144 protein-coding genes and 4 tRNA genes (1 of these 148 cut by a window edge) are annotated in these 167,477 nt (G+C 38.8%); 79 read left to right on the top strand and 69 right to left on the bottom strand.

Translation table 11 applies throughout. The annotated features are described in order from the left end of the window. Positions 1-272: 272 nt before the first annotated feature. The 7 genes from B3P16_RS24255 to B3P16_RS24225 all read left to right on the top strand — a co-directional run bounded on the left by B3P16_RS24255 (position 273) and on the right by B3P16_RS24225 (position 11,932). The gene (locus tag B3P16_RS24255; protein WP_112375125.1) at positions 273-485 is read left to right on the top strand and encodes a hypothetical protein; all 213 of its coding nucleotides are present in this window, start codon (positions 273-275) and stop codon (positions 483-485) included. 1,376 nt (positions 486-1,861) lie between these two features. Next, complete coding sequence (locus B3P16_RS24250) at positions 1,862-3,046, top strand: Pycsar system effector family protein (RefSeq protein ID WP_286844895.1); 1,185 nt, start codon at positions 1,862-1,864, stop codon at positions 3,044-3,046. A gap of 161 nt (positions 3,047-3,207) precedes the next feature. Continuing rightward, on the top strand, positions 3,208-5,229 hold the full coding sequence (ppk1, locus tag B3P16_RS24245; protein WP_286844892.1) for a polyphosphate kinase 1: 2,022 nt from the start codon (positions 3,208-3,210) through the stop codon (positions 5,227-5,229). Between the two features lie 120 nt (positions 5,230-5,349). Beyond that, a complete protein-coding gene (locus B3P16_RS24240; RefSeq protein ID WP_286844890.1) occupies positions 5,350-6,246 on the top strand; it encodes a hypothetical protein in 897 nt (298 codons plus the stop codon). A 2-nt stretch (positions 6,247-6,248) separates the two neighbouring features. Beyond that, a complete protein-coding gene (locus tag B3P16_RS24235) occupies positions 6,249-8,849 on the top strand; it encodes a hypothetical protein (protein WP_286844889.1) in 2,601 nt (866 codons plus the stop codon). Between the two features lie 11 nt (positions 8,850-8,860). Beyond that, a complete protein-coding gene (locus B3P16_RS24230) occupies positions 8,861-11,224 on the top strand; it encodes a GAF domain-containing protein (RefSeq protein ID WP_286844888.1) in 2,364 nt (787 codons plus the stop codon). A 96-nt stretch (positions 11,225-11,320) separates the two neighbouring features. Next, positions 11,321-11,932, top strand: a complete 612-nt coding sequence (locus tag B3P16_RS24225; RefSeq protein ID WP_088163355.1) for a trimeric intracellular cation channel family protein — start codon at positions 11,321-11,323, stop codon at positions 11,930-11,932. A 122-nt stretch (positions 11,933-12,054) separates the two neighbouring features. On the opposite strand, the gene def is transcribed toward B3P16_RS24225, so the two are convergent. Continuing rightward, the gene (gene def, locus B3P16_RS24220) at positions 12,055-12,636 is read right to left on the bottom strand and encodes a peptide deformylase (RefSeq protein WP_286754250.1); all 582 of its coding nucleotides are present in this window, start codon (positions 12,634-12,636) and stop codon (positions 12,055-12,057) included. Between the two features lie 264 nt (positions 12,637-12,900). Between def and B3P16_RS24215 the strand changes: the two genes are divergently transcribed. The 5 genes from B3P16_RS24215 (at position 12,901) to B3P16_RS24195 (ending at position 19,363) form a co-directional block, all read left to right on the top strand. Next, positions 12,901-13,680, top strand: a complete 780-nt coding sequence (locus B3P16_RS24215) for a hypothetical protein (RefSeq protein ID WP_070562811.1) — start codon at positions 12,901-12,903, stop codon at positions 13,678-13,680. Positions 13,681-13,744: 64 nt separating this feature from the next. Further along, the gene (locus tag B3P16_RS24210) at positions 13,745-14,917 is read left to right on the top strand and encodes a Gfo/Idh/MocA family protein (RefSeq protein WP_070562808.1); all 1,173 of its coding nucleotides are present in this window, start codon (positions 13,745-13,747) and stop codon (positions 14,915-14,917) included. Then, the gene (gene miaA, locus B3P16_RS24205) at positions 14,914-15,813 is read left to right on the top strand and encodes a tRNA (adenosine(37)-N6)-dimethylallyltransferase MiaA (protein WP_286844886.1); all 900 of its coding nucleotides are present in this window, start codon (positions 14,914-14,916) and stop codon (positions 15,811-15,813) included. Before B3P16_RS24210 ends, miaA begins: the two co-directional genes overlap by 4 nt. A 70-nt stretch (positions 15,814-15,883) precedes the next feature. Continuing rightward, the gene (locus tag B3P16_RS24200) at positions 15,884-16,729 is read left to right on the top strand and encodes a GLPGLI family protein (protein ID WP_286768828.1); all 846 of its coding nucleotides are present in this window, start codon (positions 15,884-15,886) and stop codon (positions 16,727-16,729) included. Positions 16,730-16,732: 3 nt separating this feature from the next. Next, positions 16,733-19,363: a hypothetical protein gene (locus B3P16_RS24195; protein WP_286844884.1), complete on the top strand. Its 2,631-nt coding sequence runs from the start codon at positions 16,733-16,735 to the stop codon at positions 19,361-19,363. An 80-nt stretch (positions 19,364-19,443) separates the two neighbouring features. On the opposite strand, the gene B3P16_RS24190 is transcribed toward B3P16_RS24195, so the two are convergent. The 5 genes from B3P16_RS24190 to B3P16_RS24170 form a co-directional block, all read right to left on the bottom strand. Further along, positions 19,444-20,997, bottom strand: a complete 1,554-nt coding sequence (locus tag B3P16_RS24190; RefSeq protein ID WP_046673301.1) for an Rne/Rng family ribonuclease — start codon at positions 20,995-20,997, stop codon at positions 19,444-19,446. 303 nt (positions 20,998-21,300) lie between these two features. After that, positions 21,301-22,137, bottom strand: coding sequence for a tetratricopeptide repeat protein (locus B3P16_RS24185; RefSeq protein ID WP_070562796.1), 837 nt, complete (start codon positions 22,135-22,137; stop codon positions 21,301-21,303). An 18-nt stretch (positions 22,138-22,155) separates the two neighbouring features. Next, complete coding sequence (locus B3P16_RS24180; protein WP_046673299.1) at positions 22,156-22,440, bottom strand: HU family DNA-binding protein; 285 nt, start codon at positions 22,438-22,440, stop codon at positions 22,156-22,158. A gap of 247 nt (positions 22,441-22,687) precedes the next feature. After that, positions 22,688-23,734, bottom strand: coding sequence for an 8-amino-7-oxononanoate synthase (locus tag B3P16_RS24175; RefSeq protein ID WP_286844881.1), 1,047 nt, complete (start codon positions 23,732-23,734; stop codon positions 22,688-22,690). 23 nt (positions 23,735-23,757) lie between these two features. Continuing rightward, positions 23,758-24,726, bottom strand: coding sequence for a D-2-hydroxyacid dehydrogenase family protein (locus B3P16_RS24170; protein ID WP_286768101.1), 969 nt, complete (start codon positions 24,724-24,726; stop codon positions 23,758-23,760). A gap of 270 nt (positions 24,727-24,996) precedes the next feature. On the opposite strand from B3P16_RS24170, the gene B3P16_RS24165 reads away from it, so the two are divergent. The 4 genes from B3P16_RS24165 to B3P16_RS24150 all read left to right on the top strand — a co-directional run bounded on the left by B3P16_RS24165 (position 24,997) and on the right by B3P16_RS24150 (position 29,857). Next, positions 24,997-27,144 carry a TonB-dependent receptor gene (locus B3P16_RS24165; protein WP_286844879.1) on the top strand — a complete coding sequence of 716 codons (2,148 nt, stop codon included), beginning with the start codon at positions 24,997-24,999 and terminating at the stop codon, positions 27,142-27,144. A 152-nt stretch (positions 27,145-27,296) separates the two neighbouring features. Beyond that, entirely contained in the window at positions 27,297-27,911 is a 615-nt protein-coding gene (locus B3P16_RS24160; RefSeq protein ID WP_286844877.1) for a tetratricopeptide repeat protein, read from the top strand. Positions 27,912-27,917: 6 nt separating this feature from the next. Beyond that, the gene (locus B3P16_RS24155; RefSeq protein ID WP_286844876.1) at positions 27,918-28,985 is read left to right on the top strand and encodes a sensor histidine kinase; all 1,068 of its coding nucleotides are present in this window, start codon (positions 27,918-27,920) and stop codon (positions 28,983-28,985) included. 122 nt (positions 28,986-29,107) lie between these two features. Next, entirely contained in the window at positions 29,108-29,857 is a 750-nt protein-coding gene (locus B3P16_RS24150) for a LytR/AlgR family response regulator transcription factor (RefSeq protein WP_286844874.1), read from the top strand. Positions 29,858-29,985: 128 nt separating this feature from the next. On the opposite strand, the gene B3P16_RS24145 is transcribed toward B3P16_RS24150, so the two are convergent. The 5 genes from B3P16_RS24145 to B3P16_RS24125 all read right to left on the bottom strand — a co-directional run bounded on the left by B3P16_RS24145 (position 29,986) and on the right by B3P16_RS24125 (position 34,152). Next, positions 29,986-30,453 carry a hypothetical protein gene (locus B3P16_RS24145; protein WP_286844873.1) on the bottom strand — a complete coding sequence of 156 codons (468 nt, stop codon included), beginning with the start codon at positions 30,451-30,453 and terminating at the stop codon, positions 29,986-29,988. 7 nt (positions 30,454-30,460) lie between these two features. Beyond that, a complete protein-coding gene (locus B3P16_RS24140) occupies positions 30,461-30,937 on the bottom strand; it encodes a hypothetical protein (RefSeq protein WP_112375143.1) in 477 nt (158 codons plus the stop codon). Positions 30,938-31,087: 150 nt separating this feature from the next. Further along, positions 31,088-32,218 carry a hypothetical protein gene (locus B3P16_RS24135; protein ID WP_286844868.1) on the bottom strand — a complete coding sequence of 377 codons (1,131 nt, stop codon included), beginning with the start codon at positions 32,216-32,218 and terminating at the stop codon, positions 31,088-31,090. A gap of 190 nt (positions 32,219-32,408) precedes the next feature. Beyond that, positions 32,409-33,023, bottom strand: coding sequence for a CPBP family intramembrane glutamic endopeptidase (locus B3P16_RS24130; RefSeq protein ID WP_286844866.1), 615 nt, complete (start codon positions 33,021-33,023; stop codon positions 32,409-32,411). 271 nt (positions 33,024-33,294) lie between these two features. Further along, the gene (locus B3P16_RS24125) at positions 33,295-34,152 is read right to left on the bottom strand and encodes a LytTR family DNA-binding domain-containing protein (RefSeq protein WP_286844863.1); all 858 of its coding nucleotides are present in this window, start codon (positions 34,150-34,152) and stop codon (positions 33,295-33,297) included. A 168-nt stretch (positions 34,153-34,320) separates the two neighbouring features. Between B3P16_RS24125 and B3P16_RS24120 the strand changes: the two genes are divergently transcribed. The 5 genes from B3P16_RS24120 (at position 34,321) to B3P16_RS24100 (ending at position 40,793) form a co-directional block, all read left to right on the top strand. Further along, a complete protein-coding gene (locus B3P16_RS24120; protein ID WP_286844862.1) occupies positions 34,321-35,655 on the top strand; it encodes a metal-dependent hydrolase family protein in 1,335 nt (444 codons plus the stop codon). 237 nt (positions 35,656-35,892) lie between these two features. Continuing rightward, positions 35,893-36,702, top strand: coding sequence for a hypothetical protein (locus B3P16_RS24115; protein ID WP_070562848.1), 810 nt, complete (start codon positions 35,893-35,895; stop codon positions 36,700-36,702). Beyond that, the gene (locus B3P16_RS24110; RefSeq protein ID WP_070562758.1) at positions 36,702-37,466 is read left to right on the top strand and encodes a methyltransferase domain-containing protein; all 765 of its coding nucleotides are present in this window, start codon (positions 36,702-36,704) and stop codon (positions 37,464-37,466) included. The genes B3P16_RS24115 and B3P16_RS24110 overlap by 1 nt, the downstream gene beginning before the upstream one ends. A gap of 9 nt (positions 37,467-37,475) precedes the next feature. Next, on the top strand, positions 37,476-39,626 hold the full coding sequence (locus B3P16_RS24105; protein WP_286844859.1) for a sensor histidine kinase: 2,151 nt from the start codon (positions 37,476-37,478) through the stop codon (positions 39,624-39,626). A gap of 81 nt (positions 39,627-39,707) precedes the next feature. Then, entirely contained in the window at positions 39,708-40,793 is a 1,086-nt protein-coding gene (locus tag B3P16_RS24100) for a hybrid sensor histidine kinase/response regulator (protein ID WP_286754239.1), read from the top strand. A 99-nt stretch (positions 40,794-40,892) separates the two neighbouring features. Here the strand turns inward: B3P16_RS24100 and B3P16_RS24095 are convergent, their stop codons facing one another. The 4 genes from B3P16_RS24095 to B3P16_RS24080 all read right to left on the bottom strand — a co-directional run bounded on the left by B3P16_RS24095 (position 40,893) and on the right by B3P16_RS24080 (position 46,074). Next, complete coding sequence (locus B3P16_RS24095) at positions 40,893-41,357, bottom strand: response regulator (protein WP_046673283.1); 465 nt, start codon at positions 41,355-41,357, stop codon at positions 40,893-40,895. 244 nt (positions 41,358-41,601) lie between these two features. Continuing rightward, a tRNA-Lys gene (locus B3P16_RS24090) sits at positions 41,602-41,674 on the bottom strand. Between the two features lie 163 nt (positions 41,675-41,837). Then, a complete protein-coding gene (locus tag B3P16_RS24085) occupies positions 41,838-42,572 on the bottom strand; it encodes a carboxypeptidase-like regulatory domain-containing protein (protein WP_139144916.1) in 735 nt (244 codons plus the stop codon). A 298-nt stretch (positions 42,573-42,870) separates the two neighbouring features. Next, positions 42,871-46,074 carry a S41 family peptidase gene (locus tag B3P16_RS24080; RefSeq protein ID WP_286844856.1) on the bottom strand — a complete coding sequence of 1,068 codons (3,204 nt, stop codon included), beginning with the start codon at positions 46,072-46,074 and terminating at the stop codon, positions 42,871-42,873. A 538-nt stretch (positions 46,075-46,612) separates the two neighbouring features. Between B3P16_RS24080 and B3P16_RS24075 the strand changes: the two genes are divergently transcribed. Then, positions 46,613-47,800: an MFS transporter gene (locus B3P16_RS24075; RefSeq protein WP_286754227.1), complete on the top strand. Its 1,188-nt coding sequence runs from the start codon at positions 46,613-46,615 to the stop codon at positions 47,798-47,800. Between the two features lie 30 nt (positions 47,801-47,830). Here the strand turns inward: B3P16_RS24075 and B3P16_RS24070 are convergent, their stop codons facing one another. The 3 genes from B3P16_RS24070 to B3P16_RS24060 form a co-directional block, all read right to left on the bottom strand. Then, complete coding sequence (locus tag B3P16_RS24070) at positions 47,831-48,505, bottom strand: phosphatase PAP2 family protein (protein WP_286768106.1); 675 nt, start codon at positions 48,503-48,505, stop codon at positions 47,831-47,833. A gap of 171 nt (positions 48,506-48,676) precedes the next feature. Beyond that, positions 48,677-48,748, bottom strand: a tRNA-Arg gene (locus tag B3P16_RS24065). A 233-nt stretch (positions 48,749-48,981) separates the two neighbouring features. After that, positions 48,982-49,065 (bottom strand) — tRNA-Tyr (locus tag B3P16_RS24060). 287 nt (positions 49,066-49,352) lie between these two features. Between B3P16_RS24060 and B3P16_RS24055 the strand changes: the two genes are divergently transcribed. From B3P16_RS24055 to B3P16_RS24030, 6 genes are all read left to right on the top strand, one after another. After that, entirely contained in the window at positions 49,353-49,985 is a 633-nt protein-coding gene (locus B3P16_RS24055; RefSeq protein ID WP_286754224.1) for a peroxiredoxin, read from the top strand. 84 nt (positions 49,986-50,069) lie between these two features. After that, positions 50,070-50,384, top strand: coding sequence for a thioredoxin family protein (locus tag B3P16_RS24050; protein WP_046673204.1), 315 nt, complete (start codon positions 50,070-50,072; stop codon positions 50,382-50,384). Then, positions 50,365-50,619, top strand: a complete 255-nt coding sequence (locus B3P16_RS24045; protein ID WP_046673203.1) for a DUF6952 family protein — start codon at positions 50,365-50,367, stop codon at positions 50,617-50,619. Before B3P16_RS24050 ends, B3P16_RS24045 begins: the two co-directional genes overlap by 20 nt. A 659-nt stretch (positions 50,620-51,278) precedes the next feature. Further along, a complete protein-coding gene (locus B3P16_RS24040) occupies positions 51,279-53,732 on the top strand; it encodes a PIG-L family deacetylase (protein WP_286844853.1) in 2,454 nt (817 codons plus the stop codon). Positions 53,733-53,739: 7 nt separating this feature from the next. Beyond that, the gene (locus B3P16_RS24035; RefSeq protein ID WP_070562731.1) at positions 53,740-53,949 is read left to right on the top strand and encodes a hypothetical protein; all 210 of its coding nucleotides are present in this window, start codon (positions 53,740-53,742) and stop codon (positions 53,947-53,949) included. 94 nt (positions 53,950-54,043) lie between these two features. Beyond that, the gene (locus B3P16_RS24030; RefSeq protein ID WP_286844851.1) at positions 54,044-55,759 is read left to right on the top strand and encodes a sodium:solute symporter; all 1,716 of its coding nucleotides are present in this window, start codon (positions 54,044-54,046) and stop codon (positions 55,757-55,759) included. 22 nt (positions 55,760-55,781) lie between these two features. Here the strand turns inward: B3P16_RS24030 and B3P16_RS24025 are convergent, their stop codons facing one another. The 8 genes from B3P16_RS24025 to B3P16_RS23990 all read right to left on the bottom strand — a co-directional run bounded on the left by B3P16_RS24025 (position 55,782) and on the right by B3P16_RS23990 (position 61,875). Next, complete coding sequence (locus B3P16_RS24025; RefSeq protein ID WP_232475646.1) at positions 55,782-56,636, bottom strand: N-acetylmuramoyl-L-alanine amidase; 855 nt, start codon at positions 56,634-56,636, stop codon at positions 55,782-55,784. 11 nt (positions 56,637-56,647) lie between these two features. Next, the gene (locus B3P16_RS24020; RefSeq protein WP_088163381.1) at positions 56,648-57,685 is read right to left on the bottom strand and encodes a DUF3078 domain-containing protein; all 1,038 of its coding nucleotides are present in this window, start codon (positions 57,683-57,685) and stop codon (positions 56,648-56,650) included. Positions 57,686-57,707: 22 nt separating this feature from the next. Continuing rightward, entirely contained in the window at positions 57,708-58,391 is a 684-nt protein-coding gene (locus B3P16_RS24015) for a hypothetical protein (protein ID WP_286844849.1), read from the bottom strand. A 139-nt stretch (positions 58,392-58,530) separates the two neighbouring features. After that, a complete protein-coding gene (locus tag B3P16_RS24010) occupies positions 58,531-59,364 on the bottom strand; it encodes a glucosaminidase domain-containing protein (protein ID WP_286844847.1) in 834 nt (277 codons plus the stop codon). A 15-nt stretch (positions 59,365-59,379) separates the two neighbouring features. Then, positions 59,380-59,904, bottom strand: coding sequence for a glucosaminidase domain-containing protein (locus B3P16_RS24005; protein ID WP_046673195.1), 525 nt, complete (start codon positions 59,902-59,904; stop codon positions 59,380-59,382). Between the two features lie 22 nt (positions 59,905-59,926). Continuing rightward, positions 59,927-60,562 (bottom strand): O-methyltransferase, encoded by a 636-nt coding sequence (locus tag B3P16_RS24000; protein WP_075994564.1) that lies wholly within the window; start codon positions 60,560-60,562, stop codon positions 59,927-59,929. 241 nt (positions 60,563-60,803) lie between these two features. Beyond that, on the bottom strand, positions 60,804-61,433 hold the full coding sequence (folE, locus tag B3P16_RS23995) for a GTP cyclohydrolase I FolE (protein WP_046673193.1): 630 nt from the start codon (positions 61,431-61,433) through the stop codon (positions 60,804-60,806). Positions 61,434-61,461: 28 nt separating this feature from the next. After that, complete coding sequence (locus B3P16_RS23990) at positions 61,462-61,875, bottom strand: 6-pyruvoyl trahydropterin synthase family protein (protein WP_070562714.1); 414 nt, start codon at positions 61,873-61,875, stop codon at positions 61,462-61,464. 590 nt (positions 61,876-62,465) lie between these two features. Here B3P16_RS23990 and mqnB point away from each other — a divergent pair. From mqnB to B3P16_RS23975, 3 genes are all read left to right on the top strand, one after another. Next, positions 62,466-63,107: a futalosine hydrolase gene (gene mqnB, locus B3P16_RS23985; RefSeq protein ID WP_286768812.1), complete on the top strand. Its 642-nt coding sequence runs from the start codon at positions 62,466-62,468 to the stop codon at positions 63,105-63,107. A gap of 123 nt (positions 63,108-63,230) precedes the next feature. After that, the gene (locus B3P16_RS23980) at positions 63,231-64,217 is read left to right on the top strand and encodes a pyruvate dehydrogenase complex E1 component subunit beta (protein ID WP_046673190.1); all 987 of its coding nucleotides are present in this window, start codon (positions 63,231-63,233) and stop codon (positions 64,215-64,217) included. 110 nt (positions 64,218-64,327) lie between these two features. Next, entirely contained in the window at positions 64,328-65,083 is a 756-nt protein-coding gene (locus B3P16_RS23975) for a DUF6263 family protein (RefSeq protein WP_070562709.1), read from the top strand. Positions 65,084-65,142: 59 nt separating this feature from the next. On the opposite strand, the gene gcvH is transcribed toward B3P16_RS23975, so the two are convergent. Beyond that, positions 65,143-65,523: a glycine cleavage system protein GcvH gene (gene gcvH / locus B3P16_RS23970; protein WP_286754217.1), complete on the bottom strand. Its 381-nt coding sequence runs from the start codon at positions 65,521-65,523 to the stop codon at positions 65,143-65,145. A 100-nt stretch (positions 65,524-65,623) separates the two neighbouring features. On the opposite strand from gcvH, the gene B3P16_RS23965 reads away from it, so the two are divergent. Next, a complete protein-coding gene (locus B3P16_RS23965) occupies positions 65,624-66,820 on the top strand; it encodes an anhydro-N-acetylmuramic acid kinase (protein ID WP_286844844.1) in 1,197 nt (398 codons plus the stop codon). Here the strand turns inward: B3P16_RS23965 and B3P16_RS23960 are convergent, their stop codons facing one another. The 10 genes from B3P16_RS23960 to B3P16_RS23915 all read right to left on the bottom strand — a co-directional run bounded on the left by B3P16_RS23960 (position 66,821) and on the right by B3P16_RS23915 (position 77,135). Continuing rightward, complete coding sequence (locus tag B3P16_RS23960; protein ID WP_286844841.1) at positions 66,821-67,492, bottom strand: DUF2461 domain-containing protein; 672 nt, start codon at positions 67,490-67,492, stop codon at positions 66,821-66,823. A gap of 7 nt (positions 67,493-67,499) precedes the next feature. Further along, positions 67,500-68,300, bottom strand: a complete 801-nt coding sequence (locus tag B3P16_RS23955; protein WP_286844838.1) for a phosphatidate cytidylyltransferase — start codon at positions 68,298-68,300, stop codon at positions 67,500-67,502. Between the two features lie 3 nt (positions 68,301-68,303). Beyond that, complete coding sequence (locus B3P16_RS23950) at positions 68,304-68,513, bottom strand: DUF2007 domain-containing protein (protein ID WP_070562697.1); 210 nt, start codon at positions 68,511-68,513, stop codon at positions 68,304-68,306. Next, entirely contained in the window at positions 68,488-69,411 is a 924-nt protein-coding gene (locus tag B3P16_RS23945) for a CPBP family intramembrane glutamic endopeptidase (RefSeq protein WP_286844835.1), read from the bottom strand. Before B3P16_RS23945 ends, B3P16_RS23950 begins: the two co-directional genes overlap by 26 nt. A 243-nt stretch (positions 69,412-69,654) precedes the next feature. Next, positions 69,655-72,972, bottom strand: a complete 3,318-nt coding sequence (locus B3P16_RS23940; protein WP_286844833.1) for a S41 family peptidase — start codon at positions 72,970-72,972, stop codon at positions 69,655-69,657. Between the two features lie 142 nt (positions 72,973-73,114). Further along, positions 73,115-73,867: a zinc ribbon domain-containing protein gene (locus B3P16_RS23935; RefSeq protein ID WP_070562689.1), complete on the bottom strand. Its 753-nt coding sequence runs from the start codon at positions 73,865-73,867 to the stop codon at positions 73,115-73,117. Further along, entirely contained in the window at positions 73,867-74,967 is a 1,101-nt protein-coding gene (locus B3P16_RS23930; RefSeq protein WP_070562686.1) for a Nif3-like dinuclear metal center hexameric protein, read from the bottom strand. The genes B3P16_RS23935 and B3P16_RS23930 overlap by 1 nt, the downstream gene beginning before the upstream one ends. After that, positions 74,957-75,442, bottom strand: a complete 486-nt coding sequence (locus tag B3P16_RS23925; protein WP_201639951.1) for a hypothetical protein — start codon at positions 75,440-75,442, stop codon at positions 74,957-74,959. The genes B3P16_RS23930 and B3P16_RS23925 overlap by 11 nt, the downstream gene beginning before the upstream one ends. Before the next feature lie 22 nt (positions 75,443-75,464). Continuing rightward, the gene (locus B3P16_RS23920) at positions 75,465-76,220 is read right to left on the bottom strand and encodes an alpha/beta hydrolase (RefSeq protein ID WP_112375164.1); all 756 of its coding nucleotides are present in this window, start codon (positions 76,218-76,220) and stop codon (positions 75,465-75,467) included. Positions 76,221-76,424: 204 nt separating this feature from the next. Beyond that, entirely contained in the window at positions 76,425-77,135 is a 711-nt protein-coding gene (locus tag B3P16_RS23915) for an SAM-dependent methyltransferase (RefSeq protein ID WP_070562678.1), read from the bottom strand. A 149-nt stretch (positions 77,136-77,284) separates the two neighbouring features. Between B3P16_RS23915 and apaG the strand changes: the two genes are divergently transcribed. The 4 genes from apaG (at position 77,285) to B3P16_RS23895 (ending at position 83,603) form a co-directional block, all read left to right on the top strand. Beyond that, positions 77,285-77,671 carry a Co2+/Mg2+ efflux protein ApaG gene (gene apaG / locus B3P16_RS23910; protein WP_046673176.1) on the top strand — a complete coding sequence of 129 codons (387 nt, stop codon included), beginning with the start codon at positions 77,285-77,287 and terminating at the stop codon, positions 77,669-77,671. A gap of 355 nt (positions 77,672-78,026) precedes the next feature. Beyond that, a complete protein-coding gene (locus B3P16_RS23905) occupies positions 78,027-79,892 on the top strand; it encodes an ABC-F family ATP-binding cassette domain-containing protein (RefSeq protein WP_286844829.1) in 1,866 nt (621 codons plus the stop codon). 93 nt (positions 79,893-79,985) lie between these two features. Then, a complete protein-coding gene (gene mnmG / locus B3P16_RS23900) occupies positions 79,986-81,845 on the top strand; it encodes a tRNA uridine-5-carboxymethylaminomethyl(34) synthesis enzyme MnmG (protein ID WP_286844826.1) in 1,860 nt (619 codons plus the stop codon). A gap of 78 nt (positions 81,846-81,923) precedes the next feature. Beyond that, positions 81,924-83,603: an Ig-like domain-containing protein gene (locus B3P16_RS23895; protein ID WP_286844824.1), complete on the top strand. Its 1,680-nt coding sequence runs from the start codon at positions 81,924-81,926 to the stop codon at positions 83,601-83,603. Between the two features lie 48 nt (positions 83,604-83,651). On the opposite strand, the gene B3P16_RS23890 is transcribed toward B3P16_RS23895, so the two are convergent. Together B3P16_RS23890 and nadB are read right to left on the bottom strand one after the other, a co-directional pair. Next, complete coding sequence (locus B3P16_RS23890) at positions 83,652-84,158, bottom strand: gamma carbonic anhydrase family protein (RefSeq protein ID WP_070562667.1); 507 nt, start codon at positions 84,156-84,158, stop codon at positions 83,652-83,654. A gap of 5 nt (positions 84,159-84,163) precedes the next feature. Beyond that, positions 84,164-85,756 (bottom strand): L-aspartate oxidase, encoded by a 1,593-nt coding sequence (nadB, locus tag B3P16_RS23885; RefSeq protein WP_046673171.1) that lies wholly within the window; start codon positions 85,754-85,756, stop codon positions 84,164-84,166. Positions 85,757-88,902: 3,146 nt separating this feature from the next. Between nadB and nadA the strand changes: the two genes are divergently transcribed. Both nadA and thiL read left to right on the top strand, forming a co-directional pair. After that, the gene (gene nadA, locus B3P16_RS23880) at positions 88,903-89,898 is read left to right on the top strand and encodes a quinolinate synthase NadA (RefSeq protein ID WP_046673170.1); all 996 of its coding nucleotides are present in this window, start codon (positions 88,903-88,905) and stop codon (positions 89,896-89,898) included. A 226-nt stretch (positions 89,899-90,124) separates the two neighbouring features. Further along, on the top strand, positions 90,125-91,177 hold the full coding sequence (thiL, locus tag B3P16_RS23875; RefSeq protein ID WP_070562660.1) for a thiamine-phosphate kinase: 1,053 nt from the start codon (positions 90,125-90,127) through the stop codon (positions 91,175-91,177). A gap of 33 nt (positions 91,178-91,210) precedes the next feature. Here the strand turns inward: thiL and B3P16_RS23870 are convergent, their stop codons facing one another. After that, entirely contained in the window at positions 91,211-91,999 is a 789-nt protein-coding gene (locus B3P16_RS23870; RefSeq protein WP_286754207.1) for a segregation and condensation protein A, read from the bottom strand. A gap of 159 nt (positions 92,000-92,158) precedes the next feature. Here B3P16_RS23870 and dxs point away from each other — a divergent pair, with 159 nt between their 5' ends. Together dxs and dnaA are read left to right on the top strand one after the other, a co-directional pair. Continuing rightward, entirely contained in the window at positions 92,159-94,087 is a 1,929-nt protein-coding gene (gene dxs / locus B3P16_RS23865) for a 1-deoxy-D-xylulose-5-phosphate synthase (RefSeq protein ID WP_286709791.1), read from the top strand. 542 nt (positions 94,088-94,629) lie between these two features. After that, positions 94,630-96,054, top strand: coding sequence for a chromosomal replication initiator protein DnaA (gene dnaA / locus B3P16_RS23860; RefSeq protein WP_046672557.1), 1,425 nt, complete (start codon positions 94,630-94,632; stop codon positions 96,052-96,054). Between the two features lie 150 nt (positions 96,055-96,204). On the opposite strand, the gene B3P16_RS23855 is transcribed toward dnaA, so the two are convergent. The 7 genes from B3P16_RS23855 to B3P16_RS23825 form a co-directional block, all read right to left on the bottom strand. After that, positions 96,205-96,606, bottom strand: a complete 402-nt coding sequence (locus B3P16_RS23855; RefSeq protein ID WP_201639945.1) for a hypothetical protein — start codon at positions 96,604-96,606, stop codon at positions 96,205-96,207. Positions 96,607-96,660: 54 nt separating this feature from the next. Beyond that, the gene (locus tag B3P16_RS23850; RefSeq protein WP_286844820.1) at positions 96,661-97,044 is read right to left on the bottom strand and encodes a hypothetical protein; all 384 of its coding nucleotides are present in this window, start codon (positions 97,042-97,044) and stop codon (positions 96,661-96,663) included. A 347-nt stretch (positions 97,045-97,391) separates the two neighbouring features. Further along, complete coding sequence (locus tag B3P16_RS23845; RefSeq protein WP_286768799.1) at positions 97,392-97,760, bottom strand: hypothetical protein; 369 nt, start codon at positions 97,758-97,760, stop codon at positions 97,392-97,394. 160 nt (positions 97,761-97,920) lie between these two features. Next, the gene (gene lpxK / locus B3P16_RS23840; protein ID WP_286844819.1) at positions 97,921-98,970 is read right to left on the bottom strand and encodes a tetraacyldisaccharide 4'-kinase; all 1,050 of its coding nucleotides are present in this window, start codon (positions 98,968-98,970) and stop codon (positions 97,921-97,923) included. Further along, positions 98,967-99,437 carry a gliding motility lipoprotein GldH gene (locus B3P16_RS23835; RefSeq protein WP_286709788.1) on the bottom strand — a complete coding sequence of 157 codons (471 nt, stop codon included), beginning with the start codon at positions 99,435-99,437 and terminating at the stop codon, positions 98,967-98,969. The genes lpxK and B3P16_RS23835 overlap by 4 nt, the downstream gene beginning before the upstream one ends. Positions 99,438-99,490: 53 nt before the next feature. Continuing rightward, positions 99,491-100,864: a PSP1 domain-containing protein gene (locus B3P16_RS23830; RefSeq protein ID WP_172462425.1), complete on the bottom strand. Its 1,374-nt coding sequence runs from the start codon at positions 100,862-100,864 to the stop codon at positions 99,491-99,493. Between the two features lie 10 nt (positions 100,865-100,874). After that, positions 100,875-102,017, bottom strand: a complete 1,143-nt coding sequence (locus B3P16_RS23825) for an ATP-binding protein (RefSeq protein ID WP_070562628.1) — start codon at positions 102,015-102,017, stop codon at positions 100,875-100,877. 209 nt (positions 102,018-102,226) lie between these two features. On the opposite strand from B3P16_RS23825, the gene dnaN reads away from it, so the two are divergent. The 9 genes from dnaN to B3P16_RS23780 all read left to right on the top strand — a co-directional run bounded on the left by dnaN (position 102,227) and on the right by B3P16_RS23780 (position 109,507). Then, on the top strand, positions 102,227-103,348 hold the full coding sequence (gene dnaN, locus B3P16_RS23820; RefSeq protein WP_046672565.1) for a DNA polymerase III subunit beta: 1,122 nt from the start codon (positions 102,227-102,229) through the stop codon (positions 103,346-103,348). A 13-nt stretch (positions 103,349-103,361) separates the two neighbouring features. Beyond that, positions 103,362-104,024, top strand: coding sequence for a DedA family protein (locus B3P16_RS23815; RefSeq protein ID WP_083295820.1), 663 nt, complete (start codon positions 103,362-103,364; stop codon positions 104,022-104,024). A gap of 27 nt (positions 104,025-104,051) precedes the next feature. Then, a complete protein-coding gene (locus B3P16_RS23810) occupies positions 104,052-104,699 on the top strand; it encodes a DedA family protein (RefSeq protein ID WP_070562625.1) in 648 nt (215 codons plus the stop codon). 167 nt (positions 104,700-104,866) lie between these two features. Continuing rightward, a complete protein-coding gene (locus tag B3P16_RS23805) occupies positions 104,867-105,439 on the top strand; it encodes a CAP domain-containing protein (RefSeq protein ID WP_286844816.1) in 573 nt (190 codons plus the stop codon). A gap of 83 nt (positions 105,440-105,522) precedes the next feature. Continuing rightward, positions 105,523-106,398: a YicC/YloC family endoribonuclease gene (locus B3P16_RS23800; protein WP_112375171.1), complete on the top strand. Its 876-nt coding sequence runs from the start codon at positions 105,523-105,525 to the stop codon at positions 106,396-106,398. A 2-nt stretch (positions 106,399-106,400) separates the two neighbouring features. Beyond that, on the top strand, positions 106,401-106,970 hold the full coding sequence (gene gmk, locus B3P16_RS23795) for a guanylate kinase (RefSeq protein WP_070562620.1): 570 nt from the start codon (positions 106,401-106,403) through the stop codon (positions 106,968-106,970). Between the two features lie 4 nt (positions 106,971-106,974). Further along, positions 106,975-107,550, top strand: a complete 576-nt coding sequence (gene nadD / locus B3P16_RS23790; protein WP_070562618.1) for a nicotinate (nicotinamide) nucleotide adenylyltransferase — start codon at positions 106,975-106,977, stop codon at positions 107,548-107,550. A gap of 301 nt (positions 107,551-107,851) precedes the next feature. After that, positions 107,852-108,607, top strand: a complete 756-nt coding sequence (locus tag B3P16_RS23785; protein WP_286844815.1) for a hypothetical protein — start codon at positions 107,852-107,854, stop codon at positions 108,605-108,607. A gap of 60 nt (positions 108,608-108,667) precedes the next feature. Further along, positions 108,668-109,507, top strand: coding sequence for an SUMF1/EgtB/PvdO family nonheme iron enzyme (locus B3P16_RS23780; protein ID WP_286844814.1), 840 nt, complete (start codon positions 108,668-108,670; stop codon positions 109,505-109,507). A 26-nt stretch (positions 109,508-109,533) separates the two neighbouring features. Here B3P16_RS23780 and B3P16_RS23775 read toward each other — a convergent pair whose 3' ends face one another. From B3P16_RS23775 to kduI, 3 genes are read right to left on the bottom strand one after another with little or no spacing between them, the layout of a single operon-like run. After that, on the bottom strand, positions 109,534-110,298 hold the full coding sequence (locus tag B3P16_RS23775) for an SDR family oxidoreductase (RefSeq protein WP_172462444.1): 765 nt from the start codon (positions 110,296-110,298) through the stop codon (positions 109,534-109,536). A gap of 5 nt (positions 110,299-110,303) precedes the next feature. Beyond that, positions 110,304-111,425 carry a DUF4861 family protein gene (locus B3P16_RS23770; protein ID WP_286844813.1) on the bottom strand — a complete coding sequence of 374 codons (1,122 nt, stop codon included), beginning with the start codon at positions 111,423-111,425 and terminating at the stop codon, positions 110,304-110,306. A gap of 1 nt (position 111,426) precedes the next feature. After that, a complete protein-coding gene (gene kduI / locus B3P16_RS23765) occupies positions 111,427-112,272 on the bottom strand; it encodes a 5-dehydro-4-deoxy-D-glucuronate isomerase (RefSeq protein WP_070562607.1) in 846 nt (281 codons plus the stop codon). A gap of 585 nt (positions 112,273-112,857) precedes the next feature. Here kduI and surE point away from each other — a divergent pair. From surE to B3P16_RS23725, 8 genes are all read left to right on the top strand, one after another. Beyond that, positions 112,858-113,658: a 5'/3'-nucleotidase SurE gene (gene surE / locus B3P16_RS23760; RefSeq protein ID WP_046672576.1), complete on the top strand. Its 801-nt coding sequence runs from the start codon at positions 112,858-112,860 to the stop codon at positions 113,656-113,658. Further along, positions 113,648-113,908 (top strand): hypothetical protein, encoded by a 261-nt coding sequence (locus tag B3P16_RS23755; RefSeq protein WP_286844811.1) that lies wholly within the window; start codon positions 113,648-113,650, stop codon positions 113,906-113,908. The genes surE and B3P16_RS23755 overlap by 11 nt, the downstream gene beginning before the upstream one ends. A 48-nt stretch (positions 113,909-113,956) precedes the next feature. Beyond that, complete coding sequence (locus tag B3P16_RS23750; protein WP_286844809.1) at positions 113,957-114,826, top strand: menaquinone biosynthesis family protein; 870 nt, start codon at positions 113,957-113,959, stop codon at positions 114,824-114,826. 257 nt (positions 114,827-115,083) lie between these two features. Beyond that, positions 115,084-118,371, top strand: coding sequence for a preprotein translocase subunit SecA (secA, locus tag B3P16_RS23745; protein WP_112375175.1), 3,288 nt, complete (start codon positions 115,084-115,086; stop codon positions 118,369-118,371). Between the two features lie 20 nt (positions 118,372-118,391). Then, entirely contained in the window at positions 118,392-118,850 is a 459-nt protein-coding gene (locus B3P16_RS23740) for an SPOR domain-containing protein (protein WP_088159759.1), read from the top strand. A 13-nt stretch (positions 118,851-118,863) separates the two neighbouring features. Then, positions 118,864-120,054: a M20 metallopeptidase family protein gene (locus B3P16_RS23735; protein ID WP_112375450.1), complete on the top strand. Its 1,191-nt coding sequence runs from the start codon at positions 118,864-118,866 to the stop codon at positions 120,052-120,054. A 7-nt stretch (positions 120,055-120,061) separates the two neighbouring features. After that, positions 120,062-120,640: a hypothetical protein gene (locus B3P16_RS23730; RefSeq protein WP_070562597.1), complete on the top strand. Its 579-nt coding sequence runs from the start codon at positions 120,062-120,064 to the stop codon at positions 120,638-120,640. Next, complete coding sequence (locus tag B3P16_RS23725; protein ID WP_286844807.1) at positions 120,637-121,125, top strand: GNAT family N-acetyltransferase; 489 nt, start codon at positions 120,637-120,639, stop codon at positions 121,123-121,125. Before B3P16_RS23730 ends, B3P16_RS23725 begins: the two co-directional genes overlap by 4 nt. A 9-nt stretch (positions 121,126-121,134) precedes the next feature. On the opposite strand, the gene B3P16_RS23720 is transcribed toward B3P16_RS23725, so the two are convergent. Next, a complete protein-coding gene (locus B3P16_RS23720; RefSeq protein ID WP_286779524.1) occupies positions 121,135-122,439 on the bottom strand; it encodes a M20/M25/M40 family metallo-hydrolase in 1,305 nt (434 codons plus the stop codon). 247 nt (positions 122,440-122,686) lie between these two features. On the opposite strand from B3P16_RS23720, the gene B3P16_RS23715 reads away from it, so the two are divergent. Together B3P16_RS23715 and B3P16_RS23710 are read left to right on the top strand one after the other, a co-directional pair. Continuing rightward, positions 122,687-123,001, top strand: a complete 315-nt coding sequence (locus B3P16_RS23715; protein WP_046672584.1) for a rhodanese-like domain-containing protein — start codon at positions 122,687-122,689, stop codon at positions 122,999-123,001. Between the two features lie 302 nt (positions 123,002-123,303). Next, the gene (locus tag B3P16_RS23710) at positions 123,304-123,534 is read left to right on the top strand and encodes a DUF6358 family protein (RefSeq protein ID WP_046672586.1); all 231 of its coding nucleotides are present in this window, start codon (positions 123,304-123,306) and stop codon (positions 123,532-123,534) included. Between the two features lie 30 nt (positions 123,535-123,564). Here B3P16_RS23710 and gcvT read toward each other — a convergent pair whose 3' ends face one another. The 6 genes from gcvT to B3P16_RS23680 form a co-directional block, all read right to left on the bottom strand. Then, positions 123,565-124,647, bottom strand: coding sequence for a glycine cleavage system aminomethyltransferase GcvT (gene gcvT, locus B3P16_RS23705; RefSeq protein WP_286844804.1), 1,083 nt, complete (start codon positions 124,645-124,647; stop codon positions 123,565-123,567). A gap of 80 nt (positions 124,648-124,727) precedes the next feature. Further along, positions 124,728-125,546 carry a DUF6929 family protein gene (locus tag B3P16_RS23700; RefSeq protein WP_286844803.1) on the bottom strand — a complete coding sequence of 273 codons (819 nt, stop codon included), beginning with the start codon at positions 125,544-125,546 and terminating at the stop codon, positions 124,728-124,730. Continuing rightward, positions 125,540-126,232: a pseudouridine synthase gene (locus B3P16_RS23695; RefSeq protein ID WP_070562582.1), complete on the bottom strand. Its 693-nt coding sequence runs from the start codon at positions 126,230-126,232 to the stop codon at positions 125,540-125,542. The genes B3P16_RS23700 and B3P16_RS23695 overlap by 7 nt, the downstream gene beginning before the upstream one ends. Position 126,233: 1 nt before the next feature. After that, positions 126,234-126,602 carry a DUF4359 domain-containing protein gene (locus B3P16_RS23690; protein WP_046672590.1) on the bottom strand — a complete coding sequence of 123 codons (369 nt, stop codon included), beginning with the start codon at positions 126,600-126,602 and terminating at the stop codon, positions 126,234-126,236. Positions 126,603-126,742: 140 nt separating this feature from the next. Then, positions 126,743-127,240: a DUF4112 domain-containing protein gene (locus B3P16_RS23685; protein ID WP_046672591.1), complete on the bottom strand. Its 498-nt coding sequence runs from the start codon at positions 127,238-127,240 to the stop codon at positions 126,743-126,745. A gap of 2 nt (positions 127,241-127,242) precedes the next feature. Further along, positions 127,243-127,959 carry an SIMPL domain-containing protein gene (locus B3P16_RS23680; RefSeq protein ID WP_046672592.1) on the bottom strand — a complete coding sequence of 239 codons (717 nt, stop codon included), beginning with the start codon at positions 127,957-127,959 and terminating at the stop codon, positions 127,243-127,245. 162 nt (positions 127,960-128,121) lie between these two features. On the opposite strand from B3P16_RS23680, the gene B3P16_RS23675 reads away from it, so the two are divergent. Beyond that, positions 128,122-128,313, top strand: coding sequence for a cold-shock protein (locus tag B3P16_RS23675; RefSeq protein WP_046672593.1), 192 nt, complete (start codon positions 128,122-128,124; stop codon positions 128,311-128,313). A gap of 176 nt (positions 128,314-128,489) precedes the next feature. Further along, the gene (locus B3P16_RS23670) at positions 128,490-128,684 is read left to right on the top strand and encodes a hypothetical protein (RefSeq protein WP_046672594.1); all 195 of its coding nucleotides are present in this window, start codon (positions 128,490-128,492) and stop codon (positions 128,682-128,684) included. 151 nt (positions 128,685-128,835) lie between these two features. On the opposite strand, the gene B3P16_RS23665 is transcribed toward B3P16_RS23670, so the two are convergent. The 3 genes from B3P16_RS23665 to B3P16_RS23655 all read right to left on the bottom strand — a co-directional run bounded on the left by B3P16_RS23665 (position 128,836) and on the right by B3P16_RS23655 (position 130,514). Continuing rightward, the gene (locus B3P16_RS23665; RefSeq protein WP_286844802.1) at positions 128,836-129,324 is read right to left on the bottom strand and encodes a DUF805 domain-containing protein; all 489 of its coding nucleotides are present in this window, start codon (positions 129,322-129,324) and stop codon (positions 128,836-128,838) included. A 232-nt stretch (positions 129,325-129,556) separates the two neighbouring features. Further along, positions 129,557-130,279, bottom strand: coding sequence for a DNA repair protein RecO (gene recO, locus B3P16_RS23660; protein WP_112375182.1), 723 nt, complete (start codon positions 130,277-130,279; stop codon positions 129,557-129,559). After that, positions 130,263-130,514, bottom strand: coding sequence for a signal peptidase (locus B3P16_RS23655; RefSeq protein WP_286844801.1), 252 nt, complete (start codon positions 130,512-130,514; stop codon positions 130,263-130,265). Before B3P16_RS23655 ends, recO begins: the two co-directional genes overlap by 17 nt. Positions 130,515-130,731: 217 nt before the next feature. On the opposite strand from B3P16_RS23655, the gene rpmB reads away from it, so the two are divergent. From rpmB to rimO, 5 genes are all read left to right on the top strand, one after another. Continuing rightward, positions 130,732-130,965: a 50S ribosomal protein L28 gene (rpmB, locus tag B3P16_RS23650; protein ID WP_046672597.1), complete on the top strand. Its 234-nt coding sequence runs from the start codon at positions 130,732-130,734 to the stop codon at positions 130,963-130,965. Between the two features lie 76 nt (positions 130,966-131,041). Then, positions 131,042-131,224 carry a 50S ribosomal protein L33 gene (rpmG, locus tag B3P16_RS23645; RefSeq protein ID WP_002998409.1) on the top strand — a complete coding sequence of 61 codons (183 nt, stop codon included), beginning with the start codon at positions 131,042-131,044 and terminating at the stop codon, positions 131,222-131,224. Between the two features lie 51 nt (positions 131,225-131,275). Beyond that, complete coding sequence (locus B3P16_RS23640; RefSeq protein WP_070562566.1) at positions 131,276-131,437, top strand: DUF4295 domain-containing protein; 162 nt, start codon at positions 131,276-131,278, stop codon at positions 131,435-131,437. Between the two features lie 139 nt (positions 131,438-131,576). Continuing rightward, positions 131,577-132,539, top strand: a complete 963-nt coding sequence (ftsY, locus tag B3P16_RS23635; protein ID WP_046672598.1) for a signal recognition particle-docking protein FtsY — start codon at positions 131,577-131,579, stop codon at positions 132,537-132,539. An 18-nt stretch (positions 132,540-132,557) separates the two neighbouring features. Next, positions 132,558-133,901 carry a 30S ribosomal protein S12 methylthiotransferase RimO gene (gene rimO, locus B3P16_RS23630; RefSeq protein ID WP_286844798.1) on the top strand — a complete coding sequence of 448 codons (1,344 nt, stop codon included), beginning with the start codon at positions 132,558-132,560 and terminating at the stop codon, positions 133,899-133,901. Positions 133,902-134,045: 144 nt separating this feature from the next. On the opposite strand, the gene B3P16_RS23625 is transcribed toward rimO, so the two are convergent. Next, complete coding sequence (locus B3P16_RS23625; protein WP_286844796.1) at positions 134,046-135,539, bottom strand: hypothetical protein; 1,494 nt, start codon at positions 135,537-135,539, stop codon at positions 134,046-134,048. 423 nt (positions 135,540-135,962) lie between these two features. On the opposite strand from B3P16_RS23625, the gene bshC reads away from it, so the two are divergent. Further along, entirely contained in the window at positions 135,963-137,552 is a 1,590-nt protein-coding gene (bshC, locus tag B3P16_RS23620; RefSeq protein WP_286844793.1) for a bacillithiol biosynthesis cysteine-adding enzyme BshC, read from the top strand. Between the two features lie 294 nt (positions 137,553-137,846). Beyond that, positions 137,847-141,026, top strand: coding sequence for a TonB-dependent receptor (locus B3P16_RS23615; RefSeq protein ID WP_112375185.1), 3,180 nt, complete (start codon positions 137,847-137,849; stop codon positions 141,024-141,026). Between the two features lie 141 nt (positions 141,027-141,167). On the opposite strand, the gene ctlX is transcribed toward B3P16_RS23615, so the two are convergent. Beyond that, positions 141,168-142,118 carry a citrulline utilization hydrolase CtlX gene (ctlX, locus tag B3P16_RS23610; RefSeq protein ID WP_112375186.1) on the bottom strand — a complete coding sequence of 317 codons (951 nt, stop codon included), beginning with the start codon at positions 142,116-142,118 and terminating at the stop codon, positions 141,168-141,170. Between the two features lie 575 nt (positions 142,119-142,693). Between ctlX and gcvP the strand changes: the two genes are divergently transcribed. The 3 genes from gcvP to B3P16_RS23595 all read left to right on the top strand — a co-directional run bounded on the left by gcvP (position 142,694) and on the right by B3P16_RS23595 (position 147,479). Further along, entirely contained in the window at positions 142,694-145,567 is a 2,874-nt protein-coding gene (gene gcvP, locus B3P16_RS23605) for an aminomethyl-transferring glycine dehydrogenase (RefSeq protein ID WP_286844792.1), read from the top strand. A 201-nt stretch (positions 145,568-145,768) separates the two neighbouring features. Continuing rightward, complete coding sequence (locus tag B3P16_RS23600; RefSeq protein WP_286844791.1) at positions 145,769-146,425, top strand: hypothetical protein; 657 nt, start codon at positions 145,769-145,771, stop codon at positions 146,423-146,425. 226 nt (positions 146,426-146,651) lie between these two features. Continuing rightward, entirely contained in the window at positions 146,652-147,479 is an 828-nt protein-coding gene (locus B3P16_RS23595) for an N-acetylmuramoyl-L-alanine amidase (RefSeq protein WP_070562547.1), read from the top strand. 72 nt (positions 147,480-147,551) lie between these two features. On the opposite strand, the gene idi is transcribed toward B3P16_RS23595, so the two are convergent. The 7 genes from idi to B3P16_RS23560 all read right to left on the bottom strand — a co-directional run bounded on the left by idi (position 147,552) and on the right by B3P16_RS23560 (position 156,046). Continuing rightward, positions 147,552-148,091 carry an isopentenyl-diphosphate Delta-isomerase gene (idi, locus tag B3P16_RS23590; RefSeq protein WP_286844790.1) on the bottom strand — a complete coding sequence of 180 codons (540 nt, stop codon included), beginning with the start codon at positions 148,089-148,091 and terminating at the stop codon, positions 147,552-147,554. Positions 148,092-148,167: 76 nt separating this feature from the next. Further along, a complete protein-coding gene (locus B3P16_RS23585; RefSeq protein WP_201639933.1) occupies positions 148,168-149,481 on the bottom strand; it encodes a nicotinamide mononucleotide adenylyltransferase in 1,314 nt (437 codons plus the stop codon). 79 nt (positions 149,482-149,560) lie between these two features. Next, positions 149,561-150,103 carry an NUDIX hydrolase gene (locus B3P16_RS23580; RefSeq protein ID WP_286768787.1) on the bottom strand — a complete coding sequence of 181 codons (543 nt, stop codon included), beginning with the start codon at positions 150,101-150,103 and terminating at the stop codon, positions 149,561-149,563. After that, positions 150,103-151,839 (bottom strand): phospho-sugar mutase, encoded by a 1,737-nt coding sequence (locus tag B3P16_RS23575; protein ID WP_286844788.1) that lies wholly within the window; start codon positions 151,837-151,839, stop codon positions 150,103-150,105. The genes B3P16_RS23580 and B3P16_RS23575 overlap by 1 nt, the downstream gene beginning before the upstream one ends. A 32-nt stretch (positions 151,840-151,871) precedes the next feature. Further along, positions 151,872-152,555 (bottom strand): hypothetical protein, encoded by a 684-nt coding sequence (locus tag B3P16_RS23570; RefSeq protein ID WP_286844786.1) that lies wholly within the window; start codon positions 152,553-152,555, stop codon positions 151,872-151,874. A gap of 17 nt (positions 152,556-152,572) precedes the next feature. After that, entirely contained in the window at positions 152,573-153,337 is a 765-nt protein-coding gene (locus tag B3P16_RS23565; RefSeq protein ID WP_286844784.1) for an enoyl-CoA hydratase/isomerase family protein, read from the bottom strand. Between the two features lie 36 nt (positions 153,338-153,373). Further along, positions 153,374-156,046, bottom strand: coding sequence for a carboxypeptidase-like regulatory domain-containing protein (locus tag B3P16_RS23560; protein ID WP_286844783.1), 2,673 nt, complete (start codon positions 156,044-156,046; stop codon positions 153,374-153,376). A gap of 124 nt (positions 156,047-156,170) precedes the next feature. Between B3P16_RS23560 and purD the strand changes: the two genes are divergently transcribed. The 8 genes from purD to B3P16_RS23520 form a co-directional block, all read left to right on the top strand. Continuing rightward, on the top strand, positions 156,171-157,445 hold the full coding sequence (purD, locus tag B3P16_RS23555; RefSeq protein ID WP_286844780.1) for a phosphoribosylamine--glycine ligase: 1,275 nt from the start codon (positions 156,171-156,173) through the stop codon (positions 157,443-157,445). Between the two features lie 89 nt (positions 157,446-157,534). Continuing rightward, positions 157,535-157,606: transfer RNA gene (locus B3P16_RS23550), tRNA-Glu, on the top strand. A gap of 765 nt (positions 157,607-158,371) precedes the next feature. Further along, positions 158,372-159,829 carry an IPT/TIG domain-containing protein gene (locus B3P16_RS23545; RefSeq protein ID WP_286844779.1) on the top strand — a complete coding sequence of 486 codons (1,458 nt, stop codon included), beginning with the start codon at positions 158,372-158,374 and terminating at the stop codon, positions 159,827-159,829. Between the two features lie 11 nt (positions 159,830-159,840). Further along, positions 159,841-162,927: a SusC/RagA family TonB-linked outer membrane protein gene (locus B3P16_RS23540; protein ID WP_286844778.1), complete on the top strand. Its 3,087-nt coding sequence runs from the start codon at positions 159,841-159,843 to the stop codon at positions 162,925-162,927. Positions 162,928-162,938: 11 nt separating this feature from the next. Beyond that, positions 162,939-164,996 (top strand): RagB/SusD family nutrient uptake outer membrane protein, encoded by a 2,058-nt coding sequence (locus B3P16_RS23535; RefSeq protein ID WP_286844777.1) that lies wholly within the window; start codon positions 162,939-162,941, stop codon positions 164,994-164,996. Between the two features lie 15 nt (positions 164,997-165,011). Further along, positions 165,012-165,995 carry a DUF4973 domain-containing protein gene (locus B3P16_RS23530; RefSeq protein WP_286844775.1) on the top strand — a complete coding sequence of 328 codons (984 nt, stop codon included), beginning with the start codon at positions 165,012-165,014 and terminating at the stop codon, positions 165,993-165,995. Positions 165,996-166,052: 57 nt separating this feature from the next. Next, entirely contained in the window at positions 166,053-166,799 is a 747-nt protein-coding gene (locus B3P16_RS23525; protein WP_286754164.1) for an aspartate/glutamate racemase family protein, read from the top strand. A gap of 99 nt (positions 166,800-166,898) precedes the next feature. Then, a protein-coding gene (locus B3P16_RS23520) for a pirin family protein (protein ID WP_286844774.1) crosses the window boundary here: on the top strand, positions 166,899-167,477 show its 5' portion. 135 nt of this gene lie beyond the right edge of the window; only the first 579 of its 714 coding nucleotides appear in the window; it begins with the start codon at positions 166,899-166,901; its stop codon lies beyond the right edge, outside the window.

Raw genomic sequence — 167,477 nt, 5'->3', positions numbered from 1 at the left:
CTTTATCTTTTTTGTTTTTCCTTTCGTTTCCGTTGGGACTGCAAAGGTAGAAATCTTTTTTGAACTTCCAAAAACTTTCTGAAGTTTTTTTTCTTCTCTCTTTTTCCGATTTCCGCGCTCAACTCTCGTTAAACCCTTCTTTTTTCATGGTTCCCTGCTCTCGCGGTAACCGTCCCTCCCTTGCGGAGTGGTGCAAAGATAGGGAGTTTACAGACAAACTTCCAAGCCTTTTGTTCTTATTTATTTCATTTTCACCTTAACTACCTGTAAGGGTGCGAGATTCTTTTTGTAAAACAGGTGATCGGAAGGCTGGGAAGGCCGGATCCGGCACAGAATGGGGACGGGAACCGGGACTCGATACAGGCTCCGCAGCGGAAACATGGATGAACATTGTATTGCTCGATCTGCTTAAGCTCGGGATCTCTTTGGTAGCCCGCTCGGCTCAACGCCCAATCGAAGACGATGCGCATAGGCGCAGCCTATAAACGGGTGGATATTGATAAGACCGGAAAATTGTGCCGTCGGAAAGATCGCAGCGGAAAGACACCGCAATGCAGGATATAACAGGGGATAGGCGGATATCGGTAGGTCGGAAAAATGGTAGAACACAGGGCTCCGGAATACCTTCATTTGCAGTCATACTTTCCTGCCTGTTTACTTAGGGTTAGTTTAGGGTTTAGTTAGGTTTAGTATAGGTTATGGCTAAGCAAATCCTAACTTATTACTAAGCTAACGATAAACAAGAGCTAAACTAAGAAATAAAGCATCCTTAACTCTCCCTTATTTAGGGAAAGCTGGTTCCGCTCGGGGACAACGCTCCGGCTGCTGACAAAGGTCTGCGGAAACCTCCGACTGCCCTCCCAGCCTCCTTTGTACCATGGTCGGGGCTGGTTTAGCCCCTGAACGTCTTGCGTCCGTGGTGAGTCCGTGTTGTCTCCGACTCTAAGCCCGCACTCACCCCGCTGCCAGCACGGACAAATGACGCTCCGAACGCCACCATGTCCCCCGGATGCCCCTAAAAAAGGCCAATACCAGACTGAACCGTAGCCGAACAACTCCGTAGCAACGCAGCAAACACGAAAACAACTCGGAAAAACATACTATCAAAGGCGCAAAAAGAATTTGGGAGCAGAGCAGCGTAGAGGAATGCCCCAATTTAACGATGGAGCGGAGCAACCCTTGCTATCTTATCTCCCTTGGTTTAAGGCAACACATAAGCTGTGTTTATTTATCAGTGATACACCGTGAATACGTGCTAAACCCGAGGTGAGTCTGCGTTGAGTCCGAGTCAGGCACGCAGTAAGCCCTGTCACGCTATGCTCCCCCCTTGAGCTGTCCTTAGAGTGGCTTTCGGGGCGGAATGAAAACTGGATAAACCCTGAATAATGACTAAAAAGCGCTATATGCTCGGAGTAACACAGCATAAAAAGGACTAAAAAAGCATTTCACCCTACTAATTTCCCGCATCGGCCTCAACATAGGACTGAATCAGGATCCAGTTTAGAATCCAATTTCGAATTCTGGACGCCCTATTTTATCGTTTTTACCTATCGACGGTATTAATCTGAGACATGCTCAATGACCGCCTTAGTAAATGTTTGCTCGAGTACTTTACCTAGGTTTCCTTGATTAGCATTAGTCTGGGTACTCTTTTTTTATTAAAAGCTAAATATTTCATCCGATTAGCGGTCTGTTTTAAGAACAATTCATCTACTTATATAACAGTCAATTTTACAACTACTGGAATAACGCTTTTTTCAGTAAATTTGATCTAGGTTAATAAATAACAAAAAAGAAGACCTTATTTTTAAGAAATTAAAGATATTAAATACTTTTATTGCAAATAAAACCATATTGGTCCATGATAGATTATGCTCAGCTTTTAAAACAGGTAGAAGAATATGCTGAAACTTATATTACAGAAAATATTTCAGTTTGCCATTGTTTTCACAATACGATACACACACGTTCTGTTGTACGTGCGGCGGAGGAGATTTCATCGTACTATAAACTAAAAGAGGAGGATCACTTTATTGTTATTAGTGCCGCCTACTTTCATGATCTCGGCTACGTAAAATCTGACAATGCTATTGGTCATGAAAAGAGAAGTGTCGAAATTGCTTTAAATTTCCTCCAGGACAAAGGCATACCGGAAGCCATACAGGAAAAAATCAAAGGTTGTATTTTAGCAACGAGAATGCCTCAGGATCCTACAAATCTGCTGGAGCAAATTCTCTGCGACGCAGACCTATTTCATTTTGGGAATGAGGATTTCGTCAACAGAAACAAACTGATGAAAGCCGAAGCTGAAGCAGTACTAGGGAAGGAGATCGATAAAGACGTATGGCGGGCCGGCACAATCAAACTATTAATGAGCCATCATTACCATACTGAATATGCGCAACAAAAGCTTAATGCCAAAAAGGAGATGAATCTAAAAGAACTGGAGAAAAAACAGGAGAAATCTATCTCAAAAAATAAAGAAAGTAAAAAGGAAGACAAAAAGGAAAAAGAGAAAGGCAGTAAGCCAGAACGTGGGATAGAAACAATGTTCCGGATTACGTCCTCAAACAATCAGCGACTAAGCGACATGGCAGACAATAAGGCCAACATCCTCTTAACAGTCAATTCTATTATCCTTTCTGTCGTGATTGCTGTCTTATTTCGGAAACTAGATGCCAACGAGCACCTGATTATCCCAACAATTATCTTAACTACAGCCGTGGTAGCAACCATGGTCATGGCCATACTATCAACGATACCCAAAATTCCGTCGGGTAAATTCTCAAAGGAGGAAATCGAACAGAAATCAGTCAATCTTCTCTTTTTTGGAAATTTTTACAAAATGAAACTCGACGATTATAACGAGGGTATGCAGAAGGTAATGGTCGACTCGGAATTTCTATATGGCATGCTCACCAAGGATGTTTATTCGCAAGGTGTGGTATTAGGACGAAAATATAAGCTTCTACGATACGCCTATGGAATTTTTATGTTTGGACTTGTTATATCGGTTGTTTCTTTTGTCGCCGCAACCATATTTTAATGCAATACTATAAAAACAGTGAAATATTTCAGCATCATGTTTTCCAAACTTTCTTTTTTATTTAAAAAGATGCCGCCTTTAGATCAATCATTAGCTACCAATAGATAGCATCATTATTAATGTTGTTGTAAGCACGTTGCCATAACCATAAATTTATACGGATGAAGAAGAAAGATCTTTATATCAACAGAGACATCAGCTGGCTATCGTTCAATGACCGGGTACTTGACCAAGCCGCTCGTGAGGAGGTACCTTTACTGGAAAAACTACAGTTTCTCGCTATTTTCTCGTCCAATCTGGATGAATTTTATCGTGTTAGAATGCCTGTACTAATGGCTTGGAAAAAAATAATGAAGCAAAATCCGGGACAGCTCATTCCGAACATCGATATTGGCACATATAAAAAAGCGTCAAAAACCATCAACAAACAACAGGAAAAATTTGGCTTAATACTAGCTGATATTATCCAAGAATTAGCAAAAGAAAATATATTCTTTATCTACAACCAAGCTATTCCAGCAGAAGTAAAAGACCTCGCAGCTCAATATTTCTTTAGTACAATTGCCTCCTACCTCCAAATTATACCAATTGATGATACTTCTTTTTTTCCGATCAACAATCAGCTCTACTTCGTCGTTACAGACGACAATACTGGAGTGGTATTCTTTCTAAATGTCCCTTCAAATCATATTGGCCGCTTTTTCACCTGTGAGATCATTGGGAATAAATATGTCGTACTCATAGATGATATTATCAAAGCATTTTTTCCTGAAGCCATAAGAAATACATCATTAAATTTCTATTCCTTTAAAATCACAAGGGATGCGGAATTAAATCTCCAAGATGAATTTGAGGGTGATATTGCCCAAAAAATTGAGACGGAAGTCAATAAACGTGATCTTGGCTATGCGACACGCTTTCTATTCCAGCCAAATCTGCCAAAACAGCTGATTGAAACATTGGCAACACTATTTGAACTGCGAAAAAGTAGCATTGTCGAAGGCGGAAACTATCACAATCTGAAAGATCTATTTTCATTTCCGATTAAAACAGCAGAATTTTCTTATCCAAAACAGCTGCAAATCAATAAGAATCAGAATTTCAGGGAATCTATCTTTGACCAAATAGACCGAGAGGATCTGTTGGTCTGCACGCCCTATGAATCGTTCGATCCCATACTACGTTTTTTTAATGAGGCCGCAATAGATCCAACCGTAGATGAGATTTACACGACCTTATACCGTATCGCCGGTGATTCGCATATTGCACAAGCGCTGGCTACCGCAGCAAAAAATGGGAAAAGAGTCAATGTATTTGTCGAATTGAAAGCGCGCTTTGATGAAGCGAATAATATACATTGGGCTCGATTAATGAAAGAACAGGGCGTCAAAATCACGTATAGCATCCCCAATTTAAAAGTACATGCCAAAATAGCGCTCGTGAGACGCAAAGAGGGTCGAGAAAGTGCTTTATTAGGCACAGGAAATCTAAATGAAAAAACGGCGAAGGTCTACACGGACTACTTCCTTATGACATCAAATAAACTATTGACCAACGAATTAGACATGCTATTCGAGTTTTTACCAGCTCGGAGAAAACCCCATCATCCAAATGAGCTGTCTTTTAACCATCTATTAATTGCACAGTTCAATCTCAAACATACATTTTTATCCCTGATAGACAAGACCATCCAAGCAGCTAAAGACGGAGACAGCGCTACAATAAAAATTAAATTAAACAATCTGGAAGAAGAATCGTTAATCAATAAATTGTATGAGGCGAGCCGGGCAGGGGTAAAACTGCAATTATTGGTCAGAGGAATCTGTAGACTAAAACCACAAGTACCCGGATTGAGCGACAACATTGTCGTGAAACGGATTGTAGGACGATATTTAGAACATGGCAGAATATTTATTTTTCAATATCAAGCACAAACGAGCGCGTATCTGGGCTCTGCAGACTGGATGAACCGTAACATCTACCGACGTATAGAAACTTGCTTTCCATTGCTGAATCTAGCATTAGCACATCAAATACAAGAGTTATTCGATATTCAGTTTGCAGACGACACCGAAGCAACTTTACTGGATGAACACGGACAAAATCAGGCAATAGAAACACAGCAGAAAAATGTTTCTCAGCAACAAATCCTTCATTATTTGAAAGGCAACATGAGACAATAGGGCTATTCAACAAGGCAGCTCATTACAACAAGAACAGCCTAAAAGCCCAACAATATAATCATTGAACGTAAGCTCATTCAGAAACCGGATGACTTCCTCAATTTAAAATTTAATCATATAATGATGAAAAATCCCACGATATTGACAACTATGGCATTAGGTTTAGCTTCTGTTATTTTTCTCGCCTGCAATCCGAATAATACAACCAAGGAAAACAGCAACAAACCCGCTCATGTTCAAGCTGAAAAACAGCAACAAATACCCTATACATTATCTTCGGGCATAAAGATGAGTTTGCCTGACGAATTGTTAGAAATATCCGGAATAGCTTTTCTCTCGGGACAGGATGACGATATTTATGCCATTCAAGATGAGCAGGGCTTTCTTTATAAATTTAACCAACCGACACAAAAAGTTACGTTCAACCCTTTTGGAAAAGATGGCGACTATGAGGACATCTCGATAAGCAATACACATTTCTTTATTTTAAAGAGCAATGGTAGCATCTATTCCTTTCCCATTGCCGAAAAGGACGATATAAAAAACGTGGTCGAACAGAAAAATTTACTTCCAAAAGGAGAGTATGAAGGGCTTTTTGTTGACCGCGAAAGCAACCAGGCATACGTATTATGTAAAGAATGTAAGGTCGACAGAAAACAATCGCAAACCTCGGGTTATGTCTTTTCAATTGACGAGCGTGGTCAATTTCAGCCGAAGGGAGAATTTGCCATCCAGCTTGATGAACTTCATGCATTTGATGCTAAAATTAAGAAAACGTTCAAACCCTCGGCGTTAGCTAAAAAAGCAGACAGCAAGGAATGGTATATCTTATCTTCTGTAGACAAAGCTCTTGTTGTAACCGATGAGAATTTTCATGTGAAATCACTCTCTCCATTAGACCCGAAGATCTTCCCTCAACCTGAAGGCATTAACTTTGATTCAAAATTTAATCTTTACATCAGCAGCGAAGCCGGTAATCAGGATAAAGGGATCATTTATAAATTTGAACAAAAATAGGCATGCAAAAGGTAGTACCATTCTTTCTTATTTTTCTTGCTAGTCATGCTTATTCACAACAAAAGCATACACAGTCCCCTGCACATCAGGGCAAATCCTTTGCTCAAACCGTTATCGAGGACAGTGTAAGCATCGTTGCAAATGCAAAATATGGTAAAGCCAGTAAATTCAAGAAGTTCTTCCTTGGCGAAAATTACCGCAAAGAATGGGCCGCGGAAACCACCTTGCCTTTGCTTCAGCTTTCAACCTTGTACGGGGGACTGCATCCTGTCAAACAGGGAGGCGGGATGCAATCGGTTTCCCTACGACTTACGGATTCAATCGGTCGGGAATGGGCACTACGTTCGGTCAATAAAAGGACTGAATCCCTCATACCTGAAGAGCTCCATGGGACCTTTGTACAGGATGTCTTAGACGATGCCACCAGCGCCCAGCATCCCTATTCCGCACTTATGATCCCTGCTTTGGCAAATGCCGTGAACGTCCCCCATGCCCATCCCATCATCGGCGTTGTTGCACAAGACAGCATATTGGGGGAATACGCGCCGCTTTTTGAGCATACGGTGGCTTTACTAGAAGAACGCGAACCACTTGGTGATTCAGACAACAGCCCAAAAGCTGTCCGAAAACTACAGGAAGATAACGATGATAACTTTAAAGCTAAGGCATATCTGCGCGCAAGAATGCTGGATGTATTGGTAAGCGATTGGGATCGACACGAGGATCAATGGCGTTGGTATAATGAAAATCAGGATAGCACAGATCACGATAAAGACTACATTCCTATTCCCCGCGATCGGGATCAGGCGCTGCGTGTCACACAAGGTTTTCTGATGAAAGATATCTATCAGCAATTTGTCAACCCAGTCATGCAAGGTTTTACGACGGGTATTCCCAATATTCGCTATTCTTTATTTAAATCGCGTTTTTTAAATGCCCATCCGAGCAACCAGCTTTCTCACAAGGAATGGACCAAAGAGGTCAAGCAATTTGTAGCACGTCTCACAGATTCGGTATTATGGGAGTCGGTACGTAGCCTGCCACAGTCGTCCATTGCTATTCGTGGGGAACAAATTTTTAAAACACTTCAAAGCCGTCGTGATGCTCTACCCTCAGCGATGGAAGAGTATTATAATTTCATCAATAACATTGTCGATATTCACCTCAGCGACAAAAACGAAAAAGTAGAAATACACAGCACGGAAAATAAAAACCTGAAAGTCAAAGTTTCGAAGATCAATAAAGATGGTAAGGTCACCAAAGCATTGATGGACAAAACCTATAAAGACCGCCTAACAAAAGAAATTCGTCTCTATTTAGGTGAGGGAAAAGACTCTGTTGTCATCGATAACGCAAATTCTCCGATTAAACTCCGAATTATTGGAGATAGCACGCCAAAGACTTATGTTATCAACGAAAGCAAATCGAAAATACAGCTTTACGAGAATACCAAAAACTCCACTTTACTGGGTGAGAAGAACAAAATAAAGCTTCATTATGCACAAGATAGTACCAACACGCAATTTGTTCCTGTAAACCTATATAACACCTGGCTTCCTCTGGTGACTGCGGGTTATAATGCTGATGACGGTTTTTCGCTCGGGCTGGGGGCTGCTTATACACATCAGCGTGGATTTAGAAAAAATCCTTTTACGTATAAGCAACAACTGACTGTAGCAACAGCCTTCCGGACCGGAGCTTATAAAATTCACTATAGAGGCGAATGGATAGCTGTTGCCGGGGATGCAGATCTTGTTGTCGATGCGCTAGCAAAAGCTCCTGACAACACGCAAAACTTCTTCGGTGTAGGTAATAACTCGCTCTTCTTAAAGGAACAGTATGGTGCAAAATATTACAGAAGCAGATTCAATATTTTCAATATCAATCCGCAGTTAAGATGGAAACCTTCATCTACGTTAAGCTTTGCCGTAGGTCCGCATATCCAATTTTACCACTTAGATCCGATTGAGAATGAAGATCGATTTATTTTAAATCCCCAAGCTTTACATTCTTACGATAGTTTATCGATTACCAAAGACAAAACTTTTGCAGGTATCAATGCATTTTTAACACAAGACTCCCGTAATCGAAAGATTAACCCAAGTAAAGGGCTATATATTGAAGCCGCTTTGAATTCCTATTTTGGACTCAATCCGTACTCAAAAAATTCAGCGCAGTTAAGTGCCGCAATAACCGGCTATTTCAGTGCATTCAATGAAGGCATTATATTCGCCAATAGAACGGGAGGGGGGATCGTTGTCGGGAACCCTACATTTTATCAATATTTATTTCTAGGTGGCCATGAAAATCTCAGAGGATTTCGCCAATATCGATTTGCGGGGCAACAGATGCTGTATAATAACCTAGAGGCCCGTGTTAAAGTACTTGATGTCAAAAGCTATGTTCTTCCAGGTGAATTCGGACTAATGACCATGTATGATATTGGAAAAGTATGGGCAAAGGGCTATAATAGTGATAAGTTTCATCAAGGTGTGGGTGGGGGCATTTATTACATCGTCGCCAATGCACTTCCTTTGCATTTTGTCATGACGAAATCCAATGAAGGCTGGTATCCCTATTTCAGCACAGGTTTCCGCTTTTAAAATTTCGATCCATGGAGATAAAGAAAGTACAACTCACAACGGCAAAAAACGCCAATACGTATACAAATGGCAGGCTAGACTTTGAACCATTTTTCAAATACCTGGAATCATTTATTGAAAATGGCACTTCATCGGATGAAATGATTCCTTTGTTTGCGTTGGAACGCATCAAAGAAATAGAACATCTCAACGGCAAACTCTGCAAGCAGAATCTCAATGCCTATAAAGATATTCTGCAATTGATTTATAGCCTCTCCGTATCGTTGATTGACACTGCTCCAAAAAGGTACTGGGCACTCACAACAGCCCTAGCAGAAGAAGCCTTCTATGGAACCGAAGCCTTTTTCGACCTATCTAGCCATCAGCTTGTGGAGCAAGAAATGCAAGGGAAGATGCGTGCCGGAAGCCTTCTTACGAATCAAGAAAAGCTTTTTTATACCCTCATCTTCGATAGACTCTATGGCTTTTCTCCCAATGAAAACAGCAGCATTGTGTATCATCACCTCAATGATCAGGGGGAGATTATAGATTATTACGATTTAGACATCGATTTTAAATTTGTTGAGATCAAAGCAAAAAAGACATTGCCGGCACTTGATATAGGTCGTTTATCGGAAAACCCCAGTGATTCCATTTTTGACTGGAATACCGTTATCAATACCGTTAAACTGGAAGATTTTGAGTTATCGGGCTTTAGCATGGTGACCTTAAGAAAGACCAGTACGGAACATACCTTACGGCGAATCCAGTCCATCCTCCTGGATTTGCCTACATACAATTACCACCTCTTTTTAGCTGATTTAGAAAAGATAATCACACCGCTATTAAAGGGGCCTGATACGGTATTTAGTCTATTTCCGCTGTTCCAATTAAATGGGGTACCATTTTTCGATTATTCAATCACCAATAAAAGCATCTTGTTTGCTGAAGCGTATACCGCCAATAAAACCTTTAAGATCAATCCTGAAATCGCGGGCTACCTAAAGCATCCGCATGTGATATTTTATACAAGTAATGCGACGAATGGTATCCGGAATACCACGTCCATTTTCGACGAGCGGATTAGCTTGTCGGAGGTAACGACCTATTTGTGTATTCCGCTCATTCATAATCATTCTCTTTCAGGCATATTGGAAATATACAGCCGTGAACAAGATCAGCTCGACAATGAAACCATGCAAGCCTTAGGTTCTCTGGTTCCGCTTTTATCACAACTAGCTCAGGATATCACCCTGGAATTTAAAAAACGTATCGACGATATCATCATTAACCGGTTTACGACAATACAGCCTTCGGTTCAGTGGAAATTTAACCATATTGCGGCCCAATACATTCAGGAACTGGAAAACGACAGTCGGGATGCGCATATCAAAGCGGTTGTATTTGAAGAAGTCTATCCGCTCTATGGTGCTGTCGATGTCAAAGACTCTACGATCATACGAAACGCCTCTATTCTCAAAGACTTTAGCTTCAAGGTCAAACAGCTCGCCATGCTTATTGATGAGCTCTCGTTAGACGGAAAGCACAAATTGATTATGACTTTTTCAGCACGGGTCGATCAAATTACAGAATCTCTTGACCATATCTCTTTTGATGAATCGATGGTCAAGATCATTGAGTTCTTCAGAAAAGATGTGCAGCCATTTTTAGAAGAAGCCAGAAAGCAATTCCCATCAAAAATAGCGGTGATTGAGCATTATGCGAAGCATTTTTTCACCAATCGGGACACAGGGGAGTTTTATCGGAATGAGTTTGAAACTTCTCTACGCCAGATCAATCAATTGATCAGTAGAGAACTGGATCATTTCAATAGCTTCATCCAGGGAAATTATCCGTCTTATTTTCAAAAGTTCAGGACAGACGGTATTGAATATGACATTTATATCGGCGAATCCATTACGCCCCAACAATCGTTCAGCTACGAATTCATCAATGTATTTAGGCGTCAGCAAATTGTTTCGATGGCCAGAATTGCGCTGAAAGCATACCATGCGAAAGATACGCTGCCACTGGCTTTAGAAACAACACAACTGATTTTCATCAACCCACATAGCATTGATATCAGCTTCCGGGAAGATGAAAGGAGGTTTGATGTCGAGGGATCGCTCAATATCCGTTATGAAATCATCAAAAAGAGGATAGACAAAATTCGGATAAAGCGAACCAAAGAACGACTTACCCAGGTCAATAAAATTGCTATTGTCTATTTATCGGATGAAATCCTGGAGGATCTCATGCTAAGTATACAGGCAATTTATGACATGGGCATTATTGAGCATACCATCGAACATTTAAAATTGGAAGATGTACAAGGAATTGCGGGGTTGAAAGCAATTCGCCTTTCGGTGAATTTAAACTATCAAGATTTCTCCTAAATTTGTCCAATAAAGGGAAGTTTATCCCCGTTGATATAGGCTAAATGGGACAATGTCAGATGGAGGATTTAACATATTGATTTAAAAAGGATTACCATGATTACTGATGCCAACTATTTTTATCTAAGCGATTTGCTTGGCACTTTATTTTTTGCAATATCGGGTACCCTGTCGGCAAAACGTAAAGATATTGATATTTTTGGGGCAGCCTTTTTAGGGTTTGTGACAGCCATTGGCGGTGGGTCGATGCGGGATGTATTTTTGAATCTACGCCCAGTATGGGTCAATGATAGCAATTATCTCATCGCTATTTTCCTCGGAATTTTAATTGCCATTGTCTTCAACAAACAGTTGTATGGTTATTATCGCACGCTGACACTTTTTGATGCCATCGGAATTAGCTTTTTTACCATCCTTGGGGTACAAAAATCACTCAACTACGAAAGCAATACCTATGCTGCCATTATCTTTGGAATGTTCACCGCGGTATGTGGGGGGATGACGCGCGATGTGCTACTCAACGAAACCCCACTAATCTTTAAAAAAGAAGTATATGCTACGGCCTGTTTAGGTGGAGGGCTCACGTATATCTTGCTGGTGCACCTTGATCTCGACCTCTCCTGGGCGGCATTTATTGGGGCTGCTGTTGTCTTTTTAATACGAATGACAGCCGTTAAATATCGTTTGTATTTACCCCGCTTGGATTGAGGAAAGTCCCTCTTAGCATGTAAACTTTCTAGAACACGTCTCACTGGATGACCGATTCCATATTAAAAATGGATTAAAAGACAGACTAGAAGGAAGCGACAAAGAAAAAGCGTTAGTATGAACTAACGCTTTTTCTTTTGCTGTGGGAATTTCATTTTATAACCAACACGAATATTTCCTTTCGCGATAGCATCCAATCGACCTTTTAGCATCGTCTTCTTCAAGGCACTCAATTTGTCGGTAAATAGTTTACCTTCAATATGATCATATTCGTGCTGTACCACTCGGGCAGCCAAACCTGTTAAGTCTACTTCATGCTCTTCAAAGTTCTCATCTAAGTAATTGATGCGAATATTCCGGTGACGCAATACGTCCTCATTAATATCTGGGATACTTAGACAGCCTTCACCGAAAGCCCATTTTTCACCAGACTCCTCAACCATGATGGGATTGATGAAAACTTTTTTGAACGATTGGAGCATTTCTTTGTTTTCTTCATCATCTTCTGCGAAAGGAGTTGCATCGATAACGAACATACGTATAGGCAAACCTACCTGTGGAGCTGCCAAGCCAACACCATGCGCTGCATACATGGTATCGAACATATCATCAATCAATTTCTTTAAATCTGGATAGTCTTCATCTATTTCTTCAGCGACCTTTCTTAATACAGGATCGCCATACGCCACTATCGGAAGTTTCATATGTATTATAATTATTTATAAGTGCAGATACTCATTTCTACCTGAGCTCGTTACACGCTGTTTGCTTTTAAAGTCACTTGGCGCCTGTTGTAATTTTAGCACGTTTTTATTTTAGATCATGTCAGGCTAATTGCTCTTCCTGAGTCATTGTACTTTTTTAACAAGGATACGCTGTCGCTCCATTATATTCTTGGGTACAAAGGTACGGATAATTATTAAAAGTGAATATTTCGTCAAAACTTCCATAAAAGTTACTTTTGTTTTATGGATCCTTCGTTTATAAATTTGTCGACACAGTTCAAGCTTAGGCTAGAGCAAGCTCTTGAAGTTTCATTAGCGCTTTGTCATGTTGATGGATTTATACAAATATCATCTCCGGAATTAACAATTAACATTTTACTATACCCTCACGAGAAATCCGTGAGACGTGATACTTCCGATCCTTGTATTCATATCGATGAAGACCAATTAATAACAAAGTTTGATTTGATCGTCAGGCGCATTGTTTCTAGAACAAAAAATGACAAACGCATTTACGCCCGTAATACTGTCGTTGCCCGGATCGACAAAAGAACGAGTTTACAGTTCCTCGTGGAACATCATTTACAAACCGCTCTTCCCGGCAAGTATCGTTATGGCCTTTATGAACAGGGAGAGCTTGTTGCGGTCGCGGTATTCTCTGGAGGGCGCCGAATGTTGGATAAAGATGAAGATTATCGCTCATTTGAACTATTACGCTTTTGTAATAAAACAGGTATTAATGTCATAGGGGGCCTTAGCAAATTAATTAAAGCCTTTTGTAGCGATTTCTCGCCAGGAGACATTATGACTTTCACCGACCGTGATTGGAGCCAACATTCTTCGCTCGAAAAAATTGGGTTTGTTGCGAAGGAAATAACTGCACCTATCAACTTTTGGATAGCAGAGACAAAAAGATATGTTTATCGCAATACAGAAGAGCTAAAGGTATTAATGGAACAATATCCGAATGGCTTTCCAAAGGAAAATATGGGCAGCATCAAGATGATTTTATATGTAAAATAAGCTAAATTGTGTATATTGTACACTGTAAGGGTTTGAAAAATAAATAATCAAAAATAATAACGTTATGAAGAGAAAACTTCGCATGGGTATGGTCGGAGGCGGAAACGATGCCTTTATTGGCGCTGTACACCGTATTGCTGCTTTTATGGATGGCAAGATTGAACTGGTTTGTGGTGCATTTAGTATTGATCCACAGATTTCAAAACAATCTGGAGAAGACTTATTTGTAGCTCCTGAGCGTGTCTATCTAAACTATGAAGAGATGATCGAAAAAGAATCTTTGCTTCCTGAAGGCGAGCGTATGGATTTTGTAACGATCGTAACCCCCAATTTTCTACACTTTGCTCCAGCTAAATTAGCGCTAGAAAAAGGTTTTGATGTTGTTGTTGAAAAACCAATGACAGTATCTGTTGAAGAAGCAAAAGAATTACAGGAAACAGTAGAGCGCACAGGCCGCACACTGTGTCTTACGCATACGTATTCCGGCTACCCGATGGTTAAACAAGCCAAAGCGATGGTCAAAGAAGGCCACTTCGGTAAGATCAGAAAGATTGTGGTTGAGTATCCACAGGGTTGGTTAAGCCGACTAACAGAACGCGAAGGTAATGCCGGGGCCGCTTGGCGTGCAGATCCGAAACGCTCAGGTAAATCGTTGGTTATGGGTGATATCGGTACCCATGCTGCGCATTTAGCGGAATATGTATCGGGGTTAAAAATCCAAGAACTATGTGCAGACCTCACAACATTTGTTGAAGGTCGTCTATTGGATGACGATGGCTCGGTGCTTTTGCGTTTCGAAAATGGTGCTAAAGGTGTATTAATGGCTTCGCAAATTTCAGCCGGAGAAGAAAATGCCGTTCGTATCCGTATCTACGGTGAAAAAGGTGGATTGGAATGGGCAAATGAGGATCCGAACAATTTAATCATCAAGATGCTTGATCAGCCTCGTCAGCTTTATCGCACAGGAAATGCTTACGCAGCGCCTTATACGTTGAGTTCTTTTGCAACACATAATACCCGCGTACCAGCAGGTCACCCAGAGGGCTTATTGGAATCATTTGCGAATATCTACCGTAATTTTGCGGCAACAGTTACGGCAAAACGTGAAGGACAAATTCCGACAGCTGAACAACAAGATTTTCCAACAGTTTACGATGGCGTAAGAGGCATGGCTTTTATCGATACTGTCGTAAAAAATAACGAAGGAACAGAAAAATGGACTAAATTTGTTCTGTGATAGACAGATTAAAATATACACTTTCTCTTTTGGAACAGCAAACCGTTCCGAAAGAGAAAGTTATCGTTATCTTAGGACCTACAGCTTCAGGAAAGACGAAACTAGCCGTTCAACTGGCGCAACGCATCGATGCTGAAATCATCAGTGGAGATTCCCGCCAAATCTATAAAAGAATGGACATCGGTACGGGAAAAGATCTATCGGAATATCAAGATATTCCCTATCATCTTATCGACACCCATGAACCGGGAGAACGCTATCATCTCGGAAACTTTATCGCTGACTTCCATCAAGCCCGACAATCCATTCTAGAAAAGGGAAAACATACTATCCTTTGTGGTGGTACAGGCTTATATATCCAAAGTGTAATCCAACAAAATCCATATGCGCTGATCCCATCTATCGAAGGCCTCAAGGAGTCATTACTTCCCCTCCCAGAGACAGAGTTGTTAAAACGCCTTCAGGAATATACACTACCCGCGAATTTCCAAATCGATCTTTCGACCAAAAAACGTATCATCCGCGCAATAGAAATATTAGCATTTTTAGATACTCACCCCGATCACATCGCTCAGCAACAAACGGTAGATAGCATCGTTATCGGATTAAATCCGTCAGTGGAAATCCGACGCGAACACATTAGCCAAAGATTAAAACAACGATTAAATGATGGCTTATTAGCAGAAGTGGCAAAACTCCTGACCGAAGGGATTACACACGATCAGCTTCAATACTATGGCCTGGAGTATAAATATGCGTCATTCCATCTCCTTGGACAGCTCGATTACCCGGCCTTTACCAAAAAATTGGAGACAGAAATACATCGCTATGCCAAAAGGCAAATGACTTACTTCCGAAAAATGGAAAAAGACGGTATAATTATCCATTGGGTTTAAAAAAAAATAACAATTGTTCTCTATCATAAAAAAAATTTCATATTTTTAAAAGAACCTTATAACAATTGTGATGAGAACATTATCGCTTATTTTTGCACTGCTTGTCTGTGCCCTATTTTCATTGAAAGCACAAGAAAAAGTTATCGCCGAAGTTCATTATCAATTTAAACATAACAACGATACGACCAAAAATGCGGTACAGCTAACGGATGAAACAGTCACCTATCTCGGTAAAGAAAGTAGTCTCTATAGAACCTACTCAGATATTCTCGTCAAACAACAGTTAGATGCCAAAACTTCAGCTCAAGATTTTGACGGCAATTTAACGTTAAAAATGCCTGCCAGTCCCCCGGTTCTGGATGGATACATTATTTATCCTTCTTTAAAAAAGACCATTCATATAGCGGGAATATCGTCTCCGGCAGATGCTTATTCATGCGAAGCTCCCTACGAAAGCCAGGACTGGGAAATAACAGATGAAACTAAAACTATCGGTGGATACCTTTGTCAAAAGGCCACATGTCGATTTAAAGGAAGGGATTACACGGCTTGGTTTACGACAGAACTGCCATTTTCTTTTGGACCATGGAAGCTACATGGACTACCGGGGCTTATTCTTTCGGTACAAGATTCCAAAAACGACGTCAGCTGGGAATATGCCGGCTTTCAAAAACAACCTTCGGACCAATCACTTCGAATTGAGCCTTCAAAAAGTGTTATACCCGCAAAAAAAGAGGAAATTCAAAGACTAAAAACGGCATTTAAAGAGAATCCCAGCGCCTATTATGAAACACTTGGGGCAACTGGTCGCGCAAACCCTTTTCAGATCGATTATTCTAAAGTCCAAATCAGCTTCGATGTTCAAGGTCAAGCCCCTTCAACACAAACAAACAATCCTATCGAATTAGCGCCATAGTTTATGCCCAAAAATTTTGTGCTGTTTGTCTGTTTTTGGCTATGCGGCTATTTCTGTTATGGGCAACATCAGATCTCCGGGGTTTTATTAGATAACACGAGTAAGCAAGGTATTCGCGCAGCAAGCGTTAATCTAAAATCTAGTGATGGAAAAGTAATTTCCTTTAAAATAACGGATGCTCTTGGGCATTTTGAAATGATAACATCCAAGGATCTAACAAATGCCTACATAGAGATCAACCATATCGGGTACAAACGTTTCAGCCAAACACTTGGGAGCCAACTACGCAACCTTCAAATCATACTCGAACAAACCACTATTTTATTGGAGGAAGTCAAGATCAAAAGTGCGCCTAAAATAGCACGCAGCGGGGACACACTCACCTACAACGTGGCTGGATTTGCTGACCCCAATGATCGAACTATCGGCGATGTATTGAAGCGAATGCCTGGGCTGGAAGTCCTTGAAAATGGTGAAGTGAAATACCAGGGCAAATCCATTTCAAACTTTTATATCGATGGGGATGATTTGCTGGCTGAAAAATACGGTTTGGGGACAAAATCAATATCCCCAGATTTAGTTAAAGACATACAAGTCATATCTCATCATGAGCATATTAAATTGCTCAAAAATAAAAGGTATAGTGATGATGTTGCGCTAAACCTGGTAATAAAAGAAGAAGCTAAACTAAAGCCGTCCGGTAGCATAATGCTCGGATTGGGAACTCCCAAACATTTCGATGGAGATCTAAACACGATGATGTTTAACAAAAAAGTGAAATTTCTCAATGCCCTGAAAGCAAATAACATCGGTCAGGATCTTGCTATTTACATGGAAGAAACGAGATCACAGGCAAAAATTGACAATCTACTTTCTTTAGGAACAATCGGCAGCCCTCCTTTAGAGAAAAGAGATTACCTCCAGAATAAGACCGGCCTTTTCGATTTCAATTTTTCAAAACCGATTAAAAAAGACTGGTCGCTACGTACGAATATCCAGGGATTATATGACAGAAACAACATTCATTATGAAGGGAAAAACACCTATTATACTGAAAAGGGGGATATTTCATTCCATGAGATTCAGATTGCACAAATTAACACTAAGGCCGCGACCGGGCAAGTGACAGTTGAGCGCAATACCGATCATTTTTACTTTAAAAATTCCTTAACAATGGGGCTAAATAGTGAGGATTCCGAATCGAGTATCTCATCAGATACAATACCGATCGACAACAATATTCATCATAGGTCCAAAACGATCAACAATCAACTGATTTATGTGCCGGAGCTTAAAAATGGAAATATTATCCAACTTCAATGGTCTAGTAAATATTATACAAAGCCCCAGAGACTACGCAGTTCTACCGAAGTATTCAATGACCTGTTTTATCCAGTCATATTTGATAAGATAATCCAACATGTCAATGTACCGACCTTCAATACTGTCGCTTCGCTGGGATATCGCCTCCCCAGCGGTAAAATAAACCAATACTACGGTATAAAGCTCGAATTAGAAAATCAACGCCTTGAATCTAACATCGAACTCCTACAGGGAGAAAAAATTTTCAATCCGTTGCTAGATTCAACAATAAATAGAATGAATTGGTTACGCACATCCAGTGAATTCAATGCACATTATGCTTGGAATAAAGAGCGTTTTAAATCAAATTTATCCTTGCCTGTCGCCTTTATCCATACCCGTTTTGAAGACAAAAATTATCAGCTCAATAATTGGAAAAATCTCATCCAATTTACACCCAGCTTTAGCGCTCGATACCATATTGGCTATGATGATGAACTTGCATTTTCCTATAAAAATAGCAACAACTTGGGAAATATAGATGCTGTTTATCGCGGTTTGATTATCCAAAATTACCGAACTAGATCTTATAATAGCTCAGCCAATCCAGTGAGCAGAAATAATGATTTTTTCTTGAACTATAAATTGGGACAATCGGTTAAATTACTGTTTTTTCATTTTGGACTAGGTTATGAAATTCACTCAACAAACAATATGATAGCCACTACAGTTACAGACTCATTGACGGCGACACAACTGATTGCAAAAGAAAATTCTATGCACAGCTATACAGCTACCATCGGTCTTGATAAATATATATTCAAGCTAGGGGCCCTATTCAAACTGAAATTCAATTGGAGACGATCAAACTACAATCAGTTATTTAACAAGGAAATATTACCCATTGCCATTACTTCTTATGAACTACAACCTGCTTTCAACAAGAAATTTTTCAGAAGGATAGCACTAGATTATAATAGCTCCATTAATCTATCATTTTCTTCCCAGGGCAATGCATCGTCAGATCGTCGTATTCTTTTTATTACGCAATCGATGAACTTCCCCATCAATATCACAAAATCAGTATTACTTAAATGGAATCTTCAGCACCTTTTTAACAAACAGCATGATTATAAGAATACAAATTATTTATTCTGCAACGTCATGACAAGATATAGTCGATGGGGAATGGATTTTGAACTGGATATACGCAACCTAGCCAATATAAAAAGTTTTGAAACAAACTCCATAACAGCCAATGTACAGTCGCAGAATCGTTATGAACTGCGGGGACGAACGGCTCTCCTTAGGGGAATTTACCATATCAAATAGGTTTCTTATAGGAATTTAAATGCTATAAAAACAAAAAAGGGTTAGTATCACTACTAACCCTTTTCGTTAATCTCTTTCTATTATAACTTAATTTCTTCATCCTTCGCATTGAAGAAATGGAATTCAGTTAGATAATATGACGTCATTGGATTTACTTTAATCCATTTTCCGTACTTCATGAACCATTTCATTCTTTTAGAAATCAAACCAGACTTAATGTAGGCGTCTATATAAGGGTGAACACATAAGGTCACCTTCTTTTCGTTCTGTTCTTGAAGAATAAAGCTCAAATTATTTTCTATATCATCCATAAGGACAATACTTGATCGGATTTCACCTGTACCATCACAAGCCGGACATTTTTCGTTTGTGACAATATTCATTTCAGGTCTAACGCGCTGACGTGTAATTTGAACCAATCCAAATTTACTTGGAGGCAAAATCGTATGTCTCGCTCTATCCGCTACCATACATTCTTTTAAGAACGTATACAACTCTTTTCGATGATTGGGTTTATGCATATCGATAAAATCGATGACTACAATTCCGCCCATATCACGCAAACGCAGCTGTCGCGCAATTTCTTTTGCTGCTTCCATATTGACCAGCAATGCATTGTCTTCCTGATTCTCCTTATTCGCAGAACGGTTACCACTGTTGACATCAATGACATGCAGGGCTTCGGTATGCTCAATAACGAGATACGCACCACCAGGCAATGTTACCGTTTTGCCAAAAGCTGCCTTGATTTGCTTTTCAACTCCGAAATGATCAAAAATTGGCTCTTTATGTTTATAAAGTTTGACAATTTTCTCCAAATCTGGAGATATATCGTGTATATATGATTTTGTTTCTTCGAAGATCGAAGGATCATTAACATAAATATGTGAAAACTCGTCTGTCAAAATATCCCGTAGAATAGTGGATGCACGATCCATTTCGCCAAGAACCTTTTGAGGCGGTTCAGCATTACGAAGACGTTTGGTAAATAGTTCCCATTTTGAGATCAGGTCCAATAAGTCACGTTGTAGTTCTTCAACACCCTTACCTTCGGAAACTGTACGAATGATAACACCAAAATTAGCTGGCTTAATCCCTTCGACAATCTTTTTTAGGCGGTTGCGTTCATTACTACCTTTGATACGCTTGGAAATGGAAACAGTACTTGAGAAAGGTACCAAAACGACAAAACGACCTGCTATTGAAAGGTCTGAACTCAGACGCGGTCCTTTTGTTGAAATGGGTTCTTTGGCGATTTGTACTGGCACGAGCATATTTTTGCTCAAGACATCAGAGATCTTACCAGCTTTATCGATATCCTTTTCAAGTTTTAAACTATTGAGCAGTTTCTCTTGATAACTGCCATTCTTCACTATACGCGTAAGCTTTAGCAAAGATTGAACTTGAGGACCCAAATCTAAATAGTGTAGAAAAGCATCCTTTTCGTAGCCTACATCTACGAAAGCTGCATTAAGCCCAGGCATAATTCGCTTGATACGTCCGAGATAGATATCTCCAACAGCGAAGTTATTGTTTGCGGGCTCGCGGTTAAGTTCAACAAGCTGCTTATCTTGTAGTAAAGCAATAGTTACCCCTTTATCAGGAGTTGAATCGATAATTAATTCCTTTACCAAAAGCTACTCATTTTTGATACCTATGCAATATCCTATCGCAATCTTGGGTATCCGATTAAACATTTAAAGAACGTTGTTACGAAAAAAACAATCTACATCCCCTTCACAGACATGTAGATCGTTTCGTAAAGCTATCTCAGCAAAATGGGCCAAGATGTTTAAAAGCTTATCACAAGACTATTTTTTCTTGTGTCTATTTTTTCTTAAACGTTTTTTACGTTTGTGAGTAGCCATCTTGTGTCTTTTTCTTTTTTTTCCGCTTGGCATAGCTAAATTTTTTAATGATTATAAATAATAAATTAATTACTTGCTCAATTCGGCAATCTTTCGATCGATGAATTGTGATAGGGAAGGATCGGCTGCCAGTTCCTTACTTTTTTGAAAAGCTGTAACGGCTTCCTTTTTCATCCCAATATTTTCATAGCCTGTGGCTAAGTAAAAGTATGACTCAGCATCGGGTTTTTGATCGATAACGGTCTTAAAACGCTCGATGGCTTTGTCAAACTGACGGGATTGTAATGAAAACAATCCCAAAGTTTTGTTTGCTTCTAAGTTTTTAGGATCGGCAGCAACGACTTCTCGCAACAAGGCAATACCTGCCATAGGGTTGTTCGTTCCCGATACCATTGCGGCACCCAATCCTGTTTTTGCATCTAAACTACTTGTATTCGCTTTTAACGCAGCCTCATATGCATGAATAGCATTTTGATTCAACGCTTGAGCTAAAGTAGAATCCTGCAAATTTGTATAAGCGGCACGATAAGCATTACCTGCTTTCAACCAATACTCAAACTTCGGTGAAACCTTCGCCATTTCCTCATAGATGAAAGCCTGAGGGGCTGGTTTTGCGACATCATCCCACTTATTTGCCAACTGTTGCAACAGCTTTATCTTATCCTCTCCAGAAGCTTTTGCAACTTGGCCCTCAATATCGGAAATTTCTTTGACTAAACTAGCATCTAAACCTTGTTTTGTCATCGAAGATATATTTTCCAAATTTACTTCATTGGACGGCTTCGACTCAGATGCTGCAGCAGTTTGTTTTTCTTTGTTCACCAAACCTTTAATAGGCTGCGCTAAAAGCACAGCAACCAAGGCTACTACTGATCCTATGACTATTATCTGTTTGGTTTTTGCCATTTTAATCTATTTTAAAGATTATTTATTGCCATTCTTTACTTTCTCTACGAAAATTTTTGCTGGCTTGAAACTAGGAACAAAGTGTTCTGGGATAATGATTGCTGTATTTTTTGAAATGTTTCTTGCAGTCTTCTCAGCTCTTTTTTTGACTACGAAGCTACCAAAACCTCTTACATATACATTTTCTCCTCCGATCATTGCGTTTTTGACAACTTTAAAGAACGCCTCTACGGTTTCTTGAACATCTACCTTCTCTAAGCCAGTTTTGGTAGAGATTTCTGCAATAATTTCTGCTTTAGTCATATCTATTTTACTGTAATTATTTATTTTTCAACCCTTAAGCCAACTAATGTTTGGGGATGCAAAAGTATTGTTTTAAAATGAGTAATGGAAATTATTTAAATACTTTTTTGATAAATAAGCTTCCAAAAGCCAAACATTTACAATCAATTAACGAGACATTACGTTCGACCAACCCTTAAATAAACCTCAAAAATAAAAACAATTATCTAATTTACAAGATGTTGACTTATTAGTTGTCATATAAAAATCAATATATGCCAATTGCATGACTTAGCTGATCCAAATCCGCCTTGGTATGGTGTGCATTTACCACAATCCGATTTAATAGGGGATCTGTAGCAAGGGGATAAGGAAAACTTGACACCAGTACTCCCGCATTCATCAGCCTCGCATAAAGGCCCGTATCCGTTGATGAAAACACCGGAAAATTAGCAACAGCGTTTAATTCAGACCCCATATGTGCTTTGAAGGAATTAATATTATACTGCAACTTTTCGAATTGCCGTAAATAGATCTGCTCTCCATGGATAAATGCATATAAGCTCGCTGGCGAACTTGGAGAAGCCCCTGTATAAAAGTTTGATCGCTTGAAATACTTAATTCGTTCCTCATCGGCCAAAATCAATCCAGCATCTGTTGCCAGGCCTTTCGCCAAGGATGCGACGACAATCAGCTCAATATTAACCTGTTGAAAACTACTCTTATCTAATGAAATGCCATTCTTGCGCAAAACTCCTATTCCGTGAGAATCATCCAAGAGCAGTATAATTTTTTTGCCCGAATCAATACGATTGAAAACAGTGAAATCGTATAATTCCGGGCGCATATTGTCCAAGCTGTTACTAACGATGATAAATGATTTTTGGGCTGAATGATTGATATACTCGATCGTTGCATTGGCCCAGTCATCAAAATGTCCAGTTGCTGCAGGCTTTTTATCTAACCATAAAGAAGGGTGACATGCGGGTGCGTACAATACTTCGCCTTCAGCCGCCAAGGTTCTTACAAGAAATTGCGTCGCCAGATATCCACTTGAGAGCAACAGACTTGCTTCAAAACCAAAACGCATTGCAGCATATTCTTCCGCTTGATCAAATATGGCCTGTTGCACATTATTATTTCGTGAACTGCCATTGTTAATACCATATCGCTGTATACCTTCTATGAAAATAGCAGCATATGCTTGATCTGTTGCCAGCCCTAGATAGGAAGTTCCACCGAAAAAAAGATATTCCTTACCGCCGACCACAATAACTCGACCTGTTGGTTGTTCTAAATGTGTAAAATTATTCATCTATATATAGCCGATTCATTTAATTAGTGGGTCAATACTTCGGGGTTAGCGATATGCTGTGGATTACCCTCGGAAAAGGCTACAATATTCTCAAAAGCAAGTCTAAATAATCGTTCATAACCATTCTTCTCCACATAGCCAATATGTGGCGTACAGAGCACATTTGGTAGCTGCAATAAAGGATAGTTAGGATCAAAGATTGGCTCGGACTCATAGACATCTACCGCAGCCATTCCCGGAACACCTGTTTCGAGTGCGGTCAATAGTGCACCCTCTTCAACCAACTCTGCACGGGAAGTATTGACAAAAAGTGCAGTCGGCTTCATAGACCGGAGATCTTCGAGCTTTACGATACCTCGCGTCGCAGGCACTAACCGAAGGTGTAAAGTAACAACATCTGAAAAATGAAAAAAATCGGATTTACTTGTTGCAGCTAAAAAACCGTCTTTTACAGCTTCTTCTCGGGAATTTTCGCTTCCCCAAACAATTACTTGGGCACCAAAAGCCTTTGCATATTGCGCTATTCGCTTCCCTATTTTTCCATAACTCCATATCCCGATTGTTTTTCCGGAGACACATTCTCCTATGTTCGTTTGCCATAGGCCTTTGTCCATATCTGAAAGAGCCTTAGGTAAACCTCGGAGTGCATTCATGATCAAAAGCCAGGTCAATTCAGCTGGAGCAACAGGAGAACCCATGCTTTCTGCAACAGCCACATGAAAGCGGCTACAAACAGCCAAATCCAAATGATTTGAAATTTTGCCCGTTTGGCTGATCAACTTTAGCTTGGGAAGCTGGGACAACAGTTCTTCTGTAATCTGGGTCCGTTCTCTAATGAGCACTAGCGCTTCCGTATCGCTTAATTTTTCCGCCAGTAAAGCCGGATCTGCATAGGACTGTTTCAATATTTGGACATCGTGACCATCAAGAATTTTGAAACAGTCCAACTGTCGGACAGCATCTTGATAGTCATCTAAAATGGTTATTCGCATTTTTTTGACTTAATTTTAAACTCTCATTTTCAATATCCAACGAAAGTAAAAGGCTTTTATATCCCTATAACTTCATCGCATATAAAAGCAATATAGTACGTTCCCATCTTTCCATTGCGGAACTTATTTAGGAAGGAAATTTTGCTTTTCGATATCAATTTACAGCATAAAGTTGGAATCCTGCAATTCGTCATGATATTTTGACATTCCATCCACTCTTTTTCGCAGAAGCACTTACAGCCGCTGATATTTGAATAAAAATAAAGAAAAATGAAGCTGTTATTAACCTTACTATTTTTAAGTATTACCATCGTATCGGCACAGTCTATCTTAAAAGGGAAAGTACAGGGCAAAAACGGCAAACCGATATATTTAGCCAATGTTTTTATTGAAGGCACCTATGATGGCGGCACGACTGATTCGCTTGGAAACTTTATGTTTGAAACTAGTGAACAAGGTACTAAAATGCTGAAAGCGTCTGTTGTGGGCCTCCCAACATATAGTAAGTCTATCCAGCTTCCTCAGAAAGAATTGCTTATTATTCAAATGCAAGAAAGTGAGAATCGCCTACAGGAAGTCACGATTCAGGCAGGGGTGCTACAAGCCAATAGCTCCGGAAAAAACACGGTAATGAGTGCATTGGATATTGTCACTACGGCAGGCAGCATGGGAAACATCATCAGCGCATTAGCAACATTGCCCGGTGCACAGGTTGGGGGAGAAAATGGACGTCTTATGGTTCACGGTGGAGATGCCTCCGAAACACAGACCTACATCAATGGAATCAGAGTAGCCCAACCTTACACCGCAACACCAAATGAAGTTCCTGTAAGGGGTCGATTTTCACCCATGCTCTTTAAAGGCGTAAATTTCTCTACAGGTGGTTATTCGGCAGAATTTGGTAATGCGCTATCCAGCATTCTAGCCCTAAACACCGAAAATACCATAGAACAACGCAAAACAGAGTTTTCACTATCTTCCGTTGGACTAGGTTTGGGACATACCTTACAATGGGGCAAAAACTCCCTCACCTTCAACAGCAGTTATACCAACTTAAAACCTTATTCCAAAATTATTACGCCAGATATCAAATGGACAAAACCCTATGAAAACGCCTCCGGAGAAATGATCTATCGCCATCAGTTTAAAGAAGGCTTTCTAAATATCTATGGGGCATACAATTTCGAAAATATGGGACTTTACCAAGCAGACATCAATTATGAGCAACCTGTCCCATTGAAAAAGAAATCCAACAATGCCTACGCCAACATTAGTTACAGTCAGAATCTGGGAAACCGATGGACTTTCCAGTCCGGCATTGGCCTAGGCTACCTGACCGATAAGCTGCACTACGATGACGTTTACCTACCTAATGAAGAAAAAAGTCTTCACTTAAAAGGAATGCTAAGTAAGGTCTGGAACAATAAGATTAAAAGTATTGGCGGAATAGAATATTTCGACACCAATTATCAAGAAGAATATCACCGACAAACCATTGGTTATCACTACGGGTATCATAGCAAGATGACCGCCGTATTTACGGAAACGACCTTCGGCATCCTCCCGAACTTAATCGGGAAAATCGGCTTACGAGAAACCTCCTCCAATTTGCAGTCGAAGAACACTTTAGAACCAAGAGCTTCGCTGGGCTACGCATTAAATAAATATACGCAGCTCTCACTTGCCTATGGGAACTTCCATCAGCAGGCACCAACACCTCTATTAAAATATGCCCCTCAGCTTGGCTGGATGGAAGCCAATCACTATATCGCAAATTATTTCTATGCCCGTGGAGGGCACTTACTTCGCTTAGAAGCTTATCATAAAGAATACAACAATTTGGTAAAATACAACAGTGCGACGCCAAATTACGACACCCAATATGACAATAACGGAAGCGGTAAGGTCAAAGGCTTTGACCTATTTTACAAAAACAACAGCAGCATCAAAAACCTCCAATACTGGATTTCATATTCTTATACGGACAGTAAGCGAAATGACGCGAATTATCCGACAACAGTTACTCCCCCTTATGTCTACAAACACAGTTTCTATATCGTTGGAAAATACTGGCTACCCAGTCTACGTTCACAGCTCAGTGTGACAAATTCGTTTGTATCCGGCAGAAATTACAATGATCCCAATCAAACAGTATTTATGAATAGCCATACAAAAGGTTACAACAATCTTTCTATGAGTTGGTCGTTCCTTTATAGCCAGCAAAAAATTATCCATTTCTCCGTCAGTAATGTTCTTGGCGCTAGCCCAATCTATGGCTATCAATATGCAGACCGACCAAATTCACAAGGAATCTATGACCGTAGACCGATTGTCCCTACCGCCAAGCGCTTTGTGTTTCTAGGCTATTTCTGGACAATCAGTAAAAATGAAAAAGACAATCAATTGGACAATCTATAATAAGCATCAACTCATCATCGAAATCCGTCGGTCCATCCAAAATTATTTCTGTTTGCAGCGAAGGATTGCCAACTTCAATAACAATCAATAACATATACATCAAACACAACAGCAATAACTTAGAAAAATATTTAAACTAAAAACGAAAGATCATGAAATCATTTATTATCGTCCTCATCTGCCTTATAAGCGGCAGCGCGTTTGCACAAGGCAATTTTGAAAAAAGTATGGGACAAGCCATGAGTCTATGGCAATCGGGAGAGACACAAAAAGCGGCCGCTCTTTTAGAACGTATTGCACAGGCAGAAAAGGACAATTGGATTCCTACCTATTATCAGGCCATGGTACTGACAACAGCATCCTTTAGGGAGAAAAATAAAGAGACACAGGCAAAATATATACAGTCTGCAGAAGAAATACTAAACAATAGCGCCCAGGACAACAATTCAGAATGGCTTGTACTGAAAGCGATGAACCAAACAGCATTGATGATCACAGATCCCATGACAAAAGCCAAAGAGCTTTCGCCTAAGATTATAGCTCTATATAAAAAAGCCATCTCCCTTGCGCCAAACAACCCCCGGGCTGTATTGGGACTAGCGGAATTCCAAATAAACGCAAAAAAATATTTTAACCAGGATACCAACAAAGAATGTGAGGATGTAAAGAAAGCACTATCTTTATTCGGTGAAGAGAAGATTACTACGCCATTTGCACCTTCATGGGGCAAAGATCGGGCAGAACAACTCGTAAAGGAATGCAAATAACACGTTGTGAAAAAAGCACCATTTAAAGCGATTATACAAGCACTACTCGCAAGCCTGGTCGTGACCATCTATTTTGTGGTTGTGGCCAAGCTTGACCATAATGATGTCCCTTGGGTATCCATCATCTTTCACCCTAATATGGTCCGAGGTTTACTATATGGATTTTTTCTCTTTCTGGGTCACAGCTATCTATCAAAATGGGTCGGAAAAAAGTACCCGAACAGTAAAGATTTTGGGAAGAAGATGATTGTTTTTTACAGTATCAGTTTTTTCTTGACCGTACTGGTCGTTTTTATTGTCAATGCTTTTTTCTCCGGACTTTTTAACCCTGGTGTTCCCAAAAATTTCGCTCAGCGTTTCCACCAATTTATTCATCAACAACGTGTTGCATATTATTTTCAAACCGCGATGATATCTTGGTGCATTTCAATGATTTTTTTTGGTTTCTATTTCTATAAAAGATTCAAAGATTACCAAATCAAAGAATCTCATCAGGAAAAACAACAAATAGCAGCACAATTTGAGTCGCTCAAGAATCAACTCGACCCACATTTTTTGTTCAACAGCCTGAATGTATTGAATGGATTAATTGAGGAAAGCCCTAAAAAAGCCAGCATGTTTACGACAGACCTTTCTAAGATATATCGCTATGTATTGGAACAAAGGGACAAAAGCATCGTTTCTTTACAGGAAGAGCTTACTTTTTCAAAGGCTTATTTAAACCTCTTGAGTCTGCGCTTCGAAACCGGTATACAGATCGATCTACAGATCAATGCGGAACAGCATACTGGTTTTATATTACCGCTTTCCCTTCAATTACTGATCGAAAATGCAATCAAACACAATATTATTTCGATCAGGAAGCCGCTTTTATTGAAGATTTATAGAAAAAATAATTACCTCTATGTTGAAAACAATCTTCAAAAAAAGAAAGTGCTCCATGATCATTCGGGAATCGGTTTGAAAAATATTCAGGAACGTTATGCTATACTGTCCAATCTACCTGTGTATATTCAAGAAAGTGATCTATTATTTTCTGTCGGACTGCCTATTATCCATGAAATAGTCTCTTAAAAGTAACCTGCTCTTAATAAACATGCGGGAGCTAAGCACAGCAAAAACAATAGCAAGGGCACAACGATTCAACAAATTAAGCAATACAACGGTCTGATGATCGATAAGCACGTAAAAAAGTAATGAAAATAGTAATTATAGAAGACGAACTCCCATCAGCGAGATTACTCCAAAGAAAACTGGAGGCCCTCGGTCACACGGTAGCTGCTGTACTGCAGACTGTGGAAGAATCCATTGAGTGGTTCACGTCAAATACCGAACCTGATCTACTATTGTTGGATATTCAGCTCGCGGATGGGATTTCATTTGACATCCTGGAGCAGGTGAAACCCAGTTCGGCCATTATTTTTACCACCGCATACGATGAATATATGTTGCGTGCTTTTAAACAAAATAGCATCGATTACCTGCTGAAGCCAATTGAAGATGAAGAATTGGAAAATGCAATTGAAAAATTCCGCCAATTTAGACGCCCCAATCCCCAGTTCGATCTGGCATCGCTTCAAGCGTTGTTTAGAAACCCTGCCCCAACATTTAAGGAACGCTTTACAATCAAAATCGGCCAAAGTCTAAAAGTTGTGACAAGCCAGCAAGTTGAATGCATTTACAGCGAAAACAAAGGCACTTACCTTTATACCAACGAAAATGGAAACTATCTTTTGGATCAGACATTGGATGCACTAACACCGCAACTGTCACCCAAAGCATTTTTTAGGATCAATCGAAGCACGATTATTCAATTTGATGCCATCAAAAATATTGCTGTACATTCCAATGCCCGGCTAAAAATATACCTCAAGCATTATAAATCCGAAGAGCTCATTGTCTCCAGGGAGAAAGTCTCAGCCTTCAAAAAATGGCTTGACAATTAGTCTTGCCGTTCCCAAAAAGTAAGATAGGGTAATTGCTTTACAAGAGAAATAGGCTAGCACAAAAAAATGGCCCGTCAAATTTAGCGTTTGGCAGACATAACCAAGCTAAGACTAGGCGCGAAACTAAGCTACATATTGATCCGATAATTTAGCGGAATACTAAATCGGAGCGACACCGCAAAACCCTTTATCGGATTATAATCTTTTTTTTCATTGATGGAAAATCCATAACCAAAATCAAGATCCACCAATGTAGCCAAGCTCACTCCAACTTTGGGGGTAATGGTATATGGAGTAAGTTCTGTACGAACAAAAGGAGTCAAGACATACGTTTGGGGATAATACGTTATTCCGGCCTCAGGGATTACGGCAAACTTTTTTTGTGTCCATGTAAAGTTAGCTGTAGCATCTGCTCGCAGTATATGATCTCCACTAAAAGGAAATGCGAAATAAGCGCCGGTTTTTAATATACTGCCTTTTTGGAACTGATAACTCAGTGAAGGGCCGATTAAATAATCTTGCGCTTTTAGATTGCTAACCAGCGCTAACAACACAACAAGTGACCCCAGGAGTTTACAAATCGTCTTACTGCGCATTTTTCAATTAATAAATATGAAAATTGAGCGGAATATTTACCCCTACTGAAACGGTAATTCCGTCAATCGGCTTAAAATTTTTCTTCGTATTGTAATCAAATCCATAACCTATTCCCAGATCCACAATGGAGAATAGACTGGCCCCCACTTTTGGCGTTATAGTGTAAGGTGTTAACTCTGCTTTCACAAAAGGGAAAAGAACAAAATCATTTAGATAGTAAGTAAATCCCAGCTCTGGAATAACCGTCGTTTTACCTTCCATCCAGCTGAAATTAGCTCCGGCATCAATTTTCATATATTGAAAATCATTCGGGGCAAATAATCCCCAGCCCGAAACTTTCAGAAAATTACCACTTTGATACTGATACCCTACTGAAGGACCCCAGATCCATTTATTATGTTGTTTCCAGGGCTTATCTTGTGCTTTAGACAACGTAGTAAAGAGAAAAAGGATAGTAAATAACGATAATATTCTTAGTTTCATCCAGCTAAATTACAAACTATAATCTATTTTATGGAATACAACAGGTGCATGCCAGAATAGTTTTACTTAAAACAGAAAAATAGTAAATATATACGCCTACAGCAAATGAATAAAAGTACAGTTTATGCCGGTCTTTAATTATATAGATCTTTAATAAGGTAATATCCTTATTCGGATAAACTGTGATCGTTCGTTCAACGATCCTTCATCGCCCCAATAGCCATCAATATGGTTGGCAGCAGTATATATGCATCCATCTTTGCCCCAAAACATCAATTCCTCTTTCCAAGTTGGCATCCACTCTTTAAAACTAACAAAAAGCATCGGCGTCACCTTTCCTTGTTTCACGTGGAAGAGCTGCAAGTCACCCGTCGATTCATAGGGATCAGCGTGTAAAGTCATCAGATAATTTTTATCGGCAGAAAAGAAGGGATAATCTCCACATTCCACAATAAGATGACCGTCTTGTTTATCAAAAAGCCGCACATCAGCACTTTCCCAGTAATTCCCATCAACAGCAAAAGCATTTAGAAAATCATAATGTCCTTTATACGAATAACTGGCTTCCAATTCATTATCGATATCCTTATCTGTAAAAATTAACTTTTTTCCATTGGTCAAAGGCAATTCTAGGGTTTTTCCGTTTTTAGGATAAGACAGGGTATCCTTGATCAAGTAATTTTTAGCCGTATTCTGAGCGGCTAGGAACGTTTGCTTATCAATCAACTCTAACTGGAGATACTTATCTAAAGAATGCCCCTTTTCATAATACGTTTCTTTACCATTTATCGTAAGTGAGACGATTGAATTTAAATCCCTGGGGGAAATTGTAATCTGATCCTGTTTCCCCAGCTTGGACTTCGCTACATACACCTTTTCCCATCGCGTAATATCACCTGTTTCGCCATTTCTCCCTTTGTAATCGCGCTGTATACGGTCCATGACAGCAACCCATTCTCCTTCTTCACCGATCACATCGAGCTTGGTGCCATAGGGATATTTTCCTAATAGCGGAGCCGCTCCATCTGCACCTTGTCTAAGTTCGACTCCAGCACGATCAACAACATAGATGTTTTTTAAAACCTTTGTCCTGTCATAGTCAATCGGCAAAGGAGGAAATTTAGCAGCATCCATCGTATCCTTCACGGCAATGGTTTTAAGTTCAGAAGAATCCTTTAAATCTGTATTATTAACCCTCGTATTGTGACCACAGCTCAAGATTCCCATGAATAATGTCGCTCCAAGGAATAAAGATAGGGGTGAAAATAGTTGTCTATTCATAAAGGTCAAGGTAGCGATTCCCATGCCAAAAAAAAATACTGGTTTTCAGGGGTTCTCCGAGAGCAAATACGATTATCCAAAGGTTCACAGTTTTAGCGAAGTAAAATCTAAAGCTCATTCCAAATTTGGACTAGATCCTTTGAATAGGATATCTATAGCCACAAAGGCTCGTTAAAACCCCGCGGAATTTTTAATCTTTTAGCCATAAATTTTTCCCTTTAATTTGTAAACCGGCCTCTGACTTCCGTACATGAACAATTGTACTAATGATAGCGATAAAGATGGTCAAGAAGCGGAAAAAATTGCTCCATCCATTTCCTGCAGCATTGTCTGCAACATCAAAGATCATCCATGCCAAATTCATCAAAACATGAAGTGCTATCGGTATCCAAAGATTAAAACTCCATTCGGCATACAACCACGAAAATAGGATAGAGCCGAAGAAAGTCGTACAAAAAATCAGGGCCAATTCTCCCAAATCCTGACTCTGATAAAGATGCAGTATAGCAAAAAGGAATGAGGTGGCTAAAATGGATGGAATAAAACCTAGTCGGGTATAGCGATAAACTAAACCAAAAAAATAGGCCCGAAAAATCACTTCTTCAAAAAAACCCGATGACACACTATTTATTAATAGCGTGTTCGGATCTATTTTGCGGTTGAAGGTAAAAACAAGGGCATAGCCCAAGAACATGGGTAAGGTGGCTATAATTCCAAAAGATAGCCCCTGTAAAAAAGAGCCCTTTAAACCAAATTTTTCCAAGAACTCATTCGGCACTTTAGGTTTAAGCAGCGTTGCCCCCAAAAGCAGTGGTCCAAGGCTAATTTAATACGTCAGCACATGCCCCAAAAATCTACTGTGGACATAGTTGCTCATCGTGGGTTGAAGCCTAGCAAAAAACAAATTATCAAGGATAAAGTATATTCCGAAGAACAGGAATAATACCAGCAGGTTTAAACTTTTTGTGTTCATCTTTTTTTTGAGCAAAATTATGCCCCTCATGATGAGTAAACAAAGTTATGTGGCGTATGGCAAGACTTAGGGCTGACTGACAACAGCGAGGCGATCTTCTGCCCTATAAATACGGTCTAACTGATTCCATAGCAGACCTTGAAATAACAGCACAATCTTCAGTATCTGCAAAACGTAACAAGAAACCTTGGGCATTCCCTTCCTTTGCAATTACTTTTTCAAAGTTAACAAGAAACGACCGATGACATCGGTGAATAGACATTGTATTCAAGAGTTCAGACAATCGGCTCAACGTAATTCGTACCATCTGCTTCTTTACCGTACCATCCTTCCTAAAATAGATCATGCAATAATTATCCATTGATTTTGCAAAAATAAAATCGCTTGGCAGTAACTTTAACGATTGATTACCATTGGGGATATCGACCAGCCCCAAATGACAGTCATTCATTTGGCTCAATATGATCGCTGGCTTTTTCGATAAACGTTCAATCGACGAATTATTCTTTTCATAATACGAATGACGCTTATCAACTCGAAGCAAAAAATAAATCGTAGCAATTGGGCTGTAAAGTGAAAGCGTGTAAAATCCAATATAGGGGAGGTTATTCCACTGTAATGGGGCCTGATTGATGAACCAGCCATGATAGACGAAATTTAAAAAAACTGATAATAGGAGCACAAGAAAAATACGAAATAGCTCTATCGCAATTGTTCCTCTTTTTTTACGTAAGAGGACAGAAATTAAGGCATATGCAACGAATAATATAACCCCATATCCGGATAACAAGCTAAATTTATAGGCATGCTCAAAATTATACGTTCCAAATGGCTGAAAAACCAGTAGGAATACATAAGCGGATAAGCCGAGTAAAGAGGCATAGGTGAGCAGCTCTCTTATGGAGACAATTTTGGGAATTACGCTATTTAAATAATTTAGAACAGGCTTTTTATACATCATGATTGGATAAATTTAGCGTTTTTGGCCGGCAGAGTGAAAATTTATAGCGAAAAAATTGAAATATATTGAATTTATGATTTAACTTAGAAGATATTTTTTCAAGCCAACATTAGTCGCTCGAATTAAAATTGATTTGTCATATTATATATTAACGTAATTCTCCAAATTATGCGTTTAGGTCAACTACTTACTTTATTTCTTTGCTCGGCTTTTATCCATGTCATCCAAGCACAGGAAAAGCAAGTTTTAATAGAAAATGTTAAACTGCTCGATTATAAAACTCAAATGTTAACTCCGCCAAAACATGTTTTAATAAACGGTAACACGATTCAAACCATTAGTACATCTCCTATTGACGTGCAAGGTAAGAATATCGTTAAAATAAACGCTAAAGGCAAAACCCTAATGCCTGGATTGATTGATGTACATGTCCATTTGGTATTTGGAGCTTTGACAATGCCTCAAATGATGACAAATGACCTTTCCGAGGAATTCTTGATCAACACGGTGGGGCTCTCGGCGCAACAGATGTTAATGCGGGGTTTTACAAGTGTACGAGATGTCGGTGGCCCTATATTTCCATTAAAGGCGGCGATCGACAAGGGTAAGCTTCTAGGCCCTAGAATATGGCCTTCTGGTGCTGTTGTTAGTCAAACAGCGGGGCATGGAGATTTTCGGACACCGGAGGAAAAATCGCGTCGTTTTTTTGGTATTGTCTCTCGTGCGGAGCGATATGGAGCAACATTCATCGCCGATGGTCGTGATGAGGTTCTGACTGCAGTACGAGAGAATCTGAGATTCGGAGCAAGTCAGATTAAACTCATGGCGGGTGGGGGAACTTCTTCAGCATACGATCCTGTGGATGTTACCCAATATACGCTAGACGAAATGAAAGCAGCAGTAGAAGCAGCCGAAGACTGGGGAACCTATGTCACCGTACATGCGTATACGCCAAGAGCAATTCGAAGAGCGATCGAAGCTGGTGTAAAATGTATAGAACATGGACAATTGCTCGACGAAGAAACTTTACAGCTGATCGCAAAAAAAAATATCTGGCTTAGTTTACAAAACCTGGTGGAAGATACGCCCTATATGGATCCACAACGAAGAATCAAGCGTAAACCCGTCATTGAAGGTCAGGAAAAAGTATGGCCAATGGCTAAAAAATATGGAGTAAAGCTAGCTTGGGGTACAGATTTCCTTTTTGAGCCGGAACTGAATAAAATGCAGAATGCTTTTATTTTGCGACTTCAAAAGTGGTTTACAAATGCCGAGATCATTAAAATGATTACTCAAGACAACGGTGAGCTTCTGCAGCTTTCGGGATTAAGAAGTCCTTATCCTGGCAAGTTGGGAATAGTAGAAGAAGGAGCTTTGGCAGATCTGATCCTTGTAGACGGAGATCCGCTTAAGAATTTAAAATTATTGGCAGATCCAGAAAAAAACTTTTTGTTGATCATAAAAGACGGTCAGATTCATAAAAATAGCCTCCAGAGGCATTAATATTTATAAGGTCAAATTTATTGTATCTCGAAAATCCACATCTTAAGATGATAAAATGTATTTTCGATGACATCAGTTAAAACGGGCTATTTTGGCTCGTCAAGGTGAAAAAGGAATCAAACAATTTTACCATCACATGGTGCAGGCGGTTGCATTACGGTATAATTTATTTGAAGAGTAAACACCTTTGCATTTAATTGATTAGTTTTGCGTTTAAACGATAAATCAAAGCATTCGGTGGCATTATTATTCAACGACGGGCGTCCAGTAGTAAGACTAAGAGCATTTCGGGCTATCGACGATCCCCAAACCTGTGAACGTTTCATAGAAGGACACGCGCATGTGTTAACTGCTATAGGCGTAAAGAAAGTAACTTCTTCCAAAAATGACTGGATGTACAATCCCGCATCATTCGTACTGATCGTAGAATCCCTTGATGGTGATAAAGTCTATGGTGGAGTACGTATACACGTATCTGGAGGGAGTGAACCACTTCCGATTGAACAGGCCACGGGAGCGATGGATGCCAAAATCTTAGACCTTGTTTATGATTATGCGCAACAGGGAACCGGTGAAGGTTGTGGGCTTTGGAATTCCCGGGAGATCGCTGGATATGGTATTGGCAGCATATTTTTGACGAGGGCTGGTGCCGCTATCAGCACACAGGTTGGCATTAAATCGCTCTTTGCTTTATGTGCTCCTTACACGGTGAAATTAGCAGAAAGTGTTGGCTACCGAATTGATACAAGTGTTGGAAATAATGGCACGTTCTATTATCCTAAGCTGGATCTGCTGGCTACGGTAATGATTATGCGTAATCTTGACACCTTGACCGAAGCCGATCAAGAAAACAAAGATGCAATTTTATCACTTCGGAATAATTCCAATATTGTCCGCATAGAAACTTTGCGGAATAAGGAAATTGAAATTCATTATCAAATCGATATTCCGAATCTCAATCAATGGGATTTAAATGAAATTATTAAAAACCTGAAACATACATCATTAGATCACAAACCAGATGATCGTAATTTAAATATCTTATAATGGACACTAAACATTATGGTGCCGGCTATTTAATGGATACCGGTGATTTTCTTAAACAATTAAAAATACATTCATATACTCCTTTTAATACGATTAAAGAGGGCGTTGTCGTCGATCTAGGTTGTGGCACTGGAATGGATGCCATCAATTTAGCTAATATGCTAGGCCATAACGTTCTTGTCGTTGGATTGGATCATGATAAGGCTTTAATCGAACATGCCAAAACAAGCAGTGTGGAGGTAAAGAACGTCGACTTTGTTCAGGGTGAAGTTAATCAACTTAGCTTTACAGATAATTCCATTGCTGGCATCAGAATGGAACGTGTTGTACAACATCTTCCGGAAGCACCGAAAATGTTTGCTGAGGTTCACCGTGTTTTGCGTGAAGGTCAACCCCTAGTCATCGTCGAGACGATCTGGAATAGCCTGACATTTTACAGCAAGCATGTGGGTATTGAGGCTAAGATATGCCATTATTTGACCGAAGAAAAAGTCAATAATGGCTGGGCTGGGAATAAATTAACTTCAGACCTATTGACTCAAGGCTTTAAACAAGTTCAATTGCAAACATTCTGTATGGTAGCCCGCTCGAAAGAAGAAGCCAACCGCTATCTTTTCTTAGATAAAATTCTTTTGGAGATGGTCGAAAAAGGGAAGTTGAGCACAGCTGAAATGGAGGAATTTCAAAACACATTGGACCAAGCTGATGAAGCGGGTTGTTTCCTTGTTTCTATGAATTTAGTTATTGCCGAAGCAAAAAAATAGCATATAGTGATGAAATGCTGGCTTAACTTGATCTTCTTATTTATTTTTACGTGCAGTTCAACTTGTTTTGGAGAGGTTATTATCGATCAACCGACGCAGCGTGTATTGATCGGATATGGTCTCGAGCGTTATATGGGGAAAGGAGAGCCTAACTTTGCGGATACTTCAGCTTCCTCCTTCCAGTCGTTAGAAAGCAAGGTACCCAATTTGGGCATATCACCCACTGACATCTGGTTCCGATTGCCTGTGACAAATAAGGGAAAAGAGAAACTTGAACTCTTGCTCGAAATTGCCTACCCTCTCTTGGATGAGGTCGAACTTTTTGTACCATCATCAAATGGGCATTATAAATCGATCAAACTGGGCGAGCATCAATCTTTTTCGGCTAGAAAATATAAGGTTCCTAATTACGCATTCGACATCCAATTACCCGGATATGAGAAAACGATCTTTTTTCTTCGTGTAAAAAGTACGGAACAGATTATTCTCCCGATCTATTTAAGTAACGAGCGCAGTTTCTTAAAAGAGATGAATGACGACAGTTTGATAAGCGGGATCTATATTGGTATTGTCGGGATTATGGCGATATACAATTTATTCCTGTTTTTTTCAGTTCGTGAAAGGGGCTATCTGTATTATGTCCTTTATGTTCTTTGTGCAGGAATAACACAAATGGGCATTAAAGGTTATAGTTTTCAGTATTTGTGGCCAAATTGGACATATTTTGCAACAAAAGGTCCTATTATCTTCGGATGTTTATCAGGCTTATGCGCCCTGCTTTTTGCAGATTCATTTCTTCAATTACCGAAAAATGCTCCTCGGTCAAGACGTGTGATTACTGTTTTTATCATCCTTTTTGTCGTTGGTAGCCTTCTTACATTGCTCAACCTTACACAACCAGCGTTCATGGTTATGCAGCTAACAACAGGAGCAGGCTCTTTATTTGTCCTTTACTTATCCTATCGGGTAATGATAAATGGCTATAAACCGGCTAAATATTTTGTTTACGGTTGGACAATTTTACTATTAGGTTCTGTCATCTTTTTATTGAAAGATTATGGCATTTTAAAATATAACGATTTTACGAGTAACGCCGTACAAATTGCATCTGTTGTGGAGATGGCCTTATTGTCCTTCGGTCTAGCTTATAGTATCAATATCTTAAAAGAAGAGAAAGAAGCATCACAAGTCAGGGAATTAGCGATCTCATTAGAAAACGAAAAGTTGATACGCGAGCAAAATATCGTATTGGAACAAAAAGTAGATGAGCGGACACGTGAATTAACAGAATCTAATGAGTCTCTACAAACCACTCTTACCCACTTGAAGGAAACACAATCTCAACTTGTCGAAGCCGAAAAGATGGCCTCTCTTGGTCAACTGACTGCGGGGGTTGCGCACGAGATCAACAATCCAATCAACTTTGTTACATCCAATGTCGCTCCATTAAAGCGTGATATCAAGATGATCTGGGAAACGCTGGAGGAGGTAGAACGTATAGCTTTTAAAGAGGGGATATCCGAAACGGAAAAGCAATTGCAGATCAAAAAATTCAAAGAGGACCTGGATATCGATTATCTGAAAACAGAGGTAGATTTTCTATTAAAAGGGATGCATGATGGGGCCCATAGGACCGCCGAAATAGTAAAGAGTTTGCGGATCTTCTCGCGCGTAGACGAGGATACATTAAAATTTGCAGATCTAAACGAGGGGTTGGAGTCAACAATGGTTATCCTCAATAGTTTATTAAATAACACGATTGAAGTTGATAAGATCTATAGTGATATGCCAAAGGTCGAATGTCATGCCGGCAAACTCAATCAGGTCTTTTTGAATATTGTGACAAATGCTATTTACGCCGTGAATAAGAAGTTTAATCACGATGTTGGTGGTAAAATATGGATTGAGACCGGAGTTCACGCGGATAATACCTCCGTCTTTATCAAAATCGCAGACAATGGTATAGGTATTCCAAAAGAAATTCATGAACGGATATTCGAACCATTTTTTACAACAAAAGACGTTGGCGAAGGTACTGGTTTGGGAATGTCCATAGCCTATAATACCATTGCGAAACATCATGGTAAAATTATCGTAGATTCAGAAGTGGGACAGGGTACAAGCTTTACACTCCTCATTCCAATTCAACAAAACAATTAATACCACTATAAACTTAAAATAGTTCAATTAACTATTATTTTTTCATATCTTTTGTAAGGGATAAAACCATATAATAAAATTATGCAGAGGGAGCTTGAAATATTATATATCGATGACGAAGTAAACAATTTGGTTAGCTTTAAAGCGAACTTTAGATACGATTACGCTATCCATACAGCATCCAATACGAGTGAGGCCGAAACGATCCTTCATGCTCATCCTGATATCCGTATTATCTTCTGTGACCAACGTATGCCGGATGAGATGGGCATCGATTTTTTGCACCGCATTAAAAAAGATTTTCCAAAACCAATCCGTATTCTTTTAACGGCTTATGCCAATATGGAAACTGTAATTGATGCAGTTAATAAGGGCCATATTTTTAGGTTTGTCCGAAAACCCTGGATGAATGAAGAAATCGTTTCCGCAATAGAAGAAGCTAATAAGTTTTATGTTGCAAACTCCATGCTAGAGGTTAAGAATCAAGAGCTACAAAAAGCTTATGATGAATTAGATAAGTTCGCTTATAGCGTTAGCCATGATCTTCGTGATCCATTGACCGGGGTTCTTTCTGCGGTGAAACTTGGATTAGAGTTTGACAGCATAGATCGTATCCATGAGTTGTTATCACTAATGGATAGTTCCTTGGTCAGCTTAGATGCTTATATTGACAGTCTGCGCGACTATTATCTTTTACGAAGAGGAGAACTCATGTTGTCAGCGATAAATTTCGAAGAGCTCTTTGGCAACATACGCCAGTTTTACAGCATGTATACGCAAAATAAGGATGTGGCTTTTGAAATTTCAGTGGATCAAAAAGAAATCTTTAGCGGAGACAAAGCACTTCTAGAACTGATTTTGCATAATCTTCTTTCTAATGCTTTTAAATATCAACGTAAAGGGCAGGAAAACCAGTACGTCAAACTCTCTGTATCCGTATCAGAACGTAAAGCTAAAATTATGGTGAGTGACAACGGAATAGGCATATCTCCAGAGTATGTTGAAGATATCTTTAAATTATTCTTTAGAGCCAGTGATCAAGCGAAAGGCATGGGATTTGGGCTCTATAATGTTCAGAATGCACTCTTAAAACTACAAGGGAAAATCGAAGTACAATCACAACCCAATCAGGGTACAACCTTTACCGTCGTCATACCGAGCAAATAATCCTTTCACTTTCGGCAATCCGATGCGATGGCAGCGAAGAGCATCACAAAGCAAACAGACATTTTAAATAAAAGTTGACTTTCCTAAAATTATAATCCTTTAGGAAAGTAGCTTTTGCCGAAGCAAAAACTCCAACTGATCATTTGAAGTCTCAAGTTGAGAATTAGTCTCCACAATTTTTTGGCGCTCAGCATAGACATCATAAGCGCGTTGAATCGTTTGATCGAGCTCCTCTTCACTCCAAGGCTTATTGAGGTAATGAAAGATTTTTCCTTTATTGACCGCATCAACGACAGCTGCCATGTCCGTATATCCTGTCAAAAGGATACGCATTGGGGCTGCATTGATCTTAATAATCTCTTCCAAAAACTCTACACCGGTCATTTCCGGCATACGTTGATCAGTAATGATAATATGTATCTGGTTGTTTTTGACAATATCGATTGCATCGGCACCACTAATTGCCGTAAACACTTTATACTTTAGTCGAAATGTCGCTTTAAAAGAAAACAGATTGTTTTCTTCGTCGTCAACGTACAATATCGAAATCTTCTTGTCTTCCATAAGCTTATCGTCTGAAATACAAATTTACGTAATAAATTCGCTGAATTAATAACAGATTAAAGAGTTTTATGTTTTCCTAGCAGAAATAATACGGGATAGCTGATAAAAATAATGGATTCGTTATCCGATGATTATAACATTCAACATTAGAAAAACGATTTAAAGTTAATAGCTGCCTAGGGAAAATAATCCAACTTGTATTGAAAAAAGCCATCCTACATTTGTAAAACGGCTTTTTTGAAAGTGACCCCGCTGAGGCTCGAACTCAGGACCCACAGATTAAGAGTCTGTTGCTCTACCAACTGAGCTACGAAGTCATTCGATAATCCAAATGTAAGGTTCACCGTAGAAAAAGTCAAGTGGAAAAGAATATTTTTTTGACTTTTATGACATTCAAGCGAGATTTTTGGCAGCTGTCCCATAAGAAAAACAGACTCAAATATGTCATTTAAACAAATTATTCTTTCGCTCCATAACGTCTTATTTCCTTGCCACAGCAATCTTTCCCATAATCATTGGCTTAACTTCCATTTTTATTGGTTTATCCAGTTGTATTTTACTCCCCTTTTTGATTGAAATCACAACCGTTTTATAGCCTAACATCTGTGCACGGAGCTCCTGATCTACCCGAAACAGAGATTGCGGTACCCAAAGTTGAAAATCTCCATTTTCATCCACTTGCGTACGGTAATTTCCCAAGGACACCTCTGTTCCCATCATACTTACATCGCTTCCAGCACAAACTACTTTACCTTTTATGCTTACTTTTGTGCTATCGGGGCTTCCTTTTAATGTTGAATTATCATTTGTTGATGAGCTAACCTGCCCCTGCTGCTTTATCTGATCATTTTCTGTTTTTGTTTGGACAACGACAACTTCTCCAGTCAATTTGTTTTGTGCTTGAGCAGCATGAAAGCTCAAGGATCCAACCAACAAGAGGCCCGCAGCGATCCCCGGCCATCTTCCTTGCCAAATAGGGTTTTTAGAAAAAGAAAAAGGGACATCCAATTCACGCATCAACTGATCTTCATAAAATCGACCACATAGCCCTTTACCGGCTTTTTTTATTTGATCTACAATTTCCTGATCATCCATCTGTGAAAAATCTACAACCATCTTCTCACATTGACCACAAAAACGCCCTTGTTCTTGTGGCGTCATCTTATCCCACTCTGCAGAGCAAGAGTCCTTCACTTGTAATATAATCTTTTCCATGTTGTCTCCTTTTTTTATATTTTGAGAAGGGATGCAGGAAAATCGACTATTGCATAATGAAACAGCAAAAAAATCACTAAACACTGATAAACAGGCAATTAATAACACACCTTAAAATTATATGTTGACTTTTTAGGGAAAGGGTGGCCCGAATGAAGTACATCATACGCTGAAGGGCGATATAGCAGAAATCGGAAGATCAGGTTCATAAAAATGCCCCCAGAAAGTGTCTAACTTTTTGGGGGCACTGCAACTTTGGACAGTTTATTTAAAGTAAGTAATGTTAGCGCTAACTTCTTTATTTTATACTGTCAAGAATTTCTTTTATAGCTCTTTCCAACTGCGGATCTTTATTTTCCATCCGATCTTGTACGGTATTTTTTACAAGAATATCTGGGGCAACTCCAGTTTGTTCGAGATCCTGACCATCAAGCGTATAACATCCCCAAGACGGAAGTCGATAGTTTGATCCGTCGACTAAGCCTTTAGCAGAAGTAAAAATAATCCAGCGATAGGTCTCATTACCGATGATTTTGCCCAACTTAAGTGCTTTAAAGCCCGCTGCAGTCATTTCAGCATCACTCAGCGATTGCTCATTAATCAATAAAACAATAGGCTTGGCAGATGGTGCAAAATTACTTTGTGGCGCACGTTTACCACCTCGGTATTGCCACTGTAAGTAAGGGCGTTGTGACAGGAATCTTAAAACCTCATCGTGTACATTTCCGCCTGTATTATAACGCAAATCTAAAATAATCCCTTGTTTGTTATTCTCCTGTTCGGCCATGTCGATCAAGAACCGCTGTAACTCAGTATCCGACATATTTTTCATATGTGAATAGGCTATCTTATTGCTACTCAACTGATCAACTCGACTTCGGTTATCTCTAATCCATTGGTCGTAGAGGAGATCTCTAAACACGGCGCTTGATACCGGACGAATGTTTGTCTGAATTTCCTTGCCATTACGATTCAAGGTCAATTGAATTTCTTCTTCCAGTGAAGGCCAAGTAAAATAACTATCGCGGTCTGCCTGCGTATTCAATTTTGTTCCGTTAATCGCGATGAGGATATCACCCGCATGAATATCAGCTTCTTTCTTTGCCGCGGGGCCATTCGGAACAATATAGCTGATCTTGTAAGGATTGCTGGAATTATAGGTCACACCGATTTCATTCGTTACAAAACCAAACGGCTTACGTTCTTCCTGTCCCATTGAACTGAAACCCAGATGCGACGAATTGAGCTCGCCCAACATATCATTTAAGAGGATGCGCAAATCTGTCCTATCGTTGATACCTGGAAGATACTTTTCATATTTCTTTTTTATCGCAACCCAATCCACTCCATGGAAGTTGCTATCGTAGTAATTTTCCTCTAGATTGGCCCATGTTTCATAAAACATTTGATTGAACTCTTTCTCGAGATCCCGATTGAATTTAAAACTCATTGTAACCGCATCAAGCTTATTCAAGTCAAGATTGTATTTCTGAATCGTTCCTCGGGTCAATACGAAGTATTTTCCCACCGACTCTACAAAATTCTCCATGCCTCCGTCAGCGACTTTTTCGGTTTTGGCCGGTGCAAACAACTCATATACGGTACGATAAGTACTATATTTTCCTTCATGATTGGATGAATAGAACAGATAGGATTTATCCCCCTTTTGTATCACCAAAGGATTAGATTGTGTTCCAAATGCAGGACTCACTTGCTCAATTCGATCACGCAGTCCTTCTAAATCCAATTGAACCAAACCAGCTTTCTTGGGTTCGGCTACCGGTATTGCGGTTGGTTTGCCCTTATCGACATCATTTTTCTTTTTATCCTTAGCGCCAGCTTCCTTCTTAGCTGTACCAGTTTTATTTACTGTTGTATCTTTCTTTTCGGGTGTTACAAATAATTCATCAAACTTTGCACTACGGTAAGGTTGGTCAAAGTTGGTCAATGCCATTCGGAAAATGCTGGAGTTTTGCATACCGGTAGGATAAGAAGGCTTAGTCCTATTACTCGCAAAATAAATATATTTACCATCAGGAGACCAATATGGTGCTGCTTCTGTAACTCCTGTATTTGTCAAATTAGTCGTTTGCTCATTTTTCAGGTTATACACAAAGATATCCTGTTCAAAATTGCGCATAGCTGTGAATAAAAGATAGTTTCCATCAGGGGAGAATGAGGGCGAAGAATTTTGAAATGCCCAGATTTCATCTTTAACCACTGTTTGGCTCTTCAAACTTGTCAAATCCAATATACGTACTTCATCACGACCACTGAGGTACACAGCTTTTGTCCTATCTGCATTGCATGTAATATCACGGTTGTTACGCAGATCTTGTGTCAATTGCTTTACCTCACCTTTACCGTCTGCTGTGCGTGAAAACCAGTTCTGGTAGCCTTGATACGTTTGGCTATAGAGTAATGTTTTACTGTCTTTAAGCCATTTAACCTCCATGACACGTTCTCCCTGACCGGGCATCTGACGAACAAACTTTCCTTCAATATCCGAAACGAACAATTCGCCACGTGATACAAATGCCATTTTCTTTCCGTCCGGAGAAACGTCGAAATTACTGATGTTACCTGAAATGTTAAACTCTTTCAGCTTTCCTAGCACTTGATTGCGGTTAAGTGCGATGTTGGGCTGTACGGTTTTCTTTCCATTGACATCATAAATATAAAGCTGATAGCCCTTTTCAAATGCCACTTTAGTACCGTCTGCCGCGACAAACGGACGTTTGATTGATTCTTGGAAAGAAGTCAATTGAGTTTTCGACTTTCCCGTTAGTTGATAAAGGTTGTACTCACCATTGCTTTCATCGGAGACATAGAATATGTTTCCTTTTTGGTCCACAGTGGGCCAAAAATCCTTACCGATATAATCTGTATACTGTTGAAATGCCTTTGTTTTGGGATTATAAGACTTGATATCTGGATTGAAAGCACCTTTATATCGCTTGCGGTTCGCCGAGCTATAGCCTTCCCAGCTGTCATTGAATAACAATTCTCCCGAAGGAGTTGGCACCACGTTACTGATATAATTAAAGACATGTGGAAATAACCTTGTCGCCGTACCTCCATCCAAAGCAACTTGATAAGCGCTCATTCTATTGTAACGCGATGATGTGAAATAAAGCGATTTGCTATCCCAGCTCCAGCTGTCCACTTCGTCCGAAGCATCATGCGATGTCAGCTGCCTTATATCTCCACCCGCCAAGGGCATTACATAGACATCCATATTACCGTTTTGATTGGCCGAAAAAGCCAACCATTTTCCATCTGGGGAAATTCTTGGATTGATCTCATTTCCTTCCATTCCTGTTAACCGTACCGCAACACCACCTTGACTTCCAACTTTCCAAAGGTCACCTTCGTAGCTGAAAACCATTTCCTTTCCATCGGGACTTAAAGTCGGATGGGATAAAAACGTGGGTTGTTGGGCAATAACACAGGTTGTTCCAGCATAGGCTAGAACTGTACTTAAAATTAGTTTCTTTATCATGTTATCTAGGAGGCTAATAATTGTTTGCCAATACAAAGGTAGAATAGGTATTGAACAAACCACCATGAAATAGCGAAGAATTTTATATTTTTATTCCTTCACGACATCAGCATTTAATTGTTGACTTTCTCCCGTTATTTCACTGCTATTATTTTCTAATGATATGGAAGCCCAAACCTCTTCTATTTTGACTACCACATCGAATATCTTCTTAAATTAAAGTATGCATACAAATTAACTGAAACAAATGTGTCTATTTTCGGTTCCTATACAAGGAATGATTACGTATAATATATGATATTGAATAAATAGGTTTAACCGAATTCAAAAAGCACATCGTATTATTTTCTTACCGGAAGATTGAGGCAGAAGATAATTGTCAAAACTAGCGCATATAATTATCGTCGCGTCGATATGCTATTTAAATATAGGCATATTTCGTATCCTTATTGCAACCTAAACATTCAAATATTTTTTGAATCATTATATTTTTTAATGGGATACTTATCCTTAACTTTGCACCCTCAAATCAGAAACTATGGACGCAACGTTAACTCACTCAGAAGAAGATCTTTATAAGAAACGAAATCGCATAAGAATTGCGGTATCGCTTTTCTTTTTTTGCCAAGGTATCGCGTTTGCATCTTGGGCAAGCCGCATCCCCGTTATCAAAGCTCATCTCAACTTAAGTGAGGGTCAATTGGGGACAATTTTATTAATGCTTCCAGTCGGACAACTTGCAACGATGGCTCTTTCAGGAAAATTGGTTACAAAATATGGAAGTGCTAGCGTTTTGCGTATCGTACCCATCGCTTACACCTTGGTCTTGTGCTCCATCCCCTTTGCGCAGAATGCCTGGCAGTTAGGAGGCATACTATTTCTATTTGGTGTAACCGGTAATATGTGTAATATATCTGTTAATACACAGGGTGTCGCAACGGAGCAGGTTTTCAAAAAATCAATAATGACTTCCTTTCATGGAGCCTGGAGTATCGCTGGTTTCACAGGAGCACTAGTAGGCTTGTTAACGATGAATTTTGGACTGAACACCTTTTACCATTTTTTAATCATATTAGTCATTGTCACAGCGAATACACTAATCAACCAAAAGTATTTGGTTCCTGGCAAATCTCCTCAAAAGGAAAAGCGCAGTTTTTTCTCTAAACCAGAAGGTGGCTTACTTCAGCTCGGCATCATCGGCTTTTTCAGCATGGCAACTGAGGGGGCAATGTTCGACTGGAGTGGGGTGTATTTCAAGGAGATCGTTCAGGCGCCAGAGAAATTTGTTGTCGTTGGCTACGCTTCATTTATGATCATGATGGCTACTGGGCGCTTTGTTGGTGATGCTGTCATTCGGAAATTGGGCCGAAAAAGGACCCTGCAGTACAGTGGCCTACTGATGTTCATCGGGATGATGACATCGGTTATTTTTCCCGAATTTATCATCTGTACCCTAGCTTTTATGTTGGTCGGTATCGGTGTAGCTTGCAATGTCCCCTCCATCTACAGTATTGCCGGACAGAACAAAAATGTGCCCTCTGGAGTGGCTTTGGCCATGGTTTCAAGCATTAGCTACTTGGGCTTTTTAATGGGACCACCTTTAATTGGGTATATTGCTGAAGCCTTTAGCCTACGCTATTCCTATGGTGTTTTTGCCTGTTTCGGACTGTTGATGTTTATAATGGTTGGACGATTATCTTTATTCAAAGACACAAGCCAAACCTAATCGAACGATGGAAGTATCTTCTTACTGAATTTAAAGTTTGACCTGAAGAAATCTCGTGCTAAATGACATGCGTTTATTTTTCAAGACATAAGACATGGCAAGTAAATAAAAACAAGCCGTACCGCTTCCTAAAATTGATCCAAACCAAACATCTTCTACGAAATGCTGCCCCAAATACACCCGAGAGTAAGCTGTTAATGCAGCGAGAATAAATACAGTTATACCAAAAGCTTTATTTTTTGAGAGAATAGCTAACGTAGCCGCCAGCGCAAAGGCCGAAGTTGTATGTCCGGAAGGAAAGGAGTTAAAGTGCGCTACACGCAACCAAGAAACAACATGGAATGTAGGATCTCCATGAAATACGGTTGCCGGTCTATCGGCATCGAAAAGGTTTTTCAGTATACAGCAGATCAGCCCCGAGAAAATATATGTCCCCAGGATAGCTCGGGCAAAATTCCATTGCTGCGTACAGCAGTAGGCAATAAAAACACCTATAACAAAAAGACCGTCTCCAAAATAAGTCTGTATTGTAAAAAGAATATCAGCCCAAAATGAATGTCGAGTATTCACAAAATGGAATGCATCTTCCTTCGGAATAAATATAACAACAGCTGTCATTAAGACTATCCAAATGCTAAAGCAAGCAAAAAAAGCAGGGTTAGCTGCATATACCTTTCTAAATTGGTATAATAAAAATTTTCCCATTCAATTTATATTATCGGATTACAGGCCAAAAGTAAAATTGCTGTAAATAATTATCCGAAAATAATCATTCCATTAAAATTTACAATTCTATTACCTATTTATTTTGATAAGAAAAGGAAAAGTTTTATTGAATAAACAAAAAAAGCGATGGAAATCCATCGCTTTTCTCAGTAGCCCCGAGCAGAATCGAACTGCTATCAAATGTTTAGGAAACATCTATTCTATCCGTTGAACTACGGGGCCCTTTCAGAAGCCAAACTTAGGCTTATTTTATATATAAGTCAATAGCTAGTCTAAAATCCTGTTATATTTTTTTAAAAAAGAGAGGTAGCCACTATATAGACTCATTATACCAAAGCGATTAACATTGACCATAGCCAAAATATATATCAAAATCGTTTCACGTACGATGGAATAGTCACGATCAACCGCAAATTTAGAACCTGTAAAATAGACTGGATTTAGAAAAGAAAAAATGGTGGAGGGAGAAGGATTCGAACCTTCGAAGCCGAAGCAACGGATTTACAGTCCGTCCCATTTGACCGCTCTGGAACCCCTCCAGCATTGTGCTGTTCTAGAATTGAACGTCGCAAAAGTAGCTTTTGATTTGCAAAACTGCAATAATTTTTTGGTATAAATCTGTAACTAGCGCAGTATGAATTCATTTATTTTCAAGCAACATATAAATGGTCTGTTAATCATCAGATCAACCTATCATTATTATAATAAAAACTTATTGTTATAATCTAGTCATAATAGATTTTGACGATAGTGTATTGGTAAAATCAATTCGCTTTTTGGATCGAGTTGCTGTATCTTTGTGTCAACAAAAAAAGAAAGATATATTATGAGTTTCACAGGTAAAAGTTTTCCAAGCATTACAGTAGATGCAATTGATTATTTAGGCGACAATTTACAGATCAACATTTTTGAAAAAGCAGTTAAAGAAGGTAAAAAAGTGCTTTTATTTTGGTATCCAAAAGATTTCACTTTCGTATGTCCTACTGAATTACACGCTTTTCAAGAAGCTGCTGCTGAGTTTGAAAAACGCAATACAGTCTTAATCGGCGCTTCTTGCGATACAAATGAAGTACACTTTGCTTGGTTAAACACAGCAAAAGATAACGGTGGAATTGAAGGTGTTGAATATCCTCTATTGGCAGACACCAACCGCAACTTATCAAGTATATTGGGAATCTTAGATGTTCAAGAAGTTGAACACCCTGAATACGGAACATTGGCACAAGGTTCTGCGGTTACTTATAGAGCAACATATTTGATCGACGAAACTGGCCGTGTATTCCATGAATCAGTAAACGACATGCCTTTGGGCCGTAACGTTAAAGAATACTTACGTTTGATCGATGCTTACGCTCACGTACAGAAATTTGGCGAAGTGTGTCCTGCAAACTGGGAAGAAGGTAAAGATGCAATGAACGCAGATAGAAAAGGTGTAGCTGAGTATTTAGCTAAACACTAACAATACAAGACCACAGTGTCTTTTCGACAGGAGCTTTTCCCGGCTCCTGTTGATTTCTCCAACAATCACCTTAAAAATAAAATCATGTTACAAGAATTAGAAAACGATAATTTACAAGAAATTGTAAACAATAACGATATTGTAATGGTTCAGTACTCCGCAACTTGGTGTGGTAACTGTAAAATCATGAAACCGAAATTCAAAAAATTGGCTGGCGAAAATGATAGCGTACCTTTTGTTATTGCTGATGCAGAAAAATTTCCTGAATCCCGCAAACTAGCAAATGTCAATAATCTACCCACTTTCGCTGCTTTTAAAAACGGTAAATTAGTCAATCAGGTACAAACAAATAAGTTAGACGCATTAGTAGAATTATTCAATGAAACTACCAGTAATTAAGCATTTGACAGAGTTCATCGAGCAGAATGATGTAGATTATGTCTTGGAAACAATCGAGACACTGGAAGCTTTAACCGAAGCTCCTTTGAAAGATGAAGAACTTGACGTTCTTGGTGAATTGATTTCAAACCTATACGGAGCTGTAGAGGTAGATAAATTAATTAAAGAAGGTAACTCCAAAAAAGACGCGTTAAATATGTTTATGAAGCGTGTTCTAGGCGCCATTGATAAATAGTGTTTGGTCCCAAAAACATTCGTGTGAAACTTTCTTTAAAGGTTGCTCCTGTCGTTTTTGAGCATTTGAAACATAGAAACTAAAATCGATTGAAATTTGTCAAACAAATATACAATTGGCTTTAGACCAATACAGATTTTTTTGAAGGTAGCGGAAAACCTATCTTACCTTAAATATCGCTGTATTGCAGCATCTTAAACGCATGACGCCGCTATATTATATGTTTTCCAAAAGCTAAAATGTTGACAAAATTTAGCAATGTGGAAAACTAATTAAGGTAATCTGACAGAACTAAATATTTTCTACATATATTTACTTATGTTAAAGGTTGCCACTTGGAGCGAAGCGACAAAATAACTATTCTCTAAAAATTCGTTTCAGGAAAAAATATTTTAATTGTTAAACGGAAATTCCAGCTTGATTGGGATTTCCGTTTTTTATTTATGCCTATATTTTACCATTTAGTGATCTATCCCTCTACCTCGTCACTCAAACTAGCTTCCTTTTATGGCCCTAAGTTTAATTCGCCTAATATCCATAAGTCAAAGCAATATACCAACGTCACAAGTGGGCTAATTAAAGACTGTCAATTAAAAAGACACGCAATAAAATTACAATCTCCAACAATCCGTTGTTCATCAAAATTTTTATCTTTAAACATGCGAAGACCTTTTCTCTCTGTTATCATTATTTTGGCTGGCATCTTGTCAACTTCAATCGTTAAAGCACAGAATCCACAGTGGAACGCTGCCGAAATTAAACTCCATCTAGAAAAACTGAACGTGCTGGGGTCGGTACTCTATTTTGCAGCACATCCCGATGATGAAAATACCCGGCTAATAGCTTGGCTAGCGCAGGAAAAAAAATATAAAACAGGCTATTTATCCCTAACTCGAGGTGATGGGGGACAAAACCTTATCGGAACAGAACAAGGTATTGAACTTGGATTGATTCGAACGCAGGAATTACTGGCAGCTCGAAAAATCGATAAAGGTGAGCAATTTTTTTCATCAGCATACGATTTTGGATTCTCGAAGACTCCAGAGGAAACTTTCGAATTCTGGGATAAACAGCGTGTTCTCCGCGAAGCCGTATGGATTATCCGCAAATTTAGGCCCGATGTCATCATCACGCGTTTTCCTCCCGATTCAAGGGGTGGCCATGGTCATCATCAAGCCTCGGCCATTCTAGCACATGAAGCCTTTAAAGCTGCTGCTGATCCGAATATATTCCCAGAGCAACTTCAATTTGTACGCCCCTGGAAAGCTAAACGCTTGCTTTGGAATACAGCTAACTTCGGAGGTCAAAACAATACACGTGAAGATCAGTTAAAAATAGATATCGGGGATTACAATTCTCTTCTAGGAGCCTCTTATGGAGAAATTGCCGCACACAGCCGTTCATCACACAAAAGCCAAGGCTTTGGTTCGACAAGCCAACGTGGCTCATCAATCGAATACTTTGAGTATGTAGACGGTGCACCTGCAAAAAATACACTCTTGGATGGAGTTGACACCTCATGGAAAAGAATTCAAAACGGCAGTAAAGTTGAGTCCTTAATTGACCACATCAGTCAAACATATCAAATTGATAAACCCGAATTGATCATTGCTGAATTGATCCAACTGTACAAAGCACTGGATCAAATTGATGATGAATACTGGAAAACTGAAAAGAAAAAAGAGGTTGAAAAACTAATTCTTGCCTGTGGTGGAATTTGGTTCGAAAGTATCGCTAAAAATCCATCCTATGCCTTGGAAGATCAGATCAAAGTAGAACATTCCATTATTGTTCGGCGTCCAAATGTAACCGTTGAGCTGACCCAAATAAATGGAAATAGCATTCATGAAACACTAAAAATAAACAAGCTACAAAGAGACTCGGTTCTTATACATGCCGACAGGACGACACAACCATACTGGTTGATTGATCCACATGGAAAAGGCAAATTTAATGTCAGTGATTTTAACCTGACCGGCTATCCAGAAAACCCCTATGCTCCAGAGGTATCATTTCAACTCCGGATCAATGGTGAAAATATCACACTCAGTCAGCCCATAAAATATAAAAATACCGATCCTGTTCGTGGCGAAATCTACGACCCCATTGTGATCGTCCCACAGTTGACGGCAAAAAGTTCCAGCCCTTTGGCACTTACACAAAATGCCCACACTGTCAAAGTGAATCTGACTTTTCAGAAAAACGGACAAGCAAACACAACCACGTTTAACGTCAGACCGAATGTACCTAAAGGCTGGGAAATTTCACCGGCATCTTTTGACCTATCTTTTGACAAAGGCGAACGTACAATTTCCAAAGAGATCAGCATAAAACCATCAGATGCTTCTAAATCTTCCATTGATACCCTAGGGTTCCTCTTAGCAAACAAAGAACGTTTGAAAGAGATAAAATCCATTGATTACAATCATGTACCTAATATTGTTTATTTCCCAGATGTCGCTATAAAAATAAGCAATGTCAACCTGATCAACGACGTAAAGAAAGTGGCATACATCCATGGGGCAGGGGATCTAATTCCGGAGTCGCTGGCGGCCATTGGTATTAAAGTCGATGTTTTAAGTAACGAACAGGCATTAAAAGCAGATCTCTCTAGCTACGATGCTGTAATCTTGGGTGTACGAATATTCAACGTCAACAAGCAAATTGCACAGCTCCAAAACAGACTACTTGCGTATGTGAACATGGGTGGAACGGTCCTGGAACAGTACAATGTAAACAATGGACTGTTCTCAAAAAACTTTGGTCCTTTTCCTTTTAGCGTCGGCAGAAGCCGTGTAACAGACGAACTTGCAACGGTACATTTCGATAAAAATGACCCGATTTTCAATTACCCGAACAAGATCAGCGAAGCTGACTTCGAACACTGGGTGCAGGAGCGGGGACTCTACTTTGCGGAAGATATCGATAAAAAGTACCGCACCCCGATCACCATGCAAGATCCCGGCGAACCGTTACATAATGGCTCATTACTCATTGCTCAATATGGAAAAGGTAAATTTGTTTATACATCTTTGTCTTTTTTCAGACAATTGCCTGCCGGGATTCCCGGAGCTTACAGATTATTCGTAAATTTGCTATCAAAATCAAAATAATATAATAATGGAAAATCAGATTGACAACAGCTGCACGACAATTGATGCTGGCAAAGCAAAAGGAATCATTCTTTTAGTTGCTGTAGTATTTGGTGCATTAATTGGATTCACTGCAAACGAGACATTTTTAAGCATCTTTGGAGGTGCTATTGTCGGATTGATTATCGCTGCTATTTTTAATAGCGTTATTTATCCTCAAAAGCCTTCAGATAGATAAGAAAGATGAATAGCTGGAAGCGTTTCTACTGGTTGGTCGTTATCTGGCTATTCGTATTCATCCTTTTTCTGTACATTTTCACGAACCACTATTCATGAGTACAGCAGATTGGATCGTTTTATTTCTGACACTCTTATTTATTGTCGTATATGGCGTTTATAAGAGTAGGGGTATAAAAAATATTGACGGATATCTTCTAGGTAATCGTTCTTTACCCTGGTATCACGTCGGATTATCGGTAATGGCGACACAAGCGAGCGCCATTACTTTCTTATCTGCCCCTGGGCTGGCCTATTCTTCTGGAATGAGTTTTGTCCAATTCTACTTTGGTCTTCCGTTGGCCATGATTGTGCTCTGCATTACATTTGTCCCTATTTTTCATAAGCTAAAAGTATTTACAGCCTACGAATTTTTAGAAAAACGTTTTGACGTCAAAACCAGAGGGCTCACTGCCATTCTTTTTTTGATACAGCGAGGGATATCAACGGGTATAACCATCTTTGCACCGGCTTTAATTATATCGACCATCCTTCATATTGATCTTACATGGACCACATTGGCCATAGGAAGTTTTGTTGTTATCTATACGACCTATGGAGGAACCAAAGCCGTATCTCATACACAGTTGCTTCAAATGAGCATTATCTTTGGATCATTACTCGTAGCAGGGATATTAGTTATCCATCTGTTGCCAGAGTCTATTGGATTATCAAAAGCACTTCATATTGCAGGAAAATCAGGAAAAACCAATGCATTGGATTTTACTTTTGATCTCAATAATAACTATACGCTTTGGACAGGACTAATCGGTGGTTTTTTCCTACAGCTTTCCTACTTCGGGACCGACCAAAGTCAAGTAGGTCGTTATTTGACAGGGGCTTCGATCAAAGAAAGTCGCATGGGATTAATTATGAATGGTCTATTGAAAATCCCTATGCAATTTGCTATCCTGTTGATTGGAGTTCTGGTATTTGCCTATTATCAATTCCATCAGCCGCCCATTTTTTTTAATCAAGTCGAGATCAAGAAGCTCAAAGAAAGCAAATATGCTCCTGACTACCAGCTTCTCGAACAAAAGCATAGCGAGCTATTTAAAACACGTGAATCTGTTGTTCAGCAGCTTAATACAGCATTGGATCACGACGATGAAAAAAGAATTGCTGATTATCGATCCTCACTCGATCAACTTAATGCAAAAATGCAGGTCGTAAAAGAAGGAACCTTGGACTTAATCAAAAAAAACAACCCAACAGCGGAAACGAATGACAATAATTATGTCTTTCTTTCTTTTGTGACAAGCGTCTTCCCAAAGGGTCTAATTGGGCTACTCATAGCGGTCATTTTTCTCGCATCCATGGGGTCTACGGCAAGTGCTATTAACTCATTGGCCTCAACAACGACCATTGATATCTACAAAAGATTTATTAATCCTACCTCATCTGAAAAACAAGACCTTTTGTGGTCGCGTTTATTTACGTTGATCTGGGGTACATTTACTGTTATTGTTGCTTTGTATGCGAACAGATTGGGTAATCTCCTCGAAGCGGTCAATATCTTGGGCTCACTATTCTATGGTACTATCCTAGGGATTTTTATCGTCGCCTTCTACATGAAGAAAATTCAAGGCAAAGCTGTTTTTCTTGCAGCCATTCTTTCCGAAATTATCGTGATAGCAGTATGGACGATGAATAAGATTCCTTTTCTTTGGCTAAATCTTATTGGCGGCCTAGCTGTCATGTTAATCGCCTATATCGTACAACTGGGGGTGAAAGCACCTCGTCCTATAGAGGACAAAAGGGATCTTGAATAAAAAAAAGCCTGATTGCTCAGGCTCAGTATTTTTTATAGATATTGTACAATACACTCTTATCATATATGGTCAATTCGGGGGTTGTATCCCGAACGACAAATTTTCGTTTAAAGGCAACGATAGCGGCTTTTAGATTGGACGTATCATAACCAATAATTTTAAGCGCGTCTATCGCATTAAAGCTATCAGGAGGGGCCACAAGCTGTCCTTCATCATACCATATCCCAAACCCCCGTTCTGCAAGCTTTTTCCACGGGAAAAAAACGCTTGGATCATTCTTGCGTGATGGAGCGATATCAGCATGGCCAATAAAATTATTTGCTGGAATTAAATAACGCGATTTCAAGGTATCAAGCACAGTCATCAATGAATTAATTTGTGCCTCAGGAAAAGGCTCCCTACCATTATTATCCAATTCTATACCAATAGAACAGGAGTTCATGTCGACAATAGAACCCCATTTTGCCACCCCTGCATGCCAAGACCGAACATAATCGTTCAACATTTGTATAATCTCCCCATTCCGGCCAATGACATAATGTGAACTCACTTTAGTTCTTGGAATCTGAAAGGTTTTGATTGTCTGCCCAATACTATCTTGTGCTGTATGATGAATAATGACATAGTTAGGTTTACGAACATCATAATGTATGGCTTCCTCTTGGCGCCAATAAGGATGGTTTCCAGACTTCTGTAAAAAAACAACCTTTCTTTCCTCCGGTGTCAATAAATTGGTATCTGGCTTAGCTTCGACCTTTTCTTCCACAACCAATGCAGAAGCAAATGACGCAACTAGCGGCTTTGCAACCACCGGCTGTATCTTCGACTTGCAGCTTGCCAAAGACAGCAGTGAACAAAGCAATATCCCTATTGACACAGGCCTAAACATTATTTTGGTAAACTATAGACTATACCCATCGCCAACGACTGGCTCAACTGCACTCTTGAAATGACATCTGGATCGTAGATCATGATACCATTTAAGTTCACGTTGATGACTCTCGTGACTTTTGCCGTTACAGTTACATCCAAACGGTGTGTAGGGTTGGAAAGTTTCTCGTAGTCAGCAAAAAGGTTATAACGAGCCTTTACATTCAGTTTATCTGTGAAGTTTTTGTCCAGGTTACCCGTTAGCTGAAATGCCAGTGCATTGGCAAAAGAGCGGTCTTCCTTTACACCAAATCGTTCACCAGTACCCGCACTTGGATTGTTAGGATCTCTATAATATCCATATTTCTCAAAGAAACCTTCTCCAGAACGAGGCTTAACACGCTCATCCAAGATAAAAGTTTGACGTGCAGTACCCGTACCAAAACGCAAGGAAAATTCGTTACTAGGCTTATACTCAAGACCGAAAGATTCTGTCAGATAAGCTGGTGCCATAAAAGCATTCTCAATATAGTCTATTGTATCTCTGCCGTTAACCGTTTTATATTTATAACCCGCATCAAATTGCGACTCAAATGTCACCGACGTAAACAATGCCCAATTGGCAGACAATTTATAAGAAAGCTTATTATCCCAAAATATACGGTCATTATTCTTCTTCGCAATATTATTGGTATTCTTTATCTTTCCATAACGTAAATCAACTTCGGTCACAAAATTGAAATTGTCCTTCGTATAATCCGATTTATGATTCGCATTCAATCCTACAGCAATAGAACCAACACCCCCACCTTTCCAATTATCATTAAATGACGCCTGGTTTAAATTGATCCCGAATTTTGTCCAATGTTTCCAATAGTCTACCTCTAAGTTTAGTTTTGGAACTATAGGACGAATCGTTTTAATATTTAATGGTTGCTCTTTCTGTACAGAAATTACGGTATCTGGTTTTGCTCGAAGATCTTTCAGATCCTGTGCTTTTAAGCTGGTAATAGAAAGGCAAAGCAGAGCCATGCCGACAAAATTGAATAACTTCATTCTGAAAACGTCTATTTTTTGTTTACGGTACTAATTTATAATTAATTGTTGGAAAAGGCTCAATAAAATATTGCGAAGGGTTCAATTGATACCGTGAATAACAATCTTTGATATAATTCACCAATTCATAATCACTCGCTGAGAGAATAAAGAAATAGGAGGGTCTAAATATCCTTCTAAATCGTTCAGCTTCTTCGCTATTTAATCCTGTAATCTTACTGATAAGCTCTTTCGTAAATTTGTAATCGATCACATTTTCCTTATAATCGTTTTCAATGGTTTTAGTTAGTCGACGTGCTCTTTTAGCCTCCTTGCTAAATAAACTATAAATTGAATTGATGCTTAATCCAGCCCCATTTGGGCCAACAGAAAATACGTCTCCATAACCCGCAAGACGATACGCTTTCTCATAATCCTCTTTTGCTTTTTTCAGAATTTCCTCTGGTGTCTTGCGTGCAAAAACCTGAACTTCATCAATATAAAACGATTCACGTACCAAATGAAACAGCAACAATCCGCGGTTATCCACCTGAAGAGTATCTGAAAAATAGCCTTTACATATCGCAACAATATGATCTCCTAGTTGTGCATTAAAGACAAATTCTCCTTTAATAGTATTATAATTGACCTCGCCAGTACGTAAGTTGGCCAGCCTTACATTTCCAATACGTTGTTTGGTATTTTTATCAAAAACGATACCCTCCACTTTTTTATCTTGGCAAAAAAGTGGAGAGGTAAAGCCCACAAGGGCAATAAGTAGAAAAATATATCGCAATAGTATCACTTTCGTAAAACTACTATATCGCTGTACAAAAGCGAAATATTTAACATCTTTTAAAGCGTAACTATTTAGATATAACCAATAGCTGCCCTAAAGATAGCGCATCATCGGTAAGACCGTTTAGGGATTTGATCTGATCAACGGATACATTGTACAGCTTACTGAGCGAATATAACGTATCTTGCGCTTTAACCTCATGAATACGCATAGCTACCGGGCTCTTGATTTCTTCTGTCTTTACGACGGTAGGAGGGGTTTCTTGTACATTCTGCACGATCTCGACCTGAACAGTCTCTTCACGTACAACCTTTTCACGTGGCGATTCACCGCGATCGTATTGATCAAGATGATATCTTTCGATCATTTCGATCAGCAATTCAGGATAACGCGGATTGGTGGCGTATCCAGCCGCTTTCAAGCCTTTGGCCCAGCCTTTATAGTCGTTCTTATTCAACTTAAAGAGTGCCGCATATCGCGGTCGTAACAGAAACTCTGAGTGATCCCGAAAAGATTGTTCGGGATTTTCATAAACACGAAAGCAGTCATTGATATTATCATCGGGACGAGTCACGGATTTTCCCTTCCAAACTCCGCCACATTTAATACCGAAATGATTATTAGCCTCACGCGCAAGATAACTGTTACCATTACCGGATTCCAGTAAAGCCTGAGCAAGTTTAATACTCGCAGGAATACCATATTTATTCATTTCTGCAACGGCCACATCTTTGTAATGAGCAATATAGTCGTTGCCAGCCATGGTCGGTCGTCCCACAGAAGAGGATGAAGAAGTTTTTGAATTTGAGCCAGATTTAGTGGAGGATATTGTGCCTCTCCGGCTTGAACATGATGTAATCAACATCATGAATACAAACATGCCATAAAAAAACTTCTTCATGCAATACTATCGCGCTTATTTTTTTGTTGACGAGAATCTATTTTGCTTAGCATCATTATCAAACATATCCAAATGATATTGTCTAATAGTAGCGAGTACTTTTGCTGTCCAACCTTTACTCGTAGAGTAACCCGAACGAGCAATCGCTTTTACCCAAGCTTCGTATTTTTCACCAGGATGTTTTTCAAAAAGACTCTGAGTAGTCTTTTTTCTTTTTACTATTCCTACAAAATCATCATACGAGTCCATTACAGACCGATAACCTTTGTAAGCTGACCGAATAACGGTACTGTTGTTTTTTCCTTTGACACCAAAATGGTTATTCAAATTTTTTGCTACCCTGCTACCACCATTTCCGCTTTCATGCATAGCGATGGCTAAGATAACCGATGCTGGAACACCGTGTTCCTCCATCATTTCTTTTGCTATTGGACTGTACTTATCGACATATGCCGCATTACTTTGAGCTGAAACTTTTGTTAATCCAAAAGTTCCCAAAGCTAGTAACAGTACAAAGCTTTTTAATTGTTTTAAATTCATGAAGAATGTTTTAGTTCACAAATTACTTCTTGCGTAAAGCAAAAAGTCCGTCTCGAATCGGTAATATTACCTTTTCTACGCGCTTGTCCTGAGCTAAACGTGCATTCAAATCAATGATCTGCTTTGTTTGGTTGTCTGGTTTTGAATCTAACACCTTACCTTTCCATAAGACATTGTCAATCAAAATAAGTCCCCCAGACGGAACTTGATTTATTATCGTTTCGAAATAATATAAATTTCTCTTTTTGTCCGCGTCGATAAATACCAGATCAAATGTTTCATCTAATGTAGGTAGTATTACCGCTGCATCTCCAATATGATAGTTGATTTTATCAGCAAATGCCGATTCATCAAAATAACCTTGGACGCGTTCTTGTTGCTCTGCATTAATATCGATAGTATGTAATATCCCATCTTCCTGCAGCCCTTCTGCGAGACACAACGTTGCGTATCCCGTAAATGTTCCTATCTCCAAGATACGTTTCGGAGCAACCAATTTACTCAATAAAGAAAGAACTCTTCCCTGGTAGTGTCCAGATAACATATGGGGCATTGTTTCCTTCAAATATGTCTCCCGATTTACCCTTTTCAGTAACGAATTTTCCTCGTCTGTAGTATGTTCCAAATAGGACTCTAAATCGTCGGCAACAATTTCCATAACCACAAAGGTACCAAAAAACATTTTTATGATAAAAACTTTTTTTTACAAAAATCTGAATACCAGCGAAATACAATTATCCTTTTGTAAAGAGCATTTTTCGGAAATCGCGTCAGATGCATAAAAAAGCCATATTGCCATTTTTTGATTTTCTATTTTGTTTCCAAATTTCATCAAAAAAAAGTCCCCCTAAAAGATGATCTTTTAGGGGGGCTTTTTTTATTATTAAACAACAAATATACTAAGCAAGATCAGCAGTGATCAAGCGTAAAAATTCGGATCTTGTCACATCATTTTGGAATGCTCCAGTAAATGCAGAGGTAGTTGTTACGGAATTCTGTTTCTGAACTCCACGCATCGCCATACACATGTGCTTGCATTCCATAACCACAGCTACTCCACGAGCGCCTAAAGTTTCTTGAATACAATCTCTGATCTCATTGGTGAGACGTTCCTGAACCTGCAGACGACGCGCAAAAATATCAACGACACGTGGTATCTTGCTTAAACCTACAATATGGCCATTTGGAATATATGCAATATGGGCTTTACCAAAGAAAGGCAACATATGGTGCTCACAAAGAGAATATACTTCAATATCCTTAACGACGACCATTTGACTATAGTCTTCCTCAAACATAGCACCACGTAATACCTCCGCAGCATCGATATCATAGCCATGTGTCAGAAATTGCAGTGCCTTTGCAACACGTTCTGGTGTTTTCACTAAACCTTCGCGTTTTGGATCTTCCCCCAGACATTCCAATATATCTGTATAATGAGCAGCGATGCGATCTACCTTTTCAGTATTGTATTTGTCGATCTTAATATATCCATCCAACTCTTCGTTGTCAAATGAGTGTTGACTCATAGTTTCTACTATTTAAATGTATTAAAGATTAATCGCCAAAATATTCGACGTAATTATTTTCTGTTTCATGCAAACGGACACTATGCAAGATCACACCCTGTTCATCAAATAACGGTTTTAAGATCTTAAATATTTCGATTGCGATATTTTCCGTAGAAGCCATGACTCCTTTCATAAAATCAACATCTAAATTGAAATTACGGTGATCGACTTTGTCTATGATACTACGATTGATTATTTCTTTCATGATCTTTAAATCGATCAAAAAACCAGTCTCCGGGTTGACTTTTCCTTTAACTGTTACATAAAGATCATAATTATGTCCATGCCAATTTGGATTGGAGCAAAGACCAAATACCTGTTCATTCTGCTCCTTACTCCAGTCTTCACGATAGAGCTTGTGCGCAGCACAGAAACGTTCACGACGAGTTATAAATACCATAATGATACAAAGATAAGGCTTTAAGTGCAATTAAAACATCTCAATTTAAGGAATGCCGTCAGAATATAGTAATATAATGAAGTGCTTTCTCTTTTGTTGAACAAACAGGCAAAAATCTAAGCACTTTATTCTTACCCATAACCCGCTTTCAAGAATAATCTGATATCAAATTTTGTAGCGGAGTGTAAATACTCCCAGCTTAAAAAGAACAACAATGAATGCTGATTTTTAAGGCCATTTTCTTTTACCTTTAGTTAGGGTTTAGTTAGGGTTTAGTTAGGGTTAGTTTAGGTTTTATATAGCTTTTACCTAAAGTAACCCTAACTAAAATCTAAACTAAGGCTATATAAAATCTAAACTAATTCAAGCGATTATATCCATCGATTAGCATTGTTTCCAATAGCATCGGGACAAAAACTAAACAGTTCGTACAGCATTATAAAAGAGGAGATCATAGCAAAAAGCAGTTAGCCCTATTAACATCAAGCTCGGGTTTCTAAGCAGGACGCATTGCAAGCATGATATTTTTATGCTAAAAAGAGATGCGCTTGCAAGATAATTTGTAATTTTCAATCCAAAACGAGCTCGTCATGCAAATATTAATTATTGCGGCTACTTCATTTGAATTGCAGCCTTTTCTGGAAGTGGTATCAAATTACGATCAATGCGATACCCTAGTAACTGGTGTAGGCATGGTCGCCACAGGCTTTGAGCTGGGAAGAATGCTACACGAAAAAAAATATGATCTCCTTATTAATGTCGGGATAGGAGGATGTTTGGATCGTACTATTGAAATAGGCTCGGTTATTCAGGTCGTTTCAGAGTCATTTGTTGAACTAGGTGCGGAAGACGGTCATAATTTTATTCCAATAGATCAATTGGGCTATGGAAGGTCTACATTTACCTCGTCTTTACTGAATGACAAGGAGCTTAGGCTTCCTTTTCTAAAACATGGGGAAGGAATTACCGTAAACAAAGTCCATGGTAGCACAGAAAGTATCGAAAAAATTAAAAAACTGCATCCTAATAGCCTTGTTGAAAGTATGGAAGGAGCTGCGGTTTTCTATGCAGCCGATAAAATGACAATTCCCGTGATTGAGATTCGCGGTATTTCAAATTACGTGGAAAGAAGGAACCGTGCCACGTGGAACATTCCGTTAGCGATAATGAATAGTAATAAGGCACTTATAAAAACATTAGAATATCTGAACAACTTATATTCAAAAATTTAATACAAAAGTCATTTACTTATTAAAAAATGACATAAAACTATAGAATTAGCGGGTTCAAATCTTCAAAATATCAATTTTAAATAGTAGATTTGTAATCTAAAAATTGACACTATTTTACAACTGATGAGAGAAATACAATTCAGAGAAGCACTTCGTGAAGCAATGAACGAAGAAATGCGTAAAGACGACAAAATATTTTTATTAGGAGAAGAAGTTGCTGAGTATAACGGAGCTTACAAAGTAAGTCAGGGTATGCTTGATGAATTCGGTGCAAAGCGTATCATTGATACACCTATTGCGGAACTTGGTTTTGCTGGTATTGCTGTTGGTGCTGCAATGAATGGTTTGAAGCCAATTGTTGAATTCATGACATTCAACTTCTCACTTGTTGCAATTGACCAAGTAATCAATGCGGCAGCTAAAATTCACTCGATGAGTGGTGGACAGTTCTCTATTCCGATGGTCTTCCGTGGTCCTACAGGAAATGCGGGTCAGCTTGCAGCACAACACTCTCAAAACTTTGAGAACTGGTTTGCAAATACACCAGGTTTAAAAGTTGTGGTTCCTTCGAACCCATATGAAGCTAAAGGTTTATTGAAATCAGCTATTATCGATCCAGATCCTGTTATCTTCATGGAATCTGAGGTAATGTATGGTGATAAAGGACAAGTTCCTGAAGAAGAATATTACTTAGAAATCGGAAAAGCTAATATTATCCAAGAAGGTACAGATGTAACTGTTGTGTCTTTTGGTAAAATGCTTCCTCGCGTTGTCATTCCTGCAGTTGAAGAATTGAAAAAAGAAGGTATCAGCGTTGAATTGATTGACTTGCGTTCGGTACGTCCTATCGATTACCCTACAATCATCGCGTCTGTTAAGAAAACAAACCGTTTGGTAATCGTGGAAGAAGCATGGCCACTAGCGTCTATTTCTACCGACTTAGCATTCAATGTACAACGTAATGCATTTGATTACTTAGATGCCCCAGTTATCCGCGTAAATTGTGCAGATGTACCTCTTCCTTATGCTCCAACATTGATCGAAGCTGCTTTACCTAGCGTTGAGAAAGTTGTTAAAGCTGTGAAAGAAGTATCTTATATCAAGAAGTAATACGAATTACATCCTTAAAAAAATTAAAATCCCTTTTACTGTGTGAAAGGGATTTTTTTTATATTTAAACTGGCCAATTGTTGCTTACTAAAAAAATTAAAATTCCATATATGAAAAAATTAAGAATTGCCTCTTTAATGGCTGTATTTGCATTTCTCGTGATATCTGCTTCCGCACAAAAGAAATACACATTACGCGTAAATCCCGATTCAGGGAAAAAAATATCACAAAATCTTGTGATGACCATGGATATTGACGCTGCTGGCCAAAAAATGGTGACAGACCTTAATATGGGCTTTGATATCACCAATACGACGAAAAAAGACAACATATTTGCGTTCGATCTTAAATATACCGGAATCAACATGAAAATGAATATGGCAGGAATGGATATGACTTACGACTCTAAAAACCCCGAGGCCAATGAATTTTCTAAACAGATGCATGCTACGTTAGGCAAGTTGCTCGAAAATAGCATTAGCTTTAATGTTGATCAACTTGGCAAATCTTCCGATATCAAGTTGCCTGAGGGCATTAACATGCCGTTTGATAAAAGTATGTTCGAAAATATAACTACAGTATTGCCTGAACAGCCGATTAAAATAGGTGATTCTTGGACATCCAAAACTGAATCAGATGATTCAGGCATTTCAGTAGAAAACAAAATGACTTTAATAGAAGCAAATGAGCTAGGCTATAAAGTAAATGTTGAAGGAAAAATGTTCGGTCCGGATGCAAATCAGGTAGGCAACGTGCAGGGCTTCTATGTCTTGGATAAAAAGACCTGTCTTACCACGAGTACAGAAATGACAAGTGCCGTGGATATGCCTGAAGCAAAAATAAAGACCACCTTAAAAACCCAATAAACGACGAAAAATAAAATAGGGGCCTTTTGGCCCCTATTTTATTTTTTTATATATCAAATTTATGCGTTGATCTCTTCTTTGTACTGATCAGCAGATAACAAAGCGTCAACATCAGCAGCGTTGTTCAACTTAATACGAACAATCCAGCCTTCACCATAAGGATCAGAATTGACCAATTCAGGAGATGCATCAATAGCTTCATTCACCGATAAAATCGTAGCTGCTACAGGTAAAAACAAATCAGAAACTGTTTTTACGGCTTCAATTGTACCGAAAACTTCATTAGCGGCTACTTCTTCACCTACAGTGTTTATGTCAACAAAAACGATGTCACCCAATTCACGTTGAGCGAAATCGGTAATCCCTACAACTGCTTCATCACCTTCAACACGAATCCATTCGTGATCTTTGGTGTATTTCAATTCTGCTGGAAAATTCATTGTATTTAATTTTTTGATTTTTAATGCCGTGAAGTTACAAAATATCTTTAATTGTCAAAAATGATATTCATCATAACATTTTTGTGTTTATTTTTAAGCTATGAATCCTCAAATCGAAAGACTTTACCAAATTTCACAAAAGAAAGAACGTCGTATTATTGGCCTGATGTCCGGAACATCCCTGGATGGTCTTGATATCGCCGTGTGCCGCATAGAAAATGCAGGTAAAACAACGAAAATACAGCTCGAGAATTTTACTACAATGGATTATGAGGATGATTTTAGAGAGCGGGTGCGTGAAGTTTTTGCAAAACGAAATATCGACCAGCAATTATTTTCGGGACTCCATGCTTATATTGGAGTCACGCATGCCAAATTAATCAACACAGCATTGCAACAATGGAATCTATCAAGCAGTGAGATTGATTGTATAGCCAGCCATGGGCAAACCGTATACCATGCTCCTCAATCGTTGACCAAAGACCGCAACTGGCCCAACAGCACTTTACAGATTGGAGATGGAGATCATATCGCGGTAGATACAGGTATCATAACCCTATCTGACTTTAGGCAAAAACATATTGCTGCAGGAGGAGAAGGGGCACCTTTGGCAGCCTATGGCGACTACCTTCTTTTCTCGCATGCAACAGAAAATCGATTCTTATTGAATATTGGCGGTATTTCTAATTTCACATTTATCCCAAGCCATCAAACAAAGTCGAAAGCTTATGCGACAGATCTCGGTCCAGGCAATACAATGATGAACCAATACATGAAGGTAAATTTTGATCAGGAAATGGATAAAGATGCCTATATGGCTAAAAAGGGCGAAGTAAATGATGCGCTATTGAATCAATTATTAACGGAGGAGTTTCTAACGCTGCCCTTTCCAAAAACCACTGGGCCGGAACTATTTAATCTCGCTTATCTCGCAAGGGCACAGGATTGTTCGAAAACAAGCCATATTCCACATGTGGATGTTATGGCGACCCTCAATCGCTTTGCTGCTCATGCGATGGTCAATGGCATTCGCAAGCAGTCAGAAGGGCTATCCGATGTAGCGGTGTACATTAGTGGTGGTGGACTACACAATCCATTGCTGTTCGATTACATCAAAAGGAGCCTACCTACTTGTAACGTTGAAAGTTTTGCAACATTGGGTATCAACCCAGATGCAAAAGAGGCCGTTCTCTTTGCGCTATTAGCAAATGAGACTTTGGTAGGCAACAAATCCAATGTAGCGCAAATTAAAGACTCTCCCGCTGTCTGTATGGGCAAAATCAGCTTGCCTGAATAATTATTCTGTATCGATGGCTTCTTGTAAAAACTCTTTAAAAGGAAGCATACTTTTATAGGAAGCCACGATATTATCCAGTGCATTTTTTGCAGATAACTCCTTTGTAGTTAAAGATCTATCCAACACAAAACTCTTCAATTTGATAAAGTCAATAAACGGATTATCTTCACTATAGCCGGCCGGCGCACGTTTCAGTAAATCTTCTTTGAAAAGCGCAATATTACTGCCAGTCAATACTGTTTTTAAAATTTCATCCAATTTATCACCACTGTAATCAATTTCTTGTCTTATTGCCTCTAAATGTTGCTTTTCAGGACGCCAATACCCACAGGCGATAAATGAATTTTCTGCTCCAATATGAATATAGTATTCTGGTCCCTGCAACTTTCTTCCATCAACAGAAATTCCTGCCCCAAACCAACTTTTATAAGGAGTTTTATCATTTGAAAAGCGTGTATCCCGGTAAATACGAAACAAACATTTACTTGCTTGAATGGAAGTATTAATTTTAGGGTCAAACTCGCTCAATGCAGTAATTAAATCTGTCAAAAAATTTCTCACATCAGCCAATGCTGCTTCATATTTAGCTCTGTTATCGGCAAACCACTCCCGAGAATTATTGGCTTTCAATTCCGTTAAAAAATCAAATGTAGATTTTTGAATGTGACTCATAATACAATCAATTGATTAAAATTAAGAAAACATAGACCATGGGGGCCGCTAATAACAACCCATCAAATCTATCTAAAAAACCACCATGTCCAGGCAATATATTTCCGGAATCCTTTACGTGCAAACTACGCTTTAACATCGATTCTACTAAATCCCCCAATGTTCCAACGATACTGATAATTGCCGCAATACTTACCCATTGCCAAAGTGGAAGATAACCAAAATATTTTTCCAGATTTACAGCAGCAACAATAGCCAAAATCAAGCCCCCAAAGAAACCTTCCCATGTTTTCTTTGGTGAGATCCGTTCGAATAATTTACGTTTTCCAAAGCTTCGTCCAGCGAGATATGCCCCGGTATCGTTTGTCCACAATAAGATCAAAAAACCTAAGGGCAGTACATAGTTAAAAGTACCTTGCAGAAACCCTAATTTGGAAAATAGGAAGAAAGGCAATGTAACATAAGCAATACCCAAAAAAGTATAGGCAATATCATTGAAAGGAAAAGTTCTCTTCTGAAAAAGTGAAATAATATAAGTCGCACTTATAAATGGGATAATCAGTGCTAAAAATTTTACCGCAAGCAAGCCCATCGAAACTAATGAGCCCAAAACAAATAAGAGTAAGGCCAGTGTTATACCTATCCACTTATTTGGGGCGCGTTCTTCGGATGAAACTATTCCATAGAATTCATAAAGACACCATGTACTGAGCAGTGTAAAAAAAATGGAATAGACATAAGCGCCCAAAAGAGTGGCAGCTATCATGACAGCCACAAAGATTACTCCCGTTATTGCTCTTGTTTTCATCTCTTAAAGCCCTCTTTCTGCTTCCTCAATTAATGTTTCGGCCAGATCAATAGATCCTTCACTGACATAGAGTTCAATTTTCCCAAATAAATAAGAAGAATCTTGTTTATTCATTGCGACAGTAGGAATACCATTTTCTTCCAGCATTTGCTTGACTATCTCGGCTTGAATCGCATTTGTATATGTTTTAATTTTTTTCCAATCGTTCTCCATTATTTTCTTTTTGCGTTGATCTATAAAATAAGAATACAAAAATAAGAGTAAAAATGAAGCCTACAAGATATATCCACCAAGATTGCAATTCAAATGCATTGAATTCATCATAACTCTTACCCTCTCTTACGTAATAAAATGCCCCGATTGTGGCACCGGCATTGTTGACAAAGTGTCCAAAAATGGGCAGTACGATGTTCTTGCTCCATACATAAAGATAGCCAAAAAAAGCGCCCAATAACATGCGGGGAACAAAACCAAAAAATTGCAGATGTATCGCACTGAAAATAATGGCAACAAGCCATATAACCACATGCTGATTGCTCAACCATCTTCCCATTATTTTTTGCAAAACACCACGGAACAACAATTCTTCACCTATGGCCGGAATCAAAGCCAGTATAACAATATTATACAAAAAGCCGGATACACTCGACTCCATAATAATAACCTTGATTAATTCGGCCGATTCCTTTTCACTACGCTCCATCCAACGCTGCAAAGATTGCATATTATCGGGCAATTGTAAGGATTCATTCCAATGACCGATCAGACTCATCAAAGGCATAAAAGAAAGCATTGCTAAAAATATATAGCCAAATTGCATTCCGCTAGGCCAATTTTTCAATTTAAAATAGGCTTTACCATATCCTTCGCGTGTATTCATCAGATAAGCTGGCACAACAAAAGATCCCAAGCTACTCATTAACAACATAAATCGCATATCATTGGCAGATCCATTCAGTATAGACTCCAAGGAGAAGACCTGCCCTGTAAATGAATAATAACTTGCAATAATCAGAATGGCAATAATCTGCGAAAGAATGGAAAAACCAATAACCATTAAGATCAAACGTAATAAAGATTGAAACGGATGGGGTGTTTTTTCAGGAAACATATCTAGTAAATATCAGTTAAAGATAACAATAAAAGCAAGATTTATTAAAATTGTCATGTCCAATCAAATTTTAGCATCTGATTTGTATTGGCCTAATGAAAACGAATGATATGATCTAATTACGATAAAAACTACACGAGATATATTCAATCATCTCGGATATGGATGCAGTTACATACAAACTATATGATCAAAAAAGGGCTTTGAATCTCTTCAAAGCCCTTAGATTAGATTTATACTCTTTTAATTCACCCGAATAGGATCGGCTGGTTTTTGTAAATTTTTGTAAGGATACGTTTTCATTTCTTCCAACAATATCTTCACCGTTCTTTCAAGTTGAGGATCACGACCCTCCAAAAGATCTTTAGGCAATTGTTCGATAAATACATCAGGAGCCACACCTTCATTTTCAATAATCCAATTTCCTTTGAGGTCATATACACCGAAGTTTGGCGAAGTAATACGGCCGCCATCCAATAAAGGAGGATAGCCACTTATGCCAACCAAAATCCCCATTGTCGTACGACCAACCAATTTACCCAGCCCTTTAAAACGGAACATATAAGGCATCATATCGCCACCTGAACCTGCATTTTCATTAATGATCATGGCTTTAGGTCCATAAATACCATTTCCTGGTGTAGTAAATCCTTTTCCATCACGAATTCCCCAACCAGCAATCAGTTCACGGGACAAAAGATCAATGACATAATCGGCCACCCAGCCACCACCATTGTTTCTTTCATCCATCAGAAGAGCCTTTTTATCCATCTGAGCGAAATAATAACGATTGAAATAGGTATAACCTTCAGCACCGGTATTTGGCATGTAAACATAAGCTATTTGCCCATTACTCAATTCATTTACTTTCTTACGGTTCCTTTCGACCCATTCCATGCTCCGCAAATTCATCTCGTCGCTAAACGAGATCGGTTTAACGATTACTTCACGAGCGCCGACCAATGAAGGTTTTGAATTGACCTTCAACGTAACTTGTTTACCAACAGTATTGTCAAATAAACTATAGATATCCTTATCTTCAGTCAATTCAGCACCATTAACAGCAACAATATAGTCTCCTTCTTTGATGTTTAATCCCGGTTCAGCCAATGGGGCTTTGAACGATGGATTCCATTCAAGACGCGTAAACAATTTAGCAATCTGATAGTAACCATTCTTTAACGTATAATCTGCTCCCAACACACCAACTGAAACCGACGGCGTGGAAGGTTGATCTCCAGGATAGATATAATTGTGTCCCACGACCATTTCTCCCATCATTTCATTCAATAAATAACCAAGATCAGAACGATGGTTTACAAAAGGCAGGAATTTTTCATATTTGGTTTTCATCGCTTTCCAGTCAGCACCATGCATGTTTTCAACATAAAAATAGTCTTTTTGCATTGACCAAACTTCATTGAATACCTGTTTCCATTCGGCAGCGGGATCCACCAATTGCTGAATTCCGCCTAGCTTAACTTCGCCAGCAGTAGGAGAGGCTACTTTTTGCCCAGCTGTTACAATATTGAATCCATTTCCCGTTTGATATAACATCTTCTTACCATCGGCGCTAATAACAAAACTACGGGCATTTTCCACTAAGGTTTTGTTTTCGAGATCCTTAAAATCATATGCTCCGATTGTTCCCCCGCGTTGGTAAGTCAATTGATTTGGCACTAAACCATTCAAATTCCAATAAGGTCCAGCAGGTAAAGGGAGGGCAACTATTCTGTTTTCTATACGATCGAAGTCAACTTGAATAGATTTATCAATGGGCTTACTTGTCACTGCCTCTTCCTTTTTATCCTTTTTAGGTGATTTTTTATCGTTTTCTTTTACACGATCTTTTTTATCACCATCTCCTTCTTCTTTTTTATCCACCTTATCCTCACGGATTTGTTCCTCATCACTATCATTCTTAAAGAATGATGGCGTTTTGCTGGATAAAATAAAGCCATATACGGCATAATCAACATTACGCTGCACCGCGGACATATGTAAGCCAGAATTTGTCAACCCTGTATTTGTACTCGCTGTAAAAAATAGATATTTACCATCCTGAGAAAAAGCTGTACTACGTGCAGAGCTCATACCATCCGTAATTTGCTGAGTTTTCTTTGTATCCAAGTTATACATAAACACAGCGGGTACCCCATTTTCCAATGTACGTATAAAGGATATCCATTTTGAATCAGGAGACCAGCTTGGTTGGAAATGATTGGATACACGGCCAGTTTGACCGCTCAATTTATCGTCTGCAACTTTAACAATGGCCTTTGAAGCGATATCAATATAGAACAGATTAAGATGTGCATCATTGTAAAACAACTTCTTGGAATCCGGTGACCATGTTGGCTCGAAATAGAAGTTCGTTTCTCCTAAGTTAAAGTACAGAGGTTTATCTTTTCCAAATTGATCCATCAGCACCAACTGATAAGATCCATTTTTGTCTGAAATATAAGAAATCCATTTTCCATTTGGAGACCAATCCGGAAAACGCTCATGAGAACCCGGAGAATTAGATAAATTTCGGGCTTCACCTTTCTCCTTAGGTACCGTAAATATCTCTCCCCGCGCCTCTAATAATGCCCGTTGGCCTGTTGGCGATAGGGTAGCATAACGTATATCGTCCTTAATGTCTTTATAATACGGTCTTTTGTACATTACATCTGTATTCACCGTAATATGCAAAGGAATGACTTTATTATCGCCCAGATTTAGCGTATTTAATACGCCAGCATATTCAAAGATCAACTCAGTCCCATTTCCATTCAGTGAACGCACATCGTAATCTTTAAAATCCGTTAGCTTTTCTACCTTTTTGGATTTGGTATCATAACTATAGATGTTAACAATTTTATCACGATCGGAAAGGAAGTAGATCTTATTTCCCAACCATAATGGTTTAACATCATTACTTTTAACCTGCGGAATAGCTTCTATTTGTTTGGTTTTCGTATCGAAGATCCAAATTGTCGGCATACCACCACCCCGGTAGCGTTTAAAGGCAACTCGATCTCTTTCAGTAGGGTCAGTGTTTTTGATATAAGCCCAGTAACGACCATCAGCAGAAGGGCTTCCCTGAGTCGCTTCAGGCATAATAAGCGCCTTGTCCATTCCTGACATTTGAATATTGGAACTGTATAATCGTGGACTTAAAGCATAGGTGAAATCACGAGATGTCGTATAATATACTTCATCATTATTGAGCCATCCCCGCAATACATCCGAAGAAGGGTGATAAGTGATCCGTTTGGGCTCACCACCCGTTACAGGGATTACATATACGTCTGTATTTCCGTCATAATTTCCTGTGAATGCAACTTTCTTGCCATCTGGAGAAAACATTGGATTCTGTTCCACTCCAGGATTTGTTGTAAGGCGTCTCGGATTAGCTCCGTTTTTTTCGGCAATCCAAATATCTCCACCATAGACAAAAGCAATATTGTTGGCGCTAATACTTGGATTTCGAAGCAATAGGGTTTCTTGCGCTTTTGTTTGCAGAAAGGATGTACCGAGCAAAAAGGCAGCAAATAACTTGAAATGAGTTTTATTCATAAACGTTTAAAGGTTAAATTTACCACACACAAAACTACACTTTTGTAAGCGGACCTAGTTAGTATATCAACAAAGTTGCATAAAAAATATGACAAAAAAAAAGTCCTGCTTTACAGCAGGACCTTCCTTTATTTATTGAGGATTAGAAACCGTACTCTTGTTCGATTTCTAACACAATTCCTTCATCAACCAAAACGCGACCACAGTGTTCACAAATGATGATTTTCTTACGTTGACGTATTTCTGATTGCATTTGAGCAGGAATCTTATTATGACATCCTGAACAGCTATCACGATCGATCGAAACAACAGCAAGTCCGTTTTTAAACGAGTTACGCAAACGGTAGTATACCTTTACCAAACGTTCTTCGATATTCGCTTCAGCCTCAGCAGCTTTTGCTAACAATGCATCTTCTTCTTTTTGAGTTTCAGAAGTAATTGTTTCCAATTCTTTCTTTTTTCCCTCAAGTTCGCTTTTGCTATACTCAAGATTTCCTACAGTAGTATCGTAGTTTTCTGTTTTGTTACGAATCTCAAATTCTGCTTCTTTGATTCGTTTCTCGCAAACCTGAATCTCAAGACCTTGGATTTCTATTTCTTTCGAAATAGCGTCATACTCACGATTATTCTTTACCTCATTCAGCTGCGACTCATATTTTTTGATAGCAGCTTGGGCATCCTTAATCATGTTTTTACGCTTAACGATCGAATCTTCTAAATCGTCTAAGTCTATTCTGATCTTCTCAATACGAGTCTCTAAGCCCGCAATCTCATCTTCAAGATCTGCAACTTCCATAGGCAATTCACCACGAACTTGGCGAATTTTGTCTATTTTAGTATGTACGGCTTGTAAAAGCCATAATGCTTTCAATTTTTGTTCTACGGTTTGTTCCATCAACTGTAGTATTTTATAGGATTTGTATCTATTTCTGTTGTTAAGGTTGCAAAGTTAGGAAATTTTTTCGTAATAATGTCGTACAATAATTCTTGCGTAAATTGTTCGCTCTCAAAATGTCCCGTATCTGCAATCACGATTTCACCTTCAGCATCAAAAAATTCATGATATTTATAGTCTGCTGTAACAAAAAAATCAGCACCAGAACGTTTGGCTGCACCGAGTAAAAATCCCCCCGAGCCACCACAGACCGCTACACGACTAACTTTTTTATCTAATAAGGCTGTATGACGAATGACATTCAACCTCAGTTTGTCCTTAAGATAAGCTAAAAATTCCAATTCAGCCATTGGTTCAGCCAAATTTCCAATCATTCCTGCACCGATTTCAGCAGCCGTATTTTGAATATCAAACAAATCATAAGCTACTTCCTCATAAGGATGAGCTTCATAGAGTGCCAAAAGTAACTTTCTTTCAATAGATTTCAGGTAGATAACCTCAATTCGTGTTTCCTCAACACGCTCTTGAACACCAATCTCCCCAAGGGTAGGATCGGCCCCTTCTAAAGGTCTAAAACTACCATAACCCGCCGCATTAAAACTACATTGATCATAGTGTTTTCCGATTTTACCTGCGCCCGCATCAAACAATGCCTGTCGGACATCTTCAACATGACTCCTAGGTACAAAAACGACCATTTTTCGCAATACATTTGTTTTAGATTCCAGTATAGCCTGATTTTCTAATCCCAATTTATCGGCAATTTTCGTATTCACTCCACCGGTAACATTATCTAGATTCGTATGAATGGCATATAATGCAACTTTATGTTCAATTGCTTTAATAACCGTACGCTCCACATAATTTTTCCCATTAAATTTTTTTAGCCCCCTAAATACAATGGGATGGTGCGAAATAATTAAATTACACCCTTTATCAATGGCTTCTTTTACAACATCTTCTGTGCAGTCTAACGAAATGAGCACCTTTGTAATCTCTCTATTGGCGTCGCCCACAATAAGGCCAGCATTATCATAAGACTCTTGCAAATCTAAAGGAGCCAATTGCTCCAAATAGTCAATGACTTCTTTAATTTTCATGGTCTACAATTACCTCTTTTTCTCTAAATTTATTATGTTCCTCTAAAATTCTTCTATTCGCGTTAATTTCAAACCAGTAATTAGCCAATGTCACAAAATGCATAATGATCAGTACACCGGAAATAGAAAGTGGGAGCGGAATATTTGTCGCCAGGTAAATCCATGCATATAGCGATCCTTTCCTAAACGTAGGGTTTTCCTCCACAGCTATTTTTCGATCATAAAATTCATTGATCAAAGAATCCCTTAGACGCGAAGCAACCTGAAAATTCCAATAAATATTAACCAGCGGAATTGCAGCTAACCACGATTGGTTGGGCGTCATTAATCTATTTTCTTTGGCGACCAATTTTAATGTCTTTCGAATTGTATTTGCAAATAGAAGCCATACGATAATACGTATGGCAACAATACCCATAGCGGTATAAATTACTTCAGGCTTACTTAACTCTCTTATTAATTCCTCTTGCGTCATTGAACTATTTATTGCTTATTTATTATTCCTGTTCCAACAAATCTACTAATTCTTTCAACTTTTTTATTTGTGGATTATGATCTCCAACAAATTCGACTGTTTTAAAACCTATATTTTTTGCCTTCCTATAAAACGGGTAAAAATCATCATCCTCAATTGTTTTGCCATCCTCATAAGTCAAAATGTAAGTACTTGGAATTTTAAGTCGTTTCGGATTTTTTAAACTGATCTTGTCTGTCATTGTTCTTAACGGGTGGGGGACATCCCTAGGAAGCTTCTTAATGTCCTTCACCCAGAAAGGAAAAATATAACCATCCTTTTCTAATTTTAACAGTCCATTTGCTGCACTGGATTTACCCATTAAGTTCATTACAGATTGTTGATCCTCCGGTAGTATAGCATCCAAGTAAACCAATTTACGGATTCTATCCGGAAGACTATCTGCCACAGCCGTGATAATCATCCCACCATAACTATGTCCGACCAATATAATATCATGGAGATCCTCAAACAGGATCGTATTCACAACATCATCGACATGCGTTTGTAATCGGATAGAAGTATCTGCTAAATGATAACGCTCACCCAGGCCTGTTAGTGTGGGTCGGTACACCTCATTTCCCTTTTTAGCTAACTCAACCGCCGTATTTTTAAACTGCCAAGCACCACCCCAAGCTCCATGGACAATAACATATGTAGAAGACTGTGCAGCAAGATCTTTACTGAATCCAACTAATGAAAACAAAAACATAATAGACAATAATCTACAGTAATTCATCGTGTTATATATTAAATCATTCTAGACGGTTAACAAACTCTATTCAGCATTTATTCTGATACCCTGGTTTACATATTTATTAAAAAACAAAATGTAAGCACTCACTTACTTTATTAAAACATACTTCACTCATGTAAAAACAGCTTTTAATTTCATCATTAAACTTCATCAATGAAAATAGGGTAGGGGGGAGCTCTAAAAACATCATGCATAAAGTAAAAAAATAGTCGGCTTTTTATGATAATCATACGATCGTTTTCGCCACTCACCAACTGTCAAACTTTGTATATTTTCGTCGGCAGCTGTTACATTTGACGCAACACAGAGTAAGGTGGAAGGTTTACATATTTTTAGTAGATCGGCTAAAAGCTGATTATTTCTAAATGGAGTTTCAATAAAAATTTGCGTCTGCTTTTCACGTGCTGATTGCTGTTCGAGATTTTTAATCTCCTTAGCTCGATCAATTTTATCGATAGGCAAATAACCATGAAAGGCAAATTTCTGACCGCTAAATCCGGAAGCCATAAGTGCCAGTAGAATAGAGCTTGGTCCAACAAGAGGAACTACCTTAATACCCAATTGATGTGCCCGCGCTACAATAGAAGCACCAGGATCAGCAACACCAGGACATCCCGCCTCAGACATTAATCCAACACTTTTGCCTTGTTTCAAGCCTTCAAAAAAATCATTTATATTTCCCTTGTCCCGCACATGTTTTCCATAATCATGGATCGTTAATTCGCTCTGCGGAATCTTTAAACCTGCAAGTTTTAAAAACTTGCGCGCCGTTTTTTCGTTCTCTACAATATACTCGTCCAATGAATTGATTGTTTCCACTAAATACGGAGTAAATGACTGGAAAGCTGCGTCATCACTCAATGGAACAGGAATTAAATATAAGATACCATTTGCCATAATACAAACCTACTAATTAAGGTCCATTTGGTTATACTAATTTTAAACTTAGCATTATTTAACCTTTTAAAATGATTATAATTTAGATTTTTAAACTCATTATTAGTATTTTAGCGTAAATATTCATTGCAACAATAAACATCATTCAAATGATCACACAAATTACAGAAGGCGTAAAAATCTCGGTTGAAACCATCTATCAATCGGAGTATTCGAATCCGGACCGTGAACATTTCATGTTTGCTTATCATATCAGCATAGAAAATCTCAGCGATTACACGGTTCAATTGATAAGTCGCTATTGGAAAATTTTTGATGCAAAAGGAGACTATAGGGAGGTATCTGGAGAAGGAGTAGTAGGCGAACAACCTATTATAGAACCTGGTCAGACTCATCAATACACCTCAGGTTGCAATCTCAATAGCGAATTCGGATTCATGGAAGGATATTATAATATGATCCGAACACTGGACAACGGCAGCTTTCAAGTTGAAATACCACGTTTCAATCTGATAGCGGATTACGCATTGAATTAATTTTATCAGGGCAGTATCATTATTGCCAATTAATCAAATAACGAAGCTTTTTTCGCATCGAATAAGAAACTATTTCTTTATTTTTGCGAGCATTCCAAATGAACAAGCGAACCTTTGGGACTTCGAATTATCATTTTACCCAATGGCAAAGGCTAACATTTGATCGTATGCCACCCAATAGATTACATTAGTCAGCAATCAAAACGATTATTGACTCAATATATATATAACTGACAATCAATAGAAATACAACTAAAATATTGATTATCAACACGATATAAACTACCAAGAGAAGAAACCTACTGGTAGTGTTTTGGCGTGTAAATTGACTGAATATAATTTAGGGTGATATAACGTGAGTATTTTAGCTACAGAACAAGTAAGCCATTCCTTCCATGATCGATGGCTTTTTAAAGATTTACATTTCGGTCTCCAAAAGGGAGAACGTGTGGCCTTGGTCGGAATCAATGGCACAGGTAAATCAACCTTACTCGCCATTTTAGCAGAGCGAATCTTACCAACCTCAGGAAAAGTTGTAAAAGAAAAAGGTATAAAAATTGGTTTCTTAGAACAGGATCCTGATTTCACAGGATTAAAATCAATCAACGATTTTATTTATAGTACAGACAACGATCAACAACGTCTTATCCGTGAGTACGAGGAGCTGTTATTGGAAACTGATATCGATCAGAAAAAATTAGAAGATCTTACAGAAAAAATAAGTTCATTGAATGCCTGGGAGTATGAGCATAATATTAAGACGATTCTTAATCGTTTAAACATTATGGATTTCCATCAAGATATCAAAAGTTTATCAGGGGGCCAACGAAAACGCCTTGCGCTAGCCAAGCTTTTGATAGACGAGCCGGATATTTATATATTAGATGAACCCACCAACCATTTGGATATAGAGACTATTGAATGGCTTGAAAAACTACTAACAACAGGTAGCAAAACCGTTCTTTTAGTAACGCACGATCGCTACTTCTTGGATAATATCTGTACGGAGATTCGAGAGCTGGATAGGGGCAATCTCTTTACCTATAAAGGTAACTATTCTTATTTTCTAGAAAAGAAGTCGGAACGTGAAACTATTGATGCGGTTATGGTTGAGAAAAGCAGAAATCTACTTCGCCGTGAATTGGAGTGGATGCGTCGTCAACCACAGGCACGTGGTACCAAATCCAAATCACGTATTGAAGCATACTATGACTTGGAAGAAAAATCTAAAGCAATTAAAGGAAACGACTCGGTACAACTCAGTGTGAAAGTAAGCAGGCAGGGCTCAAAAATACTCGAACTAGAACATGTTGCCAAACGTTATGGAGCAAAAGAAATCATACATGATTTTTCATACACCTTTAAAAAAGGTGATCGTATTGGTCTAGCTGGAAAAAATGGTACTGGAAAATCAACCTTTCTTAATTTAATCACGGGAGAAGAAAAACCTGATACAGGGTCTATAGCGGTAGGGGAAACCACAGTATATGGCTACTATAAACAGGGCGGATTGGAAGTAAATGAAAACGATCGAGTATTAGATGTTGTAAAAAATATAGCAGACTATATTGAAATGGCAAATGGCGAAGTAATCACGGCTTCACAGCTGCTAACCCACTTTTTATTTCCTCCTGAAAAACAATTTGGTTTCGTTAACAAATTAAGTGGGGGGGAGAAAAAAAGACTTCAATTAATGCGTGTTTTAATGAAGAATCCAAATTTTTTAATTCTGGATGAACCATCCAATGATTTGGACATTGATACATTAAACGTGCTGGAAGATTTTCTTGACAACTACAAAGGAGTACTCATATTAGTATCACACGACAGGTATCTATTAGATAAATTGACGGATCAACTTTTTATTTTTGAAGGAAAGGGGATCGTGCAGATATACAACGGAAATTATGCCGACTTTAAACTTGAACAGGAAGAAATCCAAAAATTAGAAAAGGAAAAACAAAAAAGGATAACCCAGGAACAGGTAAAGCCAATTGTAAAAGAGGAAAAGAAAAAACTCTCGTACAAGGAACAATTGGAATATAACAAACTAGAAGAAGAAATCGAAAAACTGGAAACACAAGTAGCGTTAAAAACGGAGGAACTAAACCAGGTAACAGATCATCTAAAACTTTCTTCCTTAGCGGAAGAAATTCAATCTATCCAAAAACAGATAGACGATAAATCCGAAAGATGGTTATATCTTGCTGATTTTATGTAAAATTTCATCAGAGGTTTCACGTGGAACACAAAGAAAACGTAAATTTACAAAGAAATAAAAACACCACGTTTCACGTGGAACAAGAATAGAAAAATGTTTAAAAAATATAATGTAATTGTCGTTGGTGCGGGGCATGCCGGATGTGAGGCAGCGGCGGCAGCAGCTAACTTAGGTTCGTCCACTTTACTCATCACAATGAATATGGGAGTAATAGCGCAAATGAGTTGTAACCCCGCTATCGGTGGAGTAGCCAAAGGACAGATAGTAAGAGAAATTGATGCTATGGGCGGATATACTGGTATCATAGCAGATAAATCAACCATTCAATTCCGAATGTTAAATCTTTCGAAAGGTCCTGCCATGTGGAGTCCGCGGACCCAAAATGACCGAATGCGGTTTGCAGAAGAATGGAGATTACAACTCGAGTCTCTTCCTAATTTAGATATGTGGCAAGATACCGTAAAAGAAGTTATCGTAAAAAACGGAAAAGCTTGCGGTGTCATCACTTCGATGGGAATAGAAATAGAATCGGACGCCGTGGTACTGACCAATGGAACTTTTCTAAATGGTGTAATTCACATTGGGGACAAGAAATTTGGAGGCGGTAGAACAGGAGAGAAGGCTGCCACAGGTTTAACCGAGCAACTTGTTTCCCTTGGTTTCGAATCCGGGAGAATGAAGACAGGAACGCCACCACGTATTGATGGAAGAAGCCTTAATTATGCGTTAATGGAAGAACAGTGGGGCGATGAAAAAAGAGGGCGGTTCTCCTATACAGATGTAGAGATACCAACTGAACAACGCTGTTGTTGGATTACCTATACAAACGATAAGGTCCACGAAATGCTACGCACTGGGTTTGAAAAATCACCCATGTTTACGGGACGTATCAAAGGATTGGGACCACGCTATTGCCCTTCAATAGAAGATAAAATAAATCGTTTTGCCGAGCGTGAAAGACATCAGATATTCGTGGAGCCCGAAGGCTTCAAAACAGTAGAAATTTATGTCAACGGATTCTCCACCTCATTGCCAGAAGACGTACAATTGAAAGCTTTGCAATTGATCCCAGGCTTTGAAAATGCGAAAATGTACCGCCCAGGTTATGCCATAGAGTACGACTACTTTCCACCAATGCAATTGGATCTAACCTTAGAAACCCAATTGGTGAAACATCTATTTTTCGCAGGACAGATCAATGGGACAACTGGCTATGAAGAGGCCGCTGCTCAAGGTTTCCTAGCCGGGATAAATGCGCATCAACGCATCAATGATGATAAGGAACTTATTCTAAAACGATCCGAATCCTATATAGGTGTATTGGTCGACGACCTCGTAACAAAAGGAACTGAAGAGCCGTACCGCATGTTTACATCAAGAGCAGAACACCGTCTACTTTTACGCCAGGATAATGCTGATATTCGTCTAACCCTATTAGCTTACAAATTGGGATTAGTAGGAGAAGAAAGACTCAAAAAAGTGCAAGAAAAAATTGATAACTCCAATAAAATAATCGAGTATCTCAAACAAAATTCGACCAATGTCGAAAAGATGAATACCGTATTAGCCGAAGTCGGCTCAAGCGCACTTCCACAAAAAACAAGATTGAGTAATGTTCTTGCAAGACCACAAGTTGGTATCCAAGATATTCTGAAAGGAGACGAAGGCTTTGCACACTATGTCTCCCAATTCGATAATGATACCATCGAACAAGCAGAGATCAATCTCAAATATGAAAGCTATTTCGATAAAGAAATGGAAATTGTCAATCGTATGAAGAAGATGGAAGATAGAGAAATTAATCCTGATTTTGACTACAGCCTATTAACATCGCTATCAATTGAGGCAAGACAAAAGTTATCTAAAGTTAAACCACGTACACTGGGGCAAGCTTCAAGAATCTCAGGCGTTTCGCCCTCTGATATCACTGTATTGATGGTTCATATGAGTTAAACAACTGAAAACCAAATACTTATACACTAAACACCACAAAGCTTAAAATAAGCGATTTAAGACAATATTCTATTTTTTATGACAACTTCTTTAAGAGAAAATAAAAGTGGTTCAGAAAGGCTAAAAAGTAGCTTAAAAACAAGATTACTTATTTTAAGCACGTTTATTATGCTTATTGGCTTGTCCATACAATGTGCGAGCATACAACAGCCCACGGGGGGGCCAAAAGATTCTATTCCTCCGAAGATACTATTGGAAAGCCCTACGAATTTTTCGAAGAATTTTACAGCTAAAAAAATAGTGATCACGTTTGACGAGTATATCAAGCTGGCAAATCAACAAAAGGAATTCAGTATTACGCCAGACATGGGAAGCAATCCAGAATTCAAGGTGAAGAAAAAAAATCTAGAAATTACCTTACCTGATTCCCTAGAAAAGAATACAACCTACAGCATATACTTCGGTAAAGGACTAGTTGATTATAACGCTGGAAATGCATTGGTCAATTATGCTTACGTATTCGCGACAGGAGATAAAATAGATTCACTCAGTATATCCGGTAATGTAAAAAGTGCTATAACGAAAGAGGTCCAAAAGGATGTTAAAGTCTTGTTGATCCCCATTAGCCAAGACTCGATTTTTGGTAAAAAGAAGGCGAATATATTCACGACAACGGATACTGCAGGTAACTATAAACTAAACAATCTAAGAGGGGGAACTTATCGCATTTACGCACTTCAAGAAAAAAATAACGATAGAATCTATAATGGTGCTGATGAAGAAATAGGTTTCCTAAAAGACTCTATCGTGCTAGAGCGAGACTTAAGCAATATCAACTTGGAGATCTTCAAAGGAATCCCAAAAAAGTTTAGAACCCAAGAGAAGAAATTTGAAAAAAATGGAAGTATACTTCTTGTTTTTAATAGAAGAGTCGACAAGCCCAAACTTGATATCCTAAATGACGAAGTAAACAACAAGGATAAAAAAGTACGTTTTTCAAAGACATCAGACTCGGCTACTTTGTTTATTCCAAATTTAAAAATAGACTCCCTAAAGCTTGTTCTGACAGAAAATGAAAGACCATTGGATACCATTCTCATTAGAAAAGGGAATGTAAAAATAGAGCAGACAATTGAGCCTATTTTTACGCCAAATAATGGACGGGTCGATCGAATTACACACCTTCAGGTATCTGCTTTCACACCGATCAAAAATATCGATAAAACCAAGTTAAAATTCAAAGAAGACTCATTGGTCCGGACCAATTACCAACTAGCTGTAGATACAGCAAATACCAATATCTACCATATTCGCTATAATTGGAGAAAAGAGAAAAAGTACCAAATTGAGTTTACAGAAGGCGCTATAACAGGCTATTTTGGCGAACAAAACAAAGAGAAAAAGCTCGATTTGACCTATGACGATAGTGAAAACTATGGGGATCTGACATTTGATTTTACAGATCTAGATAGCAATACAACCTATTTGGTTGAGTTAATCAATGAGAAAAAAGATAAGGTCTATCGCGTCGACAAAATAAACATGAACAATCCGGCTGTTGTATACAAACAGTATCCTGGAGGAAAGTATAGTATACGTGTGATACGCGACGACAATGATAATGGAATCTGGGACACTGGAGATGTCGAAAAGAAAACTTTTCCTGAACCTGTTGTATATCTGAATAAAGTATTTACGATACGTGCTAATTGGGAACAGAAAGATAGTTTTTCATTGAGTGGCCTCAAAAAAAATTAATTGAGGCCATTCTAAAATAACTTATTTAATATTGCTAATTCGATTAAGCTAAAACCAGGAACTGTACAGAACATAATTATGTGGTAGTTTCTGCAATAGATCTTTCTGCTCTTCAGTAAGTGCTTTTATCTTTTTGGCAGGTACTCCAGCATATAGAAATCCCGATTCACAACGAGTATTTTCCAAAACTACTGCACCAGCTGCTACAATAACATTCGATTCAACAATCGCATTATCCATAACGATAGCTCCCATACCAATGAGTACATGATCTTCCAAAATACATCCATGTACCATAGCCTGATGCCCTATACTTACATAATTTCCGATCGTAGTACCGCATTTCTTATAGGTACAATGTATAACCGCTCCATCTTGAATATTAGTATAATTACCGATACGAATATAATTGACATCTCCGCGTATGACAGCATTAAACCATACCGAACAGTGATGTCCAATCTCCACATCGCCTACAATCGTTGAATTGGGTGCTAAGAAGCATTCTTCGGCTATCACCGGAGATTTATCCAAAACAGATAAAATAAGTGCCATATTCCTTAAAAAATTGTATCCTGTAATACTTCCGAATGTTTCGGATAGTCCGTTGTATAATGCAATCCCCTACTTTCTTTCCGTAACATAGCTGATTTTGTCACGATATAAGCTACTTGAATAACATTACGTAATTCACACAGTTTAACAGAAAGCCTTGTATTTCGATAAAATTCTTCGGTCTCCTCATACAAGAGATGTAGCCGTTTAAGAGCTCTTTCAAGCCTAAAATCGGAACGGACAATGCCAACATAGTCACTCATAATCTTTTGGCACTCGCGTAAATTATGACTTACTAAAATATCCTCATTTGAAAGAGAGGTTTTAGAGTCATCCCATTCGGGGACATCAACAATATGGTTAATCAATCCTATCGACTTTGTGGCGTCCAGGAAAATACGATGTGCATAAACAAGTGCTTCAAGAAGTGAATTAGAAGCTAATCGGTTTGCCCCATGCAGGCCAGTAGAAGAACACTCTCCGCAAGCATATAAGTTAACGAGGCTACTGCGTCCAAAATCATCTACATAAATGCCTCCACAGAGGTAATGCGCAGCCGGTGTAACTGGTATAAAATCCTTCGCCATATCCAGTCCGATCGAAAGACACTTTTCATAAATATTTGGAAAATGCTTGATAATATCTTCCTTATTCCGATGCGTGATATCAAGGTACACATAATCTATACCAGATTTCTTCATCTCGGCATCAATAGCTCTAGCAACGATGTCTCTTGGTGCCAAAGAAGCACGTTCATCGTACTCCTCCATGAAAGATTCACCATTGATCCTTCTTAAAATACCCCCAAATCCACGTACGGCTTCAGATACCAAAAATGCAGGAGAGTCCTTTGGATTGTATAAAGAAGTAGGGTGAAATTGCATAAACTCCATATTACGTACCTTACCTTTTGCCCGATACACCATAGCAATACCATCTCCAGTCGCAATAGTTGGATTTGTTGTACTTGAATAAACATGCCCTGCTCCTCCAGAAGCCATCACAGTAACCTTACTCAAAATCTTATCTACTAAATGTGATGAGGTATTAAAAGCATAAATTCCATAACAGGTAATGTCTTCCCTGTTCTTATCCACGTATTCCCCCAAATGATGCTGTGTAATCAAATCAATGGCAAAGTAATGCGTTACGATTTCAATGTTGGGATCACTATGTGCTTGCGCCAATAATGCACGCTCAATTTCATAGCCAGTTATATCTTTATAATGTAAAATACGATGAGCGGAATGTCCCCCCTCTTTTGCCAGATCATATAACCCCGATTCCTCCTTGTCAAATGATGTTCCGTATGAAATAAGTTCTGCAATCCGTTCCGGTGCTTCTCTCACTACGTTTTCCACAATTTCAACATCGCATAAACCATCCCCAGCAATCTGAGTATCAATGATATGCTTCTCAAAGCTATCTGACTTATCCACAACGGCAGCCACTCCCCCTTGCGCATATTTTGTATTAGACTCATCCTCATTGGACTTAGTGACTATCAATACTTTACCGAATTTCGATGCTTTTAAAGCAAAGCTTAATCCAGCAATACCTGATCCAATGACCAAAAAATCTACCTTTCTATCTGCCATATAAATTAAAATTCACAAACTATCCCCAAAAGTGACGATTCAAATTAACGAAAAATGTGGAAAACGTGTAAATAAAAGGTTAAATAAAAATGAAAAGTATTTAACAATTCACAAATCCCCTATTTGCAAGCCTTATTTCTAAAATTTTTCCGCACAAAAATCTAGAGATTTCCACATTTTCTAAACAAAAACTATTCAACAAAAATATATGGAAAATAAAAAATAAGATAATTTAGAATTTTAAAAATCAGGTCTTTAATGAATAAATTCTGTTGAAAAATTGTTGAAAACTCTATAAAAACCTAAAATCAAAATCGAAATAACCTAATTTATACCACTTTTCCACACCATAATAAACAATAAGAGATTTTCTATTTTAAATAATTAGTATTTATTGAAAAAAAAGATTGTGGAATACGTTCGAAAATCTTTGTTTAGTTTTGTCAAGTTCGATTAGAAGCGGTTAGATTTCGATATTCGGGAATTATAAAGTCCCCTATTGAAATATTTAATTCTAATTGAGTTTATTTTATTTTTTAAATTTCCTATTGACTTTTAAAGCGCTTTAGGATTGACTATTTATTTTATTTTTTTTTGTATATGGATTTAATCTAGTTTCAGCGCGTTATTTATAATTTTTAAAAAAAAAATATAGGTTTAAGTCGTTTTATACTTGGATATTTTCCCGTTTGGGATCTTATTTCAATTTTATCGCTTTGTAACCGATAGAAATCGGATCAGAAAAGTTTTAATTCTAATTTGGATGCTATGAGATTTTAATATTTCTGTCTTTAGAGCAGATAAATTCTTTTATTGAATTCTAATAGTTGCTAATCTTTGCTTTTAAAATTGATATGAAAAAGGCAATTTAATTGATTTTGATATTTGGATTTTAAACTGTTTGAGGTTTGCTTATTTGCGTATTTTTTTCAAAAATATGTGAATTTTGCTTTCTCAACGAGGTAAAATTGGCGTCAAAAATTTCTGTACTTTATCAGCAAAGTTTTCAAAAATGGAAATTGAGAGGTATTTGGTTATTGGAATTTTTTATTCCTGGATCTGCCTGTTTATATTCAGATTTGGCTACGATATTTGTTTGGTTTTCGCGGGATTGAATTTTAAACAGAATCTCAAGGCGATTGTTTAAAAATATACCTGTTTAGAATTGGATATTTTTTAAAAATTTGTTTTCAGGGCTTTTTAATACATTCTATGGCCTTAAATAGTAAATTTTTTAAGATCTAAGTGAAATTCGAAGATTGACTTGTTAATAATTTTGGAATGCAGATAATTTCTTCAAATAATTTATTGCAGAACAAACAATCTTACTATATTTGCAGCCCAACATCGGCTAAATGGAGGAAATATCCAAATTTAGATCAGTGACATTAGAATATTTTGGATTATTGCTATCTGCCAATTTTTTAGATCATTCTCAGGGTTTATTTTTCTAAAATAAAGCTCTTATAGATTGAATATATTTTGTTGATTCGTTATTTGTATGGGATATTTAATTCTAAGCGAGTTTGTCGTTTTTAAAGCGCTTTATCAGTTGCATATTTAGTATTTTTTTTAATATTATCTATGTATTTGAATGTCAAGTACTATAATCCGCAAATTTTATAATTGCCTAAATTTTGAATAATTTATTTTTATTTTATATGAATTAATATCTTTTAAGTTATATATTTTTAGTTTATTGTATTTTATGCGATAGTTATTGCCAGATGATTATTCTAGCGGGATATACGCTCCGATTGTGTTATATTGAGTTTAGAATAGAGCTATTTACAGGATTTTTATCCAGATACAAGGTATTAATAACTTTATTTTGTGTTATTTCGACTGAATTTGTGATTGCTGTAAAATTTCCTGTAATTAGATAGCAAAAAAAGTCTTATTAAGCTTCTTAGAATTAAATAAAAGCACTACTCTAGATCACAGCGGTCAATTTTTAATTCTCATCCAGTTTATTTTGGATACTATACACATTATTTTAGTCGGATTTCAATTTGCGGGAATTAGTGCCTTTTAAAGTCGCTTCTACTCGACTCATTTGATCTTTTTATAAATATCTAATTCTTATCGTGTTTATTCTGAATTATTTTATTCAACCCTATTAGGCCTGATCCGATAAATTTATCCCTGTTATATTCCTATATTCATTTTTACAGGCTAATAATACTTATATATGCTATTCTCGACGGGTTTATTTTGGAAATAATGCCTTCTATTGGTTATTTGCGGCGTATTATGATTTAGGAAAATTGATTTTGGCCCTACGCTGGTCATCGTTGCTGTATGAGTTGGCAAATGAGAATATATAAACTTCAGCTACTCGCGATTAGAATGCCATATATTGGTTAGGCAGTGATAAAATATGCTATAGACGATTCTAAGAGCCTTTATTTCATTTTCGGTGCTATTTTTATGCTTTCAGAGCTGCACGTATACACAATTCTCTCAAAATTTGCCGAAATAAACCCGCTGAGAATTTGATATAAAATTATACATCAATCCAAGATTTATTAATCTATCCTATACGGCCTCAAAAACGTTTTCTTATCTGAAATGTTAATAAATAAAGCTTCCTTTTGTGCCATATTTTTCATTGTTTTGTAATATGCCTAAAAACGTTTCTTAGGCTACGAAAGTAAGTTATGGATGAAACTGATTTTCGAAGATCGAAATAATGTGAAATAAACCCTTTCAGTTTTTGTTATAAACGAAGAGCTTGAATAGTTTTCCAAATATCCAAGTCTAAAAGAGTTTATATGGACATAATACTGTGAGATTAAACTGCATGTGAATTAATTTAACTATTAATACTTGTAAATGTTTATTTTGCATGATCAATACATATATTGCTGTCAGTTCTACAAAATCATGTAATTGGACAAAAGTTGCCAGTGTTCGATCAAATTTACAAACTGACATTATCCAATGAGCTCGACGTAGCAAACACGTTGTAATCTGTTACTAATTAATAATAGGTTTTATATCAGTGTTTTATTCACTATAATCTACTAATGGATCAAATGGAAGCGAGAGGTATATTACCACGACTTGATTAATTTGCTTTTAATTGACTTTTATATATATAACAATGCTTACTTTTGCTGTTCATAAAAGTTGAAACTACTCGCATGGAAATTGTAAATTATGAGCTTCAAGCAAAAGGTTATATCGATGCTCCGATTGATCCCTCACTGGATTTGATTAAAGAGATCCAACGCTTAAAGAAAGAAAAGAAGGCTGTCATCTTGGCTCACTATTATCAAGAGTCTGAAATACAAGATATAGCAGATTATATAGGAGATAGTCTTGGCTTATCGCAGGAAGCTGCGAAAACCGATGCAGATGTAATTGTTTTTGCTGGAGTACATTTCATGGCTGAGACGGCTAAAATACTTTCACCGACGAAGAAGGTTCTTTTGCCAGATGCTAAAGCCGGTTGTTCATTGTCAGATTCATGCCCACCACATCTTTTTGCTAAATTTAAAGAGCAATATCCTGATCATTTGGTGATTACCTATGTAAATTGTACGGCTGAATTGAAAGCTCTTTCAGATATTGTATGCACATCAAGCAACGCTGTTCAGATTGTTGAAAGTCTTCCTGAGGATCAGAAAATCATTTTCGGTCCAGATCGCAACCTAGGTGCATATGTTAAGAAGAAAACAGGACGTGACCTGGTACTTTGGAATGGAGCTTGTATGGTGCATGAAATTTTTTCTCAAGATAAAATTGACCGTTTGAAAAGCGAGCACCCCGAGGCTAAGTTTATTGCCCATCCAGAGTGTGAAGATCATATACTCGCGATAGCTGATTATGTGGGATCGACTGCTGGAATGCTTAAATTTACCCAAACAGATAAAGCCCAGGCTTATATTGTTGCTACAGAATCAGGCATTCTTTACCAAATGCAAAAAGCGAGTCCACATAAGACTTTTATTCCTGCTCCTCCTAATAATGCCTGTGCATGTAATGATTGTCCGCATATGAAGCTTAATACGCTTGAAAAGCTATACAACTGTCTAAAGTATGAGTCCCCTGAAATTCTTCTTCCTGAGGATGTGATTCTTCGTGCACAACGTCCTATTGAACGTATGTTGGAAATATCAGCGCGCTTAGGACTATAGATTTGTTGTATTTTTGCTACGATTAGCTATCGTAGATTATTGATTTTTAACGTAATACAAACAATTTTTATGAATGTTTGTCCTAGCTTGTAATTAAGACGCTTAGCTGGATAAGCATATAAATTCATTGGACTTATAGCTATACTTGTTTTGTAATGCCATCTTAATGCATCAGTCAAAGATGATTATCCGGCATTACCTATATTAAACTTTTAAACTTTTTAGCATGTTTGATTTTGATAATACCGAGCGGACCAATCTAGAGGAAATGGGCGAGTTTGGACTGATTGATTATATAAGTAAGGCTGTTGAATTGACAGAGAAATCCACTGTGAAGGGGATTGGGGATGATGCGGCTGTTTTAGATTTCGAAGGTAAGAAGACTTTGGTATCGACTGATCTATTGTTGGAAGGGATTCATTTTGATCTTAGGTATGTACCATTAAAACATTTAGGTTATAAAGCTGTTCAAGTCAATTTGAGCGATATTTATGCGATGAATGGAATAGCTTCTCAAATTACCTTTTCAATCGGTATGTCCTCTAAATTTCCATTAGAAGCCGTAGAGGAAATTTATCAAGGAGCTTTGATTGCCTGTAAGAAGTATAATGTCGATTTAATCGGGGGTGACACTTCGGCTTCAGCACAGGGGCTGGTTATTTCTGTGACAAGTATAGGCTATGCTGATGCAGATCAGATCGTTTATCGTAGTGGAGCACAGGAAGGAGATCTATTGTGTGTGTCCGGTGACCTCGGTGCAGCTTATATGGGCTTACAACTCTTGGAACGTGAGAAAGAGATTTATTTAGAAAATCCGAATGTACAACCTGATTTGGAAGGAAAGGATTATATCGTTGAACGCCAATTGAAACCTGAAGCCCGGAAAGACATTGTTGAATTATTTGCCAAGCTAGGGATCAAGCCCACAGCGATGATGGATATTTCGGACGGGCTTGCATCTGAAATTCTTCATATTTGCCGACAATCAGATAAAGGATGCCGATTATATGAGGAAAAAATTCCATTGGATCAGATGACTTATGATACGGGGCGGGAATTTGGCATTGATCCAACCGTAGCTGCACTTAATGGTGGTGAGGACTATGAGTTATTGTTTACAATAGCGCAATCGGATCACGATAAAATTAAGAATTTACCTGATATTAGTATTATTGGTTATATGACGCCAAGATCGGAAGGTTGTGAGATGATTTCCAAATCTGGGAATCTTTATCCGATAACGGCACAAGGCTGGAATGCATTTAAGAAAAAAGATTAATACGAAAAAGACCTGTTCAAAACAGGTCTTTTTTTATGCTTCTTCCTCCTCAAACAGGAGTTCCTCCGTCTCATTTGGATCTCTTTCACCTACATTGAAATTGTTATAGCCTAAGCCCACTTCGATCTGTAATAATCGCTGCTGGAGCATTTCGAGAATCGCTAAAAAGTTATAGACGAACTGTATTTTATTTTCTGAGTTTTTAAGAATTTCTTGAAAATCTAATTTTTTATTGATTTCAATCAGTTCGGCAATTGCTTTCTTCTGTTGTTCAATGGTGTATGGATATTTGACAACTGTATGGGTTACTTCAGGGGGACGATTACGGAATTGATACATCATTTGCTCGTAAATCATCATTAGACCATAGAGGTCGAAGCTATCCAAATTTTCTCCGGTAGAATCTAATTTTAGTCTTTGTTGGATATCATAGCGTATGTTGCCTCGGCTGTATAGTTTGAGACGATTTTCTTCCAAGACTCTCAATTCTTCACAGGTCTCTTTAAATTGCTTATAGAGAATAAGTTTTTGAACAAGATCTTCTCTTAGATCGATTTCATTTTCATTGTCGTCCAGATCCAGACGAGGTAATAGCATTTTAGCTTTAATACGCATCAGTGTAGAAGCAACAAAGATAAATTCGCTTGCCATTTCCATATTGAGCGCTTGCATTTGGCTCACATACGATAAAAAATCATCTGTAATCTTTGAAATCGGTATATCGTGGATATTTAGTTCATCCCGTTCGATAAAAAATAATAATAAATCAAAAGGTCCCTCAAATTGAGGAAGCTTGATTTCGTAGCCTTCTTCTACTTGCATATCTTATACAAATTTACATATAAAATCTTTTGGAATAACTTCGATACAAACTATTCATTATTTTATTTGTTGTTCATCAATATGTAAATGCGATTTATTTTAAAGATTAAATAAAATTGTCGTTACTTTGTACGAACATATCATGTAAATAGCAGTACTATGCAGTTTGAGGCTGGAGAACTATTAAGTAAAATAAACGATCCCTCTGATCTTAAAAAGCTAAAGGAAGACCAATTAGAACAGTTAAGTCAGGAATTACGTCAATTTATTATTGATCAGGTTTCGGTTAATGGTGGTCACTTTGCAGCAAGTTTGGGAGTCGTCGAGTTAACGGTGGCGTTACATTACGTAATGAATACCCCATACGATCAATTGATTTGGGATGTAGGTCATCAGGCTTATGGGCATAAAATCCTAACGGGGCGTCGCGATATATTTCATACAAATCGAATTGAGAACGGAATTTCGGGTTTTCCTAACCGTTTTGAATCTCAATACGATGCATTTGGTGTTGGACACTCGTCAACATCTATTTCTGCAGCATTAGGCATGGCAGTCGCTTCCCAAATAAAGGGTGAAAAGGATCGTCAGCATATCGCGGTTATCGGTGATGGTGCCTTGACTGGTGGAATGGCATTTGAAGCACTGAATCATGCCGGTATTTCGAAATCAAACCTTTTGGTTATTCTGAATGACAACTGCATGTCCATTGACCCTAATGTAGGCGCATTGAAGGAGTATTTGACAAGTATTACAACCTCAAAACGCTATAATCGTTTTAGAGACGATATCGCAGCTGTATTGACCAAGATTTCGGAAGTTGGTCCGAATGCACTTGGTATTGCCAAAAAATTGGAAAAAAGCATAAAGGGAACTTTATTAAAAAATGCCAATCTCTTTGAATCTTTAAATTTTAGATATTTTGGACCGGTTGATGGGCATGATGTCAAGAAATTGGCTAAGACCCTTGAAGACCTTAAACATATACCGGGGCCTAAATTATTGCATGCCGTCACCATCAAAGGAAAAGGTTTTGCGCTAGCTGAAAAAGATCAGACGAAATGGCATGCTCCAGGTCTATTCGATAAAATTACGGGTGAGATCAAGAAGTCTTTGAATGATAAACCGGTAGCACCTAAATTTCAAGATGTTTTTGGACATACTTTAGTTGAGCTTGCGGAAGAAAATGATAAGATTGTGGGGATCACGCCTGCAATGCCTTCTGGTTCTTCCATGAACATTATGATGAAAGCTATGCCTGACCGTGCATTTGACGTTGGTATTGCTGAGCAGCATGCAGTTACATTCAGTGCGGGACTCGCAACACAGGGATTATTACCGTTCTGTAATATCTATTCGTCGTTTATGCAACGCGCTTATGATCAAGTCATCCATGATGTTGCATTACAAAATCTGAATGTTGTTTTCTGTTTGGATCGTGCGGGAGTGGTCGGTGCGGATGGTGCGACACATCATGGCGCTTATGATATCGCTTTTATGCGCTGTGTTCCAAATATGACGGTTTCTGCGCCGATGAATGAGGAAGAGTTACGAAATTTAATGTATACAGCGCAGTTACCCAATAAAGGTCCGTTTGTTATTAGATATCCTAGAGGAAATGGTGTTATGCCAGACTGGCGTCGCCCATTTACAGAAATAGAAATAGGAAAGGGGCGTCTTATATCAGCAGGTGAGGAGCTTGCTATCTTAAGTTTTGGAGCGATAGGAAATGAAGCTGTTAAAGCGGTACAGCAGTTAAATGAACTGGGAATACATCCAGCGCATTATGATCTTCGATTTGCTAAACCATTGGATGAAGCTTTGCTTCATCAGGTCTTTCAGAAATTTGATAAAATTATTACGGTTGAAGATGGAAGTTTACAGGGGGGCATAGGTTCGGCTGTATTGGAGTTTATGGCCGATCACGGATATCATAGCCAGGTTGTTCGTTTGGGTATTCCGGATAAGATCATTGAGCATGCTGAACAAAATGCACAGTGGAAGCATGCACACTACGATGCTGATGCTATCGTATCAGAAGCCAAAAAACTTTGCAATGGAAAATTGACCAGCTCAATGGTCGGATAAGAGCTATACATTTGAAAAATGAAAAAGGAGATNNATCTCCTTTTTCATTTTTCAAGGGTAGGGATGTTTGAATTTAGAACTCATCTCATCTGTTACAATTTGTTTTTTCTGTCCTATAATCCGCATTGATTTTTGTTTTAAGGTTGTGCGTAAATAACTTTAATAGTCCTCTGACAATGATGTTAAGTTGGCTTTAAATTCTTATAAATTTAATATTAAAAATATATGAACTAAAGATTGTAATTAGCTATTATTTTGGTTAATTTAGATTTAGACCTTAAGGACTGATAGGTAGTAAGTTTGCTACTTTTTTTGTTCTTTTTTTTGAAATAAATTTGGAATGTTAATAATTATTTTTAGAGATCAATTTTAGCGCTAGTTTTCCACAATTTTACACGGTAAAATACTGATATATAATGTATTATCAATTATTTTATATTTTAGTTTTTTAGCTGATTTTTTTTTGTCATCTTCGTTCTCAGAGAAAGTTATCAACATATTTTTTGTCGCGTATTGTAAATCAACTTATTAACAATTTTAGAATGGAAAAAACGTATTCAAGTGTCTGGAATAATTGTCTTTCGATTATCAAAGATAATATACCAGCACAAAGTTTCAAGACCTGGTTTGAACCTGTGAAAGCAGTCCGTTTGGAGGGTGACGTTTTGACTATTCAAGTGCCTAGCTTATTTTTTTATGAGTGGTTGGAAGAACACTATGTAGGAATTCTTCGCAAGACCGTAAAGAAATTCCTAGGAGAACAAGGTAGATTGGAATACAATATTGTAGTGGAGAAGTCTTCAGCTTCTCATCCTTATACGACTAATCTTCCATCGAATGGCAATGGAGCAGAAGGGAAAAGGCAATCTATCCCTGTGCCGGTATCTTTAAATAGGGATATCAAAAATCCGTTTGTTATTCCTGGATTGAAAAAATTGCAGGTTGATCCGCAATTGAATCAAAACTATACATTCGAAAATTTTATCGAAGGTGAGTGTAACCGTCTTGCTCGTTCTGCAGGATATGCTGTGGCGAATAAACCGGGTGGTACTTCATTCAACCCTTTGATGATTTATGGTGATGTTGGTTTAGGAAAGACACACCTTGCCCAAGCAATCGGAAATGAAATCAAGAGAAATCTTCCCGATAAACTGGTCATTTATGTGTCTTGTGAAAAATTCTGTCAACAGTTTGTGGATTCATTGAAAAATAACACAATCAATGACTTCGTTAACTTTTATCAAGCAATGGATGTCATCATTATGGATGATGTGCATAATTTTGCTGGTAAAGAAAAAACACAGGATATTTTCTTCCATATTTTTAATCATTTGCATCAATCTGGAAAGCAGATTATTTTAACTTCAGACAAGGCGCCTAAGGATTTAGCTGGTTTGGAGGAACGTTTGCTTAGTCGTTTTAAATGGGGATTATCTGCAGATATTCAAATTCCTGATCTTGAGACGAGAATGGCAATTTTGAAGAAGAAGATGTATTCTGACGGTATTGATTTACCTGAAAATGTAGTGGAATATGTCGCAACACAAATCGATAACAGTGTTCGTGAATTGGAAGGAGCTATGGTTTCATTATTGGCTCAATCTACATTGAACAAGAAAGAGATCGATTTGGGTTTAGCAAAATCGATGTTGAAGAACTTTGTGAAGAATACCCATAAGGAAATTTCAATGGACTTTATTCAGAAATTGGTTTGTGAATATTTTGAAGTTCCTGTAGATATGGTAAAGTCGAAAGTTAGGAAGCGTGAAATCGTGCAGGCCAGGCAAATTTCGATGTATTTAGCAAAAGCTCATACCAAATCTTCACTAAAATCGATCGGAGCTTTCTTCGGAGGAAGAGACCACTCGACAGTCATTTATGCATGTCAAACCGTAGAGGATTTAATTGAAACTGACAAGAAATTTAAGACTTATGTAAGTGACATTATGAAAAAATTGAAATCTTAATGTCAATTACCGTAAGCAGTAAACAAAAGGGGCTGTCCAAGATGATTGGATAGCCCTTTTTTAATGCATTTAAGCTCTTGTAAGGTATTAAAAAACCTCTGGACATAATCTATGTCCAGAGGTTTTTCATTCTTAATAGAACGATTGTTGTTATTGATTGCTCTGTCCGTTGCCGGATTCGTTTTGTTCAGTTTTTTCTTGAGTCGCAGGAATAGTTACTGGGGGTCTCTCTGTGACATATTTCTGATAAGCTGTCTTTTGTTCATCGGTGAGCAGTTGTGCTATCTTAGTATCGGATTCACCTTGAATTTTGGTTATGCTTTCCTTTTTGGCATCAGCTGTAGCTGTCGCGTCCTGGATAACGGCTGCAATAGCCTTTTCTTGGTTTAATACGATGGTTGACACGGCTGTTTTTTGCTCTTCGTTTAATGTTAGCTTTGTCACTAATTCGGTCACCACTTTGGTTGCATTCTCTTCTGGTGTTGTTTGTTGTGCAAATGTTAGGCTCATTGCTAGAAAGAAACCTATACCTGTTAAAAATAGCTTTTTCATGATGTTTAATTTTAGATGAAATTATTCAATGTTTATTCTCTATTTTTTTCACTATTAACGCGTGGAGTCAGTTGTTACTGGTTGTTTTGTCCCAGGGGCTGATTTCGCCGGTCTCTCAGCAATTATTTTTTGGTAAAGTGCTTTTTGATCCTCGGTTAGCAGCTGGCTGACTTTGGTGTCTACCTCGCTTTGAAGCTTATTTAGTGCTTCATTTTTTACTTCAGCAGAGGAGCTACTGTCTTTTGTTATCGTTTGCTCGGTTTTTGCCTGATCCAATAATATAGTTGATACTGCAGTCTTTTGCTCATCATTCAGATTCAGTTTCTGAACAAGTTCAGTTGTTGCTTTTGCCGCAGTTTCCTCCGGAGTACCCTGTTGCGCAAATGTTAGGCTGAGGGCCAAAAAGAATCCGATTCCTGTTAAAATTAGCTTTTTCATATCTATTGTATTTAAAAAGTTACAATTAAACTGTTTTACTATAAAACTTGGAATTGGTATTTATATTGTATTAAAGTTGTTACTTTAACAAATTTTTAACATAGGATAATGTGTTAATAGATTGTAAAACAATACGTTGGTTTTGTTTTAGGATAAACAAAACAAGGTAACGATGATTTATCCGATGCCGGATATCTTGTTCGGCGCGATCACCTCGTGATGATTAAAATATACTGCATTGACTAAGACTTGTATGCGTAAATAATGGTATACACAAAATAGATACAAGCAATAAAAAAGGCCCCTGTACATAAAACAAGAGCCTTTCTTTAAAAGTATTTTAATCATTAATTATCGGAACGTCTGGACATTCTTTCCTTCATTTTTTCTTGTTGTTCGTCAAATAACTTACCTTGTTCTGGACTAAGCCAAGATTTGATCTTAGCTGTTTGTATTTCCTGAAGCTGTTTATATTTTTCCATGTTGGCCTTACGATCTCCCCCATCGTTTCGAAGTGCAGCCCGTTGTTGCGCTTGAGTCAATGTAAGGTTATAAATCGAATCTTTTTGTGTTTGATTGAGGCTAAGTAATTTGTCAAGATGCTCTACACGCATTTTAGCTTGTTCCTCAGGACTGCGTTGTTGACGTTGTTGCGCAAAAACTCCTGTAGCGCTTAATAATAAACAGGCTACTGCCATTAAAATTTTCTTTTTCATCTTTGTATAGTTTATATCATGAATGCCAATCTTTGTATTGTGCACTCTATTTGTTTATTGTCCATTCCTATGGACCGAAAAGACTTTTAAGTAGTTTCGTTTACCTATTGAATATAAATTTGAGGAAAAAGTTTAGTATAGCAATTTATCTTAACAAAATTTAAGGTTGATTAACACTTTGAGCTAATGCATTATGGATTGTTTTAAGGAATAGTTCTTTATGGATGGGATCATGAAATTGTAGGCCTATTGGAAGATAGACCAAATCAATAGCTGCCAATTGTTGTTGAAATGGTTTTAACCGCTGAAAGTCTTTTTCGGTAGTCAACAGCATTTTGTTACTACTAGCTAGGCTTCGGTAGGATTTTGTAATTTGTTCAATATCTGATTCACTAAAAGTATGATGATCCCCAAAAGACAGGTGTTTGACCAAATTTGCCTTCTTTTTGATATAATCCACGAGCGGTTGCGGTTTGGCAATGCCTGTAACCAAAATAACATCGCTGTCGTTGAAATCGATCGTATTTCCGACGCTGTCAATGGCTTGAAAGTAATTTATATGGCTAAAAGTAATTAATGCGTTCTTATTATAGCGTCTGATTTTACGTTCTATACGCTTTTTATCAGGGTTCGAGAGATCTATTGGACATTTGGTAATTGTTATAATCTGCGCCCGTTTGGCTTCAATCAGTAAGTCCCTAAAGTTTCCTGTAGGAAAAACAAACATGGGACTACCAAATGATAAAAAATCAAACAATAGAATATTAAAAAGCGGCGATAATTTTCGATGCTGATAGGCATCATCCAGAATAATCAGTTGATGATCTGATTGAAGTTTTTCTATTCCCGTACAGCGGTCTTCACAAACCGCAACGGTAACCGATGGAAATTTATTTTTGAATTGTAAGGGTTCATCGCCAACATTGTTTGCTAGCGAATCGGTCTTTAACAAATGAAATCCGCTAGTCACCCGCCCATAGCCTCGACTAAGTATTGCTGTTTTATACTGATCTTTGAGGCTTGAAACAACAAATTCAGTCATTGGGCTTTTTCCTGTACCCCCGACAGAAAGGTTACCGATTACAATCGTGGGAATTTCAAATGACTTTGAGCTGAGCAGCTTGAAATCGTATAGTCTATTTCTTAGCCATACGATTAAGCCGTATAGGATCGAAAAGGGGAATAATAGATAACGTAAAAAAGCAATCATTTTGGAATAACCGTTAGTCCGACGTCGGTGATTTCTTTCAACGGATTTTCTTTCATATTCTGCATGATGGAAATAGTATACATACCTGTATCCGGAAATAGGTAATCTTTATGGATTATGGATTGGTTATTATATAAGCTCCCTGAGGATTTTCCGAGCCATTTTCCATCGGATCGAGCCATTTTTATTTCTTTGCGGAAAATAGATTGCTTCTTATCTGGACCACGTTGGTAAATCAGAATAAAAAGGTTCGAAAAGGCATATTCCGGTGTATGACGGACATCCATTAATACATCATATCGTTTGGTTTTATCACTAATATGAAATTGAAAGCTAGGCGGTGATGTATTCAACCAAGCTTTATTATCAATGGGTTTGTTATCATTTATAATGGAAGTCTGTTCACAAGAACCCCCTATGCAAATACATAATATACCAATAAGAAATGGTGTGCGTTTGAGTCTCATGTTTATTTATAAAAAGAATATGCCTAATGGGTTAAAATTAGGCATATTTTTTTTTATTCTGCTTTTGGAGCAGCATTGTTGTTATTACCTTTGTTTTTATTCCGATGGCGGTTAAAACGTTTCTTTGGTCTATTCCCACCTTCTTTATTGTCTTTATTCACCGTAGGTGCTGTAGAATCGTTCGCTACCTGAGGTTTTCCCCCTTGTTTGGGTGGATTTGGGTCCGACTTTTCAGTCTTTTGTCCAGCCTTATTTTCCGGTTTGACTGTGTTGCTTTTTGATTTTCTTTTTTTCTTTCTTTTATTCCGATCATCAAGTCGCGTTAAGCTATCTTGGCCGACCACATTTTCATAATCGTAGTTGATATTTTTCTCTTCTCTGACTTCATCGTTATCTACTGCACTCGAAATAGCTTCCGGTTTGATTCCCTGCTTATTCATTTCGACAAGCTCTTTGACTTGTTGAACGGGGATGGCAATCCAATTTTCAGCTCCAGGAAAAGAGAACCACATCATTTTCTTGAAGATATCGGTCTTTTGAAGATAAGCAACTCCTTTTTGTGTTTCGATGCGGTCGATATTATTTGGGATGTCTTTTAAAGCATCCATGTAGCTATCCAATTCATAATTGAGACAGCATTTTAATTTTCCGCATTGGCCCGCTAATTTTAACGTATTCAACGAAAGATTTTGATAACGTGCTGCCGATGTAGAAACCGTTTTGAAATCCGTTAACCAGGTTGAACAGCAAAGTTCGCGACCACAGGAGCCGATGCCACCGAGGCGGCTAGCTTCTTGTCGCATACCTATCTGGCGCATTTCTATGCGTATCCTGAAAGATTCGGCCATTTTTTTGATAAGCTCACGGAAATCCACGCGGCCCTCAGCTGTGTAGTAGAAGGTAGCCTTGGTTTTATCACCCTGGTAGTCAACATCAGAAATCTTCATGGACAAACCCAGGTCCAAAGCCAGTTTACGGGCTTTGTGCATCGTTTCCCATTCGAGATCTTTTGCTGCGTTATACTTCTCTACATCCATTTCATTGGGCTTCCGATAGATTTTTTTAGTTACCATTTCTGGGGTAACATTGTTCTTTTTTAATTGTAGTCTGACCAATTCACCTGTTAAGGAGACATGTCCGACATCATAGCCACCGGTAGAAGGTTCTACGACCACCATTTCCCCCATTTCTAGGTAGGTATTATCTACATTAATAAAGAAATCTTTTCGTGATCCCTTGAATCGTACTTCGACGATATTAAATGGTTTATAGTTTGAAGGCATATCCATATCGGAAAGCCAGTCATATACATCTAATTTATTACATCCGCTAGTCATGCAAGAGCCATTGTTCTGACATCCTGCTGGTGTACCATTTGTCGTGGTAGTACCGCAACCTCCGCCGGATGAGCAACTGCCACATCCCATAGTTTTCTATTTATATATATTGAGTTCCTTTCGGAAACGTTTTGTACTTGTATATTAATGTTAACTGCAAAGATAAATCTAAAAATAATATTTTGGGATTTGCATTTCTTTCTACAAAATAATGTGTTTCCTCAAATAGATTTATTGTTGCTTCAATTTGTTCAACGGTATAGTGTACTGCAAATTTCTGAACAAAATCCAATTCTTTGGCCGGTAAGAACACTAAACTGGAAAGCCCTTCTTTGATTAATATAATTTGACGCATCATATTAATTGCATAAAAAAGAAAGCTTTTTTGGTTTTCTCGCCCCATTTTTGAGAGTTCTTCTTCCACTAACGAGATCATATTGGTTCCAGCATCTGAAACAATGAAACGCAACCAATTGACTAAAATGCCAAAATGATTATTTGTTTGCGATTGAATTTGATTCATGGCTTCTTGCAGGTTTCCATCCGCTATAAACGCAATTTCAGCTGATTCCTGATCCGAAAGATGATATACGCTCTTGAGATGTTGTGCGACCTCCATGTGATCCAACTTCTTTATTTTGACCAATTGCGTACGTGATATGATCGTATTTAATATTTTGTCCTGATTTTCTGCAACTAGAATAAAGAGCGTTTTTTCGGGTGGTTCTTCGATTAACTTTAACAGCGCATTGCCTTGTGTGTCCAAGTATTCGGGCAACCACATAATTAAAACTTTATATTCCGCTTCAAAGGACTTTAGGCTTAATTTTTTGATGATACCATGCGCCTCTGCAATATTGATATTCACCTGTTTATTGTCCGCATCCAACTGATTGCGCCAATATTCCAGTCCCATGTAGGGATTGGATAGAAAAGATTTTCGCCAGCTGTCCGCATAATCTGTTGCTGTATCTTCCTTATGCTTGGCTATAAAAGGATACGACATGTGAAGATCAGGGTGGATCAGTTTGCTATATTTTCGACACGATGGACATTCGCCACAACTGTCTGTCAATTGCCGGTTTTCGCAATTCAAAAACTGCGCATAAGCATAAGCAAGAGCAAGGCTGCCTGAACCCTCAGGACCAAGAAATAATTGCGCGTGACTCACACGGTTTTCTTGAACTGTGCGAACTAAATGTTCCTTGATGTCTTTGTGCCCAATGATCTCTTTAAACTGCATACAATACTGCTATTATACAAATGTAATAAATATTGTGATTTATTGGGCCCAATTTGCTTTCTATACTTTTGGCGCTGTGCTTATTAATTGAAATACAATTGCTTATTTGAACGATTGAAATCGCCTGATGTGGAAAGAAAGGCGCCCATAAAACTGAAAAATATTGATTAATTTGTGTATTATTGCACATAATAATTAGTATTCAGGAAATGAGATTCATTGTATCAACATCAATTTTATTAAAGCAGTTACAAGCTATCAATGGTGCATCCAGTACAAGTACTGTTTTGCCAATCTTGGAAAACTTTCTTTTTGAAATAAAAGACAATAACTTGACTATTTCTGCTACGGATCTGCAAACAAGTATGGTTACTTCTTTACAGATCGAAGCAAAGGAAGAGGGAAGAGTAGCCATGCCGTCGAAGATTTTGATCGAGACATTAAAAACTTTGCCAGATCAACCAGTAGCATTTTCAGTAGACATGAATACCTTGGCTATTGAGATCAGTGCCGGTGATGGGAAATATAAATTGAGTGGAGAGAATGCTGACGATTTTCCTAAAATTCCTTCAATAGATAATGGTTCAGTCATTCAGATGCCAGCGCCTATTCTGTCTGAAGCAATCAGTAAGACGATCTTTGCCGTCAGTAATGATGAGTTGAGGCCTGCTATGTCTGGTGTTTTGGTCCAATTAGCTGAAAAGAATGTGACTTTTGTCTCTACTGATGCGCACAAGTTAGTGCGTTATTCAAGAACGGATATCGGAGCGGAGAAACCCGCATCCCTTATTTTACCGAAAAAAGCACTTTCTTTACTTAAATCTTCATTGCCATCCGATGATATTACAGTATCTATTGAATATAATCAAACCAATGCATTCTTTAGCTTTGGTAATATCAATTTGATCTGTCGGTTGATTGATGAGCGTTACCCAGATTATGCTGCTGTAATTCCTCAAGTCAATCCAAATAAGTTGACTGTCGATAGACTATTGTTTTTAAATACATTGAGACGGGTGGTGATTTTCGCTAATAAAACCACACATCAGGTTCGCCTAAAGATCTCGGGTAGTGAATTGCATATCTCTGCAGAAGATCTTGATTTCTCGAATGAAGCGCATGAACGTTTATCCTGTCAATTTGAAGGCGATGATATGGAAATTGGTTTCAACGCTAAATTCTTGGTCGAGATGTTAAATAACTTGGAAAGTGAAGAAGTTGTTTTGGAGATGAGTACACCAAATCGTGCTGGTTTATTGATTCCGGCTGTATCTGAAGATCATGAAGATATTTTGATGTTGGTGATGCCGGTTATGTTAAACAACGCTTAATCGTCTTTTCGCTTTGGAAATAGTTACGCATCTTATTGACTTTATTCTCCATATCGATAAACATTTGGTTGAAATAGTCAATGATTATCAGACTTGGACATACCTTATTCTGTTTCTCATCATTTTTGTAGAAACTGGAGTGGTTGTAATGCCTTTTTTACCAGGAGATTCGTTGTTGTTTGCTGCAGGTATGCTTGCCGCACAACCGAATGATCTTAACGTATGGTTGATGATTCTCATTTTATTGATCGCCGCAGTTTCTGGAGATTCCTTAAATTATGCTATCGGTAAACATTTTGGTATGCGCCTTACAAGATTTAAGCTCTTTGGTAAACAGGTTGTCAAAGACGAGCAAATTGCCAAAACACATTCTTTTTATGAGAAATATGGCAGTAAAACAATTGTTATCGCTCGCTTTGTACCAATCGTACGGACCTTGGCGCCTTTTGTTGGTGGTATTGGAAGGATGAATTATGGTACTTTCATTACCTATAATGTCGTAGGTGCCGTCTTGTGGGTGGGAGGTATAACCCTAGCAGGATACTTTTTAGGAAATATCCCTATTATAAGAGATAACTTCTCGAAGGTCGTATTGATTATTATTTTTATATCCATATTGCCAATAATCTTCGAGCTTGTAAAAGAAAAGATAAAAACTAAAAAGGGAATCCAATAAGATTCCCTTTTTTTATAGATCAAAAAAATGGAATTCATTTCACAGCTTATTGATTTTATCCTGCATATCGATCAGCATCTATTGCAACTGATCAATAGTTATGAAAATTGGACTTATCTGATTTTGTTTTTAATCATTTTTGCGGAGACAGGATTTGTTGTTACCCCATTCCTCCCTGGTGACTCCGTTTTATTTGCCTTGGGAGCAATCATTGCCCGTCCGGATTGTCAGCTTTCCTTACCATTATTTATAGTCATTCTTATTTTTGCCGCTATCTTCGGTGATTTTGTGAATTATGAAATTGGCAAATATTTTGGAGTTCGGGTTTTTAAGCCTGGATCAAGGTTATTTAAACCGGCTTATCTGCAAAAAACGCAAGATTTCTATGCTAAGCATGGAACAAGGACTATTGTATATGCCCGATTCGTACCGATTATAAGGACTTTTGCACCATTTGTGGCAGGCATTGGCCGTATGCCCTATACAACCTTCGGGAAATATAATATACTTGGGGGCATATTATGGGTTTCGTTATTTATTTTGGCTGGCTATTATTTTGGACAAATACCATTTTTTAAGCATAATTTTTCCCTTGTTATTTTGGCGGTTATCTTTATTAGCTTAATACCCATGCTTATACAGTTTTTTTCGCAGACAAAAACAAAAAAAGATTAAACGTTACATACTAAATGCAGTCTTTTAAGGTTAAAGGATTGGTACGAAATATCCCTATCAAAAAGTACAAACATTGCCTATAAACAAGAGGTTAGACTCTATAAAAGCGAAGGGGAGACGATAGTTTGGATATCTCGTCAGCTCACTCAAGAAGATATTATTTACGTATGAACTATTTGGTTTTAGCATTTACCCTGCTTTTTACACAGTCTATTTTTGCCCAACGTATCGTTGTCGATCATCATCAGGCGACCGAGGCCTATGAATTACTGAACAAAATCCGTACGAATCCAGAACGGTATAAGAAAGAGCTGAAGCTCTTCAACTTGCAGAAGATTAAACGGACCAAACTCAATTGGAATAAGGAGTTGGCGGAGGTTGCAGTTTATCGGGCAAAAGATATGGCCAAGCGCTCCTATTTTGACCATGTTTCACCTGAGGGGTATGGACCAAATTATTTCATTGACGAAGCCGGATATCAACTTAACCCAACATGGCTGTCCAAACGAAATGCAAACAATTTTGAGTCTATTGCGGCCAACCGATCTAGTGCTACCGCTGGCATTAAGGCTCTAATTATTGGAAAGGAAGCTCCGGGTTATCATCATCGCGCACATTTACTGGGCATGGATCAGTGGAATGCTTCGCTATACGATGTCGGAATTGGTTACGTCGAGTGTAAAGGTGCCAAACCTTATGAAAGTTATTTAGTTGTTATCATAGCCAAGCACGACTGGTAGATAAATGAAAGGTAATTTGGGGAGTATCAGCAATTAATCGACGCAGGGTATTCAATTTTTACTGAAAAGTCATACCTTTGCATATGATAAAATCCATGACAGGATATGGCACGGCTTCCGCTGATAACGGTAAAGTTAAATATAGTGTCGAAATAAAGTCCTTAAATTCAAAATTCCTTGAATTAAATCTTCGCTTGCCCAAAGTTGTTTCGGACAAAGAATTGACCCTGCGCACTGAGAGCAGTAAACTTATTGAGCGTGGTAAAGTGAACATGAATGTAACGGTTGAATACACGGATCAAACGGCGAAGGCATCTTCTATTAATGCTGATTTACTCAAAAAATATTACAGTCAATTGCAGCAGATCGCTTTGGAACTTAACGATACCAATGTCAATCTGTTTGAACTGGCGTTAAATATGCCTGAGGTAATTACCAATAATGATGATTCCGTTGATGACGAAGAATCCAAAGTATTGATGGATGCTTTCTATGATGCGGTCAAACGTTTTACTACATTTCGTGAAGACGAGGGTAATGTGCTTGCTGGAGATTTAAAGAAGCGCGCGGAGCTTATTTTAACTTACCTTGGAGAAGTAGAGGCCTTAGAAGTAGAACGTATTCCTTTGATCAGACAGCGTATTGAACAATTTTTAAATGATACGGTGGGTAAAGATAATGTGGATCAGAACCGATTTGAACAGGAGTTGGTTTACTACATTGACAAATTGGATGTGACCGAAGAAAAAGTCCGATTGCGCGCCCATTGCAATTACTTTTTAAAGGCATTTGATTCTGCGGATTCAAACGGGAAAAAATTGGGATTTATTTCACAAGAAATGGGGCGGGAGATCAATACCTTAGGTTCCAAAGCTAACCATGCCGGCATTCAACAGATCGTGGTCAGAATGAAAGAAGAATTGGAAAAAATAAAAGAGCAATTGCTCAACGTATTATAAGAATGAGCGGTAAATTAATTATATTCTCGGCACCATCGGGAGCTGGAAAAACGACAATAGTAAGAGATCTTTTAAGTAAACACGGTGATAAGATTGAATTTTCCATTTCAGCAAGTACACGTGATCCAAGAGGGCAGGAGGTAAATGGAAAGGACTACTATTTTATGTCGAAAGAAGAATTTTTGCATAAGGTAGCAAAACAGGAGTTTATCGAATTTGAGGAAGTATATTCAGGGACTTTCTATGGTACTTTGCGTTCAGAAATTGAGCGTATTTGGAAAGAAGGTAAACATGTTATTTTTGATATCGACGTTGTCGGTGGATTACGTTTGAAATCAAAATTCCCAGAACAGGCAATTTCTATTTTCGTACAACCGCCATCATTGGAGGTGCTTAAGGAGCGTTTGACAGGACGTGGAACGGATTCGGAAGAAAAGCTGAAAGAGCGTTTTGCGAAAGCAGAATTGGAACTTACCTATGCCAATAAATTTGATGTCATATTGAACAATTTTGATTTAGCTACAGCATGTGCCGATGCGGAAGAAATTGTCATGGGATTTATCAATAAATAAGTTCATGCGAAAGATTGGTTTGTTTTTTGGTTCTTTTAATCCGGTGCATATAGGGCATTTGATTATAGCTAACTATATGGCCAATTTTACTGGACTTGACGAAGTTTGGTTTGTGGTCTCTCCACAGAATCCATTTAAAAAGAAGTCCACCTTAGCAGACCCTTATGACCGTTTGGAAATGCTAAATCTGGCTTTGGAAGACTGTGATCATTTGAAAGTAAGTGACATTGAATTCCATTTGCCAATACCATCGTATACCATCGATACCTTAACGCATCTTAGCGAGAAATATCCAAACCGGGAATTTGTGCTACTTATGGGACAAGACAATTTGGAATCGCTGGAAAAGTGGAAGAATGCGGATATTATCTTGCGTGATTACCAGATTTATGTTTATCCTAGACCAGGGTTCGATAATGAAAAATTTAAAGATCATCCCGCTATCACGATGACCGACACCCCACTAATGGAATTATCCTCTACCTTTTTGCGAAATGCAATCAAGGAAAACAAGAATATTCAATTCTTTACACCTAAAAAGGTGATTGAATTTATTGATAAGAAAGGTTTATATTCTTGATATAAATGGAAGTAAATGAAGCATGATATCCCCGGGTTTTATTAAATCCGGGGATTTTTGTTTGTAGGTATCTCAAGAAAATATTAAGGAATAATTTTTGCAGGAATAATATTTCACTTTTAAGCTCAGATAAGACGATCTTTAATGAATAATTAAAATAGCTTGGAAATAAAAGCAATCATTCGTGAGAACCTGTTTTTTTACCTATCAGGCTTGTTTAGTTAGCGGTATGAGTCTCAAGTTTAATTCTGGGCTTTTTGGGGAGGTTTATGATAGAGAAAAATATATTAATTCGTATACTATGAGAAAAATCGTTTTATTGTTTATGTGTTTCGTGTATTGGGGGACCGGTTTTGCGCAGACGGATAGTGCGGATGACAATAGTCTTTTTATGGATCCTGCCGCTATTGAGCTGCGGAGCAAAATGACCATACCACCTTACGGTTTGGATAAAGTAAAAGCATTAATTTCAAAAATAATCCCCGAAGAAGATAAGGAAACAACAGATGCGGGAATAAATGCGATTTCAGCCGTTGATTTTAAAAAGCTAACGCTGCGTGAAAAGTTCACCTATACCATGATTCATGCCGAGCTATATGCGCAAAATTGTGCTATACCCGAGTATCAGACGCAGATCGACAAAAAAATATTTGCAACATTATTGGACGGCTTTAATGAATCCTCTTGGTCGCAAAGACAGACTGATTTTTTGCAGGAAAATAGGGATTCAGTGATGAAGCTTATTCAGGAATCTGTTGTCCGGAGCAAACGGATGGGGGTAAATTATAAGCATGCCATAGTGGAGATTAATGGCTGGCAGATGATCCCTTTTATTGTTGATTATGCCAAGAAAACACCAAAGGATAAAGATGCATTGACGTTGCTGTTATTACTGATGAAACGTGGTGAATACAGTGAATTTATAAAATCCAGTTCATTTAAAAAGTTGTATGGAGAGGACAGTAATTATTATTCGTTTCTAAATTACAACAAAGAAAATGAGGCGCTGATCTTTAGTCGGGCGCTTAAATATTACGATGAGAAAAAAAGCAAGTAGTGCAGTTGGATTTTTAGTATTCGAAACGTCAAATTTGTATTATAACAAACGGCAAGGAGGATGAGCAAATTACTCTATTTGATAGGATTGATTGTTTTACATCTCCAATGTGAAGCCCAAGCTGGAAACTATATCCAAATTCCAGCGGGAGACTATCATTTGGGCGATACAGCAAGCTTAGATAATCCCAAAAGAACAGTGCATATCGAATCGTTCTGGATCTCGAAATTTGAGCTGACGAATGCCGAATTTGAAAAATTCGTTCAGGCAACGGGTTACAAGACATTAGCAGAACGCTACCATAATGCCATGGTCTTTGAGCCTGGTCTGGCGGAGTTTCGTTGGTTACAGGATAGCACGGCCTATTGGCGCTTTCCGAATGGTGTAATTCGTGGCGGAATTGCGGCCAAGATGGATCACCCAGTTACCTGTATCTCTTATAAAGATGTGCTGGCCTATTGTACATGGGCAAATTGTAGATTGCCATCTTTTGATGAGTGGGAGGTGGCAGCTAGAGCCGGAAGCGAAGGCTATTATTTTGAAGATTTCAGTAAAGAGAATATGGGCGATTATGCAAATGTATGGCATGGTAGAGATCATTTGAAAGCTGATTATTCCGATGGTTATCTCTATACTTCTCCGGTCGGAAAATTCAAACCCAATCTATGGGGACTTTATGATATCTTTGGTAATGTATTTGAATTTTGCACCGGAAAGCTCGAAAGAGATGGCGACCGCTCTATTGCACATGCCCGTGGAGGGTCCTGGTGGTGTAGTAAAAATAGCTGTGCCGCTTTTAATACCGTATATATAGGTTCAGTTAGTCCCAATGCATCTTTTAGTAATCTGGGATTTAGAATTGTAAAAAAAGCCTTTACTCCTGAGAATAAAGACTTTTAAAACAAACTCATCGTAAAGATTGACTTTTATCTTCCCATCCAGCCACCATCGACTGTTAGGATGGTTCCATGAACATAATCGGAAGCTTTTGAAGCGAGGAATACAGCTGGCCCCTTAAAATCTTCTGGAGTTCCCCAACGTCCTGCAGGTATACGGTCCAAAATGGACTTTGAGCGTTCGGGATCGTCTCTCAGAGCCTCGGTATTATCCGTGGCGATATACCCCGGAGCAAACCCGTTTACGTTGACACCTTTGGAAGCCCACTCATTTGCAAAAGCCTTTACCATGGATCCTACGGCACCTTTTGAAGCGGCATATCCTGGAACATTGATGCCACCTTGGAAAGTTAATAAAGAGGCTGTAAATACGATTTTTCCAGTTCCACGTGAAATCATATCCTTTCCAATCTCGCGCGTCAATATAAACTGTGCATTTTGATTGATTTCGATGATTTCATCCCAGTATTCATCAGGATGCTCAGCGGCAGGTTTTCGAAGTATATTTCCGGCATTATTAAAAAGGATATCAATCGCAGGATGCGCTGATTTTACCTTTTCAATAAACGCGTAAAGCGCTGTCCGTTTGGCGAAATCACACTGGTAGGCATAGAAATTTCTGCCTAATGCTTTTACGGATTTTTCTACTGCGGAGCCTTCAATTTCCAATGACGCCGAAACGCCTATAATATCTGCTCCAGCTTCAGCCAATGCTTCGGCAATTGCCTTGCCAATTCCCCTTTTGCAGCCTGTTACCAAGGCTACTTTCCCACTTAAGTCAAAAGATTGCAGTATGGACATTATTTTGAATATTTTATTGTTAATGGTTGATCTAAATTGTTTTTGAATGTTTTTACATAAGACTGCCATTGCTCAAAATTCCCTATTTTGCCAGCTTTATTGAACGCAGCACCCGCAAAATAAACTAAGGGTTTATCATTTTTGACGGTGGTTGCCAGTAAAAATTGTTTTGGGCTATCTTTGAACACATACTTTACTTTTGGTAAAATAACGGCTGTTCCTGTAATTTTATCTCCTTCTGCAGGCTCCCAATAGGCTAAAATGCCATTCTTTACATCATTTAGAATTTGAGGTTTTTCCTCTTTTCTTTTAGCGATCCCCACAACAATTGGCGTAGCGGCAGCGGTTGTGTTTTTGATGGAATAGCTTATCTTGTTCAATTGACTCCCAGCGTCTAAAGAAACTGTTTTTTCGACTTGTAGCTGTTGACCCTTTACATTTTCCGGTTCATAAATAAGTTTGAATGTGGATCGTAGCGGACCATTGTCCAAGACCTCGTATTGACGATAATGCTTATGGTAAACGACCTGTTCGTCAATGAATGGCGTTGCATCGCCGACACCTAAGGTTTGTCCGACGGAATAATAATCTAATCCTTTGCCATGATCGGCATGATAGTCCCCAGCTTTATACCATTCGTCAACAATAAGATCATTGCTACGTTTTGCCCAGAAATCAAAACCTTGTGCATCCTCAGAGCTGCCTTCTAAAGCTTTTCCATAGGCTCTAAACGCTGCAATATCGTTTTCCCATGCAAAGTCATCTTTTCGTTCAGGGACGTATCTCGCATAAGTCTTTGGGGTGACAGTTGCGGGTTTATTTCCATTAACCCCAAAGGTTGTTGAGCTTCTAGGAGCAACGGTTATTTGAATCAAAATATTTTGTGCCGTCGGTTTTCCTAGTTTTTCAAGCTGATAGGCCAGTTCCTTTTTATCCTTGTCCACAATAGTAAATACACTGTTTTTTAATGCGAAGTGTTTTTCAAATGTGGTATAAGGGATACTGATCAACTCTGTTCTTGCGCTAGCGGAAGAGTTGTTTACAGTAATGGTTTTGTTGTTCTGCGCAAAAGCAACCGTTGAAAGCCCTAGCGCTAAACTCAATACGAGTGTTTTTTTCATATTACTTCAATTCTGTGATGGCACATTTGTCCATATCATCATAATCTAAATTTTCACCTGCCATTCCCCATATAAATGTATAATTGGACGTTCCAGCTCCTGAGTGAATTGACCATGGCGGTGAAATTACAGCCTGATCGTTGTGTATCCAAATATGGCGGGTTTCATCGATAGGTCCCATAAAATGTGATACAGCCTGACCTTCAGGTAATTCAAAGTAGAAATAGACTTCCATACGACGATCGTGGGTGTGGGATGGCATTGTATTCCATACAGATCCGGGTTTTAACTCAGTCATGCCCATCTGTAATTGGCAGGTTTGTACCACTTTGTTCAATAACATCTGGTTGATCGTACGGTGGTTGGCAGTTTCCAATGAACCCAATTCTAGTTTATTCGCATCTTCTTTCGTTACCTTTTTAGTTGGATAGCTGCAATGTGCAGGTGTAGAGTTTAAATAGAATTTTGCTGGTTTTGCAGCATCCTGGCTTGAAAAATAAACTTCCTGAGCACCTTGACCGATATAAAGGGCTTCTTTGGTATTGAGATCATAAATAATGCCGTCAACTTCGACTTGACCGTTCCCACCGACATTGATAATACCCAACTCTCTTCTAGAAAGGAAGTAAGGTTCTTTTAATAATGCGGGAATGGTGTCTAATTTGATTTTTGAGCTTACAGGCATTGCTCCACCGGCCATATAGCGATCGTAGTGGGTATAGACAAAATTAATTTTGTCTGCTTCAAAAACTGTTTCAATTAGAAAATTCTCCCTTAATCCTTGTGTATCTAAAGTTTTGTATTCCTTTGGCCCTATTGCATAGCGGGATTCAAAATTAATGCTCATAACTGAATTATTATTTTTGTTTGAATGCTAAATTTAGGGCTAATATTTGTCAATTGCGATACAATCTTACGCAAACGATGTCGTAGTGATCGGTTGGTTTTCCGAAAGCGGTAGCAACTTTAAGATAATCGACATGGCTATTATGACTGCAATATACTTCGACCAAATTCTACTTAATAACAGTTTTTAACCAATTTTTAAACAGTAATCAGTCAGTATTCCTTCAGTGTTCACTGAATGATCACTGAACAAGCACTGAACGAGCACTGAACAAGCACTGTCAAAACATCGAATTTGGTCACCATCTGATCCTGATTTGATGCGCCCAAATCTCATCGCTCTTTTCCAACTTCCATGTGTTCGTTTGAACCGCTGTTTTCCACAGTTGCTTTTACTGTTTGGCGTCCTAATGTGCGGCCTTTGCAGATAATAATTACCTGTTGTGTCAATATTATTTACATCTCGGTTTCAGATTTACTAACTTCGTGTATGGTAAAGAAGAAATTCCCATATTCTAAACGCATAAACACGGACCGAGAGGACTGGGGGTCCCTTATGACCATCTAAAAAGCAAATTATTTACATATGAAACCCAATATTTTAGTTGTTAACGATGACGGTATTACAGCGCCAGGTATTAAGGTGCTGTTGGAAGAGATGCAGAAAATCGGAAATGTAGTTGTCGTTGCTCCTGATTCGGCACAATCTGGAATGGGGCATGCCATTACACTTGGTAGGCCACTACGTTTGGATAAAATCAATTTATATGAAGGGGTTGAAATGTACCAGTGTTCAGGAACGCCAGTAGATTGTGTAAAACTTGCTGTAAATAAAGTTTTTAAAGGGCAAAAGCCTGATATATGTGTATCGGGGATCAATCATGGGCTCAACAATTCAATCAATGTTTTATATTCCGGTACGATGTCTGCTGCGGTAGAGGGGGCCATTGAAGGGATTCCTTCTGTGGGGTTTTCGCTTGATAATTTTTCTCACGATGCGGATTTTAGCTATTGCAGACCCTACGTGATTTCTATTGCCGAGCAGGTGCTGGCTAACGGTCTCCCTAAAAATACATTGCTGAATGTTAATTTTCCCCAAACAGCAGGTTTTAAAGGTATTAAAATTTGCAGACAGGCAGGAGGACATTGGGTAGAAGAATTTGATGAACGTATTGATCCACACAATCGTGATTATTATTGGACAACGGGTAAATTTGTCTTGCAGGACAGAGGAGAAGATACCGATAGTTTTGCATTGGCCAATGGTTATGTATCTGTCGTTCCGACACAGTTCGATATGACGGCACATCACGCCATTCCAGAATTGAATTCATGGAGCTTTGATCATTTGGGAAATACAAGGGGAGGCGATAAACGTGAAAAATAATAGCTGGATCGGATTGGGTATCGGTACTGTATCTCCAGTATTGGCTTATATTTTAGTACGTTTTACGGATCTTGAACTTCATTTTTTACCCGAGAAGCCTATGGCCATCTACACTATAGCTGTATTGGTTAATTTAGTGCTTTTACGTTTTGCGTATCGATCGGGGCATGATCACCTGGGAAAAGGAATTATTGCAAGTACGTTTTTGGCTATGATACTTTACCTGATCACACATAGAATTACCGTTTGATTAAAATTCATAAATCCCATCTGACTGATGGGAAAAATTTTGTACAACATGAAATTAACATTAGGATTTTCTCCATGTCCAAACGATACATTTATTTTTGATGCATTGATTCATCATAAGATAGATACCAAAGGACTGGATTTTGAGGTGGAGTATCAAGATGTGGAGACCTTGAACCTGAAAGCTTTTCGGGGTGATCTTGACATCACCAAGCTGAGCTATCATGCCTTTGCTTACGCCGTTGAAGATTATGAGTTGCTCGATGCAGGTAGTGCTTTAGGATTTGGTGTCGGGCCTATGCTGATTACGAAGGATCCGAAATTAGCGAAATTGCTGCAGCAAAAATTAGATCGGGCCGAAAGTTTGGATGGGTTTGATCAATTGAAAGTGGGGTACCCAGGGAAATATACCACAGCTAATTTTTTGTTAAGCCTGGCATTCCCCGAATTAAAAAATAAAGTAGAACTTGTTTTTTCGGATATTGAAGGAGCTTTACTGGATGGATCCATCGACTTAGGGTTGATTATTCATGAAAATAGGTTCACCTATGCCGAAAAAGGACTGCATAAGGTGGTGGATCTGGGTGAGTATTGGGAGAAGACGACAAAATTTCCGATTCCTCTTGGAGGAATTGTCGTTAAACGTAGTCTGCCACAAGAAGTGAAGGAGACGTTGAATACGATTTTGAAAGAAAGTGTAGAATTTGCATTTGCCAATCCGAAATCTGGGCTTGAATTCATTCGTGCACATGCACAGGAAATGAGTGAAGAGGTGATGTACAAGCATATTGAACTTTATGTCAATAAATATTCAGTAGCATTGGGGCTTGAAGGACGTGATGCAATTACGAAGATGTTTGAAAAGGCACAGGAACTGGGATTCATTCCGCATTCAGACCGTAAGTTGTTTTTATCATAAATTGACTGTCGGTTTAAAGCTCATATTGCTCAGAAAAACTTCACGTCAAGATGGCGTAAAAGGGGATAAATAGGTAGAGGATTCTTGCAGGCTGTAAGGAACTGACATTTTCAATAAAAATAACGTAAAAAAAATGGATGTAAGCTGTTAGATATCATATCTAATAACTAAATTTGCCCGATTAGTGTCAAATTGTCTGCAATTTTACTTTGGAGTCATTATTGTACAAAATCTTAAGTTGAGATAGAAAAAAAATTATGTTAAAGTTTTTAAGTAAATTATTTGGAAGTAAATCCGAGAGAGATATCAAGGGAATTCAGCCTGTGGTAGACCAAATCAAAGCTGAATATGAGAAGCTTTCAAATCTAACCAATGACGAGTTACGTGCCAAGACCGTTGATTTCAAAGAAAGAATTAAAAATTACCTAGCCGATATTGACCAAGAAATTGACACGCTTAAAAAAGAAGCGGATCAAGACGAGGACGATATGGCAAAGAAAACTTCTATTTACGAGCAAGTGGACAAATTGTCCAAAGACCGTGACAAGAAGTTGGAAGAGGTATTGAAGGATATTTTGCCGGAGGCATTTGCCGTGGTAAAAGAAACTTCAAGACGTTTGACAGAAAACGAAGAATTAGAAGTTACTGCCAACGATTTTGACAGAGAATTGGCTGTTTACAAATCAAACGTTATCATCAATGGTGATAAGGCGATTTGGAAAAACAAATGGATGGCTGCAGGTACTGAGGTCACTTGGAACATGGTACACTATGATGTCCAATTAATCGGTGGTATTGTATTGCACAGTGGTAAAATTGCCGAGATGGCAACCGGTGAGGGTAAAACGTTGGTAGGAACATTACCGACCTATCTAAATGCTCTTTCTGGTCAAGGCGTACACATTGTAACGGTGAATGATTACCTTGCTCGTCGTGACTCGGAGTGGAATGCTCCGTTATTTGAGTTCCATGGGCTATCTGTTGACTGTATTGATAAACATCAGCCGAATTCCCCGCAACGTCGTAAAGCTTATCAATCGGATATCGTATATGGTACGAATAACGAGTTTGGTTTCGATTATCTACGTGATAATATGGTTCAGACTCCGGACGCATTGGTGCAAGGAAAATTACACTTTGCCATGGTCGATGAGGTTGACTCCGTATTGATTGATGATGCCCGTACACCATTGATTATCTCAGGTCCGATTCCTCGTGGCGATCAACACGAATTCTACCAATTAAAACCACGTATCGAGCGTTTGGTGCATGTACAGAAAGCGTACATCAATACCGTCTTGAATGATGCTAAAAAAGCGCTGGCGGCAGGTGATTCTGACGTTGAAGGCGGCGGTTTGGCATTATTAAGAGCGTACAGAGGTTTGCCTAAAAATAAAGCATTAATCAAGTTCTTAAGCGAAGGCGCTAATCGTTCGATCTTACAAAAAGTAGAAAACTACTATATGCAAGAGCAAAATAAAAATATGCCTAAAGTAGATGCAGAACTTTATTTTGTGATTGATGAAAAGAACAACCAAGTAGAATTGACAGAAAAAGGTATCGAGTTGATTACAGCAACAGGCGAAGATCCTTCATTCTTTATTTTACCGGATGTTGGTACTGAGATTGCCGAAATTGAAAAGTCTTCGTTGACTTTGGAAGAAAAGGCAGCTCAGAAAGAAGATATGTTGCGCGATTATTCGATTAAAGCAGAGCGTATCCACTCGATCAACCAGTTGTTAAAAGCATATACCTTGTTTGAAAATGATGTTGAATATATCGTTGATGAAGGTAAAGTGAAAATTGTCGATGAGCAAACAGGTCGTATCATGGATGGCCGTCGTTACTCAGATGGTCTGCACCAGGCGATCGAAGCAAAGGAGAATGTGAAAGTAGAAGATGCGACACAAACTTACGCAACGATTACATTGCAAAATTACTTCCGCATGTACCACAAACTTTCGGGTATGACGGGTACAGCGTCGACAGAGGCCGGTGAGCTTTGGGAAATTTATAAATTGGATGTCGTAGAAATTCCGACAAATCGTGGAATCCAACGTGATGATCGTCAAGATTTGATCTATCGTACGGCCCGTGAAAAATACAATGCTGTAGCTGAAGAAATCCAACGATTGACAGAGCAGGGACGGCCAGTATTGGTCGGTACCACATCGGTTGAAATTTCGGAGTTATTGAGCCGTATGCTTCAATTACGTAAGATCAAGCATAACGTATTAAATGCGAAGTTACACCAAAAAGAAGCTGATATCGTCGCTGAAGCTGGACGCCCAGGACAAGTAACCATCGCGACGAATATGGCTGGTCGTGGTACGGATATTAAATTGACCGAAGAAGTTAAAAAAGCTGGTGGTCTTGCCATTATCGGTACCGAAAGACACGAATCTCGTCGTGTTGACCGTCAGTTACGTGGTCGTGCCGGTCGTCAGGGAGATCCAGGTTCTTCGCAATTCTTCGTTTCTTTGGAAGATAACTTGATGCGCTTATTCGCTTCAGAGAGAATCTCTAACATCATGGTGAAAATGGGTGTTGAAGAGGGCGAGGTGATGCAACATAGTATGTTGACCAAATCCATCGAACGCGCACAGCGTAAAGTGGAGGAGAATAACTTCGGTATCCGTAAACGTCTATTGGAATACGATGATGTAATGAACTCCCAACGTACCGTAATTTATTCGAAACGTAAAAATGCTTTGTTTGGAGAACGTTTAGACGTGGATTTGAACAACATGATTTTTGATGTTGCAGAAGAAATTGTCGTTGAAGCAAAAGAGCAAGGTAATTACGAAGATTTCCAAATCGAAGTAATCCGTATTTTTGCGATCACACCAGAAATTACAGCAGAAGAATTTGCACAGGGTAAAATTGAAGGCTTGACTGATCGTCTTTTTGAGCATGCAATTAACGCTTACCACCATAAAATTGAGGCCGTTGGTGCTTTGACAGTTCCTGTATTGAATAATGTGTATGCGGAAAGAGGTCAGATCGTCGAAAATGTCGTTATTCCATTTACGGATGGTATCCGTGGCATTCAAGTTTCGGCGAATTTGAAAAAAGCCATCGAAAGCAACGGTAAAGAAGTTTTCAAATCTTTTGAAAAAGGAATCGTATTGGCATTAATCGATGAGGCTTGGAAAGAGCACCTGCGTGAAATGGATGATTTGAAACAATCGGTTCAAAATGCTGTTTATGAACAAAAGGATCCGATTATCATTTATAAAATGGAGGCATTTGATTTGTTTAAATCGATGTTGGCTTCAATGAATAAGGATGTCGTTAGCTTTATTTTCAAAGGAGAGATCCCTGGTCAAGAACCGACTTCTATGCAAGCGAGACAAGTACAGCAGGCTCCAGTAAAAACGATTGAAACGAAAGCTGAATTGGCTTCGCCTACAGGTGTGAGTGAGGAGGATGTGAATGAAGGTCCAAAAGAACCTGTTCGTAACGAGAATACTGTTGGACGCAATGACGAATGTCCTTGTGGTTCAGGAAAAAAATATAAAAATTGCCACGGCGCAAATAACTAATCGATAAGAAAGGTTAAACTATGCTGAAGAGAGGATTGATTTTCATACATGCACTTGTGTTGTTTGCGCTAGTTCAGGTAAACGCACAAGAAAAAGGTGGAGTAATTGTAACCAAAGATTCATTGATTACACAGCTTCAAAATTTCAGGGCAGCTATGGGGATCAATCCTGTCGAAAGCAAAGCGACAGTAGTTCCTGCTAAACCCGTTGTCCGCTCAGCGGCGACGCGGGTCAAAGTAAGGGGATTCCGTGTACAGATCTTTGCTGGATCGAATCGGAATCAGGCATTTTCGGAGCAGACACGTTTCCGAAGTATGTATAAAGATATTGATACTTATATCACCTATGATGAACCCAATTATCGCGTCAAGGTAGGTGATTTTAGAAGTCGCTCTGAAGCAAATGCCTTCATGCGCGAGTTACGTCAATATTTTAGCAACGTCTTTGTTTTTTCAGAGAACGTTTTTGTATATCAATAAATCAATCAACCTTATGGCAAGTACGAAAGAAAAAGTCCTGGCCTTAGCTCATCAATATTTTGAAGATACGGTTTCCAACCGTAGACATCTTCATCAGAATCCTGAACTTTCCTTCGAAGAATACAATACCTCGGCATTTGTAAAAAAGCAATTGGATGAATTGGGAATTCCTTATGAGGCTAAAGCTGATACGGGGATTGTCGCTTTAATCAAAGGTGACCTACCCTCAGATGAAGTTATCGCGTTGCGCGCAGATATGGATGCTTTACCAATTCAAGAAGTGGAGGGGCGTTCATATGGTTCCAACACCCCAGGAGTGATGCATGCCTGTGGCCATGATGTACATACCTCCTCACTTTTGGGGACAGCTAAAATATTGAATAGCCTAAAAGCCGAATTTGGAGGAACGATCAAATTGATCTTCCAGCCTGGCGAAGAGCGCTTGCCAGGAGGAGCTTCCTTAATGATCAAAGAGGGCGCTTTGCAGAATCCTGCCCCTTCAGCCATAATAGGTCAGCATGTGATGCCCTTTATTGAGGTAGGCAAGGTTGGTTTCCGTGAGGGAAAATATATGGCTTCCTGCGATGAACTGTTTATGACAGTCAAAGGCAGGGGCGGGCATGGTGCGCACCCGCATCAAAATATTGATCCAATTGTTATTACAGCACAGATCATTACCGCTTTGCAGCAGATTGCTAGTCGTTTTGCAGATCCACGTACACCGACTGTGCTATCTTTTGGAAAGATTATGGCCAACGGAGCTACAAATATTATTCCTGACCAGGTTTATCTGGAAGGTACATTTCGCACATTTGATGAGGAGTGGCGTGCTGAAGCACATGCGCGCATGGTAAAGATTGCTGTGAGCATTGCTGAAAGTATGGGAGCGACTTGTGAATTTGAAGTCCGTAAGGGCTATCCTTTTCTAATCAATGAGCCCCAATTGACTAAAAGTGCACGGACATTTGCAGAAGAGTATCTCGGCAAGGAAAATGTGGTAGACTTAGATCTATGGCCTGCCGCGGAGGATTTTTCCTATTATTCACAAGAAATTAATGCTTGTTTCTATCGTTTGGGTACAGGTAATGCAGCACGTGGTATCTCTTCAGCTGTACATACGCCGACCTTTGACGTGGATGAGACTTCTTTGGAGATTAGTACGGGGTTGATGGCATACATTACCTTGCGTAGGCTCGGTTATTAAATTATATATGTCATCTCATCACATTGTTCGAGAGAATCAGGAACCTGCATTACTGATTGAAGACCTTTTCCTCATCGACGAAGAGGGCTTGGGGCAGCTGCTGGAATGGAGCCCCACAATTGTCATTGAGGCGGAAACCATCGATTTATTGGATGCGCGTGGTTATAAGTTCGATATCGTTTTTACAAAAAAATCCATTAACGATTCACAGGAAAATTTAAAGATCATTTCCTATGATAATGATTTTCTAAAGACGGCTATAGAATACCTGATAGCACATCAATACAAAGCGGTGAATATCCTGACTGATCAGCTTGATGTGGCTTATTACCAGCCCTATCTGGAGCAGATTAATATTGTGCTTATCTCTAAAGGAGTTCGCTATTGTTTTGTGACAACAGGCTTCACCAAATGGAAGCCTACAGGGGAAAGAATCCGAATTGAGGGGCTTGATGCTGATGAAAAAAACACGCACGAAGGCTTGATTAAGATCAATGACAACGAATACGAAATGGAAAAAGACGGCTTATTTGTCCTTAAATTTTCCCATATAAAATACATTTTAATAGGAGAAAAGATTGCATGATAACAATAGAATTGGCAGAACAAAGCGATATCAGAAGCATTTCAAATATGGCGCATAGTATTTGGCCTGTTACTTATGGAGAGATACTTTCACAAGATCAAATTGACTTTATGCTCGAAAAAAGCTATACCGTTGAGGGACTTGCAGAAAGTATGGTTAATGGCCAATTTTTTTATGTCTTGAAAGAAGATGGTATCGGTCAGGGATTTATTGCCTTGCGAACTCTTGAGGATCGTATACGTATTGAAAAGCTCTATTTGATGCCCAATGTGCAAGGAAAAGGCTTCGGAAAGGCGCTGATAGACTTCGCTTCAGAAAAAACCATCTTAAAGGGTAAAGGGATTCTTGAATTGAACGTAAATAGAAATAACCCTGCTTACCATTTCTATTTGAAGCAGGGCTTTGAGGTGATTGAAACGATTGATATTCCTTATTATGATTATGTTCTAAACGATTATGTCATGCAAAAAGAAGTAAAAGCTTAGGCCTGTCGCCTAATCTTTTAGTTTTTCGACCCGTGAAGGTGTTTGTTTGCCTGTTACAATTCCGGAGGTGCCTATGGCGATCGCTTCTATACTGGAAATGATATTCTGAACATTCAATGTAGACACTTCATCTTTTACGGTATGGTAATATTCATCCTTATCCATTTGGGATGTTGAAAATGAATGCGCAGGCACACCTTTGGCTGCCAATACCGCATTATCGCTTCGATAAAAGAGATTTTGTTTGGTATATGGATCAGGATAGAATCGGAAATTTGTGTTTTTTAAATTTTCCTGCATTAATTCACCAAGATTCGACTGATCGTATCCTGTAATATACACTGTATTGGGACCGAATTTGGAATCTTTTCCGATCATTTCCATATTGATCATAGCGACTACCTGGTCAGCATTGATGTGGTTGGAAAAATATTTTGAGCCATACATGCCCAGTTCTTCTGCCGTAAAAGCGACGAAAATAAGGGTCCTTTCATTATTATTTTGTTTTTTGTAGTAATCTGCCAGGGTTAACATTGCGGTCACACCTGAGGCATCGTCATCGGCGCCATTGGCAATAGAATCTTGGCCTACTGCCTGAAGGATGCCAATATGATCGTAATGTCCCGAAAAGATAACGTATTCGTTCGGTTTACTTTTCCCGGGGATTATTCCTGCCACGTTAAACAAGGGGAAATTTTGAAGCTTCCGTTCAATATGAATTTGAAAAGTTTGGGGTTTCTCCGCTGTTAAAAGGTAGACAATTGATGGTTTTTGTTTGGAGGGGTCCTCTATAAATTTAGGGGAGTTGAGCATTTGACCAAAACGCACAAAATAGCTTTCAAAGGAGGGGTCTACCAATACAAGTGTATTTTCTTTGGCTAGAGAATGTTCTCTAAATACTTTCGCAAAATCATCGCCCGATTTTATTTCGACGATGTTAAGGCTACTTCGATTATCCCACTGTAAATCAACGTGGTTTCCAAGTGAAATAACATGGTCAGCTGGGATCAGCTGCTTATTGATGGTTGCGGATTTGCTTACCGGAGAGATTTTATCCAATTGGAATGTTTGCCTGTAATTTTGTTCTGCGTAGGGGCTAAGGCCTATTCTCTTCATTTCGGCAGCGATAAAATCTGCAGCTGGTTCGATGTCTTTTGTCAAAGCCGATCTCCCACGCATATCGTCAGCGGCTAGGGTATTGAGTATGCGGCTCACATCTTGGCGTTCCTGCTCGGAAATAACTTGCTGTCCATAGCTTACTGCCGAGAGTGCAAGTAAAGATATAGACAGTATAATTTTAGGTATTGAATTCATATAAAGCTTAGTAAAGTCTGGGTGAAGATAAGGAAAATTCTACAAGCGAATTGTGCAGACAATAAACTTCCTAAAATGATCCATTTCAAATGATCCGATGACAGGCAAAACCCATCTAAGATTTCTAATGCCGTTAATACACTAAAAATTGAGGCTATTCTTAGCAACATCGACTGATTTTGAGCATCCATGAAAGCGAACACTTTCGGAAAAAATGTAGTATATTTGACTATTAAATTGTTTGAAAATGAAAGAAGTATCTGTACAAGAATTAAAGAATAAAATCGATAACAACGAAGATTTTCAGTTGATAGACGTTCGTGAATCCTTTGAGTATGAAGTATCCAATTTAAATGGATTGAATATTCCACTTTCAGGTATACTGATCGAAGCTGATAAGATTGCGAAAGATAAGCCTGTTATCGTACAATGCCGTTCTGGAAAACGTTCTGCACAGGCGATTATGTTATTGGAACAACAGGGTTTTGAAAATCTTGCAAATTTAAAAGGCGGAATTTTAGCTTGGAAAGAGGAAATCGATCCAGAGTTAGACGTTTATTAAGATGAAAAATTTGGAGCATCAGACTAAGCAAGCTTTCTTGTTTAGTCTTGCTTTTTATAGCGTAGCTATTTTAGCGCGATTATTTAACCTTGGTATATTCCCCATATTAGGTAGCCTTTCCATTCTATTGTCTCTCCTATGGGTAATATTGGTTCTACGGGAAATCATGCTTTCGAGGACAATTTCTAACACAGAAAGGATGCTGATGGTTTTGACAATTGTTTTATTAAACATTGTTGGTGGAGCATTCTATTTCTTTGGCGGATGGAGACAGCGGGTATTGGGATTAATAAAAAAGTGATATGTTAAAGTATTTTTTTCTAAATATAGTGTTGAGTTTGGCTATTGTATTTTTAGTTTACAGTGGTTTTGAAGGGTATAAGGCGGGCAACATGCTGGTAACGGGATTATCCATCGCCTTTCTGGTGGTTTTGATCTATCTCCGTGTTGTTTTAAGCAAGCGGGTTCGATCACTTATTCAGCAAAAAGAAAGCGGTAAACAACAACCTACTACAAAACAAAAGAAGAAGTAATAAAAAAGCCTGCTNNAGCAGGCTTTTTTATTACTTCACAAATGGTGGTTTTGTTACTTTTGCTTTTATTTTTTGATTGCGGATCAGAATGAAGATCTCGGTGCCGTCTTTTGAAAAGGCTGTATCCACATAACCTAAACCGATTGATTTTTTCAATGTTGGTGATTGCGTACCTGAAGTCACACGTCCAATTACATTTCCATCAGCATCAGCGATTTCGTAATCATGACGAGGAATACCTCTGTCAATCATTTCGAAACCAACAAGCTTTTTCTTTAGACCAGCTTCTTTCTCTGCTTTAAGTGCTGCAGAATTCACAAAGTCTTTTGTAAACTTCGTGACCCAGCCTAAACCGCCTTCTAAAGGAGATGTATTATCGTCAATGTCATTTCCGTATAGACAGAAACCCATTTCCAGACGTAAAGTATCACGGGCACCTAAACCAATTGGTTTGATTCCATAAGCTTTACCGGCTTCGAAAATAGCATCCCATACTTTTTGGGCATCTTCATTGGCTACATAGATTTCAAAACCTCCAGCTCCCGTATATCCTGTTGCGGAAACCAACACATTTTCTACGCCCGCAAATGTACCTTTTGCAAAGGTATAGTATTCCATTGGAGCTAATTCGATGTCTGTAAGCGATTGAAGTGCATCCGCAGCCTTAGGACCTTGTACCGCAAATAAAGAGGTTTGATCAGAGATATTTTTCATCTCCACACCAACTGTATTGTACTTGGAGATCCAGTTCCAGTCTTTCTCAATATTTGACGCATTTACAACCAAAAAATATGTCTTATCGTCTATACGGTAGGTTAGGAAGTCATCAACTACACCGCCAGTTTCATTGGGGATATAAGCATATTGAACTTTGCCATCGTATAATTTTGACACATCATTGGAAGAGATTTTTTGAAGTAGATCCAGGGCTTTTTCCCCTTTTAGGATGAATTCACCCATGTGGCTTACATCAAAAACTCCTACACCTGTGCGAACTGTTTCGTGCTCATCATTGATGCCTGTGTATTGTACGGGCATGTTGAAGCCTGCAAAGGGAACCATTTTTGCTCCTAAAGCAATGTGCGTCTCCGAAAGGGCAGTATTTTTTAACATAAAAATTAAGTTTTAATCAGCTACAAATTTAATAAAATATACGTGATTCCTCACTGTGAATCCATTTTAGAACAATCGATTTAATTGCTTACCCGGAGCGAATAGATGGTCATATAATCATCTTCGCTATCGGTATCTTCACATAGCAGGAACATTAGGCCTTGGGCCGTTTCCTCTTTCAATGTGATTCCTTCAAATTTATGCTTTTCGGGAATTTCGAATGTCTCGGGTTTGCCGGAAAGATCGGAAGGTATTTTTCCAAGGAGGGAACCACTGATCTCTCCATCCAGATAAGTCGATTTTGCATTTTCGGCGGTAGCAATAAAATAGATTTCATTTCCAACCAGGGTCGCATCTGAGAAACCTGTCGATATGCCATTGAGCTTGGGTAGTTCAATCGGGATACAGCGGGATTGTTCGGCAGCAAGCGGATGATACTCTAAAATGGCATTTATGCCTTTAGGGCCATTTCCCCGGTTAAAAAATAAGATCTTATCTTTTAAATGAACTACGCCTTCAATATTGAAGTCTTCTTTGGAAATATTGAATTTTTCCATTAAGGAAGAATAGATGTTACTGTAGTCTTCCTGAAGGACTGTTTTGCCGTCCCAAATAAAACGAGTGTTTCTGTTTGGGGTAGAACCAGAGCCATAAAGATAATAGCGGCTTCCATCGAAAGTGATCGATTCCAAATCCATTTTAGCTGCTTTAGCCCTATTTTCCATCGGATCAGACTGCCGTAGTGCCGTTTTAGACAACTTTTGGTCTGTGATACTATAGCTGTAGATATAATTGCTATTGTCAGAAACGATATGGATTTGCCTATCCTGATAGATAATACCAGAAGCTGCGGTAATACCGGATATGCTGATAAAGGCTTCGAGAATCAATTTTAACATATCGCGTTGAGGTTTAATATTTCCAATACCCGGATGAAATCGGGTTGTAGGGGTGCTTTGATATGAACGTCTTCGCCCGATAAAGGATGTTTAAAGGTCAGTTCCGAGGCATGCAATAGCATGGTATCCATTTGGTAGGCTTCTTTCCAGAACTTGTTTTGTTTATTGCATCCATGCGGGCGATCGCCGATAATGGGATGAAAGATATGCGCAAAATGGCGACGTAACTGATGCATACGACCCGTAATTGGGTTGGCTTCGACGAGACTGTATCGTGCTGTCGGAAATTTTCCGAAGGGAACGGCCAACTCGCCTTGAGCAAGTAAGCGAAAAGATGTTTGTGCTTCCTGAACGGTGCCATCGTCCCTTTTTAAGGGATAGTCAATCAGGCCTTCTGCTGGCGCGAAGCCCCTCAGAACAGCGAGGTATTTTTTGTCGATCTTACGCTCCTGAAAACTTTTTTGTAAGTATTGGTCCGTCTCCTTATTTAATGAAAATAACAAAATGCCTCCGGTCTTCCGGTCCAAACGATGTGCGGGATAAACGGTTTTTCCTAATTGGTCCCGAAGGAGCTGTAGGGCAAACGCTGAAGCATCGCGCGCAATAGCAGATCGGTGCACCAATAGTCCATGTGGTTTATTGATTGCAACGATGGATTCGTCTTGATAAAGTATTTCTAAAGGCATGTTAAATCTTTTTCAATGCAGCAATAATTTCGTCGGCCTTTTCATCAATTTTTGGGCTCAGCCAGATGTATTTAAAAGCTCCGCCACCGATAATCTGTTCTGTACCCTGCCATTTTATTTTGGTTAGCGAAAACAAATAGTAGTTGTCGACCACAACGGAACTTTGGATAAATTTATCGACGATGTCATTTCCGAAGAGCTGCATCCCCAATCCGAAAAACTCTTGATCTTTCGCATGAAGCTGGCTTTTCAATAGCTGTTCAGCTTTCGCGCGTACAACCTTTTCGTGTTCCTCTTTGCTTGGGTTAGTCAAAATTGCGGCCAGCATGATGACGATCAAAATCAGTGAAAATATTCTTTTTTTGCTCATTTTAAATTTGAGATTAAGTTCTGGATGTCATAACACGATGACTATCGCGATCAAAATTATTAAATAGATATTAGATATGGGCAACTGTTTTAAGAGAAATGCGAAGGATTCTGCCCTATAGGTGAAGCAAGGAGGTTTATTTAGAATCCGAGGGTATTCAATAGCGAGAATGCCCAAGAGAACAACGTCCAGATAAGATAAAATGTAACACCGATGAATAAGAAGAAGACCGTTAGAATACTGATGATTATACCGATACCCGAGCCTGAATGCTTGCCTTCGTAGTAATGTTGTCGTAATAATTTGATGTTCTTTTCATTGGCCTTGCTAAAAAAATCAAAAAAGTTTCCGAGGAAAGGAATGCTACCCAAAACGGCATCAATCGAGATATTGAGTAACATGCGTATGACTAATTTTGGACTGGCGCCGTTACGCCACATGGCTATGACAAGAACCAGAGAAGTTCCGAAGCCCGCTATCGCGCCACCTAAGGGGATGAGATTCAAGACTGGATCAAGTCCGAAGCGAAAGTTTCCAATCTTGAATTGATTATCCATTAACCAAGATATTCGGTCAATCCAACCGAAATCTTGGTCAATTTGTTTTAATTTATCTGCTGGAGTTTTTTCCCTATGCATGATTACAATAACTCAAATGAAGCGCTGATTTCACTCGTAACTTTCATCGGTCTGATATTTAAATCTAACCCACTGTCACCAGCGCTGTCTGCTGCTTCGGCCATAGCACCTTTATACATCGCATTACGCATCATCGGTTGTACGCCAAATATAATTTGTTGTGGTGTTTCAGATAATACGATCGCTTTACCAATTTTTTGGCCTGCGGCTTCTGCCAAAATTTGAGCATTAACTTTTGCATCCAATACCGCCTTGGTTTTTAAACTTTTTTCCAACTCCTTTTTCTTTGAATAATCATATTCGCTAATATAGGTGCTTTGGATACCGGCTTTGTCAACACCGTCTAATAGTTGGCCCAAATTGTTCAAGTTGGTTACCTTAATACGGTATTGTCTGGAGAGCAAGATATCGGTGTCTTTTTTCTTTTTATCCGGAACATTATAGCTCCAGATATTCTGGATGGTAAAATCTTCTTTTTTTACACCCGCTTTTGTCGCCGAATCGAACAGATCTTTTTCTAGCTTTTCTATTGCGGCCTTTTTCTTCGTGTTACCGTTCTCATAAAACTCTTTTAGGGTAACATCAATATAGATAATATCTGGTGTTACTTCTTCTTCTGCACGGCCTACCGTAGATACAAATTCTTTATTAACCATTTGTTGCGCGTTTACTTGGGTCATCAAACCTAAAAAGGCTAGTCCTAATAGTATTTTTTTCATATTTTTCGTCTTTAACTTTTTATAATAATACGATTGCCATTATCGCATTGCTACAAGATTGGAGCCAAAGTTTATGAAAAAGTTTAACGGATAAAAAAAATAAAAAGGTTAAGATTTTTGATTTTATTTCTCTACCTTTAGGGAAATTAATAATATAGTGCCATGCAAGAAGGTAAAGTAAAATTCTTTAATGAGACCAAAGGTTTCGGTTTCATCATCCCTAACTCAGGCGAGAGCGAAATTTTTGTTCACGTTTCTGGATTAGTAGACAAAGTTCGTGAGAATGACAATGTATCTTACGAAGTTGAACAAGGCCGTAAAGGTCTTAATGCGGTAAATGTAAGAGTTATCTAATTAGATTCAAGATATATTTATTGTGAAAAGGCCTATGCGAACAGCATGGGCTTTTTTATTTTATGGGAAATCTGCGCCCTTAGAAAAGGATATTTTAGGGCAGGGCGTATTTATTTGCTTCAGTAAATAATTTGGACTGATAATTGTAATAGGGTATTTAAAAATAGTTAGTGAAGATGAAACGTATTCTAGTATTGGGGCTGTCTGTTGTTATTGCGCTATCCATGTCGGCCTGTTATTCTGCCCATCATCACCATGGTCATGGCCGTGGTCCGAAAAGAATGCCTCCTGGGCATGCTAAAAAATACTATGGTGAGCAGTCGGCACGTGATTTTGCTCCGGGACAACAAAAGAAAAAACACAGACATTAATTTTTTATTGGATTGCATTCGACGAGCGTATACATGTTTGTAGGCTATCGAATATTTTCTTTTGACGACCATTGATGTGGTATAGAGAAGAAGCAAAATAATATAAAAAAAGCTTTCACAATTGTGAAAGCTTTTTTTATGCTGTTAGCATCTAAGCAAAAGGATCTTTATCAGGTGCTGGTGGCGTAGGATTTGATGGTTGTGAACTTCCAAATGGGTCCTGTGACCGAGAAGAACCGAAGGGATCTTGGCTTTGAGTAAAAGGATGATTTGTTACGTTTTCCAGCGCTTTGGGATCTGGACCATATTGATTTGAAGCCTTGTCGCCTTCCAGTACCAATAAGTAAAGCAGGTAGATCCAACCAATAAATGGAATCAATGCAACTAATATAAACCAGCCTGATTTATTGGTGTCATGTAATCTTCGGACCGTAACGGCTATTCCAGGAATTAGTAAAGCTAAACTTACTAAACCTGAGACATACGTAAATAAGCTTGCAATTTGTCCAAGTATTGCAAATATTGCGCTAATGATGAGATTTGCAAGGAAAAACATCCAATATTCCTTACGGCGAGCCCTTCCTTCAAAGTTGGCATAGTTGTCTCGAACAACCTTTAAAAAGTTTTCTTTAAGTTCCATATTTTAAGACTTTTTTAGGTGAAAATGATGCTAGTAAATCAAAATGTTATTTCAATTTTGTTACAATAAATGTACCAAGAATTTATCCGAGAGATCAATTATTATAAAAGGGTAAGTGTTTGGAAGAGCTACAGTTGCTGCGCTTGCGCAAAAGAATAGCCGCGTTCATCCGCCTGTTTTGGATCTAAAGGCAGCATAGAATTCGCTTTCAAAGGAGAAAGCTGTGCGTAGCTTATCTAAATATTTCTTCGAGTATATAGAGCGATTTTATTTCTTTAAAATTTGTGCGGTGGAGACGATAGAAGTCGAGCACTTTTTCCAGCAGGAATTGTCGATCAGAAGCGGTCATTTTTATGCGGTCACAATTCGAATATTCGGATTCGATTAAATTTCTGAAAATTGACGTATGTGGTTCCTGTAATACAAGCGGGTGTTCAGGAAGGCTATCGGAGAAGGTAGCTTCATGAAGATTAAAATAAGGGTGGGCCTGTTTTGATTCAGCGGGATAAAACCCGAGAAAGCGGGTTAGCTTGATTAAAAAAACAAGATGGAAATTGGCCAGATTTAAATGCGTTTCATCTAGCCAACGGACAGACTGATGGATGAATTCAAAAAGATAATCGTCATTTTCTTGTTCCTTCAGAATTTTATAGAGTATTTCATTCAGAAAAAGTGCGAGCGAGCTTTTAACAATATCATAAGGTATTTCTTGCAAGACAGGGACTTGACGCGCTTCGGAGATCCGCTGTAAAGAACCATTATCTTTATGTGTAGCGACAATTTCCAGTAAATGTAAGGGTTGAAGAATATTGGCCTTGATCTTTGCTTTGGGCTTCCTTGCGCCCGTGATGAGATAGGATTGCATACCAAACTGTTCGGTGTATATCTGCGCCACAAGGCTACTCTCCGAATAGTTGGTTGTTTTTAAGACTATACCCCTAGTTTTGTTCAGCATCTCCTTCTTTGTCTTTTTTATGCGATTCTTCACGCATCTCCATAATGGCATTTCGGTCTACCTTACGAATCATGCGATAGATTAAAGTCAGGACACCGATACTAAATGCAATAACTCCGACAAGCATAGCAAGTTTATACCAGTTGGAACGATGTTCCATGAGATAATATCCCAAGATCACAAGTACGGCACCAATGATTATTTCCCTTAAGCCCTTGCGAAGATATTTGTTCATAAATGTGAATTGTTGAAAACTATTTTTCTTTACAGAGCAAATATAATACAATAAAATCCTTTATTTTTGCCCTTACCATTCCTATGTAGAACTATTTTTAAAAATAATTCCAATTATCTTGTTGCTTATCCAAAAAAAAATATAGATATTTGCAAACTCTTTGCAGAGAGTGCAAAGGATTAACATATTGTAATAAAGACAACAAAAAAATAATATCATGTCAAGAATTTGTGATTTAACAGGCAAAGCGGCGTTAACAGGAAATAACGTTTCTCACTCAAACGTTAAAACTAAACGTAAATTCTATCCAAATTTACAAACGAAACGTTTTTACATTCCAGAAGAAGATCGTTGGATTACGTTGAAAGTATCTACTTCTGCTATCAAGACTATCAATAAGAACGGGATTACAGCAGCGATCAATAAATTTATCGTTAAAGGGTCAATCTAATTGATTGTCGCGCCTGTTACATTAAGATTATTCATGAATTTCAATCCTATAATAGGATTCAAAATAAAGTAAAACAATGGCTAAAAAAGGAAATAGAGTACAAGTTATCTTAGAATGTACTGAACACAAAGAAAGTGGTCTTCCGGGAATGTCTCGTTACATCACTACTAAAAACAAAAAGAACACAACTGAGCGTTTGGAATTGAAAAAATTCAACCCAGTATTGAGAAAAGTTACTGTTCATAAAGAAATTAAGTAAGTCACACATCTTAGCACTTGAAAGAGAGGCTAAGTAAAATATTAATATACCATGGCAAAGAAAGCAGTTGCATCGTTACAAAAAGGTGGCGGTAAAGAATTTACAAAGGTTATTATTACTACTAAATCTGCAAAAACTGGCGCGTATACTTTCAAAGAAGGTATGGTTCACAACGATAAAGTGAAAGACGTCGTTGCTGCAGCTCAAAAATAACGAGTAGCATTTTCCTTTTTTAAAGTTTTTCTTTAAAAAGAATTCGATAAAAATAGCCGTTTTGGTATCCTACCGAAAGGGCTTTTTTTGTTGAGGACATTTGTTTATATTTGAACATCAATTTTCACTACTACACTCCATGGGATTATTTGATTTTTTTAAGAAAAAACCACAAACACAAGAAGAAGAACAGGCCTTAGATAAAGGTTTGGAAAAAACAAAAGAAGGCTTTCTTTCCAAGATTACAAAAGCTGTCGTTGGTAAATCAACAGTAGATGACGATGTGCTGGATAATCTGGAAGAGGTTTTGGTTACTTCTGATGTTGGGGTTACGACTACCTTAAAAATCATTGATCGCATACAGGCCCGTGTTGCCCGAGATAAGTACGTTTCTACTTCTGAGCTCAACAATCTCCTGAAAGAAGAAATTCAGACGCTACTGGCAGAGAACAATAGTGCTGATTTCGAGAATTTCAATTATGGCGATCATAAACCATACGTCATTATGGTTGTAGGTGTCAATGGGGTTGGCAAGACAACGACCATTGGCAAACTGGCTCATCAGCTGAAACAAGCTGGAAGCAAAGTTGTATTGGGGGCAGCGGATACCTTTCGGGCGGCTGCTGTCGATCAACTTAAATTATGGGGTGAGCGTGTTGGCGTGCGTGTTGTCGCTCAGGCCATGGGCTCAGATCCTGCTTCCGTGGCTTATGATACCGTGAAATCGGCAGTAGCAAATGGCGAAGATGTGTGTATCATTGATACCGCAGGCCGTTTACACAATAAGGTCGGCCTAATGAATGAGCTCACGAAGATCAAGAATGTTATGCAAAAGGTTGTTCCTGGTGCACCACATGAAATCTTGTTGGTCTTGGACGCATCAACAGGGCAAAACGCCATTGAGCAATGTACGCAATTTACACAGGCAACCGATGTGAACGCTTTAGCATTGACTAAACTCGATGGAACGGCTAAGGGCGGGGTGGTTATTGGTATATCTGATCAATTTAAGATCCCAGTGAAATATATTGGTGTAGGTGAGAAAATTGGTGATCTTCAGTTGTTTAACAAAAAGGAATTTGTCGACTCCCTTTTCAAATAGAGTCTACCGTCTAATCATATGAAGACAAAATACGCGAAACCAGCCCCTTTGATTAATAAACCACGTGTCAATGTGGTAACCTTGGGCTGTTCGAAAAATATTCACGATAGTGAAGTCCTGATGGGCCAGTTAAAGGGCAATCAGATGGAAGTCGTGCATGAAGCATCCAATATACAAGCGAATGATATTGTCGTAATCAATACCTGCGGTTTTATTGATAATGCCAAACAGGAGTCAATTGATGCGATTTTACAATATTCGGATCTAAAAGATCAGGGTAAAATCAACAAAGTAATCGTTACAGGTTGTCTTTCTGAGCGATATAAGCCAGAGTTACAGGCTGAAATCCCCAATGTTGATGCCTTTTTCGGTACGAATGATTTACCGGAGCTATTGTCATCCATTGGAGCTGATTATCGACACGAGTTATTGGGTGAGCGCTTATTGACAACACCTTCGCATTTTTCTTACTTTAAGATTGCTGAAGGATGTAACCGTCCCTGCTCTTTTTGTGCAATTCCCCTGATGCGTGGTAAACACGTTTCTAAATCCATTGACGATCTTGTGAAAGAAGCAAAATTTCTTGCATCGAACGGCACGAAAGAATTGATTCTGATTGCACAAGACCTGACCTATTATGGCTTAGATATTTATGGAAAGCGCAATCTTTCTGATTTAATGCGCCATCTGTCAGATGTTGATGGTATCGAATGGATCAGACTGCAGTATGCCTATCCTTCGGGCTTTCCAATGGATATTTTGGACGCAATGAATGAACGTTCAAATATCTGTAATTACTTGGATATGCCTCTGCAACATATATCTGATCCGATGTTGAAATCTATGCGAAGAGGTACAACAAAACAGAAACAGATCGATCTTGTCAACGCAATACGTGACAAAGTTCCAGATATCGCCTTGCGTACAACATTAATTTGTGGTTATCCAGGTGAAACTGAACAGGATTTTCAGGAGATGTTGGATTGGGTTGAAGAAACCCGTTTTGACAGATTAGGGTGTTTTACCTATTCTCATGAAGAAAAGACGCACGCACATTCTCTGGAGGACAATGTGCCACAGGAAGTAAAAGAAGAACGGGTGGAAGCCATTATGGAAATACAGCAGGGTATTTCGTACGATATCAATCAGTCTAAAGTCGGTAATACCTATAAAGTACTGGTTGATCGGGTAGACGGCGATTACTTTATTGGCCGGACAGAATACGATTCTCCGGAGGTCGACAATGAGGTCTTGATTCCCGCGGTAGATTCTTATGCACGCAATGGTGATTTTGTTCAAGTAAAAATTGACCGAGCTGAAGATTTCGATCTATATGGTGAGATTGTAAGGACTTTCTTGTAATATCCATGGTTATAATCGAAGTAGATTTTACAGATTTTTTTGCGTAAATTATAAACAGAGATCAAAATTCCTATCGAATTTTGATCTCTGTTTATAAATAGAATTGATCACGGATTTCGCATTAAAGAATCTTTAATTAGAGGACTAAACAGGTATAACTTTATATATGATAGATCCATTTTTAAAGATGATCTTTATACCTATTGCTATATACCAGTTATTTTTTGAGGAAAAATTTACCACTCGATTTTGAAACGAGCTAAGGTTTTGAAACTCGCTTATATTATAGGTCGTTCTAACTATTCCAGATGGGCCTTCAATAACATTTCCGTTTTGATCTACTTTATCATTTATTTGTTCGATACTAACACATTCTATACTTTGAACATCATTTGTAATTAATGGATTAATCGTAAATGATGAATTTGTTATAAAATTTGTTTGAAATTGAACATTGCGGTAATATCCGACAGTAATTTCACTATAATCAGAACTGCCTGGATTTAAAACCCAATCCGTAATAGATTGCTCGGTGTCACTGGAAGTGAGAAGTTTGCCAATTGAGAATACTCCCCAAGGAATATTTTGCACCGCCCGATATCCATTTACCGAAGGTAAATTTTTTAAATATACACTGAAAGAAGTTTTCGGTGATGTTGTTGTTAGTTTACCGTTTAACGTAATGGGCCCCCGTAAATTGATGTTATAAACGGATGTGGTACCGCCACCGCCGGAGAATCCCGTAAATAATTTATAAAAAGTCTTTAATAATGCTGCTGCACCACCTGATGTCATCAGATTTTGGATCGAGCTAGCCGTAGTTTTGGTAATTTTTGAAATACCTTCAGCAGTTGATGAGTAAAAGCCTGCGATGGAACTAATTTGTCCTAATGGTCCAGTTTTACTCGATGTGACAGGTTGGGCGGTTCCTTGGAGATTTATATTTCCTTCTAGGGATATATTTGATTCAGCTATTTCTCTTAAATTAATTACGAATGAAGAATAGTTGTCAAATGAGTTGTCGTAACAGCTTACATCAAAATCACCTATCATCCATTCATTTACTCCTGCCTGAGTAATGGCAGTTTGAACCGAGCTTGCATTGGCATTATCTCCAATCGCATATTTAAATAACTTTGGATAAGTTGAATTTTGGGCAAAACTGAGGGAAATTTCTTGGTAAGATGATAATACATCATTTGTTCTTAAAATACATACTCTTAAAATACCTCTATATTTATTATAAAGAATAATGAATGGATAGGAATTTGCATCGACAGTGGTTCCGAAATCTCTCGAAACCAACATCCATCCTTGGGCTGGAGTCATGTCAGCATTATTTAAATTTACATTGCCATATACTTTTTGACTCCCGTCAATAAATGGATTTAAGGTTGTGACGGTTCCTATATTGCCACTTGAATTTCTAAAGTACGTGGTCCATTTGTTTTGTGTCCAATCCCATGTTGGTAATAAGTTTTCATCACCGGGAGGTAAAGGTCTACTTGCCTTTTTTTGAGTTGTTAACTTTGTTTCTGGTTTAGTAGTTGCATCGTCATTTTTTTTGCAGGAGAATAAGCATAATGCAAAAATTATCATTAAGGAATGATAAATGTTAGAATACGTTTTCGTTGTCATAAAATAAATTGATTTATAGAAATTTGTTGCCACCAAATTATGATGTTAATGTTGCGTAATTATTATTCAAATGTTATTTTTTAATTTTTTATTATGATGTATTAAACTGAAAGTTTATAGTGAGTATAAGTATTGAATTAAATGAATTGTCAATAGAATGATATAATTTAAAAGCAGGATCAGCTTTTTATGAAAATTCACTATTTTGCCGAGGCAAAAAACAAGTTTGTAACGTATATGCTCTTTAATAATTATGGTATGTTGAAACCAGGTTCGTGAAATCCGATAGTTCATTTGGGTTCCATCGCTTTGGATTGATGACATTAATGGAGGTTGCTAAGTCTGGATGGTCTAGACTATCATGCTGCTGGAGAGAAATTTCGTTATACAATTAAGAATAGAGAATAATAATAAAATTTGCAGATGAAGGCAACTTATATTGAATATAGTGAAACAAATAGCTTCTCCAAGACTTTATTAGCCTATTTGGCACATGATGAAGCCTTAAAACCTTTTGTTGGGAATTGGCCTACCTGGGCTGGTTTTGAAAAGCAATTGAACGAAAAGAAGAAATTTGAACACAGGGAAATTCTTGTTGAGCGTCTTAAAAAACAATATGGCGAACTATTAAAGGATTCACCTGCTGTAGCGGCCAATATAGAACTGTTGCTCGACCAAAATTCCTTTACCATTACGACTGGGCATCAGCTCAATATTTTTACGGGGCCTTTATATTTTATTTTTAAAATCATGACGGCAATACGTTTGTCTGAAGATTTACATGCCAAGCACCCTGATAAAAATTTTATTCCAGTATATTGGATGGCAACTGAAGATCATGATTTTGAAGAGATCAACCACACGAAAGTCTTCGGTAAGAAAATCGCTTGGGCTACTCCTGCTGTCTCTGCTACGGGGCGAATGGATACTGCAACAATCGTTGATGCTGTGAAGCAGTACACCAATATTTTAGGGCTTTCCGAAAATTCGACCAGACTGACACGCATTGTAGAAGAAGCGTATTTGAATCATGATCGATTAGCAGATGCAACACGGTATATGGTCAATGAGTTGTTTAAGTCTTACGGTCTTTTGATCGTCGATGCGGATGACCGGGAATTGAAGGAACTGTTCAAGCCAATTATTAAGGAAGATATCTTATCTGAAAAAAGCTTTAAGGCAATAACAGCGCGATCGGAAGAGTTGGAATCAAATGGTTTCTCTACCCAAGTGCATGCCCGTGAGATTAATTTCTTTTATCTGACGGATGAATTTAGAGAGCGCTTGGTGCTGACTGCCGATGGTCGATACGAAGTATTGCACCAGCATATTTATTTTACCAAAGCGGAGCTGGAGCAGGAGATCGAGCGTTATCCAGAGCGTTTCAGTCCAAATGTGGTCATGCGGCCGATGTATCAGGAAATTATACTTCCCAACCTTGCTTATATTGGCGGTGGCGCCGAAATGGTCTATTGGATGCAGTTAAAATCCAACTTTGACCAATATCAGGTAGATTTTCCAATTTTGATCCCTCGTAATTCAGCAATGATTACCGAGGACAACGTAGCAGCTAAGTTGTTTCGTGTTGATCTTACATTTAAGAGTATCTTCCGGCCGGCAGAAGTGCTGAAAAAAGAGTATGTTCGACGTCATACCAAAGAACGACTGAATCTCAATGACGAATGGATGGAGCTGAACGCCATTTTTGGTAAGATAAGGTTAAGAACTCATAAAATAGATCCAAGTTTGGGTCCTAGTACTGAAGCCGTAAAAGCACGGTTAAAGAAAGCGATCAACAATTTGGAGAAAAAGCTGATGAAAGCTGAGAAGCGGAACCATCAGCATGCTTTAACGGATATTGATAATGTGAAGGAAAAGCTTTTTCCGGGCGGAGGACTGCAAGAGCGCTCTGAAAATTTCGCTTTACTTTATGTCAAATACGGTGATAGCCTCTTTAAGGATCTTTACAAGTACTTTAATCCATTGGATTTTAAGTTTACGATTTTATATTAGAAAGTCAGCTTCGGCTGACTTTTTTTGTGGTGTTATTGGCCGGAAAGAATTTTCAGTTCGCGTTCTTTTTGTTACTGTCTGCTAAATCATGATGTTTGCAGTATAGGGATATTTCCATCCCTATGTTAAAATGCTTTTGTCGCCTGTTCCGATATAGTCTCTTTTTTCCTAACGGAGTTTCATTTTGTTTATATACACGTTGAAATGTTTTGTTTATAATTTCATAATATTTCGTTTAGCTCCTGTTAACAGTTCCGATGTAGTTTTGCTTTCATTATTACAACCAACAACTAAATGAAAGAATTTCTACTTACAACGTGTGCCATCGCACTTGGAACAGGGTTGTACGCACAAACGACCCAAGCCGGGTTTTCTGGAAAGATTACGGACGAGAATAACAAAGGGGTTCATGGTGCTTCCATCGAAGTGCGGAATGAATCGACCGGTTTCACAACGAAGACCTCAACCAATGCAAATGGTGATTTCAACTTTAAGGAGTTGCCTTTAGGTGGTCCCTATACCGTCAAAGTAACTTATATAGGTTATGGCGAACAAGTTCGTTCGGGATTTAATTTAAATCAGGGTGATATTGTACGCTTGACCATTCCTATTCAAAACACGTCGAATGTATTGGAAACTGTTGAATTAACAGGAATAAGTACGCTGAAGAATAAAATAGAAAATCTAGGTGCTGCTACCGCGGTTACAGCCAGGGATATCGCGAAGTTGCCTGTCAACGGCCGGAATTTTACGTCGCTAATGGATTTGTCTCCTTTGAGTAAGGGAGATAATATCGGTGGCCAGTTGGGCTCTTCCACCAATTTTACCATCGATGGTATGAATGCCAAAAATCCGACTTCTGCAGGTTCGACAACCAGCCGTAGCGGCGCACCTTTCTCCATTTCGATAGAAGCAGTCCGGGAATTTAAAGTGGTCACCAACCAGTATGATGTGACCTACGGAAGAGCGGGCGGTGGAACCGTTAGTGCGGTGACCAAACAGGGAACAAATCAAACGCACGGAAGCGCTTGGCTTTATTCAAGGGCCGATTGGTTGTCCAGTCCCTACGATATCAGAGGAAACAAACGAAGCAATGATTTTTCTACCTATCAATATGGATTTACATTGGGCGGTCCGATCATTAAAGACAAATTACATTATTTTGTTGCTTGGGATCATCAACGCGATGCCCGCCCACTGATTATTGCGGATATCAATTCTGAGGCCGACGAGAAGAGATTTAATGTTACTAATGCCACCTTGGATGAGTTTGTTAATATTGGACGTAACAAGTATGGATTGGGCAATGAACGTCAATATGGCGCTTTTGATAAAAAGCGAGGGTCTGACGCGATTTTTGGAAGAATTGACTGGCAAATTAATGAGAAAAACTTATTGACGATCCGAAATAACTTTACAAGTGATAATAATAAGTTGGGATTACAGGATAATAAGCCAATTACCTTGTATGAATCTTATGGAAATGATAAAAACATTGATAACAGTCTATTGGCAACTTTGCGTACGACTATTTCACCTAAGGTAACAAATGAATTGAAAGTACAACATCTCTATACCTATCAAAAAAGTAGTCCAGGAGATCTTTTACCTAGTCAAAATATTCCCCGTGCAATTGTAGAGGATGCAGTATCTAAGGTCGCTGGAGAAGATAAAAAGACCACATTGCAATTGGGCGGACATCGTTTTGCACAGGAATCTTTTAAAAATAATGTATTTCAGCTTGTTAATAATATCTATTACAGTACCGATAATATCAATTATACCTTTGGGGTCGACTTGATGTATACCCATGCAAACTCGATTTATGGAAGTGAGGTCAATGGACGCTTTCACTTTAGGCCGAGTGATGGAAAGACAGCCATGCAAAACTTTGACGACATGAAGCCATATGCTTATTATCGTGAAGTTCCTTTGGTAAGTGATCCAGCTGTGGTCGGTAAGATATTCAATGCCGGTGCATATGGTCAGTTACAGACCAAGTTGGCACAGGGGTTGGATCTAGTTGCGGGATTACGATTGGATTATGGTCATTATCCAACCTCTCCTTTGAATGAAGAATTGCTGAAAGAAGTTGGGGTACGTACAGATCACAAATTGAAATCTTTTGTTGTACAGCCTCGTTTCCAAATGACTTGGGATGTGAATGAAGAACGAAAGGACTTTTTCCGGATAGGAGCAGGTGTTTTCGCGTCAGATATTAACAATTATATGACCATCAATAACTTGACTTTTGACGGTAAGCATTTTGCGACGGTTGATGTCCGAGGTAATGATGTACCTACACCTAATTTTGTGGGCTATAGAAAGGACCCGTTAACAACACCAACATTGGCGCAGTTTCAAGTACCTACGATCAATACCTATGGACCCGACGCTAAAATTCCAGTAGTCTACAAGGCAAATGTATCTTATACGCATTTCTTCACCGAAAAGTTAAAAGCAAGTCTCTCAGGGTATATGAATCTTGGTCGTAATAACTATATGTATGTGGATCGTAATATGGTGAAAGATCCGTTCTTCAGATTAGCGAATGAAGACAATAGGGGCGTTTTTGTTCCTGCGGCATCGATTGTTGATGGGGCTCCGGATTGGAAAAAAGGAAGGATTTCCAATAAATTCGGCCGCGTACTAGAATTGAACTCTGAAGGAAAAGTGAATCAGTTTGCAGTCGTATTGGATGCAAGTTATCAATATTACAAAGATGGATCTATATCGGTTAGCTATACCTGGAATGATGCGAAAGATAATACTTCTTTCAATGGAAACGTGGCGAATACAGCGACCTTATCTTTGGCAGTAAAAGATGATCCGCGCGATTTGAGCAAGATGAGTTATTCGAACAATCAATTCCGCAATAAGATTGTGATCTATGGCACTTTACCAACATTTTATGGTGTCAGCGTGGGAGTACGGTACTCCGGTATTGGCGGTACGCGATACAGTTTGTTGGCCGGCGGAAATATAAATGGAGACTTTGTTGCTGGGGACAATGATCTGGCCTTTATCTTTGATCCCAATAATCCCAATACGTCAAAACAGCTGATTACTGGATTGAATAATTTGTTGAATAATCCAGAAGCGAGTCAGAGCCTTAAAGATTTTATTAAAAAATATCAAGGTAAAATAGCTGAGCGTAATGGTGGAGTGAATGGTTTTTATGGCTTGATCGACCTTAGAATCGCTAAAAAATTCAATTTATATAAAAACCATGCATTGGAGGTATCGGGAGATCTTTTCAATGTTGCCAACTTATTTAAGAAGACTTGGGGCGTAAATGAGTCTTTGGGTAATCAAAATCTATATGCTTTAGGCGGAAAGGATGCCGCGGGAGAGAAATTGGTGCCTTTTGATGTTACGAAACAGCAGTTTAATTATAATGTAAACAACTCTGGTATTGTATCACCTTCGGGTAACCCTTATCAATTCCAATTGGGATTAAGGTATTCGTTCTAATCACATAAAACGATATAAAATACACTTTTCATGGCGAATCCCTCAAAAGCAATAGTTTTGAGGGATTCGTCTTTTATATTCATTAGATCTAAGCTTATCGAGGTCTACATGCAATAGGGTTTGTAGGCAGATCTTTAATCGCTATACAAGGACTTTTTCTTTCGGAAGAAAAACTTCGGCCATCATGTGACGCACACTTCCGCCACCACAGGTCTCGATAACATGTAGATCCTGATGGATGATTTTACCATGCTTTTCTAATTGCGCTGTTTGGTATAAAGTCAATGAGGATAAAGCCTGATTGCTCAGGACAATAAACCGATTCCCATATTTGTTTCTCACTTGGAGGCAGTTTGCCGCAAAAGATTCGAGTTGGTTCTCGTTGATTTCAATGATCTCCTTGCCTGTATCTTTCAAACTTTTCAGTAGGGTTTTGAGCTCGGCGGGATCGTCAATTGCCTGCGGACATAAGATGGCAAAGTCTTCGCCTACGGCTAGCACCACATTGGTGTGATAGATAGGTCTCCGCTCTCCATGGACAGTTTGGAAGGCGTGAAATACAACAGGTGTATAGTTTTCAGTTCTGCAATATTCATCGAGCATACTTCTGTCTGCCCTTTCGGATAAGGCACAGTAGGCTATACGGTGAGCTCGGTCCAAAACGAGTGCGCCAGTGCCCTCCAGATATTGTTTATTGTTTTCGGCTTCACTGAGATCCTTAGTCAGTTTTACATAATAACCGTTTTGCTTCAATGGACCTTCGAAATCCAATAAATGTTCTTTTCGACGATTTGGAGCAAACATAGGATAGAAAATTATTTTTCCATCCTGATGAAAGGAGACAATATTATTGGGGAATATACTGTCGGGGCTTTCTGATTTTTCGTCGTCCTGAATGACAGTCACCAAAATTCCATGTGACTTCAATTCATTTACTAGCGCGTCAAATTCTCCTTGCGCTTCTTTGTTGACTTCTTCTGTACTGAGATTTTCGATATCCTTTTGGAAGAAGTTGTTGACCGCAGTCTGTTCATTTTTACGGAAGACAGAGGGTCTTACTAAAAGAACGCTGTCTGTTACCTGTTTTCTCATGGTTTATAATCGTTACTTCGCTGTTTTATATTCGTTAAAAAGAAATGATATTCGTTTTTTGTGATAATTTACATTTGTCAAAAGAGATGCTTCCCTAGCTGGATAATGTTTTCTTTGTTAAGATTTCTGATCGCAACATACCCTTGATATCAGTTGTTCTTAGCAAAAAAGTGTATATCGTTATTTCGAAGTCACTTTACAATTGGTACATATACTAATTTATTGAAAATTCATGGGCATTGCAAAAAAGGATAGTGAAGTAATGAAAGAAATGCGGGGGTGAAATAGCAGATAACCCTATCTTTTTTTAAAATTGTGGCAAGCGATTGTTGTATTGTTTGTTATATTTATAATGAACAACCTGTATGTTTGAGGTTATTCCAAAAATTAATTGACAAAGACAATCGATTGCATTTCGGTAGCTCAGTAAAACTGACTTTTTATCCACTTTTTTGCTTCGTTTTCAGTCATTTATTTTGCTATCTTTGCTCATCCAAAAAACGACTGTTTATAAGAGAGTTAATTGCCTAATTATTATGTCGCTAACTATCTATAAGCGTTAACTTTTTGCACACATGAGCAATATACACTTCCAAGAAAAATTCGAAAGTCGCCACAATGGCCCAAGTCCAGTTGAAGCGAATGAAATGTTGGCTAAATTAGGCGTTTCGTCAATTGACCAGCTTATTGACCAAACGGTCCCTTCTCAAATTCGTGCTCCAAAGCCTTTAAATCTTCCCAAAGCATTGTCTGAGGTAGCCTATTTAAAGCGTATTGCGGAAATCGCTGAGAAAAATAAAGTTTTTAAATCTTTTATTGGTCAAGGTTACTACGATGTAATCCTTCCGGGCGTCATTCAACGCAATGTATTTGAAAACCCAGGATGGTATACGCAGTATACGCCTTATCAGGCGGAGATTGCACAAGGTAGGTTACAAGCTTTATTGAACTTCCAGACTGTAATTTGTGATTTCACAGGTTTAGAAATTGCCAATGCCTCTTTGTTGGATGAAGCTACGGCTGCAGCTGAAGCCATGTTTATGCTTTATTCAGCTCGGAAAAATAAAGATGCTAATGTTTTCTTGGTGTCGAACAATGCCTATGCGCAGACGATTGATGTATTGAAGACCCGTGCTTTGTCTTTTGGTATCGAGCTTAAAATTGCGGCTATTGCTGAATCAGAATTAACAGACGATGTATTTGCTGCATTTGTTCAATATCCTGCTGCTGATGGCTCCATTGTCGATTATAAATCATTTGCGGCTACAGCTCACAGTAAGCATATTACCGTGTGTGCGGCGGCAGATTTGATGAGCTTAGCATTATTAACGCCTCCGGGAGAATGGGGTGCAGATGTTGTTGTTGGTAATTCCCAACGTTTTGGTGTACCGATGGGCTTTGGTGGTCCTCATGCAGCCTATTTTGCGACACGCGACAGCTTTAAACGTAATATCCCTGGTCGTATCATCGGTGTTACTTCCGATTCAAATGGAAAGTATGCATTGCGTATGGCTTTGCAGACTCGTGAACAGCATATCCGCCGTGATAAAGCTTCTTCTAATATTTGTACTGCACAAGCTCTTTTAGCGATTATGGCTTCTTTCTATGCCGTATACCATGGCCCTGAAGGAATCAAAAATATAGCCTCACGTATCAATGCATTGGCTAGCCTGTTGGATCAAGCAATACAATCATTGGGTTATACGCAATTGAATGCAGCTTATTTTGACACACTACGTGTAGACTTAGGTGGTCATGCTGGTGCTTTGAAATCTGAAGCATTAAATAACGAATTAAACTTCTATTACAATGGTTCGGAAGTTTCAATTGCTATCGACGAAACAACGACATACGAAGATATCAAGACAATTGTCAAAGTATTTGCTAAAATTCAAGGTAAAACATTGAATGACGTAGATTTCGATGCATTGGAAGAGAATTTAGGTTCTTCAATTCCTGCCGATTTAGTACGTACTTCTGCCTACTTAACACATCCAAACTTTAATAGCTATCATTCTGAACATGAGATGTTGCGCTATATCAAATCTTTGGAAGCAAAAGATTTATCGCTTTGCCACTCGATGATTCCATTGGGGTCATGTACGATGAAATTGAATGCTACAGCCGAAATGGTACCAGTTACTTGGGCGAGATTTGGCGGTTTGCATCCATTTGCTCCTGCAGATCAAACTTCTGGATATATGCAAATGATTGGCGAATTGAATGATTGGTTGTCGGAGATCACTGGTTTTGCAAAAATGAGCTTCCAACCAAACTCAGGAGCACAAGGTGAGTACGCTGGTCTGATGGTTATTCGTGCTTACCATGAAAGCCGTGGTGATCACGGACGTAATATCTGTTTGATTCCTGCTTCTGCACACGGAACGAACCCTGCTTCTGCTTCTATGGCTGGATTGAAAGTGGTTGTTGTGAAATGTGATGAATTGGGAAATATCGATATTCCAGATTTAAGAGCAAAAGCGACTGAACATGCTGCAAACTTGAACTCACTGATGGTGACTTATCCTTCTACACACGGTGTATTTGAAGAGTCTATTATTGAAGTGTGTGAAATTGTTCATGCAAATGGTGGTCAGGTTTACATGGACGGTGCGAACATGAATGCACAGGTTGGATTGACAAGCCCAGGCCATATTGGCGCTGATGTTTGTCACTTGAACCTCCATAAAACATTCTGTATTCCTCACGGTGGAGGAGGTCCAGGTATGGGGCCTATCGGTGTTGCAAAACACTTGGTTCCTTTCTTACCTAACCACGAAGTGGTTTCTACTTCTGGTGAAGAGGGCATCTCTGCCGTTTCTGCAGCTCCATTTGGTTCAGCATCAATCTTGCTTATTTCCCATGCCTATATTTCAATGATGGGTGGTGAAGGTTTGACAAATGCGACAAGAACAGCAATATTAAATGCAAACTATATTAAAGCGCGTTTAGAAAATGCATATCCTGTACTTTATTCAGGTACTAACGGACGTTGTGCACACGAAATGATCTTAGATTGCCGTGGATTCAAAAACTTTGGTATCGAGGTTGCAGATATTGCAAAACGTTTGATGGATTATGGTTTCCACGCACCCACTGTTTCTTTCCCTGTTGCAGGAACATTGATGGTTGAGCCTACTGAATCAGAGTCTAAGGCTGAATTGGATCGTTTCTGTGATGCATTAGTTGCTATCCGTGAAGAGATCGCAGCGGTTGAAGCAGGAGAGGTAGGTCAAGCTAACAATGTACTGAAACATGCACCACATACTGCTTCGGTTGTAACCGCAGACGAGTGGGATAGACCTTACAGCCGTCAAACAGCCGCATACCCATTGGAGTATGTAAGAGAACGTAAATTCTGGCCTTCGGTAGGACGTGTAAACGACTCTCAAGGTGACCGTACATTGATTTGTTCGTGTCCATCAATTGAAGAGTACGCCGAAGCATAGTCTCGGTTGCTATAATGAAGGCCTCTATATTCGTATAGAGGCCTTTTTTTGTGCAATCTGTTCAGGTGCATGGGTAAAAGAAAAATAGAACGGTACTCTGGTTAAACTTTACCGTCGAAGGATCGTATACAAACAGATTTTAAAATTTAGATTAATTATATTATTTTGTTCTTTTTGGCGTTTTAATTAAAACTGATAATCATGAAAAGACAATGGAAAGTAATGCCTGTTCTCTTAGGACTGGGCCTTTTGGTCGCGAGCTGCGGCAACAGTAAATCCAGTGAAGGGAGTGAAGATGCTAAGGAGAAAGAGGCTGGGATTTCGGATGTAGTTAAAGGAGTATCCAACTTGGATAACCTGAGTGATGGAGCAAAAAAATTGGAAGACCTTCAAGCCAAACTTAAATCCGAAAAACCATTAAGTTCGGAAGAGTTGAAGGCTTTTTTACCGGAAAGCTTAGATGGTTTAAAAAGAACTTCCTATTCTGGCGGATCCATGTATGGGGCAGAGGTTGTATCTGGAGAGGCGACATATACTGTAGATAACCAAAAGGAAATTAAAGTCAATATTATTGATGGGGCGGGCGAGACAGCTTCGGCAATCGTGGGCTTAGCGCAAATGGGCTTCATGGTAGATTCAGAGAAAATTACAGATACTGGAATAGAAAAAACTGGCGAGTTTGAAGGCAAACGGGCAAAAACAACGGATAGCAAAGGAGTGGAAGGCTCAACGGCGAAAACTTCCGAAATAAGTTATCTCGAGAAAGATCGCTATTTAATTACCCTTCGGGGAAATGGGTATAGCCTGGACGAGCTAAAAGGTTTTTTGACAAAATTAAACCTCAGCGCACTAAAATAATAAAAACGTAATTATACTATAAAGAAGAAATCCATAGTTGATAGGGAAAAGCTCAAACATTGGTTTGGGCTTTTTTTAAAACTGTATTGTCCCAGTTTAACAACCAACATTGTCCCATATATGCATGAGAAAAGAGCGTTTGGAAAATATCCCGGACAATAAGATGGACTTAATAAATTTGTTTTTATTGGCAAATTTGCCTTAGTTTGTGCTGAAACATTTCAATATGAAGATACTAAAATTTTCCATCAATCTTTGTGTCGCAACGGCATTATTGGCTTCCTGTGCGGGGGGGAAATACGCAAAGACTGAAAAGGTATATAAGAAGCAAGCAAAAGAATTGTCAAAACTCTATAAACAATCGCCTGTTACCGGTCAATTGGAGAAGGTGAATGTCAAAGATCAACAATGGATCGCCTCGATTAATTTCGGTATCCGTAAGCCCAATTTTGTTGTTATTCATCATACAGCACAGGATTCCTTGGGACAGACCATCCGTACATTTCATTCCGCGAAAGCAGGTGTAAGCTCCCATTATGTGGTCGGTCGGGATGGGAAAGTAGTGCAGATGGTCAATGACCTCTATCGTGCGCATCATGCAGGGTTGGGGAAATGGGGCAATGATACGGACCTCAATTCTTCTTCTATTGGCATTGAGCTAGACAATAATGGGACCACTGACCCTTGGACTGATGCACAGATAAATGCCTTGACGCAGTTGCTGGCCTATTTAAAAACGACTTATAGAATTCCGCAGGCAAATTTTATTGGACATATGGATCTGGCACCAACTCGAAAAAACGATCCATCACGTTTTCCTTGGAAAAAACTGGCTGATCAAGGATTCGGTTTTTGGTATGAGGACTATTTAGAGACGCCTCCAGCAGACTTTAACCCGAAAATGGCATTACGTATCATCGGATACGATGTGAGTAACCTGGATGCAGCAATAAAAGCATTTAAGATTCACTACGTTCAGCAGGACGTAAATACAGCGTTCATGGGAGAGAATGACCTTAAGATTCTTTATTCCATCTATAAAAAATTCTTATAGTGCTTCACCAAACGAAAGAAAAAAGATCCTGCTTTTTAAAAGGCAGGATCTTTTTTGTATGGTATATGACCGTTATAATTTGTTTTTATATATACTGAAATACGTATCAAAAGCACGTTCATAGATGAGTTTGAACCAGGGCGTAAACTGCTGGGGTGCCTGTTGTATTGCATCTTGAATTTCCTGCCGATTCAAGTATTTTGTTTCGGCAACTTCTTCTTCGTTAAATTCTGGAGTTCCATTAAATTTTCCAAATAAGACATAATCGAATTCATGCTCCGTAAGTCCGTTGTCAAATTTAGCCTTATAAACGAACGAGAAGGTATCTTGAAGGTCCATTGCTGTAATGCCCAGTTCTTCCATTAAGCGCCTTTTGGCGGCCTCTACGTTAGTTTCTCCCAGACGCTGATGCGAGCAGCAGCTATTGGTCCAAAGTCCGCCACAGTGGTATTTACTTAAAGCTCTTTGTTGCAGCAGTAATTCATCTTGATCATTGAACAAAAATACACTAAAAGCACGGTGCAATAGCCCTTTTTCATGGGCTTCATATTTCTCCATGCTACCAATCATATTGTCATTGCTGTCAACCAGGATTACATTTTCTTGCGTCATAAGGCATAAAAATAAAGATAGCCCAATTTAAGAAAATTGGGCTAGATAATGAATTTAAATTTTGCAGACGATTTGCTTATACGGTTTTTACAAATTTCTCGTCGTAATTTTCAATATCGATGATATAGCCGTTTTTAATTAAGAATTCAAACAAAGGTTTGGCTTCTTCAGAAACGGGCATATTGTGCGTCGTAATAATCTTATTTTCTTTTTTCAAGAGATAAGGATATGCATAGAGTTTCACATTTTTGTTGAACATTCCAGAGATATAGGAAAGGAGTTCATTTGTGTATAGCTCTTTATTATAATTATCTGAATTGAAAATGTTCTTTAAATTGTAAACGTTGGTTGCAATTCCAATGTTTTTGGGCTTAAAGTTGCTTATAAACTCTGCTAAATGATTATTTCTTCTAAAGTTGCTAACGATAATATTATTGCCTGTTGCACATAATTCGTCAGCTCTAGAAGCAAATTCCTGAAGGTCCTCACCTGTAATTTCATGCGTGTCTTCCAGGACATTTCCCATCAGCACCTCAATTAATACAATGGTGTCTGCGTCAGTTGCACCCGTATTTTTTTTGAACTGTTCAACGGCAAGATTGAAGAGATCAAAGTTTGGAAGGGATTTCTGACGGTATTTGGTACGAAGTAAAATAATGTTCTTTTTGTACAGATAATCTTTGATTTGTACTGCTTTGCCATCAGGCTGGAATATTGCGGCTTTAGCAAATCCCTTTGCGATCAGGTATAAGTTGATGAGACGTTGGTTGACGTTTTCAAACAGCGGTCCGTTTAATTTAACCAGGTCAATCTCAACGGAACCAACAGAAAGGTTATCGACCAATGATTCGATCATGGTCTGCACATTGTCTGTATAATAATAAGCTGCAAATAACAGGTTAACACCAATGATACCTAAAACTTTTTGTTGTAATTGGTTGTCGCTGTCTAGCAGTCTTACATGGACAATAATATCATTTGTAGGGCCTCCCACTTCATGCTGGAAGCGAAGTCCGATCCAGCCATGAGGTTCATTTGTCTTCGTGAAATTGAGCGTTGTTACGGTATCTGCAAAGGCAAAGAATTTTTTGTTGCAGTATTTATCGCCATGAAGCCGTTGGGTAAGAAGATCGAATTCATGGGAGAGCATTTTCTTTAAACGTGTTCTGCTGACGTAACGACCATCAGCCTCTTCACCATAAATCGCATCACTGAAAGCCATGTCGTAAGCCGACATTGTTTTAGCAATTGTGCCTGATGCTGCTCCTGCGTTGAAAAAGTTACGTGCGACTTCCTGTCCAGCACCGATTTCTGCAAAGGTTCCATAAATCTCTGGGTTCAGATTTATTTTCAGGGCCTTTCGTTTGGTTTCAAAAATTTCTCTTGCCATGACGCAAAGGTACAAAAATCAGCATGCTAGTGAAAATTAAAAGTATGAATGAAAAAAACAGAATAAAATTAGGCTTGTTTTATAACAAGCCTAATTTATTAAAAGCATAGAATAGCGCACTCGCATGGAGTGCCTGGTTGAATTTGTTGTCCAGTAGCATCCTTTTCGCTTCTTCAAGCGGTATACGATAGACATCGATTTCCTCATGTTCATCCAATGCCTGTTCCTGAACTTTTTTGCCGCCTGTCATCAGATAAGTATAAGTGATATTGCCACTTGTCGCCGGATTGGCATAAAGTGCGGCGATCTCTTCAATCTGATCAAATTGATAGCCTGTTTCTTCAAGCATTTCACGTACAGCAGCATTTTTAGGATCTTCTCCAGGTTCTGTTGTCCCTGCGGGAATCTCCAATGCAATAATGCCGGCTCCATGGCGGTATTGCTTAATGACCAAAAGCTCGTTCTGCTCAGTGATTCCGATCATATTGACCCAATCTGGATACTCCAGTACGTAATAATGATCATTGATCCGTCCATCCGGAAGCTCACAAGTATCTCTGCGCAGCGTGGCCCAAGGCTCTTTACAGATATATGCAGAGGATAATAGTTTCCACTTTTCCATTAGCCTACAATATCTTTCATCATACGGTCAACCTTCTCTTCCAAAACAGTTTGCACATCTACATAATCTGCCGTATCCGTTAAGTTTTCTTTTACAGAACAGTAAAATTTAATCTTGGGTTCTGTTCCTGAGGGTCTGGCAGAGATCACATCGCCATCTACTGTAATAAATTGCAACACATCAGACTTTGGTAACGAGATTGCTCTTCGCTCCCCTGTAATCATATCTGTGGTTTGGGAAAGTTGGTAGTCCCTGATTTCTTTGACTTTTATTCCTCCCAGTATCGTTGGTAGATTGTGACGTAGGCCATTCATCATGGCTTGAATTTCTTCGGCACCAGCTTTTCCTTTTTTTGTAAGAGAAATGAGCTTTTCTTGATAACAGCCAAATTCTTTGTAGATATCTAACAGGACTTCGTAAACTGTTTTTCCTTTTGTTTTGAAATAGGCGGTCATTTCGGCTAGGAAAGCACAAGAGTTTGGAGCGTCCTTGTCACGCACTAAATCGCCTACTAAGAAACCATAACTTTCTTCTCCGCCCACAAGATATTGTGCTGAATCACCTAAATTGGTAATCAATTCACCGATATATTTGAAGCCAGTAAGGGTTTCATAGTGTTTTACACCATAGTGATCTGCAATATCGGCTTGTAAGTTGCTGGTGACGATGGTTTTTACAATATATGGATTCGATCCGAGTTGTTTTAGTTCACTTTTTGCACTGAGGACATAGTATACCAATAAACTGCCGATCTGATTACCATTGAGCAGTTGAAACTCGCCCTTATTATTTTTTACGGCAATACCTACACGATCGGCATCAGGGTCTGTTGCTAATACAAGATCAGCATCAATTTCTTCTCCTTTTTTCTTTGCTAAGGCCATCGCATCTTCCTCTTCGGGGTTTGGATAGATTACCGTTGGAAAGTTGCCATCAGGTGTGGCCTGTTCAGCAACGACTGAAACATTTTCAAATCCCCAGGCTTCCAGCATTTTTGGGACAATAGTAATTCCAGTTCCATGTATCGGCGAAAAAACAATTTTCAAGTTTTTTTGAGCGAGTACCGCTTCAGGATGAATACTTAATTTTTTATTGGCATCGATATAGAGCTGATCAATTTCATCGCCGACGGGAATGATATTGTGTGTGTTCCCTTCAAATTTAATGTCGTTAACAGTATTGATTGCGTTTACTTCATCGATTACATTTTTATCATGTGGGGCCGTCAGCTGGCATCCATCATTCCAATAAGCCTTATAACCATTGTATTCCTTTGGGTTGTGTGAAGCCGTTAGCATAACACCGCTTTGACAGCCGAAATGGCGGATGGCGAACGACAACATTGGGGTCGGGCGCAATGCCGTGAACAGATGTACCTTGATGCCGTTGGCTGCAAACACGTTGGCAACCAGCTGGCCAAAAGCCTGCGAATTGTTACGGCTGTCATATGATACCGCTACTTTAATCTCCTGATCTGGGAACTGTTTCTTTAGATAGTTGGCTAATCCTTGAGTTGCTTTGCCGATCGTATACTTATTCATACGATTAGAGCCAACGCCCATAATGCCTCTTAAACCTCCGGTTCCAAATTCAAGATCCTTGTAAAAAGAATCCGTAAGTTCCGTCTCCTCATTATTGTCGATTAAATCCTGAACTGCTTTTCGAGTTCCTTCATCATAACTTGGTGTTAACCAATCTTCGATTTTCTTTTGTATGTCCTTATCTAAATTTTTCATTATCGTTAAGTTTGGTTAAAATTTAAAAAATACTATGCGTCACATCCGGCATAAGCGCGGTCTATGACTGTAATATACCATTTTTCTCCCTCTTTTGTCACATGAAAAACAAAGGGTTCCTCATGCTCATTGGAGGTCATAATGGCTCTATAACTTCTGGATTCTATGTTCCTTAGTCGCTGTAATTCAGTATTACTAATTTTGGCATCAAGAATTTCATTCATGAACTTTGCCGTTTGAGATAGTTCATTCGGACGGGATTTTTTATCATAATAGAATCCGGATTTATCCCACTTCATCGTACCACAATCAAAAATAGGTAGTTTTCCGGACTTCAAAGGGCCCTTGTACGTTAACTTTTCATAAGAATGATACTCTGGCACAGGTTTAGAAAAATTAAAACTGTTTTGGTGTACATAAGAGTCAAGTGCGCCGGGACGGTAGATCATATAAATTCCCAATTTGGGATGTATGTAGGTATTTATTGTTTTACTGTCCTGTTCCGAATAGGCCTTGGCAAGTTTCTCCAGTACTTCCTCCAGTGTTTCGGAGTTCTCTTTCTTTACGTCCTTTTCAGTCGTGTCACGTTTTTGTATGGTATCCACAGGAACTGAATCCTGCACGATTTTTACAGCTTTATCTTCTTTTTTACTATTTCTGCAGGAGATCGAGCTTGCAGTGAGACAAATAAGAATAAAGAAAATGAGATTTCTCATGATGATTTTGTTTAATATTACTTCTTTGAAGTCAAGTTTTCAATAATTGACTTTAAAATAGAGCGCGTTGACGGAAGCCACCATTGTTCGAGGATGCGCTGGATTGTCTCTTCTCTATTCTCGCGCAATTTAAGGATTATTTCCTTTCGGAAGTTCAATTTGGATGTCTGCCATGTCTTTTGGTTGAACTGCGTGATCTGTTTTAATTTTTTTGCTGCGGTGTTGAAGAGTGTATTAGCGGGAACAATGTCATCTATAAGGCCCTGTGTTTTTGCTTCTACAGGAGAAAGCAATTTACCTTCGAGCAAATTCTGATACGCATTCCGTTTTCCGATCCAAAACGCATAAAGCTGAAATATACTTTCAGGGACGATTAGTCCGACAGGAATCTCGTTAAGACCAATCACAAAATTCCCTTCGGCCATAATCCGATAATCGCAGCAGAGCGCCAGTACGCAGCCCCCAGCGGGGCTATGACCAGATATTGCCGCAACTATTGGTTTTGGAAAAGCGGCGAGTAGCGATGTCGCTTCCAGAAATAAATTCCAGAATTCCCGAATTTGTTCTTCATCATATTGGAATAGGGTAATTAGATCAAGTCCTGCGCTAAAGAAGTTTTCCTTGCCAATCAATATTGCACCATAAACAGCTTCATTTTGTTGGGAAGATTCCAAGGTGTCTATCAGTTCCTTCAATAGCTGTGTGTCTATGGCGTTTGATTTTCCCCTGTCGAGGAAAATGCTTAAAATATGATCTTCTATTTTGGTTTTAATATGTTCCATAACCTTGTTTCTAAATTTAACGATTTGTTTGCTCTGCTATTGTGGTTTTACCGCTATTAAATATTCGAGATGAGCAATTTTGCCATCCATACTTATTCCCTCAACGGTTAGTTTGTAGGTTCCGGGTTCGTCAGAAGTGAAGAATTCGAAATGTGTTTTCCCATCTTTTGGCGTGATCAGATTCGGTTCCCAGGCGATTGTTGTCCTTAGGTCGCGTGTAAGCTTATTTTGGATTGTTGCATCGTATTGGGGTTTGAAAAATGTTCGGGGCACATATAACCCTTTTGGCGTGATGGTTACAATGCCTGTGGGGGTATACGATGAGGAGATGGCATCTCCCGATTTACTGGTAATCACGATAACACCGTTGCCCCCATACATGCCATAAATTGCCGTGTTTCCAATACTACGCAAGACTTCAACACTCGCAATGTCGGCCGTGTTGATCATATCTATTTGTTCGGGTTCAATATACATTCCATCGAGAACAACTTGCATCGGACTATTCATCGATCTTGTGCTATAAGGGATACCATTTCGAAAAATAACACCATTTAGTCGTCCATTGAGGCATTGAGCAAATGTAGCACAGCCGGATAATTCGTCTGCAGAGATGACCTGATCGGCGTTTCCTGGCCCATTGAGGTTTCTGGAATTTTTGTCGGCTTTAGTTGTTCTCACCCTGTTGACCTGTACCTCTTCCAATCGGATACTTTTTTCTATAATACCAGCCGCTTCCAATTCGCCAAGAAACTGTTGACTATTTTTCAGTTGTGTAAGCAAGGTGGTATTGATGTCGTTAAGCAACAAGGGTTGATCTTTACTTGCATTAGGTGGCGGGGTGAGCGGGTTGTCGATAACAATATCAACTCTTTTTTTCTCTTTAGGGCCATCACCTGTCACAATAAACTTGACACTGTCTGCAAATAAAAGTTCGTCAAATGAAAATCGGCCATTATTATCGGTCAGTGTATCTATACTCAGCAACATGTTGCTCGTCGGTATAATTGTTACTTTGGCATTTGGAACGACAGCCTTGCGGGCCGTTTTCTTGATGGTCCCAGCTATGGTAAGTCCTTTTTCAGGAAGGAACGCAGCGGTTGCTGTACTTGTATAATTCTTCCAGTCCAACTTGCGCCAACCTTGAATCAGCATGAGATTGTCCAGTTCTGTCAGTTTGATGTTCGTTAAATCCGCAAAGTAGTAATTGGGACGTTCAATAAAGCCGCGAAGATCAGATTTCAATAGAAGCTCCGAGACAATGGATGAATAATAGCGGTCTGTCGTAGAATCAACCTTACTGAGGTTTACCACTGATGCAGAGAGCGCAGCAAACCTCGTGGTGTCACTATCTTCATAGTTAACGGAAAGATTTGCGATCACTTTATCGCGTGTTGAGAAGCTGGGTTTGTTGAGTTCTACGGAGACAGGAAGTAAAGTCGATGTCGTATTGTAGTTAAACACGAGTCTTTCCACAATAGGAATCATTTGGTCTGTTAAGATAGACAACTGTAAAACTCCGGATGGCAGGTTTTTTTTGGGAATATTGAATAGGATCTCCGCTCCGTTTAGTTTCTGCTTGGCGGCATGAAGTACAAGGCCATTGTATTGGGCTATTAGATAAATATCTTTGCCATTGACCAAGTCTGCAGTAGCGGAAAGTTGCGCTGCAATCTTATCCTTTAGTACCGAATTTACGGTTAGAACATATCCGGAATTCTGTACAGGCGGTAATGACGCACTTGTTGACGATCCATCTTCGAAGAGGGCTGTAGCGACGTATTTTTTTCCTGTCTGTAAGACGAGCGGGATACTTCCCATTCCCAGTGAATTTGTTTCAAAATCGGCAACTGTTGTTTGATTTTCCTCCACAACTTTTATTTTTGCTTTTTTTCCTAAACCATTAGGGCTAAGGATTTTGAACCCAGTTTTGGATAATATGTTGTTGACTAGTTCGCCACTCTCGGGGAAAATTTGGATGCTATTTTGGTTGTTTGGATCCGGGATGACAAAACTTTTTAGAATACGTCTTTTATCCAGCGAAAGAAATTGTAAAGACAGTGTCCCGCCTTTAAAATCATCTTTCAATTCCAGCGCTATTGTTCCATTATCGTTTGATTTCAGTCGGCCGGATTTCTCTTTATTGTTGTTCGGTTGTAGGGTATAACTGATGTTGTTATTAATCAGCGGGGCTCCCTGAATGGTTTTCAGATTAATCTGGAACATGTTTTCTGTTCCGTTTTTGACCAGTTCACTTTTCGTTATGATATGATCAGATCGACCATTTGTAATGGGGACGACGCGTTCATAGAAATTGGCTACAGAGTCATTTTGCATCCATCGGGTAAATGATCTAACGCGGTAGGAGCCTTCTTCCAAAGTGTCCGGCAGATTGAAGTCGCCTATACTTAGACCGAGTGTAATAGGAATTTTGATACTTTTAATGATCTTATTGGTGGGAGAAATCAATTCTACATTAGCAATTTTACTGATGTTGCTCAAATAATTAAAGGGGGCGGTGGTACAGTAAAGTTTAAACCACATGGTTTCGCCAGCCGAATAATCATTTTTGTCCAAATGGAGATAAATCTTTTCCTTGATGTGCCGTTCATGGTAAGTATCCAGTTTCTGCAAGGTCTGATCGATCTGGGCCGACGCCAGCAAAGCGAATAGCAGGCAGTTTACTAACAGCAGTAATTTAGCGTACATATGACTAATGTTTTATGAAAATTAGAAAATATTTTTCCTTTAATCAATTTATAAATCAAAATATTAGTCTCATTTTAAACGATCTGATACCTTAAAATTAGCATAAAAAAAATATCTTTGTGTTATGAATATCCTAATAATCGGTTCAGGAGGTCGTGAATCTGCCTTCGCCTATAAGTTGTCGAAAAGTCCACGTTTAGATCAATTGTTTATTGCTCCAGGAAATGCTGGAACAGGTGCGTATGGTCAGAATGTAAATATTAAAGTTACCGACTTTGCTGCTATTGCTTCCTTCGTTTTGGAGAATAATGTGCAAATGGTGCTCGTCGGTCCCGAAGAGCCTTTGGTAAAAGGTATTCATGATTATTTTTTAAATCGGGAAGATTTAAAAAATATCCCGGTAATAGGGCCGCAGCAAGAGGGCGCTCAATTGGAGGGCTCAAAAGATTTTTCAAAGCAGTTTATGGATCGCCATGGGGTACCTACTGCCGCTTCAAGATCGTTTGATGCAACATCATTGGAAGATGGATTGACTTACCTTGAAACGCAAAAATTGCCGATTGTGCTTAAGGCTGATGGTTTAGCAGCAGGCAAAGGAGTATTGATCTGTGAGACGCTGGAAGATGCCAAAGCGGAGCTAAAAGCGATGATCGCAGACTCAAAATTCGGAGAAGCTAGCCGGGTTGTGGTTGTTGAAGAATTTTTAAAAGGAATTGAATTGTCTGTTTTTGTTTTGACAGATGGTAATTCATATAAAGTACTTCCTTCTGCAAAAGATTATAAACGTATTGGAGAAGGCGATACAGGCCTAAATACGGGGGGCATGGGATCGATATCTCCGGTTCCTTTTGCAGATGAGACATTTTTGAATAAAGTAGAAGAGCGTATTATCCGGCCGACAGTTGAAGGACTTAAAAAAGATGGCATTCCATATAAAGGATTTATTTTCATCGGTTTGATGAATGTGGAAGGAGAGCCTTATGTCATCGAGTATAATGTTCGTATGGGAGATCCAGAGACTGAATCTGTATTGCCGCGTATTGAATCGGATTTGTTGGATTTACTGGAGGGTGTGGCACAAGGCAATTTGGATCAACGTTCCTATACAGTATCTCCTAAAACTGCCGTAACTGTCATGTTGGTTGCGGGAGGTTATCCTGGAGATTATGAGTCGGGAAAAGAGATCGCCAATATTGAAAATGTCAAAGAATCCATCGTATTTCAAGCAGGTACGAAAGAATTAGATGGTAAGATTGTTACTGCAGGTGGACGTGTAATTGCTGTTACCACATTGCAAGATTCGCTGTTCGAAGCCCTTCAGCAGGCAACTGCAGATGCCGGAAGGATATATTTTGAAGGTAAATACTTCAGAAGAGATATCGGTTTCGACCTTATTTAAAAAATATTTAAAATTATTTTTGGAATACTGATTTTAAGGTCTATATTTGCAACTCCAAAAACAACAATGTTATTGGAGTTGCATAAAAAGGCCCGTTCGTCTAGGGGTTAGGACGCAAGATTTTCATTCTTGAAACAGGGGTTCGATTCCCCTACGGGCTACAAAAGATAAAAACCTGCAAATATTTTGCAGGTTTTTTTGTTTGTATTCGAGAGAACAATATATGATACCGTTTGATTCATAAGATCCTAATCGGATATTTCACCTCACAATCGACAATTCTTGAAGACCGGATAATTCCAAAATTAGCCAAAGAGAAGAGTTTTTCACATAACAATACTTTTTTCGAGATAATAGCCAGAGAAAGGTGTATGCGAAAATATGCGTATCCTCTTTATTTTGTGTGATACAAATAAGCATATTATTGAGAAAATTCTATAGTATCAGCATCTTTACAATCCCTAAATTTGAGTAATCAATTATAGAAAGAAAACCTTAGAGAAGCATTTAGAAAATCAAATCAGAAATCATTCGTCCATTTTCTTCGTGAAGAAAAATAATGTAGAACGTTGGAACGTGAACGGATAAGGTCAATAATCTATTGTGTGTATAAAATAGAAAATTAGTAGAATAGTAATTTTAAAAACCGGAAGACTTTGAAGCGATTGTCCTAGAGTCTTTTTTTTAGCTTAAGAAAGCTAATACCATTTAGCTTTATATAAAAGTAACCAATTATGTGGAAATTAAAACTAATCGTTCGCTCGATGATGAGGCGGGCCTCAATCCGTTCGTCCTAAAAATACCCCCTAAAATAGCTTTTATGCTGACGAAATTTTAATGGATGTATCAGAAGATCAATGAATCTGGGATTCATTGGCGGTTATATGTAATGTTTATAGAATAAATTCTAATCAATTAAAAACCTTATGAGAACTAAACAAATAGCGACTAATAGTTGGTTTCTAAATCGGATGATTTGGCCTATTATGGTGCTTATTTTGGGCTTTGGAAGCTGCAAGAACGACAATCTTGGCAGTATTCCAGAAGGTGTGCCCTTTGATCCGTCGCAACCTGTAGTTGTTTCGGACTTCACTCCAAAAACAGGCGGGATGGGGCAACGGCTTGTGATCTATGGAGAAAACTTTGGAAACGATCCAAAAAATGTTTCCGTCTTTATCGGTGGGAAAAAGGCTGTGGTTATTAATGCTTTGGGGACGTCTCTTTACTGTCTCGTGCCAAAACAGGCTTTCAAAGGTGACATCGAAGTGCGTGTTGGTGGGGAGGCGAGACCTGTCATCGGAAAGGCTGAGTCAAATTTTGATTATGAGCGTAAACTTGTTGTATCAACTCTGGCAGGTTATAGAAACGCTCGCGGTGATGAACCGTGGAAAGATGGGAAGTTTAAAGATGCGGATCAGAATCAGATGGCAAGCGGCTTTTGGCTTTCCTCTTTTATGAAGTTTGATCCATTAAATCCGAAGCATCTGTGGATAACCTTCGATGATAACAATGGACTTTATCTCGTTAATTTTGAGGATAGTACAATTACTAAAAAGCGTTCGGATTTTTCTCGTCCACGTAGTCTTGATTTTTCTTTAGATGGTAATTACATGATTGTGGCTCAGGATCGTGGGGGAGAGAATGATGAATCTACCTTGCTGTTTTCACGAGCCAGGAACTTTTTGGATAAAGAGGTCTTGACAAGAAGTAAGCAATGTAATGGGGCATCCGTTCATCCGGTCAATGGTGAAATGTACTTTAATAGTTACGCGAAAGGAGAGTTTTACCGTTTCGACCTGAATCAATATTTCATAGATAAAACGACTAAAGCAGAGTTTCTGTATGTTATTCAGGATCCTGAATGGGAGTATCGGGCGTTGATTCATCCAAGTGGAAATTACGCGTATATTTTGGTCATTAACCAAGGCTATATTATGCGTACCGATTACAACTGGGAAAAGAAACGCTTTAACCAGCCTTATCTTGTTTGTGGAAAAGTCAGGGAATCGGGATACAAGGATGGTGTCGGATCATCCGCTCGTGTCAATCAGCCTTACCAAGGTGTGTTTGTGAAAAATCAAGCCTATGTAGAAGCAGGTAAGCCAGATCAGTATGACTTTTATTTTACAGACCTTATGAATCATGCCATACGTGTGCTTACACCGGAGGGGGCAGTAACTACTTTTGCTGGTCGTGGCAGTTCAAGCCTAAATGCAAATCCCTATGGTTACGTTAACGGTGATTTGAGAGAAGAAGCAAGATTTGACCGTCCATCAGGTATCGCTTATAATGAGAAAGAAGGTGCTTTTTATATTGGCGACCGCGAGAATCGACGGATCCGCAAAATAGCATTGGAAGAAATGGATGAAAATAACCAAGACTAACCTGAGAAAAGATGATGAATAAAATATTACTAACATTTATGTTACTTCTGTGTGCCACTTTCGGTGTGTTGGCACAGGATATTTTGGAAGTAACAGGTACCATTTCCGATGCTAAAAATGCGCCTGTTGTTGGAGTCAGCATTTCCATAAAGGATGCTCCTGGGCTCGGGACGACATCAGATAACAAGGGTAACTTTAAGATTAAAGTGGAACGTTACAAGACCCTCGTGTTCTCTTCTGTAGGTTATGTAAAACAAGAAATATTAATAAAGGATAGTCATGCTGTCAATGTGACATTGAAAGAATCAGAGACCAGTGTGCTCGAAGAGGTTGTTGTAACAGGAACTGGTACACAAAAGAGACTCACATCGACGGCGGCAACGAGTAGTGTTGATGTAAACACCATGAAAGGAAATCCAACCTCAAGTTTGTCGAATGCATTGGCGGGTAATGTGCCCGGGGTATTTGCAATGGGACAGTCGGGCCAACCTGGAAAAAATATTTCCGAATTCTGGATTCGGGGGATATCCACGTTTGGGGGTGGTTCTTCTGCACTGGTATTGGTGGACAATATCGAACGTGATATTAATGACATAAATATTGAAGATATAGAGACTTTTACGGTGTTAAAGGATGCTGCCGTTACTGCAATCTATGGTTCTCGAGGAGCTAATGGTGTTATATTAATTACCACAAAGCGTGGTAAAGACGGGAAGATCAATATCAATTTCAAAGATGAGAATATCTATAATACCCGCACCATTACGCCTGAATTTGAAGATGGCGTTACGTATGCCAATCTCTTGAACGAAGCGCGCATTACCCGCAATTTCGCACCCATCTATCAACCTGAGGAATTAGAAATATTACGATTGGGATTGGATCCAGATCTTTATCCTAATGTCAATTGGAAGGATCTGTTGCTCAAAGATGGGGCGATGACCTACCGTGCCAATCTGAATATGACCGGCGGCGGATCTACCGCGCGTTATTTTTTGTCCGGGAGTTATATTGATGAAGGCGGAATGTACAAGACGGATGAAACATTACGGAATGATTACAATACGAATGCAAATTACAAAAGATACAACTATCGGTTGAACACCGATATTAACGTGACCAAAAGCACAGTTCTGAAAATTGGCGTTGCAGGCTCCCTCAATAAAAGGAATAGCCCGGGTTTGGGAGATAATGATTTCTGGGGGGTATTATTTGGCTATTCACCAATTCGTACTCCTGTTATATACTCAAATGGTTATGTTCCAGCAATTGGTACAGGAAATCAGACAAACCCTTGGGTTGTCGCTACACAGACAGGGTATAATGAGAATTGGCAAAACAAAATACAGACAAACATTTCTATTGAGCAAAATTTTGATTTTATAACCAAAGGATTGCGGTTTAGGGGAATTATTGGTTATGATACCAACAATGATAATAGTATTTCCCGTCGTAAATGGCCTGAACAGTGGCGGGCAGAACGTGCACGTGATGAAAATGGAAATTTGGTATTTACGCATATTTCCGATCCGCATGAATTGTATCAGTCGAGTACTGCCAGTGGTGAACGCCGCGAATTTTATGACATGATGTTCAATTATGACCGTAGTATTGGTGATCATAATATTGGTGCAGTTGCCCGCTTTACGCGTGATGCCCTTATTCGGACGGTCGATCTTGGCGATGACATTAAAAATGGAATTGCAAGAAGAAATCAGGGTCTCGCGGGACGACTGACCTATAATTGGAAATCGCGTTATATAGCTGATTTTAATTTTGGGTATAACGGCTCAGAAAATTTTGCACCAGGAAAACAGTATGGATTTTTTCCGGCTTTTTCAGCAGCCTGGAATATCGGAGAGGAGCCTTTTGTGAAAAATAATATATCCTGGTTAAATATGTTCAAGGTTCGTTATTCTTGGGGAAGGGTTGGTAATGATCAGTTGGCTGGCGGGGTAAGATTCCCGTACCTATATACCATCGGAGAAATCGCAAACAATGGTTATCAATGGGCCGATTATGGATTCGACCGTTATTTCACTGGAATGCGGTATACACAGGTCGCTTCACCAAATGTCACTTGGGAAATGGCCACAAAAAGAAATTTAGGCTTCGACGTTGCCCTGCTTAAAGATAAGATTGTTGCGAATTTGGACTTCTTCAATGAGGAACGGACAGGGATTTATATGGCAAGAAATTACCTGCCAATTATGGTTGGACTAGGGAGTGTGCCAAGTGCAAATGTAGGGGCTGTAAAATCTGAAGGTTTTGATGGGCGTCTTGAATATAGGCAAAAGATTGGCGAAGTGAATGTGACTGCACGCAGCAATGTTACGTTCAGTAAGAATACAATCACGGAGATCGATGAAGAAAATAATGTATACGGTTATCAAAATCAGAAAGGCTATCGGGTGGATCAGGCGAAGGGCCTTATAGCATTAGGGTTGTTTAAAGATTATGATGATATACGGAATAGTCCGAAACAAACCTTCGGAACCTACCAGCCTGGGGATATCAAATATAAAGATGTCAACGGTGACGGTATTATAGACGACGGTGACCGTGTAGCGATAGGGGCTACGCGGCGGCCAAATCTTGTTTATGGTATTGGTACATCTGTGAGCTGGAAGAATTTGGATATCAGCGTTCATTTCCAGGGCGCCGGAAAATCGACGTTCTTTACCTATGGAAAGACAGTGTATGCATTTAGTGAGGGTGAATGGGGGCAAGTGTTGAAGGGCGTGATGGGCGATAACCGTTGGATATCGGCAGACCTATCTGGTGCCCCCTCAACAGAAAACCCCAATGCCTCTTATCCAAGACTGAGTTATGGTGAGAATCCGAATAATTTTAGAGAGTCAACCTTTTGGCTCCGTAATGGCCAATATATCCGTCTCAAGACATTAGATATAGGTTACACCTTGCCAAAAGAACTTACCAACAGAATAAAAACCAATAGCATTCGTATTTTCTTGGTTGGAAGTAATCTGCTAACCTGGTCGAAATTCAAGCTTTGGGATCCTGAGCTGGCATCTCCACGAGGAGAAGATTATCCCTTGCCTAAATCGTTTACGTTTGGCATCAATGTCAACCTATAAAACTTATTAAGATGCAAAGAAAGAAACTAAATATAGCCGTGTTGCTTGTATTGGGAATATGTATATTCTCATCCTGCAAAAAAGATTACTTAAAGTCCGATCAATATTTCAAGGATCGTCTTACCATAGAGAAGACATTTAAAAGTAAGGTGTACTCGGAGCAATGGTTGGCCGAAGTATTTCAGCAGTTTATTGGTGAGAATGCGGATGTAGCGAGTAAAGGCTTAACGCCGCATTGTTTTGCGGATGATATGTACTATGGTGATCGGGATAAAGTATACGATCCATCGAAAAATGAGTTGTCCTACAATATGTTCAAGATGGGAGAATATACGGAAGCAGATAAACAAGGTACATGGACGCAATGCTATTTTGGCATTCGTAATGCTTCGACTTTTATTCAGAACATATATATGAATACCGAAATGTCTGTAGCTGAAATTTCAGACTATCGCGGACAGGCACGTTTTGCAAGAGCTTATCTTTACTGGTTATTGCTACGGAAATACGGTCCGGTTCCATTATTGCCCAATGAAGGGTTGGATTATACGGATAGTTATGACGATCTGGCTATTCCGCGAAGCACTTATGAGGAATGTGCAACTTATATTAGCGATGAGTTGTTACAGGCTGCTAAAGAAATGGAATCCTTAGGTATGAAGCGCGGGCAGGACGGTTCGGCACGGCCAACTGTTGGTGCTGCATTGGCAGCACGTGCAAAAGTACTGCTCTATGCGGCAAGTCCGTTAGCCAATGGTAATAATTCCGGCTATGCGGCACTATTGGTAGACAAACAAGGAAAACGATTGTTGTCTGTTGACTTCAAAGAAGAAAAATGGGCGAAGGCGGCGGCGGCGGCCCGGGATGTGATGGAATTGGGAATATACAAACTTTATACAGCACCTTTTCAGGAAACAGGGGATGACGCGACAGTCAGACCACCTGAGGATCATAATTTTTCAGATAAAAACTGGCCTGAGGGATGGGCAAATATTGATCCAACGAAATCATATGCACAGGTCTTTGACGGTACCTTGTCCGCCTCAGGTAACCCTGAGCTGATATTTACACGTGGCAGCAATCAGCCCAATGAAGGAATTGACCAAATGGTTATTCATCAATTACCACGCTCTGCAACAGGATGGAATACACATGGATTAACACAGAAACTGGTCGACGCCTATTATATGAATGATGGGACAGATGTACCAGGTAAGGATAAAGAAATAGGACGCGGTAATGGTTCGAATAGAAGTACAGGTTATGTTACTCAGGACGATTATAATGCAAAAAAATACAGGCCATTACGTGCCGGAGTTTCTTTACAATATGCAAATCGTGAGCCGAGATTTTATGCTTCAGTAGCTTACAGTGGTAGTTTCTGGACCCTGCTGAATGAGACAAAAGAGGAAAATCGAAATAAGCAGATCTTTTATTATAGTGCAGACCCGAAAGGCAATGGATTTAACTCTGCCAATGGATATTGGTTACGTACGGGTTTTGGGGTTAAAAAGTTTGTTCATCCAAGTGATACTTATGAAGGTGGTGTTGCATCTCGTGTGGTCCCCAAAGCAGAACCCGCTATTCGTTATGCCGATATACTACTGATGTATGCCGAAGCATTAAATGAATTAAGTGGCTCTTTTACGATTCCTTCTTGGCGTGGGGGAAGTTATACCATAAGTCGTGATATTGCTGAAATTAAGAAAGGTATTCAGCCCGTTCGCATTAGAGGTGGAGTTCCTGATTTTTCGGCGAGTATATATGGAAGTAAGGATGATTTACGTAACTCAATAAAACGTGAACGTTTTATTGAGTTGATGGGCGAGGGGCAACGTTATTACGATTTACGTCGCTGGATGGACGCTCCAGTGGAAGAGGCTCTCCCAGTTTATGGCTGTAATGTACTAATGAATGAAAAGGAACGCGATCTTTTTTATCAACCCGTTGCAATCTGGACATTGAAAACGACCTTTGCAGATAAAATGTGGTTTTGGCCAATTAGTCATACAGAGCTAAAACGCAATAAAAATTTAACACAAAACCCTGGTTGGACTTATAATGATTAATCAACTATGCAATTTATGAAAAAGTCATCTATACAGCTTTTGTTCCTGATGGTATTATGCATATGCTATGCATGCAACGATGAATGGAAAGAGGAACAATTTGAACATTACATTTCATTTAAGGCCCCTTTGGAAAATGAGGGTGTCGCAAATATTTATGTCCGGTATAAAGAGGGGCAAAAAACGACATTTCTACAGCCATTGGAGGTGAGTGGTTCAACCGCAAATAATACGGATCTTTCAGTACGTATTGCGGTGGATCCCGATACCTTGGGCATATTGAATTATGAACGTTTCCAGACCAGGCAAGATTTCTATTACAAACAGCTAACTAATACGTATTTTTCTATCCCTGAGACCGTGAATATAAAGTCGGGGGAGAACACCGCATTAATGGCTATCGATTTTTCGCTCAAAGGAATAGATATGGCCGAAAAATGGGTTCTTCCACTGACTATTTTGGAGGATCCGGCGGGTAAATACAAAATAAACCCTAGGAAATATTATAAGAAAGCATTGCTGCGTGTCAATCCTTTCAATAATTATTCAGGAACTTACAGCGGTACAGCCTTAAAAGTCGTGATGGATGGGCATGAAAGTGAAACTCCGATTGTAAAGAGTCAAATAAGAAGCTATGTAGTCGATGAAAATACAATTTTCTTTTATGCAGGGAACATTGATGAAGATCGCAAAGACAGGAAGAATTATAAGGTCTTTGCAACGTTTAATGAAACTGGAGGTGTTACATTTCGGGCTGAAAATCCAAATATGAAATTTTCTGTTAAAAAAGATGCCAGTTATACTGTTTCGGAGCAGATGGATGCTGTACGTCCTTACCTCTTGCATCGTTATATTACGGTAAATAATGTGGATTATGAGTTTACGGATTATACCTTGGTTTCTACGACAGCCATTAAGTTTAAGGTTTCGGGGTCTTTGATCTTGGAGCGGCAATTAAATACACAGATTCCTGACGAAGATCAGTCCATAGAATGGTAATTTCTACAAACCATTTTTAGGACTATTGGTTATATCTATGATATAAAAATAGTTTTTATGATTGGAATAGTAGGCGGACTAGGCCCATATGGAGGCCTGGATATTACGAAGAAAATTATAGATGAGACGGCGGCAAGGTCCGATCAGGAACACTTGCCGCTCTTGTTATTCTCATGTCCAAACTTGATCCCTGATCGTACGGCGCATTTATTGGATAAATCCAATGTTAATCCCGGTAAGGCTATTGCCGCAATTTTAAGACAACTTGAAACGGCTGGAGCGACCATAGCCGCGATTCCGTCCAATACGGCCCATGCAGAACCTATTTTTTCGGTTGTTCAAGATGAAATGGCGCGTATGGGGAGTGGGTTAAAACTATTGCATATCGTTCATGAAACGGTTCGGTTTGTAGAGGAAAATTATCCCGACACGACAGTAGGCATTTTATCTACTGCAGGAGAACAGATCTGTAGTTTATATCGGGAAGCATTTATCCGAAAAGGTTTCGTTGTTATTGAGCCTGAAGGAACACAGCAAGAGAAGGTAAATAATGCAATCTATGATGAAGACTATGGAATAAAGGCCCAACCGGTACCGATTGCGAATAAAGCAAGAGAGGATCTATTGTTGGTCATGGATGACCTGAAAAAGAAAGGCGCACAGGTCATTATTTTGGGTTGTGCAGAATTGCCTTTGGCTATTCCCGAACGGGATCACAATGGGATGATTCTCATAGACCCGAATAGAATTCTTGCTCGTGCACTTGTTCATTCGTTTGCTCCGGATAAATTAAAAGCGCTGTAGCCATGTCTTTTGAAAAATTGGCAGATTTTGGTTTCGTATTGCCGTTGGTATGGGTTTTGCCTCCTGATAGCGAGAAGCTTATGCAGTAAGGAGGACAACATGCAAAAGATAATACATCGGGAAAATGACCGTGGTCACGTCGATTTTGGCTGGTTGAAAAGTGCACATTCATTCAGTTTTGGACAGTATCTTGATCCCGAAAGAATGAATTTTGGTGCATTGCGGGTATTGAATGACGATCAGGTAGAGGGCGGACAAGGTTTTGATCGGCATGGTCACCACAATATGGAAATTGTTAGTATACCACTCGAAGGGACACTTATACACCAGGATAGTCTAGGCAATAGCCGTACGATTCAAACAGGAGAAGTGCAGATCATGTCTGCAGGTACAGGTGTGCAGCATGCCGAGTTTAATAGCAATCAGAAGGATCTTGTTAAATTTTTACAAATTTGGGTAATCCCCAACGAAATAGGGTTGGAGCCCAGATACGATCAGAAATCCTACCTTCAACTGGATCGGCACAATAAATTTGCAACGATTGTTTCACCGGATAAAATGGATCACCATGCTGTGCATATACATCAGGATGCCTATTTTAACTTGGGAGACCTAGAGGCAGGTAAAAAGATAGAATATACTGTTCATTCTGAGCAAAATGGACTTTATCTTTTTGTT

Origin of the sequence: Sphingobacterium sp. UBA7631 (assembly GCF_002483935.1) — a bacterium.
GTDB lineage: Bacteria > Bacteroidota > Bacteroidia > Sphingobacteriales > Sphingobacteriaceae > Sphingobacterium > Sphingobacterium multivorum.
This window is presented reverse-complemented; position numbering and strand designations above follow the sequence as displayed.

Bases quoted from the DNA above. Each gene is read 5' to 3' on its own strand.
- B3P16_RS23920 (WP_112375164.1), bottom strand. From the start codon at position 76,220: ATGAATTACTGTAGATTATTGTCTATTATGTTTTTGTTTTCATTAGTT.
- B3P16_RS23600 (WP_286844791.1), top strand. From the start codon at position 145,769: ATGAAAAGACAATGGAAAGTAATGCCTGTTCTCTTAGGACTGGGCCTT.
- B3P16_RS23730 (WP_070562597.1), top strand. From the start codon at position 120,062: ATGTCATCTCATCACATTGTTCGAGAGAATCAGGAACCTGCATTACTG.
- B3P16_RS24240 (WP_286844890.1), top strand. From the start codon at position 5,350: ATGATGAAAAATCCCACGATATTGACAACTATGGCATTAGGTTTAGCT.
- B3P16_RS23670 (WP_046672594.1), top strand. From the start codon at position 128,490: ATGAAACGTATTCTAGTATTGGGGCTGTCTGTTGTTATTGCGCTATCC.
- B3P16_RS23545 (WP_286844779.1), top strand. From the start codon at position 158,372: ATGAGAACTAAACAAATAGCGACTAATAGTTGGTTTCTAAATCGGATG.
- ppk1 (WP_286844892.1), top strand. From the start codon at position 3,208: ATGAAGAAGAAAGATCTTTATATCAACAGAGACATCAGCTGGCTATCG.
- B3P16_RS24140 (WP_112375143.1), bottom strand. From the start codon at position 30,937: ATGAAACTAAGAATATTATCGTTATTTACTATCCTTTTTCTCTTTACT.
- apaG (WP_046673176.1), top strand. From the start codon at position 77,285: ATGATCACACAAATTACAGAAGGCGTAAAAATCTCGGTTGAAACCATC.
- B3P16_RS23930 (WP_070562686.1), bottom strand. From the start codon at position 74,967: ATGAAAATTAAAGAAGTCATTGACTATTTGGAGCAATTGGCTCCTTTA.
- dxs (WP_286709791.1), top strand. From the start codon at position 92,159: ATGCAGTTTGAGGCTGGAGAACTATTAAGTAAAATAAACGATCCCTCT.
- B3P16_RS24040 (WP_286844853.1), top strand. From the start codon at position 51,279: ATGCGAAGACCTTTTCTCTCTGTTATCATTATTTTGGCTGGCATCTTG.
- purD (WP_286844780.1), top strand. From the start codon at position 156,171: ATGAATATCCTAATAATCGGTTCAGGAGGTCGTGAATCTGCCTTCGCC.
- nadA (WP_046673170.1), top strand. From the start codon at position 88,903: ATGGAAATTGTAAATTATGAGCTTCAAGCAAAAGGTTATATCGATGCT.
- B3P16_RS23810 (WP_070562625.1), top strand. From the start codon at position 104,052: ATGGAATTCATTTCACAGCTTATTGATTTTATCCTGCATATCGATCAG.
- B3P16_RS23890 (WP_070562667.1), bottom strand. From the start codon at position 84,158: ATGGCACTTATTTTATCTGTTTTGGATAAATCTCCGGTGATAGCCGAA.
- B3P16_RS23835 (WP_286709788.1), bottom strand. From the start codon at position 99,437: ATGAGACTCAAACGCACACCATTTCTTATTGGTATATTATGTATTTGC.
- B3P16_RS23915 (WP_070562678.1), bottom strand. From the start codon at position 77,135: ATGGCAAATGGTATCTTATATTTAATTCCTGTTCCATTGAGTGATGAC.
- B3P16_RS23575 (WP_286844788.1), bottom strand. From the start codon at position 151,839: ATGAAAAATTTAGATAAGGACATACAAAAGAAAATCGAAGATTGGTTA.
- B3P16_RS23925 (WP_201639951.1), bottom strand. From the start codon at position 75,442: ATGACGCAAGAGGAATTAATAAGAGAGTTAAGTAAGCCTGAAGTAATT.
- gcvP (WP_286844792.1), top strand. From the start codon at position 142,694: ATGAGCAATATACACTTCCAAGAAAAATTCGAAAGTCGCCACAATGGC.
- B3P16_RS23540 (WP_286844778.1), top strand. From the start codon at position 159,841: ATGATGAATAAAATATTACTAACATTTATGTTACTTCTGTGTGCCACT.
- bshC (WP_286844793.1), top strand. From the start codon at position 135,963: ATGAAGGCAACTTATATTGAATATAGTGAAACAAATAGCTTCTCCAAG.
- B3P16_RS23780 (WP_286844814.1), top strand. From the start codon at position 108,668: ATGAGCAAATTACTCTATTTGATAGGATTGATTGTTTTACATCTCCAA.
- B3P16_RS24105 (WP_286844859.1), top strand. From the start codon at position 37,476: ATGAAATGCTGGCTTAACTTGATCTTCTTATTTATTTTTACGTGCAGT.
- B3P16_RS23825 (WP_070562628.1), bottom strand. From the start codon at position 102,017: ATGCAGTTTAAAGAGATCATTGGGCACAAAGACATCAAGGAACATTTA.
- B3P16_RS23710 (WP_046672586.1), top strand. From the start codon at position 123,304: ATGTTAAAGTATTTTTTTCTAAATATAGTGTTGAGTTTGGCTATTGTA.
- rimO (WP_286844798.1), top strand. From the start codon at position 132,558: ATGAAGACAAAATACGCGAAACCAGCCCCTTTGATTAATAAACCACGT.
- B3P16_RS23715 (WP_046672584.1), top strand. From the start codon at position 122,687: ATGAAAGAAGTATCTGTACAAGAATTAAAGAATAAAATCGATAACAAC.
- B3P16_RS24055 (WP_286754224.1), top strand. From the start codon at position 49,353: ATGAGTTTCACAGGTAAAAGTTTTCCAAGCATTACAGTAGATGCAATT.
- B3P16_RS24110 (WP_070562758.1), top strand. From the start codon at position 36,702: ATGGACACTAAACATTATGGTGCCGGCTATTTAATGGATACCGGTGAT.
- B3P16_RS23800 (WP_112375171.1), top strand. From the start codon at position 105,523: ATGATAAAATCCATGACAGGATATGGCACGGCTTCCGCTGATAACGGT.
- B3P16_RS24160 (WP_286844877.1), top strand. From the start codon at position 27,297: ATGAAATCATTTATTATCGTCCTCATCTGCCTTATAAGCGGCAGCGCG.
- B3P16_RS23830 (WP_172462425.1), bottom strand. From the start codon at position 100,864: ATGGGATGTGGCAGTTGCTCATCCGGCGGAGGTTGCGGTACTACCACG.
- B3P16_RS24235 (WP_286844889.1), top strand. From the start codon at position 6,249: ATGCAAAAGGTAGTACCATTCTTTCTTATTTTTCTTGCTAGTCATGCT.
- gmk (WP_070562620.1), top strand. From the start codon at position 106,401: ATGAGCGGTAAATTAATTATATTCTCGGCACCATCGGGAGCTGGAAAA.
- nadD (WP_070562618.1), top strand. From the start codon at position 106,975: ATGCGAAAGATTGGTTTGTTTTTTGGTTCTTTTAATCCGGTGCATATA.
- B3P16_RS23725 (WP_286844807.1), top strand. From the start codon at position 120,637: ATGATAACAATAGAATTGGCAGAACAAAGCGATATCAGAAGCATTTCA.
- mnmG (WP_286844826.1), top strand. From the start codon at position 79,986: ATGTTTAAAAAATATAATGTAATTGTCGTTGGTGCGGGGCATGCCGGA.
- B3P16_RS24230 (WP_286844888.1), top strand. From the start codon at position 8,861: ATGGAGATAAAGAAAGTACAACTCACAACGGCAAAAAACGCCAATACG.
- B3P16_RS24080 (WP_286844856.1), bottom strand. From the start codon at position 46,074: ATGATAAAGAAACTAATTTTAAGTACAGTTCTAGCCTATGCTGGAACA.
- gcvH (WP_286754217.1), bottom strand. From the start codon at position 65,523: ATGAATTTTCCAGCAGAATTGAAATACACCAAAGATCACGAATGGATT.
- B3P16_RS23990 (WP_070562714.1), bottom strand. From the start codon at position 61,875: ATGGTATTTATAACTCGTCGTGAACGTTTCTGTGCTGCGCACAAGCTC.
- B3P16_RS23595 (WP_070562547.1), top strand. From the start codon at position 146,652: ATGAAGATACTAAAATTTTCCATCAATCTTTGTGTCGCAACGGCATTA.
- B3P16_RS23690 (WP_046672590.1), bottom strand. From the start codon at position 126,602: ATGAGCAAAAAAAGAATATTTTCACTGATTTTGATCGTCATCATGCTG.
- B3P16_RS23955 (WP_286844838.1), bottom strand. From the start codon at position 68,300: ATGAAAACAAGAGCAATAACGGGAGTAATCTTTGTGGCTGTCATGATA.
- B3P16_RS24215 (WP_070562811.1), top strand. From the start codon at position 12,901: ATGGATCCTTCGTTTATAAATTTGTCGACACAGTTCAAGCTTAGGCTA.
- B3P16_RS23750 (WP_286844809.1), top strand. From the start codon at position 113,957: ATGAAATTAACATTAGGATTTTCTCCATGTCCAAACGATACATTTATT.
- B3P16_RS23945 (WP_286844835.1), bottom strand. From the start codon at position 69,411: ATGTTTCCTGAAAAAACACCCCATCCGTTTCAATCTTTATTACGTTTG.
- B3P16_RS23735 (WP_112375450.1), top strand. From the start codon at position 118,864: ATGGCAAGTACGAAAGAAAAAGTCCTGGCCTTAGCTCATCAATATTTT.
- B3P16_RS23960 (WP_286844841.1), bottom strand. From the start codon at position 67,492: ATGAGTCACATTCAAAAATCTACATTTGATTTTTTAACGGAATTGAAA.
- B3P16_RS23640 (WP_070562566.1), top strand. From the start codon at position 131,276: ATGGCAAAGAAAGCAGTTGCATCGTTACAAAAAGGTGGCGGTAAAGAA.
- B3P16_RS23700 (WP_286844803.1), bottom strand. From the start codon at position 125,546: ATGTTAAAATTGATTCTCGAAGCCTTTATCAGCATATCCGGTATTACC.
- B3P16_RS23940 (WP_286844833.1), bottom strand. From the start codon at position 72,972: ATGAATAAAACTCATTTCAAGTTATTTGCTGCCTTTTTGCTCGGTACA.
- rpmG (WP_002998409.1), top strand. From the start codon at position 131,042: ATGGCTAAAAAAGGAAATAGAGTACAAGTTATCTTAGAATGTACTGAA.
- B3P16_RS23565 (WP_286844784.1), bottom strand. From the start codon at position 153,337: ATGGAACATATTAAAACCAAAATAGAAGATCATATTTTAAGCATTTTC.
- B3P16_RS24050 (WP_046673204.1), top strand. From the start codon at position 50,070: ATGTTACAAGAATTAGAAAACGATAATTTACAAGAAATTGTAAACAAT.
- B3P16_RS24200 (WP_286768828.1), top strand. From the start codon at position 15,884: ATGAGAACATTATCGCTTATTTTTGCACTGCTTGTCTGTGCCCTATTT.
- B3P16_RS23965 (WP_286844844.1), top strand. From the start codon at position 65,624: ATGAATCCTCAAATCGAAAGACTTTACCAAATTTCACAAAAGAAAGAA.
- B3P16_RS24045 (WP_046673203.1), top strand. From the start codon at position 50,365: ATGAAACTACCAGTAATTAAGCATTTGACAGAGTTCATCGAGCAGAAT.
- B3P16_RS23895 (WP_286844824.1), top strand. From the start codon at position 81,924: ATGACAACTTCTTTAAGAGAAAATAAAAGTGGTTCAGAAAGGCTAAAA.
- B3P16_RS23935 (WP_070562689.1), bottom strand. From the start codon at position 73,867: ATGGAACAAACCGTAGAACAAAAATTGAAAGCATTATGGCTTTTACAA.
- B3P16_RS23980 (WP_046673190.1), top strand. From the start codon at position 63,231: ATGAGAGAAATACAATTCAGAGAAGCACTTCGTGAAGCAATGAACGAA.
- B3P16_RS24085 (WP_139144916.1), bottom strand. From the start codon at position 42,572: ATGGAAAAGATTATATTACAAGTGAAGGACTCTTGCTCTGCAGAGTGG.
- nadB (WP_046673171.1), bottom strand. From the start codon at position 85,756: ATGGCAGATAGAAAGGTAGATTTTTTGGTCATTGGATCAGGTATTGCT.
- B3P16_RS24020 (WP_088163381.1), bottom strand. From the start codon at position 57,685: ATGAAGTTATTCAATTTTGTCGGCATGGCTCTGCTTTGCCTTTCTATT.
- gcvT (WP_286844804.1), bottom strand. From the start codon at position 124,647: ATGTTAAAAAATACTGCCCTTTCGGAGACGCACATTGCTTTAGGAGCA.
- B3P16_RS23535 (WP_286844777.1), top strand. From the start codon at position 162,939: ATGCAAAGAAAGAAACTAAATATAGCCGTGTTGCTTGTATTGGGAATA.
- B3P16_RS24175 (WP_286844881.1), bottom strand. From the start codon at position 23,734: ATGAATAATTTTACACATTTAGAACAACCAACAGGTCGAGTTATTGTG.
- folE (WP_046673193.1), bottom strand. From the start codon at position 61,433: ATGAGTCAACACTCATTTGACAACGAAGAGTTGGATGGATATATTAAG.
- ctlX (WP_112375186.1), bottom strand. From the start codon at position 142,118: ATGAGAAAACAGGTAACAGACAGCGTTCTTTTAGTAAGACCCTCTGTC.
- B3P16_RS24170 (WP_286768101.1), bottom strand. From the start codon at position 24,726: ATGCGAATAACCATTTTAGATGACTATCAAGATGCTGTCCGACAGTTG.
- B3P16_RS23850 (WP_286844820.1), bottom strand. From the start codon at position 97,044: ATGAAAAAGCTAATTTTAACAGGAATCGGATTCTTTTTGGCCCTCAGC.
- B3P16_RS23570 (WP_286844786.1), bottom strand. From the start codon at position 152,555: ATGAGAAATCTCATTTTCTTTATTCTTATTTGTCTCACTGCAAGCTCG.
- B3P16_RS23720 (WP_286779524.1), bottom strand. From the start codon at position 122,439: ATGAATTCAATACCTAAAATTATACTGTCTATATCTTTACTTGCACTC.
- B3P16_RS23870 (WP_286754207.1), bottom strand. From the start codon at position 91,999: ATGCAAGTAGAAGAAGGCTACGAAATCAAGCTTCCTCAATTTGAGGGA.
- recO (WP_112375182.1), bottom strand. From the start codon at position 130,279: ATGCTGAACAAAACTAGGGGTATAGTCTTAAAAACAACCAACTATTCG.
- B3P16_RS23770 (WP_286844813.1), bottom strand. From the start codon at position 111,425: ATGAAAAAAACACTCGTATTGAGTTTAGCGCTAGGGCTTTCAACGGTT.
- B3P16_RS24075 (WP_286754227.1), top strand. From the start codon at position 46,613: ATGGACGCAACGTTAACTCACTCAGAAGAAGATCTTTATAAGAAACGA.
- B3P16_RS23525 (WP_286754164.1), top strand. From the start codon at position 166,053: ATGATTGGAATAGTAGGCGGACTAGGCCCATATGGAGGCCTGGATATT.
- B3P16_RS24250 (WP_286844895.1), top strand. From the start codon at position 1,862: ATGATAGATTATGCTCAGCTTTTAAAACAGGTAGAAGAATATGCTGAA.
- B3P16_RS24210 (WP_070562808.1), top strand. From the start codon at position 13,745: ATGAAGAGAAAACTTCGCATGGGTATGGTCGGAGGCGGAAACGATGCC.
- thiL (WP_070562660.1), top strand. From the start codon at position 90,125: ATGTTTGATTTTGATAATACCGAGCGGACCAATCTAGAGGAAATGGGC.
- B3P16_RS23615 (WP_112375185.1), top strand. From the start codon at position 137,847: ATGAAAGAATTTCTACTTACAACGTGTGCCATCGCACTTGGAACAGGG.
- B3P16_RS23845 (WP_286768799.1), bottom strand. From the start codon at position 97,760: ATGAAAAAGAAAATTTTAATGGCAGTAGCCTGTTTATTATTAAGCGCT.
- B3P16_RS24125 (WP_286844863.1), bottom strand. From the start codon at position 34,152: ATGATGTATAAAAAGCCTGTTCTAAATTATTTAAATAGCGTAATTCCC.
- B3P16_RS23805 (WP_286844816.1), top strand. From the start codon at position 104,867: ATGAACTATTTGGTTTTAGCATTTACCCTGCTTTTTACACAGTCTATT.
- B3P16_RS24035 (WP_070562731.1), top strand. From the start codon at position 53,740: ATGGAAAATCAGATTGACAACAGCTGCACGACAATTGATGCTGGCAAA.
- B3P16_RS23560 (WP_286844783.1), bottom strand. From the start codon at position 156,046: ATGTACGCTAAATTACTGCTGTTAGTAAACTGCCTGCTATTCGCTTTG.
- B3P16_RS24185 (WP_070562796.1), bottom strand. From the start codon at position 22,137: ATGGCAAAAACCAAACAGATAATAGTCATAGGATCAGTAGTAGCCTTG.
- B3P16_RS24145 (WP_286844873.1), bottom strand. From the start codon at position 30,453: ATGCGCAGTAAGACGATTTGTAAACTCCTGGGGTCACTTGTTGTGTTG.
- B3P16_RS24225 (WP_088163355.1), top strand. From the start codon at position 11,321: ATGATTACTGATGCCAACTATTTTTATCTAAGCGATTTGCTTGGCACT.
- B3P16_RS23685 (WP_046672591.1), bottom strand. From the start codon at position 127,240: ATGCATAGGGAAAAAACTCCAGCAGATAAATTAAAACAAATTGACCAA.
- dnaN (WP_046672565.1), top strand. From the start codon at position 102,227: ATGAGATTCATTGTATCAACATCAATTTTATTAAAGCAGTTACAAGCT.
- lpxK (WP_286844819.1), bottom strand. From the start codon at position 98,970: ATGATTGCTTTTTTACGTTATCTATTATTCCCCTTTTCGATCCTATAC.
- rpmB (WP_046672597.1), top strand. From the start codon at position 130,732: ATGTCAAGAATTTGTGATTTAACAGGCAAAGCGGCGTTAACAGGAAAT.
- B3P16_RS24070 (WP_286768106.1), bottom strand. From the start codon at position 48,505: ATGGGAAAATTTTTATTATACCAATTTAGAAAGGTATATGCAGCTAAC.
- kduI (WP_070562607.1), bottom strand. From the start codon at position 112,272: ATGAGCATTAATTTTGAATCCCGCTATGCAATAGGGCCAAAGGAATAC.
- B3P16_RS24120 (WP_286844862.1), top strand. From the start codon at position 34,321: ATGCGTTTAGGTCAACTACTTACTTTATTTCTTTGCTCGGCTTTTATC.
- B3P16_RS23695 (WP_070562582.1), bottom strand. From the start codon at position 126,232: ATGCCTTTAGAAATACTTTATCAAGACGAATCCATCGTTGCAATCAAT.
- B3P16_RS23975 (WP_070562709.1), top strand. From the start codon at position 64,328: ATGAAAAAATTAAGAATTGCCTCTTTAATGGCTGTATTTGCATTTCTC.
- B3P16_RS23585 (WP_201639933.1), bottom strand. From the start codon at position 149,481: ATGGCAAGAGAAATTTTTGAAACCAAACGAAAGGCCCTGAAAATAAAT.
- B3P16_RS23855 (WP_201639945.1), bottom strand. From the start codon at position 96,606: ATGAAAAAGCTATTTTTAACAGGTATAGGTTTCTTTCTAGCAATGAGC.
- B3P16_RS24000 (WP_075994564.1), bottom strand. From the start codon at position 60,562: ATGGAAATTGTTGCCGACGATTTAGAGTCCTATTTGGAACATACTACA.
- B3P16_RS23530 (WP_286844775.1), top strand. From the start codon at position 165,012: ATGAAAAAGTCATCTATACAGCTTTTGTTCCTGATGGTATTATGCATA.
- B3P16_RS23675 (WP_046672593.1), top strand. From the start codon at position 128,122: ATGCAAGAAGGTAAAGTAAAATTCTTTAATGAGACCAAAGGTTTCGGT.
- secA (WP_112375175.1), top strand. From the start codon at position 115,084: ATGTTAAAGTTTTTAAGTAAATTATTTGGAAGTAAATCCGAGAGAGAT.
- B3P16_RS24195 (WP_286844884.1), top strand. From the start codon at position 16,733: ATGCCCAAAAATTTTGTGCTGTTTGTCTGTTTTTGGCTATGCGGCTAT.
- B3P16_RS24150 (WP_286844874.1), top strand. From the start codon at position 29,108: ATGAAAATAGTAATTATAGAAGACGAACTCCCATCAGCGAGATTACTC.
- B3P16_RS23580 (WP_286768787.1), bottom strand. From the start codon at position 150,103: ATGGAAAAGTGGAAACTATTATCCTCTGCATATATCTGTAAAGAGCCT.
- B3P16_RS24030 (WP_286844851.1), top strand. From the start codon at position 54,044: ATGAGTACAGCAGATTGGATCGTTTTATTTCTGACACTCTTATTTATT.
- B3P16_RS24135 (WP_286844868.1), bottom strand. From the start codon at position 32,218: ATGAATAGACAACTATTTTCACCCCTATCTTTATTCCTTGGAGCGACA.
- B3P16_RS24005 (WP_046673195.1), bottom strand. From the start codon at position 59,904: ATGAATTTAAAACAATTAAAAAGCTTTGTACTGTTACTAGCTTTGGGA.
- surE (WP_046672576.1), top strand. From the start codon at position 112,858: ATGAAACCCAATATTTTAGTTGTTAACGATGACGGTATTACAGCGCCA.
- B3P16_RS24095 (WP_046673283.1), bottom strand. From the start codon at position 41,357: ATGGAAGACAAGAAGATTTCGATATTGTACGTTGACGACGAAGAAAAC.
- B3P16_RS24180 (WP_046673299.1), bottom strand. From the start codon at position 22,440: ATGACTAAAGCAGAAATTATTGCAGAAATCTCTACCAAAACTGGCTTA.
- idi (WP_286844790.1), bottom strand. From the start codon at position 148,091: ATGACGCAAGAAAATGTAATCCTGGTTGACAGCAATGACAATATGATT.
- dnaA (WP_046672557.1), top strand. From the start codon at position 94,630: ATGGAAAAAACGTATTCAAGTGTCTGGAATAATTGTCTTTCGATTATC.
- B3P16_RS23655 (WP_286844801.1), bottom strand. From the start codon at position 130,514: ATGAACAAATATCTTCGCAAGGGCTTAAGGGAAATAATCATTGGTGCC.
- B3P16_RS23950 (WP_070562697.1), bottom strand. From the start codon at position 68,513: ATGGAGAACGATTGGAAAAAAATTAAAACATATACAAATGCGATTCAA.
- B3P16_RS23625 (WP_286844796.1), bottom strand. From the start codon at position 135,539: ATGACAACGAAAACGTATTCTAACATTTATCATTCCTTAATGATAATT.
- B3P16_RS23740 (WP_088159759.1), top strand. From the start codon at position 118,392: ATGCTGAAGAGAGGATTGATTTTCATACATGCACTTGTGTTGTTTGCG.
- ftsY (WP_046672598.1), top strand. From the start codon at position 131,577: ATGGGATTATTTGATTTTTTTAAGAAAAAACCACAAACACAAGAAGAA.
- B3P16_RS23665 (WP_286844802.1), bottom strand. From the start codon at position 129,324: ATGGAACTTAAAGAAAACTTTTTAAAGGTTGTTCGAGACAACTATGCC.
- B3P16_RS23785 (WP_286844815.1), top strand. From the start codon at position 107,852: ATGAGAAAAATCGTTTTATTGTTTATGTGTTTCGTGTATTGGGGGACC.
- B3P16_RS24100 (WP_286754239.1), top strand. From the start codon at position 39,708: ATGCAGAGGGAGCTTGAAATATTATATATCGATGACGAAGTAAACAAT.
- mqnB (WP_286768812.1), top strand. From the start codon at position 62,466: ATGCAAATATTAATTATTGCGGCTACTTCATTTGAATTGCAGCCTTTT.
- B3P16_RS23680 (WP_046672592.1), bottom strand. From the start codon at position 127,959: ATGAAAAAAATACTATTAGGACTAGCCTTTTTAGGTTTGATGACCCAA.
- B3P16_RS24165 (WP_286844879.1), top strand. From the start codon at position 24,997: ATGAAGCTGTTATTAACCTTACTATTTTTAAGTATTACCATCGTATCG.
- def (WP_286754250.1), bottom strand. From the start codon at position 12,636: ATGAAACTTCCGATAGTGGCGTATGGCGATCCTGTATTAAGAAAGGTC.
- B3P16_RS24010 (WP_286844847.1), bottom strand. From the start codon at position 59,364: ATGAAGAAGTTTTTTTATGGCATGTTTGTATTCATGATGTTGATTACA.